The sequence below is a fragment of the Rickettsia typhi str. Wilmington genome, assembly GCF_000008045.1.
Taxonomy (GTDB): domain Bacteria; phylum Pseudomonadota; class Alphaproteobacteria; order Rickettsiales; family Rickettsiaceae; genus Rickettsia; species Rickettsia typhi.
The window spans coordinates 1-230,686 of the sequence record NC_006142.1 but is presented as its reverse complement, the minus strand read 5'-3'; the positions used below and the strand labels follow the sequence as shown (position 1 = coordinate 230,686).

The window sequence follows — 230,686 nt, the reverse complement described above, 5'->3', positions numbered from 1 at the left end:
AAAAGCCAGTACTATGCAGCAAATTCAAATCCTAAATGTCCATTAACTTCTGTAGTAAAATCTCCTCTTTTTGCTCTAAAATAGTAAAGTATTAGAAATATGATACAAATAACTACATGAGCATAATAAAAACCTGTTGCTAAATAAAAATTAGAAGCATATATACCATCTGTAAATTTAAACTCCGCATGATAATATTTATATGCTGGCATAATTTGCTTGCATAATTGTAAAAAATATTCCAAGCACTATGGTAAAAGTCATTGCAGTTACACAATCTTTTTGATTTTGTTCTTTTAAAGCATAACGAGCCACAGTAACAAGCAGTACCTGATAAAAGTAATATCAAACGCATCAAAGTTTTAATTGTAGATGGAGGATAAATGCCTTGTTTTATAACCCATACACCATCTAAAAGACATACTGGTGATAAACTTGATTAAAAAAAAGAAGCAAAAAATATAGTTAAGATAAATATATCTATTTGTAATCCTTTCCTAACAAGGCTAGTATGTTGATGTTCTATTATTCCTTCCTGCACTACATCTCTCTACCAAAAATATAAACAATAAATTACTGAGATAACTCATGCAGATAAAATTTGTAGTCATTCATGGACGAGATAATACATATAACAAAAAGAAGTAAAGCAAAAGATTAAGAATGTGCTAATGGCTTGGATCTACTAATATGGAATATTAGTAATAGAATTTGAATTCGGATTCATAATTTTATTTTACCATTTTCTCATTAAATACTGCAAAGATATACGAAGATCAACTAAGAACATAGTACTTAATTTGAAGTCGGACAACCGAGCGTATCTACATGTAAATGTTTAAAATATAGACCTACAAGATAAAATAACAAATTTAAGTTTAACTAAGACAAATCATATCACTTAACGTAGAATTACATGTATTTACAATTAAAATCTCTTGATTCTTTAATATTATTCAATTAATATGTAGACTACCAATAATGTTGAAGCTCCTAAGCTCCATTAAAACTAATCTGTTAACACGTAATATTTATGCCAAGAGCCTATGATATTAGAAGTGAGTAAAATCATGAAGTATCATGGAAGCCCTGACAGCAACAGAGTTTAACCACTAATATCTTTATACTTTATAAATTAATAATTTATTAATCCTAAAAAATACAAATGAAAGATCACTTCTAATAATTATTAATGTTTTAATGATCTTTTTAGTCTCTAAAAAAGATTTTTAGATTTCAAACTAATCAAGTGTATCCTGCTAAATTTTCTTACTTAAAAGTATAGAGATATGACAAATTATCTTCACTATTTTACTAATGATATCTGCAAATATTGCATTAGTGCTATATATTACTGCAATATTTTTATGTTCAATTTCTTCAAGTCGAAATTTAATAAGATTATTTAATAATTCTGACTCAACATTTCTATTTTCTAAATAATTTATTTGCTGTTCATAATGTTTTGCTATTACTTCTTCTATACTCTCGGTAACAAGCATTGCAGTTTTTATTCCTATCAAGGAAGATAAAGCACCAAGTAAAAATCCATAATGATGCCAAAAAGATAATAAAACTGTTGGTCTTACTGCTCTTTCAAGTATTTTTTTTTCAAAAAAATTTAAATGCACTGCTTCGTTATCAAGCATTTCTTTAATCAACATACGATCATTTTGAGATTTGATATATTTTAGCTGTCCTTGATAAATTCTTTTTGCACCATACTCTCCAGCATGATTAACTCTAATTATATCGTGTATTTGTTTGTCAAGGTTAGAAAAATCAGGTCTAGGCATAATTACTCATTGAACTTGAAAATTAGCTACGTTGTCTTATAATTTATACAGTACTCACTTACCTTCAGTACCGTATATACTACTTACTTTTTCCAAATTAAACTATGTCTACTCTTGATTTAAATTTTAGAGTATACTTTGGAATAAATCGAAACTAGCAGGATTTAACTTATAATCCACTTCTGCCTGTTGTAACAGTTTTAAAGTCTTGAGACATTCAGTTAGGCTGAGCGCATGTGCTATATTTATAAAATCATTAATATTATGATAGAAAATCGGTGGTGATAATGATTTAATTGCAAGTTCCAAACATTCACCATTTTTTACTTTCGATAACACTATATATAAATTTAAATAATGCCTTATTAAGGCTCTAATAATTAAAACTTCATTAATATTTTGTTTTTTTAAAATATCAAGCTCTTGCAGAAAATTACTATAATCTTTTTTTGAAAAATATATTGCCAAATTACTACCATTTGCTGTAATTTCACTACTTATAACTTCTAAAACATGGTTTAAAGTAATTTCATGTACATCATGAACAAAATATATCAATTTATTAATTTCACTACAAATTAATGCATGATCACCTTTTAAATGAGTTTTTAAGTAAGTAATAGCTTCTTTACTTATAACTTTATTAGTTTTTGCTAATTTAGCTAAAATAATTCGTTCAATTTTTGCTTCATCGTCATGATAACAAGCAACTGCCGCTAAATATTCTTCTGTTTCAAAAAACTTTTTAACACTCCCACTAGAATTCATATCTTCCCCTATAAATACAGGGAAATTTATATAATCACTACTTAAAATTGTTTTTAAATTCTTATCGAGTGAATTGCCAATTGATCTAATTTTAATTAATTCTTTTTGACCAAAAAAATTATGTGAATTAAGTAATATCTCGAAAGATAAAATATTAAGATCTTCATATTCTATAGAAGATAGTAGCATATTCAAGTTTTTTACCAAACGTGTACAAATCTTTTCTATATAGCCTTTATCAGGACCATATAGCAAAAGAGCTTTAATCTTTCCTGCTGCTATTAATTCAAATAATTTACCTATTTGCGAAAAATAAAATTTCATAACTTAACTATTGCCGTATAAAATATAAAATTAATCTACTACGAATTTCTTCTGCTGCTTGGTATGCTAAATCTATTCCTGTTCCATATCGTTCAACATTTGTTGCATATGGTGTAAAAATAGCATTATATGATGTGTTTTGGCAAAACGTCTCTTCAATTAAAATGTTTTGGCTTTCTATATCAAGTAATTTATATCTAACTAATTGATTAATATCCTCCCTTAAAATATTAGAGTTTTTTTCAATAGTAGCAGGCATAGTTGTTGCACTAAGCTCGGCTTTAAGAAGGTATTTTGCCTTTGCTTTCTGAGGTAAAATACGAGTTAAATGATGATAAAATTCAGCTCCTTCTATTGTTCGAATCGGTTCAACTTTAATAGCTTCTAAATCATTATTCCTACTGTACTTTTCACTATATACTGATTTTAAATTACAACTGCTCATTAGACAGAATGAAATTATTATAAATAAAAAATGCATATATTATGCTTAATGTTGATGTTTTATATTAATAACAGTTAATTGTGATCTTGTGAAAGAAAATTATAATTATTTATATTTATTAATATTTATAGTAATAAGTTTATAAATACACCTACAAAAGAATTTGAATTTATTAGATAAACTTCTAAGTATGCCAATAGAAAAAAATAACAAAAGAGTTTTTATAACATAAATAAAATTAATTAACACTAAAACTGAAAATATAATAAAATATTAAAAAATAGCTTGAGCTATATGAAAAGCTATCATAAAACTATAAATATTAATGAGTTATGATGCTGATAAATACTCAATAGAATTTTCTCTATTAATAGAAAAAGATTAAATATTATATCACTACATATTTAATCTAATACTCAATATTAATTACAAAACAGGTATATGTTTGCTACCTATGTAATAATCGGTGTAATATTCTAAATTTGATGCGTTATTCCGCATAATAAGACTGTTTAGTTTTCATTATCTTTTGTATAAATTAGCGCTTATTTGTATTAACATTTTAAAATTACTATAAAATAAATTATCAAAACACTAAAAGTTATTTTTTTAATACTAATTTCACTAATCTTGTTTCTTTAGACTTAATTACATTACATGATACTTATCACTTTTACTGAATAGAAATGTTTAATTTTATCATATTCTTAATATTTTTTAACATGTTTAAGGAAGCTTTGTTTGTATAAACATCACTCTCTATATCAATCATATAAACGCGGAGACAAAAATCAAAATAAATCCTAAACACCTGAAGCAGTACTATTACATAAATAATTTATAGATATTTTTTGTGAATTTAAAGATTAAGATTCTTAATAATTAATATCTTCTAAGTATTAGCTGATAAACTTAGAAATAATGATGTAATAAAAACTATTGATTATGCATTATCTTATAATTGTTAATTTAACATGATGGATTAGTTACTGAAGTTTTATATTTTCCATATCCCAATCATGAGACATAGTATTATACTTTAATACATAAGGCTTAGTATCTATAGAATCAAGCGTTATATCTGCTATCATATCATTATGCGACGCGATAAGTTCATTATAGCCAAAATTAGCATAATAAGGTTGATAATTTCTAAATCTAACTGTTATAAATTTCTGTTGAGTAATAGCAGGTAAGAATTTTATCAAATCATCAAGAGTATTTAAAGCTAAATCTTTCATCTCAAAAATTTGCAATCTATAAACATTTTTATAATCTTTATTAAAAAACGTTGGTATAGAGCTAAAACTACTACCAGCTTGAACGGACGCTACACTTAAAGCTTTAAGAGGAATGCCTGATTTATTACTAAAATAATCATCGGATTCAAAAAATACTGCACCACCAAAATTTATCATCTTAGCAATTTTATTATTGTTTACATCATATAAATCTACAGCCTTCTCTAACTTTTTTCCATCACGGAATATAGTAAGTTTAATAGTGACTCCTTTAAAATTATCCATTTCTCTATCAAATAATGCTAGATTGCCACCAAGTTCTTGATCATTTACTGCCCAAATAATATCACCTGCTTTTAAAGATTTTTGAGCAGGAGAACCAGCTAAAACTGCCTTAACACTTATGACTCTATTTCTACTATCGGGAAATTTATTGATATATTTATACATTTCGTCTTTAGGAAAATTATGATATCTAACCGCTTTATTTAATGAATATAGCTCACTAATTATTCCTATATGTTTTCTGCTTGGCTGTTTATTATTTTTTAAACTTTCCAAAGTACGTGCTACATAATCACCGTGTAATGCTAAAGAATGAGTTTTACCGCCACCATATAATACTCCTATAGCTTCAATCTTATCGTTTAATACAGGTGAACCACTAGCACCACCAGTAGTATTTAGGTTAATAACATAAGTACATTGAGGCATTAAACCTTCAATATGATAAAGATCGGATAAATAACCAGTATGGAAAGAAAAACCTTTCGCCTCTGTGTTACCAACTACAAAAACCTTTTGATTTAATTTTGGAAGCTCACTAGTAAAAGCTATTTGCATTGCTGAGACTGGTATATCTTTACTCTCTACTTTCAAAATAGCATAATCTTGCCAAATATCGTAATAGATAAGTTTTGCTTCTGTCTGCTCACCGTTATAGAAAGTAACAAAATAAGTTCCGATAGATGCACCACCAACAACATGAGTATTAGTAATTATATAGCCGTTATTTTTATCGTTAATAAATCCTGTTCCAGTCCAACTACTTGTATCATCATACGCCGATACTGCAATTCTAGTATCAATCGTTACGATTGCTTTTTTAGCTTTTTCAAATATTGCAGTATTTGTGTCAGAAGATGCTAAAACTATATTATTCATCAAAACTAAATTAATAATAAATACAAGTTTTAGTAAAATCGGTAATTTTTTCATTTTTACCTCTTGTAAAATCACTTAAGCAGCACTATATCAAATAAAAAGTCATAATACAATAATTTAAATGGCTTGTTGAACACGATGTCATTCCCACAACGGTGACAACGCATTCTTTAGTTATTATGGTACAATTAGTGCCTCATACCGTAGCTTGTCCACGGTATTCAAAAACAACTTAATACTAATATATCTAGATCTGTGGAATAAATCACCGAATAAGAGAGATAAAACAGATCAACACTGGAATGACATAGAATACAACGCTAATAATAAACAAAAAGAAAACGAGGAATATTATGGGAAAAGTAATAGGTATTGATCTTGGGACTACAAACTCTTGTGTTGCGGTAATGGAAGGAAAAGAACCAAAAGTAATAGACAATGCAGAAGGTGAGAGAACGACACCCTCAATAATTGCCTTTGCTAACAGCGAAAGACTTGTTGGACAACCTGCTAAAAGACAAGCTGTCACTAACCCTCGAAACACTATATATGCGGTAAAACGATTAATAGGTAGAAATTTTACTGATCCAATGGTTAGAAAAGATCAAGGTTTAGTACCATACAATATAGTTAAAGCCGATAACGGTGATGCATGGGTTGAAGCAGATAATAATAAATATTCACCTAGCCAAATTAGCGCTTTCATTTTACAAAAAATGAAAGAAACTGCTGAAAACTATTTAGGTGAAAAAGTAACGCAAGCAGTAATTACTGTACCTGCTTATTTTAATGACGCACAACGACAAGCAACAAAGGATGCTGGTAAAATAGCAGGTCTTGAGGTCTTGAGAATAATTAATGAACCAACTGCTGCAGCACTTGCTTATGGTTTTGAAAAATCATCAAGTAAGACTATTGCAGTATATGATCTTGGAGGTGGCACATTCGATGTTTCAATTCTCGAGATTTCTGACGGTGTTTTTGAAGTAAAATCAACAAACGGTGATACATTCCTTGGTGGTGAAGATTTCGATACAAGAATATTAAATCATCTAATAGATGTATTCAAAAAAGACAGTGGTATTGATTTAAGCAAAGATCCTTTAGCATTACAACGTTTGAAAGAAGCAGCAGAAAAAGCTAAGAAAGAGCTATCTTCAACGTCAGCTACTGATATTAATTTACCTTATATTACTGCTGATAGCACAGGACCAAAACATTTAAATATTAAATTTACTAGGGCAGAACTTGAAAAATTAGTAGATGATTTAATTGAAAAAACTATTGAACCTTGCCGTCAAGCTTTAAAGGATGCAGGTTTTAAGCCTACTGATATTCAAGAAGTAGTATTAGTAGGCGGTATGACTAGAATGCCGAAAGTACAAGAAGCTGTAAAAAAATTCTTTGGACGTGAACCACATAAAGGTGTCAATCCTGACGAAGTTGTAGCACTTGGTGCAGCTATCCAAGGAGGTGTGTTAAATAAAGAAGTGACGGATATATTATTGTTAGACGTTACACCTTTATCACTCGGTATTGAAACACTTGGTGGTGTATTTACAAGATTAATTGATCGCAATACCACTATTCCATCAAAAAAGAGTCAAGTATTTTCAACAGCTGACGATAATCAGCATGCTGTAACTATTAGAGTATTCCAAGGTGAACGTGAAATGGCAAAAGATAATAAGTTACTTGGGCAATTTAATCTCGAAGGTATACCACCTGCACCAAGAGGGGTTCCACAAATAGAAGTAACGTTTGACATTGATGCTAACGGGATAGTTCATGTTTCAGCTAAAGATAAAGCAAGCGGTAAAGAACAGAAGGTAACTATTCAAGCTTCCGGTGGTCTTAGCGATTCAGAAATCGAACAAATGGTGAAAGATGCAGAGCATAATGCCGATGAAGATAAAAAGCGTAAAGAACTTATTGAAACAAAAAATGCTGCTGATAGTTTAGTTTATTCTACTGAAAAGACTTTAAGAGAGTATGGGGATAAATTATCATCTGAAGAGAAAGGAGCGGTTGAAGAAGCACTAGCCTCTTTAAAATCAGCACTTGAGTCGGAAGATGCTTCTTTAATTAAAGAAAAGACTAACAATTTAACAGCAGCTAACATGAAAATCGGTGAGACAATGTATAAAGCACAAACCGAAAATCAGCATTCTGAAGCAAATACTGTTAACGATGAAAAAGTAGTAGATGCCGATTTTCAAGATGTAGATAAGAAATAGTATTTTCATGCCGTTATTTGAGCACTAGATCCAAATAATAAAAGCATGCGTTTTTACTGGATGACGTGTTCAAGTCATGGTATGACATCGTCGTATAAAACAACTATTATAATATAATTTCATGTCACAAGACTATTACCAAGTATTAGGAGTCAGTAAAACAGCTAGCCAAGCTGACATTAAAAAAGCTTATCTAAAGCTAGCTAAGCAATATCATCCTGATACTACTAATGCTCACGATGCCGAAAAGAAGTTTAAAGAAATTAATGCTGCTTATGATGTTTTAAAAGACGAACAAAAAAGAGCTGCTTATGATCGTTTCGGGCATGATGCTTTCCAAAACCAACAAGCACGAGGAGGTGGAAATAATAGCGGGTTTCACCATGATATTAATGATATATTTGGAGATTTCTTTAGTGACTTTATGGGAAGTGGCAGAAGAAAGCAAACATCAAGCAAGATTAGAGGATCGGATTTAAAATACGATTTAACAATTAAGCTAGAAGAGGCATTTCACGGTATAGAAAAAAATATTAGTTTCTCTAGCGAAGTAAAATGCGATGCATGTCACGGCACTGGTTCTGAAAAAGGCGAAACTGTAACAACTTGTGATTCTTGCGGTGGTGTTGGAGTTACTAGAATTCAGCAAGGATTCTTCACACTTGAACAAACTTGTCATAAATGTCAAGGTAATGGACAAATTATAAAAAATCCTTGTAAAAAGTGTCATGGCATGGGGCGTTATCATAAACAACGTAATTTATCAATTAATATTCCTGCTGGTGTTGAAAATGGTACTAGAATAAGACATTCAGGAGAAGGAGAAGCAGGTATTAGAGGAGGTAATAACGGTGATTTATATGTTGATATCGCAATAAAACCACATGATATTTATAAAATAGATGGAGCAAATCTACATTGTAAATTACCTATTAGTTTTGTTCATGCTGCTCTTGGAGGGGAAATAGAAGTACCAGTAATTGAAGGTGGAAAAGTAAAATTAACAATCCCAGCAGGTACTCAAAACGGGGATCAATTAAGGTTACGCAGTAAAGGTATGTCTAAAATAAGATCTACTATTCGAGGTGATATGCTTACGCATATTCATGTTGAAGTACCTAAAAATTTATCTAAAAGACAACGTGAATTACTAGAAGAATTCAAAAAAGAATCTATAAATGAAAAAGAAAATGATAGTAGCTTTTTTAATAAAATGAAAAGTATGTGGTCATGAATTTTGTTTAACTTTTCTATAGGAATCAAGCCACTATTCCTCTAAATATTATATCTGAATGATTGATATAGATTTAGTTAAAAATCATCTTTTCTAATACAGTCAAAATATTTGATCAATATAATGCAGGTAAAAGGCATCAAATGGCTTCAGAGAAGAGCTTTTCTCATAAAGTAGCTAATAACCAAAAAATAAAATGATAATGGATATGAGAAATAAGCAAAATAGATATATTCTACTTCTTGTTATAATCAATCTAGCACTCAAATCTTGACTTACAAGTATATGCTTTATAAGAATTACCTTGTGCACATAAAATCTTATTGCCTAAATCATCACTGTTAAAGAATATTATAAGTTTTTTGAGATTTTAAATTGAATCCTTGAAATTTTGTAAGCCTATATGTATATTTAGTTATTAACTTAATTTAAGTTCTTATGAAATTAACAAAATTATTGAGCGCCTTTTTAGTTATAGGATTAATTTTAAGTGGATGTAAAAGTAAAAAAAACAGTAATGATATAGTAGTACCTATCGCTACTCTTTATAATGAAGGTATTATATTACTGGACAAGAAAAAATATAAAAAAGCAGCGGAAGAATTTGGAAAAATATTTTATCAACATCCAGGTAATGAAATGACACCGCAAGCAGAATTAATGCAGGCTTATGCTTTATTCCTTGCCGCTCAATATGAAGAAGCAGTGGACATACTTGATATGTTCATTAATTTGCATCCCGCAAACGTAGATATTGCTTATGCATATTATCTTAAAGCGCTGTCATATTACATGTTAATTTCAGATGTTAATCATGATCAATCTAGAACTTTTTTATCTAAGGATAGTTTTGAAGATGTAATAACAAAATTCCCAAATACTAAATATGCTATCGATGCATCTTTAAAAATTGACTTAGTAAATGATCATTTAGCAGGTAAAGAAATGATGATAGGACGCTTTTACCTAAAGAAAAAGAACCCGATAGCAGCGATAAATAGATTTGAAGAGGTAATTGATAATTATCAAACTACTTATCACTCTGTAGAAGCTCTTTACCGTTTAGTCGAAAGCTATATGATGCTTGGCTTGCATGATGAAGCAAAAAAATATGCTTCAGTTTTAGGTTACAACTATCCTGATAGTAAATGGTATAGTTATGCATACAGATTAGTCAAAAACTATCAAAATTAAGCAGCATATGTTCTATAGTCTCTCAGTTAAAAACTTCATTCTGATAGACGAACTGGAAATTGAGTTTAATAAAGGTTTGTGTGTTATTACCGGTGAAACAGGCGCTGGTAAATCTATTTTACTTGATGCTATTTTATTTTGTTTAGGTTATAAAACCTCAAACAATGTAATAAAGCATGGCAAAGATTACACTGTTGTTAATATAATATTTTCTTTAAACGATGAAATAAAAAAATTTCTAATCCAAAATTTTATTGAACCTGAAGAGTTATTGCTTGTGAAGTGTCTGCAAAAAGTAGAAGGACGGAAAAATTTTTTCATTAATAATCAAATAGTGACTAAAACACTTATGAAGCAATTAGCTAATTATTTATTTGAACTTCATGGACAAAATAATAATATTACACTTCTAGAAGCAAGTACTCAACGTGATATTTTAGATAGTTATGGAAATCTTTTAGAATTTCGTGTACAACTTGCAAAATGTTATCAAATTTGGCAAAATACTCGAAAAGAAATTGAAGAAATAACAGTGAAGCAAAATGAGATAGAACAAGAAATTGATTATTTGAGTTTTGTAACAGAAGAATTAACTAAGCTGAACATTCAAATAGGTGAAGAAGAAACATTAACAAATATACGAAAAGATTTGCAAAATAAAGGTAAGAATTTACAGCTAATAAGAGATATTATAGCAGAAATTAATAACCCTGAAATAAATATATCAATTAATAGAGCATGTAAACTATTAGCAAGACAAGACTATAATGATCGTTTTAATGCTGTCGTTACAAGTTTAGAGGAAGCATATAATAATTTAGAAGTAGCACGTCAAGAATTATCAAACATCTTAGGTAGTTTTACTTATGAGGAATATAATCTTGAAGAAACAGAAGAGCGATTATTTTTAATAAAAGCTATTAGTCGTAAATATAATGTGCCTGCAAATGAGTTAGGTATCTTTTTAGATAAATCTTTAGAACAACTTGGAATATTAAAAAATAAAATAGCAAATAGTAATAAGTTACAAGCTCAAGAAGTGCTATTACAGGAACAATATTATAAACTAGCAAGTGATTTATCTGCAAAGCGTCTTATCGCTGCAAAACATTTAGAAGAATCATTGAATCAAGAATTAAAACAGCTTAAAATGGAGAACGCAAATTTTAAGATTGAGGTCAAAACTAGAATAGATCCTACTGCAAGTGGTAATGACGATATTGTATTTAAAGCTTCTACTAACCCAGGCATGAAAATAGAAGCAATTAATAAAATCGCTTCTGGTGGTGAATTATCACGGTTCATGCTTGCTTTAAAAACTTCTTTATTTGATAAAATGATAAAACCATCTATTATATTTGATGAAATAGATGTAGGTATTGCTGGAGAGGCTGCAGATAAAATAGGTGATCGGTTAAAAAAACTTAGCTCAGTTACACAGGTAATAGTTATTACACACCAGCCTCAAGTAGCAGGTAAAGCGGACTTGCATATAAAAATTGAAAAAACACAGTTAGAACAAGAAACGAAAGTCAAAGTAAAAGCTTTAAATCTAGCTGAAAGACAGACAGAACTTGCTCGAATGATTTCAGGTAAAACAATCACCGCTGCAAGTTTAAAAGTAGCAAAAGAGTTATTACATCCAGTAGCTTTTTCACATGATCAAAAGTAAAGAAAGATGAATAGAATTTTTGTACTTATCCTTTTTCTGTAGCACGTTGTCAAATCATTGATATAATAGAAATAGTATTAATCTACATAGGGATAACATAGTAGAAAAAAATTATGAACAGCAACTACACAGCACTAGAAAACGAGTTTGCGACAAGCCCGCATTTTAATAATATATTAAGCTGTGATGTTGCAGTAAATTTTCCTATAAATTCAAGTAGCAGGACGAACGAAATAATAACTTTAACGTCGTTTATTCATGCTATGATCGAATCTTCTATTTTCAAGGAACTCATCAGTAAGGCAAAAGAAAAATCAAATAACCTTAATAAATGGCAAGATATTAGAAAAATTAAGAAAAAAATAACAGATACAAACTGTATTAACAAACAGCTTAAAAAAAAATTAGTAGCTGCTACTACTACAACTGAACATACTTGGAGCAAAGCAATAAAAAATAATGACTATAATTTATTTAAAACACACTTACAAAAAGTGTCGGATTATACAGAAGAAGTTACTAAAGTACGAGAGGCTGTTTTAAATTGTGGATTATATGACTCATTAATTAACCTAAGCAAAAAAAGTAGTAAAATTAAACAAGTTTTTTCAGTACTGAAAACGGCACTGCCAGAACTAATAAAACATACAAGCAAAAAAGAATTAGTACAAAACAGTGAACTAGCGTCTGAAATGCGAAAACTGATCATGCAACACATTATGCAAATAATGCAGTTTGATCTAATAAAAGCTCGCTTAGACGAAGCTATTCATCCTTTTTGCGTATGGACAGCACATTATGCACGTTTAACTACTAGATATAAATATAGTTTCATAAGTGGCTTAATGTACATTATAAACGAAACAGAATATGCTTTATATGAGCAAAATTTGCTAGAAATTTATAAAGGACAGCAAGTTTGGCTTGCAAAAGGTATTGCCTTTCATGAAAGCAAATCTTTATTTATGGCAATAAGTAGATCAAAAAAATTTACAGAATTTTTAGCTAAATTACTTCAGGACGAATTCGCTCTTAAAAAAGAAGAATATTCAGCAGAAAATTTATATAGCAAAACTACAAGAGTTAAACCTGACTTTATAAGAGTTAAAGCAGCTGAACTAACTTATCTGATGCATATAATATTACGTTTTGAGATAAAAGAAATACTTATCAATGGCGATTTACATCTTGATGAGTTACCAAAATTTTGGGATAGTAAGATGTATGAATCCTTAGTTAATATACCAGTAAATTTTAATAATGGATGTCTTCAAGATATCAACTAGTTACATAGGAATTTTGATTACTTTCTAGTATATACAAATGGTGCAATTATTGCATCAATGGTAATGCAAAAAATAAAAAACAACACTAAAATATACAAGATGATATATTAAATGATGATTTTAATTTAAATCATTATCTAAATAATAATTTGAGAAATCTCGGTTCATTAAAAAATGCAGCCGATTTATTAAAAAGTGCTAGTGATGCGGGAAATATTAACACTAATGTGTATAGAGGATATTTAGAATAAATATTTATATTGTTATATCGATCTTTTATGTCATTGTTGACTCGGCAGGAAGGATATAAAAGTTCAATATTACATTTGCACAAAAAAACAAACAATACAAACAACAATATGGAAAAATATTTTAATAAAACAGGTTATTTATTTGCGGGGAATGCTGTATTTGTTGAAGAATTATATAGACAATATTTAGCGAACCCAAATTCTGTTGATCAAACTTGGCAAGAATTTTTTGCCGATATTAAGGATAATAATGCACTGCTTAATAAAAGTACTGCTAAAGTAATTAGACCTAATCCTAATGTAACAAAAGCACTGTTAAATAATAATTTATCTTATGAAGGATTACATAATCTTAAGGCTAAAGAAATGATTAGTGCTTACCGCAGAAATGCTCATTATTTAGCAAATCTTGATCCACTTGGTCTTGAGATACGAAAAACCAAAGATGAGTTAAAACTTAATATAGAAGCTTTTGGTCTTGATAGTAGTCAATTAGAAGAAAATATCAATATTACGGATGAATTTATCGGTACTTGGAATTGTAAATTATCAGAATTAGTTACTAAGCTCGATAAAGTTTATACAAGCTCTATAGGTGTAGAGTTTGATCAAATAGAAAATGTAGAAGAAAAAAACTGGTTATATACTAAGCTAGAAACTGAAATTACATTTGCGTCTGAAGAGAAAAGATCTATTCTAAATGATTTTGTAGAAGTAGAATGCTTTGAACAGTTTTTACATACAAAATTTCCTGGTGCTAAGCGTTTTTCAATTGAGGGTGGTGATTCTTCTATAGTCGCCATGAATAAAGCTATAGATTTATCTATGAATCAAGGCGTTGAAGAAATCGTCATCGGCATGGCACATAGAGGGAGGTTAAATACTCTAACTAAAGTAGTTGGCAAGCCTTATAAAGCAGTTATTGCAGGCTTCATAAATGGCAACGTATTTCCTGATGAACTAAATATTTCTGGCGATGTAAAATATCATTTAGGCTATTCAGCAGATAGAGTCAGAGCAAATCAGAAGATACATTTATCTCTTGCTGATAATCCATCACATTTAGAAGCAATCAATTCTATAGTTGCAGGAAAAGTTAGAGCAAAACAGGATATGCTTGTAGATACTAAACGCAGCAAAGTTAAGGCGATTTTATTGCATGGAGATGCTGCTTTTTGTGGTCAAGGTGTAGTAGCAGAGAGCTTATCAATGTCGCCTTTAACTGCTTATAATGTTGGTGGAATATTGCATTTTGTCATTAATAATCAACTAGGTTTTACTGCAAATGCCGCTGATACTAGAGCTAGCAGATATTCTACTGAGTTTGCAAAAATCATAGCTGCTCCGATTTTACATGTTAATGGTGATGATATAGAAGCGGTATTAAAAGCAACGGATATTGCTGTAGAATACAGGCAGAAATTTAGCAAAGATGTTGTGGTGGAAATTATTTGTTATCGAAAATATGGACATAATGAAGGCGATGAGCCGATGTATACTCAAAGCAAAATGTATAACATTATAAAAAGCAAACCGACTCCTGGAAATATTTATGCGAATGAGTTAGTAAAAAGCGGTATAATTGATAACAATTATTATGCGAAGTTAAAAGAAAAATTTAAAATAAAGCTAGATAAGGAATATGAACAAGCAAAAAGTTATAAGCAAGAATCACATTTCTTAGGAGGATGCTGGAAAGGCATTTCTCGTACTCGAGGAAAAGCTGCAATAACAGGGGTGAATAAAAAAATATTACAAGATTTAGGAACTAAATTATGCGAAATACCAAAAGATTTTACAATTAATCCAAAACTTGTAAGATTATTTGAAGTACGCAAGAATACTTTAACAACTGATCAACCTATTGATTGGGCTACAGCAGAACAGCTCGCTTTTGCACACTTGCTTTGTTCAGGCACGAATATAAGGCTAACTGGGCAAGATTCAGAACGTGGTACTTTCTCACATCGTCATTCAATATTACACAACCAAATTGATGATACAACATATATACCTCTAAATAATTTATCTAAGACTCAAGCACAATATGAGGTAGCTAATAGTAATTTAGCTGAATATGCAGTACTTGGTTTTGAATATGGTTATTCGCTTGCAAGTCCAAAAAATTTAGTTTTATGGGAAGCGCAATTTGGTGATTTTGCTAATGGAGCTCAGATCATTTTTGACCAGTTTATTTCAAGTAGCGCGACTAAATGGCTGCGTATGAGTGGACTTGTTGTACTACTTCCACATGCATTCGAGGGACAAGGCCCTGAGCATAGCTCAGCACGACTTGAGAGATTTTTACAACTCGCAGCTGAAGAAAATATGTATATTACATATCCAACTACTCCTGCGTCAATTTTCCATCTGCTACGTCGTCAAATACTTGAGAGTATACGCAAACCATTAATCGTAATGTCACCAAAATCATTATTACGTCATAAATATGCAGTATCTAAACTTGATGAACTAGGTGAAAATACTACTTTTATACCTGTTTTAGATGAAGTCACTAAAATAGATAAAAACAATATCACTAAAGTAATTTTATGTAGCGGTAAGGTATATTACGATCTATTTGCAAAGCGTGTTCATAATAGTAATATAGTAATTATCAGGCTTGAACAATTATACCCTTTTGAAAAAACACTTGTAGCATCGCTATTAAAAAAATATAATAAGGCACAAGCATTTATTTGGTGTCAAGAAGAACCAAAGAATATGGGAGCTTGGAATTATATAGCTGAGCACTTAAATGATGCTCTAAAAGAAGCAGAAATTAATAACGAGTTTAAATATGTTGGAAGAGAAGAATCAGCGTCTCCAGCAGTAGGTTCGCTGCAAGTACATAATAAACAACAAGAGAAGCTATTAATGGAAGCATTAGGAGACGATATCATTAAATAGAAATTATATTGACCGATTTTTTTAGGAGTAAAATAAATTATGAGCATTAAAATTATAATACCGTCGCTTGGGGAGTCAGTAACGGAAGCAACTATTGCTAAATGGTATAAGAAATTAGGTGATGCAGTTAAAACTGATGAGTTATTATTGGAAATCGAAACTGACAAAGTGACGTTAGAAGTTAATGCTCCTTGCAATGGTACTATAGGGAAAATATCAAAAACTGACGGTGCAAATGTCACAGTTGGCGAAGAAGTAGGTGAAATCAATGAAATTGCAGATACAGATACTGCTTGGATTAATAATAAAAAGCAAGAAGTTTCACAACACACTTCAGAACAGCTTGTAGATAAACCTGCCATGGCTAGTAATATTCTTGCTCCTTCAGTACAAAAATTAGTGACCGAAAACAAGCTTGATCCAAATAATATTAAAGGAACTGGTAGAGGTGGTAGAATTACGAAATATGATGTACTGGAAACCATAAACACTACACCTATTACTATTGAGACTCATGCAATAAATAAAACTAATGAAGAAAGAACACAACGCGTGCGTATGTCACGCTTGCGTAAAACTATTGCACAGCGTTTAAAAGATTCACAAAATACTGCAGCTATTTTGACTACTTTTAACGAAATCGATATGTCAAAAGTTATTGCTTTGCGTAATCAATATAAAGAAGAGTTTGAGAAAAAGCATACTGTAAAACTTGGATTTATGTCATTTTTTGTTAAAGCAACAATTGAAGCTTTAAAGCTGATTCCATCGATAAATGCGGAAATAGATGGAGATGATTTATTATATAAGAACTATTACGATATAGGTGTAGCAGTAGGAACAGAGCAAGGACTTGTTGTACCAGTTATTAGGGATGCCGATAAAATGAGTTTTGCTGATATAGAGCAAGCTATAGGAAATTTAGCAAAAAAAGCTCGTGAGGGAAAACTTTCTATATCTGATTTGTCAGGTGGTACATTTTCAATTTCTAATGGAGGAGTATATGGCTCATTATTATCTACACCGATTATTAATCCTCCTCAATCAGGTATTTTAGGATTACATAAAACCGAGGAAAGAGCTGTAGTTATAGACGGTAAAATTGAAATACGTCCAATGATGTATATAGCTTTATCTTATGATCATCGTATCATTGATGGAAAAGAAGGAGTATCATTCTTGGTAAAAATTAAAAATCTTATTGAGAATCCTGAGAAGTTATTATTAAATTTGTAGTATACTAGTTTAATTTGAAAAATTTCCTAAGTTGTTTTTCAGTTTTAATAATCACGTAAATTAACTAAGCTGCAGTGTAAAATATCAAAACGCTTTGCGCTTTTCTAAATTATATGCAGCTACTGAGTCTTCTATATTACTGCTTCATTTACTCGGAGTTATAAATAATGATAAAATGTACTCGTCGTATTGACTTCGATGCAGGACATAGAATTATAGGACATAAAAATAAATGTCAATTTCTGCACGGCCACCACTATGTGCTTGAGATAACTATAGCCGCAAACAAAACCGATAAACTTGGTATGGTAATCGATTTTGGCTTAATTAAGAATTTAGCTAAAAAATGGATTGATGCAAATTTTGATCATAACTTAATCTTACATCAAGACGATAAAGAAATTGGGAAACAAATAGAGAATTATACCGGACAAAAAATATACTATATGCGTAATAATCCGACTGCAGAAAATATAGCAATACATTTAAAAAATGAAATTTTTCCTAAACTTTTCATAGATCAAAACTTTTTTGTAACGAGTCTTAAACTATATGAAACGCAGAATTGTTTTGTTGAGGTTTAGGTATATATCGCACTAAATACAATGAAACATCCTGATACAAAAAATAACTTGCAAGAGATCAATGACTCTGTAAGCAGAGCAGCAGTACATACAAAAATGCATGGACATCCAAAGACTTACAAAGATAACATAGCGAATTTTTTAAGTTCATCGAGTATAAAAGATTACTGTTTAATTTTAACTACTACTAATGATTTACAAATTGCCGAAAAAATAGCATCTATTTTGTTAGAATTAAACTTGGCGGCCTGTATTCAAATTGATAATATCAAAAGTTACTATAGATGGGATAATAAAACAATTATAGAAAATGAACATCGGCTTGTCATTAAAACAAAATCTTATAATTATAATGCAATTGAAAATAAAATTCTTGAAATTCATAATTATGCATTACCGCAAATAATAAAAATAAATATTGACTATGGTTACCAACAATACTTAAAATGGATTGACCAAAATAGTAAATAAACTTATTGTTGAACAAATTTAATTAAGTAAATAAATTATGAAATTATGGCAAAAAGTTACCTTAGGGTTAATCTTAGGTATTATATTTGGTATATATTTACCACAATATGTTAATTATATTAAACCTATCGGTGATATTTTCTTACGTTTGATCAAAATGATTATTACACCTTTAATTTTCTTTAGCTTAGTTTCTGGTATCACAAGCATGAATGATACTTCTGCGCTTGGTAGAGTAGGAATGAAAGCAGTAGCTGCTTTTTTAGGCACGACTTTTTTTGCAACTATTTTTGGGCTTACTATTGCATTAGCATTAAAGCCTGGAGTAGGTATACATATAGATTTTACTGCTTTAAGTACTACAGGTAGAACTTCATTTAATATAATTGATTTTTTTGTAAATATCATACCTGAGAATGCGGTTATGGCTTTTGCAAACGGTAATATCTTGCAAGTTGTATTTTTTGCTATTTTTGTTGGTATAACATTAAATAAAATGAAATCTATTGATAAGCCAATTACGGATTTAATTCATGCAATATCAAAATTAATATTAAAAATGATATCGTTTGTTATTCAATTATCTCCCTATGGTGCTTTTGCTTTAACAGGCTGGATTATAGGAATGCAGGGCTTTGGGGTAATGATTAGTTTATCAAAACTGGTTGTAGCGGTAATTGTAGCGATGACATGCCAATATTTAGTTTTTGGCTTACTTATATATATATTTTGCCGTGTTTCACCTATACCTTTTTATAAGAAAAGTTTTGAATATCAGATACTTGCGTTTTCTACTTCAAGTAGTAAAGCAACTCTTGCAACTACTATGCAAGTTTGTCGTGAAAAACTTGGCATTTCAGAGTCTAGTACTTCATTCGTACTGCCCATAGGGGCATCCATTAATATGGATGGCTTTGCAATAAATTTATCTCTTACTACTATATTCTTTGCTCAAATGATGGGAATAACACTTGCACCACATGACTACTTAGTAATTATTCTTACCTCAACACTTGGATCTATCGGCGGTGCAGGTATTCCTGGTGCTTCTTTAATAATGCTACCTATGGTTCTGTCTTCAGTTCATTTACCTATAGAAGGAGTAGCCATTATTGCAGGTATTGACCGAATACTTGATATGCTACGTACTACCATCAATATTACAGGCGATGCAACAATTACTATGATTATAGATAATAGCGAAGATACTTTAGATAAGAAAGTATATTTATCTTAATTACTAAACATATAACCACACCGAAGTCTTCTACTCTAGAATACTCATAAAAATAATAAATGATATATTTATTTTGTGAAATGCTATGCAATTTTCTTACAATAACAGATTCATAAAATAAAAATGGATATAATAGCACTCATTAAAAAATGAAAATATTACCATCTAATAAAGCTAAAGTTTACATTATGACCGTTCAAATTAGCATCTAGTTATTGCAGACTTAGACAGCTATTGCTCGATACATTACGCTATTATTCAAACCATAACTCATCTGCATATACTCATACGTTTATCGTACAAACTTGTTACTACTAACTAACTTTTTTACTTTAGTAACTTACATGCATATTCCTCAAACATACTATTTTAATAGCTAATACGAAAATTCATAATTGACACTCCTATAATACGCGCATCTTGTTAATAAAATTATAAAATAGTTATAGTTACTTTTAATATAATATTCTCTAAATACTTCTCTTAATTGCATTAGCTAAGAACCATTGCTGAGACGTTATTTGTCCAATTGTATATTGCTTACTATTATAGAGTTAGTCGTTTCTTAAACATTGAAAAAATGATAGCATTTTTAAATAGAGCCAATTTATCAAGTATAATAAGCAAAGGTGCATGAGAACTTAGTATATTAAGCAATATAAAGCTATATATGACATAGGTTGGTGCTCAACCTAATTAAGTGTTGGCAGTTAGTATAAATACTATTACTAATAACTTCTATTAACTCATGATGATTCTATAATCTAAGTGCTTCTTTAAGATTTTGTAATAGATTATTTCTATATAATGCTTCAAACAACCTTTTTATATCAATAAATAATTAATTGTTAATTATCTAATCAATCTAGGTACTATGTAATTATGCAGCATTAAACCTTTGTCAGTAAGATAGATATGTTCATCTAACTTAATTAGACCTTGGTTTTGATAATGTTGCAGATTATTCATATCTAAAATATTTTCTAATTTCGCGCTCAATTTCTGCTCTAATGTAGGAATATTTATACCCTTTCTAAGACGTAAACCCATCATTAAGATTTCTTCTATTATTTCTTGATTTGTTAGCTTAGCATGAGTTTGAATACCAACATTTTTTATTCTAACAGCATCTAACCATTTTGCAGGATTATGCAACATCATAATTGCTAATACTGAATTTGCATTTTCAATTATTCTACTATGAGCTCCAGGACCTATACCTAAATAACTATTATAATTCCAATAAGTTAAATTATGTAAACATTCATGCCCTAGAACAGCATAATTGGATATTTCATATCTAAAATACTTTTTAGATTCTAGATAATGATTTGTCCACTCATACATCTCAGCTGCTTCATCTACACTAGGCAAAATTAAATTACCGTTTTTAAATAATTTATAAAACGGCGTACCTTTTTCGATAGTTAATTGATACAGTGCAATATGTGAGGTAGCCAAGGACATAGCTTGCTTTAACTCTTCTTCCCAATCTTTTAATGTCTGACCGTTACGTGCATATATCAAATCAAATGATACTCTTGGAACAATTGTATTCGCTGCCTCAATTGTTTTTATGGCTTGCATAGAATCATGAGTTCTACCTAATGTTTTTAAATCGTCTTCTTTTAAGGATTGTACTCCAATAGAAATACGATTAATGCCAGCAGATTTAAACGCTTTAAGCTTCTCAGCTTCAAAGGATGTAGGATTAGTTTCTAGAGTTATCTCAGTTTTATTATCAATAATTCCGAGATTATTTATTTTATTTATTATAACTTCAACTATTAAAGGATGCATTAGTGAAGGAGTACCACCACCAAAAAAAATAGATTTTATATATTTATTTTGAATAATAAACTTAAAATATTCAATTTCCTTTTCATAAGACTTAATCCACTGATTATAATCTATAGTACTTACTACATGAGAATTAAAATCACAATATGGACATTTTGACAAACAAAACGGCCAATGAATGTAAATACTTAAATCATTAGTCATAACTCTCATAGGTACTCTAGACATAGATTTTTATTATTTACAGCTAACAATTATAATATTTTTAAATATAAAACTGTTTTTACAAAAACCTTATTAATTTTTGCTAAACAAGATCTTGAAAAAGCAAATCAATTAAAAAAGCCTTACACAATTTAGCATTTTCTTTGATTTTATTTAATATATATGATAAAAACCATTCTAATTTAAAGAAAACTTGAAATAAAGCTTTTAATTTATTAGATATTATTAAATGATAAAAATTATATGCTATTTGACAATTATTTTATTAACCTTTTGTATTGATGCTATGGAAGATAATAATAAACAAATATTTAACCCAAAAGAGACAAAATTTTTAGAAGAAGCTGAAGGAGTGGAAGCGCTAGAATGGGCAAAAGAACGTACTAGTAAAACAGAAAAAGCTTTGCAAGCAATGCAGGAATATAAACAGATCAAAAAAGAAATAGAAACTATTTTCTATGACCAAAGAAAAACTCCATATGGTGTTATACGTAAAGGTTATGTGTATAATTTTTGGATGGATGATAAAAATCCGCAAGGATTATGGCGTAGAACGTTAGTTGATAATTACTCTAAAGATAAACCAAATTGGGAAGTGCTAATCGATTTTGATAAATTATCAAAAAAAATCGGTAAAAAAGTAGCCTATCGAGGTGTAAGTAATTGTTTCCAAAACCCTAATCGTTACTTAATTTCTATGTCCTTTGGTGGTAAAGATGAGATGTTTTTTAGAGAATGGGATTTAGAAAAAAAAGATTTTGTTAAAAATGGCTTTGAACCGATAACAAATAGCGGGAAATTATTAGAAGGAAAATTTACTTATCCTACTTGGATCAACAAAGATACTATTATATTTAATCTAGTTTTGCATAAAAATGAAATAACGTCCTCTTTATATCCTAACTCGCTATACATATGGAAGCGCGGAGAATCTATAGAAAAAGCTAAAAAACTTTTTGAAGTACCAAAAGAATATATATATGTATCAGCTGGTAAACTTTTATCAGATACTATTTCTTCATCTTTAATATTTATATCTGCAAATAAAGATTTTTATAATTATGACAATTATATTTTAGATACTAAATATAAGAACTTAAAATTACAAAAAATAAACATGCCATCAGATGCAACACTTCAAGGTTCTTTTAAAGAATATGTATTTTGGTTGCTGCGTTCTGATTGGAAATTTAAAAGTCATAATATAAAGGCAGGCTCGCTGGTTGCATTACACTTTACAGACCTACTAAAAACAGAAAGTGATAAAACTAGCCTAAAAATATTATTTACACCAACAGCGAATGAAGTATTTAATTTCATAAGCACAACTAAAGATAGAGTATTTTTAGCAACTTACGATAATGTGGTTGCAAAAGTTGTAACATTTACTTTAGAAAATGAACAATGGACAAAACCGGTAGTCTTAAAGCTACCTTATCAGAACGCAATTTTTGGGATGTCTTCTTATGAAGAGGAAGAAGAGGCATTAATTACTATAGAAAATTCGATAGTTCCACCAACTATCTATTTATGGGTTAAAACTCATGAGTTAAAAATTATTCGAAAAGCTTTATACTCTTTTGATAGTGAAAATTATGTTTTAGAACAAAAGGAAGCTACAAGCTTTGATGGAGTTAAAATACCATATTTTCTTGTTTATAAGAAAGGGATAAAATTTGACGGTAAAAATCCAACATTACTTGAAGCATATGGTGGATTCCAGGTAATCAATGCACCATATTTTTCACGGATTAAAAATGAAGTATGGGTTAAAAATGCTGGTGTTAGTGTTCTTGCTAATATCAGAGGTGGTGGAGAGTTTGGTCCTGAGTGGCATAAGTCAGCTCAAGGAATAAAACGTCAAACAGCCTTTAATGATTTTTTTGCAGTATCAGAGGAGTTAATAAAGCAAAATATTACTAGCCCTGAATATTTAGGAATTAAAGGAGGGAGTAACGGCGGATTACTAGTCAGTGTTGCAATGACACAACGTCCTGAGTTATTTGGTGCTGTAGCATGCGAAGTACCGATACTTGATATGATACGTTATAAAGAATTTGGAGCAGGACATTCATGGGTAACTGAATATGGTGATCCAGAAATTCCAAATGATTTATTACATATTAAAAAATATGCACCGTTAGAGAATTTATCTTTAACACAAAAATACCCAACTGTGTTAATTACAGATTCAGTATTGGATCAGCGTGTACACCCATGGCATGGAAGAATTTTTGAGTATGTACTTGCACAAAATCCAAATACTAAAACTTACTTTCTAGAAAGTAAAGATAGTGGACATGGTAGTGGTAGTGATTTAAAAGAGAGTGCAAATTATTTTATTAATCTCTATACATTTTTTGCAAATGCTTTAAAATTGAAAATTAATTAAATTGAAATGCAATAGAACATAGAATGTGTTTTCAATTTTACATAAATCATCATATAAATTGAGCACAGGGTCAAGTTTCAGTTTATAAATACAAACAATAGTTGTATTTCTGTTTTCACAATCGACAAGCCACTAAATGATAACGTGAATTGCTGATCCATACAATAATTCCGTTTTTATGAAAACAATTTACTAATTCCACTACGGAATAAATTTTGAGGATTCATTTTACTAGCTTTTTTCATCACTGCACTTATTTGTTTATATTGCTTTAGCAAAATATTTACTTTTTGTACTGTCATCCCTGCTCCAGCAGCGATACGTTTTCTACGAGATGCATTAATTATATCAGGATTTTTACGTTCTTTCAGAGTCATAGATAAAATAATCGCTTCCTGATGTTCAATGATTCTACTATCTAACTTTGATTGATCTATTTGATCAATAATTTTACCACTACCCGGCAACATGCTAAGTATACTTCCAAAACCTCCCATTTTTTTTATACTTCTCATGTGCTTAAGATAATCATTTAAATCAAACTTACCACTTTTTAACTTAATTGCTGTTCTTTCAGCTTCTTCTCTATCAACGATACTCGCCGCTTTTTTTACAAAAGAGATAATATCCCCCATATCAAGTATTCTAGAAGCTAAACGTTCAGCATCAAACTCTTCTAAATCGGTTAGTTTTTCACCACAACTTAAAAACTTAATTGGCTTTTGAGTCAAATATTTTACACTAAGTGCTGCACCACCTTTCGTATCACCATCAATTCGCGATAAAATTAACCCTGAAATTTCTAACTTGTCACTAAAACTTCTTGCTGTAACAACTGCATCCTGCCCTGTCATACTATCAATTACTAGTAAAGTTTCTGTGGGATTTAATATCTTTTTTATTGCAAGCGCTTCTTCCATCATCACGTTATCAATTTGTATACGCCCTGCAGTATCATAAATTACAACGTCATAAGCAAAAATTTTAGCTTCACTAATAGCTCTTTTGACAATATCAAGAGGTTGCTCACCTTGAACAATTGGTAATGAATCAATATTGACTGAATTTGCAATTATAGCAAGTTGCTCTTGTGCTGCCGGTCTGTAAGTATCCAGAGAAACAAGTAAAACTTTTTTATTTTGATTTTTAAGAAGCAAAGCAAGCTTGCCACTTGCGGTAGTTTTACCTCCACCTTGTAAACCGACCATTAATAAATTTACTGGTGGTTTTGAATTTAAATTGAGTTTTGTTGTACTTTCACTAGAAGCTAAAAGATTTATCATCTCTTCATGAATAATTTTAATGATCATCTGTCCCGGTGAAACAGATTTAATAACCTCCTGACCTAAAGCTTTTTGTTTGACTTCTGCTATAAAACCTTTTATCACTGGTAATGCAACATCTGACTCTAAAAGAGCTACTCTTACATCACGCATAGCAGTATCGATTTGGTTTTCCGTTAAAATTCCTGAATTGACTAGTCTATCAAAAATCTTAGTTAAATTTTGTGTTAAAGTTTTAAACATGCAAATAATTTATAAAATTCTAATACAATATGTTTTAGCAACAACAATATTATGACAGAGAAATGAGTTTATTAAAAAGTAATGCAATATAATACTTCTTTCAATCTTCTTAACTTTTTTAAACTATGCGCTTAACAAGTATAACAGTACAAGTACTTATTTTGTTTTAATGCTATAATATGTAACTTCATATTTTTTCAATAAAATTAAAATATTGTTTGTCTTTATCAAGATTAACAGATTTATCAACAACTTTGAATTATTTGCTTATCTGCAATTAAAAAATATTTAATGCCTTAACTTTATCAAAAAAATACCTAAATATTTTTATTCTCAAGTACTACTACTTATATCATACACACTTATTGCTTTTTTATATTCTTCAAGTATATTTGTTAAATTAGGATTAAGAAATTTTTTACATACTTAGCTTAGCATTTAAACTTAAAGAAGATACAGTGCATTTTTATTATGAAATACACTAATATATCTTTACAACTTTTACTATTATGGAATTCATTAGCTTAATATTAAATTATCTTAACAAAAAGTTTACACTGTAAAAAACTCATTCACTACTAATATATAACTTGTTTTTAAGTCCAAATCATAATCAATGGTATTGTATATTAACTCTTTTATATCAGTAAATTTTTGTAGTAAATATGAAGGATTCTTATTCAGTTTATTAAAAATTTTATTTTCTAAATCTAGAAGATCAATATTAAAGTTAGCAGATTTTTTAAGGATTCTATTCATTAATAATAATAAATTTTCAATAAAACCTAACCATAATTCTCGGTCTTTAGTAGTAAAACGATTAATAAAATCTAACGTTTTATTATCTGCTATCGGTTGAATAAACTGAAGATATAAATCATTTCTAACATTAGGTAGAGGAGCTCTAATATTAACTTTAAAACATCTTGATCTAATTGTAGATATAATACTTGCAGCTCTTGAAGTAATTAAAAAAATGTAACTATTTTTTGGTGCATCTTCAAGAATTTTTAAACATGCATTTGCAGCATTCAAATTCATAAAATCAGCAGTATAAATTACAGCAACTTTATGACCTGAAATTGCAGAAGTCTTATTTAAGAAGTCTTGTAATTTTCGTATTTGTCCAATAGAAATATTTTTAGCATTATCTCGAGCAACAAAATAATAATCAGGATTATTTTCAAGCATGATGTTGCTTTTAAAAAGCTTAATATATATAAACTCTTCTAAATCTTGTAAAGCTTGCTCTATATTCCCTGCCTCAATAAGCCAACTATTATATAGTTTATTATATTTTAAGTGAAACTCTAGTAGTTCAATTATCAATGGTTTTAATATTGTTATAAATTGTTTTAAGAACTTATTGTAGAATATTACCGATTTTTCTAATCTTACCCCGCAAGCTTGTAACGGGGTTTTAGAAATGATCAGTACTATAAAAATAAGTGAATGCTTTAATTACATGCTTCTTTCAATTTTCTTCCAGCTCTAAAAGTAGGTTGATTGTAAGCATCTATTGTCATTTTTGCTCCAGTTTTTGGATTACGCCCTTCACGTGCTTTTCTATGATGTATTTCGAATGAACCAAAACCTGTAAGATTAACATTATGCTTGCTCTTTATTGCACTAATCACACTATCAATAACTAAATTAAGTGCTTTCTCGGCATCAGCTTTTGTTAATGTTTTATGTGCAGCATGCTTATTATTATGACAATGTTCAGTCATATATGCTATAAATTCGGTTTTATTCATTTTTTTTTGTTCTTGTTTGTTATGTGTACTCATAATAACAACACTCCTTTAATGGGTTAATACGTATTGATGTTTTTATAAAAAAAATATACCAACTGCTGGCAAATATACATCAATATATTTCGATATGAGTTAATTATAACAAACTACCAACATACTGCAAATGCCAGTTATTTACAAAGTTTAAAATACATATGTTATTATATTAATTTATAGAAAAATGTAGCCATTTTACATCAGTAATACTACGCACATTATCTTAATCAAGTAATGAAAGCAAAAAATTCATTATTACAACTCTAATTTGCAGCAAATAATCAAAAACTAATTCTGTAAAAAATATAAATATTTAATAAAACAACAATATATAGTTATATATAATTAAAAGATGTAAAACGTCTTACTTTATATTCAATGTTGTGAATAACATATTAATAATGCACTATTCGCATTAATTTAGAATAAAATTTAAAAATTAAATCCAAATGTTATTGTCTACAATTTGTATTAAGCGTCCAGTATTTGCTACAGTTTTGAGTCTAATGATCGTAGCTCTCGGAGGAATTTTTTTTACCAAGCTACAAATTAGAAGTGCTCCGGATATTTCAGTTCCCATTATAAATGTTGAAGCACATTATGAAGGTGCAGATGCATTATATATGGAACAAGAAATAACGACACGTATAGAAAAAGTTTTAAAGACTGTTAAAAATTTACATTATATAACGTCTCAAAGTTCTACCGGCTCAAGTAGTATTACTTTGTCATTTCGATTATCTACAGATATTGAAGTAGCATTAAACGATGTGCGTTCTAAAATATCAGATATTAGTTATATGTTTCCACAAGATATGAAAGTACCATCAGTTGCGAAACTTGATCCTGATAATTTTCCAAGCCTCTTCATAAGTGTTGAAAGTGATCAATATAGCGATTTAGAATTAACACAGATCATCTCAAATAATTTACAAAGCACATTAGATAAACTTGAAAGTGTAGGCAAAACACAAATTTACGGCGGTAGGAAATATATAATGAGGATAGAACCAGATTTCAAAAAATTATATCAATATAAAATTTCTTTATTGGATATCGAAACTGCAATAAAAGAGCAAAATAAAGATTATCCAGCAGGAACGATTAAAACAAAAAGTAATAATTTTATAGTAACTCTTATAGGCTCTTTATCAACACCAGAAGAATTCGGTAATATTATTATAAAAGAACAAAATGGATGTATCATAAAATTACAAGATATAACAAAAATATCTTTAACTTCACCTGATGAGGATATAATTTTTAGATATAACGGCAAAAACTCTATTGCTCTTGGTCTTATAAAAGAATCAAAAGCTAATATCATCAATTTATCAAATGAAGTAACTAAAGAATTAGAAAGAATTAAAGACTCAATACCAAAAGGAATAAGCATTAGTATAGCATATGATGGGGCGAAACCTTTAAAGGCATCAATTTATGCGGTATTTCAAACAATGTTTGAAGCGTTAATATTGGTAGTTTTAGTAACTTATTTGTTTCTTGCTTCTGCTAAAATTAGCTTAATTCCATTTGTAACAATTCCTGTATCGTTGATCGGTACTTTTAGCGTAATGTATGCTTTTGGATTTTCTATTAATGTATTTACACTCCTTGCTATGATACTTGCTATAGGTTTAGTCGTCGATGATGCGATAGTGATGCTTGAAAACATTTTTAGATATAATGAAATGGGGTATAAACCCATAGAAGCTTCTATGCTTGCGTCTAAAGAAATTGGCTTTGCAATAATCACTATGACTATTACACTTGCTGCAGTGTTTATACCAATAGGTTTTATTGAAGGCTTTATCGGGAAATTATTTATTGAATTTGCTTGGACTTTAGCATTTTGCGTTTTGTTCTCAGGATTTGTCGCTGTCACTTTAACGCCTATGATGTCAAGTCATATTGTTACAAAACATAACAAAAACTTTGCAAAATTTTTAGTAAGATTTCATGATATTCTACAATTTGTTCAAAATAGATATATTTATTATCTAAAGTTAGCTTTAGATAATAAAAAGAAATTTGTCATCATTATTTTATCATCATGTATAGTATTGATTATTAGTTTTAAATTTACTAACAAAACTTTCGTACCACAAGAAGATGACGGATTTTTACAAGTTTTTCTCAAAGGGCCTGAAGGTTCTAGTTTAGAATTTTCTATTAAGGTAGTAAAAGAAGCAGAACAAATCCTTGCTAATTATAAAGATATATTAGGTTATCTGATGGTAATAGGTGTAGGCGGTAGTGAAAATGTTTTTGGATTCATTCAGTTAAAAGACTGGAGCGAACGTTCTCACTCACAAAAAACTATTAAGAATATGTTAAATAAGCAATTTTCTAAAATACCTGGTATGTCGATTTTCGCCATGGATCCACGTTCAATGGTTAGCATGAATGCAAGTAGTCCTATAGAATTTACTATTCAAACAAACCTGGAATATGAGGATTTAGATAAAATATCGCAACAATTTATTGATATAATGCAAACAAAGCCCATTTTCTTAAACGTCAATAGAAATTTACAATCAGCAATACCTACTATAAATATAGAAGTAAACCGTGATAAGGCTTACTTATACGGAATGGATTTAGCGAATATAGGTAAAACATTAGAATATTTACTGGCAGGTCGACAAATTGGTGCTTTTAGAATGGGCAATAATTTATATGATGTAATATTACAATTTAATCAAAAAGATCGGCAAAATATTAGTGATTTGAGTAAAATTTTAATCAGAACAAAAAATAATAACATGTTACCGCTTGAATCAATAGCTAATATTAAGGAAAAAATATCATTCAAATCATATTATCATTATAATAATTCAAAATCTGTTACTATTTCTTCCGATCTTGCTCCTAACGTAAAAATTAATGATGCAATTAACATAATCAATAAAATAGCCACTCAGTTACTTGATCCTAATAATGCTATAATTGAATATATCGGAGAAATTAAACAAATGGAAGAAATAGACAATAATATACTTATAACATTTGTATTTTCGCTTGTATTTATCTATTTAGTACTTGCAGCTCAATTTGAAAGCTTTACTGATCCTTTATTAATATTACTCGCCGTACCTTTCTCAATAACCGGCGGGGTACTTGCACTCTTGATTACTGGTGATAGTATTAATATGTATAGTAATATTGGACTTATTACTTTAATTGGATTAGTTACTAAGAATTCTATTATGATAGTAGAATTTGCTAATCAGATAAGAGCAAAAGGTGTAAATGTTCGAGAAGCTATAATAGAATCTTCAAAACTGCGATTACGTCCGATTCTTATGACTACCATTACTGCTATAGTCGGAGCATTACCTCTAGTTTTTGCAGATGGCGCCGGTGCTGCTGCTCGTAATTCTATAGGTTTTGTAATAGTTGGTGGGTTAAGTATCGGTACTATATTTACAATTTTTGTTATACCTGTAATATATCAAACTTTTAAGAAGGATTAACAATATAAATAAAATTAGTAGACATATAGCTCAAAATGAGAAATGATTATTTTACACTTAATTCAAAGGAGCTTAAATATGTTAATAAATACTTCTAATAATCTGCTTATTACTACTATAAATTTGTTATCTTCCATAGGAGCTATAAATTGGGGTCTAGTTGGGTTATTTAATTTGAATTTAGTTACACTTTTATTCAGCTCATTTCCAATTATTATTACAATATTTTATATAATTATAGGCTTTTGTGGTGTACATTCTTTCTGGTATTCAGGTAAGATATTTTGTAAAATTGGAATAGAAAACGTAAAATAAAGCTATATCAATACCAGTGTCATGCGATTGCTTGACCACATGATCTATAAAAAAACTTGATACTGCAATCAAATCGCGATCTGACATTGTAACAACCTGACCTGTGCTATAACAGTTATTGCTGCTGTTTCAGTACGTAATATATTACTTCCTAAACTTATAGATTGTGTATTCTTGTATAAGGCAAGAAGTTCCAACTCATCATTAGTAAATCCTCCCTCCGGTCCAATAATAATAGCTATATCATTAGCAAGTAATGACGAAATGCGTAATATAGAATTTTTGACTTTTTCATGTTCATTAGCATATAAAATCAAATTATTATTCTTTTTAAGATAATCTTTTAGTGTAATAGCGTGTTCAATAATCGGTGGATTAAGACGTTCTGATTGTTCTGTTGCCTCAATCACACATTTTATTAAACGCTCTATATTTACTGTTTTAAATTGACACCGACTAGTAATTAATGGAATAATTTTAGTTATACCGAGTTGTGTAGCCATATTTATTATAAGCATTAATTTATCTGATTTTATTATAGCAACAGCAAGGGTTAACGCAGGTTCTATATAAGCTTTTTTTAACTGTTCTGTAAGTACAACAGATATGTTATTTTTACCTATCTTAGTAATGTGTGCTAAAAATTCTCCATCACTACCATTAAAGATACGTAAGGAATCATTGATTTTAAGACGTAGCACCGTTTTAACATAATGAACATTATCACGTACTAATTCTATCTTGCTATTTTCTGCTAAATGACTATTAATATAGATACGATTATATTTCATATATACTTGGATGAACTTAAAATTTGCTACATCGTTTTTGTAAGTACTATAGATACTAAAGTGTTAAGTAACTCCTTACACTCCTAGGCTTACAAACTCTTTGATCATTTCCAAGTTGATTTAGGTATATCAACTCTTCACCTTCATAGGAGTTTTAATTATGGACGATCAAAAAGTTAATAATAATATAGTAGAAGAAGAAAATTTATCAAAAAAAAAAGAAATTGGTGGTATTAAAGGTCTAGAACCAACAAGATATGGAGACTGGCAACATAAAGGTAAAGTCACGGATTTTTGATGTTATCATTTCAGCATACTAAAATTCTACCATATAAACCAAAAAAATTGTTTGATTTGGTTTGGGATATAAAATCTTATCCTCAATTCTTACCTTGGTGTGCTGCAGCTAGAATAATTTCAGAAAATAATCAAGAGGTTATTTCAGAATTAGTAATCCAATTAAAAGGCTTGTCAGAAAAATATCATTCTCGAGTTATCAATAAAATAACAGATAATGGAATATATCTAATTGATACAGTAGCTATTTCAGGACCTTTTGAATATTTAAAAAATACTTGGCAATTTATTCCACACTCTACAGGAACTGAATTGAAATTCTTTATTGATTTTAAAATGACATCCGTAATACTGGATAAATTAATCGGTAGTTACTTTACAATAGCAACTAAAAAAATGATTGTAGCTTTTGAAAAGAGAGCGAGAGAGGTTATTAAATAAGTAGCTAATTAATTATTAAGTGGCATCAATAATTAACGCTTGACATTTATTTTTAAATACCGTATTTTATGATTATTAAATAATAATAGGTTAAATGATATATGGAAAAGTTTGAATTTGTAAATAAAACAGAAATTCCTACACATACTATAAATAATACATCATTTGCACATTTAGGAGTAAATCTTGCATATAAGACAGATGATATAAGTAAATATCTTGCAGCAGCATTAATGACAGATGGTAATAATTTAGTAGGTACTGGCTTTGAAATACTTGCTGCTTCTTGTGATAGTTTAAATACAACGCAATATGGTTATAAAGCTGTAGCCTTCATAAATAAGGATACTAAAAACATTCATATTGCTAGTGCTGGGACAAAACCAGATATAAATGACATATGGGATGATGCACTAATAACTTGTCATTATGCTCCTAATAAATTAAAAACAGCACAAAAATTTGTTGATAAAATAATTGCCAAAATAGGAGGAATTGAGAAAGCTACAGAATATACTTTTGATACTAGTGGCCATTCACTTGGAGCAATAGTTGCAGATTTAACAGGAGTAGAATTACATTCTCGTAATTTAAATTTTAATAAATCCGTAACATTTGACAGCCCAGGTTCACAAGAAGTAATTAAATACGCTATAAATCAAGATTTATTTACAGGAAAAGTAATAACTCCAATAGAAGAACTAGCTAAACATTCTGAGGTATATAATGCAAAACCTAATATTATTAATACTACCAATCAGCATGCAGGTCAAATAAACTTAGTGCTACCGAAAATAAATAATGAGAATTCAGAATCATCAAAAGCAGTAGGATGGGGGGAATATTTATATAACATTGCAGGTTCTGTAGTTTATAAAGTTGCAGAATATCTAAATATTAATAAAATGTTTGAAGGAATAAATAATCATAAACTGAAGCATTTTGCTGACTTACAAGATAGCACTGTTATACCTATAGCAAATTGGGAAGAACAAATATTAGAAAATAACGAATATACTCAAAAACTTAAAGCTATTCCATCTACTGGCAATGATGTATATTTACTTGAGACCAATCGAATTACTGATGATGAATATACTAGTATAATTGGAGTAGATGTATTTCATTGGGCATATAATGATTTGCAACAATCTTGTGCTATAGCCGCGGTGGGACAAGTAGCTAATTTAATACCAATTCTATGTTAGATTATATTGTTTTTAGTATTACTAGATTAGTACGCAGTGGAGCTCATACTATTTCAGATATAGTGGAATTTTGTACTAACACTATTGATAGTATTTCATACACAACTCATGAAAGTATAGAAGACCCTAACCTAAAGGAACAGGATATAGAAGATGATTTAGTAGAAGTATCTCTAATTGGGCAGTAATATTTATCATTATTGATAAATAGTTGCTATATGGTTATAGATTTTAAAAATGTAGATATGTTGAAACGTAAAGATTCTAAACATATTAACAATAAAAAACTTGTTTATATATGGTTAGGCCTCGCATCTAAATATTTTAGATCTTTAAATCTAGAGAAACATTAAATGTCAATAAATAATTAATATATTTTGGTCTTAGAAAAACGGACTACTTACATGTTTGAATTTATATAGAAACTTAGGAAAGTGTATATTGCATTTCCGGCAAAATTCAATATATGATTATTATACGACTTACTGATCACCATTCACTATTGACATAATCACTCCACTTCAGGATTTTGTGAATGAAGTAATTAGCAAATCGGAATATTTAAGCCATAGAATATAGTGTTAATACTAGCGAGAGCAATAATTGCATATTTAATCTCTTTTCTAACAATTCATCAAAACAGATAATTGCAAGCACTATCAAAAATTTCTTTAACTGGAAATAATAAATCCAACAGCAAGGTTGGCTATCTATACCAAAATACAAGTTAAAACATAATCTATTATATTACTAAATAAGAATTTAGTTACAAAATATAACTATCACCATCAAAAGCATACATATCAATATTTATATTATGCTGCGAATTCTACTCAATTAAAAGTTAACAAAGAATTAATTGGATAGTTGAAGTCTTTAAGACAATAATAGTAAGAAGAATAAGTCGATTTGAAAGAGAATATTAAGATTATTCTGAGATACTTCTGAATCAGGCATACAAAAATAGGCTAAAAATACTCTAATTTATATAATCTAAGTAGTTCAAACTGAAAGCAGAGCCATTATTATTAGTGAATATGTATTATTCTAGTCAAGAATATACTCTCAGATATATAATTATTATAAAGTATATTAAGCATTTATAAATCACATCTTTCACATTTTAGAGCTGCAATATTCATAAAACTTCTTACATAACATTGCTAATAAGCAGGCGTTAGAATGCAACACAAAAACATTTACCCAGTATGTGGATACTTTAATACGTTAGTAAGATGTAAGAATAGGAGTAACTAAGAAATTACCTATAGAAGAAAAGAAGCAAGTGATATTAAGAAATCTATTATTTTTTATTGAGAGCAACTAAATAAATTTCTGTAGATTCGCTACGGCTAGAGACAGGTTTAAAATGTTTTACAGTCCTAAATTCACGTTTCACTTTATTTAATAATGCTGTTTCTGCACCTCCACGAAAAATTTTAGCAATAAAATGACAAGATGGTTTTAGTACTTTTAAAGCAAATTCAAAAGCTTGTTCACATAATAGTAAGGTTCTAATATGGTCTGTCGCTTTATGACCTATTGTATTAGATGCCATATCACTCATTACTAAATCCGCCTTACCGTCTAAACCATGAATAATTAATTCTTCCGTATCTTTTTCAAAAAAATCCTTTTGTAAAAACTCAACTCCAACAATAGGTTCAATTTTCAATAAATCGATAGAAATTATTTTATTATTTAGGTTATTATCTGAAGCTTTAATAAGCTTAGAGGCTACTTGACTCCATCCACCAGGAGCTGCTCCTAAATCAACAATTTTCATGTTAGGAGTAAAAAGTCTAAACTTGTCATGGATTTCAAGTAGTTTATAAGCAGCTCGAGACCTAAAGCCTTCAAGACGTGCTTTTGCAACATACGGATCATTTAATTGACGCCTAAGCCAATTACTAGAAGAGATTGGCCGTTTTTTAGCAGTTTTTACTCTAACGATTTTATTTCGATAACCACTTAAATTATTTGTCATGAAATTTTATTATTTTCTTGAGCTATTTTGTCTAAGATTGAATTTACAAAACCAATCTCGTGTTCATTTAACAAATCATTTGCTATATCTGTATATTCGTTGATTACTACTTTAGCAGGAGTAGTAGAACAAAATAATAACTCACATATACTAACACGCAATAAAGCTCGGAGTAAGATTGGCATATGTACAGGATCTTTATCATTTGTTAAATGATTGTCGATAATTTCGTCTAATTTATTAATATTTTCAAATACTGACTTTACCAGCATTTTAAAATGACTTATACTTAATGATATCTTAAAATTCTTAGGTAAGTCTATAGAATTACTGTGATAACAAGCTAGTATATTTTGCATAATATCATACATATCATAGTTATTTTGCAATATATTTTGATAAAGAGCTTGCACTGCTGCAATACGTGCAATAGACTTTTTATTAATTTTATTTGTACTCATAGATAAAAGAAATTTATAATTTTTGTTATTGTGAATAACTATTACATCCAATGTCATACCGTAACTTGACCAAGGTATCCAGAAAAATTAAGATTGGAGCCAGTGATTAAATCAAGAATGATATAATAATTCACAAAACAATATCAATCATAATGACTAAATTATACCTATAACCTTGCAACTTATATCTTAAAATAATTTATTAGTAAACTTATAAAATTTTTATGCTCTCTCTAATTGGGTTTATTATAACCATCAGTATCTTAGTGTTTATTCATGAATTTGGTCATTATTGTATTGCTCGATATCTTGATGTAAAAGTGGAGGAATTCGCAATAGGCTTTGGTAAAGAACTAATAGGTATCACAGACAAAAAAGGCGTTAGGTGGAAGCTTTGCTTTATACCGCTAGGTGGTTATGTCAAGATTTATGGCTATGATCATAGAATGATTGATCAGACAACAGAAGTGAATAAAAAAGTAACTTTTTATGCTAGATCTTGTTTAGAACGTTTTGCAATAGTTGCAGCAGGTCCGTTAATTAATTATTTGCTTGCCGTAATAATATTTACAAGTTTTTATTGTTACTTTGGTAAAACAGAGATTCCTCCTATAATAGGTGATGTAGTTGCTTCATCACCAGCAGAAAGAGCTGGGTTAAAAGAAGGCGATAAAATAGTTAAGGTTAATGATAAATATGTTAAGGATTTTGTGGATGTACAAAAAGAAATATTAATTAACGGCTTTAGCTCTTCTACTTTAACTATAGCAAGAAAAAGTGTAAAATTTACAGTTAATATAAGGCCACAAGAGATAATTATATCACATCCAGCAAAAAAGAAAGTGGAAAAAACTTTTCGCATCGGTATTATAGCTAAAAATGAACCTATCCATACTAAAATAGGGCTTTTCGGAGGAATTTGGGAAGCTATAAATACTACTATAGATATTTCTACTTTAACTCTAAAAGCAATATCACAAATAATTTTAGGAACACGTCCATTAGATGAGATAGGAGGGCCTATATCTATTGCTCAAGAGTCAAGCAAATCTATAGCAAGTGGAGCCCAAATGTATTTATTATTTATAGCAATGCTTTCGATTAATTTAGGGTTATTAAACTTACTACCTATACCAGTGCTTGATGGTGGACATTTGATATTTATACTCTATGAAGCAGTCACTGGTAGATTACCTAATCCTAAAACTAGGAATATTTTACTACAATTAGGCGCAGCAATAATAATGTTGCTTATTATAATCTCTATTTCCAACGATATAAAAAATTTGTTTTATTAAATTACAGATTTGCTTGCTCTCATTGATATTATCTACTATAGTGGAGTACGTTCATTATGTTTGAATGCACATATTACAACGTGACTCAATCACTTGCTCCAATATAGACAAAGACTGTATCACGAGAGTAAATCGCATTATGACTATATTCATGTGCAATCCATGCTAAAAAAAGACATCGCATTTAAACAGATCAATTAAAATTAAATCTTAAAGAAGGTTTTAGTAGGTGAAAATCATATCAATTAGTAAGTTAACAATTTTATTATTAACGGTTTTTTATTATCATATTTCATTCGCTGACGATGTAATTCGAAAAATAACTATCAAAGGTAATCATAGGATTGAACGTTCTACTATTGAGAGCTATTTAAAGTTTAATGTAGGCGAAACTTACAATAATTCTAAAGAAGATGAAGCAATAAAACGTTTATATGCCACTTCACTTTTTAAAAATATAAATATGTATATAACAAATGATGGTAATTTAATAGTCAATGTTACTGAAACGCCTTTTATAAGTAGTGTAGTATTTAGCGGTAATTCTAAAATCAAAACTAATATACTCGCTAAAGAAATTTATACAATGTCTGGTGAATCTTTGAGTCAAGCTAAAATAGAATTAGATGTAAAGAAAATATTAGAGATATACAAACGTAGCGGACGTTTTTCTACTAAAGTCATACCTAAAATCAAAAATCTAGAAAACAACAGAGTGAAGGTTATTTTTGATATAGCTGAAGGACCAAAAACCGGTATTAAATCTATTTATTTTAGCGGTAATGAACATTATAGCGATTCAGAACTAAAATCTATTGTCTTAACTAAAGAATCTCGTTGGTTTCGTTTTTTAGAAAATAATGATACTTACGATCCTGATAGAGTAGAGTATGATAAAGAATTACTGAGAGAATTTTATCAATCTGTAGGTTTTGCAGATTTTAGAGTAATTTCAGCATCAGTAGAACTCAATGATACTAAAGAATATTTTACACTCACCTATTCTATTGAAGAGGGAGAAAAATATAGATTTGGTAATGTTACAATAGATAATAAATTAACTAATATAAATATGAAATATCTTAATAAAATTGTTAATATTAAGCAAGGCAAAATCTTTAATATGAAGAAAGTTGATGATATAGCTGAAAAAATCGGAGAATATTTTACAGCGAATGGGTACTCTGCAGTAAACGTTTATCCAGAGATAAAGAAAAATGATAATCATACTGCAGATATTAAATTTATTATTGAGAAAGGCGATAAGGTTTATATTAATAAAATTAATATTATTAATAACCTTAAAACTGAAGACCATGTTATAAGAAGAGCATTTAAAATAGAAGAAGGGGATGTAATTAACCGTTCATATATTGAAAAAGGTGAGCGTAATCTTAGAAATTTAGATTATTTTGAAAAAGTATCAATTAGCTTAGCTAAGACTAAAGCTAAAGATAAATATGATGTTAATGTTGAAATTGATGAAAAATCAACTTCTTCTATAGGTTTTGATTTAGGATATAATACTGCCGGTGGTTTATTCGGACGGTTTTCTTTTCTAGAGCGTAATTTAGTTGGTACCGGCAAACTACTGAACGCTGGTGTGCAAGTAAGTAAAAACAGTACAAGCTATTATGGATGTATTACTGACCCACACTTTTTAGATCGTGATTTATCACTTAGCGTTAATGCATTTCGAAATTATACCGGACGTGGTGCAAGTGTATTAAATACAACAGATCAAAGCTATAAATTACACTCTATAGGAGTTAAAATCTCTCTTGGTTATGATATGAAAGAGGATTTAAGTCATGAAATAGATTATTTAATAAAACGTGACATTTTAAGTGCACCATCACCATCAAACTCAATATTCTTAAATGAGCAAATGGGGAAATTAATTACTTCTGCTATAGGACATACTATTACTTATGATCAAACTGATAACAAAATTGTTCCCAAAAATGGTTATTTAGTCAGCGGGACACAAGAATTTGCTGGTATTGGAGGCGATAATAAATATATAAAACATGAAATTGAATGTAAATATTATAAATCTTTTATACATAACAAAGTTACTTTAAAACTATCTGCTGCTGGTGGTGATATGGCAGGTCTTGGCGGCAAAATTGTTAGAATCTCAGATCGTTTTAATTTAGGTGACTATAGTTTAAGAGGTTTTGCAAGTGGTGGTGTTGGGCCTCGTGAAAAAAACACTAATGAAGGACTTGGTGGTGAAAAATATTATACATTTTCTACAGAGCTTAATTTCCCTACTCCTACACCTGAGGAATTTAATCTTACAGGTGCAGTCTTTATAGATTTAGGCAGCGTTTGGGGAGTCGGTCTAAATAAGAAACAATATAAAACTCCAAACGGCTTTTATAACGATAAATCGCTTAGAGCTTCAGTTGGTTTCGGCTTTATTTGGGTAACACGTTTTGCACCGATTAGAATGGATTGGGGGTTCCCAATTAAGAAGAAACAGTACGATGATACACAGAATTTCCATTTAAGATTTTCGACACATTTATAAATATACTAATTTCATCACATAACTTCATATTACTCTTGTAAAAGCAAGGGTTAAGTAAAACAACCTTAATGATTGTATAAAATTACATAGTATCCTGACTTATGACTTATATACTCTCAGAGTAATAAAATATTTCAGCTTTGCCGATGTAGCTCAGCTGGTAGAGCGGTGCATTCGTAATGCGTAGGTCTGGGGTTCAAATCCCCACATTGGCACCATTTTTCAATAAAACCATATCACTATTATATACGTACTAAATATGATATACTAATCATAATATTTCATAATCATTAATTAAAGTCCTTTATCTAAAACACTGCAGCGGATTAAAAAAATTCTTGTATTAGTAATAAGTCAGGAATGAGTTGGTGTTTAGGTCTGTAATATTTGATATGGTGATAATATAATTTATTAACATATCAAAATATAAAGAGATGCTATTGTAAAAAATAGCATTATCAAGGATAGAATTCAACACAAATTAAATTGGAAAAGGTACGCTAAAAGGTAGATTAGTTAATCACGCATGGTTTAACAACCACTATGTTTTAATGAATCTTGTACAAAAGATGAGAAAGTTTTCTTTTGATCTATTATATAATAAATGGAATATAAGACATTAGAAAATTATGAAAAATAATACTGAAGAATTAATACAAGCAGTTTCAATACTTAAAGCTTTAAGAATTTTAGCTTATAGCTTTAGCAAAACAATTAACATTATAACTAATTTGTTTAATAATTTAAAAAGTAAAAATGATATTATATAAAACTAAAGAGACCTTAAAGAAGTTTGCATATATGGAAAAAAGAAAGTGAATAAAATATATAAAGATACTTATTTAAGCCTTAAATCGCTGAATATTTAGCAATTTCTAATATGGTGATAGCGAAAATAAGGTATCTAAAAGTAACAATAGTAAATGAGCATACTTTTTGGCGTGGTGAGAGTAGAAGATATCATTGACCTTAGCATTTTTTATTGTTTTTATGATTTTAAAGTGTATTGCGCAGGAACACAACAAGTATTTTAAATGCTATTAAAAATAATAATACTTATATTCTAGCTGGATAGATATCAGATTCAGTCATAACTCACTGTTTTTATTACTTCACTATTATCTTTTTTCTTGGAGGAATATAAATTGTTTCATCTTTATGATCCGAAACCTTTTCTAGAAGTCCAATGAAACGATCTTTATTAGGTACTAACTTTACTATTGCCCACCCCTCTTCTATTGCTTTCTTGATGCGTTCTATATCAGCTTTATGCTCTGAAAAAGATATAACCTTTTGCGTTGGATTTTGCATACGATAAATCAATTATATAGTTATTATTTGCTAAATATAAATAAAACGATTACCTTATATTAGAGTTTATCCGAATAAATAGTTTAATTAAAAATGAAAATTTATACAACAATTTTTTGTCTGAAACATTTATTTCTATCAATTATTAACTATTATTAACTTATATTGAATTTGTAAATTTATGCCAAACAATGATTTGAAAAAACTGCCACTTTCTAAAAAGCAACTATTGGCTTTTTTCGGTATGATTGTCGGGATGTTTATGTCAGTACTTGATATTCAAATTGTTGCTAGCTCATTATCTGTAATAGCTTCCGGTCTTGCTGCTTCAAGCAATGAACTTTCTTGGATTCAAACATCGTACTTAATAGCTGAAGTGATCATTATTCCTATTACCGGATTTTTAGCAAGGTTACTTTCAACCAGAATCTGTTATTTTATTGCATCTTTAGGATTTACTATGATGAGCGTATTATGTTCACTTGCAAATAATATTGAATCTATGATTATCTTTAGGGCATTACAAGGATTCTGTGGAGGTGCTATGATACCGCTAGTCTTTAGTACAGTTTTTATCATTTTTCCTGCATCACAACGTCCTACCGTTACTATCTTAATTGGACTGATCGTAACTGTTGCCCCTACTTTAGGACCTACGCTCGGTGGATATATTACAGAAATTTTATCATGGCATTTTATGTTTTTATTAAACGTCATACCAGGTATTTTCGTATGCACGGTAGTATTCTTATATGTGGATTTTGATAAACCAAATTATCAATTACTAAAAAATTTTGATTTTCTTGGTATATTATTAATGTCTTTAACTCTTGGATTATTACAGTATGTTTTAGAAGAAGGAAATAAAGCAGGTTGGCTTGACAATAAGCTAATATTATTCTTAAGTATTACAGTAGCTTTAGGTTTTATTTTATTAATTATTCGAGAATTAACATTTATTAATCCAATTTTAGATTTAAACACATTCCTTTATAAAGACTTTACTTTTGGCTGCATCTATTCATTCATTTTGGGTATCGGGTTATACGGGACAGTGTATATATTACCACTATTTCTCTTTACTATTGCTAAATATGATACATTACAAATCGGTGCTACTATGATGGTAACAGGCGTAGCGCAATTTTTATCTGCACCACTCGCCGGTAGAATGTTAGGGCTAGGTATCGATTCACGCCTTATGCTTACTATAGGACTAGGAGGATTCGCACTTGGATGTCATTTGAATAGTTTTCTAACCACTGATTCTAAATTTGCTGCCTTTGTACTTCCTCAATTTATTAGAGGGTTTTCCTTAATGTTTTGTTTTATACCAATTAATAATATAGCTCTTTGCAATATGCCCAAAGAAAAAATAGCTAACGCTAGCGGACTTTATAATCTTACTCGTAATTTAGGAGGAGCAGTAGGACTTGCAATAATTAGTACTATACTTAGTAACGATACTAAAATCTTTATGCAATATTTATCAGAAAATATATCTTATACTTCCATAATGGCATTAACAAAACTAGATTACTATACTGAATTATTAAGCTGGAAAGTTCTTAATCCTGAACAAGGAGCATATTTGTTATTAGCAGACAAATTAAATAATGATGCTTTTGTAATTGCAATAAATAATATATTTAATATGATAGGATTATTATTTATATTTATAATGCTACTAATACCTTTTACTTCAAATATTGAATTAACTGGAAATGTTAATGTTCACTAAAATTAAATTTATATTATATTTTCTTTGGTTATTATTAGAAATATGGAAATCAGCTTTCTTAGTGATCCAAATAATTTGGCAAAACAAGATAGAGATAGATCCGATTTTTGAATGGATTGACGCATCAGAATTACAAGGAATCGGTGTAGTAATTTATAGTAATTCAATTACATTAACACCTGGTACAGTAACACTTGATATAAATAATAATATGCTATTAGTACATGCACTGAATAAATCATCAATTACCAATCTCAAAAGTGGCAAAATGATTAAAAAAATCAAAACAGCTTAAAGTATGAAAATGGTATCAGATATTAATGCTCTAAAATATAAAAAAGTTTTGCTTAAAGTTTCAGGCGAAGCTTTAATGGGAAACAAACAATTTGGGCATGAATATGAGGTAATAAAAAAGATTGCCGAAGATATTAAAGAAGTCATTGATTTAGGCTTAGAAGTTGCTATCGTAGTTGGTGGCGGGAATATTTACCGTGGGATTAATGCAGCACTCGTAGGTATGGACCGAGCCTCCGCAGATTATATAGGTATGCTTGCAACAGTAATAAATGCTTTAACATTACAAAACGTTATGGAAAGCCTAGGTATTTATACAAGAGTTCTCTCAGCTATTCCTATGATGAGCGTGTGCGAACCTTATATTAGACGTAAAGCTAAAAGACATATGGAAAAAAAACGTGTAGTAATTTTTGCTGGTGGCACTGGTAACCCATTTTGTACGACTGATAGTGCTGCAGTACTTCGTGCAATCGAAATGAATTGCGATATTTTATTAAAAGCAACGCAGGTAGATGGCGTATATGATTCCGATCCTAAAAAAAATCCTAATGCTAAAAAATATTTCACTATTAGCTATAAAGATGTTATAACTAATCACCTGCAAGTTATGGATACGGCCGCTATTGCAGTTGCAAGAGAGAATAAATTACCTATAAGAGTATTTTCGATAAAAGAACATGGAAATATTGCTAGAGTAATACAAAATAAAGGCAAATATACAACAATTGAGGAATAATATAACACTAATTCTGTGACTTGATTTCTGGTATTAGTGGAGAGTATATTACTTTTTAGATACTGTGCTCAAGTAATGAGATAATACTGGATTTGTTGCTCAATACACATAAAATGACACAATGATACTTCTGAATCAACACAACAATATATTTGATTTTTGTAGTAATGATATGGATCAATAAAGATGGAAAAAAATAATTTAAAGAAAATTTTACAAGAGAAGATGGAAAAAGCTATCAAAGTTCTCGGTAATGAACTGAAAGGACTACGTACCGGTAGAGCTTCTGTTAATTTTCTTGATAGCGTAACCGTAGAAGCTTATGGGAGCAAAGTTCCACTTGCACAAGTTGCCTCTCTCTCAACACCAGATGCACGGACAATTAATGTACAGGTTTGGGATAAATCTATGGTATCTTCAGTAGAAAAAGGAATTACAATAGCGAATCTTGGCTTAACGCATGCAACAGACGGTCAATTAATCAGATTACCGATACCGTCTTTAACTGAAGAAAGACGTAAAGAATTTGTAAAACTTGCTCATAAATATGGTGAGGAGACTAAAATTTCATTACGTAATATTAGAAGAGATGGAATTGAAGAACTAAAAAAGTTAGAAAAGGATAATATTATTGTAAAAGATGAGTATCATAGCTTATCTGAACAAGTACAAAAGTTAACTGATGAATATAGCAGTAAAGTTGACTCAGCAATAAAACAAAAAGAACACGAAATAATGACTGTTTGATACTTATTTTAGTTTTATTAAGTAAATTGGTCTTTCGCAACCTATAGCTTAACGGTATTGTATATAAAATATTAATTACATCTATCAAGTAAATGTATAATGCATGTAATAATCTAAAACGAAAATAAAATTATTTAATTCAAAAAATTATCTTAGAATTAGTAAAAATACAGGTTTCCAATATTACTAAATTATGTAAGTATCAAAAAATAAACTACTAAAATAGTTAGAAAAATTTTAAGATCAGTATAAAGTTGTAGACAAATTAAAATTATATGAAGAAATATAAATGAATATAAACTACAAGATATATTTAATTAAAAAATAAAACAGAAACTTAATGGCTGTTTTGATAAAAAATAGTTTTAGAAAACTAATTAGTTTGTATGACTTAATGAAATAAAAAAGACTATATACATATAGTATCCACTAATTTACAATTAGCATGTTATTATTATATCAGAATTACACCAGAAAACTATTTACGTAAAAATAATAAAACTATGATTACAAAAGAAGAAGCACAAAAAATAGCAAAATTAGCTAGATTAAAATTTGAAAAAGATATTGTAGAAAAATTTTCTACTCAGCTTAGTACTATTATGAATATGATCAATATTTTAAATGAAATAGATTGCAAAGATATAGAGCCTTTAACTTCAGTTTCGAATATGAATGCTAGAATGCGTGAGGATACCGTAACAAGTTCTGATTTATCAAACAAATTATTTGATAATGTCAGCGGGAATAGTGCTAGGCTTGCTAAAGAAGTAAAATATTTTATCACTCCAAAGGTTGTTGAATAATTATGACGGAACTAAACAAATTAACAGTAGCAGACAGTGTAAAAGGTCTAAAAAATAAAGATTTTACAAGTAAAGAATTAGTTAATGCACATATTAAACAAATAGAGAAATATAAAAACCTCAATGCCTATGTTACTGAAACCTTTGATTTAGCTTTAAAACAGGCGGAAGAAGCCGATCAAAACTATGCTCAAAATAAAGCAAGAACACTTGAAGGTATACCGTTTGCTGTTAAAGATCTTTTTTGTACTAAAGGAATTAGAACTACAGCATGTTCTAATATATTAAAAAATTTTATACCTCATTATGAATCAAGCGTTACAAAAAATATTTTTGATAAAGGCGGTGTGATGCTCGGCAAAACCAATATGGATGAATTTGCTATGGGCTCAACAAATATTACTAGTTGTTTCGGCAATGTAATTAGCCCTTGGAAAGCAAATGATGATAATAGTGATTTAGTTCCAGGCGGTTCTTCAGGTGGTTCAGCTGCAGCAGTTAGTGGTTTTATGGCTTCTGCTGCTCTTGGTAGCGATACTGGTGGTTCGGTACGTCAACCAGCAAGTTTTACAGGTTTAGTTGGATTTAAACCTACATATGGCCGTTGCTCAAGATACGGTATGGTATCATTTGCTAGTTCACTTGATCAAGCAGGGATATTCACTAGAAGCGTTTTAGATAGCAGTATTATGCTTGAAGCGATGATGGGTTTTGACGAAAAAGATTCTACTTCAATTAACGCAAAAGTTCCAGAACTACAATCCGCTATAGGAAGTTCTATGAAAAATATGAAAATAGGAGTACCTCTTAGTCTTGGTGAAGGTGGTATTATTGAACACGATATTATGAAAATGTGGCATGATACCATAGAGCTACTTAAAAACGCTGGTGCTGAAATAGTAGATATTACACTGCCACATGCTAAATATGGTGTTGCAGTTTATTACGTAATAGCACCAGCTGAAGCTGCTTCAAATTTATCTAGATACGATGGTGTGAGATATGGCCTTCGAGTAGAATATGAAAATATGACGCTTGATGAAATGTATGAAATGACAAGATCGGCCGGATTTGGAGAAGAAGTAAAACGCCGTATTATGCTTGGAACATATGTACTATCATCTAATTGTATGGATGCATATTATTTTAAAGCTCAAAAAGTACGTCGCTTAGTTGCAAACGACTTTAATAATGCTTTTACAAAAGTTAATGCTATTTTATTACCAACAGCCCCATCTGCAGCATTTAAGATCGGTGAAAAACAAAATGACCCAACTATTATGTATTTAAATGATTTATTTACTATTCCTGCAAGTTTAGCCGGTTTACCTTGTGTATCAGTTCCTGCCGGGTTATCAGCGCGAGGTTTACCTCTTGGGATGCAGATTATTGGAAAACAATTAGACGAATATAACGTTTTGAAAGTAGCGTCTACAATTGAGACAGGCGTAAAACATATTAAATTTGAACCAGCAGGGTTCTAATAAAATATAGTAATTGAGTTTTATTTTTACTAATGATATTAATTTTGGAATCAAGTATAGAAAAAAGCTTTCTGAGCTTGATTTCTGTAATATTTTTCAGTTAGAAATTATCTAAGTATATTGTTAACTGAGTATTTTTTATTGGTTTTAAATTATGGAATATATTGAAGGAAATACGGGGAAATGGGAATATGTAATAGGGCTTGAAATCCATGCTCAAATTTCCTCAAAAACTAAGCTTTTTTCAGGAAGTAGCACTCTTTTTGCAGCAAGTCCGAATTCACAAGTTTCCTATGTTGATGCAGCAATGCCTGGGATGTTACCTGTATTAAATAAACATTGTGTACATCAAGCAATTAAAACAGGACTTGCACTTAAAGCGAAAATAAATAAATATTCGGTATTTGATCGTAAAAATTATTTTTATGCAGATCTACCACAAGGCTACCAGATTTCACAATTTTATTATCCTATAGTACAAGATGGCATGATAGAAATACAAACTAGTACTGGTAATCTTAAGACTATTCGTATTAACCGTTTGCATTTAGAGCAAGATGCTGGTAAATCTATTCATGATCAATCACCATATTACAGCATGATCGATTTGAACCGTGCTGGTATCGGGCTTATGGAGATCGTAACTGAACCTGATATATCATCACCGGAAGAAGCAGCTGAATTTGTAAAAAAGCTAAGAAATTTGTTACGTTATATAGGCAGCTGTGACGGTGATATGGAAAAAGGCTCGTTACGTTGTGATGCTAATATTTCAGTAAGACGTAGCGGCGAGGCACTAGGTACAAGATGCGAAATTAAAAATATTAACTCCATCCGTAACATCATTAAAGCAATAGAATTTGAAGCTAAAAGACAAGTCGATTTACTTGAAAGCGGTGAAGCAATCATCCAAGAAACACGCTTATTTAATGTCGATAGTTGTGAAACAAAAACTATGCGTTTAAAAGAAGAAGCATTGGATTATAGATATTTTCCAGATCCAGATTTATTACCACTTGTTATTCATGATGAGTTAATAAATGAGCTAAAATCAAGTTTACCTGAATTACCTGATCAAAAGATTGAAAAATATACAAAGAAATTTGGTTTAAGCAAATATGATGCTGGAATAATAGTATCAGATGAATCTATTGCTGAGTATTTTGAGAAAGCAGCAAATGAATGTAACCCTAAAATGCTCACTAATTGGCTAATTACTGAGTTATTTGGACAATTAAACAAAGCATCAATAGGAATAAGTGAATGCAAAATTACTCCTAGTGACTTTGCAAAGTTAATAAAATTAATAGAAAATAATACTATTTCCGGTAAAATTGCAAAAACAGTCTTTGAAATTATGTTTGCAACCGGTAAAGCACCAGATAAAATAGTAGAGGAAAAAGGACTTGTACAAATTTCGGATAATAAAATACTAAACACAGTAATTGACGAGGTAATAGCTGAAAATTCTAAATCAGTAAAATGTTATAAAAGTGGTAAAGATAAATTATTCGGTTTTTTTGTAGGGCAGGTAATGAAAAAAACGAAATGTAAAGCTAATCCAACACTTGTCAACAAACTTTTAAAAGAGAAATTAGATTCTTGATGTTAATCCAGCACAAAAAATCAATACAAAGAAAATTGTATAATATTTAGTATATTTTTTGCTTAAGAAGTTTGATATCCACTTTGCGTGAAGAATTACATAAGTGCTATACAATTGAACAATACAGTGTAAGAGTGCATACACAAACTTAAAACATTATTTTTATGAAGTTTCTGAAAATATTTTTACTATCTTTCTTGTTAGTTTCTTGTGAAAAAAAAGAAACGGAAAAAACTTTAATAGTGGGTACTGCTGCAGATAATCCTCCTTATGAATTTATCCAGGATGGAGAAATAGTGGGGATTGATATTGATATTATCAAAGCAATAAGCCAACGTCTAAATAAAAAAATTATTATAAAAAACTTTGACTTTAACGGTTTACTTGCAGCGTTAATTAGTGAGAATATTGATGTTGCAATTGCAGCACTTTCCGTTACCCAAGAACGTTCAGAATATATTAGCTTTTCAGATAGTTATGCTAAGGCAAGATTTGCCATAATATATAGAACAGGCGAGAATATACAAAATAGCAAAGATCTATATAATAAAATAGTAGGAGTACAACTCGGTAGTGTTTTAGAAAAAAAAGCACAAGATCTATCACATACAATGAATATTAAAGTTCATGCTTTAGCAAATCATTTAATGTTAGTTGAAGAATTAAAAGCCAAGGTCATAGATGCTATTATTTCTGAGGAATTTCAAGGAAAAAAATTAAAAGAAAATAATTCAAATTTAGAAACCTCTACTTTAGAAGAATTTTCATCCGATTTTGCTATCGGTATGTCTAAACACTCAGGACTAATTAATGAAATTAATAGCACAATAAATTTATTAAAAAAAGATGGTACCATTAATAAAATTATGAAAAAATGGCTGGGACAATAACAGAGTGGCAATTTAAGGATGCTATGAGTCGGTTTCCTCAAGGTGTCACTATTATAACTGCAAATTGTAACAACAAACTTTTTGGCTTTACTGCTAGTTCTTTTACTTCCGTATCTTTAAAACCTTCGTTAATATTATTTTGCATGAATAAAAACTCTTGTAGTATCAATAGTTTTAAAAAAAGTGATAAGTTTGCAGTGAGTATTTTAGCAGAGAATCAAATTGATATCTCAAAACATTTTGCTAAATCACAACCTAATAAATTTACAAAAATTGATTATAAGCTTGGTCATAAAACTGATTGTCCTTTAATAAACGGTGCAACTTGCCATATAGAATGTAATAAATATGCTTCTTACAATGCAGGTGATCATATTATATTTATTGGCGAAGTAATAAATACCGCTATTAAAAATAATGTAAAGCCTTTATTATATTTTCATAAATCTTATACTAGACTTCATGTATAAGTGACACTCTAAAGGTAAGTAAAGAAGACAAATAAATGCTAAATATTGCAATGTATATAGATAATATGTGCAAATTAGAATTATAGTTTGACATACAAATATACCTTGAGAAGGTAATTTTATACACGAAGTCTAGTAGTTTAATTAGAACAATTGATATAAAGTATTATAAACGTTACTACAGTGCTTAGGTAGTTTCTACTATATAATACACCTTGCACTTTTACAAATGAAACTTCGTCTATACTATAATATGACAAATATGATAAATATCGGTCTTAGCGGTGCTACCGGCAAAATGGGTAAAACTATCATAGAAATAATAGATCAATTTAAAGATTGCCAAATTTCAGAAAAATTTAACAGTACTAATAACTTAAATGATTTAGATAATTTATGTAAAAATTCTGATGTCATTATAGATTTTTCTACACCTGAAGTATTAGAAAAATTAATTAATTATGCATTAAAACATAATACAAAATTAGTAATAGGGACAACAGGTCTAAAAAAACAACATTTTAAGCTTTTAGAAAAAGCAGCTAAAACTTTACCTATTTTATATTCTGCAAATATGAGTATAGGAGCTAATCTGCTTAACTATCTAGCTAAAGAAAGCACAAAAATACTTGATGATTACGATGTTGAAATTCTAGAAATGCATCATCGTAATAAAAAAGATGCACCCTCAGGAACTGCACTTATGCTTGCTTCAACAATTGCAGGCATCAAAGAATTAAATATAACATTTAATCGTGGTAATAGAATAAAAAGTAAAAAAGAAATAGGTATTTCTTCACTTCGTGGTGGGAATGTTCACGGTATACATGAAATATTTTTCCTAGATAACGATGAAATAATCACTTTAAAACATGAAGCTCTGAATAAAAATTCTTTTGCTGTTGGTGCAATTAAATCAGCTATTTGGCTACAAGATAAACCTTCTGCTTTATATTCAATGCAAGATATTTATAAAGTATAATTATAGCTTGAAAAAATAAACAAATGCCTTTAAGAGGCTATAATAGAGAGCTAACAATATTTAGCAGAAAAAGCTATTCATATTTTTTTAAAAATCTTATTTTATAGAAAAAAGAATTTAATTAGCTTGAAAATATCTTTACATATAGCATATAAACGACTATATTTTATTATGTAAATAACATAATCCTAAGGTTGCTTATGATCGATTATACAAAAACTTTAACTACTACCTCAAAAAACAAAACTTTTGATGAAGGCTTAAGAAGATACATGCTAAAAGTATATAATTATATGGCTTTAGCACTTTTATTAACCGGTGTAGCAGCTATCACTACTATATCAGTTGAGCCTATTTATCATTTAATGTTTCAAACAGGTTTCGGTACTATTATAATGTTTGCTCCGCTCGGTATTGCTTTATATTTCTTTATGGGCTTCGGACGAATGAATCTGCAAACAGCACAAATATTATTTTGGGTTTATGCCGGATTAACTGGTATGTCACTTTCATATTTAGCTCTGATTTATACCGGTACATCAATAGCTCGTACTTTCTTTATTTGCTCTTCAGTTTTTGGAGCAATGAGTTTATACGGTTATAGTACAAATAGAGATTTAACATCCATGGGTTCATTTTTTGCCATGGGTCTTATAGGTCTTATTATTGCTTCATTAGTCAACTTGTTTTTAAAAAGTTCATCTCTTTCTTTTGCTACTTCTCTTATTGGCATAGTAGTATTTATGGGATTAATTGCTTGGGACACGCAAAAGATTAAGTCTATGTATTACATAGCAGGCAATGATGCAGCAGGACAAAAACTTTCTATTATGGCAGCATTTACTTTATACTTAGATTTTATCAATCTTTTCCTAAATCTAATGAGATTTTTAGGCAATAGAAGAGATTAGTTAGTAACTTTCTGCAAAGTCATGAATTTATTACATGACTTTGTTTTTGGTCATATCATGATCAAATATATAGCATCCATTAATAAGTATTTTATTTTTATGTCTAAAGCAAAAACCAAACAGGAATTATTATTACAGCAAGAACTTTTTAATGTCCTAAAAACTCACGATATAGAAGCTCATGCCAAAATATCCAGAATATGTGAGAGGATTGCAGAATCTGTTATTGCACTTGCGGATCAACAATCTCATACTACTGAAAGCTCATATATAAACTATATTAATCAAGCCGCTTTAAATACTAAGGATTTAGCTAAAGTTACAACAACAATAAAAAATTTCTTCCCAGGAGATCACAACAAGAAATTAAGGGAAATAATCGATACACCTCTTTTACAGAATTTAGTTATAGCAGGATCAATTGAACGAAAGATTGGATTAAATGATACACTATATACCCCAGACTATAGAAAACTTGAAGAAATAATAGACCCTAATGACACAAAAAAAGTAATCGATGCCATGTTACGTGATAAGGGAGTAGCACAACAAGATGAGTTTGAGAAGAAAGGCAAAAAGACAACAGGAATATCAGCTGGTTATATTGCTAATGATAGTGCTGGTAACACTTTTATTTTAAAACACTTTTATAAAACTCATGCTGCGTGCGAAAAAATACAAGATCCTATTGAACAGAGCCACGCTATTGATGACCGAAGAGATGGAGTGCAAGAATTAATAGGCTCTACCATGTATCAATTTTTATTACATGATCGCGCACCAAAAGAAGGTTTGGTAAAAGCGGACGCACAACACCCTGATTCACTTTATGTACGTTCTAAATTTTTTGATAATGCTGTAACGCTAACAGAATTTTGTGGTTTATCAGGGCAAACTAGAGTTAGAGTTAATGATAAAAATTTAAAAAAGTTAGAAGGCTTTGAAAAAGCTATAGCTGCTTGTCATATGCTTGGGGACGGAGATTATCATGCTGGTAATTTAATGGTACAAAATGGCAAAACAATAACCAAAATTGATCATGGGCGCTCTTTTTTAGAATTTCATCAGGATTTTGGCAGCATGGTTCAATTAACGGCTGAAATGTTCACACATCCCAATGTTTGCTACAGTGATGCTATTAAAGCAGGTAATTTATCATTTAATATCGATAAGTATAGTGAAGCGTTAAATCAAATGATAAGTCAATTTGATGTACAACGTATGGAAGCAATAGTTGATCAAAAACTTGATGAACTAAAGAAAGCTGGATTTGACCCGGACAATATCCCATTATACATCAATATTAACAATTTTGATGATTTGAAACAATACTATAAAAGTAGTATAAAACAAAACTTTATTAATATGCAAGAAATAGCAAAAGGAGCTGAGATAGTAAAAAAATTCAGTAATGTTTTACCTGAATTTAAAAACGGTGGTTGGTTAGAGGCTTTTGCTAATTCACCTGTAAAAGAACCATTACTCTATGCAATAAAGAATAAAATTACAATTGAAGGTAAAGATGCTCAAGAGTGGGCGTATGAGAACAATTATCAAATTAAAACTGCTATAGGATTAACAAAAGAAGTAATCAAAGAACGACAATGGCGCAAAGATTTTGAAGGTAAATGGCAAGAAAAAGAAATTGAGGTTCAAAGAGATAAAGTAGAAGTGCAACTTTCTGATCCTTTAAAGTCAATGCGTATACAAGACAAATTTACAGCTAAAAAATTTGAATCGCTAATTATTAATTTTACAAAGCACACAACAACTAAAAATGTAACTGACGAAGAAGTAGAAAAATTCTATGATAATATAATGCAAGTGCTAAAAAAAGAGAATTATCTTAATGAGCAAGATATTGAAACTATAAAGCAAGATTTAAAATATCATGATAATATCGAAAATACAACACACCTATTAAATGCTAAAGATTTAAAATTAAATTCTAAAGATACTATATATTACAAGATAGGAAATTTTTGTGAAAAGATAGGTTTACGTAGTGTTGCAAATCATTTCATAAAAAAAATCGCTCCTGAAAATTTAAATAAAATTTATAATACAGAAAAAGTCATAGCAGAAAGTATAAAAATTGGTAATATACTAAAAGATAACAAACAAGAAGGACTCCAAACCAAAAGACTAGAAACTGTAAAAGGCATTGTAGTATCTCAATTACAAGCTAAGCAGGGAAAACAGCAACAAGGTAAGCATTATTGAGTGTAAGACTTAGAAAGTATTTAATACAATCATAGAGTTATTTTATAAACTTAATGTTTTCATTTTTAACTAGAAACGAAACACTATATATTTTGTACTGCGACCCAATGCTGTAATAAAGTGTCACTGTTTTAAGCAGTAATAAATATATTCGTATCAAGCGAATGGATGTGACACAATCAATTATCTCGCAATACACAACAATGCAATGCTGAAGTCACAACAAGTATTCCAAAATTGTACAGTTAACTACTTATAAACCCGTATTCTTTTTATGTATTTTTCTAGAAGTCGGTGATAGCATAATGCTTAGTTCTTTAAGAGCTTTCTCATCTACATAGCTTGGGGAATTCATAAGCAAATCTTCTGCTTGCTGATTTAAAGGAAATGCGATTATTTCTCTGATGTTTGTAGCTTCTGCAAGCAGCATAACGATTCTGTCTATTCCTGGAGCTATTCCACCATGTGGCGGAGCACCAAACTTAAAGGCTCTAATCATAGCACCAAATCTTTTATCCACTTCCTCTGCACTATAACCTGCTATTGAAAATGCTTTATACATAATTTCTGGCTTATGATTTCTAATAGCACCACTTGAAAGCTCAATACCATTACAAACAATATCATATTGGTATGCAGTGAGTGCTAATAACTCTTCAGTTGTTTTAGCTTGCTCTAAAGCATCAATTCCACCTTGTGGCATAGAAAATGGATTATGACTAAAATCAATTTTTCCTGTTTCCTCATTGAATTCATAGAATGGAAAATCAGTAATCCAACAGAATTTAAAGCAATCTTTTTCAAGTAAATTAAGCTCTTCGCCTAGTTTGATTCTAACCTTACCGCAAAGTTTTGCAGCTTTGTCTTTTTGATCACTAGCAAAAAATACAGCATCACCGTTACTTGTATTTGAAGTAGCTTTTAAAATTTCTAATTGTTGCTTTGTTAAAAATTTTGATAACGGCCCTTTTACTTCACCGGTTTCACTAAACTGAATATAGCTAAGACCTATTGCTCCTTCAGATATTGCAAACTCTATCATTTTATCAAAAAAACTACGCGGTAATGAAGCAGCTTTAGGTGCATGAATTGCACGAACTACGCTACCTTTTTTAATATTTTCCCTAAAGATTGTAAAATTAGAATCTCTAAATATCTCAGTTACATCAGAAATTATAATAGGATTACGTAAATCAGGCTTATCAGAGCCATATTTTAGCATAGATTCATTATATGGAATACGAACGAAAGGGGGCTTTGATACTATCTTATCTGTAAATTTAGTAAATAAATCATATAATACAGGTTCAATAGTATTAAATATATCTTCTTGTGTAACAAATGACATTTCTAAATCTAATTGATAAAACTCGCCAGGTGATCTATCGGCTCTTGCATCTTCATCACGGAAACAAGGAGCAATTTGAAAATAACGATCAAAGCCTGCAATCATCAAGAGTTGCTTAAATTGCTGAGGTGCTTGCGGTAATGCATAAAACTTACCAGGATGTATTCTACTAGGTACTAAGAAATCTCTAGCTCCTTCAGGAGAGCTAGAAGTTAGGATTGGAGTTTGAAATTCGGTAAAACCTCTTACTATCATTAAGTGACGAATATGAGAAATCACTTGTGAGCGGAGTATGATATTATTATGTAATTTCTCACGTCTAAGATCTAAAAAACGATGTTTAAGTCTAGACTCTTCTGGAGCTTCTTTTTCATTATTAATAACAAAAGGTAGAGGAGAAGAAGCTGATTCAACAATACACTCTACAGCTAGCACTTCAATATGACCTGTAAGAAGTTTATTATTAATCGTACCCTCTGATCTTGCTACAACTGTCCCACTTACCGTAATCACTGACTCATAACACAAATTACTTGCATAGTCCATCAGATGCTGATTTTGATCGGTAAACACGATTTGCGTTATACCATAATGATCACGTAAATCTATAAAAACTAGATTACCATGATCCCTTCTTCTATGTACCCAACCAGATAACTTAACTTCTTGTCCAACATTGGATAATTGTAATTCATTACAATTATGAGTTCTATATTTATGCATTTCCTATGTATATTTCTTTCATTTATACATATACATAAAATTATTAGCTTGTGCAAATAAAAACTCAAGTTTTACCTTGATATTGCAGCAGCTTTTGGCTTTGACTGAAATTGATGATTATTTTGTTGTTGAGGTTTAACCTGATTTAACTCATTTTGGAACCATTCATATATCGCTCCGGTAGGGTTCTTAATCACCTTAGAGATATTTTCCACTAAACTTATTATGCCCTTAACTAAAGATAATACATCTTTTGCTATCTCACCTATAGTACTATTACCTGCATGTAGTTTTTCTTGGTCTTGCTGAGATAAATTACTACGTATCCTATTCATTCTTGATTTAAGCTCATCTTGTTCTAGCTCGTCCTTTGTAAAATATAACTTAAGTTTTCTATCAACTTCTTTCTGCTTTTGTGGGGTTAAATTTTTATATTGATCAACAAGCTTATTAATTTTTTCTTGTTCTTCTGGTAATTTTGAAATATTTTCAGCAACATTTGACATTTGTTTCTCTTATAAAGTTTCAACAGATTAATTTCGCACGTTATATTATATATACTTTATAATTTTTTATACAAGAAAAACTTTAATAAAATTAATATTACTTAAAACTCAGCTTGAATATCTAAAAAAATTAAAAAATTTCGTAATTCTTGACGTGCAAGTACATGTGAACTATTAAGTGCTCTATCATATCTTGCAGTTTTTAGATCAAGTAATGTGAGCCCTTGTAAAAATAACTCCCTATATATTACACGTTCACTAAATCCTTCTGCGATTTTAAAATTAATTCGCTTAGCAAGTGCAACTAATACAGCTCCTACACGTCTTTTATTTAATGCATCAAGATTACTTAAACGATTACGTAGTATTATCCAATCGATGCTACCTCCATCACGGCTAGCACGTGCCATTTTCTGCTCCCAAATCATTTGACTATATATTGATGGACTGATAATTTCATCTTTGCTATCCACTTTTGCTATTACATCTAAATCTAGGAAACTATCATTAATTGGTGTAATAATTGTATCAGCGTAAGAATGAGCAACTTGTGATAAAGTAGTATAACTACCTGGGGTATCGATTACTATATAATCAGCATCCTTATTGTTTTTGAGTATCTGCTTGAAACTCTTTATTTGTTCCTCTACATCACTTTCAAAGATATGAAAATGTTTTGGTACTAATACAGTATTAGTAGGATTTTGTTGATTGTATAAATCTCGATTTTTTAAATAATTTGTTAAAGAACTTTGACGTGAATCGGCATCTATACTGATTACCGAATAATTTTGATAAAGCAATCCTATTATAAGATGCATAGAGCATGTAGTTTTACCTGCTCCACCTTTTTCATTACCTAACACAAATATATAAGGTTTATTTATTATATTCATAATTATATTCAAAAATGAAATCTACCATGTCACTTGACTATGATATCATGTCTTTATTACTTTTCAGTAGGTTTGCGTTGCACACAAAAATACATTAATTATATTCCTTGATGAATTTCTCAAGTAATCTCACGCCATACCCAACTGCACCCTTAGGACCAAGTGCTGAAGCATTATTACTATTTGCAACACCTGCTATATCTAAATGAGCCCAATCTACTCCATCTTTAATAAAACGTTTAATAAAATGTGCAGCAGTGCAGCTTCCAGCAGCACCAGGTACATTCCCAATATTTGCTATATCTGCTATATCTGAGTTAATCATTGCATCGTAATCATCATGAAGAGGCATTCTCCAAAGTTTTTCATTAACTTCTTCTCCTGCTTTTATTAACTTATCAGCTAATTCATCATTATTAGAAAAACAACCTGCATATGTGCTACCAAGTGCTACAGTTATTGCTCCTGTTAGAGTTGCAACGTCAATAACACATTTAGGATTAAATTTTTCTTGTACATACCAAACAGTATCAGCGAGTACTAAACGACCTTCAGCATCGGTATTTAAAACTTCAGCAGTTTGACCTGACATAGTAACTACAACATCACCAGGACGTTGTGCATTACCGGACTGCATGTTTTCAACAAGCCCTACAACACCAACTACATTAACAGTGGCTTTTTGACTAGCAAGAGCAATTATAGCACCTACGACTGCTGCAGAACCTGCCATATCATATCTCATTAAATGCATATTACTTGATGGTTTTAAGGAAATACCACCTGTATCAAAAATAACTCCTTTACCAACCAAAGCAATAGTCGAATCATCTCTACTACCTCCTTTATATTCCATAACCACTAACTTTGACTCATTTTGTGAACCTTGCCCAACTCCAAGTAATGCACCCATACCAAGATTTTTAATATCACGTTCACCGATAACATCAACATTTACTCCAAGCGGTTCAAGTATATCAACTATTCTTTCGGCATAGACTTGTGGAGTTTTAATATTTGATGGTTCATTACTTATATCTCTTGTAAAAAATACTGCCTCGGCAATTAATTTTTTGACTTCAAATAATTTTATTGCTTCTGAATTATTGTCGGTAAAAATTTCAATTGATTCTACTGCAAACTTTTCTACTTCTTTTAAGGTGGTTTTATATTTATGGAACCTATAAGAAGCAAGAAACGCACCACTAGCAATTAAAGATGTAAATGTTTGAGGTGTAAATCTATTTATTCTACTCATAATTTTCAAGCCAATAGTAGAAATTTTAGCACAAGTAGCATGTTGTAAAATTTTACCACCTAACTCTTCAATTTTCGCTTCAGTTAATTTTTCTGCATTTCCTAATCCTACTATTATTAAATATTTAACTTCACCAGATTTAATAACAGATGGAACAATTGTAATTTGTCCATAATTACCTCTAAATTGTAATTTATTCTGAATAGTTTTAGAAATTAATCCATAATGTTGTTGATCAAGTGCCATTAAACTAGTATCAAATTTTAATTGTTCATCGATAAAAACGATTAAACCTTGATTAGTAGATGATTCTTCATTCACAAAATTTATGTTAAGCATACCTAATTCCTTATATTACTTTTAAATTTTGATAATTTTATTTATATTGATCAAACTTTGCAAGTATTATAATCAACTTAAAATTAAATCTCATAAAATAGTATTGAATAATTACTTTATAAGTAACACTATTCCAATACATTGGATAACTTCACATTTAATTAAAGTAAAGTATGTAATGAAACAGCATGTGCGTTAAACCAATATATGAACGCAATTTATAATCGCATTACTAATAAGATATACTTAGCATTAACTAAGAGTTATTATCATATATCACTAACATTTGATGATAAAGCTTTGTAGCTAGTACAGTATTTGCGAAGATTGTTTCTAATATTGTATATCAGAAGATTAATCCAGAAATAGCAAAACTATTACACAACGTACCTTAAGAGGAATATAGATAGAAATATCTATACTATTATTTTGTACATACATCTATATAAAAATATTTAGCGAAAACTGCTAAATGATATTACTACTTTTTGCAATAAATTAGGTATAAGTAAATAATACAGAACTTTTAGTTTCACATTAGTCTTTAGATATTCTTTCTAAAACCTAAAAATATTGTTTGGAAACATGGAAAAGCTAGGACTACTACTCTTATAAAAAGAGAGATATTATTAACTTATTAATAAACTTATGTGGCGGCTTTACTTTATATTATCTCATAATAAGTACTAAAAACTTATATTAAATATTATTGAGCTAAAATTCAGATATTTAATCTCAAAATAATTGAAAAGCTATGAGATGAAGATTCTTTAACAAGATGAAAATGATAAATTGTCAAGTATCTTGATTAAGATACAAATATTTAACAGCACATAATTACTACAAAATAAGAAAAAAGCCTATAAAAAACTAAGTTTTTATAGGCTTTTTAGCTATAAAATGATTGTTTAGTAAAACTAATCAATGTGTTTTATATTTAGAAGTTTACTTGGACAATGACAATATGAGATCTATTTCTTTTGCTAAATATACACTCAATACTCTTTTTCACTCACAAGGAGTAAATATAATTTATACATTCTCTTCATCAAGCTTTACAGCTGCTTTACGCATTTTATCCATAAAGTAACCAGTGCCAGCAGGTACTAATCGCCCAACTATCACGTTTTCTTTTAGTCCTCGTAACTTATCTACTTTACCAGCAATAGCGGCTTCAGTTAAAACTCTAGTAGTCTCTTGGAATGATGCGGCAGAAATAAACGATCTAGTTTGTAGAGATGCTTTAGTAATACCTTGTAATATTAATTGTGCTTCAGCAGGTTTTAAACCGTTTTTCATAGCTTTTTCATTTATTTCATCAAATTCATGCCTATCTATTTTTTCACCTACTAGTAATGTAGTACCACCTGAATCCGTCACCTCTACTTTTTGTAACATCTGACGAATAATAACTTCTATGTGTTTATCATCAATTTTTACACCTTGTAGACGATAAACAGCTTGCACCTCCTTAACAATATAATTTGCGAGCACCTCTACACCCATTACTTTTAAAATGTCTTGTAGTACAGGATTACCATCAATCAATAAATCACCTTTTTTAACAAAGTCCCCTTCATTTACTACAACATGCTTACCTTTAGGCACCATATATTCAATAGAAAGTGTTCCATCAATTGGATGTATAATAATACGTCTTTTAGATTTATAATCTTTACCAAATTCTACTCTACCATCAACCTCAGCGATCACAGCATGATCTTTAGGACGTCTTGCTTCTACAAGTTCAGCAACTCTTGGTAAACCACCAGTAATATCTTTAGTAGTAGTTGATTCTTTAGGTATACGTGCAATGATATCACCTACCGATATTTGTATTCCATCTTCTACACTTAACACTGCACCAACTGGTAAGTAATATCTAGCTTCTAAACCATTTGATAAGGTTATAACTTCACCTTTAGAATCTAAAAGCTGTATACGCGGACGTAATTCTGCACCACGTGAATATTGCTTTGATTCAATAATAACTTTACTAGGTATCCCTGTAGCTTCATCAGTTACATCACGAATAGAAATACCCTCAACCATATCTTTGAATAAAACTTTACCTGACTTCTCTGTAATAATCGGTATAGTATAAGGATCCCATTCCGCTAGTTTCTGCGTTTTAATTACAATATCACCATCATCAACAAGTAATCTAGCACCATATGGAATTTTATGACGAGCTTTTTCATTGCCGTTATCATCAAGCAATAATAATTCACAATTACGGCTCATAACAATTTTGCGTTCTTCGGAATTAATAACAACGTTACGACTTATAATTTTCACTTTTGCGTCATATGACGCTTCTACAGAAGAAACTTCAGCACCCTTTGTTGCAGCACCTCCTATATGAAAGGTTCTCATTGTAAGCTGTGTACCAGGTTCCCCAATAGATTGGGCAGCGATAACACCTATTGCCTCACCCTCCGATACTAATGTCCCAGTAGCAAGATCCCTACCATAACAGATGCTACATATACCAGTACTACTTTCACAAGTTAATACAGATTTAATCATAATTCTGTCAAGTCCAGCCGACTCAATTTGTTCTAATTTTGATTCATTAATAAGCTCACCTTTATTGAGAATAAGATCATTAGTAACAGGATGGAATATATCGATGGCAGCAGTACGACCTAAAATCTTTTCAGCTAAAGGTACTATAATCTCTCCGCCTTCAATAACACTCTTTACTTCAATTCCTTTATCAGTTCCACAATCTTTCTCAGTAATAATACAATCTTGTGCAACATCAACCAATTTTCTCGTTAGATAACCTGAGCTTGCTGTTTTTAAAGCAGTATCTATTTGTCCTTTACGCATTCCATTAGCAGAATTAAAACACTCAAATTCAGTTAAGCCTTCCTTAAAGTTAGAGATAATAGGTGTTTGTATAATTTGACCGTTTGATTTCGTCATTAAACCTCTCATACCACCTAGCTGCTTAATCTGCTGAAAAGAACCTCTTGCTCCGGAAATAGCCATCATATATATAGCATTTATTCTCTGATGATTTGGATAATCATTAATTGGTGGCGTAGCAATCTCTTTCATCATATCGTTTGCTACTCTATCTGTACATCTTGACCAAGCATCAACTACTTTGTTATATTTCTCGCCATAAGTAATTAAACCATTTGAATACTGTTGTTCAAATTCTTTTATCTCAAGCTGCGTTTCATTGATATGAGTACTCTTAGATTCCGGAACTACCATATCGTCCATTCCAAAAGAAATACCTGAAGAACAAGCATATTTGAAACCTAATTTCATTAACTGATCAGCAAAAATGACTGTTGCTTTTTGACCACAGTGACGATAAACTAAATCTATAACTAATGATATATCTTTTTTAGTTAGCTGTTTATTAATACACTTGAACTCTATGTTAGGATTAGAAGGTAATAACTCACCAACCATTAATCTACCATATGTAGTATCAATGATAACAGGTACCATTTTACCTTCAGCATTTAACTGATCTCTGCGATATTTTATCTTCGTATGAATAGTTATAAATTTATTATATAACGCATGTTCCATTTCAGCTAAATCTGAAAACATCATCCCTTCGCCAACTTCATTATCAAATGCAATAGTAAGATAATATAAACCAAGTACTATATCTTTATCTGGTACAATAATAGGACGTCCGTTTGCAGGACTTAAGATATTGTTTGTAGACATCATAAATACCCTAGCTTCAAGCTGTGCTTCAATCGATAATGGAATATGTACCGCCATTTGATCACCATCAAAATCCGCATTAAACGCAGCACAAACAAGTGGATGAAGCTGTATTGCTTTACCTTCGATTAATAGAGGTTCAAATGCTTGAATACCAAGCCTATGTAAAGTTGGAGCTCTATTAAGTAAAACTGGATGCTCTCTAATTACCTCTTCAAGTACATCCCAAACTTCAGGCTTTTCCGCTTCCACCATTCTTTTAGCAGCCTTAATAGTTGTAGCAATACCATACAACTCAAGCTTAGAATAAATAAACGGCTTAAATAGTTCTAGAGCCATTTTTTTAGGTAAACCGCATTGATGAAGTTTAAGCTCAGGCCCTACTACGATAACTGAACGTCCTGAATAATCAACCCTCTTACCGAGTAAGTTCTGACGAAAACGACCTTGCTTACCTTTAAGCATATCACTTAATGACTTAAATGGACGCTTATTAGCATTTTTGGCTGCTCTACCGCGACGACCATTATCAAATAACGCATCCACAGCTTCTTGTAACATTCTTTTTTCATTTCTGACTATTATATCAGGAGCTTTTGACTCTATTAATTTCTTTAAACGATTATTTCTATTAATTACTCTTCTATAAAGTTCATTTAAGTCCGAAGTAGCAAATCTTCCCCCATCAAGCATAACAAGCGGTCTAATTTCAGGCGGAATCACAGGTAAAACATCCATAATCATCCATTCGGGCTTATTTTCTGACTCTAAAAAATCCTCCACTAATTTTAAACGCTTTACTAATTTTTTCTTTTTGACTTCTGAAGAAGTAATGTGTAATTCATCGTATAATTCTTGCTTTAACTTTGAAAAATCAAGCTCTTTAAGCATTTGTTGTATTACTTCTGCACCTATAGATGCAGTAAATGCATCTTCACCATACTTATCTTTTGCTTTTTGTAATTCTTCTTCTGTCAAAAGTTCTCCTTTTTGTAAAATTGATAACCCTGGATCAACTACTACATAATTTTCAAAATAAAGAATCTTTTCTACATCTCGCATTGTCATATCAAGAAGCGTACTAATTCTTGAAGGAAGTGACTTTAAAAACCAAATATGCGCAACAGGCGCCGCAAGCTCAATATGTCCCATTCGTTCACGTCTTACTCTAGAAACTGTAACTTCAACACCACATTTCTCACACGTAATTCCACGATTTTTCATCCGCTTATATTTGCCACAGAGACATTCATAATCTTTTACTGGACCAAAAATTCTTGCACAAAATAAACCATCTTTCTCAGGTTTAAAAGTTCGATAATTAATTGTTTCAGGTTTTGTTACTTCACCAAAAGACCAAGAACGCACTTGATCAGGACTTGCTATATTAATCCTTATCTGGTCAAATTGTTGAGTATTACTTAATTGTCCATAAAAATTAACTACGCTCATAAATACTTTTCCCTAAAAATTACTCGTACTCTAATGTTACTACATGGTTTAAACATAAAATAACATTAATTTATTTTCTGGATCACAACATTCATTTAGTTTTGTTTGCAACAATCATTTTATGTAACAAGACGAATTATGTACAACATATTCGAATAAATGTATGTATACATGGCACTTTCAAAAACTGTCTAAATCATATCTAATCAGTTCTGTGGTCCTCACGTATTTAAGATAACGCTCTGCCAATAATCTTATATATGCTGTTTTCTCTTTTTGAAATTGCCCACGTATACACACGTTATTTACTAGCAGTTACTTCAAGCTTTACATTAAGACATAAAGATCTAAATTCTTTTATCATAACATTAAATGATTCAGGAATGCCTGATTCAAAATTATTTTCACCACGTACTATAGAATCATAAGTTTTGATCCTACCGTTTACGTCATCTGACTTAACAGTTAACATTTCCTGTAACGTATAAGCTGCACCATAAGCTTGTAATGCCCAGCATTCCATTTCGCCAAAACGTTGTCCACCAAAATGAGACTTACCTCCAAGCGGTTGCTGTGTTACTAAGCTATAAGGTCCTATAGAACGAGAGTGAATTTTATTATCGACTAAATGATGTAATTTCAGCAAATATTTGTGTCCTACAGTGACTAAACGATCAAAATATTCACCAGTTCTACCGTCAATTAATTTTACTTGTCCTGAAAGATCTTGGTCAGCAAGTTTTAACATATCCTTAACATCCTGAACTTTTGCACCATCAAATACAGGAGTTGCAAAATATACACCTTTACTTACTTTATTACAGAAAGAGATAATTCCTTCTTCTGACCCTTCAAGTATATAATTAATATCCTTGCCGTACAGCTCAAGTAAGAATTTCTTAATTTGCTCAATATCTATATTATTATCTTTATATTCCTTTACTAAGGTAGAGATTTTTTTTGCTAAATTTATCGATGCCCATCCAAGATGCGTTTCTAAAATCTGTCCTATATTCATACGGGATGGAAGACCTAGAGGATTAAGCACTATATCTACCACAGTGCCATCTTCTAAAAATGGCATATCTTCTTCAGGCACAATACGTGAAATAACACCTTTATTTCCGTGCCTTCCTGCCATCTTATCACCAGGTTGTAATTTATGCTTAGTGGCAATAAATACTTTCACTACTTTTAAAGCCCCCTGAGGTAAATCATCACCGCTTTGCAATTTCTCTACCTTAGTAGCAAATCTTTTATCGAGAGCATGTTTTTTCTCATCATAATGAATTTTGATCTGCTCTATTTCATTCATTACATTTGCATCTTCCACTATAAGTTGCCAAAGTTGCCCTTTAGATAAACCTTTTAGCATTTCAGTAGTAATAGTCTGTCCTGCTGTTATTTGCTTAGGGCCGCTAATAATAACATGTCCTACTAAAAGCTTTTCAAGCCAACTAAACACAAAATGCTCAATAATTTCTAACTCATCATCCCTATCTTTTGCTAATTTTTCAATTTGTTGTTTTTCAATAGCAATAGCTCTCTGATCTTTTTCTACACCTCTACGAGAAAATATCCTTACTTCTACTACAGTGCCACTAACTCCAGAAGGTACATGCAGTGATGAATCTTTTACATCAAAAGCTTTTTCTCCAAAAATAGCACGCAGTAGTTTCTCTTCAGGTGTAATAGGAGATTCACTTTTTGGTGTTACTTTCCCAACTAAAATATCCCCGGCTTTTACTTCTGCACCTACATAAATTATCCCAACTTCATCAAGATGACGCAACGCTTCTTCACTTACATTCGGTATATCACGTGTAATTTCTTCAGGACCAAGGCGTGTATCTCTAGCTATTACTTCAAACTCTTCAATATGAATTGATGTAAACACATCCTCTTTTACTATACGTTCAGATATTAAAATTGAATCTTCAAAATTATAACCATTCCAAGGTAAAAAAGCCACAAGTACATTTCTACCTAAAGCAATTTCACCATTATCTGTACTAGGACCATCAGCTATAATATCATTTTTCTTAACGTAATGACCGACCTTAACTAAAGGCTTTTGATTGATACAAGTATTATGATTCGATTTTTGGAATTTTAACAAATTATAAATATCCACAGAAGGAGAACCATCAACTTTTTGTTCTAGAGTTCTAATCACAATTCTATTTGAGTCTACCCGTTCAACAATACCATCATGTAATGCAAGCACTGAAGCACCAGAATCTTTAGCAACTACTCCTTCAACTCCAGTACCTACAAAAGGTGCTTCAGTTTTAATTAAAGGAACAGCTTGTCTTTGCATGTTTGAGCCCATCAAAGCACGGTTCGCATCATCGTTTTCTAAGAAAGGTATAAGAGAAGCTGCAACCGATACTACCTGCATAGGCGTTACATCAATGAAGTCCACTTCATACGGTTCTACCATTACAAAATTTCCACCCTCAACACGGCAATTAATGAACTCCCCTTGCAGTTTTCCATCTTGATCAACCTTAGAATTTGCTTGCCCTATTTTATATTTACCTTCCTCAATAGCAGAAAGATATACCACCTCATCTGTTACGTATCCATCTTTAACTCTTCTATACGGACTCTCTATAAAACCATGTTTATTGATTCTAGCATAAGTAGCCATAGAGTTGATTAAACCAATATTCTGACCTTCTGGTGTTTCAATAGGACAAATACGACCGTAATGAGTAGGGTGTACATCACGTACTTCAAAACCTGCTCGATCTCGGCTAAGACCTCCAGGTCCAAGAGCTGAAAGTCTTCTTTTATGAGTTATCTCAGATAATGGATTTGTTTGATCCATAAATTGGGATAATTGCGAAGTACTAAAAAATTCTTTTACTACTGAAACTAAAATTTTAGAATTTACTAAATCATGAGGCATTACGGTATCAACATCACCTGCCGACATCCTCTCAATTACAGATTTTTCAATACGTACTAAACCTATTCTAAATTGATTTTCTATCAATTCACCAACCGATCTAACCCTTCTATTACCTAAATGATCAATATCATCTATAATACCTTTACCGTCTTTAAGCTCTACTAAAATTCTTACAATATTTTTAATATCATCAATTGTTAAAACCGTAATTTCTTCAGAAATATTCAATTCTAATCTAGAATTCATTTTTATTCGTCCAACTTCTGAAAGATCATATCTTTCTGCATCAAAGAATAAATTATAAAATAGGCTTTCAGCTGCTTCAATATTAGCAGGTTCGCCTGGTCTTAACACTCGGAAAATATCACATAATGCTGTCTCACGGTCTTGATTTTTATCAGCGAACAATGTATTTCTTATATATGGACCTGATTGAGGGTTGATTACTAATACATTAACATTTTTGATTTTAAGATCATTAATAACTTGTAACATATCAGCAGTAATCATTTCACCAATTTTAGCTAAAATTTCATCACTTTCAGGATCTCTTAAATCTTCAGATAGATATTTACCGATTAAAGTTTCATGAGTTACTAAAATATTATTTAGACCTATACTAAAATATTTTTGAGCTAAACGCGGTGTAATTTTTTGTCCTGCTTTCAGTAAAACATTTCCTGTATCTGCATCTACTAAATCACTTGTTAAACGATGAGCAGTAATATGTTGAGGTATAAATTTAACAGACCAACCTTTATTTTTAATACATTTATAAGTTACTGAATTATAATAAAATTTCATAATTTCTTCAGTATTCATACCAATAGCTCTCAGTAAAGTAGTAGCATAAAGCTTCCTTTTTCTATCAATCCTAAAATAAATAACATCTTTAGCATCGAATTCAAAATCAAGCCAAGATCCTCTATATGGAATAACACGAGCAGAATATAAAAGCTTACCAGAAGAGTGTACTTTTCCTTCATCATGATAAAAGAATACACCTGGTGAACGATGCATTTGTGATACAACAACTCTTTCCGTACCATTAATAATAAAAGTACCATTTTTAGTCATTAATGGAATATCGCCCATATATACTTCTTGCTCTTTAATTCCTTTAATTTCTCTAGTACCTGTATCTTCATCTATATCCCAAATACTTAATCTTAAAGTAACTTTAAGAGGAGCTGCATAACTTAAACTTCTTTGACTACACTCATCTACATCATATTTTGGAGTATCAAATTCATATTTTACAAATTCTAAATTTGCAATATTTGAGGAATCTGAAATAGGAAAAATTGAGTTTAATATCGATTGTAAACCTTTGTTTTTTCTTTCAGAATCTTTAATATTTAACTGTAAAAAGTTTCTCTCATATGAATTTTTTTGAATTTCAATCAAATTCGGTATATCTGCTACTAAATTTATGTGACCAAAATTCTTTCTTACTCTTCTATTATGTGACAAGGGTTGTGATTCTATATTATCCCTTAATGAAACCATATAATCTCCTAACTGATAAATTACTGCCCGTATTTAAAGTGTGATTAAGCTCTATGCACTCTTAATAGATAACCATAATTATGTAACGGTAAATCATAAGATTTTTTAAAAAAGTAATATTATCTCAAAAATCTTATTAATTTTCGCTTTAAAATATTTCCTAAATATAATATTAATTACAAAGTGTTCAAAACCTAGGTTTTATTATTTATATTTTAAACAGTAAAACTTTCATTGAAATAGATAACTATTTCCAATAAATTACTGATAATGTGCAATAAATAAAAATACTACTTTAATTTTTTTTTAACATAGCTAAACCTAGTTTCTTGTTTAGATCTTGTGTTGTTTCTGCGTACATTTTTAAAAAAGATTTGATTTTAGTTTTGAGTGATTTGTTAAATTCATTAATTTTACTAAAAATCAATTATCAATGTTCACAGCACCTAGAACATTTTAATAATTTTTCTATACGTATGATAAGTTAATAAAATTATTTTAATAAGATTTTTAATATCAAAGCTTTACCATATTGTAATAATAATTTTAATTATCTTTAAAATAATTTTTAAACAAAAAAGCCTTATTCAAATTTAATCACTAAAATAAGGCTTTTTAGATTTTATTAAGTTTTTAAATCTATAAAATATTTGTGATACTAAAAAATTAGGTCTTGTAAAAAAGTTTAATCTTAATAATTTTAGATTAAAATCTAAAGATTGCTGGAATAAAAACCACTACTCAAACAAGAACATATGAATATTTACTTTAAAATATCTAAAAAGACAAATAACTAAACTTTACAGAACCTAGTACAAAAATAATTATTTTAATTCAACTTTTGCGCCTGTAGCTTCTAACTTATTTTTAATTTCTTCTGCTTCTGCTTTTTTTAGATTGCTTTTAATTGGCTTCGGAGCTTCATCAACTAATTTCTTAGCTTCAATTAAACCAAGACCTGTTATATCTTTTATAATTTTAATTACTTCAACTTTTTTGTCACCAGTAGCAGTTAATACTACTTCAAACTCAGTTTTTTCAGCAACTGCTTCTGCTACAGGATCTGCAACACCAGCAGATGCTACAGCTATAGGAGTTACTGCAGATACGCCCCATTTTGCCTCTAGAATTTTCACAAGCTCAGCTGCTTGCATCAATGTTAATGATGATAATTGTTCTTCAATTTTAGCTAAATCAGCCATAAGTTTTCCCCTTTTTTTATTGAGTGATTACTAAATCAGATTTTAAATAATTAAATTCCTCTGTGCTACAAATTACGAGATTTTTAAAAAAAAGAATAACCTCATATAAAAATCTTATTAATTTTTACTATAAAAGCGCTTTAATTATTAATGAAAATCACTGGTTCAGTAACCTTTAAATTAATGTTTAATAGCATGTGCGTGTATTACTCTTGCTATACTCGAAGACGTAGCTTGTAAAACACCTACAACCTTAGTAGCCGGTGCTTGTAGTAACCCAACAATTTTACCTCTAAGCTCATGCAATGAAGGTAGCTTAGCAAGTTCTTTTATTGCATATGTATCTAATATATGATTATCAACTATGCCACCAATAATCTTAAGATTATCATTCGAGTTAGCAAAATTAACTACTAATCTTGCCATCTCAACCGGTTCTTTAGAATAAACAATCGCACTAGGCCCAGCAAATAAATCAGTAATACTATCAAGCCCAGTGTGCTTTGCAGCTATTTTAGCTAAAGTATTTTTAACTACTTTAAAACCTACTTCTTTAGATTTTAGTGCTTCTCTAAGTGAACTCACTTGACTAACAGTTAATCCATGATAATGAGTAATAATTACAGATGGCGATTCCTTATAAATATTCACAATATCTTCTACTGCTACCGGTTTTTCTGATCTTAACACCTTTGAACGCTCCTTCTTTTATAACATATTTTAACAATATTGACACTGATACAAATACTTAAATAACAAAATTTTTGCTATAAAAATTATTATATACTAGTTAAATCTATTTGTACCGATGCTCCCATAGTAGAAGATAAATATATTGCTTTTAAATAACTACCTTTTAATCCAACAGGTTTTGCTTTAATTACTGCCCCAATAAATGCATTTAAATTTTTTAATAAATCTTGGTCTGAAAAAGATAATTTTCCAAGACCTGCATGAATTATACCTGCTTTCTCTGCTCTATATTCTACCTGACCGCTTTTAGCATTTTTAATAGCATTTTTAATATCTAAAGTGACTGTACCAAGTTTAGGATTAGGCATTAAACCTTTTGGGCCTAAAATTCTTGCAACTGAACTTATCATCGACATCATATCAGGAGTAGCTATACATACATCGAAATTAATTTGCCCAGATTTAATTTCATCAATAATATTTATTGAACCAACTAAATCTGCTCCAGCACTTTTGGCCTCTTCTTCTCTTTCCTCTTTACAAATAACAGCAACTCTTATTATTTTACCAGTACCGGCAGGTAAATTAACTACGCCACGTACAATTTGATCTGAATGCCTAGGATCAATGCCAAGCTTCATTACTATTTCTAAAGTTGGATCAAACTTAACATATGATGCTGACTTTAACCGTTCAACCGCACTTGTTAAATTATATAAGGTATCTGATTTTACTTTTTCTCTAGCTTCTCTTATTTTTTTACTACCACTAATTTTGACAAAAATATCTTTATTTGACATAATTAATTCCCTACTACTTCAAGTCCCATAGATGCAGCACTACCACAAATAATCTTGGTTGCTGCTTCAATATTTTTTGTATTTAAATCAGATATTTTTAACTTTGCAATTTCACGACAAGCATCTAGAGTCACTTTACCAACCATAGCTTCTTTTTTAGTAGCGCTAGAACCTTTAGTAATTTTAGCATACTTTTTTAGAAAATATGAAGCAGGTGGAGTTTTAACTTTAAAAGAAAAACTATTATCGTCATAAACTGTAATTACAGTAGGTAAAGGTACTCCTTTCTCCATACCGTTCGTAGCATCATTAAAATCTTTACAAAATGCTGCTATATTAACTTTTCTTTGACCTAGTGCAGGCCCTATAGGAGGAGCAGGAGTAGCTCCAGCAGCAGGAATTATTAAGTTAATATACCCCTTTATTGTTTTCTGAGACATGTATAAATATCCTTATTTTCCTTTTTATAATTAATATTTTTATAAAACTCTTACATATTCTCTAGTCCTAATTAGACATCAAGAAGTTTTAAATAATGAACAACTCCATGCAGATTTCACTTTTATTAAAAAATTCATTACTCTTGATTTTTTAATATTTTAAAATACTATCGGCTTTTAATCATTTTTCTTTACTTGATTAAAATTTAGTTCTATTGGAGTTGCTTTACCAAATATTGAAACTGAAACCTTTAATCTATTTCTTTCTTTATCTATTTCTTCTACTGTTCCCATAAAAGTTTCAAAAGGACCATCTGTAACAGTTACTACCTCACCAACTTCATATAATTTAGAGTTCTTTGCTACTTTCGCTTCTGCTTCCAAATTATTAAAAATATTTTGTATTTCACTTTCTGTAAGAGCTTTTGGTACAATTTTACTTCCTAAAAAACCAGTTACGCCAGATATATTTTTTACTAAATGCCATGATTTATCAGTCATATTCATTTTTATTAAAATATAACTTGGCATTAGTTTTTTTTCTACCTTGACATTTTTACCACGTTTAACTTCAGAAACTCCAAAAACAGGTATTAATATATCCTCAAAAAAATCTGTCATTTTTTGTTTAGCGATTTTTCTAAGAATATCTTCTTTAATGCGTTTCTCTGCTCCTGATGCAGTATGTACTACATACCACTGCTTTACATTATTCTTAGAAGCAGGTAATATATTATCTATAGTCTGTTCTGTCACAATTTATTCCTTATACTATTTGCCAATAGTAAGCAAAAGCTGCATTATATTATGTATACTATAATCAAGCACCAAGCAAATTAAACTAAAAATAAAAACTGCGGCTACTACTACTAATGTTGAAGCAATCAGCTCCTTTCTATTTGGCCAAAATACTTTATAAGTTTCTTGTTTAACTTGTTCAAAAAACTTATACATTTTATATTCTCTAAACATATCTTTTGTTAGGTAATTTATTAAATCTACTTACATAATTCTACTGCTAGATTTCATTGAAATAATGATCTAGCACTAGAATTTCTTATACACTAAGTATGCACATTAGGAGTATATCCTTTATATATAAAGAATTCCATAAAAACTCTCTATTTTACAGTAAATTTTGGCAGGAGCGACAGGAATCGAACCCGCAACCTCCGGTTTTGGAGACCGGCACTCTACCAATTGAGCTACACTCCTATCATATTTTTAATAATAAATCAATAAAATTTATTGATTTATTATTAAAATTTATAAATTACACTTCTAATTTGCTATGGTAAAACAATATTTACTTCTGTAAGGCATAACATTAATACCTTCTGTATTTTGATATAACTAAATTACTTTTTAGCTTTAATAATATCAGCTACTTGACTTGGCACTTGATCATAATGGGAGAATATCATACTAAACTGCGCTCTACCTTGAGATAAAGATCTAAGTGTATTAACATAACCAAACATTTCGGCTAAAGGAACATACGCAGTGACTACTTGAGCATTTCCTCTTGGATCCATACTTTGAATTTGCCCTCTACGACTATTTAAGTCACCTATAATATCACCCATATATTCATCAGGAGTAATTACTTCAACTTTCATAATCGGCTCAAGTAACTTAGGATTACCTTTTTGCATCCCTTCTCTAAATGCTCCTTTTGCAGCAATTTCAAAAGCAAGAACACTAGAATCTACATCATGAAAAGCACCATCAACTAAAGTGGCTTTAAAATCAATCATAGGATAACCGGCAACAATACCAGTTTCTCTAATATTATTTAATCCTTTTTCAACACCTGGTATATATTCTTTAGGCACAGCACCACCAACAATTTTACTTTCAAAGACAAAAGTTTTATTTTTATCTTCATCTTTTAGATCTATTACGTCTTTAAGAGGTTCAAAAATAATTTTTACACGAGCAAATTGTCCTGCGCCACCAGATTGTTTTTTATGAGTATAATCAATCTCACAAGCTGTTGTTATAGTTTCACGATATGCTACTTGAGGAGCCCCAATATTGGCTTCAACCTTAAACTCTCTTCTCATACGATCAATGATAATTTCTAAATGAAGTTCACCCATTCCTTTTATCACTGTTTGCCCTGTTTCATGATCAGTTGAAACTTTAAATGATGGATCTTCTGCTGCCAAACGAGAAAGTGCTAAGCCCATTTTTTCTTGATCTGCTGTTGACTTCGGCTCTACCGCAAGCTCAATCACCGGCTCTGGAAATTCCATTCTTTCTAAGACTACTTGTGTATCAATATCGGATAATGTATCACCAGTGCTAGTATCTTTAAGACCTGCTAAAGCTACTATATCACCAGCTGATGCTTCTTTTATGTCTTCACGATTATTAGCATGCATTAATAGCATTCTACCAATTTTTTCTCTTTTATTTTTTACAGTATTAACAACAGATGCACCTGAAGTAATTTTACCCGAATATATTCTAATAAAAGTTAATGAACCAACAAAAGGATCATTCATAATTTTAAATGCTAAAGCAGAAAAAGGCTCAGTTATAGAAATAGGGAAATCTTTTTCTTCACTAGTACTTACTTCTATACCTTTTACTATACCTATATCAATAGGCGAAGGTAAGAAATCGACTATGGCATCAAGTAAAGGTTGCACACCTTTATTTTTAAAAGCACTACCACATAAAACTGGATAAAATTTTGCTTCAATAGTACCTTTTCTTATTAAGATTTTAATTTCTTCTTCTGTTATTTCTTCCCCTGATAAATATCGTTCCATTATCGTATCATCTAACTCAACGGTCATATCAAGTAACCTAGCACGATACTCTGCAGCTTTATCTTGCATATCCGTTGGTATATCTTCTTCAAAATATTCAGCACCGAGTGATTCATCTTTCCAGATAACTGCTTTCATTTTTATAAGATTAATTATACCCTTAAAATTTTCTTCAATACCAATAGGCAATTGAAGAATAAGTGACTTTGCCCCTAAACGATCTTTGATCATGTCAACGCATTTATAAAAATCTGCCCCCATTCTATCCATTTTATTCACAAAACACATTCTAGGAACATTATATTTATCTGCCTGCCTCCAAACCGTTTCTGACTGTGGCTCAACACCAGCTACACCATCAAATACTGCAACAGCCCCATCAAGAACACGAAGCGAACGCTCTACTTCAATTGTAAAATCAACGTGGCCTGGAGTATCGATAATATTAATTACTTTATCTTGCCATTTACAAGTAGTAGCAGCTGAGGTAATTGTTATACCACGTTCTTGCTCTTGCTCCATCCAATCCATAGTAGCACCACCTTCATGGACTTCACCTATTTTATGTGATTTACCAGTATAATATAAAATACGTTCGGTAGTTGTAGTTTTACCAGCATCAATATGAGCACATATACCGATATTACGAATATGTTCAAGTTTATTTATTTTACTCATTAATACCCTACCTTATTTCATTTTTTTAGGGCTAAAATGAGAAAAAGCTTTATTAGCCTCAGCCATTTTATGAATATCTTCTTTCTTCTTAATCGCGACACCTCTATTATTAGCAGCTTCAAACAACTCTTCAGCAAGTTTATCAATCATCATTTTTTCAGAACGCTTTGATGCAGCATTAATAATCCAACGGCTAGCAAGCGCGTATCCTCTCCTTTCATCAACATGAGTCGGAACTTGATAATTAGCTCCTCCAACCCTAACTGAAGTTACTTCTAAATGTGGTTTTACATTATGCATAGCATTATTAAAGGTTTGATACGGATCAACACTATGTTTTTTTTCAATTTTATTAAAGGCTGAATAAACAATTTTCTCTGCAACAGCTTTCTTCCCTGCTTTCATAATATTATTGATAAACCTTGATAGTAAAATACTGTTATATTTCATATCAGGTAAAATTATCCGCTTTTCTGCAACATGACGACGTGACATTTATTTTTTCTCTCTATCTCTAACTAAATAATTTATTTTTTTGTAGCAGCCACTTGTTTACGAGTGGCACCATAACGTGAACGACCTTGCTTACGCCCTTTAACTCCAGCAATATCATAAGCACCAAGCACAATATGATACTTCACACCAGGAAGGTCAGGAACCTGACCTCCTCTTACTAATACTCTATCATGTTCCTTTACACTATGCTTTTCACCAGGAATATATGCATTAACGGTTCTTTTATTACTTAGACGCACTGTTGCAATCTTACGAAGTGCAGAGTTAGGCTTTTTAGGGGTAACAGTTTTTACAACTAGACAAACACCGCTTTTAAAAGGGTTGGATTCTAAGGCAGGAGATTTAGTTTTGCGAATTTTTGACTTTCTCCCAAAACGAACTAATTGATTATATGTTGGCATTTAAAAAACACTCCAAAAAACTTACTTATCGCTAATTTAAAGGGTGAAACATACTTCACCCTTGACTTTTTTTTAATCATCTCTAAATACAAATTATAAGAATATGTAAATTACAGCAAACTTAAATTATAATTATTTTTCTTATAAAAGCAAGTATGTTTTAATTAACAATCATTTTTTTCTCAATTATTTTTGCTATAAAGCTGATTAACATAACTAAAATATAATAACAACACGCTGCAATAAGCATTGGAAAAAAATAATTATATGTTTCAATTGATACAATTTGTGCTCTACGCATTAAATCCATTTCTCCAAGCATAGAAATAATTGCTGATTCTTTGATCAAATTTATAAGCTCATTCACTAATGACGGAAAAATATTGTTAATAGCTTGCGGCAAGATGATATCTTTCATTATTAAAAATTTTGGAATCGCAAGAGCTTCAGCAGCTTCAAACTGACCTTTATCAATAGTATTAATTCCAGCCCTTATTACTTCAGAAACATATGCACCAGAATTCAGTGCAAAAGAAATAACCCCAGCCATAAACACACTAAATTTAATGCTTATGATATAAGGCGCAGCAAAATAAATAATACTTAATTGAACTAATAAAGGCGTGCCTCTAAAAATAGAAGTATAAAAATTTGCAAAAAGTCTTAAAACACAATTCTTATTTACCTTACAAATAGCAAGAAGCATCCCTATTACTAAACCTAATATAACAGCAATAATACTATATTTTAAAGTTACCAAAGTTCCCTCTATAATAAAAAGGATTTTTGGATAAAATTTTATTAAATACTTCAACATAAATTATTATATATTTTTTTGTCATCAAGTGGATTGACTGCAGTAACTAAAAATCATATTGCCTGTGTATTGTTGTAAAGCCAAGTGATATACAGAGACAAAATTGATCTAAATAAAATAATACTATAAAATTAATTAATAAATCCTCTTCACTGGTGGAATTGTACTAATTTCATCGGTTAAAGTTGTTAATGTTACAGGTTTATAATCAAGAATGATTTGACCTGAATCATCAATAGAGCTAAGAGTATGCTTAATCCAATCTATATCATTACGATCAGGATAATCTTCGCGTGCATGTGCACCTCTGCTTTCTTTTCTTGCAGCTGCTGAATATACTGTTACTAAGGCCTGATCAAGTAGATTATCTAGTTCTAAAGCTTCTACTAAATCACTATTCCAAATTAAAGATTTATCATTAATTTTTATATCTTTATATCTATTTCTGATTTCACTAATCATTCTTGCTCCTTCATCTAGTAACTCTTGAGTTCTAAATACTGAAACATGGCTTTGCATAGTTCTTTGCATTTGAAGCCTTAAATCTGCAACTAAAACATTGCCGTTAGCGTGACGAATTTTATCAAATCTATTTATAATTTTTTCAAGAATTTCTTTTTTTAAAGGCTTATGAGGGCTTACTGGCTTTATAAGCTCAGCCGCCTTTAATGCAGAGCTTCTACCGAATACTACTAGATCAAGTAAAGAATTTGATCCTAATCGGTTAGCACCATGTACTGATACACAAGCTGCTTCACCGATTGCCATAATTCCATTGACTATACTATTATGATTTTTGCCGTCTTTGATTATGACTTGCCCATGATAATTAGTCGGTATCCCGCCCATGTTATAATGTACTGTAGGAAGTACTGGTATCGGATCTTTAGTTACATCAACACCAGCAAAAATTTTAGCAGTTTCAGAGATACCTGGTAAACGTCTATGTAAAATTTCAGGCGATAAATGATTTAAATGTAAAAATACATGATCTTTATACTCACCAACTCCTCTACCCTCTCTGATTTCTATCGTCATTGCTCTTGACACTACATCTCTTGAAGCTAAATCTTTTGCAGCAGGTGCATAACGCTCCATAAAACGCTCACCGTTTGCATTAACGAGATACCCTCCCTCACCTCTAGCTCCTTCAGTAATAAGACAACCAGCCGAATATATACCAGTCGGATGAAATTGTACAAATTCCATATCTTGCAATGGAAGACCAGCTCTAATCACCATACCACCTCCATCACCCGTACAAGTATGAGCAGAAGTCGCAGAAAAATAAGCACGCCCGTATCCACCCGTTGCAAGCACTACATTATGCGCTCTAAAACAATGAAGACTACCATCATCTAAATTCCAAGCAACTACACCTCTACATTCACCATCTTCCATTAATAAATCAATAGCAAAATATTCAATAAAAAACTGCACTTTATGTTTTAGTGATTGCTGATATAAAGTATGCAGTATGGCATGCCCAGTACGATCTGCGGCAGCACATGTACGCTGAGCCGCTTTCCCTTTACCATATTCCGTAGTCATACCACCAAAAGGACGTTGATAAATTTTCCCATCTTCAGTTCTTGAAAAAGGCACACCATAATGCTCTAACTCTAAAATAGCATCAGGAGCGTTCTTACACATATACTCGATAGCATCCTGATCACCTAACCAATCAGATCCTTTTACAGTATCATACATATGCCAACGCCAATCATCTTCACCCATATTTCCAAGAGCAGCACTAATACCACCTTGTGCAGCCACAGTATGACTGCGTGTTGGAAATATCTTAGTTATACAAGCAGTATTCAGCCCTTCTTTAGCCATACCGAATGCAGAACGCAGACCAGCTCCACCTGCACCTACAACTACTACATCAAATTTATGATGAATTATATTATACGCTTTGGTCATTAAATTAATTTTTTACTATTTTGGTACGTAAATTGTATATCTCTGTTAGCAAATAACTTAAGCACATTATCAAGTAATCCAATACATAATAATGCTATCAATTATTTTCACATACGCCAGAACTTCTGGATAACAATTGTTATTCACTATAAAATATCGCTACTATAAAAGCTACAATAGTCAAAATACAAAATAATTTCACTATTATAATCAATGTATTACGTAATTTGTGACAATTTATATAGTCCTCAATTACTACACGCATCCCAAGTACTGAATGATACAATGAAATAGTAACCGTAATTAATAAAATTACTATATTAAAAGGTTTTTTAAACTCCCACATAATAATATTTATATCATTATTTTTGTTGGTAAACATAAAATATATTAACCAAAAAGAACATAAAGCTAATACCACACCAGTTACTCTTTGCAATAACCAATGATGCGCACCACTTTTAGAAGAACTGCTACTTTTAGATTTTATAATTTCTGCCTTAAAATCATATATCATTAATTTTCTCTAAACATATTTTAAGTTGTAATACTATAACATTATTGATTTTATTAAATGATTGCTATTCCATTTTCAGAGCAAGCTCAAATATAAACATACTATATTTAAAAATTAAAAATTCGTTTTATCTCACTTTACACTCAAAATAAACGTTTCATACCCATAATAACATAGTTAATAATATAGAACATACTACCACACACCAACCTGTGATATTTACTGCTCTTATAGAAAAACCGTAACCAATATCCCAAAATAAATGACGAATTCCATTACACAAATGATAACACCAAGCATAACTAAATGCTACTAGGCATATTTTTATAATACAGCAACGAGCAAGCTGTAAATAATTATTATCATATTTACTTAGAATTAACCACCACACCAAAATTGATACCACAAAAAATAAAGCTACGCCAGTCATACGATGCAAAATTGATAGTGTAGAACTGATTTGCGGCTTATATATAGTTAAATGTGGCGAAGTAGGACGCTTATTATAAATTTCTTGTTTTATTTTAGTCATAACTATTTAATATAAAAATAATAAAAACTTAATACTATAGTGAATTAACCATAGCATCAACTATAAGAAACTCTTAGTTTTAAAAAATTACTGCATTTATATTTCTTAGGTACACACAGACAAGTTACGTGATATTACTATCTATCTATGCAGCCAATATCCTTCTGCAGGCGATAAATCATCCATGATTGCTCTCCTATCATCAAATACAAAACACTTACCTTGCCATAAATTATTCTTGTTGTGCGTATCTTCTAAATATTGCAATATTCCACCTTTTAAATGATATACCTCATTATAACCTATACTTTTAAGCAAACTTGTGGATTTTTCACATCTAATACCTCCTGTACAAAACATAGCGATCTTCTTGCCTTGAAGTAGTGCTTGATTTTGCTGAACCCAAGCAGGAAATTGTTTGAACGTTTCAGTGCGCGGATTAATTGCTGATTTAAAGGTACCTATATCTATTTCATACTCATTACGAGTATCTATTACGATAACATTTTGTTTGGTAATAAATTCATCCCAATCTTTTGGTTCTATGTAGTCACCTTTAAATACCTCAATATTTAAATCTTTAACATTCATCGCTATGATCTCTTTCTTAAGTCTTACTTTCAACTTCTGAAAAGGATGAACAGAACTATAATTTATTTTAACATTCACATCTTTACTACCTGTTAACTCTATCAATTGTTTAAGTACAAGATTTACATTTTCATATGAGCCTGAAAAAGAACAATTAAAACCTTCATTAGCTAGCAAAATAGTACCTCTAATGTATTTTTTTTTACCGATAAGTAAAAATTTGGGTATTAAATTCGCTGGTTCTATTATATTAACAAAACTATATGCACTTAAAATTGCTATTCTTTCATTCATAACTTTAATTTAAAATTGTTACTGCTCAGCTTAAGCATGTAATCTAAAACACAATATGCAACACAAGAGACTACAAGTAAGCCAAGTATGGAATTTAATCATGAAACCGATAACGGAACGAACACACTTGTATTACCCCTTTCAATTAAGAGCAAAATATTTTGTTTTTCTAATTTTTTAGCATCATCATATAATGCTTCTAACTGCCTTATATCATCGATTCTATCATGATTAATATTGGTGATTAAATCACCGAGCTTAAATTCACTTTCTTCTTCATCAATATTAATTATAACTACTCCTATTTTATCCTGAGGAATATCATATTTTTCCCTTAATTCTTCAGTTAAATTACTAAAAGTAATATTATTTTTAGTAATAGATAGATTATTTTCTTGTTTATTTATTATTACTTCTTTATTAATCTCTTCTGTAGAATCATTAATAACTTCTGCATTATCTGCAGTAACCTTAATTGGTAATTCAAGCTCTTTTGCATCACGTAATATTTTTAATTTTACTTCTTGGTTAATAGGCGTATCTGCTATAATTACACGTAACTTTTTAGTATTTTTAACTAGCCTATCTCCAAACTTTATTATTATATCACCTTTTTTAATACCTGCTTTATAACCTGGACCATTTTCTTGTACTTTAGATACTAAAACACCATTAGTACCTTTAAACCCTAGCACTTCAGAAATTTCTTCAGTTAAATCTTGTATTGTTACTCCAAGCCGACCTCTACTTACTTTTCCATCTTTTTTAAGACGTTCTATTATCTGCTTTGCAGTATTTGAAGGAATAGCAAAGCCGATACCTATATTAGTACCAAGTGGTGAAAAAATTGCTGTATTTACGCCAATGACTTTTTGATCAAGATTAAACATAGGGCCACCGGAATTACCATTATTAATTGCAGCATCAGTTTGAATAAAATTATCGACTATATTGTTCGTATCAACATCAATATCACGCCCTTTAGAGGATATAATACCGCTTGTCACTGTACCACCTAAATTACCGAAAGGATTACCGATTGCAATAACCCAGTCACCTACTCTTGCATCATTTGAATCTCCAAACTCAACAAAAGGTAGTGGTTCTTCACTATCTATTTTTAAGAGAGCTAAATCAGTTTTAGCATCACTGCCTATTAATTTAGCTAAAAATTCTGTATTATCTGCAAGTTTGATATTAATTTTCTCCACATTAGCAATTACATGATAGTTTGTCACTATTAAACCATTAGGTGTAATAATAAATCCTGAACCGAGTGGAATACTTTTAGGAATTTTTGCAACCTCTTCTAAATTCAGCGGTATATTAAATTTTTCTAAAATATCACTCATGAAACCTAAATGCTTGTTTTCTTGCAAAAGATCTTTCTCAGCATTTTCGGACTTATCATTAACATATTCTATTGTTGAAATATTAACGACTGCAGGTATTAACGGCTCCACTATATCAGCAAAGCTATAACGCGCTGCTTCACTTACTTTCAAAGGAACAGAATTTATTGAAGTAAATTCATTCTCTTCTTGCTCTACTACTTCTTGATCTACTACTTTTAAAGCATTGCTATTTTCTTTTGCTAGAATAATGTTATTGAACATTAAAACTATTACAATAAAAAATATTTTTAGATTTACCATATACTCCAATAAATACTACTTAGCTAAATTTAAATATTTAAAAACTTCAGCCTCAGGGGAAATTACAAAATTAGTATCCTCTTTCTTTAAAGCATTTTTATATACTAAAAGTGATCTATAAAATTTATAAAATTCTGGATCAACTGAATAAGCAGCATTATATATTTTTGCTGCCTTCTCATCACCATCACCTTTGATAATTTGTGCATCTCGATAAGCTTTAGCAAGTATTATTTTGCTTTCTTTATCTGCTTTTGAACGAATACGCACACTTTCTTCTTGTCCTTCCGCCCTAATTTGTGTTGCTTCTTTCTCACGTGCAGTCTGCATACGACGATAAATAGCCGCACTATTTTCTTTTGGCAAGTCTGCTCTTAAAATTCTCACATCCACAACATCAATACCAAAACTTTTAGCTTCACCATTCACCTGATTTAAAATATTTAACATGACATTACTACGTTCTTGACTTAGAAGACTACTTAGGGATATCTTACCTATTACCTTACGCATAGATGATTCAAGATTACGCGTCAACCTAATTTTTACACCTTGATAATCATGTACAGTCTTATAAAACATTACAGGATTATTAATTTGAAATTTAGCATAGGCATTAACAATAACTCGCTTACCGTCAGCAGCTGTTAATTCCTTTGCCTCAACTTCAACATCTAAAAGACGTTTATCAAAAAATTCTACATTTTGAATAAACGGGATTTTAATATTTAGCCCTGGATTCTCGATAGTTCTAATTGCTTCACCAAACTGAAATACCACCGCAGATTGACGTTGATCAACTGAAAATAAGGAGCTAGCAATCAGCATCAACCCAAAAACAATTGTAAAAATTACATGATATATCTTTTGTTGCATTTAATATTCCTTATTATTTTATAATATCATACTTAAAAAGTCTTTTGAGAAGATCAACTTCAAAAAGAGTAATGATCAAATGAGACGAGATCGTATCTTAAATGAGGTGAACACTGGTAGTACTTTAGCACGATATACCCAATTTTAAAGTTCATCGATTAATAAGCATGTGTGGAAGCAGTGCATTATTGATAATTGTCTTATTTGAACCACCTAATATCTCTTCTACTACTTCTAAATATAACCTATCTCTAGTCACTTGCCTACCTGTAGCATATTGTTTATAAATAGCATTAAACCTTTGACTATCACCTTCTGCTTTTGATATCACTTCTTCTCTATAACCTTCTGCTTCTTGTATAATCTTTGCAGCAGTGCCTCTCGCTTCTGGCAAAATCTTATTATTATATGCTTGAGCTTGATTAATTTCTTTTTCTTTATCTGCTTTTGAAGTTTGTACATCTCTATAAGCATCTATTACTTCGGAAGGCGGTTCAGCTTTTAATAGCTGTACTTTCTCAATCATCACACCAGCATTATAACTATCAAGTATCTTTTGTGCTAACTTCTCTATTTTATAAGTAATCTCCTGCTTTTGATCAGATAATACCCAAGAAATAGGAGTATTACCTATTACTTCCCTAACAGAACTTTCTACTGTTGCTTTTACTGTTTCTTCAGGTCTTTGTACGTTGAAAATAAAATCTTCAAGATTACTAATATGCCACATTACATCACAATTTAAAGAAACAATATTTTCATCACCAGTAAGCATTATACTTTCCCCAATAATATTTTTATCACCACCGCTACGCAAAGAGCTATTTGTACGATAACCAATCTCAATCCGGCGTGATTGTTTAACTTTCTCCACTATTATATTCTCAAAAGGAGACGGAAAATGATAATTAAGCCCGGGATAACCCTTACGCACAAAACGTCCAAATCTTATTACTGCTGCTTCTTCACCTTCTTTTATTTCATAAATACCAGAAGCAAGCCATAAAATAACAATAGCAGTAACAGCTAAAATTATTGTTTTTGTATTGAAATTAAATGGAAATTGCAATTTATCAAAAGTAAATTGATTTTTCCGCGGTCTTGTAAATATGTTGTCTTCTTTCTCAGAATCAAAATCTTTCCATGGTGACTTTTTAAAAATTGAGATATATTTTTTACTAAGCATTTGCTTTTTTATGTTATTTTAAAGATTAAGTGATTATATATATATATAGTATATAACGTCAAGTTACCAGCTTAAAGAGCTTTAAAAAGGAAATTTAATTATGGCGAATTTACATCAACAACAGATTATAGATAAAATTCAGAATATTACTTTTAAAGACGGCACTTTTTTAAATGAAGTGATATCAGATATTATAATTAAAGGTAATAATATCGGTTTCTCAATCGATATATCAGGTAAAAATAAATTAGAAGCTGAAGAAATCAGACTTAAGGCGATTAATGAACTTAACAATATTAAGGATGTAAATAACATCACAATTGTTTTTACACAAAAGAAAACTATAGATAAAAAAGCTCAAAAACCAAAACATTTTGTAGAAAATGTAAAAAAAATTATCTTAGTAGCATCAGGCAAAGGTGGAGTTGGAAAATCTACAATATCTGCGCTTATTGCTCAGCAGTTAAGTCTAGAAAATTATCAAGTCGGAATAGTAGATGCAGATATTTATGGTCCATCAATTCCACATATATTTGGGATTAATGAAATACCAAAAACTGTTGAAGGACGAATAATACCGATACTTGCACAAAATATCCAAATTATTTCTATAGGCTTTTTTGTTAAAGCACACTCGGCAATTATTTATCGTGGTCCTATGGCAAGTAAGATAATTTATCAATTATTATCTAACACAAGATGGAATAATTTAGATTATTTAATTATCGATATGCCGCCAGGAACAGGTGATATTCATTTAAGTATGCTAGAAAACTATCATTTAGATGGAGTAATAGTTGTAACAACACCACAAAAAATATCAGAAATAGATGTGATACGTTCTATAGATTTATATCGAAAATTAGGATTACCTATACTCGGTATAATTGAGAATATGATCTATATGCTTGAAAGCGATCGCTGTGGACATTTATCCAAAAAATATAATATTCCACTAATCGCCAAAATCCCAATTATACCACAAATAGCAAATGCTTGCGATAAATCACTACCTCTTACAAACTTATTAACATTACCGTTAGAGAAATATTTATAATGAACATATGGGTTATTACAGATGATAGAACAGGCAACACACATCAAGCTATTGCACTTGCTGCACAATTAACGGGAAAATATACAATCATCACACTTAAATATAATTTCTTAGCTAAACTACCAAATTTTTTACTACAATACTATCCTATTCATATAAAATGTGAATTATTAAAAGATATTGTAGATAAATTACCACCTGATATGATAATTACTGCTGGAAGGAGAACAGCAGTTTTAGCATTTTATTTAAAAAAGAAATTTGAAAGCATTAAGTTAGTACAAATCATGCAGCCTAATCTTCCTTACAATATATTTGATGCTATTATTCTTCCTTATCATGATTATCATCACTTGATATACTGTAGACCTGCAACGAGACTAAGTAAAAATATAAAAAGTCACTACAAAATACCAGATTACTCTTTGCATAAACATGATATACCACAGATGGTGAAAATTATCCCAATCAACGGGGCTCTCAACAACATAACTGCTCAATTTTCTGATGCAAGTCTAGAACTACAAAAACATTATCCTAATCTTAAACAATTTATTGCCGTAATAATCGGTGGTAATAATAAAAGATTCAATTTTAATGAAGATGCAGCTATTTTATTGTCTTCATTATTAAATAAAATATATAGTAATCAAGCAATACCTTTTTTCATTAGCTTTAGCAGGCGTACACCACAAATCGTAAAATCAATTATTAAAAATAATACTCATTCTTCTACAATGATTTATGACCCAAGCAAAGATACAGACTATAATAATCCATATATCGCTATGCTTTCTAATGCAAAATATATAATATCTACCGCTGACTCAATCTCAATGTGCAGTGAAGCAGCCTCAAGCGGCAAACCTCTTTATATATTCTGTCCACCAAACTTTAATTCCTTAAAACATAAAATTTTTATAGAACAATTAGTAGAGAAGAAAATAGCAAGAATTTTTAATGAGTCTATAACAATTCTAGAGGAATATAATTACAAACCTTTAAATGAAGCAAAAAAAGTAGCAGAAATGATTAAATTTGCATTTAAAATCAATAAATCTTAAGCTTAAAAAATTTTGTAAAGTTTGTATGTCTCTTAAAGAGACCTATTGAAAATAGGTAACAAAAGATAGGACTAAGATCAACAAAAATATTCAAAGATTGAATATTGTTCTTTAATTTATAGTTCTTAATGATCATAAAGAAGTGATAAATACATAACTGATATCAATAAGTTTATATATTGATATGCTTACTACTGTGCATATTTAATACTGACTGAAAGCTAGCAATAGTCGCGCAAGCAAGAAGTAACATATTACGGAAATGATTAAATATTCTGGAATAAACAATTATAATTTACTTGTTATTAAGTTTATGGATTGCAGAGTTTAGTTTATATTATTCTCATAGAGATTGTTATTGTCCCAAAAAAACAAAAAGATAAGGTTGTTCAAGGATATCTTTGAACAAAATATTCTTAGTTAAAAATTCTATCTAAGCACTCTAATATAAAAAGTTATTTATCTACACCGGATTTTATAAAAATTTTCAACCAATCATATTAGTATTGTAAAATTACCAGCACTAAACATAATTGTTGTACAAAGCTATCATTTACTTGATTCTATGCTAGATAGTTTTGATTACGAAACGTTTAAGCCTATAGAATATAAAGCTAGATTGGAAAAAGCAATGATACAGTGCTAGATTTTATATTTTGGTAGTAATACAAAAAATTGTGCATTCTGATATAGAAAGAGTTATCATAGAAATAACATTATAGAGTTTTTAAAGCTTTATCAGCATTAAAAAAACGATCATACTCAATATATAAGTCAGAAATATAATATTTGCTTAAGATCAATTGCAACTTAAATGTCATTATCATTCTGTCAGAAGTAAAATTATTTGTAGATATAACAAATACAAAGTGTATTAGTCATTACTATTAAAGTCAGTTAAATAGATAGATGCACAAGCAAGAGTTTAGTTAAACAATAATTGAGTAATATAATGTTTAAAATAACAATTATTATTGTGCACTATTCTCTAATATTAATAAAGAGATGACTTAAAAGAGGGATTAATTTAAATTAGTGCTACAATAAATGAAGTATTAGAATAAATAATCATATTTATGTTTGAGAGTAGGAAAATATACTAAGATATATGTTCTAATTACTAATAGAAATTTAGTGCCTTTAGCAAAAAAGAAATATTAGAATCCTTAAATATTTGAAGAATGCGATATTAGTAATTTATTAGCAGTATCGTATAGCTGATATGAAGTAATAGCGGTTTAAAGGATAAAATGATTATATCAATACTTGTAAAATGATCATCCAATAATAATATTTAAATTGATAAATTTCGAAAGGTAAATTTAATAGCACCAAATCTATTTGAAGATTTATCAATCAATAATCAATATATTAAAGTAATTATCACGATATCACTAAATCTATTAATAACATAGATGTATCAAACTTTTAGTAAATAGTACGAAAAACCTTAAAATTGTTTTTATCTATAACTTAAAGTGATTCTTTATATTATATATTACAACTTTCCTTCAGAACAGTTTATTGTAAATTAAGTAATCCTTTGCAAATTGATAAAATAAAAAAATTTTAAAAAGATATCTGAATTATATCAAGTTCATCAATTTATTATATTGCTCAATCTTTTAGAAAATAGATAGTAAAAAGCCTATTTAGCACAATAAAGGAGTTTTAGCAAATAAAATATAAAAATATTAATGTTTTGAAAAATTTTCCTAGTGAGCATTAGCAAAACACTTCTCTTGTGTAAAAGAACTAACTTCAACCTATTATGCATTCACAAACAAAATATTGCATTTATTTCTAGATATTACTGATATGTATTAATTGCAATCTTAATGTAACTGCAATCTATCAGTTAATGTAGATGTGTAGCGTGACTAGCATTATGTGCAAAATCTGATTTATCCATTAAATTTTTAGCAATACTTCTTTCTGAAAGCTGAACTGATCTGAAATATTTTGAAACCAGTGTTATCACCTCATCACAAAATTCATCTTGTAGATCTTTACTTGCAATTAATTTTTGATTTTGAATTAACTGTATAGCATCAGCTTTTTTTTGTTCTAAAAATTCTTCCATTGCTTTAGTTTTATCCTGAATGATTTTTTGTGTAGCTTTATCACTTTCTTCTATCATTTGAGAGCGCAAAGCTTCTAATTTTTGTATTTGTACTTTGGTTTGTTCAAAGAGCAAAGCAGCATCTTCTTTTAACTTTTTAGCTTTTAGAACTTTTTCTTGAATTTCTATAATCTTAGTATCTAAAGAATTTAAAATAGCTTTTTTTGCAGGTCTATAAATTAAATAGATAAAAATTACAAAACTAACGGCAAGCAAGAAGCTTTCATCTAGGAAATTCATTGTTTTATTTTATATTTTTTTGTAGTAAATTCATATCTGCTTTAGTCCCAGAGATTTTTTCAATAATATTAACAGCAAGTTTTATCATTGCTTCACTTTTATTAGTTCTAAATTGTTTAGCAACTAAATTTACATCTTCAATATTTTGATTAATAGATTTTGTTAAATCTTGTACTAGATTCTTTTTTTTAATTAAAAATTCTAATTCTATAGATTCTATTTTTTCTTTTTTTAACTTATCTATTTCGGTATTCATTTTCTCAACTGCGTCACTATAATATTTGTCTAGCTTTTCTATTTCTTCTGTTAGCATAGCAGCTTGCATAATATTATCTTGAATATTTGTCTGTCTATTATTAAAAATTTCTTCAGCGTTTGGAGCTATAAATTTACAAACAAAGATATACAATAAGCCGAAAGTAATAATAAGCCAAAAAATTTGTGAATAATAGGTAGTAATATCAAATTGAGGCATCTTATTTAAATTTTAAGAAAAAATAAGTAACATCGCAATTACAAAAGCAAAAAGTCCCATTGCTTCAGCAAGCCCTGCGCCTATCAAAGCCATTCTTTGTAAGTTTTCTGCAGCTGAAGGGTTTCGTGCTATTGCACTAAGTAGCGAGCTAAATATATTACTAACACCTAAAGCGGCACCATACATTCCTATAGCCATAAATCCTATACCAATAAATTTTAAAGAAACAATATCCATACAAACCTAACTTTTAATTAAGCTAAATAACAATTAGTGTAAATTAATAGCATCATTAAGATACATACAAGATAAAATAGTAAAAATATAAGCTTGAAGTATTGCAACAAAAATTTCAAACCCAATTAGTATCACTATAAGAGGTATTGGCAAAAATTTCAAGTAAATCATTAATGAAACAGTAAAACCTGCTATAACTTTTAACAAAACATGTCCAGCCATCATATTTGCAGCAAGTCGCAATGATAAACTAACTGGTTTTGCCAAATATGTAAATAGTTCAATTACTATCATTAATGGTGCTAACCATACAGGAGTACCTTGTGGTAAAAAAAGAGTTAAAAAACTCATACCATGTTTTATGAAACCAACTATAGTGACCGTTAGAAATATTAGCAATGCTAAGGTAAAAGTAACTATAATATGACTAGTAGCAGTAAAACTATAAGGTGTCATCCCAAGCAAATTACAGAATAAAATAAAAATAAATAAACTAAAAACTAACGGAATAAATTTACGTCCTTTAATTCCTATATTTTGATTTAACATATCCACTACAAAATTATAAACTATTTCAGCACTAACTTGTAATCGAGAAGGTATTAATTTTCGATTATAAAACGCTAAGTAAAAATAAGTTAAAGCTAAGGTACTAGCAAGTAACATATAGATACTCGAATTAGTAAAACTTACATCCAAACCAAACATTTTAATATCTATCAATTTTTTGATATTAAATTGTATTAAAGGGCTATTTGTCATTTTCTTACTTTCGTCTTATCATGTTAAATCCAGCAATCATTCCTATTATTGTAAATATAATAAGAAATAAAGGTTTAGAATGAAAGAACTTATCAGCTAATATTCCAATTACGAGTCCTACCATTGTACCTGAAACTAAATCTAAAGCGATACTGAATGGGCTAATTTCTTGCCGCATCTTAGAATTAGAAATTTTATAACTTTTAAAGTCTTTAATTCTTTCTTTGATATCTTTTAGTTTTTCTGTATTCATTATTTAAGTACATTGTTATACCGCAATCAAATCGCGGTATGAAGTTATTATTAGACATTCATTTGCTTTTTGTCTCATCCTCTAAAGCTCTATCAACTGCTCTAGAAATATTATCTATACTATAATTTTCGGTTTGTACTCCGTTCACAAAGAAAGAAGGAGTGCCTATAAATTTTGGTGCTTTTGCTACTAAATTAGTATTAGCAATTAGCGTTTCAGTAATTTTATCACTATTTAAACATTGTTTATATTCTTCCGGAGAAATACCTCCAAGTTGTCCTATATCAGTTAATAATTCTCTATATTTATTGCTATATGCCCATTTATCTTGTTGCTGTAATATAATATTATGAAACTGTATAAAACTATTTATATCACCCTTGCATCGAGCTAGAATTGCAGCATCTAAATCTTGTTTTGTAGCAATAAATTCACGAACTACATATGCAATTTTATTAGTATCTATATATTTTTTCTTAAGTGCTGGAAAAATTGTTTGATGATAATAAGCACAATGTGGACATGTAGGAGAAAAATACTCGACTACTATAACATTTGATTTCTTATTACCAAGAACCATATCATTATTATCAATTTTAAAAGTTACTTTAGTAGTTATTGCAGTTTTTTTTTGTTCATGTAAATCCTGTGTTAGTACTGATTCAGTCTGATTATTATCATGATTATGCAATACTGATTTAGCTGTGTTTGCAGAATTGATAGATTCCTGATTAGCTTCTTGAGGAGTTTCATTATTTTGTAAAGGCTCTTGCTCTATTATTTGTTGTTCTTCATGTTGCTTATCTTGTGCTTTTACTTCTGCACAACTACTCAAAAATAAAAATATTAGCACAATAAAAATATTTTTCATATTTATTCCTTTTGACTATTAACCATTCTACAATAAGAGTGTATCAATTTTATTTCAATAAAAATATATACTTTATAATAGAAACAAAATATGTTATGCTATAGAAAATAATATCCTAACTTTCTTAGGTATTAAAAGCACCACGGAGGAATTAATAATGGCAAATATAACACAATCCGAACATAAAACGGAACAAAAATCCGAGTTTAAAATAGGGCAAAGAATTGTCTATCCTGCACATGGAGTTGGTGAAATAACAAATATAGAATATCATACTATTGCAGGTAATGAAATTAAAGTATATGTAATTTCCTTTTCGCAAGATAAAATGACATTAAAAGTGCCTGTTAGTAGAGCTGCAGTTGTTGGTCTCAGAGCTGTTGCAAGCAGAAAAGATTTAGATGTAATATATTCAACTCTTCAAGGTAAACCAAAACAAGGAAATAGAATGTGGAGTAGAAGAGCGCAAGAATATGAAGGTAAAATTAACTCAGGTAATATTGTAGCTATAGCTGAAGTATTACGTGACTTACATAAAAATGTTGATAATGATCGTTCTTACAGTGAAAGAACACTCTATGAATCAGCTTTAAATAGACTTGCAGGTGAGCTTGCGATCCTTGAAAACATTGATCCAACCGAAGCAATTAATAAGTTAGTTGAGGTACTGCGTGAAAAATTAGTTGCATAAATATACTCGGTAAATTTCAAAAACTGTAGTTAGAGCTTACATAATTTATTCTTTGCCTTGTGCACTGCTCACTTGCTTAAAAATTGACATTCGTCCACAGATTCTTCATTTTACTTTAAGTTTACAAAATCATCTTTATTTTACAATAGTAAATTGATTAAGCAATCTCAAGATCTTGTTATTATTTCATGAGATTGCTATGTAGATTTATATATACAGTTTCTAATCTCATACTGTCTACAAAGTAATATTAACTTATCCAACTAACAGATAGTTTATACGAAATTTCTCAAGAGATACGGCAACTACATAATCAACAAATTCTTTTAATAATTTTGGATCAGTTACTACCTGTCCTTTATTGTCACAAGCAGTTAAAAGTTTTGAATTAATTTTCTCAATAATGCTTTTCTTAATATCATCAATATTATGTGTGCCATCTAACATTTCTAAAATATATTTTTCATGTATTGGTATACCTATCATATCATTAAGTCTATTAGTAATACTAAACATGTTAGTTACATTATTAAAATGTGCGTGTTTTGCTTGGTATCTTGCAAATTGACTTGTTTTAGGTTTTTCTGTAATAGTAGCGATAGCATGGGGTTTGGTTTCGAATATTTTAAGATAACCTTGAAAAATCAATGTAATAAAATGCTGTTCTAATGTCGCTAAAAAGTCTTGTAACCGATATTTACCAAGCTTTTTAAAGGCTTCTTTTGCTACTTGTTCTAATCTTATAGGATTGCTAATATTTTCAGCATATACATATAAAATAGCTTTCATTATCGCTGAAGTGGTTGAAATAAAAGGCTCAGGTAAATTTTCATAATAGAAGCTAATATTTTCCTGTTCGTTATTTAAATCAATTTTGTTTTCAGGGCTTATTGGCCTAATATTAAACGTAGTGTAAAAATCTTTTAAATTGTCAAATTCAATTTTTCTGTTTATCGGTATATTTTGATGACAGAGCAATGTTGAGCGGAATTTTCTATTAGTAATAAAATCCATATATTGTTCAGTGCACACAATATCATTGATGGCTTGTAGCTTTGATGCTGCCTTAGTAGGTAAATTACCGATAAACATTGCAGCAATAGATGTATCACCTAAATAATTTAGGTGGTTTTTTTGAGCTTTCTCTATGAATTGATGGAAATATGTACCTGTATTAATTTCGCCTAAATATTCATGTAATACGTATGAATCATCATATGTAGATATTAATTTTGCTTCATCTCTTAAGAAATTAGCATAAGGAGTTGTCGAATTGCCTAATGAGTCATTGATAAACTTTAAAAGTAATCTAGCTTGCTGTAATTTATCATGGCTAGTATTAAATGATTCTGAATGGAACATCATCATTTCACGTATTGTGTTCTGCATATTCCAGCCTGGGAGTGTATTATAACTTACAAAAGCTATACCGTTTGGATTTAGCAGTTTATTCAATACTTCAAGTATTTTGTCTTGTACTTCTTGAGATACCCATGAATATACTCCGTGGCAAACTATATAATCAAACTTCCCGTATGACTCATCAAGGTCTAATATAGATAATGCTTTTAGTTCGACATTGTTTATTTTTGCATCACTGATAGTTTTTTTGCCAAGTTCTATTTGTGTTTTTGATAAATCAACGCCAAGAGATTGTGATTTAGGATATGTTTCAGCAAAATTAAGTAGATTCACACCAATTCCGCAACCTATATCAAGTACTTTAGCAGTTTCAAGAAGTGGAGGGTTTAGCCCAAATAGCTTACCGATAGTTCTTAAATATGGTGGATAGGTATAACTGAAAGTAAATGGAGGATAAGGTACTTCATCATAGGATATTTTATTAGCTTTTTTTATCATAAATTTTTCTTAAAAAAAAGAATAATTTTAAATATTTTTAAAGAATTAAGCAATATTTTTTTATATATGTTATTATTGCACGACTTATATCCTGCTTGAGTAAGTATTGTTGCGTGGATACTAGGAAATGATATAAGTAATTTACGAAGTAATCTAATACAAAATTCTGATTTACAAAATTTTAAATTATTTTAAAGCTCATTCCAGCAACTTGCCGTGGCGATAGTGTTTTTAGCAATATTTTATAACTTAATTAATTGTGCTTTATTTGCAAAATTTTCTATTCCATCTAGATTAGTAGCAGTGACCCATAGCTGTATGTTTAAAGCAGTAAAAAAATCCATTAAATATTGACGTCTTTTATCATCTAGATGCACAAAAATCTCATCTAAAAGTAAAATTGGCGTTATTTTAGTTAGCTTAATAGTGGAATTCATTTCAGCAAGGATTATTGCGATTAATATCGCTTTTTGTTCACCAGTAGAACAGAATTTTGCTAAGATATTTTTCTTCTGATGCTTTACTAAAAAATCACTTTTATGAATTCCAAAACTAGTGCGACCAAGTAGTTTATCTTTACTTCTTGTTTGATAAAGTTCTGTAATAATAAAGCTAACAATATCTTCTTCCACATTTAATATTTTTTGTTCAATAATGCCATCAATTGATAAGTCTGCTTTTGGGAATTCATTTTCAATCTCATCTATTGCTTGCTGCATAAATCTTATGGTTTTTAAACGATTATTAGCAATAATGTTAGAAATATTAGCCATATTTTCTTCAATAATTTTAAGCCAATTATTATCCCTTATATCTTCTGCTAAAATTTTATTTCTCTCATGCATGTAATATTCATATTTATTTAATAGTTCTGCATGTTTTGTATCAAAGTTATAAACTATTCTATCAAGAAATTTTCTTCTATCAGTACTGCTGCTTGTAAAGATTCCTTCCATTTGTGGAGTGAGCCATACCATACTAGTAAATTTACTTAACTCGTTATTAGCTATTTTACTTGCGTTATATTCGGTTATGCGCCTATTTGAATTACGCTTAATATGCGTACTAAAGTCTGCAATCCCTAGCTTGCTTTGCAATAGAGCTTTAACTCTACAATAATCTTCTGAAGTTTTACATATATCAGTAAGTTTTGATGACCTCAGGCCTCTACCTGGATAGAACAGCGATATAGCTTCTAAAATATTAGTTTTACCGCTACCATTTTCACCTGTTAAAATTATAGGTATATTATCTATTTTTAGTTCAAGATTTTTAAAATTACGATAATTCTCAAGATTTAAAGAATGTAGAAATATATTTTTCATTTTATGAAAGAATAATAGTAAAATTATTGATATGTTGCATTTATACCGTATAGAAATTGCAATAGTAGTTCTACACCTTTTACTGTGTCTTGATATATTTGTTCTTTTGAACTTGATTTACACATTCTTGTGTCATGCAATTGATACAATGTACTATGCACAATGGCAAATTGTAAAGTACTGTAATCTGAATATCTATAAAATTTTTGTAACACTTAAATTTTAGAGTCATGTATTTCAGGAGTGTGATAATAATAAACATCAAATGCTCTCAGAATTAGAGAAAAAGACTTCTTTGTTCATTTCAAATAACATTTAACAAGTTTTTGGGTTGAGTCTAATTCAAATTCAAAAATGAGATAATTTCTTAACAATCAGCATCCTGCAGTAAAACGCTGCCATAGTTCTTAGTGATTTTCTTCAATTTATCATTTTACATTTTGATTATACTTATATAGCGTGGAAAAGAAGTAATGTAATGATAAACTCTTTTACATAAATTTGTAGAGTATACTGAATAAGCTTTACAATATTCAATAATTGATATTATGTACTCAAAATTTTTATGTTGCATCTTAGTAATTTATAAATTTGATAATTGTTGATTTTGTATATTTAGAATGCAATTCTGCTAAAAGATTAAGGCAAAAATACCTGTCATCATAATTTTATTTATTTTAATAAGATTGTACTCTCAGAAAAAAGTTGTAAAATCATCTAAGGATTTATTTTTTTACTATAAAGTTGTTATTTATTCTTTTAAAAAATATAAACACAATTTTTTAAAATCTTTCTAGCTGTATACTCCAAAAGTTTATGCCTCATTATTATTCAAACCCTTGATAAAACCAAAGCATCTAACCTTTATTACATGTAGCCCTTTTGGTGTTACCATTATACTGGCGCAGATTTGTCTGCTACAAAAAATCTTTGATTATCCATAACACTGTGTACACGTAAATCATCAGTCTCATATTCTGTGAAATATTTTTGATATTACTATTGTTTCGCGTTGAATGCATTAGAATAAAACATAAATATAAGATTTTGTTAATATCATCATAATATATCAAAAGCCTAGATTCTTAAATTCTTTATAAATTTTGATAAATAGTTTTTCTAAAACCAATCTCGTATTAAGAATGATATTTTTCTATCAAATCTACCTTTTTCTCATTTAGATCTTGCAATATTAAGCTAGCAAGCAGAAATTTATTGGAAGAAATTTTGTTTTTGTGTTTGAACAGTTGATGAAACAAAGTTAATATAGGCAATAAAGTATTTGATAAAACACGTTTAATAACCTTAAGAGCAAAACTATACCGAGTATACCCACTTTTCATTTGTATTACTTCCATAAGTTATCCGAGAACATACTCATACTCAAGCCTTCTTAAATATGCAATTACTGAAATGAATGGTTCAGAACGTGGCATTTTTACAACAAGTCAATCTATAATGATAATTATTTCAAAGTATGAATCACTCTTACAAATCATTTATCATAAGAGTTTTCTTAGCATAGTTTTTGTTCAATCTTTTTTAAAGCTCGATCAGAAATTTACTAATACTAGGAGTTAAAATGCTTGTATATTTTACTATAAAATATGATCTACAGCAAGCTTCATCTGCGTAAATAATAAATTACTTAAGTAGTATAATAAAATAAAACCACATCTTGTTATTAAATTTAGAGCTTTTTAATATTTAGCTATTTATATATAAAATAATAGTATTTTCGCAAATTAGCATTGTTATTCTAAATGAAGATAACCTCTTATTATTTATAAGCTACGTTCCGTATTTCAATTAATATTCTAAATTATACTTTGTATATCTTTTTTCTTTATAAGGAACAGAAACTCTTGCATGTATTATTGGAAACAATGATTTTAATTTACTAACGGTTATGTTAAAAAAACTTTTCTAATTTATACTTATATATATACTATTGCTATATAACAATATAGTATCATTTATACTGTTACAGTAAAAAGTGGTGAGTACTATATGTTAATTTTTACAGGTTGCACTTGATGTTTTTCTTGAGTACTACATTTAATATATGCACAATTTCTTAGTTTTTAAGTTTACATAAAAATTTAAGTTGAAAGCTTTATACATTATAGTAATATTGATCTGAGCTTAGTATAGTCTCTTGATAACAATAATTAAATTGAGATACTGTTATTTTTTTTAAAGCCTGCATGAGCTTTTTCAAGTTTTTTAATAAGTCTAGGTGAATATGATTTAATATCTTTTTCTTTGCCGCCCTCATATTTTTTAGCAAGTTTCATCCCGCCTTTTATCATGTTATATGCGAAATTCATTAGCTTTGTTTCGCCTGCGATTCTTTTGGGATTCATGAACATATAAACTTGATAAACGGCAAAGCTCTTTATTAAACGCTTTAAGTCCATTCGAGCTTGTTTGGTTAAACTTTGCAATTTGTCTTTTGGTTTTACAAGGTTTTTATTAGCATCTCTCACTATTTTAGAATGTTGATGCATTAAATAATTACTCACTTCAGCCACATTCTTGTTAATGAGCTTCTCATCCATTTTAAACTTTAAGTTTTTAGTTTTATCTAAATACTTACGGATTAATAAGATAATTCTGCTTTGCAGTTGTGTTAAATCCATAGTTTGCTCATTTAAGATTGCAAGTATTCGCTCTATCTCATAATCAAATTCTTCATTTTTGCTTAATTCTTCAAAAATTTCCTCTACCTCTTTGCTCTCAAGTATTAAATTGTCACTAATACCCATTAATGAATCTTTTATTTGATCAGCAATTTTTTTTGTTTCTTCAGAAAATTGATTATTTGTCATAATCTAATTCATCGTTTAATATAGCTATTTTTATACTAGCACCACATTCCTACTTGTCTATAAAAATAGTATTCAGATATATTAAATTTTCTTATTTGAATCCTCTTAAGAATGAGAGTACCAAATATATCATATTGATAAAATCTTAATTATTATTAAATATGGTTTAATCAAGAATTAAGATTTTAATAATTAAACTTAACTAAAGATGTTTTAAAGTCTTAATCATTATGACCGATTTGTCTTATTATACGTAAGTTTCTAGTTTTTCTACAAAATTTTTATATAAATTTAAGTTTACTACATGCATGCTTAAAAAAGCATTGATGTTAACTCTTGAGGCAAAGATTATATTCAATAAGGTTGAGTCTCCCTTGTGCTTTATTTTCTTTTAAAATCTGCTTTTAAAAGCTTCTTTCACATAAGGTATAAGTAGCAGTTTAAATATTCTAAAACTTTTATATAATTTCTCAAATATATTTGGCATCCTAAGAAACAATGTGAGCAGCATTTTTACAATTCTATTGATTCTTTAGATAGTTTTGTTAAGCCATTTTATTTGGAGTTTTATACTTGCTGATAATAAATTTTTGCTAATTTAGCTTTGTATAACTTTTTGTAATATCTATTATTAATAGATTTATAAGTAAGTATCAAGATTTTAAGATGTTGCTTTAATAACTTTAGAAATTGTAATGTTTCTAAAGTGATTTAGTTTCATAAAATTGTTTAATAGTATCATTTAATTTGTTAAAAATGATTATTTTGGCACTATTGTATACTTAAATTGTTATTTCATGCTTAGCTTAAATGCTATTAAATAAATTGTAAATTATTTTCAGAATTAAGTATAAAAAATTTATAAAATGGATTTTGGATAAATCTGCAATGCAATTTAGAATGTGCTCTAATTGATTTTCTTACCCAGTGTTTTTTGATTAATTTTTAAATCTTTTCTAAGAAATATAGTTAGCATAATCTTGAATATATACAGTTTTAATTGATCTGTTTTATGAAAAACATATTTTAAACTTTAATTATTTTATGTTTTGTCTCAATTTTAAGTTCATTAATACTAATTAAAAATATATACGTTCTACATTATTAGAATAGACATGATATTTAACTTTAATAACAAAACCTTTTATTTTTAACCTTTTTATTCGTCACTAAACTACTACGTTTTATTAGTGACAATTATTATTGTTACTATGCTAGTAGCCTATATATATCAATAATTTAGTAAATTATAAATTTGATAAATTGGCTTTAATAATGCAAGAGTTAGTGTTAGTTGTTAATAGTTAGAGTCATACTAAGCATTTTCTACGAGGAAAATTTATTAATAATAGATTTAGATGATGAATTAGCTGCATCAAAATAAGAAATTTTATGCGTTGAATCTTTAACGTTCTTATATAAAAACTATCTCAATAGTTGAGTGTTGTACAATTCTTTGAGCAGTATCAGTTTTACCAATTACTTGCTAATATTCTACAATCTTTAAGAAAATTAGTTATGAGTAAATTTTCCCTTTATTATAAATCTATTACTCATATAAATATAAGTTAATAACATTTTGCTTCTTTTTAGATATCATGATTTAATAGTAAAGGAAAAAGATCTTTTATAAGAATAAGTTTGTATTTTAAATAAATATTAATATAACTAGATTATGAAAAATAATAAAAATCAAATGTATATATAATATGATCACGTGCATAATATTTTTATATTTATTTTATTCTGCATTAACTACTTCTAAGCTTAAGGTCGGTGCAAAAACTTAGTAATATGGATGATTCGCTTAAAATTAAATTTACTTATAGAACAATAAGGTAAGAAATTTGATAGTACCAATTTTGTCATTTAAGTTTGATTTATTTTGGTACTACGTATTCCTTGTATGATAATAAAGCACTTAAAAGAGTAGAAGATATTATTAAGATTTTGAAGAGAGAATATTTTATTATAAGTAGTTTTTATTACTTTAGATCCTGTGCACTATACAAGTAAGGTATTAAAGAAATATTTAGAAAAAATAGATTATAATTTCATAGGTTTAACTCGAAGAGTATAAGATATTGAACAATTAGCAAAGCAATTTAACTGCTATACATCCGAAAATATTTTATGCAAAAACAAATGAGTATTAATTACAACAGACTAATTTTGTATCCTTAATTAGGATAGTTTGAAAAACCTTGCAGCATTATTATTTAGGATTACCAAAAATGGATAATATTTAAGCATTGCCTATTTGTGATGAGAAATACATTTCATCAATACCTAGATGTTTTAATGCATTATGCCATTTATTTTCAGGATTATCTGCAAAAATAAATTCTTTATTACAATCCATAACTAGCCATAGGTTTTTCTCTAATTCTTCTTCAAGTTGTCCTGGTTTCCACGCTGTATAACCGACAATAAACAAGCTATTTTTAGGTCCTTGACCAAAAGCTATATCTTCTGAAATCTCTAGATTAGAGCTTACTGCTAAATCATTATGGAAATCCAATAACAAATTTTTATTATAATCTCTAGAATGAAGAAAAAATCCTTTTTCATGTTCTATAGGCCCACCAAGATATATAGGAACAATAACCTGGCTTGTTATTTTATCCTCTTTTATTTTAAAAAACGACTTCAAATCTACATGATTGACTAAACGGTTAAATATTAACCCTATCGCTCCTTCTTCCGTGTGTGATAACATATAAATTAAGGATTTATGGTAAATGCCTTTTGTAATTACATACGGTGTTGCAACGAGTGTTTTACCGGATAAGTTATGAAAAATTTTATCGCACATAAATTAAAATTTAATTATAATAATTAGTATATAATATATAAATCTAATTATTCAACAATAATGATTACATTTTTTGATATTACTATTTTCGCTATTATTACTCTTTTCTCATTTTTTGGCTTATATCAAGGTATAGTCGGTTTTTCAACTATTATTTCTTCTATAATGTTAGGATATTTCCTATATCCATATATTTCTGCACAAATCGTGAAATATACCGCGAATGAGGTTATAAGCATCATTATTACTAGTGTTATATCTTATATAATTTCTTTAATTTTATGTGTTTTTATAGTTTATAAATTTCTTGCTATAATTTCGTTTATGCGAAACGGTTTTATTGATAAATTCCTAGGGCTATTAGTAGGATTTACCTTAGGTATTACTATCTCGTTAATACTATTTTTGATAACAATGATCTTTACTTCTGAAAATTATTTTCAAAGTAAATCTTTAAAAGACTTTGTAATAAGTAGCAAGCAAAACAAATACGGAGGAATACTAAAATTTTCTGTCACTACTTATTATTTAGATAAATTAAGTAGAAATATTATAGTTATAATGCCAAACAAGATTTTCAAATCCATTGAAATATTTGAAAATAAAGATTTTAAAAATTTCCTTAAGGAATCAAATAATTTTAACGATTGAAGATGTGTTTGCTAAAGAATTACAGGATGCACTTTCTAATATATTATTAAGGCTATGAGTAGGTATTATTGAGTTCGTAAATCATGCCTCTGTCAAGTGATCTAAAAATACTAATAATTTTAGTGTTTTTAGTGTTTAAAACTAGATCACATGTTTAAATTTTGAGTACAAGATAATTATGCCATACCTGCATAACTGGAAATGACATAAAGTTATCTATGTTTTAGGGGACAATGGAAGAATTGTCTAATCAATACAAAATACAAGAATTACATACTATAGCTTATAATTCCCTCACCGGTTTTAATATTAGCTTTTTGTTATTAAAGATATTGATTTTAGAAAAGAAGCTACTTTTGTTTTTTTTAAAATCACGTTTATAATTTTCACCAGTGAAAGAATTATAGCTAGTAATTAAAGAAGGTATAACCTCATTATAATATATTTTATAAAGGTGATGCATTATTTCTTTGGTAGTTAAATATCCCCATTTTATTGTTTGTTGTGGTACTCTAGCTAGTGCTTCAATACATGCTATAGCTTCTTCAATTTCAGGGTTTTTATTTTTATAAACTTCAGCGTTCGGTGACAAATTAGCTTGCATATCTTTAAACATAGTCTCAATCATTAATGCCATATATTTATCAGTTTTAAATTTTCTTATAAATATTAGATTATTCTTACTACTATAACTTAAAAGCCGGAATTTATATATCAAAATCATGAATTTTATAGCATTAACTTTTAAGCCGCTGATTTTATTTGTATTATAAAATTTAAGTTTTGTTTCATACTCTAGTTGTTTTTTCATACCTGCTTTAAGGAGCTTATTAAACAAATTATTACAATGTATTATATCACTTTTCCTAGCAAGGCGTACTTTATCGGTAGCTTTAGTACAAGAAAAATTAGCTGCATGACGCGTTAGTTGTCTACCTTTATCATCTCTTTTTATATCTGCAAAATGTCCAAGTTCTTGAGCTGCAATAATCTGCAATCTTGCTACTGCAGCAAAGCCATCACCATAACTCGGATGCGCTTTATTGTTTTCAGCAAAAGGGTTACCGCCACATGAGACAAAAATAGCTATGTCCTTGCCGTTAGTGCTTTGCATACCGCTATTACCTCCTACTCGTTGCCAGCTAACAATATCCATCATATCACCTATATTATGCGAATATGTAAGGAATACTTCTGTCTTATTAAGAAGGAGCCATCTTATTACGATTGGGTGAGCAGATTGTACAAAAAGACGTGCCAACATTTCAGTGACTTCTTGCTTAACTGGCTGTAGCTTTTGTATTTGTTTTTTTAAATTATCAAAGATTGAGTTTATTTTTTGATCTGAAGCAGAATTTTTGTATAAACTTTGAAAAAGCTTCGTAGTCTCAGGTATTAAATGCGGTCTTGTTAGTTCTTCGTTACTAACCATTAAGCTTATATTAAGTGCAGGATCGGTAAATCTTGCAAAATTACAACAATCATTAGTATCTATACGTAATTTACCTGATTTAATTAACTGCATAGCCAAATATTCATACTCTATTTCCATGTCTTGCTTATAAATAGCAGGAATACGGTCAAGGATGTGATATATACTAGTCATTTTTCGTTTATTGCTAATTTGCATTAACTATTGTCTGTACAATATCATTTATCTGTATAAAATTCTAAAAATAGAATCTCTAGATTAAATAAAAGCTCTGGTTCATTAAATTATGTTTTTAGGTTTAGGGCTCTTCTTCTCAGATGTAAGTTTTTAACAATATTTACATTAGTGAAGATCGTACTAAAGCAGTCTTCAAGAAATTTATACGAAACTTTGTTGTATCTAATACTTTAGATACAATATCTTCATTTTTAATACCATATGTTTCAAAAATAAATTCGGATACTCATTGAAAATTTTTGTGTCATACCATATTACTATATCTATATATGTCAAGAATAAGATCAATCAATCTTGTTCCTTTATGGTGAATTTATCAGAAGAATATTTTTATTTTATTACACAAATCTTTAACTATTATTCTCATTAATTAATAAAGTATTACTTTATAGTGGTTTTAAAAAATCAATTGGGACATAAGATATTAGATATTTTTGTGTGTAGCTATCCGCTTTGTACCTTTTATTATTTCAGATTCAGGTATTTACTTCTATTTGCTATAAATCATCATGTTCTAATGTATATTAATTGTTTAAATCATATTATGGCCACCGTTGATTGAAATAGTCTCGCCTGTTATAAAACCTGCATTTTCATCAACTAAAAATGCGACTGCTCTAGCTATTTCTTCAGGTTGTCCTAGTCTTTTTTTGGGAATACTATTAACGATTTTAGTAAGTATATCTTTAGGTATTGCACTTACCATTTCTGTTGCAATATATCCTGGCGCTATGCAGTTAACTGTGATATTTTTAGAAGCAGTTTCACGTGCAAGAGCCTTAGTAAAACCAATGATACCAGCTTTAGCAGCAGAGTAATTAGTTTGACCAATCTGTCCTGATTGAGCATTAATTGAACTGATATTTACTATACGACCATAATTTTGGTTGCGCATCTGTTCCATTACACTGCTAGACATATTAAAGCAAGAATGAAGATTAACATTAATAACGTCGGTCCAATCTTGATTACTCATTCTATGTAGCATTTTATCTTTGGTAATACCTGCATTATTAACAAGAATACTTACTGGTTTTTTAAACTCCTCTTCAATTTCCTTTACTGCTTTTTTACATTCTTCAAAATCTGCAACATTCCAGCATTTGGTTCTTATACCATATTTTGATTCCATTTCTTTAGCAGCATCATAATTACTGAAAAAATTAGCAATTACCGTAAGATACCTATTTTTTAATTCTAAAGCAGTAGCTTTCCCTATCCCTCTAGTACCACCTGTTACAATTGCAATTTCTGACATTATTGTTCCATACCTATATTTTGACTTTTATTAAATTTATCGTTGTAGTGGTTAAAAACGTAATACCACTTTAAACGATTTACCTCATATTGTGATATATTTTCTGTGATGATTGTTTTCATACTCTATATCTTTACACATTTAACTTTATTAGTTTTAGCAGTAAATTTATTATAGTAGCAAGTATTTCTTTGCCACTTTTTGAAATGGCATTCTTATTTGTTTTTTAGTTTTTTAATTAACTTGTTGTTGCATAGCCTAAAATAAATACTATCTGCTTTCTAAGCCATATTACATTTTTAAAGTAATGCTGTATCTATACATGTTATTTTATACCAGTATATTTAAATGTTTGAGATATTTTTTATATTCATTAAATTTTTCTCTATCTTTAGACTAATAATACATATTATTGAATATTGCTTCCTGAGGTTAATTTATCAAATTAATGGTTTCCTTTTGTCTTATTTTTTCTGTTATATTATTTAGATTAATGTTCTTTATCCAAAGATATAAAAGGACTATTTTTTAGTGTACATCTTTCATAGTTTTTTCTCTGATCAATAATTGATGTATCTAGATCATATAATACATTCAATAATGTATTAGTATTTAAGAGCAACATAATCTTCAAACAATGCTTAAGCTTAGAATCAATTTAAGCAATTCATTTTTTGTCTAAATACATATATCATTGAATCGAACCATGTATATGTGCATGTTTGGATATAAGCAATATTTTCTTTGTAATCAGACTTTGTGACTTTTGACAAATTTACTAAAATTATGTGCATCATTGAAATTTGATAGCAACATTTAATTTTTTGCAAGCATTTTGAATACCATGTTTCCTAGCAATTCAGCAACATTATCAATTTTATCTTGCATATTGTGTGGGGTCTCTTTTTGATTTTTTAATATTTAAAGCATTATAATATTCTACAGGCAGTTGTTCATCTCTTGTTATTTTAATTAAAAATCATTATATGAAAATAGTCTAGTTAAAAATATTTAACTGTATTAACGAAAATATGTTATTTATATGAATATTGATAAATTTACTGCACATGCTAAATCAGTTATAGCTAATCATCAATCTCTTGCTATTAAAAATGATCATCAGCAGATATTACCTTTGCATTTATTATCTAGTCTTTTAAGTGAAGAAACAGGTATAATTCAAGCCCTTATTAATAATATAGGAGGTAATATACACTTATTAAAAGATCAAGTACAGCTAGAGTTAAATAAAATACCAAAAATTCAGGTTGATGGAGGTGGACAAATTTATTATTCTGCTGAAGATCTTAAAGTATTAGAAAAATCACGTAGTATTGCTAAAGATAGCGGGGATAGTTTTGTAACAATAGAGCGTATATTTGAAGCATTAACTTATGATAATACTATAGCCGGTAAAATTTTAACGAATAATGGGATTAATAGTAAAAAACTAGCCGCAGCTATTTTACATCTTCGTAAAGGCAAAAAAGCAGATACTGAATCTGCAGAAAATAGTTATGATGCTCTAAAGAGATATGGTAGAGATGTAACAGAGCTTGCTAAAAATGGTAAGCTTGATCCGATAATCGGGCGTGATGAAGAAATAAGAAGAGCAGTGCAGGTACTATCACGACGTATGAAAAACAATCCTGTATTGATAGGTGCACCAGGAGTTGGTAAAACTGCTATAATAGAGGGGCTTGCACAACGCATATTTAATAAGGATGTGCCTGAAACACTTATTAACTGCCGTATTATTGAGCTTGATATAGGAGCATTAATAGCAGGGGCTCAATATCGAGGGGAATTTGAAAAACGTCTTAAGTCAGTGCTTAGTGAAATTAAAGAATCAAGCGGTGAAATTATTTTGTTTATTGATGAATTGCATCTATTAGTTGGTACTGGAAAAGTTGAGGGTGCTATGGATGCCTCAAATTTATTAAAACCTATGCTTGCACGTGGTGAGTTACACTGTATAGGTGCTACTACTTTAGACGAATATCGTAAATATATAGAGAAGGATGCTGCGCTTGCTCGTCGTTTCCAACCTGTTTATGTAGGTGAGCCTAGCGTAGAAGATACGATATCAATACTTAGAGGAATCAAAGAAAAATATGAACTTCATCATGCTGTGCGAATTTCTGATAGTGCAATAGTTGCAGCAGCGACGTTATCAAATCGTTATATTACTGATCGTTATTTACCTGATAAAGCTATTGATTTAATTGATGAAGCTTGTAGTCGTATGAAAATTGAATTGTCAAGTAAACCTGAAGAACTTGACGAGCTAGATCGTCGTATTATTCAGATAAAGATTGAGCTTGCAGCACTTAAAAAGGAAAATGATGAACATTCTAAAAAGAAAATTACTAGTCTAACTGAAGAACTCAAACAGTTAGACTCTAAATCATATGATATGAATACTAAATGGCAGGCGGCAAAATCTAAACTACAGCAAGCCCAGAAACTTAAAGAAGAATTAGAACAAGCTAGAATTGATCTAGACCGTGCTGAGCGTGATGCTAATCTCGCTAAGGCTAGTGAATTAAAATACGGAATTATACCTGAGATTATGAACAAACTTCAAGCAGCTGAAAATATGGATAATAAAGGGCTGTTAAAAGAAATTGTATCAGAAAGTGATATAGCAAGTATTATCTCGCGTATTACTGGTATTCCAATTGATACGATGCTATCAAGTGAGCGTGAGCGTTTACTTGTGATTGAGCAGAAACTGTCTGAATCAGTCATAGGACAGGATGAGGCAATTAAAGGTATAAGTGATGCAGTTAGAAGATCACGTTCAGGGATTCAAGATATTAATCGTCCGCTTGGTTCATTCTTATTCTTAGGACCTACTGGTGTAGGTAAAACTGAGCTTACTAAAGCGTTAGCTGGCTTTTTATTCGATGATCGTAATGCTCTACTTCGTATAGATATGTCAGAATATATGGAGAAACATTCTATTTCTCGTCTGATAGGAGCGCCACCAGGTTATATAGGATATGATCAAGGTGGGGTGTTAACGGAATCAGTAAGACGCCGCCCTTATCAAGTAATATTATTTGATGAAGTTGAAAAAGCACATCTAGACATATTTAATATTATGTTACAAATACTTGATGAAGGAAGATTAACAAATAGTCAAGGTATAACAGTTGATTTTAAAAATACTATTATAGTATTAACATCTAATTTAGGTGCTGAGATACTAGTTAATCAGCAAGAAGATGAAGATACATATAAAGTAAAGGATGAGGTTATGCAATATGTTAGAGCAGTATTTAAACCAGAATTTCTAAATAGGTTAGATGAAATTATATTATTTCATCGGCTAAATCGTAATAATATTTATGATATAGTAAAGATACAGCTTGGAAGCTTAAAGAAAATTTTGCTACAACAGAATATTATTCTTGAATTTAATGAATCTGCTTTAAATTATTTAGCTGAAAAAGGCTATGATCCAAGTTTTGGAGCAAGACCTTTAAAACGTCTTATCCAGAGAGAAATACAAAATAATCTAGCCAAGATGATTTTGGCAGGTAAAATAAGTAGTGGTAATACAGTAAAAATAGCTAGAGAAAAGGAAGAGCTAAGGATCGAGATAATTGATTAAGCTCTGTACTATATCTAAAAACTAAATTATTGCATAATACATAATTTGCATTATTTGTTTTTTATTACTTTGTTATCAATACCATGCTCACTAAATCAATAAGTTTTATAACAATCTAATCGATAGGAGTGTGTAATAGATTAAGAAACAGCAGTAGAGATATTGAAATAAATCTACTGAAATAGCAGAATTTAAAGAATAAGATTTAGTTTATAATAAAAATATCACTGCTAGAACATTTTTGAAAGATTCCAAAGAAATAATTATATAGAATTCTATGAAATGTAATTTGTTTCAGTAATACTCACGCATGATCCAAATGAGTAAATTCCAAGTTTAAAATCTAAAACGAAAATCATAGGTTTATAATTTAATATAATGCTGCAATAAATATTTTGCAGAGTTACAACTCTTAATATCAAATTAATTAACACTACAAATTCATATTGAATATAAAATTGAGATAAATTCGCTTTTAGTAGCTTCTGATATGCTGATATTTTTATATTAAACTATGAAAAAGTAGTGTATTGTCAATATTAAATTTTAACAGTAAAATATTTATTCACTACATGATTTCTAAAAACTATTATTGCTAAAATATATATGCTTTATATATAATGACCATGTTGCATGAAAAAAATAAATTATATATCCTCTAAACTCCATTTCGCTTTTGGACAGAAATTCAAAGGACTAAATAGTTTATTATTATAACGCTCAAGTCCTGCATATGCAATCATTGCAGCATTATCGGTACATAAATGCATAGGTGGGGCAATAAGACGATAACCATATGTTTGAGTACAATTACTTAATATTTCTTGTAAATATTTATTAGCAGCAACACCACCTGCAATGACTATAGTATCATTTAATAAGTTTGACCTAAACGAATTTTGTAGGTATATCCTAGATTTAGGTCTTGTTATATCCTGCAAGTGGTTCAAATTAAATTCATCTTGTCTAAAGCTTTTTAAATTGAGATTTGTAGTATAATCGACATTCTCATAATAATAATTTAAAATTTGTTGATATAATCTAATAGCATTTAGCATCTTACTACTTAGAATCGCTCCTATGGTAAATTGAAAACTTGCTGCTATATCATTAATTACAGAATCATTCACTTCTTTTAAACTCATTATTAAATTACGCACAGCAGTTTTCAGCCCTGAAAAGGACATATTGCAATTACCGCTGTTAATTATAGGTTTTGGAAATTTATATTTATGAGGATTGCCTAATTTGGCTCTTTTTTCAATTTCAGGACCTCCTGGAAAGGATAAATTTAGCATTTTTGCAACCTTGTCAAATGTTTCTCCTATAGCATCATCTATAGTACTCCCTAAGATTTTATATTTCCCGAGTCCTAAAACTGCTACAAATTGACAATGTCCACCAGAAGCTAATAAGAGTAAATAAGGATAAGAAATATTATCGGTTAGTCTCACTGTTAAGGCATGACCTTCTAGATGATTAATTGCAATAAATGGTTTATTTAAAGCACTGCTTAGTGATCTTGCAAACATTGAGCCAACTATAACACCGCCTATTAAACCTGGACCGGAAGTTGCGGCAATTGCACTAATTTCTGTTAATTCAGTATTGCTTTTTGTTAAAACATTTTCTAATGCTTGATCTAGGTTCGATAAGTGAGAACGTGCAGCAATTTCAGGTACTACCCCTCCAAAAACTGCATGTTCTGTATTTTGTGGAATAATTATATTAGATAAGATTTTTCGACTTTCTGTGATTATAGAAATAGCTGTATCATCACAGCTTGATTCTATACCTAAAATTTTTTTCATTCATTAAAATGGATATTAGCAAAAGTATCGGTTGTGTAGATTATAATAAATATACGGTGTCAAACCATTGCTTGATAGAAACAAAATTAAGTCTATTATGCACCTATATGTTCACTACTATACCTTTAAGGTATTCAACTGATTATACAGTTTATAAATAGATTGTTCAGCATCAATTATTTTTTTATTCACTATTTTTAGTAATTTTTCTGAAGGTTTTTCTGTTATTTGTGTTGCAGAACTCACTTGCTCTGCTAAATTTTTAAGTGATTCTTGTATTTCTACAAAAGATTTTTTAAGTTGTTCTTTAATAATAAGAGAAGATTCTTCAATTTCCTTGCTTTTTAAGCATAGATTTTCTAATAAATTATCTATTTTAGTTTGCATTAAGCTCAATTTTTGTTTTTGCTTTTCACTAAGATAGCTTAAAGTTTCTTGCATTTTTGCCTGTATACGTACTTTTGTAGTACGTTCAAGTTCCGAAGCTAAACCTATTTTGCTCATTAAAAATATTATCCATTTATGCACATCAAAATGATACCACTTGACACCATTACGATAATCTGAAGGGAAAGCATGATGGTAATTATGCCAATTTTCTCCAAGTAAGAATAATGCCATCCACCAAATGTCTCCAGCAGTACCTCTGTAGTATTTTTTACTACCGACAAAATGGCATAAAGAATTAACAGAAAATGTTGCTTGTTGCTGTAAGAACCTCCCAAGTCCAATAAATAAGAATCCTGCATATGCTGATTGTATAGTACCACCAATTAAATAACCGGTAAATAAAGGTACTACAATATTCATAAAAGCTGCTATCTTCCAATAATATTTTAATTGCCATTTTAGTAAATTATTTTTACCAAGCTTAGCCCAAGTAATGCGATCAATAAATTTATAACTACCGCTTCCTACTAGCATCCATCCTATATGAGACCAAAGAAATCCTAAAACCTTATTATCAAACTTCAGAGGACTATGTGGATCTTGATCTGTATCTGTTTTAGCATGATGTTTATAATGATTAGATGCCCAAGATAAGGCTGGTCCTTGCAATGTTCCTGCAGATAACATAACTAAAACAAATTCAGCATATTTATTTATTTTATATGCATTATGAGACCATAACCTATGTAAACCAATTCCAACAGTAATATTATTAATATAATAACTAGCAATTATGAAAATAATTTCAAGTAATCCTATCCCATAATCAAACGAATATTTTACTACAAGAGATATAATCAAAATAGGATAAAATATTAAAGCAAATAAAGCAGGTTTATTTAGTTTATTTAACATAACATTTACAGTTTTAGTGATTAAAAATATACAAGCGGTAACGAAAACGAAAAATTAAACTTAATTTAGTTACATAAAATTTAACTAGATACTAACATACTTAATACATAAATACAAAGAAAATTTTGATAACACAGTTGTTACATTGTTGTTATCCTTATTTAAATTAATAGCTAGGTAAAACTAGTGTATTTAAAATTAAATATACTTTTCCTAATCGCCTTTCTCATGACTTCATTTAATGAATTATTAAATAAGAAGTTCATTAAAGATCTATTTTTAAATTGATTTAAATACTTCTGCATTTAAAATAAGTCTTGCAATTTAAAACTCAGCATAGCAGAGAAGGATTTGCTATTTTATGCTATTTATATTTTTGAAATCTTTGGTATCAAAATATATCTGTTTATAAATTCTTGTAAAACTTCCTTAGAACGTTTTAATAAGTTCTTTAAGGTGCTGTTCAAATAATCAAAGTTTACAAAAAATAGAATATGATCGTCTATTTTTGTTAAATTTAGTTGCTTGTTTGATAATTTATTGATACATTTTAGTATTGATAATTCTTGTAATGCTATAATTATAATCATGATGGAAAGATTCTGACTACAGCCACTACAGCCTCTTATTAAATCCTGCTATTTATCATTATTAAGCCTTTGTTTTTGTTTATTTAATTTTTAATGTTATTTCTTTTACTTTTAGAATAATTAAACATTTTTAAATAATCTACTAAGTTTATGGTTAATAGCAAACCTTTTAACATCAATAACACAATAAGATTTTTAATTTTTAAAGATAATACTTGAATTTAATAGTTTAAGTTGCTATAAATAGCTTTATTTTAAAGTTTGTTTATTGGAGATTCTTATTATCATGAGCTTTTATGAATCAGTTTTTATCATACGACAAGACGTATCATTAAACGATATAGATAAAATCGTTGATGATTTCACTAAAATCATTAAAGATAATGATGGAACTATCATAAAAAAAGAATATTGGGGGTTAAGAACTTTAGCTTATAAAATTGGTAATAATAAAAAAGGACATTACTATTTTTTAGGTATAGATATTACCAGCAATATAAAAGAAGAGTTAGAAAGAAAAATGAAACTTAATGAGAGTATTATTAGGTTTCTCACAATTAAAGTAGACTCAATTAGTAGTGAACCTTCGCCGATATTAAAAAATCAGAGTACAGAAAACACTCCAGTAATTGACGTAACGATTAATAATTAAATTTGTCAGAATTAAGGTTAAAGAATGTTAAAAAGTAATAATGCTAGTAAAACAGCTACTTGCAAGGTAGGAGATAAAGCTGCTAAAAAAGTATTTTTTAGAAGACGTAAAGGATGTCCTCTTTCTGTACCTAATGCACCTGTTATTGACTATAAAAATCCTGAACTTTTAATAAAATTTGTATCTGAAGGTGGTAGAATGCTACCAAGTAGGATCACAAATGTTTGTGCAAAGAAACAAAGAAAACTAAATAATGCTATTAAAATTGCAAGGATTTTAGCGTTATTACCTTTTGTATTTCAAGCTAAATAAAGGCATAATACATGGAAATTATTTTAATAAAACCCGTAAGAAAATTAGGTAAAATTGGCGACATACTCAAAGTAGCAAATGGGTTTGGTCGTAATTATCTTTTGCCGCAAAAATTAGCTATTAGAGCTACTAAGTCTAATAAAGAGCTAATAGTTAAACAAAAACATGAATTTGAAGCAAAAGATAAGCAAATAAGAGCAGAAGTAGAAAAAATTAACACCCTTATTAAGGATCAACAGTTAGTTTTTATCCGTCAAACATCAGATGACTGTAAGCTTTTTGGTTCAGTGACTAATAAAGATATAGCGGATAAGTTATCTAAAAATATATCTTATAATATCTCTCATTCAAATGTTATTCTTGATAAACAAATTAAATCTACCGGAATTTATACGGTTGAAATAAGGCTTCATGCAGAGCTTACTGCTATAGTGACAGTTATTGTAGCAAGATCAGACTCAGAAGCACAAGATTACTTACGTGAACAAAAAACTGAAAATTCAGCAGATTTAGCTGAATCTGAATAAGTTTCTTTATTTATGTACTTTTTTGTTACCATTGTAAAGATATAGTATAATTTGAGCAATTCAATGGAACTATATAAGATTCATGCAACAATTTTATATGTTAATGACATACTATGTTTTCCCACAGTATCCACAAACACCTTACAATACTAACATTCTCCAACTATAACCTATGTTATATGAAAAATTTGAATATAATATCAATAATCTAGTAGGTAATTTTGGATTATCTAAAATAGCGATTGCAGTTTCTGGTGGTAGTGACTCGGTAGCGCTTCTTTATCTTGCTAATATTTGGGCAGAAAAAAATAATATAGAATTATTTATTATATCAGTTGATCATAACTTACGGGCACAGTCAAAGCAAGAGAACTACTATATCCAAAGTATCAGTAATAATTTAAAGCGCAAATATTATAATTTATCTTTTGATCATCAAAATAATTTTTCAAATTTACAAGCAAGAGCAAGAGAAGGGCGCTATGATTTGATGACAAATCTATGCTTAGAACTCGATGTATTAGTACTTCTGACTGCTCATCATGAAGATGATTACGTAGAAAATTTTTGTTTAAGATTAGAGCGTAATAGCGGTATATTTGGGCTTAGTAGTAGTAATATCCATTGGTATAATAATATACAAATAATTAGACCACTATATAATATTCCAAAAAGTGAATTAGTAAAGTATTTAGTCACCAATAAAATCAAATGGTTTGAAGATGAGTCAAATTTATCAGATAAATATAGACGCAATATTATTAGGCAAAAATTATTTAAAGAAGAAAATTATATTAAAGCAGAAATAAGCGTGCAACAACTTAAAACTAACAAACTGATAGAAGATGAGTTAAAGCCTGAATTAATATCTGCAATAGGTGAAGCAGTGAAGATTTTTGAATATGGTTTTACATTTCTTGATTTAGTTAAATTTGATAAGTTTTCAAATGAAGTAAAAGTACAAATAATTAATTTTTTACTAATAATGATTAGTGGACAATCTAGATCAGCACGTTTCTATTCAATAGCACCAATTCTGAAATTAATTAGTCAAAACGTAAATTTTAAGAAAACAGTGCATGGTTGTGTAATTACGCGTATACAAAATGAGTTACTCATATATAGAGAATTCGGCAAAAAATTACCTAAGAGTAAAATATTATTAGATAAATCAGTTATTTGGGACAATAGATTTTGTATAACCAAAAATCAAGAAACGCCTGATTGTGTTATAACTTATTTATCATTAGAAGATTATAAAGTGATAAAGAAACAATTAGATTTAAAACATTTAAAAAATTTATCTTGCAAAAACCACAATGCAATTTTATTTACCTTACCTATCATTAAAATACTTGAAAAAGTTATAGCAATACCTCATATATCATATTATGATAACGACATGTGGAACTTTGAAGTATCATTTGCTCCAAATTTTGTATCTCGTTTTACCCATTTTTGCTAACCCGGTATTAAATTATAGTACCGATAAAATTTTTATTAGGTTTTATATCGATGAATAATCAAGGTAGAAGTATTTTAGCTTGGGCAGCACTTTTTATTTTTGTAATATTACTTTTTAATGTTTTTCAATCTGATGGTTTACTTGGTGTAAGAAATAATATCACTTTCTCAGATTTTTTGACACGAGTTGACGAAAGAACAATTAATTCGGTAAAAATTCAAGGTAGAGTAATTGAAGGTACTTCAAATGATGGATCTACTTTTAGTACGTATTCTCCTGATTATCCTGATTTAGTCAATCGTCTTACTAGCAATGATGTTAATATTGAAGTAGTACCGCTTGAAACAAGAATGAATACCTTTTTAGGATTTTTAATTTCTTGGTTCCCAATGCTTTTATTAATAGGCGTTTGGGTTTTCTTTATGCGTCAAATGCACGGTGGCGGGAAAGCCATGGGGTTTGGCAAATCTAAAGCTAGATTGTTATCAGATAAAGGACCAAAAATTACCTTTAAAGATGTGGCTGGTATCGATGAGGCAAAAGAAGAATTAACTGAAATAGTAGATTTTTTAAGAGATCCAAGTAAATTCCAAAAGCTTGGCGGTAAAATACCGAAAGGTTGCTTACTTATTGGCCCTCCTGGTACAGGTAAAACACTTCTTGCGAAAGCAATTGCAGGTGAGGCTAATGTACCTTTTTTTAGTATATCTGGTTCTGATTTTGTTGAAATGTTTGTAGGTGTTGGTGCAAGCCGTGTACGCGATATGTTTGAACAGGGTAAACGTAATGCCCCATGTATTATCTTTATTGATGAGATTGATGCAGTAGGGCGCCATAGAGGTATTGGTATGGGCGGTGGTAATGATGAACGTGAGCAAACCTTAAATCAAATGTTAGTTGAAATGGATGGGTTTGAAGCAAATGAGGGTGTTGTAATTATCGCAGCTACGAACCGTCCAGACGTTCTTGATCGTGCATTACTACGTCCTGGGAGATTTGATCGTCAAATTGCTGTTGCAAACCCTGATATAAATGGTCGTGAGCAAATTCTAAAAGTACATTTAAAAAAAATTAAATATAATAGTACGGTACTAGCACGAATTATTGCTCGTGGAACTCCTGGTTTCTCTGGCGCTGAGCTTGCTAATTTAGTGAATGAAGCTGCTCTTATTGCTGCGAGGCTTGGTAAAAAAGAAGTAGACATGCATGATATGGAAGAAGCAAAAGATAAGGTTCTAATGGGTGTTGTGCGTCGTTCTATTGCAATGTCAGAAAAGGAGAAAAGATTAACTGCATACCATGAAGGAGGACATGCATTAGTAGGGCTTTATTGTCCTGCAGCGTCACCTATTCATAAAGCTACGATTATACCACGTGGTAATGCTCTTGGTATGGTGCAAAGGCTTCCTGAAACTGATGAATATTCTCAGAATCGCGAACAGATGGAATCATCTATAGCGGTTTATATGGCAGGAAGAGTAGCAGAGGAAATTATTTTCGGGAAAAATAAAGTAACATCAGGAGCTGCATCAGATATAAAAGGTGCCACTAATATTGCAAGGGCGATGGTTACAAAAGCAGGTTTAAGTGATTTAATAGGGCCAATATTCCATGGTTCAAGCAGTGATGATATGTATGGTAGACAACAAAGTAATGAAATTTCAGAAGCTACTGCAAAGTTAATTGATGCTGAAGTAAAAAAAATTATTACACAAGGTTATGAATTTGCAAAAGATATTTTAACAAAACATATAGATCAACTTCATACATTAGCGAATGCTTTAATTGAATATGAAACATTGTCTGGTCAGCAAATTAAAAATTTACTTAGCGGTAGAGCGTTAGATTCAGAAGAGGAAAATAAATTTCCTTTCAATGATGCACATACTATAAAAATAGATAAAGAAAAATTACATGAAAAAACAAAAACAACTAAAGCTCAAAAAGAAAACATTGCTTCCTAGATCTTGTATACTTTGTTAATGATTAGCTATTTTTATGAATTTTTAAGTTAAAAAGTTAATAATCATTTAAATTGCGCAAAATAATTCAATTATCATTGTTCAAAAAATTGAACAATAATTCAATATTAATAATATCTAAATTTATAGATTTAAGTGCTATCTATGGTATAAGAAAAGCATAAATAAATACTGTTAAATGTGTTTAAATGTATGAAATAAATTTTAAGAGAGTATTTAAATGGTAGAGTTAAGATTACCGTCAAATTCAGTAGTAAAAAAAGGCAGAGTGCATAAAGCACAACAGGAAATGCTTAAACCTCGAAAGGTTCAAGTTTATCGGTACGACCCTGATCTTAATAAGAATCCTACTATCGATAGTTTTGAGATAGATTTAAGTAAAACTGGACCAATGGTTTTGGATGCTCTAATTAAAATCAAAAATGAAATTGATTCGACTCTAACATTTAGACGTTCTTGTCGTGAAGGAATTTGCGGTAGTTGTGCAATGAATATTGACGGCACTAATACTTTAGCATGTATTAAGCCAATAGAAGATATATCAGGCGATATCAAAATATATCCACTGCCTCATATGAAAGTAGTAAAAGATTTAGTACCTGATATGTCGCATTTTTATACACAATATGAATCTATAGAACCTTGGCTCAAAAATGATAATCCTGCTCCTTCAAACTCTGAAAGATTACAATCGATTCAAGACCGAGAAAAACTGGACGGTTTATATGAGTGTATATTATGTGCTTGTTGTTCTACTTCCTGTCCTAGTTATTGGTGGAATAGTGATAAATATTTAGGCCCTGCAATTTTACTGCAAGCATATAGATGGATTGCTGATTCAAGGGATGATAATACAGGTGCACGTCTTGAAGCTTTAGAAGATCCATTTAAACTTTATCGTTGTCATACGATTATGAACTGTACCAAAACATGCCCAAAAGGCTTAAATCCTGCTAAAGCTATCGGTAGAGTAAAAAGTTTAATTGCAGAACGTCATGGAGTATAATCTTCAAAATGAAAAATACTATTAATCGTAATAATGCTATGGTATATGCTAACATAAATTATTGTGATAATGAAAAATATAGAGACTAAGTCAAATATACTAAAAATATAAAACATATTTCGGATCTAAAAAACAAGTTTTAAAATTGATCAATTCAGTACCGAGATACTGATTATGAATTTTATAGTGCTTAGGTTTATGGTAGTTCTATATATTCAATAATTTTACTCCATGTCTTACAGGAAAAAAACGAAGCGCTGATAAAAAAACTTGAATTTATACTGAAATGTGAAGAAACAGCGCTTGTCGTGGGGTCCTTATCATCAAATGCTCAGCATTGAAGGTTTTATATACATTTTTAATTAATGTACTATTTTTATATGTGTTTTAGCAAAAATGAATAAGTATTTATAATTAAAATGCAAAAAATTTTCTAATTCAAATTAGATCTTTTTAATGCATAATTTGTAATACTTTAAATAGTTTGCCCATTTGTTTTGGTAATATTAATCTTTCTACTTGTTTTTCTATTATTAGTACTTGTTCATCATTAAGCTTTTCTTTCAATGCTTGCTTGCGTAATAAGATTCCATTTTGTATTAAAAAATTTCGTTGTGATATTGTATCTATTACATTTATCTTGCTATTTTTAGCTACTGTTTTTAATGAATAAAAATCTACATGTGCTGATAAATCAGCCTCGCCAAGATTCTCAAGAATTGGACAATATTTATGCTTTCTTACTGCTTGTAATGTTGGGTTATATTGATATCTAGTTCTATTATACGGAGCTATATCATATCCATAATCTATTATTAAGCAACTACCGCTTACTTTTTTTAGATGTTCAGCTATAAATTTTATAATTTCTATCGATTTATAAGATTCTTCAAGTACTGCACCATCTTTTGCTGCAATATGAGTACGTAGCAGATATTCTTGTAATCGCTTATTAATACTTATTTTATCGTATTTAATACTTCCATCTACTGGTTGGACGGAAAATATTCTTTCATACCATAATTCCTTAACTTTAATATATTGCTTTATCGGCATAGTATCAAAAAATTCATTTGTTATTATTATAGTAGGTTTTTGTGGTATCTCTTCTATAAATTCTAAGTGTTTAATAGGTAAATTAATATCTTGTAAATTAGATTTTTGATGAGCAATAAAATTTTTATTAATTTCTATTAGTGTAATTGATAGAGAGTTATAAAATTCTGGCACTAATTTTGCAGTACGTAGTAAATCACGCATTAATAGACCTCGACCAGGACCAAGCTCAACTAAACTAAGACTTTTTGGACAACCAATTCTTTGCCACTCTCTTATACACCATAATCCAATAATTTCACCGAATAGCTGTGAAATTTCAGGTGCTGTAACAAAATCACCTTCGCTAGCCAGTGATTTTACTTGCTTATAATAGGCATTAGGGTGTAAGCTTAATACTTCCTGCATGAGAACATCACAAGTAATATAACCGTGTTGATCAATTAATTGTCTTATTTTGAATTCAACCGACATATTAAATAACTTCCTAAAAGTAACATAGGAGCAGATAAAATTTGTCCCATGGTTAAGCTATCTAAAATAAAACCAATTTGGATGTCAGGCTCTCTAAACATTTCAATAATTATTCTGAAAAGCGAATAAAATATTAAATATATTCCTGAATTTAAGCCTTGCTTTTTAAGGGTATCATGTCTAAATACTGCATATGCTAAGATGCAAAATAATATTAAACCTTCAAAAAAAGCTTCATATAACTGACTAGGATGACGTGGCTCTAAATCACTATTTGGAAAAATGATACCAAAAGATGAATTTGTAATGCGGCCATATAATTCACAATTAATAAAATTAGCTATTCTACCTAAAAATAATCCAATAGGTACAACAGTTGTTATTATATCCGTGAGACTCAAAAAATTAATCTTATATTTTTGACAAAATAAATAAGCAGATATAATTATTCCTATAGTAGCACCATGAAATGACATACCGCCTTCATAGGTTTTAAGGATTTCTATTGGATTTGCAAAATATTTCAAAGGATTATATAGTAAAACATAACCTAATCTACCTCCGACTATTATTCCTATAATTGCATAAGTAATGAAATCCTCTATGTGTTTTTTGGTAATTTCAGGCTTAAATTTTTCTATAATTTTTGTTGCATAAAACCAACCTAGCAAGATGCCTACTACATACGAAAGAGAATACCAAGAGATTGAAAATGGACCTATAGAAAAAATAATTGGATTAATATTAGGCAATATCATAGATAAATAAGTTTTTAATTCATTTTACGTCTAAGTTGCTGTCAATTACAAAGTAATTGACTAATTAATACAGTTTTTTATAGATTGACGCAATGGTTTAGTTGTTTTGTAATGACAGTATTTATATTTGCTTAGTAATAGCAAATGCTTTTGAGTTAAAATTATTGATAAAAATAAAATTCTTAGTAATAATAAGAAAATGATTTGTATTTTAAATAATAATGATAGGTAAAATATGCAATATTTAATGGATCTATATCATACCTCAAGTACTGAATTAGTATTATTGCTTGTTATGTTAGCATCTCTTATGCCAGTGATATTTCTAATTAAAAGATTAATTTTTATTCCTATAAAAAATTATTTAACGAGACATCATTACGATGATTCTGAAAGGATACTAAAAAAATATCCAATATTTCGTTATTTATTACATACTTTATTAGCATTTTACTTTTTATGTTGGAGCAATATTTTTCATCCTACTTCTTTTAAAGCGCATGTATTACTTGGAATCAAAGATACCGTAGTAATCTTATATACTAGTATATCTGTAACGATGTTATTATTAACGCTTATAGATGCTTTTGCAGATTTATATCATAATAAGATCAAGAACATTACCAAAAATGCACCACTTAGTTTATATTTTCAAATATTAAAAATTATTGTCATAGTTATCGCAGTAATTATAACTATTTCATATATATTAAATATATCGCTGAGTAAATTCTTAACAAGTTTAGGTGCAGCCGCAGCTCTGTTAACATTTGTTTTCAAAGATACCGTTTTAGGATTACTTGCAAGTTTGCAACTAACTACTCAAAAAATTATTAATATTGGAGACTTAGTACGTGTAGGTGAAATTGAAGGGATAGTTGAAAAAATTACTATTTCTGTAGTAACAATTAGGAATTCTGATCAATCTATTTCTACAGTTCCTACTTATAGCCTTTTAAATTCTAATGTAACTAATTATAGAGGAATTACTGAATCAGGCGCAAGAAGAATAAAGAGAGTATTCAATATTAATATGGCAACTATTAATTTCTGTGATACTACTCTTTTAAAAGAACTAAAAAAATCTCCTTATATATCAAAGGATGTAATAGATAAAATTACTCTTGATAAAGAAGAGCAAGATTTAACTAATATTAAACTATTCAAATTATATATTCAAGAATATCTAAAAAACAATCCAAAAGTTTATACTGAAGGTTTTACTTTTCTAGTAAGACAACTTGAACCTACCATCACTGGTCTACCTATAGAAATATATATCTTCGTTAAAGAAATGAATTTAGTAAATTATGAGCATATACAGGACAATATTTCCGAACATTTAATTTCTATACTCCCTGAATTTAAATTAAAAATATTTCAGAATGTAGGAGTAGTATAATAGAAAATTTCTCAAAAATTAAATTTTTTTGAGAAATTTTCATAGAACATAGTATAAAAATTATTGAACATTTTAGATGTTCACTACTTTTGAAATACAAGATATATATTGATTATTTTCTCTAAATGCTTTAAAAGCTTTAAGCTTCAAAAATATCAAAATTTAAGTAATGAATAATAATATAATTAATTTAATCGCAGCTATTGTACTATCTTTAAGTATAATTTTTGGTTGGCAATATTTTGTTATAAAACCTGAACAAAAAAAGCAGCAACAGCGAATGGCGATATATAAATCAGAAAATTTAAAGAAACAGAAAGCTTTAGCCGAACATACATCTAATATTACTGTACAAGAAGCAGGTCAAGTACAACGTATTAAAATAGAATCTGAATCACTTACTGGATCCATTGCATTAAAAGGACTGCGCTTTGATGATTTAATATTAAAGAAATATAAACAAGATTTATCTCAAAATAGTCCTGCAGTGAGATTGTTTTCACCAGCTAATACAGAAAATGCCTACTTTGCGGAAATTGGCTTAGTTAGTAATTTAAGTAGTGTCAAACTCCCTAATAGCAATACTGTATGGAATAGTGATAGTGAAGTATTAAGCCCTGAAAAACCAGTTAATTTATTTTGGGTTAACGAAGATGGAATTAAATTTTTAGTTACTATCACTGTTGATAAAAATTATTTATTTACAATAGAGCAAACAATTATTAATAATAGTGATAAAGAACTTCCAGTTCAAGCTTATGGTTTAATAAACCGTAAATATATTGCTGTAGAGAAGGCTGTAAACATATTACATCAAGGACCTATCGGGTGTATAGACGAAAATCTTAAAGAATACTCTTATGACGATATTAAAGATCAGAAAAGTGCAAAATTTGCATTAAGTAAGGTTGATTGGATAGGTATTGCTGATAAATATTGGTTATCTTCTTTGATTCCTGATAAATCGAGTAGTTATAGCGCAAATTTTAATTATGCTCTTAAGCAAGGTGCTGAAAGATATCAAGTAGATTTTATTTCACCGGTACAAGTAATAAAGCCTGGTAAAAATTTATCAATTAAAAGTAGAATTTTTGCCGGAGCAAAAAAAGTAGACTTACTCGATGAATATGAAAAAAGCTATGATATTAAACTATTTGATAGAGCTATTGATTTTGGCTGGTTTTATATAATTACCAAACCTGTTTTCTATGCTATGAATTTTTTCTATGGCTATGTTGGTAATTTTGGTGTTAGTATATTAATTGTTACAGTAATAATTAAGTTATTAATGTTTACTTTAGCAAATAAATCTTATCGTTCGATGAAAAAAATGAAAAATTTACAACCAGAGATTGATAGGATAAAAAATTTATACAATAATGATAAGGCACGTTTAAATCAAGAGATTATGGCTTTATATAAAAAATCAAAAGTCAATCCGGTTGCAGGCTGTTTACCTATACTTGTTCAAATTCCAGTATTTTTCTCTATATATAAAGTATTGTATGTAACTATTGAAATGCGGCACGCACCATTTTACGGTTGGATTAAAGATCTTTCTTCCCCTGACCCTACTACTATTTTTAATTTATTCGGCTTATTACCATTCGCACCTCCATCATTTTTGATGATTGGAGCATGGCCTATTTTAATGGCTATTACTATGTTCTTACATCAAAAAATGAGCCCTGAACTTGCAGATCCGATTCAAGCTCAGGTAATGAAATTTATGCCATTAATTTTTTTATTTATGTTTAGTAGTTTTCCTGTTGGACTTTTAATATATTGGTCTTGGAATAATATTCTATCGATAATTCAACAATATTATATTAATAAATTTAATTAATGAAAAATTTACCTAATTATTTAACTATCGCTCGAATAATGGTGATTCCTGTTATTATATTACTATTTTATATAAATAATTCACTTGCACGTAAGTTAGGGGCATTATTATTTGTTTTAGCTAGTATTACAGATTTTTTCGATGGTTATATTGCAAGAAAATATAATTTAGTTACTAGTTTTGGTAAGATGTTTGATCCTATAGCAGATAAGCTATTAGTAGGTTGTGTTACTATAATGCTATTAAAGAAAGATAATGTAGATGAGATACCTTGCTTATTAATTTTAGCAAGAGAATTTTTAGTTAGCGGTCTTCGGGAATTTTTAGCTCTAGTAAAGGTGAGTGTACCTGTATCAAGACTTGCTAAGCTAAAAACATTTTTACAAATGTTTGCTTTATCCATATTGATATTAGGTTCAAAAGGTTCAGGCATTATTTATTTAGATATAGTAGGGGAAATAATTTTATGGATTGCTGCTTTTTTAACAATTATTACAGGGTATTCTTATTTTAAAGCATGTAAGACATATTTTTAGGAGTATTTTATATAGGAGAATTTCTATATGAAAATATAATTTTATGCTTTCTTATTATGTCTAGTTTAAATCTTTACGCTTCTCACAATAATGTAATTACAGATAAGAAGAAAGATAACAGCAGATAAAGAGAACTTGAAAACATTAAATGTATCTTCTACTATTTTGATTAATTGTGTAGATTTTAGATTAATCAACGAAACAAAGTGTCAATTCATACAACAATTAGGATTAGAAGATACTTGTGATATCACTGCTTGGTATGTCACTTGTACTTGTTAACAAAAAGTATTGTGGAAAAACTATAGAAAATACTATTGAGATACAAAAAGCACATAATAATAAACCAATTGTGTTTCGTGATCATAGCGCATGTAGAGCTTATAAAATATTTATAGGTAATCAACATCTAGATACAAAGTAAAAAATTAAAAGTTAATACTTATGAGTCTCTTGATGGCATAGTAGAACAGATTGATGAAGAAATAACTCATTACTAAAAGCTACGTTATTATATTTTTTAATATCATTCCCCTCATTTGGATGAAATTTAAGGCTTCGTAACGGGAAATTTATTCCATATCTTTATCATTATTATCTTTAGAATTAGCATTAGCATTAGCATTATTATTTGGATGATTTTCTGTCAAGAGTTTAGGAATAGATAGTTTTTGTTTATATTTTTGTTGCTCTGCTAAAAAATTTTGCGCCTCTTTTGAAAGTTTGTTATATAGTTCACGTTTCTTTTTATTAATATCAACTATCTCCACCCTATATTTTTGTATTTCTTCACGTACTTCGGGTTTTATAGTACCTGCGTAAGCAGAAAAATCATCTATAATTTTTTGTGTACTAACATCGTTAGTTTTTGCAACATCTTTCTTTGAGAAATTAGAAGTTGTACTATTTGCAAAGCAGCCTGTACTAAGAAGGGGAATAATTATTCCAAATATTATTTTTTTTAGCATTAGCATATAAACCTTAAGCCTTATTCTTGATGAGAGTATCATGTTTAAGTATCATATTCAATGTAAAATTTTACTACTTGTATTTTATTGTTTAGTTCATACTAAGTCAATATTTAGGAACAAATAATATTGGTATATATATTATAATAATACTCAAGAATTTGATAATAGCACTATTCAGAAAGATTTATCAAAAATTATCTAAGTATTTACTGAATTATACGCGTATTAGCTTCTGGTTCCGGAGTTGGTTATAAATATTTTAAAAAATAAATACTGTCAAGTTACCGCTTGTGACTATGCAAACGAAATGGTTAAATTATCCAAATATAAAAAGAAACCGTAATAGAAGATATATTAAACGTTATATTATAATAAATAACACTATCAATTTTTTTATAATGCTATATTAAATCGTTTATGAATCTTACGTGTACTGTTTTTGATATTACTGATTGTTGTTATTAATCCGTTTTTAGAGAGTTAATTTGTACTACAAAAGTACTAGACTCTTCCTACGTAAAATATTATTGTTAAATTCTTGTTTAAAAACTAAAACAATTTAGATTTATCAAAAGCATATAAAAATTGCACTTATAATATTAAGCAACTACAATTCTGAGTCAAAACTTAGTTAAATCTATAATAAGCTTAGTCCAATAAACAGCTAAACTAACTACTATTAATGATTTATGCTTTGAGATCTAAAATAAGAATTACTTTAATTATTTATTGTAATAATCTGTAATAGTCTTAGCAATAAGATGCAGAGTTTATTAATTATCAATAAATTTTGAGAAAAATTTAGTAACAAAATGTGATGAGATAAATCTGTTTTCAAATCTCAAGATTGTTAAACAAGTTTTGAAAGTAGAACTGCTCTTTTTTATAAGAGATATAAACCTTAAACATTTGTACTTTACCGTTATTTTCAGCATCACTGTAAACACATATATCAAAACCATCATTTTAGCAATTGAGCAAAAATTAAAAAATTATATTAATTAGAATTAATAGTTTGCTGCATCAATGATTACATAATTTTGTCGTGATGACATATAAAATAATACGATGTAAATGATATTATTTCAAAATATAATTAATATCTAAATATCATCTAAAAATAGTTAAATAATTTTATTACGATGGTATATTTTAGTCTTTATTATTACAGTCGTACTATGAAGTTTGAACAGTAATTTTGATTCATCGTTGATTTAATATTAATCAATCCTTGTACTTGTATAAATAATTGTATGCTTATTTGAAGGTGCTTCTTCTAGAGTCACTAAACTATTTATTATCGAATTTCCTCCATTAACAGTTTTTGTAAAGCATGGAATATATGTCATGCATATTGCATTAGGTTGTGTAAATATAGTAATGTCAAAGCACTAAGAGATAGGAATTTTAATTATTGCTATACTAGTAAACAATTTACTGTAGTATCATTGCTTTAATAAATTCCATTACTAAGATTTATAAGTCTGGAATCAAAAAATTAAAACCTATCCTTCTTTAAAGCTACATTAGAGCTTTTCATATCTAATAATTTAGAGCATTTTCTTCGAAAAGCATATTTGCTTTTTTCTTGTGTCTTCAAAATTGCAATATCTAACTCAAGACTGCTGCATTTAATGATCACTTTAGAATGTAAATTGCTATATTTACGGTAGATTAAAGAAGTATTATCGGCTATTTTCATAGCTATTTTAATAATTTTTGTAAAATTATTATACTAACTGCTGTACGCATATTGTAGATAGATTAAATTAAAATTTAATATTTTGCCTTAAATATTTTGGATTGTTAGCTATTATAAGTATTGTTATAGAATATTGAACCCAAAAAATATCCAATAAGCTTTCATAATTTACAGTTCATAAAATTTTCATTTAGTTTATTAATAGTTGATATATAGAAATCAAAATAAAGTAAAAATTGTTTTCTTTTTCACATCCTGTAGTTAATATAATGTTTATTTAGTTCTTTTTAGAAAAAATCAATTTGTTTGACTTTTATCATGTATTTTAATATAATGTTTATCTTCAAATAAATAGAAAATTTAATTATGAGTACTTCCAAAAGTGAAAATTATCTCTCAGAACTAAGAAAGATAATTTGGCCTATAGAACAACATGAAAATAAGAAGTTTTTGCCACTTGCATTTATGATGTTCTGTATTTTATTAAACTACTCAACGCTTCGTTCAATTAAAGATGGGTTTGTAGTAACAGATATAGGGACAGAATCGATAAGTTTTTTAAAAACATATATAGTACTACCTTCTGCTGTAATTGCTATGGTAATTTATGTTAAGCTATGTGATATTTTAAAGCAAGAAAATATATTTTATGTTATTACTTCATTTTTCTTAGGGTATTTTGCATTATTTGCGTTTGTTCTTTACCCATACCCTGATTTAGTTCACCCTGATCATAAAACTATAGAATCTTTAAGTTTAGCTTATCCTAATTTCAAATGGTTTATAAAAATAGTTGGTAAATGGAGTTTTGCATCTTTTTATACTATTGCAGAGCTTTGGGGAACAATGATGCTTAGTTTATTATTTTGGCAATTTGCTAACCAAATTACTAAAATCACTGAAGCCAAACGTTTTTATTCAATGTTTGGTTTACTTGCAAATTTAGCATTGCCTGTAACGTCCGTGGTTATTGGATATTTTCTACACGAAAAAACTCAAATAGTGTCAGAACATTTAAAATTTATACCTTTATTTGTTATAATGATAACAAGTAGTTTTTTAATAATATTAACATATAGATGGATGAATAAAAATGTTCTAACTGATCCTAGGTTATATGATCCAACATTAGTAAAAGAGAAAAAAGCTAAAGCCAAATTGTCGTTCATAGAAAGTTTTAAAATGATCTTTACTTCGAAATATGTAGGTTATATTGCATTATTAATTATTGCTTATGGTGTTTCAGTAAATTTAGTTGAAGGTGTTTGGAAATCTAAAGTGAAAGAATTATATCCAACAAAGGAGGCTTATACAATATATATGGGTCAGTTCCAATTTTATCAGGGTTGGGTTGCAATTGCTTTTATGCTTATAGGTAGTAATATTTTAAGAAAAGTATCATGGCTAACTGCAGCTATGATCACTCCATTAATGATGTTCATAACAGGTGCAGCATTTTTTTCATTTATATTTTTTGATAGTGTTATTGCAATGAATTTAACAGGTATCCTTGCTTCAAGTCCTTTAACACTTGCTGTTATGTTCGGTATGATTCAAAATGTTTTAAGTAAAGGTGTGAAATATTCTTTATTTGATGCGACTAAAAATATGGCATATATTCCACTTGATAAGGATTTACGAGTCAAAGGGCAAGCTGCCGTTGAAGTTATCGGAGGAAGACTCGGTAAATCAGGTGGTGCTATTATTCAATCTACATTCTTTATTTTATTTCCTGCATTTGGTTTTATAGAGGCGACTCCTTATTTTGCTTCTATATTCTTTATAATAGTAATATTATGGATATTTGCGGTTAAAGGTTTAAATAAAGAGTATCAAGTTTTGGTAAATAAAAATGAAAACTAGAATTTAAAATTATTAAAAAAACTTCTAAAAAACCTAAAACTTACTTTTTATAGTTGGAGAGTTTATAATATGACAAATATAGAGTCTAAAATTAAAACGCCAAGATCGCCATATGCAAAAAAATATAATAGTTGGCGAATAAGGATTTTATATTCTATTGTTATAGGTTATGCGACTTTTTATTTTTGTCGTCAGAATTTTAATATAGCGACCCCTGCTATCAGAGAATATTTTGGTGTTACTAAAACACAAATTGGTTGGATCTTAACTGCTGCATCTATTATGTATGGAGTGAGTAAAGCTTGTAATGGGTTTATTAGCGATAAAGTTAATGCTCGAGTATTTATGGTTTTGGGTCTTTTATTTGTTGGGATTATTACTATTCTAATAGGTTTTTCAGATTTTTTATGGCTTATAGGAATTTTATGGATAGCAAGCAATTGGTTTCAGTCAATGGGATGGCCTCCTGCAACAAAAATGCTCACTCACTGGTTTGCTGCAAAAGAACTTGGCACGAAATGGGCTATCGGTGCAACTTCTAATCAACTAGGTGGCGCTCTTGCTATGATAAGCTGCGGTTATTTAATTGATAAATTTGACTGGAGAGCTGCTTTTTTTGTTCCAGGTTTAGTTGCGTGTGTAGCATCACTTTTTTTATATAATAGGCTACGTAATTCTCCAAAAGAAGTTGGTTTATCTACAGTAGAGGAATATAAAGAATATCCACCTGAAGCTATAGGCAATTATGAGCGATTATTAACTACACAATTACTTAAGATGGTCTTTTGTAATAAGCTAATATGGTATGTTTGTTTAGCAAACATGTTTGTTTATATCATTCGTTCCGGAGTAATTTATTGGGCTCCAACATTTTTAAGAGATTTATGTAATATAAGCTTTGTAAATGCAGGTTTACAAATTGGTTTATATGAGATGATAGGTATACCAGGAGCATTAATAGCAGGTATTTTATCTGACAAGCTATTTCAAGGTCGTAGAGGTCCTATTGCATCTATATGTATGATACTGCTGACCTTGTTGTTAGTTTTGTTTTGGAAAGTCCCTATTCAAAGTGAATTATTAAGTATAGTAATTCTTTCATTAATAGGTTTTTTTGTTTCAGGACCTCAGCTCCTCGTAGGTATAGCAGCTGCTGATTTCAGTACTCGTCAAGCTGTTGGTACTGCTAATGGGTTATCAGGATTATTTGGTTATTTAGGCGCTGCGATTGCGGGAGTAGGAGTAGGATGGATTAGCGATAATTACGGTTGGAATGGAGTATTTATATTTTTTAGTATTTCTGCTCTTTTAGGAGGAGGATTATTTGCTTTGACATGGAATCATTCAGCTAAAAAATAGGATCTCTGAATTTATATCTTGAGCCTATAAAATCGAATCATAACTTATGTCTCTGTACTGCAGTATGAGGTGATGTGTCCAATTTAAATTCCTTTTATTGCAGTAAATCTAATACGTTTAATATGTAAAGGTTATAAAATGACAATACAATATACATTTTCAATGATTAAGCCTGATGTGATCAAGAGGAATAAAATAGGACAAGTTAATACTTATTTAGAAAATGCAGGTTTAAAGATAGTAGCACAAAAAATGAAATTTTTAACTAAATATGAAGCTGAATGTTTTTATGATGAACATAGAGCAAGGCCGTTTTTTAATAGCTTAGTTGAATATATTACTTCAGGAGCGGTAGTACTTCAAGTGCTTAAGGGGGAAGATGCTATTACTTTAAATCGCATCATTATGGGCGCAACTAATCCTGCTGAAGCGAAAGAAGGAACTATTCGAAAAGATTTAGGAGAATCAATTGAGGCTAATAGTATTCATGGCTCAGATAGTGAAAATAGTGCAAAAAGAGAAATTAAATTTTTCTTTTCTAAATCTGAAATTATAGAATAATTAATGCTAAAATATGGTGTAATAATTATAGGTGGTGGACATGCAGGTGTAGAAGCAGCAGCTGCTTCTGCGCGTCTTGGAGTACATACTCTCTTAATTACACTAAAACCAGAAAATTTAGGTGAAATGTCTTGTAATCCAGCAATTGGTGGAATTGCAAAGGGCACATTAGTTAAAGAAATCGATGCACTTGATGGGTTAATGGGCTTCGTTATAGACAAAGCTGGTATACATTATAAAATGCTGAATGAGACTAGAGGACCAGCAGTTTGGGGGCCTAGAGCTCAAGCTGATCGGAAGCTTTATAAAAAAGTGATGTATCAAATATTAACAAATTACCGTAATTTAGATATATTATATGGTAAAGTAGAAGATATACAAATTAAATCTTCTAAAGTTGAAGCGGTTATTTTAAATAATGGTATTAAAATATTTTGTCAAAAAGTTGTATTAACTACTGGTACTTTTTTATCTGGTTTTATTCATATAGGTTCAATGAAAATTCCTGCTGGTAGAATATATGAAGAACCTTCGTATGGATTATCAAATACATTAAAAAGACTAGGATTTAAGATTGCTCGTTTAAAAACAGGCACACCACCAAGAATTGACGGGCGTACTATTGATTATAGTAAAACTACTTTACAACAAGGAGATCAAATCCCTCGCCCTTTTTCTGAATTAACAGATGCTATTGATGTTCCTCAGATAAATTGCTTTATCACAAAAACAACTGCAGAAACTCATGATATTATTCGTGAAAATCTTGATAAATCTGCAATGTATTCAGGGCAAATAAAAGGGATAGGACCACGATATTGTCCTTCTATTGAAGATAAAATAGTCAAATTTAGTACAAAATTAGAACATCGTATATTTTTAGAACCTGAGGGATTAGAGGATTATACGATTTATCCAAATGGTATTTCTACTTCTTTGCCTAAAGAGATACAATACAAATTAATCAAAACAATACCGGGATTAGAAAATGCACAAGTTTTGCGTCCAGGTTATGCTATAGAATATGATTATGTTGATCCACGTGAAATAAATATTACTCTAGAGACAAAAAAAATAACTGGCTTGTATTTCGCTGGACAAATTAATGGTACTACAGGATATGAGGAAGCTGCTGGACAAGGTATAATAGCTGGTATAAATGCTGCTTTATCAGTAAAAGATCAAGAGCCCTTTATCTTAACAAGAGCAACAAGTTATATTGGAGTAATGATTGATGATTTAACAACATCCGGTACTGTAGAACCTTATCGTATGTTTACTTCTCGTTCAGAATATAGATTATCTTTAAGAGCAGATAATGCTGATTTACGTTTAACTGAATTAGGGATAAACATTGGAGTAGTAACAGAGAAGCGAAAAAATATTTTTACAAAAAAATGTAACAATATAGAAAAAACAAAATTATTGTTAAATAAATTGTCTTTAACTACCAGTAAACTTGCGAAAATTGGTATACAAGTTGCACAGGACGGTAAATATAAAACAGTATTAGATTTATTTAAAATACCTACTTTTAATGTTGAGCAAGCTATTAAAATTTTTCCTATTCTTAGGAAACAAAATAATAATATTTTACAATTACTTTATATTGAAGCAAAATATGCTTCATATTTAACTAGACAATACGCAGATATTAATTTATTCCAAAGTGAAGAAATACAGTTAATACCTAAAAATATTGACTATTTTAAAATACCTAGTATATCATTAGAAATACAGGAAAAACTTTCTTATCATAAACCGACTACTATTGGTGTAGCACGTCGCATTTCAGGGATTACACCTGCAGCAATTATGGCTATTATAATTTATTTAAAAACTAAATATAGCGATGGAAGTTCCAAGTGAAATAATTCAAAAATTAGACATTCTTCAAAATTTAATTAAAAAATGGAATAAATCAATTAATCTTATATCAGATAATACTATACCTAATTTTTGGCAACGTCATATATTAGACTCCTTACAATTAATGCAATATATTAGTAATAAAGAAATACACTTGGTTGATATAGGAAGTGGCGCTGGTTTTCCAGGTATAGTATTATCTATAGCAGGTGTAGCAAAAGTAAGTTTAATAGAAGCTGATTTACGAAAATGTATTTTTTTAGAAAAAGCATCAAAGATATCAAACAACAGTATACAAATAATTAATCAAAGAATAGAAAAAATAGAAATAGATTGTAATATATTAACGTGTAGAGCTTTCTCGAACTTAAATACAATATTTAATTGTACACAAAATATTTCAGTACGAGAAAAATTTTTATTATTAAAAGGAAAAAATTATTTAACTGAGATAGTAAAAGCTAAAGAGAAATGGTTATTTGATTATTTAATACATCAAAGTATTACTTGTAGATCAGGAAAAATTTTAGAAGTTAATAATTTAACAAAAATCATATGAAAATAATTGCTATTGTTAATCAAAAAGGAGGGGTTGCTAAAACTACAACTACGGTAAATTTAGCTACAGCTTTTGCTTCGGTTAATAAAAAAATTTTAGTGATAGATCTTGATCCTCAAGGGAATAGTAGTACTGGTTTTGGAATTATTCAGCAACAACGTAAAAATACTATATACCAGGTATTAACAAATTTAATAGAATTGAAAGATGCAATAATTTCTACAAATATACCAAATTTAGAAATAATTACTTCAAACACTAATTTATCTGCCGCTGAATTAGATTTAACGACATTAAAAGACCGAGAATATATTTTAATGAAGCTTTTGGAAGAAGTAAAAATATTATATGATTATATAATTATTGATTGTCCTCCTTCATTGAACTTATTAACTGTAAATGCTTTGGTTGCAAGTGACGAAGTATTGATTCCAATGCAATGTGATTTTTATTCGTTAGAAGGTTTAAGTAACTTACTAAAAACAATTGAAATTGTAGAAAAAAAATTAAATCCTAAGATAAAGATTGCTGGTATATTATTTACAATGTATGATAAACGCAATCGTTTAACTGAGCAAGTAGAAGATGATGTTAGAAAATGTTTAGGAGAATTGGTATTTAAAACCGTTATTCCGAGAAATATTAAACTATCTGAAGCTCCTTCATATGGAAAACCGGCTATTCTATATGATTATAAATGTGCAGGAGCAATGGCATATATAGAACTTACAAAAGAAATCTTAGAAAGATATGGTAAAAAATAAAGGACTAGGAAGAGGGTTGTCTTCATTACTTGGGGAAGAAGTACTGCCTATAAAATCAGAAATAGTACAAATAATAAATATTGATAAAATAAAACCAAATGAAAATCAGCCTAGAAAACACTTTGAATATAATAAAATAAAAGAATTAGCAGATTCTATATTGAATAATGGTTTATTACAACCTATTATTGTTGATAATAATTTCCAAATTATAGCAGGAGAACGACGTTGGCGTGCATGTAAATTAGCACAAGTTTTAGAGATACCAGTCATTATAAAAAATTTTGATACTAGAGAGAGTATGGAAACAGCATTAATTGAGAATATACAAAGGACTGATTTAACAGTGATGGAAGAAGCTCGTGGATTTAAATATTTAGTAGATAATTTTAATTATACTGTAGAAAAATTAGCTGAACGGCTTGGTAAAAGCCGTAGTCATATAGCTAATTTATTAAGACTTAATAATTTACCACAATCTATACAAGATAAATTAAATGAAAATATACTAAGTATGGGACACGCTCGCTGTTTAATAAATCACGAATATGCAGAAGAAATAGCCAATCATATTATAAATCATGATTTGAATGTACGTCAAACAGAAGCATTAGTAAGACAATGGCATAAAAATGAGTATAAAAAATCCACTAACAACACTAACAAAGTAGGTAAACTTTGTTTCAAAGATAACATTATCGATAATGATTTAGAATTATTAGTAAAAGCTTTATCCAAAAAATTTGGTATAAAAATAACAATAGACAATTGTAACTTAGGTGGGAAATTAATGTTTCATTATAAAGACTTGGAAGAATTAGATTTAATATTATCAAAATTAAATTAAAAGAATATATAAAATTATAAAAGTTTTGTCTTTACATAAATATCTAAAAATGAAATATCAAATCATTATAGAAATTACAATATATGTTTTTAAAAAATTCTATGTCTATAGAATAATAAATATATTTACTTAATAGTAAATATAGCGGTGTAAAATAATAAGGAAATAAGTAATTTATGTCATATCAATATGTTTATGAGATGGTTGGTTTAAGCAAAATTATAAATGGTAAACAAATTTTAAAAGAAACAAACTTATCATTTTTACCAAAAGCTAAAATCGGTATAATAGGGCCAAATGGAGCAGGTAAATCTACTTTATTAAAAATAATGGCTGGTATTGATAAAGAGTTCGAAGGTAAAGCAACAGCTAAAATTGGTACAAAAATAGGATATTTACCTCAAGAACCATATCTTGATTCTACTAAAAATGTTTTCGATAATATTATAGAAGGCCTGCATGAAAAGACAAAACTTATTGATGAGTTTAATGATATCAGTAATAAGTTTACTGATAAAATCACTGATGAAGAAATGCAAATGCTTTTTGATAAACAAGCAGAATTGCAAGAAAAAATAGATAATTGTAATGGATGGAATCTAGAACGTGAAATAGAAATTGCAATGCTTGCTTTACGCTGCCCCCCAAAAGCAGCAGAGATTAACAAAATTTCTGGCGGGGAAAAAAGACGAGTTGCTTTATGTAAATTGCTTTTAGAGAAGCCTGATATGTTGTTACTTGATGAACCTACAAACCATTTAGATGCAGAATCAGTTTCGTGGCTTGAAGATTATTTAAAGTCTTATGAAGGTACTGTAATAGTAATTACTCATGATCGTTATTTTTTAGATAATGTTACAGAATGGATATTAGAAATAGATCGTGGGAATTGTATACCATGGAAATCAAATTACAGTTCTTGGCTTGAGCAGAAGCAAAAAAAATTAGCTTTAGAAAGTAAAGAAGATGATGCTAGAAAAAAACAATTAAATCGTGAACTTGAATGGATCCGTCAAACTCCAAAAGCTAGACAATCAAAAAACAAAGCACGTATTACAGCTTATCAAGAATTATTAAATAAACAACAAGAACATAAAATTGATCTTACTCAAATAATTATACCTAATGGGCCTCGTTTAGGTGATCTTGTAATTGAAGCAGAACATATAGCTAAAAAATTTAATAATAAAATATTATTATCAGATTTTAGTTTTAAAGTTCCACGTGGAGCGATTGTAGGAATTATTGGACCCAATGGAGCAGGTAAATCTACATTATTTAATATCATTACAGGTAAAGTAATGCCAGATAGTGGTGCTATTAAAATTGGTCAAACAGTAAAATTAGGATATGTTGATCAATTAAGGGATCATTTAGATGATAATAAGACTATATGGGAAGAAATTTCAGAAGGTTTAGATGAATTACACCTTGGTAATAGAATAATTAAAAGTAGAGCTTATTGTGCAGCGTTTAATTTTAGAGGTAGCGATCAACAAAAAAAAGTAGGACAGCTTTCAGGAGGGGAACGTAACAGAGTACATTTGGCAAAATTACTTAAAGAAGGAGCAAATGTTATATTATTAGATGAGCCGTCTAATGATTTAGATATTGATACGTTAAGAGCACTTGAAGATGCTATTTTAGATTTTGCAGGTTGTGTATTAGTGATTAGTCATGATAGATGGTTTTTAGATAGAATAGCAACTCATATTATATCATATGATAAAGAAAATAATGCAACATGGTTTGAAGGAAATTATCAAGATTATCATAAATATATGTTAAGTACTAATGGTGAAAATATTTTAACTCCAAAATATAAGCATAAGAAGTTAATATAAACATGTCTTTAACACAAATATTATTAAGTTTATTTGTAGTGATATTGGTAATAAAACCACATGATCTTTTTTTAATTATTAAAAAATTTAAAACAATAAAAGCGTTTGTTATTAGGTCATTTTTTATAAATACAATAGATGAATCATTAGAAACAGAACAAATAAATTTTTATTTAAAAAGAATTATTAACTTAGAGGGTTATTATTATGGTAATTATGATTTAACAACAATAAAAGAAAAATATTATACGCTAATAGTTAACAATGCCTTCATAGAGAAGGAATCAGTACATGATATAATAGAGAAACACTAATTTGTGTCTCATTCAATAATTAAATATTAAGAGTTATGAAAAAAGTAGTAAAACTTAACAATATTAAAATAGGAAATGATTTACAATTTGTGCTAATTGCAGGACCTTGTCAGATTGAAGATGAAGACCATGCGTTATTTATGGCAGAAAAACTTATACAATTAACCAGTAAGCTTTCGATTCCATTCATTTATAAATCTTCTTTTGATAAAGCTAATAGAACTTCTATAAATGGAATTAGAGGACTTGGTATTGAAAAAGGTTTAGAAATTTTATCAAAAGTTAAATCTGAATTCAATTGCCCTATTATTACTGATGTACATTCAGAGAGTCAATGTACCGACACAGCTAAAGTAGTAGATATTTTACAAATTCCAGCATTTCTATGTAGACAAACCGATTTGCTTAAGGCTGCAGCAAAAACAGGTAAAATAGTAAAAGTAAAAAAAGGACAGTTTCTAGCTCCTTGGGATATGAAAAATGTACAAACAAAACTAGAAGCTTTTGGAGCAAAAGATATCTTATTTACAGAGCGTGGATCATGTTTTGGTTATAATAATTTGATATCTGATATGCGTAGTCTTGCAATAATGTCGGAGCTAAATGTACCTGTAGTTTTTGATGCAACACATTCTGTGCAACAGCCTGGAGGGCGAGGAGGTAGTAGCGGTGGAGAACGAAAATATGTAGAGTTACTTGCAAAAGCAGCAATTTCTGTAGGAATAGCTGGTATATATATGGAAGTACACCAAGATCCTGACAATGCTCCAAGTGATGGTCCATGTATGATTAAGTTAGATCATTTAGAGTCAATACTTATCAAATTAAAAAAATATGATAAAATTACAAAAGAAGAATAATCTAAAATTATTTCCTGGAAAATATAAATAGCACTCATATATTATTTGATGTAGTCATAAATTGTGGAACCAAAAATATACCAAATTTAACTGTTCTTGCATACTTGAAGAATGTAATATTAAGAATATATCTACTTCAAATATAAGATGCATCATTTATATAAATAAAGACATTATATTTGCTATATAATAACACATATTATTACACATTAGTAAAATTAATAAGAAATAATAATTATTGGGAAAGTATTTCTTAATAATTGCAGTATAAATGATAATCAAAATTTGAGTTTATCTCTTTAAACTTTACAAAGTAATCAGTAGATTTATCTAGTACAATTGAAATTGTACCACCTGAAATTAACAATTTCAATTTGTTGCATAAATATTCTATTAATATCTTTTAAAGAAAAGCAAAACTTAAATATTGAGTATGAAATTGAATATCAAAATTTCTGACCTCTTAAAAATTTTCAAGAACTAACAATAATGCTAAGCTTTATAAATTATTTTCAGAAGGTTGTAATGAAAGCCTATCAAGATAATAGTTATTGTATAGTTGATCTAAGTTATTTTTTAAAGCATATGAAGGACTTTCTTCGCATTCAAAAATATATCAATGTATACACACTGTGAATAATTTTAACTGATGATAATGATAGAATTATGATTCTATTTAATAATATTAGTCAGAAAAGTTAGATTTACAATAATGCAAATAATACTATGTATTCTACATATAAAAATTTACTAAAATTCGAAGCAAAAGTGTAGAAAAAATAAATGACAAAATGTTATATCTTTATAAAGACGAATTTAAGTTTAGTAATAGTAAGCTTTTGAAGCATTACATTAGATTTGAAGAAATATAAATTAAGCACAGCAATTTCCAGTTACAAAATTATAAATTTAGTTATTATACTAAAAACTTTGCTGATATATGTTCTTTATACTCTTCTGATAACTGATGATACGAAGATGTAGTAACTTAAGATGCTTATACTTAAATAGTATAAACTTTTTAAGATATACACAGATATACACATAGTATAATAAATAAAATGATTTAATGCTTAAGTTATAAGCAAATGAGTGAATTATAGTCGAATAAAATTCAAATAAGTAATTTACTAATAGTAAAAATTATACACAGTATTAAAAACAAGCATAAGTAGAAGTGCAATCTAATATTAAATATTAAAAATTTGACTTTGCACTATCATGCTTAGCTAAAAGATAGAATTTAATAACAAATTTACAAGGTCTTGTTGCGTGTATAGATTTTTCAAATGCTTAATTTACGCTGCTCTTTTTGAGATTATAACATAGATTTGCTCATCACAATTATGGTTTTTGTATCAACCACAATGATGGCTTAAAATTCAATATGCAAATTAAGTACTATACCGAAAAAGAATTACCACAGCCACATTTTGCTTTAGCGTGTGGATTACTAACGTTGAAATATGAACTGCCTAGTTCTTCTATAAAATCAAGAGTACAATCCAACATGAATTTTTGAGAGATAGCATCAATAATGATTGTAGCATTATGTTTTGTAAAGACATAATCATCCTGCTCTATATTATCTTTTGAGACTAATTCGTAATTATACATAAGACCTGAACAACCACCACTATCAACTGAAACTCTCAGTACTAAATTCTTATCTTGTGCGAGCTCTATTAACTCGTAAATACGTTCAAAAGCTCTATCCGTAATTGTTATAGTCATTTAAAATTACCTTGTAAAAGTCTTATAAATTATATAGTATATCTGCATCTTTTTCAAGATGGTATTGTTTTGTAGTTTAGAAATTGCCAAATTCATTATACCATGGCTTAAAACACTTGATACAGCATAAAGTTAGATAATCAACTTTTAGTTTTAAAACTATTGTATTTTTAGTTGTTTTATACCATGATTAAGCTGTAATAAAAATTGGAGCTACGCTACATGTGCAATGCCTTACAAAACAAAGGATAACTATGCTTGCTTCATACGCTTCTGATCCTCTTAAAAGTAGAGGAAGATTATATAAGGAGATTCCAACATATTATAGAAATGAATTTGAACGTGATCGTGATCGTATTATACATACTAATGCATTTAGGCGTTTGCAATATAAAACTCAGGTTTTTATTAATCACGAAGAAGGAGATCATTACAGAAATAGGTTAACACATTCTTTAGAGGTTGCAACTGTTGCTCGTTCAGTTGCTAATACTCTAAATTTATCAAGTGATTTAGCTGAAACAATAGCACTTGCGCACGATCTAGGTCATACTCCTTTCGGTCATGTAGGTGAGAAAGCTTTAAATGAATGTATGAAAGAATATAATGGTTTTTCACATAACTCTCAATCTTTAAAGATACTAACACTACTTGAAAAAAGATACGCTGCTTATAATGGAGTAAATTTGACATGGGAAGTTTTAGAAGGAATCGTAAAACATAATGGTCCTATATTAGGTGCAATAAATGAATATGTAGCAGAATATAATAAACAAAATGATTTAGAGCTTAATACTTATGCATCTGCAGAGGCGCAAATAGCATCACTCGCAGATGATATTAGTTATATTTCACATGATTTGGAAGATAGTATCATTGCTAAAATTATTGATTTTAATAATCTTGCTGAACTTCAATATATTGATAACTATGTTTTTAAACTTAAGTCAAAATTTAAGGATATTAGTCCATCTTGTCTGATTTATGAAATAGTACGTAAGTTAATACATGAGTTAATTACTGATTTGTTATTGCAAACGAAAGAAAATTTAAAGAAAGAAAAAATTACTAACATAAATGAGATACGTAACTTACATTATCAGATAGTGGATTTTACTGAAAAAACTAATGAGCGTATTAATGAAACTAAAAAGTTTTTACATAAGCGAGTTTACGAAAGTAATAAAATGATAGCTATTAGTATTAAATGTACTAAAATTGTACAAGGTCTGTTTAAGATTTATATGGATGATATTAATTTATTACCTACTAATTGGAAAATATTAATAGATTCTAATGAAACATATAGTAAAGCTCGAGTGATTGCTGATTATATAGCAGGCATGACTGACCGTTTCGCAATCCAAGAATATAATCAACTCTGTGCACCGAAGTTTAATAAAATTTAACACTAATTATGAATATATTTAATCAATTAAAACAAGATATCATTGCGGCAAGTCAGCAACTATATAATAATCAAGAAATAGCAAATACTGCAACTATTGAAACACCAAAGGATAGTTTTAACGGGGATTTATCAAGTAATATTGCAATGATTATTGCTTCTAAAGAAAGTATTGCGCCTCGGGAAGTAGCGTTAAAGTTTAAAGAAGTACTTGTAACATTGCCGTATATTGCAAGTATAGAAATAGCAGGACCGGGTTTTATTAATTTCACTATAAAAGCTGAAAGTTGGCAAGCTGCAATAAAAGATATTTTACAGCACGAAGAAAAGTTTTTTGAAATTGATATAGATAAAAATAGCAATATTAATATTGAGTACGTTTCAGCAAATCCAACAGGACCAATGCATATAGGGCATGCTAGAGGTGCAGTATATGGTGATGTGTTAGCAAGAATTTTACAAAAAGTAGGTTACTCTGTTACAAAAGAATATTATGTTAATGATGCAGGCTCGCAAATAAATGATTTAGTTAGTACTGTATTATTACGTTATAAAGAGGCTTTAGGTGAACAAATTACTATCCCTATCGGTTTATATCCTGGAGAGTATTTAATTCCACTTGGAGAAATTTTATCAAAAGAATACGGCAATAAATTATTAACGATGAATGATGTTGAAAGGTTCAAAATAATTAAAAGTCTTGCTGTAGAAAAAATGCTTGATTTAAATAGAAAAGATTTAGCAGATTTAGGGATTAAACACGATATATTCTTCTCTGAGCAATCATTGTATGATAAAGGCGAGATAGAGAAAACAGTTAAACTACTAGAGAGTATGGGACTAATTTATGAAGGTACGTTACCTGCTCCTAAAGGTAAAGTGCATGAGGACTGGAAGCACAAAGTACAAAAATTGTTCAAATCTACCAATTACGGTGATAGCCAAGATCGTCCAATAGAAAAAGCTGATGGTAGTTGGTCTTATTTTGCATCCGATCTTGCATATGCTAAGGATAAAATAGATAGAGGCGCTAACCACTTAATTTATGTACTTGGTGCGGATCATAGTGGATATGTTAAAAGGATTGAAGCAATAGTTAAGGCGCTAGGTCAAGAAAAGGTTAAAGTAGATGTTAAAATCTGTCAATTGGTAAATTTCGTTGAAAACGGTGTACCGGTTAAAATGTCGAAACGTCTTGGGAGTTTTGCAAGTGTGCAAGATGTAAACAAAAAAGTAGGCAAAGATATCATAAGATTTATGATGTTGACTAGACAAAATGATAAACCGCTTGATTTTGATTTAGTAAAAGTGAAAGAGCAATCAAGAGAAAATCCTATATTTTATGTACAATATGCTCATGTAAGAACAAAATCTATTTTATCAAAAGCTAGAGAATTAATGCCTGAAGCTTATAATAGTTTTAAAGAAGGTAAGTATAATTTATCTTTATTATCAACAGAAGAAGAAATTGAAATTATAAAACTTTTAGCAGCATGGACGAAAACATTAGAAGCATCTGTAAAATATTTTGAACCTCATCGTATCGCATTTTACTTAATAAATTTAGCTTCAAAATTTCATTCTATGTGGAATTTCGGCAAAGAAAATAGTGACTATAGATTTATCATTGAAAACAATCAAGAATTAACTTTAGCACGCCTTGCGCTTGCAAGTGTAATACAAAAAGTTATAGCGAGTGGTCTTGAAGTGATAGGTGTAGAACCTATGGTTACGATGTAACATGAAGCAATTAATCTTTTCATTCCTTGAATTGATGATGAGATGATTGTGGCGCAACTAATCCAAAAATATGATCAATAATATTTTATGTTTAATATGTATATCAGGTATCTATTTTGGTTATCAATATTATCAAAATAGCAAACCGGTAATTACTATTTATCCTGATGATATACCTCCAAAGATAAGACCATCTATTATAGAAAATAACCAAATAACATCAGTATATAGTAATATATATAATCTTATTGCTAAAGATACAAATATTCAAACCGTAAAATTGCTTCCTGATCCTGAAAAACCGATAATTATAGATTCTAGCAACCAAAGTCAAAATGATAAAACGTTTGATGGGATGTCCAACCTGATGCCATTAATAGAGTCAAATAATAAAAATGCAACTGATTTAAATATCATAAAGCTTGCAAAAGGAATTAAGAATAAGGTTGGTAATGCTCAAAATTGTAGAAGTCATACAAGTTATAAAGTACAGTTAGGTTCGGTAAAATCTGAAGCAGAAGCAATGGAAGAAGGTGCAAAGATAAAAAAGAAATTCCCAAAAATTCTTCAAAATGTTGTTATCACAACAAAAAAAGTTAAGTATGACGATGGTAAATTTTACTATTTAATCTTAGCTGGTGAATATAGTAGTCTTAATCAAGCTCAAGCGGTTTGTAAGAAACTAGCACATAATCAGCAGAGTTGTGTGTTGAAATGATAATTTTAATATCATACAGTATCTTATCAATGATATCTAAAAAAATACTATATTGTTACTAAATCAAGAATAAATCATTATATGTAAGGAGTTTAGGAATATAAAGGAGTTATAATAACGAAATTAAATAACTTATGAAAGAAGCTAAAATAGAAAATATTGACTTTGGTAATGCTTTATCAGAGCGTTATCTTGCTTATGCATTATCGACTATTATGTCACGTTCACTTCCTGACGTACGGGACGGACTCAAACCTGTACATCGTAGGTTATTATACGCAATGTTACAACTAAGGCTTGAGCCTAATTCTGGATATAAGAAATGTGCAAGAGTGGTTGGTGACGTAATAGGTAAATACCACCCGCACGGTGATGTTGCAGTATATGATACCTTGGTACGACTTGCACAGCATTTTTCATTGCGTTATCCTTTGATTGACGGTCAGGGTAATTTTGGCTCTATAGATGGTGATAATGCAGCAGCTATGCGCTATACTGAATCACGTATGACGGAAATATGCATGTTATTAATGAAGGACATTGATAAAGATACGGTAGACTTCCGTTCTACTTATGATGATTCTGATTTAGAGCCGGTAATAATGCCGGCAAGTTTTCCTAATTTGCTTGCTAACGGCTCTGAAGGTATAGCAGTTGGTATGGCAACAAATATACCACCGCATAATTTACATGAGTTATGTGATGCTTTATTGTATTTAATCGACAATCCGCAAGCTGGGGTTAACGATATAATGAACTTTATCAAAGGCCCTGATTTTCCAACTGGTGGTATAATTATTGATCAAACTAAAGTTATTAATGCTGCATATACTACTGGACGTGGTAGTTTTAGAGTAAGAAGTAGATGGGAGAAAGAGGAACTGAGTTACGGTACATATCAGATAGTTGTCACTGAAATACCTTATCAGGTACAGAAATCAAAACTTATAGAACAAATAGCAATATTACTAAAAGATAAAAAAATTCCGCTTATTAGCAGTATTAGAGATGAATCAACTGATATTATAAGGTTGGTTATAGAACCAAGAGATCGTAGTTGTGATCCACAGATAGTTATGGAGTCTCTATTTAAGCTCACTAATTTAGAAAGTCGTATTCAACTAAATATGAATGTGATAGGTAGTAATAACGTGCCGAGAGTAATGAATATTGTAGAGATTCTACAAGAATTTTTAGTTCATAGACAAAATATTATTACTCGTAGGTCAACTTATCTTTTGAATAAAATCAAGCAGCGTTTAGAAATTTTAAAAGTGCTTAAAATAGTTTATTTAAACCTTGACGAGATAATTGAAATTATCCGTAGAGAGGATGAGCCAAAAACAATAATTATGGAGCGGTTTAAAATAAGTGAAATACAAGTAGAAGTAATATTAAACACTCGTCTTCGTGCACTCCAAAAACTTGAAGAGCATGCAATTATTGATGAGCATAGTAATTTGCAGAAGCAACAAGCTATATTAGAAAAGATTTTAAAAAATCATAAAGAACTATGGAAAATAGTGAAAAAAGAAATCAAATCAGTACAAACTCAATTTGGATTAAATACAATAATAGGAGCAAGGCGTACAAGTTTTGAAGAAGTAGATCTTACAAATCAAGTTATTGATATAACTGCGTTCATTACTAAAGAACCTATTACTATTATCTGCTCAAAAATGGGGTGGATACGTTTACTAAAAGGACATAACACTGATTTATCAACTATTAAATATAAAGAAGGTGATGCGGAAAAGTTTATTATAGAAGCCTATACAACTGATAAAATATTAATAATTAGTTCAAAAGGAAGATTTTTTACTTTGCTTGCAGATAATATTTCTAAAGGTAAAGGTACTGCTGTATCTATAAAACTACTTGTGGATATAGGTAATAACGACATTACTAATATTTTAGTCTATAAACCTTATCAGCTTTTATTACTTGCAAGTAGTATCGGTAAAGGATTTTTAGTTAATTCAAACGAAGTAATAGCTCAAACAAAAGCAGGAAAGCAAATTATGAATATACCAGAGGGGTATGCATGTATAACATGCTTACCTGTAAATGGCAATAGTATTGCTTGTATCAATGAAAGTCGTAGATTACTTATATTTAATATAAATGAAATACCTGAAATGAAAAAAGGGCAAGGTGTAGTGCTGCAAAGGTTTAAGAATGCAAAACTTTTAGATATTAAAATATTTAATAAAGAAGATGGTTTAAGTTGGAATGATGGCAAAAAAATACAACTTGAAAAAAATATTGTCGCATTTTTAGGGAAAAGAGGTAGTGCCGGTACATTGCCACCTATTGGCTTCCCTAAAAATAATAGATTTTCATCATAATAAAGTATTATAGACAGAATATTTTAGTGAAAGCGAATTATTTATAAAATAGATTGTAGTATCTCATACTACTAATATAATTGACATTATTATTCTGATGATTAACATCTCATTGTGTTAATATGTATAACCTTAATTATTTTATAACAAAAAGGTTACCTTGAAAGGTTGAATTATAGTAAAACGATCCTTTACATTATATTCTATTCAATGTTTTTCAGATATTGGTAATATACACTATATAAGGGCTATCCCATTTATTCTAGCAATTTTATTTATAATGTTGTTATATATTGAAATTTTTTATAGTAACTAATATTAGTTAAATTAGTATAGTATAAATTACTTATTTTTATCAAGCTTTTAAGTACCTTTATAGTGCAGGAAAATTTTTATTATTTAAAATTAGCACTTTAAATTATATTAATCTTTAAATATACTATAGAAGTACTTTCATATTTTGCTACTGATTCTAATATTTAGAAAAGTGGCATCCTACCTTGCACTTGTAAATAAAATAATAATAAGTACCACATTGCTTTATATGTAATACTTATGTAATTTATGCTGTGTAAAAAATTATTCCGATTGATTTTAATCTAAGCATCTAAGTATAATCTAACAAAATTAGCTAGTTTCAAGCTCATAAAATTTAATAAGTATCTATTATATAAACAGAACTATATGATATTTGTATAATTAAAATAATGTGGGATAACCAAGGCATTAGGTTACTCTAAGCCTTGATTCTTTAAATAAATAGATTAAAACTTAAGTTTTGTACCTATAAGACCAACAGTACCTCTTGTTGTTTTACTAGGTGCTTCAGGATAATATACAGGCTTACCTTTAGCTTGGAAATGTGAAATTTCAGCATACGGTAATAAACCAGGCATAATTTTATATTCGGTAGCTAAGCTTACAGCATTTACGGTGTTTTTATATCTTGAAGTTTTGAGATAAGCAAGACTTGTTTTTATAGGTCCTTGTCCATAAGCAACTGCTCCATTGTAATAATAGGTATTACGTCCAACTTTATAATATTCCTTGGCGGTTAAGCTTTTACCTAAATTACCATAAGAAGCCCCACACGAGAAATTACCGTAAGTAAATACAGCTCCAAGATTATATGCTTTTAAATTAGACAGCTTATATGTATTCAATACTTCTATTGCCTTAGTTGTTCCATCAACTTTAGCATGAATAAGACGACGAGCAGGTTTGCCATATTCTCCAGTCATTGATAATTTTAAGTCTGCATCTTCACTAATTGCATGTTCATAAGTTAAGCCAGCAGAAAATGCATCCCTAATATTTTGATTTATAGTCATAATTTCACCGTTTGCTATGGACAATGTCTTTATGCCAGTTCTCGAAGCACTTATCCCGTTTCTTCCTGAGCTTTGAAGTGTTAAATTATTTATGTTTTTATTACCACCAGTATTAGCAGTATCAGGAGTATAAGAGATACCTGCTTGAAAACCTTTCATTTTAGGTGTAAAAAAGTTTAATCTTCTAGCTTTCTCAGTTTTTTCATTGACTTGATCAAAAGAATTCGAGTATGATTCAAGATAAAAGTTAACACTAGTATCGAAATCTGGTTTTAAAGCATTATATCTCATATACTGACCGTCCAGTAGAGCATACCTATACCACCCTCCAGTACCTGCAGTTACTTTATTACCGGTAACACGTAATTGCGCACTTGCATCAACAGGAGAGCCTAATTCTACTTTACCATAACTAGTTTCAATAAAAATATGGGACCCATTATAACTTGCAGTGGTTTTTGCTTTTGTAGTTGGTTGAAGTACTATTTTAGCACCTGCTATTACATCATCGATAGTTTTAGTAATAGTTGCAGCAAATGCTACTTCTGTGTCAAATCCGAGCTTTTTTCTGTTATCAGTTACATTTTTATCAAATAAAATTAAATGATCCTGTTTAATATAACCACTTTCAAATAGATAAAATCCTTCTAATTTGATTTTAGTGTCAGAGTTAGAAATAAAAGGTGTTGTCTTTTCTTCGGCAAGACTGACTGATGCAAAATATATAATACTTGCAGCTAATAATAATTTTTTCACTTTAATACGTCCATATATAATTTAAATAATAAAATGCTATACAAAATAAACTTTTAGATTCGTTAATTAAATCAACTACGCTAGAATATAATAATACTTTTTAGAATTGACAATAAGAAATTATTTAATTCTTACTTATTTAAGTATATAGCGTTGTATTATTACCACTGTACTTATAAAAGTAGTTTCAGAATTTTTAAAGAAAAATTTTGTATTGTAAGTAATTATACGTTATAATTATTAGTTTATTAATTAAATAAAGTTTTGATTATGACTATTATGTCAGATAAGTGGATAAAAGACGCTGTTATCAAGCAAAGTATGATAAGACCCTTTGCAGAAAAACAGGTAAGAGTTCATAATAAAGAAAAGATTATTTCTTACGGATTATCTTCTTACGGTTATGATGCTAGAGTATCTAATGAATTTAAAATATTCACCAATATAAATTCTACTACAGTTGATCCAAAAAATTTCAGTGAAGATAATTTAGTTGATAGAGAAGTAGATGAGTGTATTATTCCGCCTAATAGTTTTGCGCTTGGTAGAACTATAGAATATTTTAAAATACCGCGTGATGTATTAGTGATTTGTGTCGGTAAGTCCACTTATGCAAGATGTGGTATAATAGTAAATGTAACACCGTTAGAGCCTGAATGGGAAGGACATGTAACTTTAGAGTTTTCTAATACTACTCCATTACCTGCTAAAATATATGCAAATGAAGGTGCTTGTCAGTTTTTATTTTTAAAGAGTGATCAAATTTGTGATACTTCATATGCCGAACGACAAGGCAAATATATGAAACAAGTAGGTGTAACTTTACCGTTAACATAACTTATTTTATGCAGAAACCTATTCGCAATTTTAATTTTAAAGCTCATTAAAATCTTTTTAGTGAGAAATAATGAAGTTTTTTGAATAAAAATCTTATTAATTTTTGCTTTCAAAATTTTTAATTATTAGTCAAAATAAAATCGTGAACAGGCTCTAAAAATTATGTTAAATTTTTAATAAGGATTTTTATGAGTACAATAAACAGTGATACTAGTGAGGCAATGCCTCATATTTCCGTTAATGCACAATATATAAAAGATTTATCTCTTGAGAACCCTTCTGCACCGTCTTCTCTTGCGGCTTTAGATCAACGTCCTCAAATTGATTTATCGCTAGATATAAATATTACTAATTTATCAGACGAAAATTTCTATGAAGTAGAGTTAAATATTGAAGCAATTGCAAGAAATGAGAAATATAAATTATTTCAGATAGAATTAAAATATGCTGGAGTATTTAATTTAATTAATATTGATTCTGAACAACATCCAATTTTATTATCTGTTCATTGCCCAGCAATGATATTTCCATTTGCTAGAAAAATTATAGCTAGTTGTACTCAAGATGCAGGATTTCAGCCTTTAATGATTGATCCTATCGATTTTGGAGCATTATATCATAAAAAAATGTCAGAGCATCAAAACTAATAAATTACTTAATATATGTATTGTTTTTGCAATTAAAGATAATAGTAAAAATTTTATAATTTGATTAAATATTCTTTACTTATATTATTAATGAACGTATAAAGCACTAGATAAAAAATTATAATTTAGTTAATAATTATTAACTAAATTATTATCAAATTTGAATTTTATGGAGAAAAATAATGAAAGTGTTATTGATTGAAGACGAATCGGAAATGGCTAACTTAATTGAGATCACTTTAGCTTCAGAAGGGATAGTTTGCGATAAAGCTTCAGTTGGTGTAGAAGGTTTAAGACTTGGTAAAATTGGTATCTATGATCTAGTAATTTTAGATCTTATGTTACCAGACATTAATGGTTTTGAGATATTACTAAGATTACGTGCGGCAAAAATAAAAACTCCCATCTTAATTTTATCTAGTTTAACCGATACTGATCAAAAAATTACAAGTTTCTCTTCCGGTGCTGATGATTATTTAACTAAACCATTTGTCCGAGAAGAATTAATTGCTAGAATTAAAGCTATAGTTAGACGTTCTAAAGGACATGCGGCATCAGTATTTAGGTTTGATAAGGTGAGCGTCAACCTTGATACTAGAAGTGTAGAAGTTGATGGAAAAAAAATACATTTGACAAACAAAGAATATTCTATTTTAGAGTTATTAATAATCAGAAGAGGCACTATCTTAACTAAAGAAATGTTCTTAAATCACTTATATAGTAGTGTTGATGAACCGGAAATGAAAATTATTGACGTATTTATTTGTAAACTTCGTAAAAAGTTAAGTGATGCTGCTGGCGGTCGAGATTATATCGATACAGTATGGGGACGCGGTTATATGCTAAAAGAATATGATGAATTACAACAAAAAGAACTTTTAGCACAAGGAGCATAATTAATGCCTTTATCCACTTCTTTACTCGGTAAAAAAAGTACTTATAAAGATAGTTATGATGCAACTTTATTATTTAAAATTCCACGTATAAATAATAGGAATGTACTTGGAATAAATAATAATCTTCCGTTTTACGGTGTAGATATTTGGAATACATATGAGATATCTTGTCTTAATAAGAATGGAAAACCATTGGTTGGAATAGGGACTTTTTATATACCAGCGGATTCCGAAAATATAGTAGAATCAAAATCATTTAAATTATATCTCAATTCTTTTAATAACTTTATTGTTAAATCAATAGAAGAATTAGAACAAATTATATTGCAGGATCTAAGTAATGTTACATGCGCTAAAGTAACAGGACGAATATTCCCTATAAATACCAAAATAGAATTTGGTATTCCAAGTGGGAAAAATATAGATAATTTAGATATAGTGTGTAATAATTACGGTCCACCAGATAATAGTTTAATTGAGTATGAAGATGTTTTAGTAGAAGAAGAGATTCATTCTAATTTACTTAAATCAAATTGCTTAGTAACCGGACAACCAGATTGGGGTACAATAGTTATAAAATATAAAGGAAAAAAGTTAAAATATGATTCTTTTCTAAGGTATCTCATATCTTTTAGAAATTGTAACGAGTTTGCAGAACAGTGTGCTGAGCGTATTTTTATAGATATAAAAAATGCTATAAATCTTGATTTTCTTTCTATTTATATAGTATATACTAGGCGTGGAGGAATTGATATTTGTCCTTATCGTTCTACAGATAAAAGTTATGCTTTACCTAGCAATAAGCGATTTATTAGACAATAATCACTTTTTTAAAATTCATTTGTCAATATGATATTTTTGATGTGTAGTCGTTTTTACATAAATACCGGATCGTCCATTGTGAGGAAATAGAAAACATACTATTAATATGAGTTTGAGTGACATGCAATAGATTAAGCAATAATATCTTTTAAGCAAAATGATATTGTAATCAATAAAATTAATTTATGATTCTTTTATAGAATTTTGTGGAAGCTTGATGTTTTCTACTATTTTATTTAAGTCGATTTGACTACAGATACCAAGTAATACAGGATCACGAGGACGAATAGAATGCATATTCCAATGGTTACGAGTTCTAATAGCATCTATAGTAGCTTTAGTCGTACCTATTAATTTAATTATTTGATGATCCTGGATATTCGGATAATTAGACAATAACCAATATATCGCATCCGGTTTATCTTGACGTCTTGCTATAGGAATATATTTAGCGCGATGTTTTTTCTGATTTTGCATCAATTCATCAGCAGGACTATATGAAATTTGTAAATTAGTGTTAGGATCTTTACTGCAACGCTCAATTTCCTCTAATGTTAGCTGACCATTTGCAATTGGATTTAAACCTTTTATAGATTGCGCTACTTCACCATCAGCCATACCTTTGATTTCAAATTCATGAATGCCACAAAAATCGGCAATTTGTTTAAAGGTTAAAGAAGTATTCTCAATTAACCATATAGCTGTTGCTCTTGGCAAAAGAGGTAATGTTTTTTGTGAATTCATTATAATTGTTTTTAGCTTAATAATTTCAGAAATTATAACAAGTAGCCTTGTTTAAGTCAATCTTCATTTAAAAACTTAACTATCTCATCAACTACTTTCTTAGCATCACCAAATAACATAAAAGTCTTATTATGATAAAACAGTTCATTTTCTATACCTGCATATCCTGAAGACATAGAGCGCTTAATAAACAAAATAGTACGCGCTTTTTCAACATCGAGTATAGGCATACCGTAAATTGGACTATTGGGATCATTTTTAGCAGAAGGATTAGTTACATCATTTGCACCAATGACAAGTACCACATCAGTAATAGCGAAATCTCTATTAATCTCGTCAAGCTCAAGTACCTTCTCATAATCTATATTAGCTTCTGCAAGTAAAACATTCATATGCCCTGGCATTCTACCTGCTACTGGATGTATGGCAAAACGTACGTTAATATCTGAACGTTCTAATATATCAACCATCTCTTTTATACTATGTTGAGACTGGGCTACTGCCATACCGTAACCTGGAACAATTATCACAGATGATGCATTAAGTAGTAAATGTGCTGCATCCTCAGGAGAACTTATTTTTGCTATTTTATCATCAAATATATCTTTGTTAATTCCAGTAGGTTGTGGTAAAAATGCTCCAAAAATCACCTTAATTAATGATCGATTCATCGCTTTGCACATTATATAGCTAAGTATAGCTCCACTACTACCGATTAATGATCCAGTAATAATAAGTAGGCTATTGCTAAGAGTAAATCCTATACCCGCTGCGGCAAAACCTGAATAAGAGTTTAGCATAGATACTATAACAGGCATATCTGCACTACCTACTGGTATTATTAGTAATACGCCGCTTAACAGAGATAATAATACTATTAGATTAAATAAGCAGATATTTTCTGAGCGTATAAAAGATACTACTATAATCACTAATATTATTGCTGCGAATAAACATATATATTGTTGGCCATAGAATTTAAATTGGTTACTTTTTATTAAACCTTGTAGCTTTAAAAAGGCTACAATAGAACCGCTAAAAGTTAAAGCACCGATAGAAACTCCAATAGACATTTCTATTAATGAGTTAATCGGTAAACTGCCTGATATTCCTATAGAAAAATTTTCAGGAGCAAGCACCGTAGCGTACGATACAAATACTGCAGCAAGACCGACAAAAGAGTGAAAACATGCTACTAATTGAGGAATTACGGTCATAGAAATTTTAAGTGCAATAATCCCACCAATAATCCCGCCAACTAATATAGTTGTTATAATCTGTAATTTATGAGTAAAATCTGGCAGACAAAAAGTAACACCAACTGCTATCACCATTCCTAAAATACCTATGCTACTACCTAAACGTGCTTGTTTCTGTGAGGATAAGAATTTGAGTGACAGAATAAAGCAAACAGCTGAAAGTAAGTATAATAACTGGATAATTTGTAGGGACATAGGTAAATTTATTTAATTTGGAAACATCATTATGAGTAAATGTATGTTGCGTATCAACCTAATAATAACAAAATCCTAAGATTACTGCGTCAATTACTTAGTAATTTTCTTAGAAAAACTAGAAATAGTTAAAAAGTAAATCCTATACCTATTGAAACTATTAAAGGATTGAGTTTCACTTTAGAAGTGACTTTTTTATTACCTACTAAATTTGATTTATATTCAAGTTTAGGCTTTAAGAAAAATTGTCTGACGTCAATATTGATTAAAGTATCATCTTTAGCATAGAAATCTACACCTATTTGTCCTACTGCGTTGTATCCGTTTCTAATTTTAAGGCCAGTAGCTTGCGTCAGCATATAAGAACCGTGATAACCTATACCTATATATGGTCTTATTCCTCCATAAGGAGCTATATGGAATTGGCCGGTAAGTGTCGCAGGAATCATGTAAATAGGTTTGTGTTTTCCTAATTTTACATTATTAATACCATAATTATGAGCAACTGCTGCAAGTGATGTATATTTAGTACGCAAAACATTAAAGCCAAGTGATAATTCAGCAGCTAAATAATTATTAAAAAATATAGTAGTGGATGCATCACCACCATAACCGTTTTTTGCAATTTCTCCTACTGAAACAGGTTGAACGGAGCTATGTGTTGGCAATCCTTTTTGCTTAGCACTTGCAAAAATACCTCCTAGACGCATCTTAAAAACTAAACTTCCTTCATTTTCGTAATAAGTGCTGTCATAGCTAGTAGCAGTATCTACATTATCGTACATGTTTTTAGCATGACTATTAATAGTTATGCTAGATATAAATAAAATTACACATAATTTTTTTAACATATTAATGATAACCTATTACTTGCTTAAAATTTATTGTCGATTATTATATAAAAATTTTTATTTATATTTCATGTCATAAATGATAGAATTCTTTTATGTTAAAAGTCAAGACATTTTAAGTAAAATTATAGAAATACTAATTAATGAATGATGCATTAAAAACATATTTAAAAGGCATATGTTGGTTTTTACTTAGTTTAGTAACTAGTAGTGTAAATGATGTGATATCTAAATATCTTGGGACTCGTTTACATAGCTTTGAAGTAGCTTTTTTCCGGTTCTTGTTCAGTAGCATAGTTTTACTACCTTTTGTTGTTTATTACGGTAAAAGTACTTTAAAAACAAGGCATCCTGTTATTCATGTATTAAGAGGATTATTATTATTCTTTGGTATGACTTCATGGACTTACGGTCTTACCATAGCACCAGTTACTACTGCAACCGTCATAAGTTTTTCTATTCCTTTATTTACTTTAATACTTGCCGTATTCATTCTCAATGAAAATATTATTTGGCAAAGATGGGTAGTGACTGTAGTAGGATTTATAGGGCTTGTTGTTATGCTTAAACCACATACCAAGGATTTTAACCCTGAAATTTTATATTTGATATTAGCTGCTATTTCATTTGCTATGCTTGATATTATTAATAAAAAATTTGTTGTAAAAGAATCAATGTTGAGTATGCTATTTTATTCGGCAATAGTAACTGCTATAGTGTCGCTACCAGTGTCGATGGAGTATTGGATAACCCCTAGTAGTTTTGAATTAACTTTATTATTTGTACTTGGCAGTAGTGGAAGCTTTATATTATTCTTCCTGCTTAAAGCTTTTACTATGGTAGATGCAACTGCTACAGCTCCTTATCGATATTTAGAGTTAGTGATTTCAGCAATAGCAGCATATTTCATATTTAACGAGTTTCCAGATAAAAGCACTGCTCATGGAGCAGTGATAATCATTCCTGCAACCTTATTTATAATGTACTCCGAAAAAAAATCTATGAGCAGTAAACATGAATCGCAGTAAGCTAGTATTTTCAAGCAGTATCGCTAATACTTTTGAATGGTATGATTATGTATTATTTAGTTATTTTGCACCAATAATAGGAGCAAAATTTTTCCCGAATGATGATGTTAATACTTCTTTATTGCACGTTTTTTCTGTATTTGCTATAGGTTATTTAGCAAGGCCGTTGGGCGGCATATTTTTTGGTGTTATCGGTGATAGATTTGGACGAAAAGTAGCTTTAACTAGTGCGTTATTTTGTATGTCTGCCCCAACCGTATTAATAGGAATGTTACCGACATACAATACTATCGGTATAACTGCGACTATTGTAATGATTTGTGTACGCATTCTACAAGGATTATCAATGGGAGGTGCTTTGACCGGCTCTATTTCCTTTGTTATTGAGCATACTAACCATAAATACCGAGGTTTAATTTGTAGTATTTCAATGTCTAGTATATGCTCTGGTTTGTTATTTGGATCTATTGTTTTTTATATCGTAAAGAATATCTTAACAGCTGCACAATTTGATAATTTTGGTTGGAGAATACCTTTTTTGATTGGGTTTTTTATTATTTTTGCAGCATTTTATATTAAAAAAAATACACATGAAACTCCAAGTTTTAAACATATAAGAGATCAGCAACAGATTTTACAATCACCGTTAAGGAAAGTTGTTATCAATCATTGGTTTGATATATTAATCTCGATTTTTATCAATGCACCTGGTTCTATAATATTTTACCTCGCAACCATTTACTTAGTATCATTTTTTAAAATTATCCGTAATTTTACTGAAAATGAGGTAAATAATCTTGCTAGCATATGTTATGTGATTATGATAATTGTAACTTTATTAAGCGGTTATCTATCAGACATTATAGGCCGAAAGAAAATTTTTCTAATTAATCTGATAATAATTATTGTAACAACGCCGTTTTTACTTAGAAATTTTGAGAATGGTGATTTCACAAGCGTAATTATTTCACAATTTATACTTACTATACTTGCTGCTAGCTATATTGGTCCTGAACCAGCATTACAAGCAGAATTTTATCCTACAAATATACGTAACACTGCGCTCTCTATTTCATATAATACTGCTACAAGTATTTTTGGTGGTACTACTCCTCTTATTTTTGAGTATTTAGTACAAAAAACGGGACATGTAACCTTTACAGTTTTTTATGTTATATTAAGCTGTATTTTTGCATTATTTGCATTATCTTTCTACAAAAATAGAAGTTTAGATAAAATATGATAAAGTAAATGAATTTAAAATTCTTCTTGATTTAATATCAAATATATGGGAAAAAGAGTTTGAAATAAAAATTTATTACAAATAATAAATTTTTGTATCTAAAAGAACGAAAATAAATTAATTTAATTTCATATAGTTTGCTACTATAGCTCAGAGGTAGAGCACTTCATTGGTAATGAAGAGGTCGTGGGTTCAATTCCCACTAGTAGCACCACGAAAAATATTTATATTATGTTAGACATACTTCTTTTTGTACATATTACTATTTCAATACTACTAATTATAGTGATTCTGATGCAGCGTAGTGGTTCTGGTGGAATTAGTGGTATAAGCGGTGATAACAATATGGGTGTAGTAAGTGCTAAAACAGTTGGTAACTTTCTTAGCAAAAGTACTATAATACTTACAACATTATTTTTAATAAATGCAATAATACTTGCTAATCTTTCTTCAAAAAAAAAATCTAATTTAGTTTCTAAGATTAATGAAATTGAAGAAAATCAAACAGACAATAGTTTACCTATAGCTAAATAGTGATAGCTTTATTTTATTGTTTTTATTGTTATACAGATAATCAGGACAGTCATTGTGAAGAGCAGAGAGTAATGTAGCAATAAAAAATGTTCTGTAAATAAGAATTGAGGCGCTTTGTTGTGACATTGTTCTGCGTAATGACAAAAAAAAATCGAACAATACAACAAAACCGCATGACACAAAATTCTTTTATATCTATATAACATATCAAATGCACTTCTTATTATAATTTAAAAATTTTTGCATAGTAATATTTTTAATACTACTCAATTTATGAGCAATATTTTATCCGTTTAATAGTTACATTTTATAGTTAAGAGAGGACAATTTTTATAATTAGTAATTTTAATAGTAACTTTTATGGATAAATTAGGAAATACTATACTAATTAGTATATTAGGTTCATAATATCACTTTTCATAAAAATTTTTTAATTGGGATTATAAGCCTATTTAACTAAATTAACCAATTTTAAAAGGATAGCTATCATTTAAACTTTAGTAGTATACCGGTGATATTATTTTCAGTTGTTTATAATAAGTTTACCTATTAAGAGGTTTCATAAAATAAGGATAAGATGCTTAAAAAACTTATCCTTTATTTATTTTACAAATTAATTTTTAACTTAATAAGTCCTTGATGGCTGTGATATTTTTTATGAGTATAATAATTATACTCATAAAGCACATTTATATTTTTTATACTCATAAGTATATTATTACCGATGTTATATCCAAATTTAGGTTGTTTCGGTATAATAATAGTTTCTTGTAATGTTTGTTTTTTAAAAGTTGCTTTCGCATTAACTTTTGTATTTTTATTATTGAAGTGACGCTCAATATTACCATGAACACTTAGTGTTAATATTGTATTATTTGTGATTATTATAGGCTTAGAAACTATTTTACCACCAATACTACTTTCAAATGATTGATTTGATTTCTTTTGGATCATAAGATTTTCTATATCTATGTTATACTCTTTATAGTTGCTAGCTCTTGAATAATCATATTTAAAACCGATACTAGGAATAAAATGTAAATTGTATTTTGTACAATATTTGTAATTCAATAAAGTTTGAAAACTTAAATTATTATTTTGATATTTTCCAATTATTTTATCTAAATTTTTAGATTTATTCTTAATATAATTATAACCATAAGATACTATAGTATGTAATGAAAAACCTGGAATTAGTTCTTTTAGACCATAAATACTTAAAAGATGACCATACACTGCTGTTTTTCCTAGTTTTTTATTATATTTAATTTTGGATTCTAGATTGCTATAAGCGATGCCAATAACATCATGATTATTGATGAATTCAGCATCAGCACCGATAGTAAAACCGGTTGTACGACCTTGATATTTTGGAATGTTCTTCCAACTTCCTTGTTTGTTAACACCGTATAAGCCACTAATCCATAGCCCCCTGTTTATATTAGTTTTTTCATCACCGGCTCCTATTACAGTAACTTTTAATCTATCACTTAAAATATTATGATGAACAGGTTTGTGAAGAGTTGAAGTTGCTTTAACTAAGATTGCTACTTTCCTACTAGTGTCATCAGATACTTGTTGTCTCTGTATCGCTTCATCTTGTTCTACTATTGTTTCAGTTTTGAATGACACATCCATAGCTTCGTTTTCTTCTAAAGCTATCTCTTTTTTAAATACTTTTGTCTCTGTTTCTGCTGTTAGATCTGCAATCTTTTCTTTGTGTACAACTTCTTCTTCCGTGTCTAGACAATTATGTTCTTGCTTTTGTCGATTCTGCTCTTCGTGATGCTGACGGTTTACTTCTTCTTTTTGTTCTGCTGCCTCTTCTGAGTCTTTAAACATTACTGCCATATCTTCTAAAGATTCTGCTGCTATGTTATCTGTTTTAAATTGTTCTTGATCTTCTGTCGTTTTACTGTCCATTCCATTTGGACTATAATTAAGTGTTACTTCTTCTTTTCGTTCTGCTGCCTCTTCTGAGTCTTTAAACATTACTGCCATATCTTCTAAAGATTCTGCTGCTATGTTATCTGTTTTAAATTGTTCTTGATCTTCTGTCGTTTTACTGTCCATTCCATTTGGACTATAATCAAGTGTTACTTCTTCTTTTCGTTCTGCTGCCTCTTCTGAGTCTTTAAACATTACTGCCATATCTTCTAAAGATTCTGCTGCTATGTTATCTGTTTTAAATTGTTCTTGATCTTCTGTCGTTTTACTGTCCATTCCATTTGGACTATAATCAAGTGTTACTTCTTCTTTTCGTTCTGCTGCCTCTTCTGAGTCTTTAAACATTACTGCCATATCTTCTAAAGATTCTGCTGCTATGTTATCTGTTTTAAATTGTTCTTGATCTTCTGTCGTTTTACTGTCCATTCCATTTGGACTATAATTAAGTGTTACTTCTTCTTTTCGTTCTGCTGCCTCTTCTGAGTCTTTAAACATTACTGCCATATCTTCTAAAGATTCTGCTGCTATGTTATCTGTTTTAAATTGTTCTTGATCTTCTGTCGTTTTACTGTCCATTCCATTTGGACTATAATTAAGTGTTACTTCTTCTTTTCGTTCTGCTGCCTCTTCTGAGTCTTTAAACATTACTGCCATATCTTCTAAAGATTCTGCTGCTATGTTATCTGTTTTAAATTGTTCTTGATCTTCTGTCGTTTTACTGTCCATTCCATTTGGACTATAATTAAGTGTTATTTGTAGTGCTGCATATTTTGCTTTAGCATCCTCTAAGTTTTTCTTAGCTTGATTTATATCTTTTTGAGCATTTTCGAGTTCTGTTTTTTGTTTGATTGCATTTTTGTCTGCATCATCATCTGAATCTTCATCAGAACTATTTACCTGTCTCTTATTGGAAATAATATACTTAAATTTAATAAATTCGATTTTTTGTTTAGCATTTTCTAGTCTTTCTTGAGCATCTAGTATTTCCTTAGAAATTTGTTTATTTTCTTTCTTTTGGTTTATGTGCTCTAAAGAAGTTCTTTCAAATTTTTCTACTGCCTGTTTAGCATTTGTGATCATTTCATCTACATAGTCTTTAACAAGTTTTTCTTGTTGTTTTGCAATACCAATTTTTTTTAATTCTGCCAACAGTGTATAATATTCATGTTGTTTTGCTTTATATTGCAATGCTTCTTCAGATGAGCGGAAGTGCCCAGATTTATTTTTGTTGCTCTTTAGTGTATTAGTATGTTCATTTAGTGCAGTGAGTTCTATCATTTCTGCCGGTGATAAATAATTCTGCCAATTCTCATTTATATCATCTTGATATTTTTTAGGTATTATTTTAAACGTTTGGGCTGAATTTTTTATTAGTTCTTTTCCTTTTTCTTGCGCTAAGGCTAGTTGATCTTCAGCTTCTTTTAAATATCTTTGGTATGCTCCTGCATTTTTTTTGTCTTTTAGGAGAGTACTCATTGCACTAAATTTGGTTATTGTTTCGTTAACTGCTCTCTCTAGATCATGTTTTGTTATCATGTAAATATTGGTATTATTCAAATCATCTGCATTTTTGTTAGACTCGTCCCACTCTTTATTATTTTCATCTTGTACGTTTTGATTATTTAGATTAGGAATATTCTGACTAATCCTATCCCATACATTCAAATTTTTTGGTGTTTCTTGTTTTCTTTGTTCTACTACTTTTAGTATTGTTTCTGAATTTGATGTTCTATGTACAAGCGCCTTCTTGAGCGCATCCACAAAAGAATCACCTGCTATATTTTTATTTAATTTTTTATTATGGTTTTGCCTTTGTTCTCTTTCTATTTTTGTGATAAGCACTGTGCGTATCCTTGTATTATGAGTCAATACATCTAAGATCAACTCTTGTTGCTCTGGAGTAGTCTGTTCTAAACATTTTTCTAAAGTTTTATTTACAGTTGCATTATTTTTATTGCCATCAATATATACTATAGCTTTAGTTAAATTTTTTATTAAAACTGTTTCTTGATGTTTTTGTAATATTTTAGTTAAATCTTGTTCAGTTATAGTACCGTCATCTTTGAGAAAAATTTTCTCTAAAATTTTATTATTTAAGTTACTTACTGTTTCTCTTACTTTTTTTTCTGAAAAATGAACATTTTTTAAGTTTGTGTTGATCTTATTTTCATCAAGTATAAAACCTACTAATTGATTACTTGAAATTTCATCTAATTGCTTGGATAATTCTTTTAGTTTATCTTTTAATATTGCTTTACTATGTTCATTTAAAATCTCAGTATTTGCATTTATAAATTTCAATTGTTCTAATATATCCCCCTGTTTACTTAAAATTTTAGGTAATTCTTTAGGTATTTTTTTTAATATATCTGTCGAGGCAGTTTGACCATAGGACCCTAAAATCTCAGTATTTGCATTTATAAATTTCAATTGTTCTAATATATCCCCCTGTTTACTTAAAATTTCTTTTTTCATTTGTGCATCTAGTTGCTCTAATGATAAAAGACGCAATATTGCTTCTTCTCGAGTTTCTTCAAAAAGCTTATTTTCTAAGAAACTTCCTGTATTTTGGTTTTTATTTGTGAATTGAGCTATATAAGGATCTTGTATAACTTCTTTATATTTTTCTTTTGCCTCACTTAAGATTAAATCATCTTTTTTGCTAAAAAGGGTAAGAATTCTTTCTATATCAGCAGTAAAATATTTAAGTGTTAATTCGTCACGTACAAGAGATATTATTTTCTTTGGAAATTCTATCTTTAAATTTTGTTTACTAGTCTTAGGATTAATTAATTTAGAGTATTTTTTACCAAACTCTCCAGTAGGCGTAGGCACTTCTAATGATTGGGAAAATTGCATCTGTATATTACTAGTAGTGCAATTTTTATTGGTATGTTGTGATTGTTCTACTTTAGAACTATTTCCTAATGAATGCTTTGAGGGGGGATTTAATGATTTAAAGTTATTTAAGCCTTCTATTGGTGGAGGTGGTGGTGGAGGTGGTGGATTCCACGATGAGGCTAAGGATTCTGACATGGCTGTCAATAAATTTATTAATATAATGAAAGAATAGGTTAACAATACTGATTTTAATTTGCCTGTTATAGTCATTACTGAACCTCAATAATTATTTAAAAAACGAGGCGAATTATATAATATTTATTAAGATTTATCAAGAAAACATTATTTTTTGGTTAAAATAATTGTTAAATAAAATTAAAAATTGACTATTTTGCTAAAATGTTTTTATGAGCATTAAGATGCTGGAAGTTGAATAATTCTTGTTATGCTATTTATTGCTTTTTTTCATTTGTTATAGACTTTTTGTACTTTTATATTGAAATATGATCAATCACTGATAAGCTAAAATCTTATAGTGAAATTAATCTTTCACTTAATAAGCACTGGATGACTTTGATATTTACTATGAGAATAATAACTCAAGTAACACTTTATATATTTTATACTAATAAGATAGTATATCTTTAGGTTATTTTATATAATCATAGATTTATTGAAGTGATACTCAACAAAATATAAGACTTAAAACTATTTAATCGCCAATGCCACTTTCAAATGATTAATTTAATTTCTTATGCTGCTACATATTTTTGTTTATTCCAATATTGTTCAATTCTTATATTATTGTGTTGTATGTAACTTTAAAATCTTACTTACATTGCAGTATTTTTTGTATATCATCTCTTCCACCAATTTATTAAATTTTCTTTATGATCTCTTAGTTTTTATTGTATGAGATTTGCAGCTTCAAAATTTTAAAAATCAAGATTAGAATTCGAACTATTATAATATCTAGAATATGAATTCCATTTATATATATAGGCTATAAACAAGGAAGATAAAAAACATGAATTATTATTGAGATTATTTTCCACATGTAATATCTATGCATGCTTTTAATTTTGTCTCATCATATAAAGATTGAAGATTTTACTTCAGTCTTATTACTTAAACAGTTATCTAATGCTGCTGCTAGCACTTTTTATCTACTGTTGTAGAGCTAGTATTGCAAGTATTAATTTTTGTTACTAAATGTCTTTATCAGAAGATTTTACTAAAGTTTGTTTGTGTTGAGCTTGATTAATAAGTTCATCTTTGTATTCCTTAGTAGCTATTTGTCTATTACATGTTATCCGTGATCCCAAATTAGTATTCTGTATATATCCTTACTTACGCCAATGTTATATATGGATCATTATTTTAAAAAAGAGTGCCTAAATTATTCTGGCTTATAAATTGCAATGCGTCTTAGTCAAATAAACTCTTCTTTTGTCTAATTTTACTATTTCAATCTTAATTAATCTATTTTAGTGTCTTTTTAAGACATGTATTAATCCTTTAAAGTTGAATTATTTTGTTTTTGATTTTCTTAACATGTATCACAATGTATCCTTGAAGATGTGCTCGTATTATTTATACTGTAATTTTCGATATACAAATTACATCCTGGAATATTGTTAGTAGTATCATTGTTTTATTTAGCAGCTTATATGTTATATTAAAGCTTTTATTTGATCTATTTTCGCATTTTAATTAAGAATTTTCATTGTTATTGATACGATGTAGTATATTGCTTCACTTATATCGGCATCAAATTTTTGTTCTTGCGCTTTTTCTGTAAGGATATTATCAGTTATATATTATGTCCATAACCTATAAGTTATATTGACTTCATTACAACAAAATATATTAAACCTAGTTTAAACTCCTGTAGAAAAATGTCTATTCGCTATATTATTACCTTTTCATAATTTCAGTACCGATTGAAAAATAATCCCGTGTCTATTTATTAAGAGTGCTCATAACTTTTTGCTTTTTGTATCTAATGTCTCTGTTTATTGAGCTAAAAATATAAGAGCAATTACTGCTTTTTGTCTTTTGCTATACAATGTATGTTAATTATTTTGTATGTTAATTATTTTGTGATCTTTTTCTATATTATCATATAAATTTATTCCAAGATTTATTACTGCTCCTTTTATTCTTATTTTGTGTAAAAATTCTAGCACTTGCTTGTATTCCATTATCTTGAGTTATACCTCAAAAAAACTTGATTAAGCTGATTCCTGATATTTTTAGATCATTTTGTAAGTAAAACTTTAAACTAAAACTGTTTCTTAGCATTTTTTGATTTTGAGTAACATTTTCTAATATTTTATGTTATAGTTTTGCTTACTAGATTTTTAAAGTTTGCCCCTCTAATACTACTTTAAAAGCTACTAGTTCATAAACATGTTGACATGAGATAAGTGAAAACATATTTTTGAGTTGGAATTTTTCCAGTTTATGCAAATCTCTATACAGTTGTTTTTTAAAATAAATAAGGTATAACATTTATTAATTTTTTATATCAACTAATTGATCATTAATTTTATTGATTTATTGATTAATAATTTTCAAACCAATGTGCTTAATATATTAATGGCATTATAATTTTTTATAAATAAAAAATGCAACTTCACTTATATAACACTCTGACTCGTACTAAAGAGGTTTTTAACCCTCAAGATCATGCTAATGTAAAAATGTATGTATGTGGACCGACCGTTTATGATAATCCTCATATAGGTAATAGTAGGTCGGTAGTAGTATATGATTTACTTTATCGTATCATTATAAAAATATTCGGGAAGAAGGCAGTAAAATATGTACGTAACATCACTGATATTGATGATAAAATTATTGATAGAGCTGAATCACTCGGCATTAATATTAATGATTTAACTAATAAAGTTACGCGAGAGTTTCATATAAATATGGCATATTTAGGTTGCATGTTACCAAGTATTGAGCCTAAAGCTACAGAGCATATTGATGTAATGATCGAAATAATAGAACGCTTAATAGCACAAGATCACGCATATATTACTGATAATCATGTTTATTTTGATGTTTTATCAGCTCCAAATTATACAGAATTATCTAATCGCAATTTAGAAGAAATGTTTGAGGGAGTGCGTATAGAAAATAGTAAAACTAAAAAAAACCCACAGGACTTTGTATTATGGAAACCGGCAAAGCAAAATGAGCCGAAAAATGTAAATTTTTCAAGCCCTTGGGGGCTTGGTAGGCCTGGATGGCATATTGAATGTTCAGCCATGAGCTATAAATATTTAGGTGAGAATTTTGATATTCATGGAGGTGGAGCAGATTTAATTTTTCCACATCATACCAATGAGATTGCACAAAGTAGATGTGCTTTTCCAAGTTCTACCTATGCCAAATATTGGATACATAATGGATTTTTAACGGTAAACGGTGAAAAAATGAGTAAATCTCTTGGTAATTTTATAACAGTAAGGGATTTAATGGATAAACAAATTCAAGGAGAAGTAGTACGATTATTTTTATTAAGTAGTCACTATAGGCGTCCACTCGATTATAATGATAAAGCTATAGATGATGCTAAAAAAACTTTAGATTATTGGTATCGAGCTATAAAAGAGATTAATGTACAAAAAGTAGATTTGCCATCTGATTTTATGCAAAGCTTATTTGATGATATGAATACTCCACTTGCCATAAAAATAATTAATGACTACGCTAAAGGTGTTTTTATTTCTAAAACTGAAGCGGAAAGAAAGTTTAATGCTTCTGCTATTATTACTTGCGCTAATTTTATTGGTCTAATGCGCAAAACTCAATATGAGTGGTTTAATAATGATATTGATAAACTTTATATAAATGAACTTATAAATAAACGTTTGAAAGCAAAAAAACAAAAAAATTGGTTGTTAGCTGATAAAATTCGTAATCAGCTATTAGAGAAAAAAATAATTCTAGAAGATAAATCTGACTGTACTACTATTTGGCGCAAAGAATAAAAGCTTGTATATTACATAATATGTCTCTATAATTTTTAGACTTATACTCTCTATTGTCATTGTAATGAGATGTTGAATGTATGAATTGAAAAAAGTATTTAGTGTTGATGTTGATCACAAAATCCAGAACAAATTTAGTACTGGATCCTGTGATCAAGTAACTGGATGACAAAATTGCTAAATGTAGCAATTAATCATCGCAATCACGATTATCTAAAGCTTAAGTAAAAATTCACACGTAAGATATATGTTAGTGCATGTATAGAGTTTTCATATTATGGCTTGATCAGGCTATAGATAATGGTATCGAAAAGATCAGTTATTTTTTGAGACTTTGGTCAAGTAACAAGATAATATACACAACATCTTACGGAGGTATAAACTAACAATTAGGAGAATTTAAAATGTCAAAAATATCACCTATTAACATTAAAGAATTATTAGATGCTGGTGTGCATTTCGGCCACAAGACTTCACGTTGGAACCCTAAAATGGCATCTTATATATATGGTGAACGTGATGATGTTCATATAATAGATTTAAGACAAAGTGCAGCTTTAATGAGTGTTGCGTTAAATGCAATATATGAAACTGTAAAAAAAGATGGGAAAATATTATTTGTAAGTACTAAAATACAGGCAAGTGATATTATAGCGGAATATGCAGAAAAATGTGGACAGTATTACGTCAATAATAGATGGCTTGGCGGTATGTTAACTAACTGGAAAACTATTGCATGTTCGATAGAAAAATTAGAAAAGCTAGAAAAAACCTTAGAAAGTGAAGAAACTCGTGTCTGCTATACTAAGAAAGAAATACTAGATATGAGTCGCAAGAAAGATAAATTACTTTTATCTCTTGCAGGTATTAGAAATCTTAATTCTAAACCGGATCTTTTAGTAGTGATTGATACTAATAAAGAGCATATCGCAATTAATGAAGCAGTTAAGCTTAATATCCCTATAGTTGCAGTAGTAGATACTAACTCTAATCCTGATAATATAAATTATCCAATTCCTGGTAATGATGATTCTATAAGATCAATAAGACTTTATTGTAGTTTATTTGCAGATGCAGCATTACAAGGACTTGAAGAATCAATGAAAGTTTCAGGAGTTGATATTGGCACTATGCAGGAGCATACAGATAAAGCTTTAACTTCTAAAACTATTTCTAAATTAAAACAAACGAAAAAATTCTCTAAAACGCAAAATATTGATGAAGAGACAAATACAGAATTTGATCAAGCATTAAGTGATGCCTGTGAAAATAAAAATTCTGATAATACATAAATGTTATTGTGTGGATATTAGTGGTATCATTGCTAGTAGTCATAAGGCTTTATGATAATTTCAAATATAAAATGCCTTAGATTATCAAATTGCGCTTTCACATCCCTTGCAATAACAATGATGTATTCTAAGCTAAATAAAGGAGAAAATTAATGTATGAGTGAAATAAATATAAGTGCTGCAGCGGTCAAAGAATTAAGAGAAAAAACCGGCGCAGGTATGATGGATTGTAAAAAAGCGTTAATAGAAACCAGTGGTAATTTTGAAGAAGCTATTGATTTTCTTCGTAAGAAAGGTTTAGCTGCTGCTGTCAAAAAATTTGGACGCATTGCTTCTGAAGGTTTAACTGCTATAAAAATTAATGGGCTTACCAGTGTAGTCATTGAAGTAAATTCTGAAACAGATTTTGTTGCTCGAAATGAGCAATTTCAGAATTTAGTTAAAGATATTGTAAATCTTGCAATAATTGCACAAAATATAGATGCACTTAAAATATCGAAAATGCAAAGCGGTAAATCAGTTGAAGAAGAGATTATAGAAAATATCGCTACAATAGGTGAAAATTTAACATTACGTCGTATGGATATATTAGAGATATCTAATGGAGCAATTGGTTCATATGTGCATAATGAAGTTGTACCTCATTTAGGGAAAATTTCTGTATTAGTAGGTCTTGAATCTAACGCAAAAGATAAAGCAAAATTAGCAGCTTTAGCGAAACAAATTGCTGTTCATGTAGCAGGAAATAATCCGCAAAGTATAGATACTTTAAGTTTGGATCAAGCACTTGTAGAACGTGAGAGAAAAGTATTTTTTGAAAAATCTAAAGAAGAAGGTAAACCTGATCATATTATAGAAAAAATGGTAGAAGGTAGAATACGTAAATTCTTCTCAGAAGTTGTATTACTTCAGCAAAATTTCTTATTTGAACCAAAACTTACAGTTGCAGAAGTAATTAAAAATGCTGAACAAGAACTTGGTGCAGAAATTAAAATTACTAAATTTATTAGATATGCTCTTGGAGAAGGTATAGAACACGAAGAAAAAAACTTTGCTGATGAAGTAGCTTCTATTACAAAGTGTTAACGTGTCGATTCTATGATTCAAAGCTATTTTTGTGTGTATATCAAATAATCATTGCGAGGAAATTACCTAAGTATTTAACGCAACAATCCAAATGCTGAATTAAAATTCTGATCTAAATTTATTTTAGGTGGATTGTTGTGAAGTTTATGACTATTCACACGTGATATTAATACAAAAATACTTTGTAAGTATTTGTTGTTGTATAGATAGAATGCAATTCTGTCATTTTGTGAGCGTGTAGTGTTAGCTAAAATACTAATATTATGATAGCTTCTATATGGTACGCAGAGTAAGACTATGCTAGTTCTAGCGCTCTCATATTTTCATAAATTTTTTGCGTTAAACTGGATTATAATATATAACATTTAAGGTTATACTATAATAAACATCTTGAATGATAAATAGTACAAGCCAGATATAATGTTGAAAAGAGCTATAACAATAGCTTAATTATTCTTACATAACCAGTATACTAATACAGTACGTCTTGCATCTATTGTGCAGCTAACTAATCTGTAGACAATAGATTCTCAATGTAATTTGATAATATTGTTTGCAGTTTCTTGAATAGTAATTGGTTTATATATTTAAAAATTTCATTTTTAAAGTAAGTATTTATTATTGCCGCGCAATCTCATCATTACATGCTTTAAATTTATATTGATGTAGTAATTATTATTTTGTAGTTGCAATATAAATTTTGCTAGAGTTTTGCCATTTTGCATCAGGATCATTATTTTAGTGCTTCCAGTACTATTAATTTACTAAAGTAGTATCTGTAGTTAATCGCTATTGTTTCATTATCTAGTTACTAGATATCACTTTACTTAGATAACTAATACTTTTATAATATAGTCATGTTACAAGTCTTTTTCTATCTTTACTTTTATTTAATGCTGTCTCATAATTGTAGCCTTTTCAGGCCCTCTTAAATATATGCATGCTGACATGCTGCTTTTCCACATTCTTCCATCTATTACTACATTAATATTCTACCATAATTATAACGTGCTTTCATATAGAAACTATGCTCTTTATCTAAACTCCTATCTGATTTAGTATGCTTATTAAATTAAAATTTAAATTTTACTTTTATTGATGAACTTTAATTATGGAAGAAATGGCTTAATGACATGTAAATATTCATCTAGGATTTTTTGGTTATGCTCAACAAATTTTAAAGCATTTTCACGATAAGCTTTAAGTTTTAGAGCATTATTTGCGTTAAGTAGAGATTTTAGTGTGTTTAGTAAATCTTCGCCATTTTTGATTTGGATGGCTGCGTTATTTTGTAATATGCCTTTAGCGATATCAGTGTTTTTACTCATATCAGGACCGAATATAATACAATTAGAGAAATATGCCGCTTCTAAAATATTATGTCCGCCTTGTTTAAAAGAACCACCGATAAAAGAAATTGTGGCTACAGAAAAAAACAATCCCATTTCACCGAACCTGTCAACTATATAAATATCGTCGCTTAATACAGGTAAATCATTTTGTGATTTAGCGGTAGCTAATAAATTATGACACTTACAATTATTGAGAATTGATTTAACTCGCTCAGGATGTCTTGGAATTAGGATAATATAGCAATCTACAAATTGCTCTTTTAGATTATTGATTATTGGTAAAATTACTTCTTCATCTTCAGGGTGAGTACTAGCAAATACCACAACTCGTCTATTGTCTAAATGTAAGCTTAATTTTGATAACTTTTCTTGATTAACTAAAAGTTTTTCATTTGCAAATTTAATATTACCTAAATTCATTGCATCTGATATACCAAGTGCATTAAATTTTTGTAAGTCACACTCACTTTGCACAATAATTTTACTAAAATTTTTTATGATAAGCTGAAAAAACTTTTTTCTTTTTAGCCAAGTTTTAAATGATTTATTAGAAATACGTGCATTAACTAGTAGCAATTTACAATGTTTTGCTCCCTCATTAATAATACAAGGCCATAATTCCGATTCTATAAAAATGCCTAAATCAGGTTTCCAATTGCTTAAAAATTTTCGAGTAAAAATAACATTATCTATAGGTAAAAATTGATGAGTGGCTATTTTAGGTAATTTAGTACTTAATATTTTAGCAGAAGTATTGGTCCAAGAAGTTATTAGAAAACGAACGTTAGGGGCTAATTTACATATATTATGTATTAATGTTAGAGAGGTCATGACTTCACCGACGCTAGCTGCATGAATCCATACTAAACTTTGTGCATAACTTCTTTCTAAAGATAATTTATACATTAGACTTGCATTTCTATGTATGTATACATAAGATGTAGCTTTGTGTTCCGTATCTACTTTAAATCCCTCTTGATTAACAGACATTTGTAAGTCTAATAAACTATTTTGCCTTTGTTTACCAATAGCAAAACGTTCTTGGATACGTCTTATATCTTCTTTACCGATTAACAAACGTATAAAAATTATGATAAAATAAACAGGTAATAATATAAAGCTTAAAATATAATATAATAACATCATTTCTTTAAGCTCTCTGTTAAGCTTTTTAATTGTTTTTCGAGATTTATATGATTTTTTACTTTATCTGCTACAAGTGCTAGAGGTGAGCCAACTATTATTTTAATGGTACCAAACGGTATTGGTATTATTAATTTATCCCAACTTTTTAATCTGAAATACCTAGAAGTAGAGCTAACTATAGGAATTAGTTTTTTGTTATATCTATAAGCAATTTCAGTAATGCCACTATTTACTTTATATACAGGTCCTTTAGGACCATCCGGTGTAACTATTATATTTGCACCTTGTGATAATTTACCTATAATATTACGTAAAGCTACAATTGAATTCTTATTAGTAGAACCAACTATAACTTGACAACCAAATTTCCCTACTATGGCGTTTAAAATTTTACCATCTAAATGTGGTGATATTAAAGCATAGATATTTCTATGTCCTGTAAACATAACGGGACTTAAGGCAAGCATATTATGCCAAAATGCAAAGATTACACCTTGTTCATTTAAAAATTTTTCCTTATTTCTGTTATCATAAAATATAAATTTCTGCCTTGAAGTAAAATAAACAAAGCGCAAATACCAATATAGTAAAATAGTAATTATGCTAAGTAAGCATTTACTATTTTTTAAAAATTTTTTAAGAGCTTTTCGCATTGTTTATTCTGCCAGAGCCATAACACAGCTTAACTGCAGTATCAATATTTATAATTGTTCATATTATTTGGTTTTTAGATACAACGCCACGGTTAAGCTGTGATATGACAATTTAGTATTATAAAGTATTACAAGCCTGCTTAATTCTAATACAAGCCTCTTTTAGCTCCTGCATAGAAGTAGCGTAAGAGATTCTAAAATATCCATCTAAGCCGAAAGCAACACCTGGTACTACAGCAACTTTTGCTTCTTCAAGTAAATATTCTGAAAAATGATTACTATTCGCAATAATTTTTCCTGATTTAGTTTTAGTGCCAAATATTTTATCACATTTAACAAATAAGTAAAATGCCCCTTCCGGCTTATAGCACTCAAAATATATTACCTTCTCCAAAATTGATAAAGCAAGATCACGTTTTTTTTGAAAATTTAAAGCATTAGGTTTTATATAATCTTGAGTGCCGTTTAACGCTTCAATAGCAGCCATTTGACTTATTGAACAAGGATTTGAAGTACTTTGTGACTGAATAACCGTCATTGCTTTAATCAATGCTTTAGAACCTGCTCCGTATCCTATACGCCAACCTGTCATAGAATAAGCTTTAGAAACTCCATTTACAGTAAATATTCTTTCTTTTAAGTCAGGGGCTATTTGGGCTAATGTATAAAATTTAAAATCATCAAAAGTAATATGCTCATAAATATCATCCGACATTATGTTCACATTAGGATATTTTCTTAAAGTTTTAGCAATATTTTCTAATTCCTTACAATTATAACCCGCGCCTGTAGGATTACTAGGGGAATTAATAATAAGCCACTTAGTTTTATCCGTAATTGAACGCTCTAAAGCTTCTACAGTTAATTTAAAATTATTTTCAATCCCGCAATTTACAAAAATAGGTGTCCCAGTGCTAAGAGCAACCATATCAGGATATGAAACCCAATATGGTACCGGAATAATTACCTCATCACCTTTATCTAAAGATGCCATAAACAAATTATATATGACTTGTTTACCACCGGTACTTACTATTATTTCATCAAGTTCGTAATCTATATTATTTTCGCGTTTAAATTTGTTTTTTATTGCTTGCTTTAAAAGAGGTATCCCATCAACATTAGTATATTTAGTGAATCCGTCTTTAATTGATGTAATCGCCACTTCCTTAATATTATCAGGCGTATCAAAATCAGGTTCACCGGCACCGAGTGCTATAATATTCACTCCTGCTTTTTTCAGTTCAAGTGTTTTCTTTACAACTGCAAGTGTTGGTGAGGGCTTTATAGAATTTAGCCTCGTAGAAATTATTGACATAATTTGAGCCCGTATTAATTAGGTTCTTAATGTCATTCATCTTAAATCCAGTAAGATAAATTGAGCTTTCAAAATCTTAAAGTCCTGGATTCTTACATACTTAGAATAACATTAATAATAAGCGATAATACAGCAATTTTAATCTCAAGAAAATTATTTTATTTAAAAATTTATCAAGATATGCTTTATTAATAGTGTAAATAATATGAATTTAGTAATTAAACTATGGTCGTGCTCAATAAAATAAAATACATAATCAAACATTATTATTTAACTATAATAAATATACCACATTTTATTAAAAATCAAATTGTAGAGTTTAGAAATTATATAAATGATTGTAAATATAAACTCTCTCATCTAGCTGAAACTAATTATCAACTTGGATTTGATCATTTATATAAGGGTAATTTAAATGATGCATTATTCAGATTTAAACTAGTTAATAAATTTTTTAAATCTAATGATTCTAAAGTATATTATCAACTTGGATTGATTTATTATTTAAAAAATAATTACAGACAAGCTACAGTATACTTAGAAAAATCTAACGAAAAGTATAAAACTATTTTTATAAATTTTTTCAAAAATTATAAGTACATTACTGAAATACCTCAAGAAATTTGGGAAAAATATCGTGATTTAATTGCTCAATATTATCCTACTATTTTTAATAACAGGAAAAATATCCATCTTCCATATAGGTTTGTTAATGAAACACTTAAGCATATATCAGATTTATCTGATAATTACTCTATTTTAGAACTTGGAAGCAATATAGGACTTGTAGGTTATGAAGTGCAAAAACGTTTTCCAGAAAATTTTACTTTAACAGGTGTAGAAATTTCTTCTTGCATGAATGATATACAAGCAACATATTATCAAAATACTAAAATTTACAATCATATATATAATATTGCTATCGATGAATTTTTAAAACAAAACTCTAGTAAATTTGATATTATTCTTAGTTTTTGCGGATTATCGTTTACTAACAATTTAATAAAATATTTTAATTTAATATACTCGTGTCTTAAACAACAAGGATATTTCGCACTTTGTTTGCCGAATGCAGTAAAGACACAATTTTCTGTAAAACGTAAAGAATTTATTTTTAACTTAAATGAAGTAAATAATTTTTTACAAAAAAATAATTTTACTATATTGACTTCAGACGAAATAATACTAGCGGAAAACAATAAATATAGTATTATTGTTTGTAAGAAAATAACATAAATTAATGAGAATTTTAATTATACTATCTATTATACTATGCTCATTTTTTGCAAGAGCTGATCTTGAATATATTGATAATGACATATATAACTATAATGGTGGCAGAAATGAAAACGGTTGTTTGGAAGTTTATGATCCATATGAAAAATTTAACCGTAAAGTATTTGCTTTTAATTCTGTATTAGATCATATAATATTACGTCCTTTAGCTGTAGGTTATAAGAATATTACTAATGATTATATAAAAGCGCGTGTTAATAGTTTTGTTAGTAACGTCTATACACCGCTTACTGCAGTAAATTATGGATTACAGTTAAATTACGATAAAACTATAAAAAGCGTGTGGCGGTTTCTTATTAATACGACGCTTGGTATAGGAGGGCTATTTGATGTTGCAAGTAAAGTAGGGTTACAGTCTGATCGTCAAACTTTTGGTAGCACCCTAGCACATTATGGTGTTGCTCCAGGTCCTTATTTAGTCTTACCGATAATAGGCAGTACTAACGCAAGAGATATGACAGATTCGGTAATTACTAATTATGCTATTAATCCATTAATGTACTATACTCATAATGATTTTGATTTAGGAATACTTGCAATTAGTAAAATAACCGATCGGTATGTTGTATTACCATTTAGTGATTATGTGATGAAGAATTCTACTGATCCTTATGTAGCTATTAGATCAGCATTGCATCGTACTCGTGAAGCATCAGTGCAATATCCTGAAAATTTTAAATGCCCTAAACCAAAGAATTAATTAAATCAAAGAGGATTATATGCAAAAAATTATTACAGGTTTGTTTTTATTAGCTATAACGTTTTCTTCTTATTCTACTGAAAAAGTACCGTCTGGTTTGCACGATTACATTACTAACTTAGTCAAGGATGCTTCTAGTATATTAAACGATAGTAAACTATCTGAGCATGTAAAAATTTCTAAAGCACGTGAATTAATGTCTCAGAACCTCGATTTTGAATGGATGGCTAAATATACATTAGGAAGAAATGGAATAAGAACTTTATCAGGTTTGCAGATTCAGGAATTTATTAAAGTTTATTCTAAATATGTTACTAAATCTTATACTGATTTAATAAAAGATTATAAAGGCGAACATCCTAAAATAGTAGGTGTTCGCCCTTTAAGTTCTACTGATTTTTTGGTTGCTATGAATATCATTAGTAATAAAGAGCAAGATCCTATTAAAGTAGAATATCTTGTACGTGAAATGAAAGGAAACGGAAAAGGTTTTTTTAAAATTTCAGATATAATTACAGAAGGTGTAAGTCTTATTGGAGCTCAACAAGATGAGTTTACTGATACTTTAAAAAATCAAGGTTTTGAGGTATTAATAAAAAAATTAGCAAATCATTCTTAAATATATAATTTTTTCATTTTGGCCTTGAAAGCATGAATATAGCATTCTTCAGTAGCGTGAAAAGCTTCAATATACTATTGTATCAAGCACTTTAAAAAACATGATCTTCATGTAAATCTTAGTAGATAGTAGTAATACGTTACAAAGCATTGAGCTATACTATTAAGCCATGTGAATTACCTATTTATAATATAATGAAGTATGTAATCATAGCACTATCAAGTTCATTATGGTCTAATTGAGTTGTTTTTTTTCTAGTAGGTGCAGCAAAAAAAGAGTCAATTGAGTAATTTTTGATACATTATTTTTGTTGTGCAAGGCAAGATAAGATCATTTTTGCTAACTTAATAGATGATTATATGTAAAGATAGGAGTATATCAAATGATATCGGTTTACACTCCAATACAATAAATATTCCTATTCTAATCTTAAACCTACATTATCACGTTTTAAAGTAGCAATTTTCATTATTAATGATCAATGAGTTACGAATTGAATTAGTAAAAACAAGAGTATAAATCAATAATTATGATATTATATCAATACTAAATGTAGTCACATTAATTGCTGACAATACTAAAACTAAAAGCAGCAAAATTTTTAAAAGAACATGTGATGCAGTTAGTGCTCTTGTAATGCATCTAGTGCTTTCCTTTTTACCATTTCTCAAAAATTATAAATTTGGTGGTAGATAAGATGTTGGTTAATGATACTCTAGAAGTATGTGACTTATCTATAAAATTTCATATAATTGTATTATAAAATGAGTATATACTATGAGCTTGTGTACCCTAGAAATAAATCTATCTGCAATAAAAAATAATTATCGTTTATTACAAGATATTTGTACAACTGCATTAGTTGGTGCTGCAGTTAAAGCTAACGGTTATGGGATTGGTGCGATGCAAATTGCTAAAGCTTTAATAGAAGAAAATTGTCAGTATTTTTTTGTAGCTACAAGCGAGGAGGGAATTAATTTACGTAAAGCACTAAATAATGATATAACTATATTAGTTCTCAATGGAGTTTTTACACATGATGCTTTAGAGCTTATTCAATATAATTTAACGCCTGTTCTAAATAATTTAAAACAAATAGAAATCTGGCAAAAATTTAGTAACTTAAAAGAAAAAATATTACCTTGTTATCTTCATTTTAATACTGGGCTTAATCGTTTTGGCTTAAACTATGATGAGATAGAACAGCTGATTAATGATCGTGATTTATTAAAAGGTTTAGATCTGCAATACATTATCAGTCATTTAGCCGCTTCTGAAGAAATGGATAATCCATATAATTTAGCACAATTGAACAGATTTAAAGATTATTTAGAATATTTTCCAAACGTTAAGGCAAGTCTTGCTAATTCCGGTGGCATATTTTTAGGGCAGGATTATCATTTTGATTTAGCAAGGCCAGGTGCGGCTTTATACGGACTTAATTCTTTAATAGAGGTTTCGTATAATCTATCTTATAAAGAGAAATTTGAAAGAAACACACCAGCACTTGCTACCACGGTATGTATAAATAAGTGTGCAGATGTTAATACCAGATTGACTTACAAAGTACCTTTAAAAGGAAGTTATCGTCTACAAAATCCTGTAACTTTAAAAGCCCCTATAATACACTTACAGAATTTGACACTAGATAGTCATATAGGTTATAATATGACTTTTACAACTAAGCGTGATAGTATAATTGCAACGTTACCACTTGGTTATGCCGATGGATTTAGTCGTAATTTTAGCAATCAAGGCGAAGTATTTATTAATAGTCGTAGCGTTCCTATAGTAGGACGTGTATCAATGGATTTGATAAATATTGATGTTACAGATCTACCACCGTCCGAGGTTTTTCTTGGACAGGAAGTAGAAATTATAGGTAATTATTGTACGCCCGATAAAATAGCGAGTATTATAGGTACTGTCGGGTATGAGGTATTGACGAGCCTTGGTAGTAGATATAAGAGAAAATATATATCGTAGATATCTTATGTAATACTGTAGCTTAACAGTGTGCCCCAGAAAAATTTAAAAGAGTCAGTATCAATGCGTTAAATGACATGAGAAATTACTGTATTTAAGCATATGTTGGAAAATGATATTAGACTCAGTAGTTACAATACTTCAAAATATACATAAATGTTATTAAATATAGCGAATTTGGTTGGTAAACATACTATAAAGTTTGCACAAAGTGTAGGCATTTTTGCTCTATTTAGTTTTATTGCCATTAGCAGTATCATAAAACCGCCTTTATATTTAAGCCTAATAATGAGACAATTATTATTTATCGGATTTCATTCGCTTCCAGTTGTTGCAATGACAACTTTCTTCTCAGGTGCAGTACTTGCATTACAAAGTTATACAGGTTTTTCACGTTTCTCTGCTGAAAATTCTATTGCAACGGTAGTAGTATTGTCACTGACTAGAGAACTTGGACCAGTTTTAGCTGGGTTAATAGTAGCTGGACGAGTTGGTGCATCAATCGCAGCTGAAATAGCGACAATGAAAGTAACAGAGCAGGTAGATGCGTTATATACTTTATCGACAGATCCTATTAAATATTTAGTTTGTCCAAGAGTAATAGCGGCTATTATTACGATGCCTTGTCTTGTTTTAATCGGTGATGTCATTGGTGTTATGGGTGGTTATTTAGTCGGAATATATAAACTGAATTTTAATAGTACAGCTTATTTAACCAGTACTTTTCAGTATTTAGAATTAATTGATGTAATTTCCGGTCTTGTGAAAGCTACTGTTTTTGGGTTTATTATTTCTATAATAAGTTGTTATAGTGGCTACTACTCAGGTAAAGGTGCTAAGGGAGTTGGGAGAGCAACTACCTCGGCAGTAGTAAACTCCTCTATTCTTATTTTAATAAGTAACTATTTAATAACTGAACTATTGTTTAAAGTTTAAATATGATGTCAACAAAGGAAGAATTTAAAATTAAAATTCGGTCATTATATAAATCATTTGCTAATCATAAGGTGTTAGATGGGATAGATTTGGATGTGAAAAAAGGCAGTTCGTTAGTTATTTTAGGCGCTTCCGGTAGCGGAAAGTCTGTTCTCATTAAAAATATAGTAGGATTAATTAAACCTGATAAAGGCCAAATTTTTATTGATAATTTAGAAATACAAGATATTTCAAATAAACTCAAATTTGAGATTATGAAAGGTGTAGGTTTTTTGTTTCAGGGTGGAGCATTATTTGACTCTTTGAATGTACGTGATAATATTACTTTTGATACTAAAAAATTATCCAAGAAAGAAAAAAATGACCTTGCAGGTGCAAAGCTTAATTCTGTTGGTTTATCTACTAGAATACTTGAGCTTTATCCTTCCGAATTATCAGGAGGAATGCAAAAAAGAGTAGCACTTGCTAGAGCTATTTGTAATACACCATCAATTTTATTTCTTGATGAACCAACAACAGGGCTTGACCCTATAATGGCAAATGTTATTAATGAATTAATTATAAAAATCCAAGAAGAATTATGTGCAACTACCATTACTATCACTCATGATATGATTAGTACCGAAAAAATAGCTAAAGAAATAGCGATGATTTATCATGGCAAAGTTCAATGGTACGGTAGCAAAGAGGAAATGCGTAATAGCGATAATCCTTATTTAAAACAATTTATAAATGGATTAACTACTGGTCCTATAGAGGTATAAAATGTTTAAGAACTTATTATTAAGTATAATAATATTTCTAGGTATAAACCAAAATGTTTATTCTATAAACTCTAGCTCTTATAAAACAGATGATATAATCAAAATAGTCATTATTCTTGGAATAGTTGCTTTAATTTTTAGTCCTGCAAAATTACGTATAATTGTTATCGGTACTATATTAGGTTTGGCTTGTGCATATTTTACTTATAAGTACATCGTACCTATTTTTATTGCTTCACTAAATGGAGCATAAAGATAAATATAATTAATTCCATACTATGATACATAGATATAATTCAAAAGAATGTGGATTTACTGTATCTAAGCCTATATTAATCATATATTATCAATGCCATTTAAAAATTAGTAAGAGAATTATTGAGCATTAGATGCTCCATGTAAGGCATTACTTACAAATTTATCATATATTTTTGGAATTAATTTCAATTTGAATTTAAAAGAAATTGCAGTATTATATTTTATCATTTGTTAATTTTATTGATTCATTTTTGTTTATAAAAATAACCATGAAAAATCTTTTTTATACACTTTAGTGTATTCATAATTTCTTAATATTACTACCTGGTTTATAGTTAGGTAGTAATATTATTTTATCTGATCGTACAATTTTTAACATATATATTTAAATGGTTAGATAGCAAATAATAAGTTTTCGTTATTAAATGTTTTTACTATAAGTTTCCAGAATTTATTCTAGAATTTTAGTGAATGACTTTGTTGATATTTTGTTAGATTACAATGTTTCTATAAAATTAGGACTTTTGATTCTAATAAATATTACTAAATAATATGTTTATGTATTTCATTTAAATGGCTATTAGGTATATTTTATTTAAATCATTATAGAGTGTAAAACTATACAAGCTATTAAAGTTAGATGTCTCATATACCTTTATATTCATATTAAGAGTAGTTATCTTGTGTTACTATTACGAATATTACCTTTGGTTTTGCACAATTTAACGCAAGCTTGTAAATAAGCTTCTCATTGTTATTAGGAAGAAAGTTTCTTATTATATCATGTGTTAAAGAATTTTCTTAAGTGAATCTACCACTACTAATACAGTTCTTTAGTTTAGTGCATTGATCATATGTAATAAAATTACAGAAATGCATTATTGAATGTTATAAGTGTTTATCTTTTCTTGATTAGTAAAACCAACTGCATGCTATTTTACACTGACTAATATACTATGAAAGCTTGCAGGGGACTTTCTCTTGTTATATTAACTTAAACTAGCTTCATTTTTTTTAACTCTGTTATTTAAAAAATAAAGCATTTTTTAGTACTTCAGATATAAAAAAACAATTATCTGTTGACACTATAGTAGTATTATTTTATATTTTTTATCTGTTGTGTATTGATCTGTTGTATATAAATGAACTTCAAAAGCTTTCGTTTTCTTTCTACAAGTAACGTATTTAAGTTTCGGTTCTTGTATTATTGAAGTTGATTTTCATATATGACTCTTAATTTATTTGAATTATATTTTTAATTTTAAGGTATTTAGCTTATGTCTCGTAAATGTGAGCTCACAGGTGTTAGTGTTTTATATGGTAATAATGTATCACATTCTCAACGTAAAACTAGAAGACGTTTTGAACCTAACTTAAGGTCTGTTAAGTTTAGAAGTGATATAACAGACGAGGTATATAGATTATCTGTTAATGCTAGATGTATTAGATCAGTAGAAAAAGCTGGAGGTTTTGATGAATATATTCTAAAAGCTAATAATGATGTTTTATCTAGTACGGCTAGAGCTATTAAGCAAAAAATCATTGATATCAAAGCGGTGGAATCATTATGAAAAACGGTATACATCCAGAATATAAAAAGCTTTTGATTAAAGTAGGCAGTAATATTTTTGAAACAATGTCTACACATCCTATAGGTGAGATTTTAATGGATGTTGATTTTAGAAAACATCCAGCATGGAATAAAGATTCAGGCAATGTAGTAAATCAATCTAATAAAAGTGTTAGTGATTTTAATAAAAGATTCTCGGGTCTTTCTTTCGATAGTAAGAAAGAAGCTAGTTAGAATAGCATTTCTATCATACTTGTTTGATTCTCTAAAACTTATAGCAATGTTTAAGCATCGTCTACTAATTTACTCTGAGAATACAGACAAATCTTTAATTCTAAAGTTATTGCGGGGTGGAGCAGTTCGGTAGCTCGTCAGGCTCATAACCTGAAGGTCGTTGGTTCAAATCCAGCCCCCGCTACCATATTAAAAATGTCATTCTAGCTTAATATAAAGTGTTCTTGAATTTTGATGATATATTGCGATAATAGCACCTATATAACTTTTTATCAATTTTATTGCAGCTATCCCAAGTGTATTATTCATTGTATTTTATTCTTTTTATATCAAGCGCACTAGATTACATAGTTTATTTTAATATTTCTAATGCTATGTGCTGAAATCCTTGTTGCGTCATACAATAGCGTATAATGCGCTTCAAATGATTATACAACACATAAAATTAAATCTAATAAACTAAATATGATTAATAATGGAAAAGCTCTAAATAATAAAAAATCAAGTGATTATAGTAAACTTTTCCGTCATCAAGCTAAATTTGTAGCTGGTGCTAATCATATAAATCAAATCCCTGATTTTTCATTACCTGAAATTGTTTTTGTTGGTAAGTCAAATGTCGGTAAATCAAGCATAATAAACACGATATGTAATAATAAAAGTCTTGCAAAAGTTTCTAATATTCCAGGACGTACTAGGCAAATCAATTTCTTTAATATTATAGATAAACTTATTATCGTTGACCTTCCAGGTTATGGTTTTGCTAATGTTCCTATATCAGTCAAAGAACAGTGGGAAGTGTTAATTACTTATTATTTACGGAATAGTCATAATTTAATGTTAGTTAATTTATTGATTGATTCAAGAAGAGGTATAAAAGAAAACGATAAGAAGGTAGCTGAGCTATTACTTGCAAATAAAAGAGAATTTCAAATTATTTTTACTAAATCCGATAAAGTTACAGATCGTAAAAACCTTAACTACGAAGCACAGAATTTTCTTGCAACTTTACACTACTCATGTAATGTTATATATGTAAGCAGTAGGAGTAAAGAAGGTACAAAAGAACTTAAAGCGAGTTTGGCAAAATGCATCAAATATCAAAGATAAATAGGTAATATAGTAGTAAGTTGCAAAATTACCTTCTACTATCATTCTTGATTATAAATTTACTGCTTTTATTGCATATGCTAGATGATTTGAGATATACTATAGTACATGATCATATTGATTTGTACAGTTTGTCTTTAATATCACAAATAGACGAACAATTTTAGTCAAAAAGTTACTAAAGTAAGCTACTATAATAATAAATGTCAACAAGCTTATTAGTAATACACTTACAATAGTATCTTGTTATGCCGTTAGTTAAAGATACTAATTTACTATAAAGTAAAAAAATCAAAATTATCTCACCGAAAATTGTAAATCATTTGTTTTAAAAGTGAGTCTATTATGATTAACACAGAAATTGTATTAAATTTGGGAATAATGTTATACTAAATTGTAGTATCATTTATCTGAAAACACATTTATTAAATGTAAACTTCATTGTAATAACAATTGTTTCTATATTAAGTGCGGAACGTTTAATATTCTATAATGAAATATTAACTTAATGGAATCAATGTTAGATGATAGTAACAATCTCATTGAAATAGGATTAATTAAGAGAGAAGTGAATGCACTTAAAAATACTAACGATTATATGTACATCTCGTGAATAGAGAAGTACCAGATTCAATATTGTCAACCATAATATTTAAAAATTAATAGAGGGTTTTATGTCAGGAACATTAGCATCTGATCTTTTATTTGTAGGTTTAACTAGACCGCCGATGATATTTGGAGTAAGTATTAAATTTGCAGCGTTAAATATGATAATGACTATGATAGTATTTATTTGGAATAACGGCATTATGATTTTATTCATTGCCGGTGCTTTGCATTTGGTAGCTTATATTATATGTTTTAAAGAGCCTAGATTTATAGAGCTATATTTAAATAAAATGTCAAGAACTAGCCAATGTCCTAATAAATTTTACTACGGAGCAAATTCGTATAATATTTGAATTTTATGTCATACTGCAATGTAATAACTGTGTCATAGAAAAAAATATATAAAATCCTGTGGTCATAGCTACAGTAGGACAATAAAAATCTAAATTTTCATCGTTGCTTAGCATGACATAAAAAAGGTATACTGATCAAATAAGTCAAAAAATAGTTAAATTAGGTGCGGTAATGAAGTTATTTAGAACTAGAACAGCTAAAGAATTAAGGTCTAAACAAGAAAGACCAACTTCGCATTTTATCCCTTATAGGTGTCATTGGGATAGTAATACTATTTTAACAAAAGATAATTCTTTATTACAAGTTATTAAAATCAATGGATTTTCTTTTGAAACTGCCGATGATGAAGATTTAGACATTAAAAAGAATATCAGAAATGCCTTGCTTAAAAATATGGCTTCTGGAAACATTGTTATGTATTTCCATACTATTAGAAGACGTAAAGCAGTAATATTTGACGATACAGAATTTACTTATGATCCTACCGTAAAAGTACCTAATGATTTTATTACTTATTTAGGTGCAGAGTGGCGTAAGAAACATGCAGGTGCTAAATCATTTTTTAATGAATTATATATTAGTATTTTATATAAGCCTGATACTGGCGGTGCTGCTATAGTTGAGTATTTTTTAAAGAAGCTTAGACAGAAATCTAATAAAACTGCTTGGGAAAATGACATGAAAGAGATGAAAGAAAATCTTCAAGAAATGTCAACGAGAGTGATTAATACATTCAGAAGTTATGGAGCAAAATTACTTGGAGTCCGTCAAACACAGTCAGGTATCTATTGTGAAATTTTAGAATTTCTTTCATCTTTAATTAATTGCGGTGATTCACCAGGACCTATAGCATTACCGCGTGGTACTATTGATGAATATTTACCAACACATAGATTATTTTTTGATTCTCGTACTATTGAAGTCAGAAGTCCTTTTGGCAAGAAATATGCTGGCATCATCAGTATACTTGAATACGGTCCTAATACTTCTGCGGGAATTTTTGATGGATTTCTACAAATGCCTTTTGAATTTGTTATGACTCAAAGCTTTGTATTTGCTAATAGAACTGTAGCAATTGGTAAAATGAAATTACAGCAAAATAGAATGATACAATCCGGTGATAAGGCGACTTCACAAATTGTTGAAATCAATACAGCACTTGATATGGCTACTAGCGGTGATATTGGTTTTGGAGATCATCATTTATCACTTTTATGTTCCGCAAAGAATATTAAAGCTTTAGAAGATATATTATCAATGGCAGCAGTTGAGCTTTCTAATTCAGGAATTCAGCCGGTGAGAGAAAAAGTGAACATGGAACCTAGCTATTGGGGTCAATTACCTGGAAATATGGATTATATAGTGCGTAAATCGACTATAAATACTCTTAATATGGCTAGCTTTGCTTCGCAACATAATTATCCACTCGGTAAAATTAGAGATAACCATTGGGGAGAATATGTCACAGTGCTTGATACAACTTCAGGTACACCGTTTTATTTTAATTTTCATGTTAGAGATGTGGGACATACTCTAATTATAGGTCCAACGGGTGCCGGTAAAACAGTGCTTATGAACTTCTTATGTGCTGAAGCACAAAAATTCAAACCTCGTATGTTCTTTTTTGATAAAGATCGCGGAGCAGAAATATTTATACGTGCTTTAAATGGAGTTTATACAGTAATTGATCCTGGTTTAAAATGCAACTTTAATCCTTTGCATCTTGAAGATACTAGTGAGAATAGAACGTTTATTTTAGAATGGCTTCGCGTACTTGTAACTTCTAACGGTGAAAGTTTAACTGCACAAGATAATAAAATCTTATCACAAGCTGTAAGTGGCAATTTTAGATTAGAAAAAAAAGACAGAAGGCTTAGTAACGTTATTGCATTCCTTGGTATTGATACACCAAATAGTTTAGCAAGTAGGATTGCAATGTGGGTTGGTAAAGGTTCACACGCTAAGATATTTGATAATGAAATAGATGATATCGATTTACAAAGAGCAAGGGTATTTGGTTTTGATATGACGGAATTACTTAAAGATCCTGTAAGTCTTGCACCGGTATTGTTATATATTTTTCATCGTATTAATATATCTTTAGATGGACAAAAAACGATGATAGTACTTGATGAAGCATGGGCTTTAATTGACAATCCAGTATTTGCGCCTAAGATCAAAGATTGGTTAAAAGTGTTGAGAAAATTAAATACTTTTGTTATATTTGCTACGCAGAGTGTAGAAGATGCTGCAAAAAGTAGTATTAGTGATACGTTGATTCAACAAACAGCCACACAGATTTTTTTACCTAATTTAAAAGCTACGGATATTTATCGTAGTGCATTTATGTTAAGTCAGCGCGAATATATTTTAATTAAAACTACCGATCCTACTACACGTTATTTTTTAATAAAACAAGGAATAGATGCCGTAGTTGCGAAAGTTAACTTAGAAGGTATGGATAATATAATTAGTGTTTTATCTGGCAGAGTTGAAACTGTAATATTGCTTGATCAAATTAGAGATAAATACGGCAATGATCCGGATAAGTGGTTACCTATATTTTATGAAGCAGTTAAAACATTATAGAACCATATTTATTATCCTGCAACCATTCAGTAGGATCTTGTCTCAAAGACTGTATCCTTGGTTCGTGTTTATAATCTATGGTATGACATCTTTACAATACTAGGTAAGTAATATAGTTATGGCATTATTCCCTCGTGGTATACTGATAGCATTAGTACTGAGCTTTGTCCTAAATTTAGGTCTAGTGACTAAAATTCATGCTAAAGATACTCTTGATAGCATTATAGATATTTTGAGTGGCTTAACTTGCGAAACACAAGGTGTAGGTGATTTAATGCGTACTGAATTTTCACATACATGTATTGTCGCTCCGTTTTTTACTTTTGCGGTAATGAATCTTGTATCTCCCGTTTTATACATGAATACATTTTTAAAGCTTAAAATAAATGACAGTGATTTATTTAACGATAGTAATTTTGGGAATTTTCCCGGAGGTCAATGTACTCGTGAAAACAGAATTGATCCTAAAAATCCAGAATTACATTTTGCTCTATGTAGTAATGCTAAATTAATTGTATCGCGTGCAAAATCAGTTACAGAATCGGCACTTGCTATTGCTAAAGCCGTCTTAACATGGAGTGATCCTTGGGATGATATAAAGCAAGCGTGGGAAAATAAAAAAAAGGAATATCATATTCCATATAGAGGTAAGCCTGGTGATGACGGTTTTGCATTTGATGTAGGCTTCCCTGTAATATATTGGAAAGTTATTCAAGATAGAGATAGAATATGTGTCTCAACAAAAGGGTTTACAGGAGATGTGCCAGTCGGCTGTAAATATATGAAAGAGCCGTTTCCAAAATCCATATATAATAGTTTTATTGATGTAGAAGATAAGAATTTTATTAAAGATTCAACAAATGACACACCTAGCGATCCTTTAGCTTTAGTTTCCTGTAGTGCTGCAGGAGATGGGTGTTATCAAAAAGCTTATAATGCTTCAAAAACTGCAATAGTCATGACTTCTCCTCTTATAGAATGTATAAGGCAAATGATTGCTAGATTACTAATTAGTAAAGATGTTTGTAGTTTTGATAATGTAGATCAAGTTGTGAATTTGGCATCAAGACAAGATAGTGCATTATTTCAGTTCCAAGTAGGCATGCATAAAATAGTTACGGCTTTTTTAACTTTATATGTTATGTTTTTTGGTTTTAAGTTATTACTTGCAGGTAAAGTGCCGCCAAAAAGTGAGTATATAAATTTTATATTGAAAATAATATTTGTAACTTATTTTTCAATAGGAATTAATATAAATCCTTCTAATGGTTCTCAGTATGATCGGTTAGATGGAATGATTCAGTGGGTGTTTCCTTTCTTACTTAACGGTATAAGCGGTTTAGCAAATTGGGTTATGAATGCTGCTCCGTCTGGTTTATGTAAATTTAATAATATTTCTTATGATAAAAGTGTTTCATATATTGCATTATGGGATGCATTAGATTGTAGAGTTGCTCATTATTTAGGACTTGATATATTATCTACTTTACTTGTAGAAAATTCGTATCGAAGCCATGATTTTTTAAATTTTGATTTCTTTAGTTTTAGTGCCCCACCATATATTTATTTAATAATTCCAGCAATAATCTCTGGTAATATGATGTTGGTATCACTTGCACTTTCTTACCCGTTACTGGTGATTTCTGTCGCTGCATTTATGGTTAATGCAACAATTATGTGTATGATATCTATAGTCATACTCGGTATTCTAGCTCCTCTTTTCGTGCCTATGTTCTTATTTGCGTATACACGAAATTATTTTGATAGCTGGGTTAAGCTGATGATTTCATTCTTGCTACAGCCTATGGTAGTAGTCACGTTTATGATTACGATGTTTGCAGTATATGATTATGGCTTTTATGGTAAATGTCAATATAAGAGCAAGTTAATTCATAATAGCATAGAAGATAAAATGCAAGGTGGTATAAAATCTAAGAGAGATGTTTTAATATTTTATATTAATAATGATTGGGATGACACATCACAATATCCTGATAAAGATTCAGTAGAGAGTTGTAAAAATAGTTTAGGGTATATGTTAAATAACCCTATTAATACAGCATTTAACTTTGCAAAAGATAATATCAGTGAAATAGTTAATAGTAAACCTGGTGAGACCACTACTGATGAATTTCTTTCTAAATTTCAGTTTTTATCAGGAGTTGTTTTGGGTCCTGGTATGTTTTTTATGTCGCCAAAAGTGCTTTTTGAGAAAATTAAAAATATTTTTCTTGCATTAATTACTGCATGTTTTACATTGTATTTAATGTATAATTTTAGTAGTCAACTAGCTGAATTTGCTGCAGATATGACAGAAGGAGTTGCGCTTAATAATGTTGCTATCAAGCCACAAGCAATATTTAAGGCAGCTATGGCAGCGCTTGCTAATGCTGGTACTGCAACTAAGGGTATAGATCAGATAGCAAGCCGTGGAGGAGGTGGAGGTGCACGTGATTTAATTGGAGCTAAAGGATTGGTAAGTGATAATATAGCTTCAAGTGGAGGTGCTGTCGGTGATAATATAGCTTCAAGTGGAGGTGCTGTCGGTGATAATATTGCTGTGAGTGGAGCTGCGTCAACACCTACAGTAACAACAACTACAGCTTCGTCTTCAATAGCAAATTCTATGACAAAAACTATAGGTGATGATGTAAGATCAGATATTGTCACTCCTCATGCTTCTACAACAGCTGTTCCACAGCATTCTAGCATTAATACTACTATTCCTACATCTGTATCACCTAATATTAAATCTACAAGTCTTAAGGAAATTATTAGAGATAATCAAGAAAATGAAAAAGAGATCGATAATACTACGCGTGCACAAGAAAAAATTAAAAGTTCAAGTAAAGTTTCAGGACTAATTGATTATAGTTTTAACTTAAAGGAACATGATAATCCAACAGGAATAAAACAGATAAGGGAAAATGCAGAGATTCGTGATAAACGTGTAGAAGTAGAGAAAGCATGGAACGAATTAGTGGCAAGTGGTGGAGGCAGAATAAGAGATCAACAAAGTGAAGAAACATCGGAGCAACGTACTAATGCAGAAAAGAAATGGAATGAATTTGTTGATAGCGGTGTAGTAACTGAAATAAGAGAAATTGATAATAGTGTCAATAATAAATTAGCTGATAAACTTGATAAATCAGAAAAATCAAAGATAGAAGAAAATAAAAATATAGAAAATAACATTAAAGTCTATAATACTAATACGTTGCCACAAGAAAAAGTCAATAATACAGATAAAAGTTCAGGACTAATTGATTATAGTTTTAACTTAAAAGAACATGATAATCCAACAGGAGTAAAACAGATAAGGGAAAATGCAGAAATTCGTGATAAACGTGTAAAAGTAGAAAAAGCATGGAATGAACTAGTCGCAAGTGGAGGTGGAAGAGTAAAAGAACAAGCAGGAGGAAAAATAACAGAACGACGTGCAAATGCAGAAAAGGTATGGGATGATTTAGTTAAAAGTGGTGTAGTAAAAGAAAAAAAAGATAATAGTTCTAATGAAAACTCTTAAAGCTTTAAAGATATTTATTATAGTTTATATATCGTCTGTAAGCTTAGAAAGCTTTGCTGGATTTGGAGAATCATGCTCTAATTTACCGATTACTTCAGATGGGTATTTAGAAACATACACGGCATATGGGTATATAATTCGTAGTATTGATATGAAAGATCCGAGAGGTAATTGTAACCCATATACGTCTAGTATAACGTTTTGTTTTAAAAATGTAGAAGGTAGCACTAGTCCTTGTACCATATATACTTTAAATGAAGGTGATGCTAGGAAGATTAGTGATTTAAGTACTGATAATAATCCTAATCTTGGTGCAAATACTGTATTAAAGAATATCGTTTTAACAGTTAAAAAATTTGGTAATGATCTATGTTTAGCTATGCCTACATCAAGGGGACCTATGCCAGTAGCATGTAAATCTTTGAATGCTACTCCTGCTCCCACTAATCCTAAGTATGAGAATTGTAATATAGGCAAAAGCTGTTATACAGGAGCAAATTATAGTCAATCATTAATTAATTTTTCTGGTCTTGCAGTTCAGTGTTTAAGTGAAACCCTTAATAAAATATTTTTTACAGGAAATAGTTGTAGTTCTCAAGATCAAAATTCTAGAATAACTCATCTTGCCGCTTTTTCTACATTTCAAGGTTATTTAAAGAGAATTATAGGTGCGGCATTAATTCTTTATACTATGTTTTTTGCCTTTAATATGGCTCTTAATAAGGAATATGCAACTACTGAAAAAATAACTCTTTTTATAATAAAATTCTTATTTGTTGTATATTTTTCGATCGGTCTTGAACCTTTAAATTTTAGTGGTGGTCAGACAGTAAAAGAAAACGGTATGTTAAAATATGGACTGCCTCTTTTGACTGGGGCAGCACCTGATTTTGCAGAAATGATCTTTAATGCGGCAGGTTCTAGAGGGTTATGTCAGTTTGATAATTCAAAGTATAAGGACGGTTATAAATTTTATGGTTTATGGGATGCGATTGATTGCCGTATAGGTTATTATCTTGGTTTGGATTTACTTTATAATATTGATAAAAATGGAATTTTAGGGCATTCAGTCGGTAATGGTCCTGGCGGTAATAATAAACCTATACCTAATTTTGATCCTGATAGCAAAAAAGATAGACCACACGATTTAAGTAAAGCAGGAGCACTGAGATTTTTTACTGTTATGTTTGGATTTTTGATGTCTGGACACATTATTATACTTGTGGCAGGTATAGCATTTTCTGTAATATTTTTATCTATACTTTTGTATTTTATTACACATTATTTAGTTTGTATGATTACCATTTACGTTATGACATATATTTCGCCTATATTCATTCCTATGGTTTTATTTACTCGTACAAAAGCTTATTTTGACGGGTGGGTAAAAGTATGTATTTCATGTGCATTACAACCTGCAGTAGTAGCAGGTTTTATAGCTCTATTAATAACTATGTATGATTCTGCAATATTTAAAAATTGTGAATTCTTAAGATATGATTATGAAAAAGGTGATATTAGATTTAGTACTTTTGAGTTAAGGCTCCCTAGCATTGATGCAGATAAATGTCAAGAAAGCTTTGGGTATAAAATGTTAAAATATTATGCAGGTGAAGGTTGGGAAGAACATTTATTGATACTCTTTCCAATAAAATCAATTGTTCGAGATGTTGTATCTATTTTAGCAGAACTTTTGTGTGTATTAGTATTTTCGGTTATTTTTTATTACTTCTCTAAATCTATAGGACGCTTTGCTGCTGATTTAACTAATGGTCCTAATATGGATGCAGTAACGGCGAGTCCAACTAAAATTGTTGATTTAGTAAAAAAAGGAGCAGCATTCCTGCAGGATGCTTCTTCAGTACATGCACAAGGTAAGTCACCTGTGGAAGATAAGCCAGATATTGGTAGTAAGCGTAAAGATGGAGTGCAACAAGGTGAAGATTCTGAAAACAGTTCTGGAGGAGAGTTAGCTGATTTAGCAAGCGGTTCTGGTGGAGGCAAATTATAGAATATGCAGAGTAACTTATTAAAAGTTTTAGGAGTACTCGCTATAGTAGCAACATTAGTTTGCTTTATTTTTGCAGCACTTGGTATGATAGGAGCAGTAAGAATCGGTAACGGCTGTTACATGAGATATTCTAAAGACGGCAATGGAGGTGCGGATTCAATAACCAATACTATAACCCTTAATGCTAATGCTAATTATTTCAATATTTCTAAGATGTTGCCTGATGGCACTACTAAGCTTATACCAGATCCTAATCGTTACGGTGAATGGTTAAATACTCAGGTACTAGTAGAAAAAAATCAACAGGTAAATTTACAAGTGGTCGGTCAAGTTAGTTTATGTTTGGCTTATTTACCAAAAAATAATTTACAATTTACTGAACGTACAAGACCTGGTAAATCGAATCTAGACGATAGCAATCAGATGATTCCAATTCCACGTGTTCAAGATGCAAATAGCCCACCCGTTTCTCTAATAATGGATGCAAAAAATAATGAATGGCGTAATATTGCTGAATTATACGCTAATGATAAAGTTTTAGTTTCTGTATCTCCTAATTTTGCTAATACTGATGCAACAGTTGATGACGTTTTTAAAGGTGTGAAGGTTACAAAAGATTGTACACAAGGAAAAACTTCTTACTATCCGATTTGTGGGAAATATTCTATTTATTCCGGTAAATATGTTACTGCTTGTGAACTGAAGCAAAATTATTGGAAAGGTAATGTGCATCGTGAAGAATGTTATTGTGTTTTTGGATGTATTTATCAAGAAGAAAATGAACAGTGGATATGCGATGCTGCTAATTCTGCTTCTCATTGTTGTACTAGTTTAGTTTGTGACTCCTTACCTGCTTGGATCAATCACTATAGTAATATGCCGGAAGCTTATAAAGATGATGGCAGTTTTACATTTAGTTGGTCAGATAAGAGCGGTAATTTATTAATCGATTATCAGGATCTTCAATGTTCTAATAATGTTCAGATCCCTCCAAACGGTGAATGTCCTGATATTGTTGATAATCGTAATCCTAAAGATAAAGATTATATAGGAGGGGTACATTGTACCTCAGGAATATGTAAAGACGGAGATTTTCAAAAAAATCGGAAATTTTGGTATACAGCAGATGGTAAAGGCGGAAAAGGTCCAACCGGATTGATATATCAAATGAATAATACTGGTTCTGTAAGTCAAGCTCTACCTTCTAATCTAGAATTTGCTAAGTTTGTTCCAGAGACAGAACAACCACCTGAATATAAAGATAAAAACGGTAAATATTTATATAAAGTTATATATAATATACCTTTTAACAGTAATATTGAAAAAAGTTATTTACAATATAGGCTTTGGTCGCCTACATCACAAGATTCTAGTAAGAATACGGGAGGATATGTTTTAAATATTAAACAGACTAAGTGTTATAGAGAGAATGGTAATAGTTTTAAAGATATTTTTGATGATCGTGGACGAGTACAATACATAATAGTACAGTCTTCAGAAAATCCGAATACTAGCGGTAAAACTTATGCACCTCAAGGAATTAATGTTGATAGTGATGGTAAATCTCACTTTAACGCGAATGAGGCTGGTTACATATGGATGAAAATCTTAAATGATCCTAGTAATAATTTAAAGGACTATAAAGATAGTGAAGGGAGCTATAAAGTGCATTTCTCAACATCATTAAAAGTAGGCAGTTTTACTATTAAAGTAATGAATCCATTACTTCAGTTATTTAAAACTAAAGTTCAAGGTGCAGCTACTTCTATTTTCAAAAATATGGTATGTTATAAATCTACTGATAATACATCCTGTACTAACTTTTTTACCTATATTAAAGCAATTTTAATCCTATATGTGATGACTTACGGAGCAATGTTCTTGCTTGGTTTTGCTAAGATCAATCAAAAAGAGCTAGTAATTAGAATAGCAAAAATTGGAATGGTTAGCGGACTTATAAATGGTAATACTTTTGAATTTTTCAATAACTATCTTTTTGATGCAATTACTAATTTTTCAGACTCAATTATTGCTAATATGAGTGGATATAGTTTATTTACTTCTACTAATACTATTTCCAATCCTTTTATGTTTTTAGATGCAATAATGAGTAAAATATTTTTTAGTCAAACCTTTATTGCGCAATTACTTTCACTTCTTTCCCTTGGACTTAGCGGTATTATATATTTTATAATTACTTTTATTGCTGTTTGTATAGTCATTATTACGACACTTAGAGCTATTGCCGTTTATATTATGGCATTTATGGCGACTTGCATATTAATCGGTATAGCACCTTTATTTATTAGTTTTTTATTATTTGATTTTACTAGATATTTATTTGATAATTGGGTAAGATTTACGATCCGCTATATGATAGAACCGGTAGTTATGATGGCAGGTATTATCGTATTAACTCAACTATTTACAATTTATCTAGATTTTGTTTTAGGTTATAGCGTTTGTTGGAAATGTACTTTACCGATCAAAATTCCATTTATTGGCACTATTTTGCCTATTGCATTGCTAAATGTACCTATCTTCTGTATTAATTGGTTTGCACCTTGGGGAATGGACTATATGTCAGGTATGATGGGAGTAAATATGCAAAATATTGTAGCTTTAGTTATTATTGCTTATGGTATGTATGGTTATGTCGAATTTTCAGGTCGAATGGTAGCAAAATTAACTAGTGCTGCAGGACCTTCTGCTACTCAAATTGGTGATAGAATGTCTCATGATGCTGGACAAAAAACATTAAGTCAAATAGGAATGGATTATAGAACAAGAAAAGGTATTACCAGCAGAGCAAAATCAAGATTAAAACAACGCAATAGGACATTAGAACATGCTGAGCAAAATAGCAAAAAATACATGAAAAAAATTGGTGAGAATACAAATGAAGGAACACTAAAATAAATTGTAAAGTGTAAAACATTATGAATTAAGCAACTGAATATGTCAGTCGTATTAAATAATCAAAAACTCCTTAAATGACATAAGTACAATTACTTACGTCATTTCCTCGTAATAAAAAAATAAAAACCACGGAATTACGTGTTTGATGACAATTTAAAATTATGAAAATTCTTAAGAGTTTAGTTTTATTAGTTTTGTTTATTGTAATGCCAGCTAAAGCTCATGATACTTTTTCATGGATGTCAACTAGTTTTAGTGGATTAAAAGGCTTATTCGGTTGTTTAGAAGTACCTGAATTTACAAGTTTTCAAGAAAGTAATATAGGAATTAATTTATCTAAAGCAGGGACTTGGCAATCAACAGGTCATACTGTTGAGAAAGGTAAATTGTTAAAAATAAATTGGTCTATTGCAGGTGTTACTACTGAACCTAGAAAATATCTAGTATTATATAGAATTGATCCAAGATTTAGTACACCTCAAGTTTTTATTAAAACTTATAATTATTCGAAATTACAATTTGAAGCTTTAGGATTCCCTCGTTTTGTTACGAACAGTAACAGTTCAATACCTGGAGCTATACCACCCGATAAAGAGCTTGATGCACTTTCATTTACTAAAATGTCTGATTCTATAAAATATTATGCTAGAAATAATGTAAAAATTGAAGTTAAGGCTGGTGATGTAGTAAATATTAGTTTAGTTAGTAAAGATAATTTTTTTACTTCTAATACTCTAGATAATATTTTAACAGAAGAACTTGATAGTTCAATATTTGCTGCTTCTGCACTTTATACTCAAAGTAACCTTGGAAATTTTGATAATAGAATAATTTATGCATCTGCAAAAGAGGTATGTGATATTATAGATCCTTCAAGAGATCCTAATAAACCAAGTGGATGTAGCGGTACTGGTGCAACTACAAAATATAAAAGTATAAATAGTAATGAAGCATTAGTTGGCAAACCTATGATGATTGGGGCGGTACATAATTTCATGGGATTAATTAATTCTTGCCCTGAGCACTCCGGTATAAATACTAGACCTGCTTGCTATTATGATCAAGGTAGAGGGATGATAATTAAAGTAGGGGGACAGGTTATTAAGGGACGAGATCAGAGTTTTGTAAAATCAGGCAGAAATAGCTTTATATATTATCAAGCGACTAGGAATGGTATTATGGATTTTACTAGTGATTGGCAAGTTAATAATATGTTTAGTAATTCAGTTTTAATGAGTGATTGGATTAGACGTTTTTTAAATTATCCTAGTTTTATAGATTATATCAATAAGAATGATTGGTCAGCTAATTTTTTATATTTTGGTCGTTATTCGATGATTGTTGAAATAGGTAATGGGGCTAATTCAATTAGTTCTGATGTCCAACAAAATATAAATTTAGAATATTTAATAACATATGATGGTACATTACCTGATCCATCTATTCGTGGTACACCGGTAGATTATAATTTTTCAGCTGATGCACCGAAAGATGGCTATTTATGGTTAAGGGTAGTAAATCCTAATAGTAATATACAAGGTGTGGTTAGTGTAAATTATGCTAATTACACTGGTACAACTTGGTTTTCTGATATAGTATATAATGGGGCTATTAAACCTATTACGGATCAGTTTAGAACTTTTAGTAAAAATTTTTATATTAAGTTAATTAAAAATTCTGCAGTACAGAATATAGCTAAAGGTTCATTAACTCTTTATGTGATTATATTTGGTCTCATGTTTGTTGCAGGAACATTAAAATTAACTGCTATAGAAGTAATAACACGTATATGTAAAATAGCTATAGTCGCTTTTTTAATCCGAGAAGAAAGTTGGAGTTTCTTTAATACGTACTTCTTTAGTGTATTTACTGATGGTATTGATTTCTTTATAACTAACGTAGTAGGTGCTACAAGTTCTAGATCTAATATTTTTGGTTTTATTGATCCTATATTTGATAAATATACTAACGGTAGAATTTGGGGATTACTGTTTATTGAATTATTACAAATACATAATGGTTTAGCATTTATCGCTATTATAACAATTTATTCACTTATTACTTATTTTCGAGCTATTTTAGAAGTGATAATAGGTTATATTATTGCATTCATAGGTGTAACAGTTATGATTTCATTAGCACCATTTTTTATAATATTAATGTTATTTGAAAAAACTAAAAGTTTATTTGATAATTGGATATCAACATTGTTGAGTTATGTGGTGCAACCAACAATATTATTAATTTTCTTTTTATTGATAGATCAGGTTTTATCGGAGCAACTTTTAAAAGTGGTAGTTAGAGCTTGTTGGGATACTCTTATACCGATAAAAATAGGGCTTGATTTAACAAATCTTAGTATTCCTATCAATTTCTCTTTTACATTACCGTTTTTACCAGGCATACCTTTTTATGTACCTGATGTTCCAGAAATTAATAGATCGAATATTTTTAATAACAATACTAATACTTTCTTAGTATTGTTTACTACGGCTTTATTATTTTATGTATATTGCTTGATGTCATATGGCTTAGTAACCTTTGTTAATATAGTAGTTGGTATGCTTACAAATGTTACACCAGCACGAATATCAGGAAATTATCAAGCGCGTTCTGATCCTGTAGGGGCCGTGATGCAAGATATAGGTTCGGTAACAACACCGATTAAAAATGCTTCAATGGTCCCAGCTAGAATATTTAAAGACAAGATAATTGATCAAAATTATAAAGCTAAAAAATTGGAAGGAGGTGTTGAATTTACAAATAAATTCTTTGCCAAGCGTAATGATGTAACGAAGAAAGAGGAAGGAGTGAGGGAATAATATATCACGTGGAAGCTAAAATCTAGGTTTTCAGTCTTATCACGTGACTTGACCTCAGGATGCAATTATATGATATTAAAATTTTTATGGAACCCGCGATTAAATCGCGTAATAGCGAGTTAAAATGAAAAGAAATATTTTTATTAAATTATTAATATCACTATTGTTGCTTTCTAGTTGTACAGGCGATACTTGTATTGATCCTGATGATTTCGGTTTCATCAAATTCAATGTCTCTTCTAGATATAATCCGGAAGAAATTACTTCAAGACATGAAGGTGATCAAGTTGCACCATGGCGTGATAGTGCTTATAAAGTAAACGGTTATCCTTTAACCATTATGGTAAGACCGTGGAATTATATACTTGGCGATAAAAATACCTCAGGTCAGTTATCTGCATGGTGTCCATGGTATGGTCAAAAAAATAACACAACTACTTTGGCTCCTTTTTGCATTAAACTACAACCATGTACTTTCTGGGATAATACTAGACTTGATATGTGTACTCCTAATCCAGAAAATCGTAATGATGCAATGATTAGTAATCCTCCATGTATAATGACAGATGGTGTGGGGCTTTATTTTCTTATTGCAGCTAAAAATACTGATCCTAATATTTCACCTGATTCACAGCGTAAACCACAAGGTATAACAAGACATTTAGGAGAACTTACTTCAAGTGTAGGCTATGAATTCTATAGTATTAGTAGTACAGGACAACTCTTGAAAGCAGGTGGAATAAATTATCAATATAATGGTGAGGATAAGTCAAAATATGCTCAATCTCCTCTTTATTTTAAGATTATAGATAAATTTTATGATGATAATAGTGGACAGTATAGATTAGTAATAAAGTCTGGGGTTAGTGATACAAGACCAGATCCGCTACAATTTTTAACAGATTTAATAAAAGACGTATTATTTGGTAAAAATGGAATTATAAAGAAAACTTATCAACAAATAGTTGATACACCAGGTTATAGGATAAGTGTCTCAGCTATTTTAACTCTATATATAATGTTTACAGGTTTATCATTTTTAATAGGTAATATAAATCTTACTCATGTTGAACTTATAATTAGAATCTTTAAAATTAGTATCATTTCAATATTATTAAGTTCGGATAAAGCTTGGACATTTTTTCATGATTATTTATTCGTATTTTTTATTGATGGTGTGCAGCAAATATTGCAAATAATTAATGAAGCTGCAGCTACTGGTCCAGGTTCTCAAAGTTTGCTTGGGTTACTTATTTCTACTCAAACTTTATCTAAATTATTTTCTTTACTGTTTGTTGATTGGCTCGGTTTTATATATATCATTCTATATTTAATAGCATTATATTTTATTTTTTTTCTTATATTTAAAGCTACTATTATATATCTAACAGCGCTTATCACTATTGGTATGATGATAATTATGGGACCGATATTTATTTGTTTCATGTTGTTTAATATAACTCGTTCGTTATTTGAGAATTGGTTAAGACAATTAATATCATATGCATTACAGCCTATAATTTTATTTGCTGGTATCGCTTTTATTTCAATGATCATCAGAACTGAAATATATTCAACACTTGGTTTTGGAGTATGTAAACATGATTTTCCTAATTTAGGTCCGATCAATGAAATATTCGGTAGCTTCCTTGAGGATATAGATCCGAGTCTTAGTAATTCGATATTTTATTGGTGGTTCCCTGTGCCAATGAAAGGTGGTATAAATAATTTTCACAAAGCAAAGATATTAGTACCTAACGATCATATAGTAGTAGATGATTCTTGTAAGAATAACCATGATAAATGTAAGCATTGTGCTGCGTATGAGTGTATAGATGAACGTTATATTGAATTACCGTTTTTAGATTTAGTTAAAGATTCCACAAGGATTAATAATTTTATAAATGGTAAATTTGTTCAACTTGATGGGATATTACTAATTTTTGTTTCCATTTATTTATTAAGTAAATTTAATGATACTGCTATATCTACGGCACAATTTATTGCAGGTACTTCAGGTAATTTAACAGATATACAAAAAGTTAATCAACAATCTTATGAATCTGTATCGCAGCAAATCAACAGACCGTTAAATTATGTTGCTAAGACTATAAGTACACCTGTAACTAGTCGTATAAGTGCAGGGACAGCACAGGCTAATATGTTCTTTGCTGAGAAATTTGAAAATATGATGATGAGGAGGCTTGAAAAACAAGCGCTCAGCTCTTCAGCAAATAAAGTTGTACAAAATGAGGTTAAAAGAAAATATGGTATAGATTCTAAAGATGTAAACATGAATGCCATTAAGGATTATGAAGATGGTATTTCAAGATTATTAAATAATTTACCTAAAGGGAATGAATTAAAAGTAAAAGAATTATCGCAAATGAAATTTACTCAACTCCGAGATAAAATTTCTGCAAACAAATATGATGTACAAGATTACACTACTTTAAGTACAGAACAAAAAACAGAACTTGATAAGTTATTAAAAGATGCTAACTTACGTGTGCTTGCTAGCGATGCAAATTTTACTAAAGATTATCAAGAAGCTTATAAGCATGCTCACCAAGAAATGTCAGGGCGAGGTATTGGGCTGTTTGGTAAGAACATAGGAGTGCTTAGAAGTTGGCAAGAGATGGAGCATAGTATTAATGTCAAACGTAAATTAAAAGAAGAAAAACGTATAGGTATAGGCGAAAAAATATATGCAGGTTATACAGGAATAAAAAGAGCAGCTTTAACTACAATAGTAGGTAAAGATTTACGTGATGCTTATGAAGGTAATCTAACCAGTGCTGAATGGCATGATTTTGAATATAACGACCCAAGATTGAGAACTTATAGTGAAAAATTAAAAGATGATGAAAAAGCACGAGAACGTGAAAAGTTACGAATGCATATTAATAAAGAAACACTAGCTGTCCAAGCAGATATATTATCACCGGAATATCTAGTAAAGCTAGAAAAAGCAGGTAGAAAAAGTGATGTTGAATATTATCAAGAATTAGCTCAAAGACAGCTTATTTATGACGTGCATAGTAAGTTATTTGAGGAAGGTGAACCTGTAATGATGGGTGATAGATTTATGCGTGAAAAAGCTACTGATTCTCAGATGCGTGATATGATAGATAACGCTCATAAAAAATATGTAGAATTGATAGATGTAGATCGATACACTCGTCGTCAAGAGTATTATGATATTATCTATGAAAAAGCTAAAGAAAATTTAGAACAAACTTATAAAGAAGTTCAAGATCATTTCAAAAGAGATAATATAAGCATTGAAGAAATGCCGGCATTAATCGCACAAAAAGTTAAAGATACAAATGCAGGATCTGAAATAGACAAAAAAATTACTGAAGAGCTCAATAATTTTAATGCTGATGTTAAAAATTATGAATATAGTACCGCAGTGTTAAATAAAATAGAGGATAGAAAGCAAACTATTACGGATGTAGTAAATGTTCAGATTGATAAGATTAACAAATATAGAGAAAATGCTAAAATGGAGCAATATGTAAAACCAATATTAAATGAAGGAAGAAAACTAAGGACATTAGAAGATCATTTTAAAAATATGAAGTAGTATATGTTTTTATGTATAACTAATAATTTTTTTAAAAGTGATTATAATATAATAGGATAACAAAAAATGTTTATCAATCAAACTGAAAGAAGTTTTTAAAGAATTTAGCTTTAAAATTAATAATGAATGATTTTTCTGAAAGGAGAAAAAATTTGCTGTCTTATTTGAAATTATAGTATAGTAGCATTTTTATAAAGGTAATGTAAAGTGATCTTCTATAATTCTGTATCTTATCCTTTATTAGGATACAAGTAACTGGATGATATTGAATAGATCTGTTGTGGTAATACAACTTACCTACAAAGTGTTATTAAAGAACTGCTTCAATTTTTCCTTGATTAACTAACTTATATATTATCTAATTAAGTTGATTAATTGATTCAGGTATTTATGAAAAAACAACATATAATAAATGAGACTTTTTTAGATGAAATTCTAGCTCAGAAATTAGGTACTACTTATATTCCTCCAACAGGAATCAAAGATGCTGACTTTGAGCAAGCAGCAAAGCATTTCATTAATCTACTACTGAGAGCAGATGGCTTAAAGCCCATTAAAACAGCTGTAGTACATCCAATCGATAAAGAATCACTACTCGGTGCAGTTAGAGCAGCACAATTTAATGTAATAAAACCAGTTTTGATTGGCCCACAACATAAAATTGAATCAGTCGCAAAAGTTAATGATGTTGATCTTGAGAATTATCAAGTAATTAACGCTGAGCATAGTCATGAAGCGGCAAAAAAAGCAGTAGAACTCGCTAAGAAAAGAGAAGTTTCTGCTATTATGAAAGGAGCCCTACATACTGATGAGCTTATGTCTGCAGTAGTTTATAAGGAGAATGGCCTACGTACTGAACGTCGTATAAGTCATGCTTTCTTAATGGCAGTTGCTACCTTTCCAAAACCGTTCATTATTACCGATGCTGCTATTAATATTCGTCCTACTTTGGAAGATAAGCGTGATATAGTACAGAATGCTATTGATTTAATGCATATGATAAAAGAAGATAAGCAGGTTAGAGTTGCAGTATTATCAGCAGTTGAGACAGTTACCTCTGCAATTCCTACAACCCTTGATGCTGCAGCTTTATCAAAAATGGCAGATCGAGGACAAATTATGAATGCTATAGTTGATGGACCACTTGCGTTTGATAATGCTATATCTTTATTTGCTGCAGAAGCGAAAGGTATTAACTCTCCAGTTTCAGGAAATGCAGATATATTAGTAGCCCCTGATCTTGAATCAGGTAATTTGCTTGCAAAGCAACTAAAATATTTGGGTCAAGCGGTTATGGCAGGGATAGTTCTTGGAGCACGTGTACCGATTATTTTAACAAGTAGAGCTGATCCAATTGATATGCGTGTTATTTCATGTGTACTTGCATCATTTATCTATAATCAAACTAAGGCAAAGCTGCATATTCAAGCAAGTCAATAATATGAAAGATGTGATTTTAATAGCTAATGCTGGTTCGTCTAGTTTAAAAATTTCTATTTTTGGAATTCAGAATAAAAAAGTTAAGGATAAGATTTATAATATTTTTTTAGAAAAAAATAATAATAAAATATTATTTTATATAAATCAAAAACAGGAATCTGCTATTAGCATTAAAGACAATGCTATTGAAATGATGATTAATCTTTTTGAAGAATGGTGGACAAAACAAAGTGCTCTCAATTTAATTGCAACCGGTCACCGTATTGTGCATGGTGGGAAAAATTTTAATAAACCAGTTATTGTTAATGAAAAAATTATTAAAGAGTTAAGAGTATTAATACCTCTAAGCCCATTGCATCAACCTTATAATTTGCAGGTACTGGATTTATTCTTTCAAAAATATAAAGACATATCACATATAATATGCTTTGATACGTCATTTCATTATACTAATCCTCCTATTACAAAAGCTTTTGGTTTACCGAAACAATATTATGATAAGGGGATAATGCGTTATGGTTTTCACGGGTTATCATATCAATATGTTAGTAGCCATTTTAAAGAAATTACAATGGAAGATTTACCTACAAAGACTATAATAGCTCACTTAGGCAGTGGTAGTAGTCTATGTGCTATTAAAAATGGTCTTAGTCTAACAAGTTCTATGGGTTTTAGCGTACTTGATGGTGTTATGATGGCTACAAGGACTGGTAACCTTGATCCCGGAGTAGTATTATATCTTATCAATCATGAGAAAATGACTATGAAAGAAATAACTGAGTTATTATATAAGAAATCGGGACTACTAGGTATATCTGGTGAAAGCTCTGATATGCGTACTTTGATTACAAATAACTCACATGATTCTAAGTTTGCAGTCGAGTTGTTCGTGTATCGTATTGTACTTGAAATAGGTAAGTTAATTGCTGCACTTGAGGGTATTGATTGTATAATTTTTACTGCTGGTATTGGACAGAATTCAGCTGTAATACGTGAGATGATTAGCGGGAAACTTTCATGGCTCGGTATTAAAATAGATTATGGAAAAAACCAAAAAAACGAGCATCGAATAAGTACTAAAGGAAGTAAGGTTAAAGTTTTTGTGGTGCCAACAAACGAAGAACTAATCATCGCTGAGGAAGTGATGAAGTTTTTATAACTTAAAATTACTTATATCTCTAGTTTCTTTATCCTAGTTTTAGTTTCTTTATCAACTTTTTCTGATACAAAAAAAAGATAACAGAAAAATAAATAAAGGCTTTAAAAAGACGAGAAATCCATATATTGATAAAATAAAGATTCTAGAGTATGTTTATTCAGCGATACTAAGAAGTATATTTACGATGGTATTAAAAAGCAGCAAGTAAAAGCAGTTAGTATTAGTAGATAAAGGATTGTTATCAGAAAATAGGATTGCAAAAGTTTCAAAGCAATCCACATTAATGAAATGCGTTTACAAAAAGTTAAAAATTTAAGAGTAACAGCTACTGCAAAATAAATATACTTATGAAGTGTAGTCAATAATTTAATTATAATTTGATTGCATTAATTAGTACTGACTAGTATTTTAAGCATATGTCTATCCTTCACGTTACAATCTTAACCGTTTTTCCTGAAATGTTCCCTGGCACCCTTGGATACTCTTTAGCAGGTCAAGCACTGCATAATAATATTTGGTCATATGATATTATCAATATTCGGGATTTTGGTTTAACTAAGCATAAAAATGTTGATGATAAAGCTTACGGTGGCGGTGACGGTCTGATAATGCGTCCTGATGTACTTGGTAATGTTATAGAATATGCTTTGTCATTAAATCATAATACCAAAATTTATTATCCTTCACCTCGTGGTAGTGTTTTTACACAAAGCTTTGCTAAAGAGATGTTAAAAAATAAAAACATCATATTCTTATGTGGACGTTATGAAGGGATTGACGAACGTGTAATTGCAGAGTATAATGTTAAAGAAATTAGTGTAGGTGACTACATTTTATCTGGTGGAGAAATACCAACACTCACCATTCTTGATTGCTTAATTAGACTACTACCAGGTGTATTAATTAACCAAAATACCTTATCTTCTGAGTCTTTTGAAAAAGATGGCGAATTTCAGGGCGGACTTGAATGCGATCTCTATACAAGACCTAAAATTTGGCATGGTCGAGCTGTTCCGAGTATTTTGTTATCCGGTAACCGCAAACTAATTAATAATTGGCGGAAAGAGCAATCACGTATGATTACTAAATTACGGCGTCCCGAGTTACTTAAAGATTTATAGAGTTAAGGAGTTAAAAATGAATATTATTGATAACTTTGAACAAGAAAATATTTCAAAGCTTACTGCAAATAAAAAAATTCCTGATTTTGAAGCAGGCGATACAGTGAAGGTAACTGTTAAAATTATTGATAAAGCGATTGAGAAAGATGGTAAAGAGAAATTAACAGAAAGGTTTCAAGCTTATGAAGGTGTAGTAATTGCCAAAAGAAATCGTGGTATTACCTCATCTTTCTTAGTACGTAAAATCAGTCATGGTGAAGGTGTAGAAAGACGTTTTATGACTTATTCGCCTATTGTACACTCTATTGATGTAGTAAAATACGGGGTAGTGCGTCGTGCTAAACTTTATTATTTAAGGCATAGAAATGGTAAGGCTGCTAGAATTAGAGAGAGACACATCACTAGTGCTAAACCTAAGGCAGTAAAGTCTTAAATATACTGTATTTTACCTTAATAATTAGGATATAAAATATGAAACTAGGTTATCAAACTAGTGAGTAATTAGGTAAATTTTAGGTTCTGGCTTCTATAGAATATGTAATAGGTAGCTTATAACTCCACTTTATAATAACGTATCTCAAATCCCTAAGGTACCTCTATAAAGTTCAAGCATAGCATCCTGTTCTGCAAGTTTATTTTTATCCAATTTCTTCAGTTTTAAGATAGCTTTCATAGCTTTAACATCAAAACCATGCGAAGCAGCATCTTGGAAAATATCTTTTACTTCTTGAGCTAAATCAGATTTTTCTTCTTCCAATCTTTCTATTTTACTTATATATTGCTCTAATTGTTCTTTTACTACTACTGCTGACATAAAAAAACGTTTAACCTTTTTGAATTTACTATATAATACAAATATAACTTTTATTCAACATAAATTATAATAATGCAAATTTATCCTTTAAGGTTTGTACCAAATAAAATCAATTTTGATTTTATGAATTTTAAAAAAGTAAGTTATAGTTTCTCAATTATTTTATCACTTATTAGCTTAATTTGGATCGGGATATATAAGTTTAATTTCGGTATTGATTTTGTAGGAGGTATAGTTATTGAAGTAAGACTTGATAGAGCACCTGATTTGCCAAAAATGCGAGCTGTTTTAAGTGCACTTGGAATAGGTGAGGTGGTCTTACAAAATTTTGAGAGTGAACATGATTTATCGATTAGATTTGGTAGTAGTAGTGAAGAAAATCTCATGAAAAATATTGACATAATTAAGACATCTTTGCGAAATAATTTTCCATATAATTTTGAATATCGTAAGGTAGATTTTGTTGGTCCGCAGGTTGGTAGACATCTAATAGAAGCAGGGGCTATGGCTATGCTATTCTCTTTCTTAGCGATTATGGTTTATATTGGAGTACGTTTTGAGTGGTACTTCGGTTTTGGTATACTTATTGCTTTAGTTCATGACGTAATACTAGCTCTTGGGTTTATGAGTATAACTAAGCTTGATTTTAACTTAAGTACTATTGCTGCAGTATTAACTATAATAGGTTATTCCGTTAATGATTCAGTAGTAATATACGATAGGATTAGAGAAAATTTGCGTAAATATCATAAAAAAAATATCACAGAAATTATTAATTTAAGTATTAATGAGACTTTATCAAGAACTATTTTGACAGTAATTACTACACTACTTGCAAATTTAGCTCTTATTCTTTTTGGTGGTAAAGCGATTCATAGTTTTAGCGTACTTGTATTTTTTGGAATAATAGCTGGTACTTATTCATCAATTTTTATCTCTGCTCCAATACTTACAATATTTGCTAATAGGAAGTTTAATAAAAAAGTAATAGAAAGGTAAAGGATAGTCATGAGCTAAGCAATTTCACAACTATCATACCGTAATTTGTTCATTAGATCCAGTTTTCAAAATACTGATTTTCTCAATACCTTGGAACAATCTACTGTATAACAAAGTATTGCTTTACCTTCGCTCAACATGAGCTTTTAAAGTCATAACGAGAATTTTTATGCTAAAAGAAGAAGATAAAATTTTTATTAATTTGTATGGACAGCAAAGCTATGATTTAAAATCTAGCAAAAAGCGAGGAGATTGGTATAATACTAAGGCATTGCTTGATAAAGGTAGAGACTTCATTATTGACGAGGTTAAGAAATCAGGGCTTAGAGGACGCGGTGGTGCTGGATTTTCTACTGGTATGAAATGGTCATTTATGCCTAAAAATTCAGAGAAGCCTTGTTATTTAGTAGTAAATGCAGACGAATCTGAGCCTGGTACTTGTAAAGATCGTGATATATTAAGATTTGAACCGCACAAATTAATAGAAGGTTGTTTGATTGCAAGCTTTGCTATAGGAGCGAATAATTGTTATATCTATATTAGAGGTGAATTTTATAATGAAGCTTCTAATATGCAGCGTGCCTTAGATGAAGCTTATACAGAAGGGTTAATAGGCAAAAATGCTTGTGGTTCAGGTTTTGATTGTAATATTTATTTACATCGTGGTGCAGGTGCTTATATTTGCGGGGAAGAAACTGCGTTACTTGAGAGCTTAGAAGGTAAAAAAGGTATGCCACGACTTAAGCCACCTTTTCCTGCTGGGTTTGGTTTATATGGTTGTCCAACTACTATAAATAATGTTGAATCTATTGCAGTAGTGCCGACAATTTTAAGACGAGGGGCAAGTTGGTTTGCTGCAATCGGTAAGCCTAACAATACTGGTACTAAGATTTTTTGCATATCTGGTCATGTTAATAAGCCTTGCAATATTGAAGAAGCAATGGGGATTCCATTAAAAGAATTGATTGAGAAATATGCTGGCGGTGTGCGTGGTGGATGGGATAATCTTAAAGCAATAATCCCAGGTGGTGCTTCTGTGCCTTTGCTACCTAAATCATTATGTGAAGTAGAGATGGATTTTGATAGTTTAAGAACAGTAGGTTCTGGACTTGGTACAGGTGGTATTATTGTTATGGATAGATCTACTGACATTATTTATGCAATAGCACGCCTGAGTAAATTTTATATGCATGAATCATGTGGGCAATGTACCCCTTGCCGAGAGGGTACTGGTTGGATGTGGCGAGTTATGATGCGCTTAGTTAATGGTAATGCAAAAAAAACCGAAATAGAAACTTTGTTGAATGTTACAAAAGAAATAGAGGGGCATACTATTTGTGCCTTGGGTGATGCTGCAGCTTGGCCAATCCAAGGGTTGATACGACATTTTAGAGATGAAATTGAGGAGAGGATCAAGAATTTTGGCATAGCTTAAGGTCTAGTACTATAGAGTATTCCATTTAGAAACTAATACTCCCTATATAACTTGGTAATTGCAATTTGCATAATATATTGTATCCTAAGGGATAAAGTGGCCATATAACATTACGGATTATTCGATGCAGATTTTAGCTAGGAATATAATCGAGTACTTACAATATACTAAATAATTTAAAAAATTTTATGAACAGAGATAATACAAAAACTAATAAAACAGTTAAACAGGAGTTTGCTTCTTTTACTTTTGTAATATGTATCGCTTTAGTTATTAGAATACTTATTATGGAACCATTTACAGTTCCAACCGGTTCCATGAAAGCAACTATCCTTGAGAATGATTATATATTTTCTACGAAATATAGCTACGGTTATAGTAATTACTCTTTATCTTTTTTTGATTTTATTCCTCTTTTTAAAGGGCGAGTATTTGCACGTGAACCAGAGCGTGGTGATATTGTAGTTTTCCGCCCACCTAACGATATGAGTGTTAGATATATAAAACGTTTAATAGGGCTACCAGGCGATAAAATTCAATTGATTGATGATGTAATATATATTAATGACAAAAAAATAGAAAGGACAGAGGTTGGGACTTATATAGGTGAAGATGGAATAAAATATTTAAAATTTAAAGAAACATTACCAAATGGCAGAACATATTTTTCTTATAAGCTTGCACCTATTTTTGGTATTATATCTAATGATAGATATAGTAATACTGGTGTGTTTTATGTGCCTGAAGGACAATATTTCTTTTTAGGTGATAATAGAGATCGGTCAAATGATAGTAGAGTAAATCTTGGATTTGTACCATTTGAAAATTTTATTGGTAAAGCACAATTTATTTGGTTCTCAACAAAAATAACCTGGTGGGATAATGATATAGGAATTATTAATCTAATACTCAAGTTAAAGCCATGGATTGAATCTGTTAGATTAAGTCGAATATTCAAGAATCTTTATAATGTGGACGAATAATGGAATCATTTGAGAAGCTAGAAACGCTACTTGGCTATAGTTTTAAAAATAAAGAGCTTTTAATAGAGGCGTTGAGTCACCCATCTTTAAGACAGTATCACGAATACAAGTATGATAAAGATTATGAACGATTAGAATTTTTAGGTGATGCCGTATTAAATTTATTAATTACGGAAATTTTATTTAAGAATTTTGAAAATTATAAAGAGGGGAATTTAGCTAAAATTAGATCATATTTAGTTTGTAAAGAAACTATATGTATTGTTGGGACAAAGTTAGCTTTAAAAGATTATATAATTATGACTCATGGCGAAGAGGTGGCAGGAGGTCGTGATAATCCTAATAATATAGAAAATGTTACAGAAGCTTTGATTGCAGCTATATATCTTGATAGTAATATTGAAATAACTCATAATATTATAGAGAAATTATGGGCAGAATTCATGAAAGTTCAGAACTTAACGGATTATGACCCTAAAACTGCTTTACAAGAATGGGCTCAGGCTAGTAGCAATCACTTACCTATATATCGTCTTATAAAAAGAGAAGGAGCTGCACATTCATCAATTTTTACAGTCCTAGTAAAAGTCAAAGATTATGAGCAAATATGTACAGGATATTCTATAAAAGAAGCTGAAAAAAAAGCAGCACGCTGCTTATTACATAGACTAAAAAATGATTAATCAAATTCAAAAAACAATTTCAGTTTGTATAATAGGACGACCAAATAGTGGTAAGTCAACTTTATTAAATAGAATAATCGGCGAGAAACTTTCAATCGTTACTCCAAAAGTCCAAACTACTAGGTCTATTATTACAGGTATTATCACTTTAAAAGATACGCAGATAATTTTATATGATACACCTGGTATATTTGAACCGAAAGGAATGTTAGAAAAAGCTATGGTAAGATGTGCATGGTCTAGTTTATATAGTGCTGATTTAGTTCTATCAATTATTGATAGCTTAAAACCACTTGATGATATGGCACATAATATTTTAAATCAATTTTGCTTGCTTAATATTGTTCCTATATTTTTATTAAATAAAATAGACATTGAATCAAAATATCTAAATGACATTAAAGCTTTTTTAAAAATCTCTCATCCTAAAAGTTTACTATTTCCTATATCTGCTTTATGCGGTAAAAATGTTGATGTATTACTGAAATATATAAAAAGTAAGGCAAAAGTTTCCCCTTGGCTTTATGCAGATGACGATATAACGAATTTACCTATGCGTTTTATCGCAGCAGAAATTACAAGAGAGCAGTTATTTTTAAATTTGCAGCAAGAACTTCCATATAAACTAACCGTGCAAACTGAAAAGTTTGAAGAGCTTAAAGATAAGTCTATCAAGATTAATCAAGTTATAGTAATCTCAAGAGAGAGCTATAAAGCTATAATACTCGGTAAAAATGGCACTAAAATCAAAGATATAGGGGTAAAATCCCGTATACAAATGGAACAGTTGTTTTGTGTTCCTGTGCATTTATTCTTGTTTGTTAAAGTGCATGCATTGTGGGAGAACAAGCAAGAATTTTATCAGTATATGAAGATATAACATTATAAACTTGTGTCTTATACAGTATAAGACACGGAATAACACAGTATATATAATCATGATAGTACTTGGAATTGATCCGGCACTTGGAAATCTTGGATGGGCGTTGGTAGCTAAAGAATACACAAAATTGAAATATTTAGCTAGCGGTACTATTAAAACCCATAGTAAAGATGAAATACATAATAGACTTGCTTTTATCAATAGCACGTTAGAAAAAGTAATATTGAAATATCAACCAAATATTGCAGCAATAGAAGAAACATTTATTAATACTAACAGCGTTACATCATTAAAGCTCGGTTATGCTAGAGGAGCTATAATGTCACTAATCGGTAGGTATAATTTGAATATGCAGGAGTTTAAACCAAATACAGTGAAAAAAACTGTAACTGGCTATGGTCATGCAAAAAAAGAGCAAATTTTATATATGATCAAACATTTAATACCCGGTACTGACTTAATTACTAATTCTGATGAAGCCGATGCTGTAGCACTTGCATATACATCTTTAGTTACCAAAAAATATTAAAATGAATCCAATCAAGGATAATATTCGTTGTACAACAAATGTACAAGAATATCAGTACTACTGCAAGCATAATAACGTGAGTTCAGAATCGTTGTGCAAAGAGACGGCTACCTAAATGTGCAAGCACGAAAGTAATACAAAGTGGAAGTTATTATTTATAAGCATTGAGTTAGCATTAAAGAACATATATTATCTACTACTTGTATTAAAAGTTCTATAAGTATTATGTGTAAATTTACCCTTAGATTATGCAAATGCTGATTTAATAAGTTTTAGCTTTAAAATAACATGCTTAGGTAACGAAGAAATTGCATTTAACAATAAGATTATTATTGTATAAGACAACCAAATTAGTATATGAAATATTGTTAAAGCAGTTATTAATTATTACTATATATGCATTGTTGAATTATACACCTAGAGATGAAAATTAACTTATGAAGAAGAGATAGAGCATTTTTAAACAAGTTTGTTCAGCAAACTCAATAAAGCAATTTTCTTTAAAGTGTTTTATAAAAACTTGATATGTCGCAAATAGTACATATTAAGTATCAATAGTCTTTTGTACACTGCAAATACTGTATGGTTATAAGTAAGCACAATAAATAATCACTTTAATCACATTAAATTAAGATAATTTATAAATTACAAACTAATTGATATGTGCTAACAAAAAGGTTCTTTTTTGGTATGCTTAAAATACTACTGAAATAAAACTGGATATAATAGAATTTTATAAATGAAAAATTGAATCTAGATAATATGAGATACCAACATTAAGTGCATTACCAAAATCTTAAGAGTCCTCAAAGGATAAAAGATAATGAATAAAATTAGTTTTGCTTAAAAAAATGCTCAATTATTCTTAAGTTCTATCTATTGCATTAGAGGAATCGTCTACTTACTAGAGAAAAATTTTCCAATTTTTTACTATAAATATAGTTTTATCCTGTTGTTTACATATGCTATTGCGTATATATAGCTATTTCAATGCTCTTTCTTACCAAGTTTCTAAAAATTTACATCATTTCTTTAGAATCTATAAGCGTGTAAACCAAATAAAAACTGTACACAAAAGTTATTATGATAATACTTATAGTTTCATCTTTTTTGTACAAACTTACATTGCTACTCAAATTTATGTCTCTAACTGCAGCAATATTAAATAATTTAGAATCTAGATGAATAAAAGCACGCATACTAGATTCGATAATCACTAACCAGACTTTTTAAAAAATATCTTTGTTTTCATAAATTAAATATACTTCATAAGATCTTATTATAAATTTAATTGAACTAAACTTCTTTAAGAATTATCAATTAAAAGTTATTGCTTTAATTACTATTTTAAGTTAGATCATTTAAGATAATGAGTTTATAAGAAAATGATAGAATGGTGACCCCTACGGGACTTGAACCCGTGTTGCCACCGTGAAAGGGTGGTGTCCTAACCGCTAGACGAAGGGGCCTTCACTTTAAGTATGCAGATATATCTAGTCATACCGTGGCTATGACTGACTTCTGACTATAAGTTAGAAGTTTTATACAATATCCTGGTAAATATTGCAAGTATAAAATTATAGGTTTACCTTAATCTTAACACTACCTTGATGACTTCTATAATGTTTATTTAGATAATAATTATAATCCACAGAAATATTAGTATTATTAATACCGAATATAATACCAGTTCCTAAATTATAGGATGTTTTCGGTTGCTTCGGTATTAGATAATCCTGTTTGAATATATTATCAAATATTTTAACAACTCTATTTATCCTTTGTGTTTTCTCTTCAAAATTATGTTCTACTGCTGCTTGAAATGTGAGACCTAAATTATTAAATTTAAGAACATCTCTTAAAGATACTTGGACTTTAGTACCTAAAATTCCGGACAATATATTATTCTCTTTCATCGTAAGAGCTATTTTTTGTACGTTAATACCAGTTTCATTATATATACCATCTCGTGACTTCCCATACCTTAAGCCAATATTTGGAGTAACAATAATACTGTTTTTAACAAGATAATTATAATTTAGTAATGCTTCCGCATTATAACTATGATTATGATGTTTTACATTACTCCTAATTTTAGTATCACCATATGAATAATTTATCTTATCTTTAATAAAGTTTTTAGAAGCAGATACTAAAACTTGTAGTGTAAAATTCTGTTGTAATTCTTTTTGTCCATAAATAGAAATAACTTTACTACCAATAAGTTCTTTATCATTATTTTTACTATTTTTAAATTTAAATACTGAATGAACATTACTATAAGCTATACCTATAATATTATTATTGATTTTAGCATCGAACCCAACAGTAGCGCCTTTATTAATACCTCTATAACCCGTCATATTGTTTACACGTCCGTGATTATTAGTACCGTACATAGCACGCATCCATAAACCTCTTTTTATATTAGACTCTTCTTCATCACCGGCTCCTACTACTACCATATTTATAAATGTATCCAATCTGTTACGAATCATATTATTGACAATAGTATTAATAACTTTTGCTTGATTTAAAGTAGGTGCATTTTCTGAAATTTGTGTTTGCATTTCTTGTTTTGCTTCCTGTTCAAGCAGAATAGCTGTATCAGCCTTAGTCATTTTATACCAATCAGAATTTGATAATTGCTCTATTGTTTCTTCTTCCTCTTTAAAATCTGAATCATAATTTTTTTCACCTTTATTATAATTATCTAATGATAAATATTCATTTTCTTTACAATCGCTTAATAATACAGGTACAGGAAGTAACTGCTTATCTCCTGCTTTTCGAATACCAGCTTCTGTTTCTTCTTGTTCTTTACTTCCTAATGATAAAGACTCTATAGATTTATCATTATTTGAATTTAACATTGCTTGTAATATTGACCCATCTAAAATATCTTCAGCATCCTCCTGTACGTTAGATTCACTTAAACTAATAACTGTTTCAGAAATCGCTGTACTCAACTGCTTAAGCGCTTCATTTCTTTCTTTAAAAGAAACAGCATTTGATTTTAATGAGTCTGCTACTAAATCGATAGAATCATACATAGTTATTCCTTCTTCCAGCCCTTTAACCTTCGTGGTGTTTTTATCGCTAATATCAATTAGCTTAGAACTTGACTTATCATCAGGAGTTGGACAACTATACTCATCTCCATATCTGTAACCTACTCCTATATCTCCTGCATTATCCCATGATAAATCTTCATTACTACCAAATATGTTTAAACTACTAGCTAAAGATGAATTTGTAGTCAAATCTGACTTTGGTGATCTAATGGAATTAGACAACTGTTTATGTGTCTCATAATATTTCTTTCTATCATTATCATGCAGATCTAGTGTTAATTTATTATTATGTTGACCAAACAACCTAGCTGTATTTTTGTCATTAGTAGTATTTAAAATGTTTATTGCATTTTGAACATCTTGACTATATGTAGTTTCATCTTCTACTAGTTTAGCTTCGATCTCTTTCTCGCTTGATAATCCTATGTTAGGATGAACTTCATCTATTTCTTTACCTAAAGTTTTGGTTGATAAGCTCAATAAATCTGAATCCATACTTTTATGGTTCTCTATTTCTTGACCTGGCAAAATTACTGTATAAATTTGTGGTTGAGCTTCACATGGTACTAAGTATCCATCTTCATCTTCCAACAAAGTCCCATTAAGCTTATTACTGAATTGCATTGTTGGCTTCGATATTAGCAAAGGATTAGGAATAGTAGAAGTGCCAATTATAACATGATTACCTACTTGGTCTTGCAGTTTTTTTAGCTTTGTTCTACTTATTTTCTTTTTTGCATTATTAAAGATTTTTTGAACTCCATCCACTGCCGCTTTTATAACTTTTCCTTTTGTTTTATTCTCTTCGAGTCTTTTGCCTGGTGCTTTTTGTTGATTTGGGTTTAATAAATCTCGATGAGCTTCATCAATTCTTGCTTGCTGTGCTTGAAACGCACTAACTTTTGTTTCTGAAATATCTATTTCTGCAGATAACCTATCTGTATCCTTGTTTTTAGTGGTCAAGTCCTTTCTAAATTTTTCTATTTTTGAACTATCTTTATTCAATTCATACTTATTTTTCCCTGTCTTTTTGCTCCAACTGCCTATGCTCTTATTGAATTGATTTGCTAATATTTTTTTATTTTTTTTACCTTTCGTACCTTTAATATCCTCTGTGACTTCAGATGATTTGATGCTTACCGTATCATCAACTCGTGATATATTATTTACCATTTCTGGCGCAATTTCAACACTGCTTTTTTTTACAGGCAATACTAGAGATGTTGTAGGCATCAGAGGAATCGTTGAGTTACTATGCTGTGCTATCTGTTGCTGCTCACTACTAAATGATAGTTCCTTTATATTTATTGGGGTATTAGATCCTAAACTATAATTTGGTTTAAAATCTGGAGCAGACTGTTGCGGAGTCACAGGTTTTAATGATGAAGCACTAGAAATATTCACAAAACTATTTGAACCCATGCTAGTAGTAGTCGAAGATGTTGTTAGCATAATTTCTGGTTTTTGAGGTATTGGCTTTGTTGTATAAGAATTGCGGTCTAACTCTTGTGAGAGTGTTTGAAAATCCAAGGTATTAAGAAACTTATTTTCGCTGGCTTTGAATTCTGGTGCTTGCATCTTGCTAACTTTGCACAACGATTCGGTAGTCACATTAGCTACCTCTTCTGTCATGTCACTTTTATTGCTTTGCACATTGTTAGATAAGTTATTGTTAGTTTCCTGTGTTGTACTGATTGTATCTTTATTCACGCTTGATTGTGAAAATTTGAGCAATAATTTCGTATTTAATTCGGTACAAAATGCCTTTTTATCTATGCCCATAGCAATTCCTTCAACAGGCATTGCCATTACCGCTCCTACTGAAATAGAGGCGAGCAAAGAATATTTTAAAAATCTTGATTTTTTTAGTAAATTTTGCTCTGTTAACTTATTCATTATAAATATCTCGATTTAAATATAAGTTGTGTATTGTAATAAATAAGTTAATGAAAAGCAATATATTAATATTGCTTAATAATTATGTAATGCGATATGACATATATTTTTAACTTTTGATGAAAATGATACAATATTCTAAATATTAGAAATATGATTAATTGTTATTTTTTGCTTGATTTTGAACTTTTATTCTAGTACTTCCCATTAAGCTTTCTTTTTGAAACTTCTATTAAAAATAACAATATAAAATAATACTTTACTTTATTATTCAAACTTCTTAGCCAATATCAGTAATTAATCAATTATTTACCACTTACTAAGTACTGACTAATCTCATATCTCTAGCTCTTACCAGGATGAGATTTGATAGTTATATGCTAAATAGGGTTTTTTATTAAAAAATAATCTTCCTAATTTTCAGTAAAATTACTCTTTTTATTCGTATTGTTTCAACGTGTATATCAAAGACTGATTAGCTTTTGTCTTGGTAATTGCATAAAAGATGCAAATGATATGGCAACATGTATTAAAGAAAGATAAATAAACTAGTAATTGTTCTTATGCTAATAATTGGTTTGTCCAATAAGATTGATATATTTTGAAATTAACTACAGACAGAAAATTAATAAACAAAATTAGATCTTAATTATAAAATTGAATGTCGAGAGATCTTAATAACAATTAATAAAGATTTTTTTAAAAAGCACTGTTATACTTAACTTTTACAGTAAAAAAAGAATGTAATGTAAAATCAAACCATGCAAATTATATATAAAACTTTAAAAATCTCTTCAAAAGAATATAAAAAAATCTTAAACCTATTAAATAAAAAAGGACAATCAAGACTTATCGGCGGCTGTGTACGAGATGCTTTACTCGAGAAAGACACATATGATATAGATATAGCTACTAATTTGATACCAAGTGAAGTAATAAACATTTTATCTAAAGCCAATATAAAAATTATACCAACAGGTTTAAAATTTGGTACAATTACTGCTATTTTAAATAATGAAAAATTTGAAATTACAACTCTCAGAAAAGATATTGAATGTAACGGTAGACACGCTAAAGTAATATTCACCAAAGATTTTGCTGAAGATGCGGCAAGACGAGATTTCACTATTAATGCTTTAAGCTATTGTCCATTTAAGAATGAGATATATGATTATTTTAATGGATTTAAGGATTTGCAACAAGCAAAGGTTGTATTTATAGGAAAAGCATTCAATAGAATAAAAGAAGATTATTTGCGAATTCTACGCTTTTTCCGATTTTCTAGTTATTATGCGAATCAACTTGATGATGATAGCTTTAAAGCATGTAAGGCTCTAAAAAATGGCTTAAAAACTTTATCACGAGAGCGAATAAAAAGCGAAATAGATAAAATTATTGTTTCAAAAAGAGTTACACAAATTTTAGAAGCTATGTTTGAAATAGGAATATTAGAACTAATATTTTCTATACAAAATTATGAAATAAAATTTTTTGAGCGAGCAAATAATTTTAAATTAGAATTAGCTACTAAATACTCACTCTTATTATATAATCAACAAAATTTAAACTTAAAGATTTTTCTAGATTGGAAATTCTCAAAAAATGAAGCAATGCAAATATTATCGATACTAAACTTTCTTAATGATGATGAATTTAACATAAAGAAAATTTGGTTTGAAAAGAAGAATTATAAGGAATATTTATTAGCAGCCTGCATCATCGGTAAATTAGACTACTCACAAGTAAAAGAATTTATCCTTAAGTATGATACATTATCACATCCAAAATTCGAATTAAACGGTAATGATTTGTTAAATTTGAATATAGAAAAAAAAGAAATAGGAGCAAAACTAGAATATCTAAAAAACTTTTGGATAGAGCATGATTTCAAACCTAGTAAATCCGAGCTATTGGAGAAATTATGAGAACTAATATGCTAACCAATCATTGCAAGGACAAATTAAAAATTTTTATGAAACAATCTCATACAATACTTAGATTACTACGTTTCTTTAAGTCACTCGCAATGACATTATTTTTTATATTCTTCAGTCTTACTAGTTATGCTAAACCTAAAATAGTTGTCAGTATTACACCAATTAGCAGCATATTAGCAATGCTTGTTAAAGATAAGGTTGATATAGAGAGTTTAGCAGTAAATAATGAGTGTCCTCATCACCATAATATAAAGCCAAGTGATATTACTAAGGTTAGACATGCAGACATAGTTATTTATATAAATGAACAATTTGACGGTTTTACCAAGAAATTGATTAGTAATAATAGCCAAAACATTATCAAAATCAGTGATATAAAATCTTTAATCACTATAAAAGATAATTGGCATATTTGGCTTGATCTGAATAATGTCAAGATTTTACTAAAAGAATTTGCACAAATATTTATTAAAAATTTTCCTCAGTTACAAGAAGAGATTAATAATAACCTTCAAACAGCTCTTAAAGAATTAAATAAACTACAAGATATTAAAAATAATGAGTTTAGGACAATAAAAGATATAATTCTATTAAGTGATAGTAGCGAATACTTTTTTCTTAACACTAATATTAAAACTGCAAAACTCTATAGAGAAAGTCAGAAAAGCCTTCGATATATAAGCAAGCTAGAAGAATTAATTAAATTGTCTAATAACAAGTGTATTATTTTAAGTAATAAACAAGAATTACAATTATACACCAAATTAAATGCAAAAACTAAAATAATAATATTAAATAGTGAAAACTGGAATGTAGCAAATATCAACTCAAACACTTTTCATGATCAATATTTACAAATGATTAATCAAGTTAAAAAATGCATACATTAAATAGTGAAAAGGAAACAAAGAACTTCGCAAAACTTTTTGCACAAAACTTAAAACCAAATGATATAGTTTTACTTAATGGTGACCTTGGAGCCGGTAAAACATTTTTTTGTCGTGAAATTATTAAACATTTTTGCGGTAAAAATACAAATATTATAAGCCCAACTTTTAACTTACTGCAAATATATAAAACACCTAACTTCAATATATATCACTATGATATGTACCGTATTAAATCACCTGAGGAAATCTATGAACTTGGGTTTGAAGAGGCATTAAATGGTAATTTAATTTTAATAGAATGGTCAGAAATTATTAAGCATTTACTCACACCTCCTTTAATTGAAGTAAATCTAAAAATATTAGATAATAATAAACGTTTATGTAGTATTAAGAAAGAAAATTTCTTGTTTGATTTCTTATAAATGTATCTGCTATTCCATACAAAATTTGATATTTAAAGAGATAAAATCATATTAGAAAAATTGAATTATAAATTTGTCGGTAAAAATGCCTTTTCAATAGGAAGTAATTTTAATTCTGACAACATCGGCATAATTAAATCTATTCCGGCTTTTTCGTTACTATTACCGTGTACCAATATAAAAGAACCATCTTGAACTTTTTCACCTTTAGCAAGCCATGCATTGCTACCAAGCGGAATAAATCCAAAATCTTTTAGTTTTGCTATTAATATTTGATCAGAAACTAATCCAGGAAAACGAAAAAAAGGGGACGGTGCAATATTATAACTTACTAATATCTTTCCTACTTCTAATACTTCATTTTCAAAATCTTCTTTATTAGAAAGAAGAAAATTATTTTCAAGTGGTTTATCTTTGAAGTAAGGATGACTAAATGAATGATTAACCCATGTTATTTGTAGATAACCGTTTTCTTGTTGCTTTAATAACCATAAAAATTCTTCTGTATGCTTATTAATCCATAATCCTGAAACACATATAGTAATCGGTATAGTTTTCTTTAATTTTGTTGATAATTCTACAAGCTTTTTAAAAAAATCTTCTTCAAAGTTTTTGGAAGAAGGACACATATCAATTGTTAAGAACTGACCTTTTACTTTATACATGCTACTAGTAGCACCATAATTTTGTTGTACAGTAGAATTCATAAAAGTTGATAAATACGAATTTTTGGAGTTAGGTTTGTGCTCATGCACTATTACATTTTTAGTAAACTTATTACTAAATTCATCCTGTTTGAAGCTTCGTAAACTTTGATCTATAAAGTTATATTTATTTAAAGCTTTAATATATGCAGTTTTATTTAACTTTATTAGCATATTTTCTTTTTCTATCTTATTCACAGGTAAAATTACCAATTCTTGTAGTACTATCTCAGTTTTAAAGGAATCTGGATCTACTAAAACGAAATATGATTCTTTATTCTTTAAATAAGAACGAATAGCAATTTTTATTTTTTTATTTTTAGTAATTACAGGCAAAAATACCGATTTATAATCAGTTATTACTGCCGCTTTTTCAGCAGTATAACTTGAATTAAAAAACAATATGATAAAAATAAAACTTAAAATTCTTTTCATTTATTTGCATCCATAACGCTCATATAAAATTCTGCAATTTTCTCTTTTACAGCTATAGGATCATTCATCAAATTAACAGCACATCTAAACTCAGCAGAACTCGGCAACCCACTACTATACCAAATAATATGCTTACGTGCAATAGGTACACCAACAGATTTGCCATAATAATCAATTATTGCATCATAATGCTTTATTATTATATCTAGCTGCTCCGCTATAGAGGGAGCAGGTTTTTCTTTACCAGTTTTAAGATAATATGCAATTTGTGAAATAAGCCAAGGCTTTCCATACACTCCTCTACCAACCATAATACCATCTGCCCCGGATTTTTGTAATGCTTCTTTTGCTTTTGCAAAATTAGTTATATCACCATTAGCAATAACTGGAATTTTTACCGCTTCTTTAACTACTCGTATAAAATCCCAATTAGCATTACCAGAATAAAACTGGCATCTGGTTCTACCGTGAACGGTAACCATCTGAACACCTGAGCTGGCAGCAATGACAGCTAAAGTCGGAGCATTTTTCGTATTATCATCCCAGCCCATACGCATTTTAACCGTTACTGGAATCTTAACCGCTTTAACAGTCGCTTCGAAAATCTTGGTCGCTAACCTCTCGTCTCGCATTAAAGCTGAACCTGCATAACCGCCTACTACCTTTTTCGCTGGACAACCAAAATTAAGATCGATAATTTTTGCTCCCATATCCTCATTCATTTTAGCAGCGTCAGCTATTACATCCGGCTCACAGCCTGCTAACTGCACACATGCACTTGTTGGATCGTCATGCATGATAGCGCATTTTTGCATTGATTGCCTAGATTTCATAATCATCGCTCTACTTGCTATCATTTCAGAAACTACAAGACCTGCACCAAATCTTTTTACCAATTTTCTAAATTCCAAGTCCGTAATATTAGACATTGGAGCAAGGATCACATTTGAAGAAAGTTCTATATTACCGATTTTAATCATAAGAAACAGTTCTAAAAAATATTATATCATAATTAAGTATTTATATCTAATATTACTAATTAAGGATAGACAAAAGTTGATTAATCTATTATAAACTTTAGTTATATTGCTTTACTTGAATAAAATGTCATTCCTAAGATAAAAGCAAGAATCCAGTAATAGATCGGATCCAACACCGTGATCACAAGACATGATGTCGGTACCGTGATTTTTAAGAAATGCCATAATATTTTAGTCTCGTACAATGATTATTTGATACTCACTCATTTACTTCTTATGGAAAAGGTAAGCAGATGAGCGAGCATATATATAAAGCATTAGAAAATACTAAACTATGTAACCAATTACTTAAATTAAATGATATATAAGGCCACGTAGCTCAGTCGGTAGAGCAAAGGACTGAAAATCCTTGTGTCGTTGGTTCAATTCCAACCGTGGCCACCATTTAATTACTCCTATTAATTACTCCTAAGTAACCAGTTTTTTAAAATTATTAATTTAAAGTTAAAGATCTAATCGGATATAAATAGATTTTTAAAAAATATGAAGACTAAGTAATCTCTAAATAAAAGAATTCTATAAAAACCTTAGCTGTTCAAAGGTGAACTTCACACAAATCAATATGATTATTAATTTCTTCAATTCATAACTTGTACCTCAGAGCCAACTTAAAATTACTAATTATTAATATTTTTTTCTGGATACCATGGTCAAGTCACTATATGACACTGAACACATTTTTGCTATCTAAAACTTACAATTTTATTGCATAATAAAAGCATAGCTTATATACTATCGCTAGTGATTAAGTTAGTTACAGTTTATATGGTAAGTAGTAATTTTTATAAAAATCTAGGACCACGGAAACTAACGGCAATTATAGATTTTTTACATGACATTATAGAGCCTACTAAAATTCATGAAGATATCGATATTCATGATATTAAAATCCTACAAGAAGCATCACCAAATGATATCAGCTTTTTAAGTAATCCGAAATATTCCGAATTTTTAAAAACTACCAAAGCAGCTGCTTGTATAGTGCCAAAAGATTTTACAGAAGAATCAAATCAAAATACTGTTTTAATACACGCTGAGAATTCATATTTTGCTTACAGTAAATTAATAGATTTTTTCTACGCTCCTATTAAATCATATTCTACTAAAATAATGAAATCTGCTATTATTGCAGATTCAGCGGCTATAGGAAAAAATTGTTATATAGGCCATAATGTAGTTATTGAAGACGATGTTATTATAGGTGATAATAGTATTATAGACGCAGGAACCTTCATAGGTAGAGGTGTAAATATCGGCAAAAACGCTAGAATAGAACAACATGTTTCAATAAATTATGCAATTATAGGCGACGACGTCGTAATACTTGTAGGTGCAAAAATTGGACAAGACGGGTTTGGTTTTGCTACTGAAAAAGGCGTACATAATAAAATATTTCACATAGGAATAGTTAAAATTGGTAATAATGTTGAAATTGGTAGCAACACTACTATTGATAGAGGCGCACTTCAAGATACTATTATAGAAGATTTATGCCGAATAGATAATTTAGTACAAATAGGGCATGGCGTAAAAATAGGAAAAGGATCTATTATTGTGGCACAGGCAGGTATAGCAGGAAGTAGCGCTATCGGAAAATATTGTGCTCTTGGAGGACAAGTAGGAATCGCTGGACATCTAAATATAGGTGACAGAACACAAGTAGCAGCACAAGGAGGTGTAGCACAAAATATAGAAGAAGGTAAAATTGTAGGTGGGAGCCCTGCAGTTCCTATAATGGATTGGCATAGACAATCTATTATCATGAAACAATTAGTAAAGACCTCTAATAACAAGTTAAAAAAGTAGTTTACTGTAGCTTTATTGTATGAATCAATTTTTATTGTTATCTCATGGTTTTACTATTAGATCCAGAAAAATATATTTATCACATGAATAAATAATTGAATAACAGATGTAAAATGCTGAATACAATCAACTCGTTCTTGTAATAAAGGCAAATTTATATTAAATAAGAGACCTAGATAAATGATAATAGCTATTACCGAAATCATGGATTTAATACCTCATCGCTATCCATTCTTATTAGTAGATAGAGTACTTAAAATTGATCCTAACAAATCAATAACAGGTATTAAAAACGTTACCGTTAACGAACCGCAGTTTACAGGACATTTTCCTACAAGGCCTGTTATGCCTGGAGTTTTAATGGTTGAATCTATGGCACAATTAGCTGCTATATTAGTTGCTAAATCTCTCGATTCTACTAAAAACAAAGAAGTATTTTTAATGTCCATCGAAAATACAAAATTTCGTAGAATTGTTCAACCTGGAGATACTATGCATATCCACTCTGTTATTGATCAGCAAAGAGCTAACGTATGGAAATTTTCAAGTAAGGTAATGGTCGAATGTGAAATAGCCGCAGAAAGTAAGTTTACCGCAATGATCAAAGATAAAATGTAAAAGGTAACGGTGTCAAATTCTAATATCCATACTACAGCTATAATTGCAGAAGGTGCAAAGTTTGGTAAAAATGTAAAAGTCGGACCGTATTGTATTATAGGTCCCGAAGTTGTACTTCATGATAACGTCGAGCTAAAGTCCCATGTAGTAATTGATGGGATTACTGAAATCGGTGAAAACACAGTTATTTATCCTTTTGCATCAATTGGACAACCTCCACAAATCTTAAAATACGCTAATGAGAGATCAAGCACAATAATTGGCTCTAATAATACTATTAGAGAATATGTCACAGTGCAAGCAGGAAGCAAAAGCGGTGGAATGATAACAAGAGTAGGCAATAATAATTTATTTATGGTTGGTGTTCATATAGGCCATGATTGTAAAATTGGCAATAACTTAGTATTCGCTAATTATGTAAGTTTAGCTGGTCATATTAAGGTAGGTGATTATGCAATAATTGGTGGACTATCTGCAGTACATCAATATACTAGAATCGGTGAATATTCAATGATAGGCGGACTATCACCGGTCAGTGCAGATGTAATACCATTTGGACTTGTAAGTAGTAAACGCGCAGTGCTTGAGGGTTTAAATCTAATAGGTATGAATAGAAAAGGTTTTGATAAAGTAGATTCTTTAACTGCTTTAAATGCAGTCGAAGAAATCTTTTTAGGCAAAGGTAATTTTGCTGATCGTATAAAACAAGTCGCAGAAAAGTATAAAAATAATTCTATAGTAACCCAAATTATTGATTTTCTTAATCAAGATAGTAGTAGATCATTTTGTCATTTTAAAAAATAAATTTATTTAACTAGGAGTAGTAAATAAAGTGTTGTTATTCGAGCTAATTTATATAAAAATAATTAAATTGTTATGAACAAATAAAGAGACAATTGAAGCTATTAGATGCATTAGTTACTCATTTTCTCTTGTAAAGAATTTTGGCGTAATCGAGCTTTTAAGCTCTTAAAATCAATTATTTCTGCATTTTGATTCTGCCCGCTACATGCAAAAATATATTTTTGCTTTCCTTTAACTTTTTGAACACATTGTCCACAAATTCCTTTCATCATACATTGCATTGATGAATTAACGTTAACTATTAATTCTGTATTTTTACCGAATATTTTTAACTTTTGTAATTCCTCAGCTATTTCAGGAGAAGTATTAATTATTACTATATCCACAGAAGTTAATTTATGGTTTTTTATATCAGGATAGGTAGCAAATATAACTTTATTTTTATTTTCTTTTAAAATTTTTAATAAGCCTACATTACGATATTTGGAATCAATAATAATTATTTTTTTATTCTTAGGTATTTTTAGTGGTGAACCTGTCGGCCCCATTAAAACTACTTTCTCATTTTCTGATAATGTTTTACATAATCTAGTAGACTTACCAACTGCATAAACTATAAAGCTAATTAACCCTTTTTCTATATCGATATCGACAGGACTTAAAGCTATAGGCTCTATTAACTTAGTAATATCTTTAGAATAATTTTGCAAACGAAAAAACTGTCCAAATTTAAAATTTTTAGCAGCAAGTGGTGAGTGAATTATAATCTCAAAAGTTTTATCATTCAAAATATTTATTTTATTAATCCTAGAAGTTAGCAAATAATCAAGCTGTGTTATAAAATATGCGTAACTACCTTTAAAGCTAGGAACATTATTTATAAGTCTTGTGTTAATAGCCTCATAACCTTCTTTTGCACTAGTAATGGCTTTCACTACACTACCAAAATATTTAGGATTACAATCACCGAAATAACTATATTTATCATCATCGAATTGAGTATTATTTTCTATACCAATTGCCATAATTACGGTTTTAGTTTTGATTAAGGCAGTGTTACCACTTGGTTTGACAGTAGGACGCATATTACTATGGTATATGTTATGCGTCCTACTGTCAAACCAAGTGGTAACACTGAATTCTACAGATTCCACATGACCATATTTATCAATATTAATTCTTAAAGGCTGCATATTTTCTTTAAAATCAACACCAAGTGCTAACGTATATATCAGCTCTTCATAATTTAATTTATAAGCTGGCGAATCTTGCAATCTTCCACGATAATAAACGGTAGCCCCTCCAAGCTTATTAAAAACCTTTTTTAATTCTTCATTATTTTTAGCTTCTTTAAACAACTTTGCATGAGCAATAAATTCTTCAGCTATCTCTTGATCTTCTTCTGTTAAATCTTGTTTTATATAATTTTTAGCAAATTCTTCTACTTGCTTTTTATAGTAAAATAAACTTTCTGTTGCTGCATCTAAAGAAGTAAGACCACCACCTATTATCACAATTGGCATCCTAATCACCATATTAGTATTAGAATTTTTCAAAAATGCTCCCCCACTTTGCAAAGTCATCAAGAAATCAGAAGCTGTTTTTACTCCCTTAGCTTCAAAATTCTCTATATTCAAAACCTTTGGCTTACCTGCTCCAATACAAAAAGCTACATGGTCAAAATTCAAATCTAAAGCTTGTTCTTTCGTGATATTAAAACCTAACGCTACTCCATCATAATATTTGAAATTATTATTTCTCTCAAGTATTAGCCGCAATATATCAAGATTGTTTTTATCCCAACGAATAGTTATACCATATTCTGATACCCCTCCAAATCCTTTTGGTATTCTTTCTGATAACAAATTTTTATATTCATGCCAAAATTTTATAGGTTTATGAATATTAAAAGATAAAGGGGTTATTTTTAAACCGTCAATAGCTGTGACATTGTGACCTGATCGCAATAAATAATAGCTAAGGCTAAAACCTGCGGGACCAAGACCTGTAACTAAAATATTATAATTTGTAGGTTCTTTCGGAAGCGGTGCATAAATATTAAGCGGGTTCCAACGTGTAAGAAGTATATATATCTCCAAACCGTAAGGTAATTTAAGCGTTTCTTCTAAAATATTTGATTCTATTAACGGAATATTTACTGGATCTTGCTTTTTTTGGTAAATACAAGCTTTAGAGCAATCATTACAAATCCTATTACCTGTTGCTGCAACCATCGGATTATCAATAACAATAATAGCAAGAGCTGCTAGGTTAAAACCTTGTGCTTTAATGTAATTCATTTCAGAAATTTTTTGTTTTAATGGACAACCAGTTGTCATACTATATCTTAACCACGGAATCTTATATTCTAAACTATCTACCGAGATCACGCGATCAAAGTGTGGAATTACACCAAATCCCTTAGAACAGCTATCCTTATCCTGTTTATGACAATAAATACAATAATGAGAATTGTTTAGAGCTTCATCTAGATTTAAAAAAGAATCTTTATAGTCAAAATCTAATCTCTCATTTTTTTGATATTTTAATATTTTTTTATCATCTATTAGATTTGTTTTATCTAATTTTTGTTGAAAATTAAATAGTATATCATTTTGTAAAAACAGATTTTTATTCCATGATGACAATGAGTTATAACAACTAAAAACCCTATACGCAGCGTACCTAGCTGCTATGTCTAATTCTAGAGAGAAGCTTTCTTCATCCTGTTGCCATATAACAATTTGCTTTGCAAATTCTCTAGAAGTAAAATTCGTGCCTATTAAATTAGTTATCTTTAAATATACATCTTCGAAATCAATATCTTTTATTTTCTCTAAGGGATATTTTTTTACTGCAACACGCTGAATAAATTTTCGTTTACACTCATAAATGATATCAAAATCTTTATGCTTCAGTCTTGATATTGTTACTTCTTTTGAAATACAAAATAACTCTGCTAAAAAATCGTCTAAATGAGGAGAAATTTTTAGCAAAAATTTGGAATAATCTTGTGGAATAATCGAGAAAGGAGTAGCTCTAAATAACATTAAATCTTTATGCAAAGATTTATCGGCTTTAAATAGATAATCTAAAAATATTTGATCTAATTTTTTAAGTCCGGTTAAATCTAATTCATTAAAATCTAGATTAAAACCAAGTTTCATAAATAATAAATAACTCTTTTAGAAAATTGTCTATAAATTAAATAACTGATAAAAACAGTAATAAATGCGACTATAACAGACTTAATTATTAACATCATATCTGGTAACGTTCCATTAATTACCAATACTTGTACAGGTCTTATAACTAAAAAGAATGGATTAAATTCAAAATATACCTTTTTAGATTCCGGAATTAGCGAATATGGATATACTATTGGTACACTCCAATAAATAACTCCAAGGATAACATTCAATATTTGCGGTATATCTCGAATATACGGTGTTAAAAATGCTACTGCAATAGAACCACTAATCACGCATATTACTAATGGCAAAATTAATATAGGCACAAATATTATTTGCCAAGAGAATTTTTCTGGAAATAATAAAATAAAAGCAAAATACATTGCCGAAAATGAGCAAATTAAAGTATATAATTGCCCTAAACTATCCGCAATAGGAAAAAAAGTCTTAGAAATTCTAACTTTTTTTATTATTTGATCACGTGTAACTAAAGAACTTGCACAAATCGTTAAACTACTTACTATAAAACTCCATAAAGGAATTCCTCCTACTAAGTTCATTACCATAAATTCTCTTGGTTGTCTTAATAAAAAACCAAAAAAATATGAAATGACCATTATATGAATAAAAGGTTGAATTAAACTCCATAAAGAACCTAAAAAAGAATCTTTATTTTGCCTAATTATAGAAGCTTTAACTAATAATGCTATTGCCCGCCAGTATTTTTTAGAAAAAAAATACTTTATCATTTATGAATTTCCTTATTGCTTTGTTGTTTATAGATTTTAAACATTTCTAATGGTGTTCCATCACCTATAATATTACCGTCTTTTAATAAAATACATCTATCACAATTATCTTTTATAATTTCTTCTTGATGGCTTACTATTATTGAAATAGGAGTATTTTTAAATTTATTCTTCATTAAATTAAGGGATTTTTCTATAAAATAGCTATCACCTGCTGCAAAAATTTCATCAAGTAATAGAATTTGTGGATTCTGAAATACCGATACAGAAAAAGCAAGGCGTGATAACATACCGGAACTATAAATTTTTATCGGTAAATCAATTTTACTCCCAAGTTCTGAAAAATCTATAATTTCTTTTTCAATTTTTTTGCTATATTTATCTAACATATTATTATATAGCATTAGCATTTTTATATTTTCACGACCTGTCTGTTCTGGTTCAAAACCAACTCCCATATCTATAATTGCAGCAATATTTCCATGAACTTTTACTATACCTGATTTTAACGGATATATCCCAGCAATTAGTTTTAGAAGTGAACTTTTACCTGAACCATTACTCCCGATAAAAGCTATTTTTTCTCCCTCATAACAAGAAAAATTAATATTGTTTAATATAGGTATTGTTGGAGAAATAGAAACTCCTTTTTTCAAAAAAAAATGCTTTAAACCCTGGGCTCTTTTATGAACATCTATGCCTTCTACATAACCATCTGTTATCTCTATAAATACTTTTGAATGGTTAAGTAACATAAAATAAATGTTAAATAGATTTATTAATCCAATCTAAAAGAGATTTTTTTTGTTGCAAACCTATTTTAGTATCTTTTTGTTCACCATTTTTAAACAACATTATCGTTGGAATGCTACGAACACCATATTCTGAAGGAGTTTTAGGATTTTCATCAATATTCATTTTTAGTACTTTTACTTTATCTTGTAATTCTTTACTGATTTCATCTATTATCGGTATTAACATTTTACATGGCCCACACCACTCTGCCCAAAAATCAACTATTACAGGTAAATCCGATTCTAGTACTTCATTTTTAAAAGAGATATCCGTTACGTTATTTACCATATTTATCCTCTGTTTTGTTTGATATCATTGCTATCGAATCCAAGAAGTATTGTAATCTCATGTTGTAACATGAGATTATTCAGTTTTTTCTCACAAAAACGAAAAACAATAAATAAAATTATAAATTACTCACTTCTACTTGTAAATAATGAAAAATCCTTTTATTTATGATATTTATTTTTTCTATTATAATATATTCGCATTATTAATGCTGCTGTTTCCTCTATTGATCTGGTTGATACGTCAATCACTGGCCAATTTCTTTGATTGCAAATTTTTCTAACTTCTATGCACTCTCTTTGTACTATATTAAAATCTGTATAGCTTTTATTTTCGTTAATTTGCAATAAATTTAATCTAGCTTCTCTTATCTCAATTAACCTATTTGGATTAATAACAAGTCCTACTACTAACTGATCTATATTCTTTTCTATAAAATCAGGAAATGGGCAATTATAAACATAAGGAATATTGGCAGCTTTTAAACCATTATACGCTAAAAATACAGAAGTCGGTGTCTTAGAAGTTCTAGAAGGACCTATTAATATTATATCAGATTCTGATAATTCATTAATCATTTGTCCATCATCATGTCTTATAGCATAATCTATAGCATTAAGTGTATCAAAATAAGTTTTATCGAATTTATAATTATAATTTTGTTCTTTTTCTATTTCAATACCTGAAAAAACTGACATTTCTTTAATAATTTTACCTATTACAGAAATACATGGAATTTTTAACTCATAACAAAATTTTGTTAAAGCCTTTCGGAGTTCTTGATCAGCAATAGTGTATAATACTATTCCATGTTTAGATTCTATTTTACTTAATACTTCATTTAGCAACTCCAAATTTCTAATCATTGGCCAATGATATAATTTTTGTTTTATAGAAGTAAATTGTGCAAGAGCAGAATTTGCTGCATGTTTTACAGTTTGCACAGAAGAGTCTGAAACTAAGTGAATAATTAGCTTTGTCAT

The 230,686-nt window shown here is 29.5% G+C and carries 171 protein-coding genes, 6 tRNA genes and 6 pseudogenes (1 of these 183 cut by a window edge); 110 read left to right on the top strand and 73 right to left on the bottom strand.

The annotated features are described in order from the left end of the window. From RT_RS00905 to RT_RS00885, 5 genes and pseudogenes are all read right to left on the bottom strand, one after another. Nucleotides 1–615 (bottom strand): annotated as a pseudogene (locus RT_RS00905) (cytochrome c oxidase subunit 3); it reaches 57 nt to the left of the window's first position. 644 nt (nt 616–1,259) lie between these two features. Then, complete coding sequence (locus tag RT_RS00900) at nt 1,260–1,796, bottom strand: demethoxyubiquinone hydroxylase family protein (protein WP_011190651.1); 537 nt, start codon at nt 1,794–1,796, stop codon at nt 1,260–1,262. 126 nt (nt 1,797–1,922) lie between these two features. Next, on the bottom strand, nt 1,923–2,888 hold the full coding sequence (gene holA, locus RT_RS00895) for a DNA polymerase III subunit delta (protein ID WP_011190650.1): 966 nt from the start codon (nt 2,886–2,888) through the stop codon (nt 1,923–1,925). Between the two features lie 7 nt (nt 2,889–2,895). Next, nucleotides 2,896–3,369, bottom strand: coding sequence for a hypothetical protein (locus tag RT_RS00890; RefSeq protein WP_011190649.1), 474 nt, complete (start codon nt 3,367–3,369; stop codon nt 2,896–2,898). 950 nt (nt 3,370–4,319) lie between these two features. Beyond that, nucleotides 4,320–5,813 carry a S1C family serine protease gene (locus RT_RS00885; protein ID WP_011190648.1) on the bottom strand — a complete coding sequence of 498 codons (1,494 nt, stop codon included), beginning with the start codon at nt 5,811–5,813 and terminating at the stop codon, nt 4,320–4,322. A gap of 278 nt (nt 5,814–6,091) precedes the next feature. On the opposite strand from RT_RS00885, the gene dnaK reads away from it, so the two are divergent. From dnaK to RT_RS00835, 10 genes and pseudogenes are all read left to right on the top strand, one after another. Continuing rightward, complete coding sequence (gene dnaK / locus RT_RS00880; protein WP_011190647.1) at nt 6,092–7,975, top strand: molecular chaperone DnaK; 1,884 nt, start codon at nt 6,092–6,094, stop codon at nt 7,973–7,975. Between the two features lie 121 nt (nt 7,976–8,096). Next, entirely contained in the window at nt 8,097–9,209 is a 1,113-nt protein-coding gene (dnaJ, locus tag RT_RS00875) for a molecular chaperone DnaJ (protein ID WP_011190646.1), read from the top strand. Between the two features lie 438 nt (nt 9,210–9,647). Then, the gene (locus tag RT_RS00870) at nt 9,648–10,403 is read left to right on the top strand and encodes an outer membrane protein assembly factor BamD (protein WP_011190645.1); all 756 of its coding nucleotides are present in this window, start codon (nt 9,648–9,650) and stop codon (nt 10,401–10,403) included. A 7-nt stretch (nt 10,404–10,410) separates the two neighbouring features. After that, nucleotides 10,411–12,075, top strand: a complete 1,665-nt coding sequence (gene recN / locus RT_RS00865; RefSeq protein WP_011190644.1) for a DNA repair protein RecN — start codon at nt 10,411–10,413, stop codon at nt 12,073–12,075. A 113-nt stretch (nt 12,076–12,188) separates the two neighbouring features. Then, nucleotides 12,189–13,612 (top strand): annotated as a pseudogene (locus RT_RS00860) (carboxypeptidase). Nucleotides 13,613–13,720: 108 nt separating this feature from the next. Next, entirely contained in the window at nt 13,721–16,522 is a 2,802-nt protein-coding gene (locus RT_RS00855) for a 2-oxoglutarate dehydrogenase E1 component (protein ID WP_011190642.1), read from the top strand. Nucleotides 16,523–16,561: 39 nt separating this feature from the next. Further along, nucleotides 16,562–17,758 carry a 2-oxoglutarate dehydrogenase complex dihydrolipoyllysine-residue succinyltransferase gene (gene odhB / locus RT_RS00850; RefSeq protein WP_011190641.1) on the top strand — a complete coding sequence of 399 codons (1,197 nt, stop codon included), beginning with the start codon at nt 16,562–16,564 and terminating at the stop codon, nt 17,756–17,758. A 167-nt stretch (nt 17,759–17,925) separates the two neighbouring features. Continuing rightward, nucleotides 17,926–18,342: a 6-pyruvoyl trahydropterin synthase family protein gene (locus tag RT_RS00845; protein WP_011190640.1), complete on the top strand. Its 417-nt coding sequence runs from the start codon at nt 17,926–17,928 to the stop codon at nt 18,340–18,342. 156 nt (nt 18,343–18,498) lie between these two features. Continuing rightward, nucleotides 18,499–18,813 (top strand): divalent-cation tolerance protein CutA, encoded by a 315-nt coding sequence (cutA, locus tag RT_RS00840; RefSeq protein WP_044286901.1) that lies wholly within the window; start codon nt 18,499–18,501, stop codon nt 18,811–18,813. A gap of 37 nt (nt 18,814–18,850) precedes the next feature. Then, nucleotides 18,851–20,050: a dicarboxylate/amino acid:cation symporter gene (locus RT_RS00835; protein WP_011190638.1), complete on the top strand. Its 1,200-nt coding sequence runs from the start codon at nt 18,851–18,853 to the stop codon at nt 20,048–20,050. 852 nt (nt 20,051–20,902) lie between these two features. On the opposite strand, the gene hemW is transcribed toward RT_RS00835, so the two are convergent. Beyond that, entirely contained in the window at nt 20,903–22,063 is a 1,161-nt protein-coding gene (hemW, locus tag RT_RS00830; protein WP_044286898.1) for a radical SAM family heme chaperone HemW, read from the bottom strand. A gap of 241 nt (nt 22,064–22,304) precedes the next feature. On the opposite strand from hemW, the gene RT_RS00825 reads away from it, so the two are divergent. After that, nucleotides 22,305–24,467, top strand: a complete 2,163-nt coding sequence (locus tag RT_RS00825) for a prolyl oligopeptidase family serine peptidase (RefSeq protein WP_011190636.1) — start codon at nt 22,305–22,307, stop codon at nt 24,465–24,467. 176 nt (nt 24,468–24,643) lie between these two features. Here RT_RS00825 and ffh read toward each other — a convergent pair whose 3' ends face one another. The 3 genes from ffh to RT_RS00810 all read right to left on the bottom strand — a co-directional run bounded on the left by ffh (nt 24,644) and on the right by RT_RS00810 (nt 27,750). Further along, complete coding sequence (ffh, locus tag RT_RS00820) at nt 24,644–25,993, bottom strand: signal recognition particle protein (RefSeq protein ID WP_011190635.1); 1,350 nt, start codon at nt 25,991–25,993, stop codon at nt 24,644–24,646. 552 nt (nt 25,994–26,545) lie between these two features. Next, nucleotides 26,546–27,322: a DNA polymerase III subunit delta' gene (locus RT_RS00815; protein WP_014419407.1), complete on the bottom strand. Its 777-nt coding sequence runs from the start codon at nt 27,320–27,322 to the stop codon at nt 26,546–26,548. Nucleotides 27,323–27,450: 128 nt separating this feature from the next. Next, nucleotides 27,451–27,750, bottom strand: a complete 300-nt coding sequence (locus RT_RS00810) for an HU family DNA-binding protein (protein ID WP_011190633.1) — start codon at nt 27,748–27,750, stop codon at nt 27,451–27,453. Between the two features lie 485 nt (nt 27,751–28,235). On the opposite strand from RT_RS00810, the gene RT_RS00805 reads away from it, so the two are divergent. Beyond that, on the top strand, nt 28,236–31,262 hold the full coding sequence (locus RT_RS00805) for an efflux RND transporter permease subunit (protein WP_011190632.1): 3,027 nt from the start codon (nt 28,236–28,238) through the stop codon (nt 31,260–31,262). Nucleotides 31,263–31,340: 78 nt separating this feature from the next. Next, complete coding sequence (locus RT_RS00800) at nt 31,341–31,577, top strand: DUF378 domain-containing protein (protein ID WP_014419405.1); 237 nt, start codon at nt 31,341–31,343, stop codon at nt 31,575–31,577. Between the two features lie 68 nt (nt 31,578–31,645). Here the strand turns inward: RT_RS00800 and RT_RS00795 are convergent, their stop codons facing one another. Next, complete coding sequence (locus tag RT_RS00795; protein WP_011190630.1) at nt 31,646–32,368, bottom strand: 16S rRNA (uracil(1498)-N(3))-methyltransferase; 723 nt, start codon at nt 32,366–32,368, stop codon at nt 31,646–31,648. A gap of 60 nt (nt 32,369–32,428) precedes the next feature. Between RT_RS00795 and RT_RS04575 the strand changes: the two are divergent. The 4 genes and pseudogenes from RT_RS04575 to RT_RS00780 all read left to right on the top strand — a co-directional run bounded on the left by RT_RS04575 (nt 32,429) and on the right by RT_RS00780 (nt 34,502). Then, nucleotides 32,429–32,666, top strand: a pseudogene (locus RT_RS04575) (DUF1674 domain-containing protein). Next, a complete protein-coding gene (locus RT_RS00790; RefSeq protein ID WP_011190629.1) occupies nt 32,666–33,106 on the top strand; it encodes a type II toxin-antitoxin system RatA family toxin in 441 nt (146 codons plus the stop codon). The pseudogene RT_RS04575 and the gene RT_RS00790 overlap by 1 nt, the downstream one beginning before the upstream one ends. Nucleotides 33,107–33,207: 101 nt before the next feature. Next, nucleotides 33,208–34,314 (top strand): hypothetical protein, encoded by a 1,107-nt coding sequence (locus RT_RS00785; protein WP_011190628.1) that lies wholly within the window; start codon nt 33,208–33,210, stop codon nt 34,312–34,314. Continuing rightward, a complete protein-coding gene (locus RT_RS00780) occupies nt 34,308–34,502 on the top strand; it encodes an RP165 family protein (protein ID WP_011190627.1) in 195 nt (64 codons plus the stop codon). Before RT_RS00785 ends, RT_RS00780 begins: the two co-directional genes overlap by 7 nt. Before the next feature lie 1,115 nt (nt 34,503–35,617). On the opposite strand, the gene RT_RS00775 is transcribed toward RT_RS00780, so the two are convergent. Both RT_RS00775 and nusB read right to left on the bottom strand, forming a co-directional pair. Further along, nucleotides 35,618–36,301, bottom strand: a complete 684-nt coding sequence (locus RT_RS00775; RefSeq protein ID WP_011190624.1) for an RlmE family RNA methyltransferase — start codon at nt 36,299–36,301, stop codon at nt 35,618–35,620. Next, nucleotides 36,298–36,762 carry a transcription antitermination factor NusB gene (gene nusB, locus RT_RS00770; protein WP_014419403.1) on the bottom strand — a complete coding sequence of 155 codons (465 nt, stop codon included), beginning with the start codon at nt 36,760–36,762 and terminating at the stop codon, nt 36,298–36,300. The genes RT_RS00775 and nusB overlap by 4 nt, the downstream gene beginning before the upstream one ends. 224 nt (nt 36,763–36,986) lie before the next feature. Here nusB and rseP point away from each other — a divergent pair, with 224 nt between their 5' ends. The 4 genes from rseP (at nt 36,987) to RT_RS04515 (ending at nt 41,366) form a co-directional block, all read left to right on the top strand. Beyond that, nucleotides 36,987–38,060 carry an RIP metalloprotease RseP gene (gene rseP, locus RT_RS00765; RefSeq protein WP_011190622.1) on the top strand — a complete coding sequence of 358 codons (1,074 nt, stop codon included), beginning with the start codon at nt 36,987–36,989 and terminating at the stop codon, nt 38,058–38,060. Nucleotides 38,061–38,289: 229 nt separating this feature from the next. Continuing rightward, the gene (bamA, locus tag RT_RS00760; RefSeq protein WP_011190621.1) at nt 38,290–40,596 is read left to right on the top strand and encodes an outer membrane protein assembly factor BamA; all 2,307 of its coding nucleotides are present in this window, start codon (nt 38,290–38,292) and stop codon (nt 40,594–40,596) included. A 142-nt stretch (nt 40,597–40,738) separates the two neighbouring features. Beyond that, nucleotides 40,739–40,814, top strand: a tRNA-Thr gene (locus RT_RS00755). Between the two features lie 411 nt (nt 40,815–41,225). Beyond that, complete coding sequence (locus RT_RS04515) at nt 41,226–41,366, top strand: hypothetical protein (protein ID WP_011190620.1); 141 nt, start codon at nt 41,226–41,228, stop codon at nt 41,364–41,366. A gap of 337 nt (nt 41,367–41,703) precedes the next feature. On the opposite strand, the gene RT_RS00750 is transcribed toward RT_RS04515, so the two are convergent. Then, nucleotides 41,704–41,907 (bottom strand): DUF2674 domain-containing protein, encoded by a 204-nt coding sequence (locus RT_RS00750; protein ID WP_011190619.1) that lies wholly within the window; start codon nt 41,905–41,907, stop codon nt 41,704–41,706. Nucleotides 41,908–42,088: 181 nt separating this feature from the next. Here RT_RS00750 and RT_RS00745 point away from each other — a divergent pair, with 181 nt between their 5' ends. From RT_RS00745 to RT_RS00690, 12 genes are all read left to right on the top strand, one after another. Continuing rightward, nucleotides 42,089–43,648 (top strand): DHA2 family efflux MFS transporter permease subunit, encoded by a 1,560-nt coding sequence (locus RT_RS00745; RefSeq protein ID WP_011190618.1) that lies wholly within the window; start codon nt 42,089–42,091, stop codon nt 43,646–43,648. Beyond that, on the top strand, nt 43,632–43,943 hold the full coding sequence (locus RT_RS00740; protein WP_011190617.1) for a monovalent cation/H+ antiporter subunit E: 312 nt from the start codon (nt 43,632–43,634) through the stop codon (nt 43,941–43,943). Before RT_RS00745 ends, RT_RS00740 begins: the two co-directional genes overlap by 17 nt. Nucleotides 43,944–43,952: 9 nt before the next feature. Continuing rightward, on the top strand, nt 43,953–44,681 hold the full coding sequence (gene pyrH, locus RT_RS00735; protein WP_014419402.1) for a UMP kinase: 729 nt from the start codon (nt 43,953–43,955) through the stop codon (nt 44,679–44,681). A 186-nt stretch (nt 44,682–44,867) separates the two neighbouring features. Then, on the top strand, nt 44,868–45,428 hold the full coding sequence (gene frr / locus RT_RS00730) for a ribosome recycling factor (RefSeq protein WP_011190615.1): 561 nt from the start codon (nt 44,868–44,870) through the stop codon (nt 45,426–45,428). Between the two features lie 503 nt (nt 45,429–45,931). Beyond that, nucleotides 45,932–46,234 carry an Asp-tRNA(Asn)/Glu-tRNA(Gln) amidotransferase subunit GatC gene (gene gatC / locus RT_RS00725; protein WP_011190614.1) on the top strand — a complete coding sequence of 101 codons (303 nt, stop codon included), beginning with the start codon at nt 45,932–45,934 and terminating at the stop codon, nt 46,232–46,234. A 2-nt stretch (nt 46,235–46,236) separates the two neighbouring features. Continuing rightward, nucleotides 46,237–47,718: an Asp-tRNA(Asn)/Glu-tRNA(Gln) amidotransferase subunit GatA gene (gene gatA, locus RT_RS00720; protein ID WP_011190613.1), complete on the top strand. Its 1,482-nt coding sequence runs from the start codon at nt 46,237–46,239 to the stop codon at nt 47,716–47,718. 154 nt (nt 47,719–47,872) lie between these two features. Then, nucleotides 47,873–49,324, top strand: coding sequence for an Asp-tRNA(Asn)/Glu-tRNA(Gln) amidotransferase subunit GatB (gatB, locus tag RT_RS00715; RefSeq protein WP_011190612.1), 1,452 nt, complete (start codon nt 47,873–47,875; stop codon nt 49,322–49,324). Nucleotides 49,325–49,488: 164 nt separating this feature from the next. Then, on the top strand, nt 49,489–50,214 hold the full coding sequence (locus tag RT_RS00710; RefSeq protein WP_011190611.1) for an ABC transporter substrate-binding protein: 726 nt from the start codon (nt 49,489–49,491) through the stop codon (nt 50,212–50,214). Continuing rightward, nucleotides 50,199–50,684 (top strand): flavin reductase family protein, encoded by a 486-nt coding sequence (locus tag RT_RS00705; RefSeq protein ID WP_011190610.1) that lies wholly within the window; start codon nt 50,199–50,201, stop codon nt 50,682–50,684. Before RT_RS00710 ends, RT_RS00705 begins: the two co-directional genes overlap by 16 nt. 262 nt (nt 50,685–50,946) lie before the next feature. Further along, nucleotides 50,947–51,666: a 4-hydroxy-tetrahydrodipicolinate reductase gene (gene dapB, locus RT_RS00700; protein WP_011190609.1), complete on the top strand. Its 720-nt coding sequence runs from the start codon at nt 50,947–50,949 to the stop codon at nt 51,664–51,666. Nucleotides 51,667–51,866: 200 nt separating this feature from the next. Next, a complete protein-coding gene (locus tag RT_RS00695) occupies nt 51,867–52,577 on the top strand; it encodes a Bax inhibitor-1/YccA family protein (protein WP_011190608.1) in 711 nt (236 codons plus the stop codon). A gap of 99 nt (nt 52,578–52,676) precedes the next feature. Further along, entirely contained in the window at nt 52,677–54,800 is a 2,124-nt protein-coding gene (locus RT_RS00690; RefSeq protein ID WP_011190607.1) for a T4SS effector phosphatidylinositol 3-Kinase RisK1, read from the top strand. A gap of 253 nt (nt 54,801–55,053) precedes the next feature. On the opposite strand, the gene aspS is transcribed toward RT_RS00690, so the two are convergent. From aspS to hflK, 24 genes are all read right to left on the bottom strand, one after another. Further along, nucleotides 55,054–56,871: an aspartate--tRNA ligase gene (gene aspS / locus RT_RS00685; RefSeq protein ID WP_011190606.1), complete on the bottom strand. Its 1,818-nt coding sequence runs from the start codon at nt 56,869–56,871 to the stop codon at nt 55,054–55,056. 71 nt (nt 56,872–56,942) lie between these two features. Beyond that, nucleotides 56,943–57,377 carry a hypothetical protein gene (locus RT_RS00680; RefSeq protein ID WP_011190605.1) on the bottom strand — a complete coding sequence of 145 codons (435 nt, stop codon included), beginning with the start codon at nt 57,375–57,377 and terminating at the stop codon, nt 56,943–56,945. A gap of 101 nt (nt 57,378–57,478) precedes the next feature. Further along, nucleotides 57,479–58,273, bottom strand: coding sequence for a division plane positioning ATPase MipZ (locus RT_RS00675; RefSeq protein WP_011190604.1), 795 nt, complete (start codon nt 58,271–58,273; stop codon nt 57,479–57,481). A 94-nt stretch (nt 58,274–58,367) separates the two neighbouring features. Further along, nucleotides 58,368–59,870 (bottom strand): leucyl aminopeptidase, encoded by a 1,503-nt coding sequence (locus RT_RS00670; RefSeq protein WP_011190603.1) that lies wholly within the window; start codon nt 59,868–59,870, stop codon nt 58,368–58,370. 1,032 nt (nt 59,871–60,902) lie between these two features. After that, entirely contained in the window at nt 60,903–65,021 is a 4,119-nt protein-coding gene (gene rpoC, locus RT_RS00665; RefSeq protein ID WP_011190602.1) for a DNA-directed RNA polymerase subunit beta', read from the bottom strand. A 301-nt stretch (nt 65,022–65,322) separates the two neighbouring features. Then, entirely contained in the window at nt 65,323–69,447 is a 4,125-nt protein-coding gene (gene rpoB, locus RT_RS00660) for a DNA-directed RNA polymerase subunit beta (RefSeq protein ID WP_011190601.1), read from the bottom strand. Between the two features lie 824 nt (nt 69,448–70,271). Further along, entirely contained in the window at nt 70,272–70,649 is a 378-nt protein-coding gene (gene rplL / locus RT_RS00655) for a 50S ribosomal protein L7/L12 (RefSeq protein WP_011190600.1), read from the bottom strand. A gap of 180 nt (nt 70,650–70,829) precedes the next feature. Beyond that, nucleotides 70,830–71,339, bottom strand: a complete 510-nt coding sequence (gene rplJ, locus RT_RS00650; RefSeq protein WP_011190599.1) for a 50S ribosomal protein L10 — start codon at nt 71,337–71,339, stop codon at nt 70,830–70,832. 89 nt (nt 71,340–71,428) lie between these two features. Beyond that, nucleotides 71,429–72,142 carry a 50S ribosomal protein L1 gene (gene rplA / locus RT_RS00645; protein WP_011190598.1) on the bottom strand — a complete coding sequence of 238 codons (714 nt, stop codon included), beginning with the start codon at nt 72,140–72,142 and terminating at the stop codon, nt 71,429–71,431. Between the two features lie 2 nt (nt 72,143–72,144). Beyond that, a complete protein-coding gene (gene rplK / locus RT_RS00640) occupies nt 72,145–72,582 on the bottom strand; it encodes a 50S ribosomal protein L11 (protein ID WP_011190597.1) in 438 nt (145 codons plus the stop codon). A gap of 177 nt (nt 72,583–72,759) precedes the next feature. Continuing rightward, nucleotides 72,760–73,338, bottom strand: coding sequence for a transcription termination/antitermination protein NusG (gene nusG, locus RT_RS00635; RefSeq protein ID WP_011190596.1), 579 nt, complete (start codon nt 73,336–73,338; stop codon nt 72,760–72,762). A 15-nt stretch (nt 73,339–73,353) separates the two neighbouring features. Continuing rightward, the gene (gene secE / locus RT_RS00630; protein ID WP_011190595.1) at nt 73,354–73,554 is read right to left on the bottom strand and encodes a preprotein translocase subunit SecE; all 201 of its coding nucleotides are present in this window, start codon (nt 73,552–73,554) and stop codon (nt 73,354–73,356) included. Between the two features lie 167 nt (nt 73,555–73,721). Continuing rightward, nucleotides 73,722–73,797 (bottom strand) — tRNA-Trp (locus RT_RS00625). A 143-nt stretch (nt 73,798–73,940) separates the two neighbouring features. Beyond that, nucleotides 73,941–76,040: an elongation factor G gene (fusA, locus tag RT_RS00620; RefSeq protein WP_011190594.1), complete on the bottom strand. Its 2,100-nt coding sequence runs from the start codon at nt 76,038–76,040 to the stop codon at nt 73,941–73,943. 12 nt (nt 76,041–76,052) lie between these two features. Beyond that, the gene (gene rpsG / locus RT_RS00615; RefSeq protein WP_011190593.1) at nt 76,053–76,535 is read right to left on the bottom strand and encodes a 30S ribosomal protein S7; all 483 of its coding nucleotides are present in this window, start codon (nt 76,533–76,535) and stop codon (nt 76,053–76,055) included. 32 nt (nt 76,536–76,567) lie between these two features. Beyond that, nucleotides 76,568–76,957: a 30S ribosomal protein S12 gene (gene rpsL / locus RT_RS00610; protein WP_011190592.1), complete on the bottom strand. Its 390-nt coding sequence runs from the start codon at nt 76,955–76,957 to the stop codon at nt 76,568–76,570. Between the two features lie 160 nt (nt 76,958–77,117). Continuing rightward, nucleotides 77,118–77,774 carry an amino acid ABC transporter permease gene (locus tag RT_RS00605; protein ID WP_011190591.1) on the bottom strand — a complete coding sequence of 219 codons (657 nt, stop codon included), beginning with the start codon at nt 77,772–77,774 and terminating at the stop codon, nt 77,118–77,120. Nucleotides 77,775–77,909: 135 nt separating this feature from the next. Then, a complete protein-coding gene (sdhA, locus tag RT_RS00600; RefSeq protein ID WP_011190590.1) occupies nt 77,910–79,700 on the bottom strand; it encodes a succinate dehydrogenase flavoprotein subunit in 1,791 nt (596 codons plus the stop codon). Nucleotides 79,701–79,839: 139 nt separating this feature from the next. Beyond that, entirely contained in the window at nt 79,840–80,217 is a 378-nt protein-coding gene (gene sdhD / locus RT_RS00595; protein ID WP_011190589.1) for a succinate dehydrogenase, hydrophobic membrane anchor protein, read from the bottom strand. 157 nt (nt 80,218–80,374) lie between these two features. Then, nucleotides 80,375–80,749, bottom strand: coding sequence for a succinate dehydrogenase, cytochrome b556 subunit (sdhC, locus tag RT_RS00590; protein WP_011190588.1), 375 nt, complete (start codon nt 80,747–80,749; stop codon nt 80,375–80,377). Between the two features lie 141 nt (nt 80,750–80,890). Continuing rightward, nucleotides 80,891–81,634, bottom strand: a complete 744-nt coding sequence (locus RT_RS00585; RefSeq protein ID WP_011190587.1) for a rhodanese domain-containing protein — start codon at nt 81,632–81,634, stop codon at nt 80,891–80,893. 98 nt (nt 81,635–81,732) lie between these two features. Further along, nucleotides 81,733–83,289 carry a Do family serine endopeptidase gene (locus RT_RS00580; RefSeq protein WP_011190586.1) on the bottom strand — a complete coding sequence of 519 codons (1,557 nt, stop codon included), beginning with the start codon at nt 83,287–83,289 and terminating at the stop codon, nt 81,733–81,735. A 15-nt stretch (nt 83,290–83,304) separates the two neighbouring features. After that, nucleotides 83,305–84,165 carry a protease modulator HflC gene (hflC, locus tag RT_RS00575; protein WP_011190585.1) on the bottom strand — a complete coding sequence of 287 codons (861 nt, stop codon included), beginning with the start codon at nt 84,163–84,165 and terminating at the stop codon, nt 83,305–83,307. Nucleotides 84,166–84,316: 151 nt separating this feature from the next. Beyond that, a complete protein-coding gene (gene hflK, locus RT_RS00570; protein ID WP_011190584.1) occupies nt 84,317–85,351 on the bottom strand; it encodes an FtsH protease activity modulator HflK in 1,035 nt (344 codons plus the stop codon). A gap of 100 nt (nt 85,352–85,451) precedes the next feature. Here hflK and RT_RS00565 point away from each other — a divergent pair, with 100 nt between their 5' ends. Together RT_RS00565 and RT_RS00560 are read left to right on the top strand one after the other, a co-directional pair. Next, nucleotides 85,452–86,408 (top strand): Mrp/NBP35 family ATP-binding protein, encoded by a 957-nt coding sequence (locus tag RT_RS00565; RefSeq protein ID WP_011190583.1) that lies wholly within the window; start codon nt 85,452–85,454, stop codon nt 86,406–86,408. Further along, the gene (locus RT_RS00560; RefSeq protein ID WP_011190582.1) at nt 86,408–87,472 is read left to right on the top strand and encodes a mitochondrial fission ELM1 family protein; all 1,065 of its coding nucleotides are present in this window, start codon (nt 86,408–86,410) and stop codon (nt 87,470–87,472) included. The genes RT_RS00565 and RT_RS00560 overlap by 1 nt, the downstream gene beginning before the upstream one ends. A gap of 1,858 nt (nt 87,473–89,330) precedes the next feature. Here RT_RS00560 and RT_RS00555 read toward each other — a convergent pair. The 6 genes from RT_RS00555 to RT_RS00530 are packed head-to-tail and all read right to left on the bottom strand — an operon-like array spanning nt 89,331 to nt 92,432. Further along, on the bottom strand, nt 89,331–89,834 hold the full coding sequence (locus RT_RS00555) for a F0F1 ATP synthase subunit B (RefSeq protein ID WP_011190581.1): 504 nt from the start codon (nt 89,832–89,834) through the stop codon (nt 89,331–89,333). A 4-nt stretch (nt 89,835–89,838) separates the two neighbouring features. Beyond that, nucleotides 89,839–90,309: a F0F1 ATP synthase subunit B' gene (locus RT_RS00550; RefSeq protein ID WP_011190580.1), complete on the bottom strand. Its 471-nt coding sequence runs from the start codon at nt 90,307–90,309 to the stop codon at nt 89,839–89,841. A 12-nt stretch (nt 90,310–90,321) separates the two neighbouring features. Further along, nucleotides 90,322–90,546, bottom strand: coding sequence for a F0F1 ATP synthase subunit C (locus RT_RS00545; RefSeq protein WP_011190579.1), 225 nt, complete (start codon nt 90,544–90,546; stop codon nt 90,322–90,324). A gap of 33 nt (nt 90,547–90,579) precedes the next feature. Beyond that, entirely contained in the window at nt 90,580–91,308 is a 729-nt protein-coding gene (locus RT_RS00540; protein ID WP_011190578.1) for a F0F1 ATP synthase subunit A, read from the bottom strand. A 4-nt stretch (nt 91,309–91,312) separates the two neighbouring features. Next, nucleotides 91,313–91,561 carry an AtpZ/AtpI family protein gene (locus RT_RS00535; protein ID WP_011190577.1) on the bottom strand — a complete coding sequence of 83 codons (249 nt, stop codon included), beginning with the start codon at nt 91,559–91,561 and terminating at the stop codon, nt 91,313–91,315. Between the two features lie 58 nt (nt 91,562–91,619). Beyond that, nucleotides 91,620–92,432 carry a DsbA family protein gene (locus RT_RS00530; RefSeq protein WP_011190576.1) on the bottom strand — a complete coding sequence of 271 codons (813 nt, stop codon included), beginning with the start codon at nt 92,430–92,432 and terminating at the stop codon, nt 91,620–91,622. 157 nt (nt 92,433–92,589) lie between these two features. Here RT_RS00530 and RT_RS00525 point away from each other — a divergent pair, with 157 nt between their 5' ends. Continuing rightward, entirely contained in the window at nt 92,590–93,123 is a 534-nt protein-coding gene (locus RT_RS00525; RefSeq protein ID WP_011190575.1) for a CarD family transcriptional regulator, read from the top strand. Nucleotides 93,124–93,378: 255 nt separating this feature from the next. On the opposite strand, the gene RT_RS00520 is transcribed toward RT_RS00525, so the two are convergent. From RT_RS00520 to RT_RS00505, 3 genes are all read right to left on the bottom strand, one after another. Continuing rightward, on the bottom strand, nt 93,379–94,983 hold the full coding sequence (locus RT_RS00520; protein WP_011190574.1) for a class I SAM-dependent methyltransferase: 1,605 nt from the start codon (nt 94,981–94,983) through the stop codon (nt 93,379–93,381). A gap of 242 nt (nt 94,984–95,225) precedes the next feature. Beyond that, the gene (gene recF, locus RT_RS00515; RefSeq protein WP_011190573.1) at nt 95,226–96,308 is read right to left on the bottom strand and encodes a DNA replication/repair protein RecF; all 1,083 of its coding nucleotides are present in this window, start codon (nt 96,306–96,308) and stop codon (nt 95,226–95,228) included. Between the two features lie 2,171 nt (nt 96,309–98,479). Beyond that, entirely contained in the window at nt 98,480–99,139 is a 660-nt protein-coding gene (locus RT_RS00505) for a DUF5394 family protein (protein WP_011190572.1), read from the bottom strand. Between the two features lie 1,675 nt (nt 99,140–100,814). Here RT_RS00505 and RT_RS04360 point away from each other — a divergent pair. After that, nucleotides 100,815–101,337 (top strand): annotated as a pseudogene (locus tag RT_RS04360) (SCO family protein). Between the two features lie 47 nt (nt 101,338–101,384). On the opposite strand, the gene RT_RS00500 reads toward RT_RS04360, so the two are convergent. Continuing rightward, nucleotides 101,385–101,954: a YqgE/AlgH family protein gene (locus RT_RS00500; RefSeq protein WP_011190571.1), complete on the bottom strand. Its 570-nt coding sequence runs from the start codon at nt 101,952–101,954 to the stop codon at nt 101,385–101,387. A gap of 60 nt (nt 101,955–102,014) precedes the next feature. On the opposite strand from RT_RS00500, the pseudogene RT_RS00495 reads away from it, so the two are divergent. Next, nucleotides 102,015–102,663, top strand: a pseudogene (locus RT_RS00495) (CvpA family protein). A gap of 225 nt (nt 102,664–102,888) precedes the next feature. On the opposite strand, the gene RT_RS00490 reads toward RT_RS00495, so the two are convergent. Beyond that, on the bottom strand, nt 102,889–104,211 hold the full coding sequence (locus tag RT_RS00490) for a DUF2748 family protein (protein WP_011190569.1): 1,323 nt from the start codon (nt 104,209–104,211) through the stop codon (nt 102,889–102,891). A 595-nt stretch (nt 104,212–104,806) separates the two neighbouring features. Continuing rightward, complete coding sequence (locus RT_RS00485; RefSeq protein WP_011190568.1) at nt 104,807–105,532, bottom strand: SDR family oxidoreductase; 726 nt, start codon at nt 105,530–105,532, stop codon at nt 104,807–104,809. A 1,042-nt stretch (nt 105,533–106,574) separates the two neighbouring features. Between RT_RS00485 and clpB the strand changes: the two genes are divergently transcribed. Continuing rightward, nucleotides 106,575–109,151 carry an ATP-dependent chaperone ClpB gene (gene clpB / locus RT_RS00480; RefSeq protein WP_011190567.1) on the top strand — a complete coding sequence of 859 codons (2,577 nt, stop codon included), beginning with the start codon at nt 106,575–106,577 and terminating at the stop codon, nt 109,149–109,151. 647 nt (nt 109,152–109,798) lie between these two features. On the opposite strand, the gene tsaD is transcribed toward clpB, so the two are convergent. Then, nucleotides 109,799–110,962, bottom strand: a complete 1,164-nt coding sequence (tsaD, locus tag RT_RS00475) for a tRNA (adenosine(37)-N6)-threonylcarbamoyltransferase complex transferase subunit TsaD (RefSeq protein WP_011190566.1) — start codon at nt 110,960–110,962, stop codon at nt 109,799–109,801. A 117-nt stretch (nt 110,963–111,079) separates the two neighbouring features. Then, the gene (locus RT_RS00470) at nt 111,080–112,267 is read right to left on the bottom strand and encodes a fatty acid desaturase (RefSeq protein WP_011190565.1); all 1,188 of its coding nucleotides are present in this window, start codon (nt 112,265–112,267) and stop codon (nt 111,080–111,082) included. An 876-nt stretch (nt 112,268–113,143) separates the two neighbouring features. Between RT_RS00470 and rpsF the strand changes: the two genes are divergently transcribed. The 6 genes from rpsF to RT_RS00440 all read left to right on the top strand — a co-directional run bounded on the left by rpsF (nt 113,144) and on the right by RT_RS00440 (nt 118,801). Beyond that, nucleotides 113,144–113,509, top strand: coding sequence for a 30S ribosomal protein S6 (gene rpsF, locus RT_RS00465; protein ID WP_011190564.1), 366 nt, complete (start codon nt 113,144–113,146; stop codon nt 113,507–113,509). Nucleotides 113,510–113,533: 24 nt separating this feature from the next. After that, nucleotides 113,534–113,821: a 30S ribosomal protein S18 gene (gene rpsR / locus RT_RS00460; protein ID WP_011190563.1), complete on the top strand. Its 288-nt coding sequence runs from the start codon at nt 113,534–113,536 to the stop codon at nt 113,819–113,821. Between the two features lie 11 nt (nt 113,822–113,832). After that, complete coding sequence (gene rplI, locus RT_RS00455; protein ID WP_011190562.1) at nt 113,833–114,348, top strand: 50S ribosomal protein L9; 516 nt, start codon at nt 113,833–113,835, stop codon at nt 114,346–114,348. Between the two features lie 172 nt (nt 114,349–114,520). Continuing rightward, nucleotides 114,521–115,813: a tRNA lysidine(34) synthetase TilS gene (gene tilS / locus RT_RS00450; protein ID WP_011190561.1), complete on the top strand. Its 1,293-nt coding sequence runs from the start codon at nt 114,521–114,523 to the stop codon at nt 115,811–115,813. 50 nt (nt 115,814–115,863) lie between these two features. Then, the gene (ftsH, locus tag RT_RS00445) at nt 115,864–117,777 is read left to right on the top strand and encodes an ATP-dependent zinc metalloprotease FtsH (RefSeq protein WP_011190560.1); all 1,914 of its coding nucleotides are present in this window, start codon (nt 115,864–115,866) and stop codon (nt 117,775–117,777) included. 238 nt (nt 117,778–118,015) lie between these two features. Beyond that, complete coding sequence (locus tag RT_RS00440) at nt 118,016–118,801, top strand: succinate dehydrogenase iron-sulfur subunit (RefSeq protein WP_011190559.1); 786 nt, start codon at nt 118,016–118,018, stop codon at nt 118,799–118,801. A gap of 453 nt (nt 118,802–119,254) precedes the next feature. On the opposite strand, the gene RT_RS00435 is transcribed toward RT_RS00440, so the two are convergent. Together RT_RS00435 and lgt are read right to left on the bottom strand one after the other, a co-directional pair. Further along, complete coding sequence (locus RT_RS00435; protein WP_011190558.1) at nt 119,255–120,331, bottom strand: class I SAM-dependent methyltransferase; 1,077 nt, start codon at nt 120,329–120,331, stop codon at nt 119,255–119,257. Then, entirely contained in the window at nt 120,310–121,089 is a 780-nt protein-coding gene (gene lgt, locus RT_RS00430) for a prolipoprotein diacylglyceryl transferase (RefSeq protein ID WP_011190557.1), read from the bottom strand. Before lgt ends, RT_RS00435 begins: the two co-directional genes overlap by 22 nt. A 235-nt stretch (nt 121,090–121,324) precedes the next feature. On the opposite strand from lgt, the gene RT_RS00425 reads away from it, so the two are divergent. The 4 genes and pseudogenes from RT_RS00425 to RT_RS04510 all read left to right on the top strand — a co-directional run bounded on the left by RT_RS00425 (nt 121,325) and on the right by RT_RS04510 (nt 125,373). Then, nucleotides 121,325–122,491: a mechanosensitive ion channel domain-containing protein gene (locus RT_RS00425; protein WP_011190556.1), complete on the top strand. Its 1,167-nt coding sequence runs from the start codon at nt 121,325–121,327 to the stop codon at nt 122,489–122,491. Between the two features lie 169 nt (nt 122,492–122,660). Further along, the gene (yidC, locus tag RT_RS00420) at nt 122,661–124,337 is read left to right on the top strand and encodes a membrane protein insertase YidC (RefSeq protein WP_011190555.1); all 1,677 of its coding nucleotides are present in this window, start codon (nt 122,661–122,663) and stop codon (nt 124,335–124,337) included. Beyond that, complete coding sequence (gene pgsA / locus RT_RS00415; protein ID WP_011190554.1) at nt 124,337–124,873, top strand: CDP-diacylglycerol--glycerol-3-phosphate 3-phosphatidyltransferase; 537 nt, start codon at nt 124,337–124,339, stop codon at nt 124,871–124,873. Before yidC ends, pgsA begins: the two co-directional genes overlap by 1 nt. A gap of 56 nt (nt 124,874–124,929) precedes the next feature. Next, nucleotides 124,930–125,373 (top strand): annotated as a pseudogene (locus RT_RS04510) (hypothetical protein). Between the two features lie 72 nt (nt 125,374–125,445). On the opposite strand, the gene RT_RS00405 reads toward RT_RS04510, so the two are convergent. Further along, entirely contained in the window at nt 125,446–125,841 is a 396-nt protein-coding gene (locus RT_RS00405) for a hypothetical protein (protein ID WP_011190553.1), read from the bottom strand. Nucleotides 125,842–127,912: 2,071 nt separating this feature from the next. Here RT_RS00405 and tlc1 point away from each other — a divergent pair. From tlc1 to kdsA, 10 genes are all read left to right on the top strand, one after another. Beyond that, nucleotides 127,913–129,409, top strand: a complete 1,497-nt coding sequence (gene tlc1, locus RT_RS00395) for an ATP/ADP exchange transporter Tlc1 (protein ID WP_011190552.1) — start codon at nt 127,913–127,915, stop codon at nt 129,407–129,409. A gap of 69 nt (nt 129,410–129,478) precedes the next feature. Then, nucleotides 129,479–130,768 carry an MFS transporter gene (locus RT_RS00390; protein ID WP_011190551.1) on the top strand — a complete coding sequence of 430 codons (1,290 nt, stop codon included), beginning with the start codon at nt 129,479–129,481 and terminating at the stop codon, nt 130,766–130,768. Nucleotides 130,769–130,906: 138 nt separating this feature from the next. Next, on the top strand, nt 130,907–131,329 hold the full coding sequence (gene ndk, locus RT_RS00385; RefSeq protein ID WP_011190550.1) for a nucleoside-diphosphate kinase: 423 nt from the start codon (nt 130,907–130,909) through the stop codon (nt 131,327–131,329). A gap of 3 nt (nt 131,330–131,332) precedes the next feature. Next, on the top strand, nt 131,333–133,198 hold the full coding sequence (mnmG, locus tag RT_RS00380) for a tRNA uridine-5-carboxymethylaminomethyl(34) synthesis enzyme MnmG (RefSeq protein ID WP_011190549.1): 1,866 nt from the start codon (nt 131,333–131,335) through the stop codon (nt 133,196–133,198). After that, on the top strand, nt 133,182–133,757 hold the full coding sequence (rsmG, locus tag RT_RS00375) for a 16S rRNA (guanine(527)-N(7))-methyltransferase RsmG (protein WP_011190548.1): 576 nt from the start codon (nt 133,182–133,184) through the stop codon (nt 133,755–133,757). Before mnmG ends, rsmG begins: the two co-directional genes overlap by 17 nt. After that, on the top strand, nt 133,754–134,521 hold the full coding sequence (locus RT_RS00370; protein WP_011190547.1) for a ParA family protein: 768 nt from the start codon (nt 133,754–133,756) through the stop codon (nt 134,519–134,521). Before rsmG ends, RT_RS00370 begins: the two co-directional genes overlap by 4 nt. After that, the gene (locus RT_RS00365; RefSeq protein WP_011190546.1) at nt 134,508–135,368 is read left to right on the top strand and encodes a ParB/RepB/Spo0J family partition protein; all 861 of its coding nucleotides are present in this window, start codon (nt 134,508–134,510) and stop codon (nt 135,366–135,368) included. The genes RT_RS00370 and RT_RS00365 overlap by 14 nt, the downstream gene beginning before the upstream one ends. A gap of 176 nt (nt 135,369–135,544) precedes the next feature. Then, nucleotides 135,545–137,212: an energy-dependent translational throttle protein EttA gene (ettA, locus tag RT_RS00360; RefSeq protein ID WP_011190545.1), complete on the top strand. Its 1,668-nt coding sequence runs from the start codon at nt 135,545–135,547 to the stop codon at nt 137,210–137,212. Between the two features lie 2 nt (nt 137,213–137,214). Continuing rightward, nucleotides 137,215–137,526, top strand: a complete 312-nt coding sequence (locus tag RT_RS00355; protein WP_011190544.1) for a DUF2672 domain-containing protein — start codon at nt 137,215–137,217, stop codon at nt 137,524–137,526. A 35-nt stretch (nt 137,527–137,561) separates the two neighbouring features. After that, on the top strand, nt 137,562–138,386 hold the full coding sequence (gene kdsA / locus RT_RS00350) for a 3-deoxy-8-phosphooctulonate synthase (protein ID WP_011190543.1): 825 nt from the start codon (nt 137,562–137,564) through the stop codon (nt 138,384–138,386). Nucleotides 138,387–139,787: 1,401 nt separating this feature from the next. Here kdsA and RT_RS00345 read toward each other — a convergent pair. Then, the gene (locus RT_RS00345) at nt 139,788–140,120 is read right to left on the bottom strand and encodes an iron-sulfur cluster assembly accessory protein (protein ID WP_011190542.1); all 333 of its coding nucleotides are present in this window, start codon (nt 140,118–140,120) and stop codon (nt 139,788–139,790) included. A gap of 254 nt (nt 140,121–140,374) precedes the next feature. On the opposite strand from RT_RS00345, the gene RT_RS00340 reads away from it, so the two are divergent. The 4 genes from RT_RS00340 to parC all read left to right on the top strand — a co-directional run bounded on the left by RT_RS00340 (nt 140,375) and on the right by parC (nt 146,334). Then, nucleotides 140,375–141,529, top strand: a complete 1,155-nt coding sequence (locus tag RT_RS00340; RefSeq protein ID WP_011190541.1) for a deoxyguanosinetriphosphate triphosphohydrolase — start codon at nt 140,375–140,377, stop codon at nt 141,527–141,529. 8 nt (nt 141,530–141,537) lie between these two features. After that, the gene (gene argS, locus RT_RS00335) at nt 141,538–143,268 is read left to right on the top strand and encodes an arginine--tRNA ligase (RefSeq protein ID WP_011190540.1); all 1,731 of its coding nucleotides are present in this window, start codon (nt 141,538–141,540) and stop codon (nt 143,266–143,268) included. Between the two features lie 70 nt (nt 143,269–143,338). Then, complete coding sequence (locus RT_RS00330) at nt 143,339–143,986, top strand: SPOR domain-containing protein (RefSeq protein ID WP_011190539.1); 648 nt, start codon at nt 143,339–143,341, stop codon at nt 143,984–143,986. 134 nt (nt 143,987–144,120) lie between these two features. Then, nucleotides 144,121–146,334, top strand: a complete 2,214-nt coding sequence (gene parC / locus RT_RS00325) for a DNA topoisomerase IV subunit A (RefSeq protein ID WP_011190538.1) — start codon at nt 144,121–144,123, stop codon at nt 146,332–146,334. A gap of 764 nt (nt 146,335–147,098) precedes the next feature. Here the strand turns inward: parC and RT_RS00320 are convergent. Beyond that, the gene (locus tag RT_RS00320; RefSeq protein WP_011190537.1) at nt 147,099–148,421 is read right to left on the bottom strand and encodes a porin; all 1,323 of its coding nucleotides are present in this window, start codon (nt 148,419–148,421) and stop codon (nt 147,099–147,101) included. Between the two features lie 270 nt (nt 148,422–148,691). Here RT_RS00320 and dcd point away from each other — a divergent pair, with 270 nt between their 5' ends. The 4 genes from dcd (at nt 148,692) to queF (ending at nt 151,623) form a co-directional block, all read left to right on the top strand. Then, entirely contained in the window at nt 148,692–149,258 is a 567-nt protein-coding gene (gene dcd / locus RT_RS00315) for a dCTP deaminase (RefSeq protein WP_011190536.1), read from the top strand. Between the two features lie 188 nt (nt 149,259–149,446). Beyond that, entirely contained in the window at nt 149,447–149,905 is a 459-nt protein-coding gene (secB, locus tag RT_RS00310) for a protein-export chaperone SecB (protein WP_011190535.1), read from the top strand. Nucleotides 149,906–150,087: 182 nt separating this feature from the next. Continuing rightward, the gene (gene ctrA, locus RT_RS00305) at nt 150,088–150,801 is read left to right on the top strand and encodes a response regulator transcription factor CtrA (RefSeq protein ID WP_011190534.1); all 714 of its coding nucleotides are present in this window, start codon (nt 150,088–150,090) and stop codon (nt 150,799–150,801) included. Nucleotides 150,802–150,804: 3 nt separating this feature from the next. Further along, nucleotides 150,805–151,623, top strand: coding sequence for an NADPH-dependent 7-cyano-7-deazaguanine reductase QueF (gene queF, locus RT_RS00300; protein ID WP_011190533.1), 819 nt, complete (start codon nt 150,805–150,807; stop codon nt 151,621–151,623). 183 nt (nt 151,624–151,806) lie between these two features. Here the strand turns inward: queF and RT_RS00295 are convergent, their stop codons facing one another. The 3 genes from RT_RS00295 to RT_RS00285 form a co-directional block, all read right to left on the bottom strand. Continuing rightward, nucleotides 151,807–152,367, bottom strand: a complete 561-nt coding sequence (locus RT_RS00295; RefSeq protein WP_011190532.1) for a cell cycle transcriptional regulator TrcR — start codon at nt 152,365–152,367, stop codon at nt 151,807–151,809. A 56-nt stretch (nt 152,368–152,423) separates the two neighbouring features. Then, nucleotides 152,424–153,821, bottom strand: a complete 1,398-nt coding sequence (locus RT_RS00290) for an NAD(P)(+) transhydrogenase (Re/Si-specific) subunit beta (protein ID WP_011190531.1) — start codon at nt 153,819–153,821, stop codon at nt 152,424–152,426. A gap of 128 nt (nt 153,822–153,949) precedes the next feature. Further along, nucleotides 153,950–154,672: an OmpW family outer membrane protein gene (locus tag RT_RS00285; RefSeq protein WP_011190530.1), complete on the bottom strand. Its 723-nt coding sequence runs from the start codon at nt 154,670–154,672 to the stop codon at nt 153,950–153,952. 143 nt (nt 154,673–154,815) lie between these two features. On the opposite strand from RT_RS00285, the gene RT_RS00280 reads away from it, so the two are divergent. The 4 genes from RT_RS00280 (at nt 154,816) to secG (ending at nt 157,477) form a co-directional block, all read left to right on the top strand. Continuing rightward, nucleotides 154,816–155,700 (top strand): S-adenosylmethionine uptake transporter, encoded by an 885-nt coding sequence (locus RT_RS00280; protein ID WP_011190529.1) that lies wholly within the window; start codon nt 154,816–154,818, stop codon nt 155,698–155,700. Beyond that, nucleotides 155,687–156,943: an MFS transporter gene (locus RT_RS00275; RefSeq protein WP_011190528.1), complete on the top strand. Its 1,257-nt coding sequence runs from the start codon at nt 155,687–155,689 to the stop codon at nt 156,941–156,943. Before RT_RS00280 ends, RT_RS00275 begins: the two co-directional genes overlap by 14 nt. Before the next feature lie 139 nt (nt 156,944–157,082). After that, nucleotides 157,083–157,157, top strand: a tRNA-Thr gene (locus tag RT_RS00270). A 17-nt stretch (nt 157,158–157,174) separates the two neighbouring features. Then, nucleotides 157,175–157,477 carry a preprotein translocase subunit SecG gene (gene secG, locus RT_RS00265; RefSeq protein WP_011190527.1) on the top strand — a complete coding sequence of 101 codons (303 nt, stop codon included), beginning with the start codon at nt 157,175–157,177 and terminating at the stop codon, nt 157,475–157,477. 606 nt (nt 157,478–158,083) lie between these two features. On the opposite strand, the gene RT_RS04505 is transcribed toward secG, so the two are convergent. Beyond that, nucleotides 158,084–162,283, bottom strand: coding sequence for an autotransporter domain-containing protein (locus tag RT_RS04505; protein WP_318768387.1), 4,200 nt, complete (start codon nt 162,281–162,283; stop codon nt 158,084–158,086). Between the two features lie 16 nt (nt 162,284–162,299). Here RT_RS04505 and RT_RS04570 point away from each other — a divergent pair, with 16 nt between their 5' ends. The 4 genes from RT_RS04570 to tsf all read left to right on the top strand — a co-directional run bounded on the left by RT_RS04570 (nt 162,300) and on the right by tsf (nt 168,647). Next, nucleotides 162,300–162,497, top strand: a complete 198-nt coding sequence (locus RT_RS04570; RefSeq protein ID WP_231259237.1) for a hypothetical protein — start codon at nt 162,300–162,302, stop codon at nt 162,495–162,497. A 2,398-nt stretch (nt 162,498–164,895) separates the two neighbouring features. Continuing rightward, nucleotides 164,896–166,269 carry a cysteine--tRNA ligase gene (cysS, locus tag RT_RS00255; protein WP_011190525.1) on the top strand — a complete coding sequence of 458 codons (1,374 nt, stop codon included), beginning with the start codon at nt 164,896–164,898 and terminating at the stop codon, nt 166,267–166,269. Between the two features lie 404 nt (nt 166,270–166,673). Then, nucleotides 166,674–167,561 carry a 30S ribosomal protein S2 gene (gene rpsB, locus RT_RS00250; protein WP_011190524.1) on the top strand — a complete coding sequence of 296 codons (888 nt, stop codon included), beginning with the start codon at nt 166,674–166,676 and terminating at the stop codon, nt 167,559–167,561. A gap of 156 nt (nt 167,562–167,717) precedes the next feature. Continuing rightward, nucleotides 167,718–168,647 (top strand): translation elongation factor Ts, encoded by a 930-nt coding sequence (gene tsf, locus RT_RS00245; RefSeq protein ID WP_011190523.1) that lies wholly within the window; start codon nt 167,718–167,720, stop codon nt 168,645–168,647. A gap of 1,109 nt (nt 168,648–169,756) precedes the next feature. Here tsf and waaA read toward each other — a convergent pair. The 3 genes from waaA to RT_RS00230 form a co-directional block, all read right to left on the bottom strand. Then, nucleotides 169,757–171,145, bottom strand: coding sequence for a lipid IV(A) 3-deoxy-D-manno-octulosonic acid transferase (waaA, locus tag RT_RS00240; protein ID WP_011190522.1), 1,389 nt, complete (start codon nt 171,143–171,145; stop codon nt 169,757–169,759). After that, the gene (locus RT_RS00235; RefSeq protein ID WP_011190521.1) at nt 171,142–171,798 is read right to left on the bottom strand and encodes a lysophospholipid acyltransferase family protein; all 657 of its coding nucleotides are present in this window, start codon (nt 171,796–171,798) and stop codon (nt 171,142–171,144) included. Before RT_RS00235 ends, waaA begins: the two co-directional genes overlap by 4 nt. Nucleotides 171,799–171,916: 118 nt before the next feature. Beyond that, entirely contained in the window at nt 171,917–173,116 is a 1,200-nt protein-coding gene (locus RT_RS00230; RefSeq protein ID WP_011190520.1) for a pyridoxal phosphate-dependent aminotransferase, read from the bottom strand. 231 nt (nt 173,117–173,347) lie between these two features. Between RT_RS00230 and RT_RS00225 the strand changes: the two genes are divergently transcribed. From RT_RS00225 to rplS, 22 genes are all read left to right on the top strand, one after another. Further along, nucleotides 173,348–174,352, top strand: a complete 1,005-nt coding sequence (locus tag RT_RS00225) for a methyltransferase domain-containing protein (RefSeq protein WP_014419394.1) — start codon at nt 173,348–173,350, stop codon at nt 174,350–174,352. A gap of 4 nt (nt 174,353–174,356) precedes the next feature. Then, nucleotides 174,357–175,112: an MlaA family lipoprotein gene (locus RT_RS00220; protein ID WP_011190518.1), complete on the top strand. Its 756-nt coding sequence runs from the start codon at nt 174,357–174,359 to the stop codon at nt 175,110–175,112. Nucleotides 175,113–175,131: 19 nt separating this feature from the next. Next, nucleotides 175,132–175,731 (top strand): MlaC/ttg2D family ABC transporter substrate-binding protein, encoded by a 600-nt coding sequence (locus RT_RS00215; RefSeq protein ID WP_011190517.1) that lies wholly within the window; start codon nt 175,132–175,134, stop codon nt 175,729–175,731. Between the two features lie 777 nt (nt 175,732–176,508). Further along, nucleotides 176,509–177,717, top strand: a complete 1,209-nt coding sequence (locus RT_RS00210) for an alanine racemase (protein ID WP_011190516.1) — start codon at nt 176,509–176,511, stop codon at nt 177,715–177,717. 156 nt (nt 177,718–177,873) lie between these two features. Continuing rightward, nucleotides 177,874–178,653, top strand: coding sequence for an MlaE family ABC transporter permease (locus tag RT_RS00205; RefSeq protein ID WP_011190515.1), 780 nt, complete (start codon nt 177,874–177,876; stop codon nt 178,651–178,653). A 5-nt stretch (nt 178,654–178,658) separates the two neighbouring features. Beyond that, nucleotides 178,659–179,417 carry an ABC transporter ATP-binding protein gene (locus RT_RS00200; protein ID WP_011190514.1) on the top strand — a complete coding sequence of 253 codons (759 nt, stop codon included), beginning with the start codon at nt 178,659–178,661 and terminating at the stop codon, nt 179,415–179,417. 1 nt (nt 179,418) lies between these two features. Next, nucleotides 179,419–179,670 carry a DUF5510 family protein gene (locus RT_RS00195; RefSeq protein ID WP_011190513.1) on the top strand — a complete coding sequence of 84 codons (252 nt, stop codon included), beginning with the start codon at nt 179,419–179,421 and terminating at the stop codon, nt 179,668–179,670. A 1,282-nt stretch (nt 179,671–180,952) separates the two neighbouring features. Continuing rightward, the gene (gene rpmB, locus RT_RS00190) at nt 180,953–181,246 is read left to right on the top strand and encodes a 50S ribosomal protein L28 (protein WP_011190512.1); all 294 of its coding nucleotides are present in this window, start codon (nt 180,953–180,955) and stop codon (nt 181,244–181,246) included. After that, nucleotides 181,243–181,479, top strand: coding sequence for a 50S ribosomal protein L31 (rpmE, locus tag RT_RS00185; protein WP_011190511.1), 237 nt, complete (start codon nt 181,243–181,245; stop codon nt 181,477–181,479). The genes rpmB and rpmE overlap by 4 nt, the downstream gene beginning before the upstream one ends. 110 nt (nt 181,480–181,589) lie before the next feature. Beyond that, nucleotides 181,590–181,666 (top strand) — tRNA-Met (locus tag RT_RS00180). Between the two features lie 278 nt (nt 181,667–181,944). Further along, a complete protein-coding gene (yihA, locus tag RT_RS00175; RefSeq protein WP_011190510.1) occupies nt 181,945–182,589 on the top strand; it encodes a ribosome biogenesis GTP-binding protein YihA/YsxC in 645 nt (214 codons plus the stop codon). A 674-nt stretch (nt 182,590–183,263) separates the two neighbouring features. Beyond that, complete coding sequence (locus tag RT_RS00170) at nt 183,264–183,551, top strand: type IV secretion system protein VirB3 (protein ID WP_011190509.1); 288 nt, start codon at nt 183,264–183,266, stop codon at nt 183,549–183,551. 172 nt (nt 183,552–183,723) lie between these two features. Then, on the top strand, nt 183,724–186,141 hold the full coding sequence (locus RT_RS00165; RefSeq protein WP_011190508.1) for a VirB4 family type IV secretion/conjugal transfer ATPase: 2,418 nt from the start codon (nt 183,724–183,726) through the stop codon (nt 186,139–186,141). Nucleotides 186,142–186,259: 118 nt separating this feature from the next. Continuing rightward, entirely contained in the window at nt 186,260–189,667 is a 3,408-nt protein-coding gene (locus RT_RS00160; protein WP_011190507.1) for a type IV secretion system protein, read from the top strand. After that, entirely contained in the window at nt 189,654–191,678 is a 2,025-nt protein-coding gene (locus RT_RS00155) for a type IV secretion system protein (protein ID WP_011190506.1), read from the top strand. The genes RT_RS00160 and RT_RS00155 overlap by 14 nt, the downstream gene beginning before the upstream one ends. A gap of 3 nt (nt 191,679–191,681) precedes the next feature. Beyond that, on the top strand, nt 191,682–194,597 hold the full coding sequence (locus tag RT_RS00150; RefSeq protein WP_011190505.1) for a type IV secretion system protein: 2,916 nt from the start codon (nt 191,682–191,684) through the stop codon (nt 194,595–194,597). A 161-nt stretch (nt 194,598–194,758) separates the two neighbouring features. Further along, nucleotides 194,759–197,419, top strand: a complete 2,661-nt coding sequence (locus RT_RS00145) for a type IV secretion system protein (protein ID WP_011190504.1) — start codon at nt 194,759–194,761, stop codon at nt 197,417–197,419. A gap of 124 nt (nt 197,420–197,543) precedes the next feature. After that, entirely contained in the window at nt 197,544–201,008 is a 3,465-nt protein-coding gene (locus tag RT_RS00140) for a type IV secretion system protein (RefSeq protein ID WP_011190503.1), read from the top strand. 390 nt (nt 201,009–201,398) lie between these two features. Continuing rightward, a complete protein-coding gene (locus RT_RS00135) occupies nt 201,399–202,448 on the top strand; it encodes a phosphate acetyltransferase (RefSeq protein ID WP_011190502.1) in 1,050 nt (349 codons plus the stop codon). Nucleotide 202,449: 1 nt separating this feature from the next. After that, nucleotides 202,450–203,607, top strand: a complete 1,158-nt coding sequence (locus RT_RS00130; protein ID WP_011190501.1) for an acetate/propionate family kinase — start codon at nt 202,450–202,452, stop codon at nt 203,605–203,607. Nucleotides 203,608–204,023: 416 nt separating this feature from the next. Further along, nucleotides 204,024–204,728 carry a tRNA (guanosine(37)-N1)-methyltransferase TrmD gene (trmD, locus tag RT_RS00125; RefSeq protein ID WP_011190500.1) on the top strand — a complete coding sequence of 235 codons (705 nt, stop codon included), beginning with the start codon at nt 204,024–204,026 and terminating at the stop codon, nt 204,726–204,728. 16 nt (nt 204,729–204,744) lie between these two features. Then, nucleotides 204,745–205,161, top strand: coding sequence for a 50S ribosomal protein L19 (gene rplS / locus RT_RS00120; RefSeq protein WP_011190499.1), 417 nt, complete (start codon nt 204,745–204,747; stop codon nt 205,159–205,161). Between the two features lie 144 nt (nt 205,162–205,305). Here rplS and RT_RS00115 read toward each other — a convergent pair whose 3' ends face one another. Beyond that, nucleotides 205,306–205,542, bottom strand: coding sequence for a GapR family DNA-binding domain-containing protein (locus RT_RS00115; RefSeq protein WP_011190498.1), 237 nt, complete (start codon nt 205,540–205,542; stop codon nt 205,306–205,308). 72 nt (nt 205,543–205,614) lie between these two features. Between RT_RS00115 and secF the strand changes: the two genes are divergently transcribed. The 6 genes from secF (at nt 205,615) to ruvC (ending at nt 211,054) form a co-directional block, all read left to right on the top strand. After that, the gene (gene secF, locus RT_RS00110) at nt 205,615–206,541 is read left to right on the top strand and encodes a protein translocase subunit SecF (protein ID WP_011190497.1); all 927 of its coding nucleotides are present in this window, start codon (nt 205,615–205,617) and stop codon (nt 206,539–206,541) included. A gap of 169 nt (nt 206,542–206,710) precedes the next feature. Further along, nucleotides 206,711–207,976, top strand: a complete 1,266-nt coding sequence (nuoF, locus tag RT_RS00105) for an NADH-quinone oxidoreductase subunit NuoF (protein ID WP_011190496.1) — start codon at nt 206,711–206,713, stop codon at nt 207,974–207,976. 188 nt (nt 207,977–208,164) lie between these two features. Continuing rightward, nucleotides 208,165–208,959: a signal peptidase I gene (lepB, locus tag RT_RS00100; protein ID WP_011190495.1), complete on the top strand. Its 795-nt coding sequence runs from the start codon at nt 208,165–208,167 to the stop codon at nt 208,957–208,959. Then, the gene (gene rnc / locus RT_RS00095; protein WP_011190494.1) at nt 208,959–209,642 is read left to right on the top strand and encodes a ribonuclease III; all 684 of its coding nucleotides are present in this window, start codon (nt 208,959–208,961) and stop codon (nt 209,640–209,642) included. Before lepB ends, rnc begins: the two co-directional genes overlap by 1 nt. After that, entirely contained in the window at nt 209,635–210,522 is an 888-nt protein-coding gene (era, locus tag RT_RS00090) for a GTPase Era (protein ID WP_011190493.1), read from the top strand. The genes rnc and era overlap by 8 nt, the downstream gene beginning before the upstream one ends. A 58-nt stretch (nt 210,523–210,580) precedes the next feature. Next, nucleotides 210,581–211,054: a crossover junction endodeoxyribonuclease RuvC gene (gene ruvC, locus RT_RS00085; protein ID WP_011190492.1), complete on the top strand. Its 474-nt coding sequence runs from the start codon at nt 210,581–210,583 to the stop codon at nt 211,052–211,054. 1,394 nt (nt 211,055–212,448) lie between these two features. On the opposite strand, the gene RT_RS00080 is transcribed toward ruvC, so the two are convergent. Continuing rightward, a tRNA-Glu gene (locus tag RT_RS00080) sits at nt 212,449–212,523 on the bottom strand. A 108-nt stretch (nt 212,524–212,631) separates the two neighbouring features. Then, the gene (locus RT_RS00075; RefSeq protein ID WP_011190491.1) at nt 212,632–216,024 is read right to left on the bottom strand and encodes an autotransporter outer membrane beta-barrel domain-containing protein; all 3,393 of its coding nucleotides are present in this window, start codon (nt 216,022–216,024) and stop codon (nt 212,632–212,634) included. A gap of 761 nt (nt 216,025–216,785) precedes the next feature. Between RT_RS00075 and RT_RS00070 the strand changes: the two genes are divergently transcribed. From RT_RS00070 to tsaE, 3 genes are read left to right on the top strand one after another with little or no spacing between them, the layout of a single operon-like run. Then, nucleotides 216,786–217,949: a CCA tRNA nucleotidyltransferase gene (locus RT_RS00070; RefSeq protein ID WP_011190490.1), complete on the top strand. Its 1,164-nt coding sequence runs from the start codon at nt 216,786–216,788 to the stop codon at nt 217,947–217,949. After that, the gene (locus RT_RS00065; RefSeq protein WP_011190489.1) at nt 217,946–218,851 is read left to right on the top strand and encodes a metal ABC transporter solute-binding protein, Zn/Mn family; all 906 of its coding nucleotides are present in this window, start codon (nt 217,946–217,948) and stop codon (nt 218,849–218,851) included. The genes RT_RS00070 and RT_RS00065 overlap by 4 nt, the downstream gene beginning before the upstream one ends. Further along, nucleotides 218,839–219,273, top strand: coding sequence for a tRNA (adenosine(37)-N6)-threonylcarbamoyltransferase complex ATPase subunit type 1 TsaE (gene tsaE, locus RT_RS00060; protein WP_011190488.1), 435 nt, complete (start codon nt 218,839–218,841; stop codon nt 219,271–219,273). The genes RT_RS00065 and tsaE overlap by 13 nt, the downstream gene beginning before the upstream one ends. Nucleotides 219,274–219,338: 65 nt before the next feature. On the opposite strand, the gene RT_RS00055 is transcribed toward tsaE, so the two are convergent. Together RT_RS00055 and dusB are read right to left on the bottom strand one after the other, a co-directional pair. Continuing rightward, entirely contained in the window at nt 219,339–220,412 is a 1,074-nt protein-coding gene (locus RT_RS00055) for a palindromic element RPE3 domain-containing protein (RefSeq protein ID WP_011190487.1), read from the bottom strand. Further along, a complete protein-coding gene (gene dusB / locus RT_RS00050) occupies nt 220,409–221,392 on the bottom strand; it encodes a tRNA dihydrouridine synthase DusB (RefSeq protein ID WP_011190486.1) in 984 nt (327 codons plus the stop codon). The genes RT_RS00055 and dusB overlap by 4 nt, the downstream gene beginning before the upstream one ends. Before the next feature lie 368 nt (nt 221,393–221,760). On the opposite strand from dusB, the gene RT_RS00045 reads away from it, so the two are divergent. From RT_RS00045 to lpxA, 4 genes are all read left to right on the top strand, one after another. Beyond that, a tRNA-Phe gene (locus RT_RS00045) sits at nt 221,761–221,836 on the top strand. A gap of 381 nt (nt 221,837–222,217) precedes the next feature. Further along, entirely contained in the window at nt 222,218–223,258 is a 1,041-nt protein-coding gene (lpxD, locus tag RT_RS00040; RefSeq protein ID WP_011190485.1) for a UDP-3-O-(3-hydroxymyristoyl)glucosamine N-acyltransferase, read from the top strand. 180 nt (nt 223,259–223,438) lie between these two features. Continuing rightward, nucleotides 223,439–223,876 (top strand): 3-hydroxyacyl-ACP dehydratase FabZ, encoded by a 438-nt coding sequence (gene fabZ / locus RT_RS00035; RefSeq protein ID WP_011190484.1) that lies wholly within the window; start codon nt 223,439–223,441, stop codon nt 223,874–223,876. Nucleotides 223,877–223,885: 9 nt separating this feature from the next. Then, nucleotides 223,886–224,680: an acyl-ACP--UDP-N-acetylglucosamine O-acyltransferase gene (gene lpxA, locus RT_RS00030; RefSeq protein WP_011190483.1), complete on the top strand. Its 795-nt coding sequence runs from the start codon at nt 223,886–223,888 to the stop codon at nt 224,678–224,680. A gap of 110 nt (nt 224,681–224,790) precedes the next feature. Here lpxA and RT_RS00025 read toward each other — a convergent pair whose 3' ends face one another. The 5 genes from RT_RS00025 to RT_RS00005 form a co-directional block, all read right to left on the bottom strand. Further along, nucleotides 224,791–227,847, bottom strand: coding sequence for an FAD-dependent oxidoreductase (locus RT_RS00025; protein ID WP_011190482.1), 3,057 nt, complete (start codon nt 227,845–227,847; stop codon nt 224,791–224,793). Continuing rightward, nucleotides 227,844–228,620, bottom strand: a complete 777-nt coding sequence (locus RT_RS00020; protein WP_011190481.1) for an ABC transporter permease — start codon at nt 228,618–228,620, stop codon at nt 227,844–227,846. Before RT_RS00020 ends, RT_RS00025 begins: the two co-directional genes overlap by 4 nt. Then, nucleotides 228,617–229,375, bottom strand: coding sequence for an ABC transporter ATP-binding protein (locus tag RT_RS00015; protein WP_011190480.1), 759 nt, complete (start codon nt 229,373–229,375; stop codon nt 228,617–228,619). Before RT_RS00015 ends, RT_RS00020 begins: the two co-directional genes overlap by 4 nt. A gap of 10 nt (nt 229,376–229,385) precedes the next feature. Continuing rightward, on the bottom strand, nt 229,386–229,703 hold the full coding sequence (gene trxA / locus RT_RS00010) for a thioredoxin (RefSeq protein WP_011190479.1): 318 nt from the start codon (nt 229,701–229,703) through the stop codon (nt 229,386–229,388). A gap of 161 nt (nt 229,704–229,864) precedes the next feature. Then, nucleotides 229,865–230,686 (bottom strand): pyruvate, water dikinase regulatory protein, encoded by an 822-nt coding sequence (locus tag RT_RS00005; protein WP_011190478.1) that lies wholly within the window; start codon nt 230,684–230,686, stop codon nt 229,865–229,867.

Excerpts from the sequence above, each read along its gene's own strand:
- RT_RS00900 (WP_011190651.1), bottom strand. The coding sequence starts at position 1,796 with ATGCCTAGACCTGATTTTTCTAACCTTGACAAACAAATACACGATATA.
- holA (WP_011190650.1), bottom strand. The coding sequence starts at position 2,888 with ATGAAATTTTATTTTTCGCAAATAGGTAAATTATTTGAATTAATAGCA.
- RT_RS00890 (WP_011190649.1), bottom strand. The coding sequence starts at position 3,369 with ATGCATTTTTTATTTATAATAATTTCATTCTGTCTAATGAGCAGTTGT.
- dnaK (WP_011190647.1), top strand. The coding sequence starts at position 6,092 with ATGGGAAAAGTAATAGGTATTGATCTTGGGACTACAAACTCTTGTGTT.
- dnaJ (WP_011190646.1), top strand. The coding sequence starts at position 8,097 with ATGTCACAAGACTATTACCAAGTATTAGGAGTCAGTAAAACAGCTAGC.
- RT_RS00870 (WP_011190645.1), top strand. The coding sequence starts at position 9,648 with ATGAAATTAACAAAATTATTGAGCGCCTTTTTAGTTATAGGATTAATT.
- recN (WP_011190644.1), top strand. The coding sequence starts at position 10,411 with ATGTTCTATAGTCTCTCAGTTAAAAACTTCATTCTGATAGACGAACTG.
- RT_RS00855 (WP_011190642.1), top strand. The coding sequence starts at position 13,721 with ATGGAAAAATATTTTAATAAAACAGGTTATTTATTTGCGGGGAATGCT.
- odhB (WP_011190641.1), top strand. The coding sequence starts at position 16,562 with ATGAGCATTAAAATTATAATACCGTCGCTTGGGGAGTCAGTAACGGAA.
- RT_RS00845 (WP_011190640.1), top strand. The coding sequence starts at position 17,926 with ATGATAAAATGTACTCGTCGTATTGACTTCGATGCAGGACATAGAATT.
- RT_RS00835 (WP_011190638.1), top strand. The coding sequence starts at position 18,851 with ATGAAATTATGGCAAAAAGTTACCTTAGGGTTAATCTTAGGTATTATA.
- hemW (WP_044286898.1), bottom strand. The coding sequence starts at position 22,063 with ATGAGAGTTATGACTAATGATTTAAGTATTTACATTCATTGGCCGTTT.
- RT_RS00825 (WP_011190636.1), top strand. The coding sequence starts at position 22,305 with ATGATAAAAATTATATGCTATTTGACAATTATTTTATTAACCTTTTGT.
- ffh (WP_011190635.1), bottom strand. The coding sequence starts at position 25,993 with ATGTTTAAAACTTTAACACAAAATTTAACTAAGATTTTTGATAGACTA.
- RT_RS00810 (WP_011190633.1), bottom strand. The coding sequence starts at position 27,750 with ATGAATAAAACCGAATTTATAGCATATATGACTGAACATTGTCATAAT.
- RT_RS00805 (WP_011190632.1), top strand. The coding sequence starts at position 28,236 with ATGTTATTGTCTACAATTTGTATTAAGCGTCCAGTATTTGCTACAGTT.
- RT_RS00800 (WP_014419405.1), top strand. The coding sequence starts at position 31,341 with ATGTTAATAAATACTTCTAATAATCTGCTTATTACTACTATAAATTTG.
- RT_RS00795 (WP_011190630.1), bottom strand. The coding sequence starts at position 32,368 with ATGAAATATAATCGTATCTATATTAATAGTCATTTAGCAGAAAATAGC.
- RT_RS00790 (WP_011190629.1), top strand. The coding sequence starts at position 32,666 with ATGTTATCATTTCAGCATACTAAAATTCTACCATATAAACCAAAAAAA.
- RT_RS00785 (WP_011190628.1), top strand. The coding sequence starts at position 33,208 with ATGGAAAAGTTTGAATTTGTAAATAAAACAGAAATTCCTACACATACT.
- RT_RS00780 (WP_011190627.1), top strand. The coding sequence starts at position 34,308 with ATGTTAGATTATATTGTTTTTAGTATTACTAGATTAGTACGCAGTGGA.
- RT_RS00775 (WP_011190624.1), bottom strand. The coding sequence starts at position 36,301 with ATGACAAATAATTTAAGTGGTTATCGAAATAAAATCGTTAGAGTAAAA.
- nusB (WP_014419403.1), bottom strand. The coding sequence starts at position 36,762 with ATGAGTACAAATAAAATTAATAAAAAGTCTATTGCACGTATTGCAGCA.
- rseP (WP_011190622.1), top strand. The coding sequence starts at position 36,987 with ATGCTCTCTCTAATTGGGTTTATTATAACCATCAGTATCTTAGTGTTT.
- RT_RS04515 (WP_011190620.1), top strand. The coding sequence starts at position 41,226 with ATGAAAAATAATACTGAAGAATTAATACAAGCAGTTTCAATACTTAAA.
- RT_RS00750 (WP_011190619.1), bottom strand. The coding sequence starts at position 41,907 with ATGCAAAATCCAACGCAAAAGGTTATATCTTTTTCAGAGCATAAAGCT.
- RT_RS00745 (WP_011190618.1), top strand. The coding sequence starts at position 42,089 with ATGCCAAACAATGATTTGAAAAAACTGCCACTTTCTAAAAAGCAACTA.
- RT_RS00740 (WP_011190617.1), top strand. The coding sequence starts at position 43,632 with ATGTTAATGTTCACTAAAATTAAATTTATATTATATTTTCTTTGGTTA.
- pyrH (WP_014419402.1), top strand. The coding sequence starts at position 43,953 with ATGGTATCAGATATTAATGCTCTAAAATATAAAAAAGTTTTGCTTAAA.
- frr (WP_011190615.1), top strand. The coding sequence starts at position 44,868 with ATGGAAAAAAATAATTTAAAGAAAATTTTACAAGAGAAGATGGAAAAA.
- gatC (WP_011190614.1), top strand. The coding sequence starts at position 45,932 with ATGATTACAAAAGAAGAAGCACAAAAAATAGCAAAATTAGCTAGATTA.
- gatA (WP_011190613.1), top strand. The coding sequence starts at position 46,237 with ATGACGGAACTAAACAAATTAACAGTAGCAGACAGTGTAAAAGGTCTA.
- gatB (WP_011190612.1), top strand. The coding sequence starts at position 47,873 with ATGGAATATATTGAAGGAAATACGGGGAAATGGGAATATGTAATAGGG.
- RT_RS00710 (WP_011190611.1), top strand. The coding sequence starts at position 49,489 with ATGAAGTTTCTGAAAATATTTTTACTATCTTTCTTGTTAGTTTCTTGT.
- RT_RS00705 (WP_011190610.1), top strand. The coding sequence starts at position 50,199 with ATGGCTGGGACAATAACAGAGTGGCAATTTAAGGATGCTATGAGTCGG.
- dapB (WP_011190609.1), top strand. The coding sequence starts at position 50,947 with ATGATAAATATCGGTCTTAGCGGTGCTACCGGCAAAATGGGTAAAACT.
- RT_RS00695 (WP_011190608.1), top strand. The coding sequence starts at position 51,867 with ATGATCGATTATACAAAAACTTTAACTACTACCTCAAAAAACAAAACT.
- RT_RS00690 (WP_011190607.1), top strand. The coding sequence starts at position 52,677 with ATGTCTAAAGCAAAAACCAAACAGGAATTATTATTACAGCAAGAACTT.
- aspS (WP_011190606.1), bottom strand. The coding sequence starts at position 56,871 with ATGCATAAATATAGAACTCATAATTGTAATGAATTACAATTATCCAAT.
- RT_RS00680 (WP_011190605.1), bottom strand. The coding sequence starts at position 57,377 with ATGTCAAATGTTGCTGAAAATATTTCAAAATTACCAGAAGAACAAGAA.
- RT_RS00675 (WP_011190604.1), bottom strand. The coding sequence starts at position 58,273 with ATGAATATAATAAATAAACCTTATATATTTGTGTTAGGTAATGAAAAA.
- RT_RS00670 (WP_011190603.1), bottom strand. The coding sequence starts at position 59,870 with ATGCTTAACATAAATTTTGTGAATGAAGAATCATCTACTAATCAAGGT.
- rpoC (WP_011190602.1), bottom strand. The coding sequence starts at position 65,021 with ATGAGCGTAGTTAATTTTTATGGACAATTAAGTAATACTCAACAATTT.
- rpoB (WP_011190601.1), bottom strand. The coding sequence starts at position 69,447 with ATGGTTTCATTAAGGGATAATATAGAATCACAACCCTTGTCACATAAT.
- rplL (WP_011190600.1), bottom strand. The coding sequence starts at position 70,649 with ATGGCTGATTTAGCTAAAATTGAAGAACAATTATCATCATTAACATTG.
- rplA (WP_011190598.1), bottom strand. The coding sequence starts at position 72,142 with ATGTCAAATAAAGATATTTTTGTCAAAATTAGTGGTAGTAAAAAAATA.
- rplK (WP_011190597.1), bottom strand. The coding sequence starts at position 72,582 with ATGTCTCAGAAAACAATAAAGGGGTATATTAACTTAATAATTCCTGCT.
- secE (WP_011190595.1), bottom strand. The coding sequence starts at position 73,554 with ATGTTTAGAGAATATAAAATGTATAAGTTTTTTGAACAAGTTAAACAA.
- fusA (WP_011190594.1), bottom strand. The coding sequence starts at position 76,040 with ATGAGTAAAATAAATAAACTTGAACATATTCGTAATATCGGTATATGT.
- rpsG (WP_011190593.1), bottom strand. The coding sequence starts at position 76,535 with ATGTCACGTCGTCATGTTGCAGAAAAGCGGATAATTTTACCTGATATG.
- rpsL (WP_011190592.1), bottom strand. The coding sequence starts at position 76,957 with ATGCCAACATATAATCAATTAGTTCGTTTTGGGAGAAAGTCAAAAATT.
- RT_RS00605 (WP_011190591.1), bottom strand. The coding sequence starts at position 77,774 with ATGTTGAAGTATTTAATAAAATTTTATCCAAAAATCCTTTTTATTATA.
- sdhA (WP_011190590.1), bottom strand. The coding sequence starts at position 79,700 with ATGACCAAAGCGTATAATATAATTCATCATAAATTTGATGTAGTAGTT.
- sdhD (WP_011190589.1), bottom strand. The coding sequence starts at position 80,217 with ATGATATATGATTTTAAGGCAGAAATTATAAAATCTAAAAGTAGCAGT.
- sdhC (WP_011190588.1), bottom strand. The coding sequence starts at position 80,749 with ATGACTAAAATAAAACAAGAAATTTATAATAAGCGTCCTACTTCGCCA.
- RT_RS00585 (WP_011190587.1), bottom strand. The coding sequence starts at position 81,634 with ATGAATGAAAGAATAGCAATTTTAAGTGCATATAGTTTTGTTAATATA.
- RT_RS00580 (WP_011190586.1), bottom strand. The coding sequence starts at position 83,289 with ATGGTAAATCTAAAAATATTTTTTATTGTAATAGTTTTAATGTTCAAT.
- hflC (WP_011190585.1), bottom strand. The coding sequence starts at position 84,165 with ATGCAACAAAAGATATATCATGTAATTTTTACAATTGTTTTTGGGTTG.
- hflK (WP_011190584.1), bottom strand. The coding sequence starts at position 85,351 with ATGCTTAGTAAAAAATATATCTCAATTTTTAAAAAGTCACCATGGAAA.
- RT_RS00565 (WP_011190583.1), top strand. The coding sequence starts at position 85,452 with ATGGCGAATTTACATCAACAACAGATTATAGATAAAATTCAGAATATT.
- RT_RS00560 (WP_011190582.1), top strand. The coding sequence starts at position 86,408 with ATGAACATATGGGTTATTACAGATGATAGAACAGGCAACACACATCAA.
- RT_RS00555 (WP_011190581.1), bottom strand. The coding sequence starts at position 89,834 with ATGAATTTCCTAGATGAAAGCTTCTTGCTTGCCGTTAGTTTTGTAATT.
- RT_RS00550 (WP_011190580.1), bottom strand. The coding sequence starts at position 90,309 with ATGCCTCAATTTGATATTACTACCTATTATTCACAAATTTTTTGGCTT.
- RT_RS00545 (WP_011190579.1), bottom strand. The coding sequence starts at position 90,546 with ATGGATATTGTTTCTTTAAAATTTATTGGTATAGGATTTATGGCTATA.
- RT_RS00540 (WP_011190578.1), bottom strand. The coding sequence starts at position 91,308 with ATGACAAATAGCCCTTTAATACAATTTAATATCAAAAAATTGATAGAT.
- RT_RS00535 (WP_011190577.1), bottom strand. The coding sequence starts at position 91,561 with ATGAATACAGAAAAACTAAAAGATATCAAAGAAAGAATTAAAGACTTT.
- RT_RS00530 (WP_011190576.1), bottom strand. The coding sequence starts at position 92,432 with ATGAAAAATATTTTTATTGTGCTAATATTTTTATTTTTGAGTAGTTGT.
- RT_RS00525 (WP_011190575.1), top strand. The coding sequence starts at position 92,590 with ATGGCAAATATAACACAATCCGAACATAAAACGGAACAAAAATCCGAG.
- RT_RS00520 (WP_011190574.1), bottom strand. The coding sequence starts at position 94,983 with ATGATAAAAAAAGCTAATAAAATATCCTATGATGAAGTACCTTATCCT.
- recF (WP_011190573.1), bottom strand. The coding sequence starts at position 96,308 with ATGAAAAATATATTTCTACATTCTTTAAATCTTGAGAATTATCGTAAT.
- RT_RS00505 (WP_011190572.1), bottom strand. The coding sequence starts at position 99,139 with ATGACAAATAATCAATTTTCTGAAGAAACAAAAAAAATTGCTGATCAA.
- RT_RS00500 (WP_011190571.1), bottom strand. The coding sequence starts at position 101,954 with ATGTGCGATAAAATTTTTCATAACTTATCCGGTAAAACACTCGTTGCA.
- RT_RS00490 (WP_011190569.1), bottom strand. The coding sequence starts at position 104,211 with ATGACTAGTATATATCACATCCTTGACCGTATTCCTGCTATTTATAAG.
- RT_RS00485 (WP_011190568.1), bottom strand. The coding sequence starts at position 105,532 with ATGTCAGAAATTGCAATTGTAACAGGTGGTACTAGAGGGATAGGGAAA.
- clpB (WP_011190567.1), top strand. The coding sequence starts at position 106,575 with ATGAATATTGATAAATTTACTGCACATGCTAAATCAGTTATAGCTAAT.
- tsaD (WP_011190566.1), bottom strand. The coding sequence starts at position 110,962 with ATGAAAAAAATTTTAGGTATAGAATCAAGCTGTGATGATACAGCTATT.
- RT_RS00470 (WP_011190565.1), bottom strand. The coding sequence starts at position 112,267 with ATGTTAAATAAACTAAATAAACCTGCTTTATTTGCTTTAATATTTTAT.
- rpsF (WP_011190564.1), top strand. The coding sequence starts at position 113,144 with ATGAGCTTTTATGAATCAGTTTTTATCATACGACAAGACGTATCATTA.
- rpsR (WP_011190563.1), top strand. The coding sequence starts at position 113,534 with ATGTTAAAAAGTAATAATGCTAGTAAAACAGCTACTTGCAAGGTAGGA.
- rplI (WP_011190562.1), top strand. The coding sequence starts at position 113,833 with ATGGAAATTATTTTAATAAAACCCGTAAGAAAATTAGGTAAAATTGGC.
- tilS (WP_011190561.1), top strand. The coding sequence starts at position 114,521 with ATGTTATATGAAAAATTTGAATATAATATCAATAATCTAGTAGGTAAT.
- ftsH (WP_011190560.1), top strand. The coding sequence starts at position 115,864 with ATGAATAATCAAGGTAGAAGTATTTTAGCTTGGGCAGCACTTTTTATT.
- RT_RS00440 (WP_011190559.1), top strand. The coding sequence starts at position 118,016 with ATGGTAGAGTTAAGATTACCGTCAAATTCAGTAGTAAAAAAAGGCAGA.
- RT_RS00435 (WP_011190558.1), bottom strand. The coding sequence starts at position 120,331 with ATGTCGGTTGAATTCAAAATAAGACAATTAATTGATCAACACGGTTAT.
- lgt (WP_011190557.1), bottom strand. The coding sequence starts at position 121,089 with ATGATATTGCCTAATATTAATCCAATTATTTTTTCTATAGGTCCATTT.
- RT_RS00425 (WP_011190556.1), top strand. The coding sequence starts at position 121,325 with ATGCAATATTTAATGGATCTATATCATACCTCAAGTACTGAATTAGTA.
- yidC (WP_011190555.1), top strand. The coding sequence starts at position 122,661 with ATGAATAATAATATAATTAATTTAATCGCAGCTATTGTACTATCTTTA.
- pgsA (WP_011190554.1), top strand. The coding sequence starts at position 124,337 with ATGAAAAATTTACCTAATTATTTAACTATCGCTCGAATAATGGTGATT.
- RT_RS00405 (WP_011190553.1), bottom strand. The coding sequence starts at position 125,841 with ATGCTAAAAAAAATAATATTTGGAATAATTATTCCCCTTCTTAGTACA.
- tlc1 (WP_011190552.1), top strand. The coding sequence starts at position 127,913 with ATGAGTACTTCCAAAAGTGAAAATTATCTCTCAGAACTAAGAAAGATA.
- RT_RS00390 (WP_011190551.1), top strand. The coding sequence starts at position 129,479 with ATGACAAATATAGAGTCTAAAATTAAAACGCCAAGATCGCCATATGCA.
- ndk (WP_011190550.1), top strand. The coding sequence starts at position 130,907 with ATGACAATACAATATACATTTTCAATGATTAAGCCTGATGTGATCAAG.
- mnmG (WP_011190549.1), top strand. The coding sequence starts at position 131,333 with ATGCTAAAATATGGTGTAATAATTATAGGTGGTGGACATGCAGGTGTA.
- rsmG (WP_011190548.1), top strand. The coding sequence starts at position 133,182 with ATGGAAGTTCCAAGTGAAATAATTCAAAAATTAGACATTCTTCAAAAT.
- RT_RS00370 (WP_011190547.1), top strand. The coding sequence starts at position 133,754 with ATGAAAATAATTGCTATTGTTAATCAAAAAGGAGGGGTTGCTAAAACT.
- RT_RS00365 (WP_011190546.1), top strand. The coding sequence starts at position 134,508 with ATGGTAAAAAATAAAGGACTAGGAAGAGGGTTGTCTTCATTACTTGGG.
- ettA (WP_011190545.1), top strand. The coding sequence starts at position 135,545 with ATGTCATATCAATATGTTTATGAGATGGTTGGTTTAAGCAAAATTATA.
- RT_RS00355 (WP_011190544.1), top strand. The coding sequence starts at position 137,215 with ATGTCTTTAACACAAATATTATTAAGTTTATTTGTAGTGATATTGGTA.
- kdsA (WP_011190543.1), top strand. The coding sequence starts at position 137,562 with ATGAAAAAAGTAGTAAAACTTAACAATATTAAAATAGGAAATGATTTA.
- RT_RS00345 (WP_011190542.1), bottom strand. The coding sequence starts at position 140,120 with ATGACTATAACAATTACGGATAGAGCTTTTGAACGTATTTACGAGTTA.
- RT_RS00340 (WP_011190541.1), top strand. The coding sequence starts at position 140,375 with ATGCTTGCTTCATACGCTTCTGATCCTCTTAAAAGTAGAGGAAGATTA.
- argS (WP_011190540.1), top strand. The coding sequence starts at position 141,538 with ATGAATATATTTAATCAATTAAAACAAGATATCATTGCGGCAAGTCAG.
- RT_RS00330 (WP_011190539.1), top strand. The coding sequence starts at position 143,339 with ATGATCAATAATATTTTATGTTTAATATGTATATCAGGTATCTATTTT.
- parC (WP_011190538.1), top strand. The coding sequence starts at position 144,121 with ATGAAAGAAGCTAAAATAGAAAATATTGACTTTGGTAATGCTTTATCA.
- dcd (WP_011190536.1), top strand. The coding sequence starts at position 148,692 with ATGACTATTATGTCAGATAAGTGGATAAAAGACGCTGTTATCAAGCAA.
- secB (WP_011190535.1), top strand. The coding sequence starts at position 149,447 with ATGAGTACAATAAACAGTGATACTAGTGAGGCAATGCCTCATATTTCC.
- ctrA (WP_011190534.1), top strand. The coding sequence starts at position 150,088 with ATGAAAGTGTTATTGATTGAAGACGAATCGGAAATGGCTAACTTAATT.
- queF (WP_011190533.1), top strand. The coding sequence starts at position 150,805 with ATGCCTTTATCCACTTCTTTACTCGGTAAAAAAAGTACTTATAAAGAT.
- RT_RS00295 (WP_011190532.1), bottom strand. The coding sequence starts at position 152,367 with ATGAATTCACAAAAAACATTACCTCTTTTGCCAAGAGCAACAGCTATA.
- RT_RS00290 (WP_011190531.1), bottom strand. The coding sequence starts at position 153,821 with ATGTCCCTACAAATTATCCAGTTATTATACTTACTTTCAGCTGTTTGC.
- RT_RS00285 (WP_011190530.1), bottom strand. The coding sequence starts at position 154,672 with ATGTTAAAAAAATTATGTGTAATTTTATTTATATCTAGCATAACTATT.
- RT_RS00280 (WP_011190529.1), top strand. The coding sequence starts at position 154,816 with ATGAATGATGCATTAAAAACATATTTAAAAGGCATATGTTGGTTTTTA.
- RT_RS00275 (WP_011190528.1), top strand. The coding sequence starts at position 155,687 with ATGAATCGCAGTAAGCTAGTATTTTCAAGCAGTATCGCTAATACTTTT.
- secG (WP_011190527.1), top strand. The coding sequence starts at position 157,175 with ATGTTAGACATACTTCTTTTTGTACATATTACTATTTCAATACTACTA.
- RT_RS04505 (WP_318768387.1), bottom strand. The coding sequence starts at position 162,283 with ATGCAATTTTCCCAATCATTAGAAGTGCCTACGCCTACTGGAGAGTTT.
- cysS (WP_011190525.1), top strand. The coding sequence starts at position 164,896 with ATGCAACTTCACTTATATAACACTCTGACTCGTACTAAAGAGGTTTTT.
- rpsB (WP_011190524.1), top strand. The coding sequence starts at position 166,674 with ATGTCAAAAATATCACCTATTAACATTAAAGAATTATTAGATGCTGGT.
- tsf (WP_011190523.1), top strand. The coding sequence starts at position 167,718 with ATGAGTGAAATAAATATAAGTGCTGCAGCGGTCAAAGAATTAAGAGAA.
- waaA (WP_011190522.1), bottom strand. The coding sequence starts at position 171,145 with ATGATGTTATTATATTATATTTTAAGCTTTATATTATTACCTGTTTAT.
- RT_RS00235 (WP_011190521.1), bottom strand. The coding sequence starts at position 171,798 with ATGCGAAAAGCTCTTAAAAAATTTTTAAAAAATAGTAAATGCTTACTT.
- RT_RS00230 (WP_011190520.1), bottom strand. The coding sequence starts at position 173,116 with ATGTCAATAATTTCTACGAGGCTAAATTCTATAAAGCCCTCACCAACA.
- RT_RS00220 (WP_011190518.1), top strand. The coding sequence starts at position 174,357 with ATGAGAATTTTAATTATACTATCTATTATACTATGCTCATTTTTTGCA.
- RT_RS00215 (WP_011190517.1), top strand. The coding sequence starts at position 175,132 with ATGCAAAAAATTATTACAGGTTTGTTTTTATTAGCTATAACGTTTTCT.
- RT_RS00210 (WP_011190516.1), top strand. The coding sequence starts at position 176,509 with ATGAGCTTGTGTACCCTAGAAATAAATCTATCTGCAATAAAAAATAAT.
- RT_RS00205 (WP_011190515.1), top strand. The coding sequence starts at position 177,874 with ATGTTATTAAATATAGCGAATTTGGTTGGTAAACATACTATAAAGTTT.
- RT_RS00200 (WP_011190514.1), top strand. The coding sequence starts at position 178,659 with ATGTCAACAAAGGAAGAATTTAAAATTAAAATTCGGTCATTATATAAA.
- RT_RS00195 (WP_011190513.1), top strand. The coding sequence starts at position 179,419 with ATGTTTAAGAACTTATTATTAAGTATAATAATATTTCTAGGTATAAAC.
- rpmB (WP_011190512.1), top strand. The coding sequence starts at position 180,953 with ATGTCTCGTAAATGTGAGCTCACAGGTGTTAGTGTTTTATATGGTAAT.
- rpmE (WP_011190511.1), top strand. The coding sequence starts at position 181,243 with ATGAAAAACGGTATACATCCAGAATATAAAAAGCTTTTGATTAAAGTA.
- yihA (WP_011190510.1), top strand. The coding sequence starts at position 181,945 with ATGATTAATAATGGAAAAGCTCTAAATAATAAAAAATCAAGTGATTAT.
- RT_RS00170 (WP_011190509.1), top strand. The coding sequence starts at position 183,264 with ATGTCAGGAACATTAGCATCTGATCTTTTATTTGTAGGTTTAACTAGA.
- RT_RS00165 (WP_011190508.1), top strand. The coding sequence starts at position 183,724 with ATGAAGTTATTTAGAACTAGAACAGCTAAAGAATTAAGGTCTAAACAA.
- RT_RS00160 (WP_011190507.1), top strand. The coding sequence starts at position 186,260 with ATGGCATTATTCCCTCGTGGTATACTGATAGCATTAGTACTGAGCTTT.
- RT_RS00155 (WP_011190506.1), top strand. The coding sequence starts at position 189,654 with ATGAAAACTCTTAAAGCTTTAAAGATATTTATTATAGTTTATATATCG.
- RT_RS00150 (WP_011190505.1), top strand. The coding sequence starts at position 191,682 with ATGCAGAGTAACTTATTAAAAGTTTTAGGAGTACTCGCTATAGTAGCA.
- RT_RS00145 (WP_011190504.1), top strand. The coding sequence starts at position 194,759 with ATGAAAATTCTTAAGAGTTTAGTTTTATTAGTTTTGTTTATTGTAATG.
- RT_RS00140 (WP_011190503.1), top strand. The coding sequence starts at position 197,544 with ATGAAAAGAAATATTTTTATTAAATTATTAATATCACTATTGTTGCTT.
- RT_RS00135 (WP_011190502.1), top strand. The coding sequence starts at position 201,399 with ATGAAAAAACAACATATAATAAATGAGACTTTTTTAGATGAAATTCTA.
- RT_RS00130 (WP_011190501.1), top strand. The coding sequence starts at position 202,450 with ATGAAAGATGTGATTTTAATAGCTAATGCTGGTTCGTCTAGTTTAAAA.
- trmD (WP_011190500.1), top strand. The coding sequence starts at position 204,024 with ATGTCTATCCTTCACGTTACAATCTTAACCGTTTTTCCTGAAATGTTC.
- rplS (WP_011190499.1), top strand. The coding sequence starts at position 204,745 with ATGAATATTATTGATAACTTTGAACAAGAAAATATTTCAAAGCTTACT.
- RT_RS00115 (WP_011190498.1), bottom strand. The coding sequence starts at position 205,542 with ATGTCAGCAGTAGTAGTAAAAGAACAATTAGAGCAATATATAAGTAAA.
- secF (WP_011190497.1), top strand. The coding sequence starts at position 205,615 with ATGCAAATTTATCCTTTAAGGTTTGTACCAAATAAAATCAATTTTGAT.
- nuoF (WP_011190496.1), top strand. The coding sequence starts at position 206,711 with ATGCTAAAAGAAGAAGATAAAATTTTTATTAATTTGTATGGACAGCAA.
- lepB (WP_011190495.1), top strand. The coding sequence starts at position 208,165 with ATGAACAGAGATAATACAAAAACTAATAAAACAGTTAAACAGGAGTTT.
- rnc (WP_011190494.1), top strand. The coding sequence starts at position 208,959 with ATGGAATCATTTGAGAAGCTAGAAACGCTACTTGGCTATAGTTTTAAA.
- era (WP_011190493.1), top strand. The coding sequence starts at position 209,635 with ATGATTAATCAAATTCAAAAAACAATTTCAGTTTGTATAATAGGACGA.
- ruvC (WP_011190492.1), top strand. The coding sequence starts at position 210,581 with ATGATAGTACTTGGAATTGATCCGGCACTTGGAAATCTTGGATGGGCG.
- RT_RS00075 (WP_011190491.1), bottom strand. The coding sequence starts at position 216,024 with ATGAATAAGTTAACAGAGCAAAATTTACTAAAAAAATCAAGATTTTTA.
- RT_RS00070 (WP_011190490.1), top strand. The coding sequence starts at position 216,786 with ATGCAAATTATATATAAAACTTTAAAAATCTCTTCAAAAGAATATAAA.
- RT_RS00065 (WP_011190489.1), top strand. The coding sequence starts at position 217,946 with ATGAGAACTAATATGCTAACCAATCATTGCAAGGACAAATTAAAAATT.
- tsaE (WP_011190488.1), top strand. The coding sequence starts at position 218,839 with ATGCATACATTAAATAGTGAAAAGGAAACAAAGAACTTCGCAAAACTT.
- RT_RS00055 (WP_011190487.1), bottom strand. The coding sequence starts at position 220,412 with ATGAAAAGAATTTTAAGTTTTATTTTTATCATATTGTTTTTTAATTCA.
- dusB (WP_011190486.1), bottom strand. The coding sequence starts at position 221,392 with ATGATTAAAATCGGTAATATAGAACTTTCTTCAAATGTGATCCTTGCT.
- lpxD (WP_011190485.1), top strand. The coding sequence starts at position 222,218 with ATGGTAAGTAGTAATTTTTATAAAAATCTAGGACCACGGAAACTAACG.
- fabZ (WP_011190484.1), top strand. The coding sequence starts at position 223,439 with ATGATAATAGCTATTACCGAAATCATGGATTTAATACCTCATCGCTAT.
- RT_RS00025 (WP_011190482.1), bottom strand. The coding sequence starts at position 227,847 with ATGAAACTTGGTTTTAATCTAGATTTTAATGAATTAGATTTAACCGGA.
- RT_RS00020 (WP_011190481.1), bottom strand. The coding sequence starts at position 228,620 with ATGATAAAGTATTTTTTTTCTAAAAAATACTGGCGGGCAATAGCATTA.
- RT_RS00015 (WP_011190480.1), bottom strand. The coding sequence starts at position 229,375 with ATGTTACTTAACCATTCAAAAGTATTTATAGAGATAACAGATGGTTAT.
- trxA (WP_011190479.1), bottom strand. The coding sequence starts at position 229,703 with ATGGTAAATAACGTAACGGATATCTCTTTTAAAAATGAAGTACTAGAA.
- RT_RS00005 (WP_011190478.1), bottom strand. The coding sequence starts at position 230,686 with ATGACAAAGCTAATTATTCACTTAGTTTCAGACTCTTCTGTGCAAACT.